General features: G+C 41.7%; 217 protein-coding genes, 1 rRNA gene and 1 riboswitch (1 of these 219 running past the window's edge). Of the genes, 115 read left to right on the top strand and 103 right to left on the bottom strand.

Annotated features, from left to right (window positions below):
* The 7 genes from B6N13_RS12030 to B6N13_RS12000 form a co-directional block, all read right to left on the bottom strand.
* Window positions 1–218 (bottom strand): 16S ribosomal RNA (locus tag B6N13_RS12030); the annotation flags it as partial.
* 336 nt (window positions 219–554) lie between these two features.
* Window positions 555–1,160, bottom strand: a complete 606-nt coding sequence (locus B6N13_RS12025) for a protein-methionine-sulfoxide reductase heme-binding subunit MsrQ (RefSeq protein ID WP_248280313.1) — start codon at window positions 1,158–1,160, stop codon at window positions 555–557.
* Window position 1,161: 1 nt separating this feature from the next.
* Complete coding sequence (gene msrP, locus B6N13_RS12020) at window positions 1,162–2,154, bottom strand: protein-methionine-sulfoxide reductase catalytic subunit MsrP (protein WP_169459470.1); 993 nt, start codon at window positions 2,152–2,154, stop codon at window positions 1,162–1,164.
* 126 nt (window positions 2,155–2,280) lie between these two features.
* Window positions 2,281–3,051, bottom strand: a complete 771-nt coding sequence (gene pssA / locus B6N13_RS12015; protein ID WP_012069043.1) for a CDP-diacylglycerol--serine O-phosphatidyltransferase — start codon at window positions 3,049–3,051, stop codon at window positions 2,281–2,283.
* Between the two features lie 29 nt (window positions 3,052–3,080).
* A complete protein-coding gene (gene hemL / locus B6N13_RS12010; RefSeq protein ID WP_169459469.1) occupies window positions 3,081–4,364 on the bottom strand; it encodes a glutamate-1-semialdehyde 2,1-aminomutase in 1,284 nt (427 codons plus the stop codon).
* Between the two features lie 122 nt (window positions 4,365–4,486).
* Window positions 4,487–6,103 (bottom strand): chloride channel protein, encoded by a 1,617-nt coding sequence (locus B6N13_RS12005; protein WP_248280312.1) that lies wholly within the window; start codon window positions 6,101–6,103, stop codon window positions 4,487–4,489.
* A gap of 172 nt (window positions 6,104–6,275) precedes the next feature.
* Window positions 6,276–6,704, bottom strand: a complete 429-nt coding sequence (locus tag B6N13_RS12000) for an Lrp/AsnC family transcriptional regulator (protein ID WP_012069040.1) — start codon at window positions 6,702–6,704, stop codon at window positions 6,276–6,278.
* Window positions 6,705–6,861: 157 nt separating this feature from the next.
* Here B6N13_RS12000 and yjeH point away from each other — a divergent pair, with 157 nt between their 5' ends.
* Window positions 6,862–8,139: an L-methionine/branched-chain amino acid transporter gene (gene yjeH, locus B6N13_RS11995; protein WP_012069039.1), complete on the top strand. Its 1,278-nt coding sequence runs from the start codon at window positions 6,862–6,864 to the stop codon at window positions 8,137–8,139.
* Between the two features lie 64 nt (window positions 8,140–8,203).
* Window positions 8,204–8,716, top strand: coding sequence for an S-ribosylhomocysteine lyase (luxS, locus tag B6N13_RS11990; RefSeq protein WP_012069038.1), 513 nt, complete (start codon window positions 8,204–8,206; stop codon window positions 8,714–8,716).
* 89 nt (window positions 8,717–8,805) lie between these two features.
* On the opposite strand, the gene B6N13_RS11985 is transcribed toward luxS, so the two are convergent.
* The gene (locus B6N13_RS11985) at window positions 8,806–9,441 is read right to left on the bottom strand and encodes a LysE family transporter (RefSeq protein ID WP_169459468.1); all 636 of its coding nucleotides are present in this window, start codon (window positions 9,439–9,441) and stop codon (window positions 8,806–8,808) included.
* A 312-nt stretch (window positions 9,442–9,753) separates the two neighbouring features.
* Here B6N13_RS11985 and B6N13_RS11980 point away from each other — a divergent pair, with 312 nt between their 5' ends.
* On the top strand, window positions 9,754–10,635 hold the full coding sequence (locus B6N13_RS11980) for a DMT family transporter (RefSeq protein ID WP_169459467.1): 882 nt from the start codon (window positions 9,754–9,756) through the stop codon (window positions 10,633–10,635).
* On the opposite strand, the gene B6N13_RS11975 is transcribed toward B6N13_RS11980, so the two are convergent.
* The 3 genes from B6N13_RS11975 to B6N13_RS11965 form a co-directional block, all read right to left on the bottom strand.
* Window positions 10,632–11,093, bottom strand: a complete 462-nt coding sequence (locus tag B6N13_RS11975; RefSeq protein ID WP_012069035.1) for an Lrp/AsnC family transcriptional regulator — start codon at window positions 11,091–11,093, stop codon at window positions 10,632–10,634. The two genes, B6N13_RS11980 and B6N13_RS11975, sit on opposite strands and share 4 nt — an antisense overlap.
* 91 nt (window positions 11,094–11,184) lie before the next feature.
* A complete protein-coding gene (gene ilvN / locus B6N13_RS11970) occupies window positions 11,185–11,676 on the bottom strand; it encodes an acetolactate synthase small subunit (RefSeq protein WP_012069034.1) in 492 nt (163 codons plus the stop codon).
* 1 nt (window position 11,677) lies between these two features.
* A complete protein-coding gene (locus B6N13_RS11965) occupies window positions 11,678–13,390 on the bottom strand; it encodes an acetolactate synthase 3 large subunit (protein ID WP_012069033.1) in 1,713 nt (570 codons plus the stop codon).
* A gap of 438 nt (window positions 13,391–13,828) precedes the next feature.
* Here B6N13_RS11965 and B6N13_RS11960 point away from each other — a divergent pair, with 438 nt between their 5' ends.
* Together B6N13_RS11960 and queG are read left to right on the top strand one after the other, a co-directional pair.
* On the top strand, window positions 13,829–14,089 hold the full coding sequence (locus B6N13_RS11960; RefSeq protein ID WP_012069032.1) for a hypothetical protein: 261 nt from the start codon (window positions 13,829–13,831) through the stop codon (window positions 14,087–14,089).
* 58 nt (window positions 14,090–14,147) lie between these two features.
* Window positions 14,148–15,221, top strand: a complete 1,074-nt coding sequence (queG, locus tag B6N13_RS11955) for a tRNA epoxyqueuosine(34) reductase QueG (protein ID WP_012069031.1) — start codon at window positions 14,148–14,150, stop codon at window positions 15,219–15,221.
* A gap of 3 nt (window positions 15,222–15,224) precedes the next feature.
* On the opposite strand, the gene B6N13_RS11950 is transcribed toward queG, so the two are convergent.
* Window positions 15,225–16,082 carry an acyl-CoA thioesterase II gene (locus B6N13_RS11950; RefSeq protein ID WP_169459466.1) on the bottom strand — a complete coding sequence of 286 codons (858 nt, stop codon included), beginning with the start codon at window positions 16,080–16,082 and terminating at the stop codon, window positions 15,225–15,227.
* A gap of 177 nt (window positions 16,083–16,259) precedes the next feature.
* On the opposite strand from B6N13_RS11950, the gene moaA reads away from it, so the two are divergent.
* The 4 genes from moaA (at window position 16,260) to B6N13_RS11930 (ending at window position 19,580) form a co-directional block, all read left to right on the top strand.
* Window positions 16,260–17,285, top strand: coding sequence for a GTP 3',8-cyclase MoaA (gene moaA / locus B6N13_RS11945; RefSeq protein ID WP_169459465.1), 1,026 nt, complete (start codon window positions 16,260–16,262; stop codon window positions 17,283–17,285).
* Window positions 17,286–17,297: 12 nt separating this feature from the next.
* Window positions 17,298–17,840: a molybdenum cofactor biosynthesis protein B gene (gene moaB / locus B6N13_RS11940; protein WP_012069028.1), complete on the top strand. Its 543-nt coding sequence runs from the start codon at window positions 17,298–17,300 to the stop codon at window positions 17,838–17,840.
* 5 nt (window positions 17,841–17,845) lie between these two features.
* Window positions 17,846–19,039, top strand: coding sequence for a molybdopterin molybdotransferase MoeA (locus tag B6N13_RS11935; protein ID WP_169459464.1), 1,194 nt, complete (start codon window positions 17,846–17,848; stop codon window positions 19,037–19,039).
* A gap of 115 nt (window positions 19,040–19,154) precedes the next feature.
* Window positions 19,155–19,580, top strand: coding sequence for a HepT-like ribonuclease domain-containing protein (locus B6N13_RS11930; RefSeq protein ID WP_012069026.1), 426 nt, complete (start codon window positions 19,155–19,157; stop codon window positions 19,578–19,580).
* An 18-nt stretch (window positions 19,581–19,598) separates the two neighbouring features.
* Here B6N13_RS11930 and B6N13_RS11925 read toward each other — a convergent pair whose 3' ends face one another.
* Together B6N13_RS11925 and serB are read right to left on the bottom strand one after the other, a co-directional pair.
* Window positions 19,599–20,519, bottom strand: a complete 921-nt coding sequence (locus B6N13_RS11925) for a LysR family transcriptional regulator (RefSeq protein ID WP_248280311.1) — start codon at window positions 20,517–20,519, stop codon at window positions 19,599–19,601.
* Window positions 20,520–20,664: 145 nt separating this feature from the next.
* A complete protein-coding gene (gene serB, locus B6N13_RS11920) occupies window positions 20,665–21,576 on the bottom strand; it encodes a phosphoserine phosphatase SerB (protein WP_012069024.1) in 912 nt (303 codons plus the stop codon).
* A gap of 146 nt (window positions 21,577–21,722) precedes the next feature.
* Between serB and B6N13_RS11915 the strand changes: the two genes are divergently transcribed.
* Window positions 21,723–23,165, top strand: a complete 1,443-nt coding sequence (locus tag B6N13_RS11915) for an AhpA/YtjB family protein (RefSeq protein ID WP_169459462.1) — start codon at window positions 21,723–21,725, stop codon at window positions 23,163–23,165.
* Between the two features lie 64 nt (window positions 23,166–23,229).
* Here the strand turns inward: B6N13_RS11915 and rpoS are convergent, their stop codons facing one another.
* The 13 genes from rpoS to B6N13_RS11850 all read right to left on the bottom strand — a co-directional run bounded on the left by rpoS (window position 23,230) and on the right by B6N13_RS11850 (window position 35,653).
* Window positions 23,230–24,246 carry an RNA polymerase sigma factor RpoS gene (rpoS, locus tag B6N13_RS11910; RefSeq protein WP_012069022.1) on the bottom strand — a complete coding sequence of 339 codons (1,017 nt, stop codon included), beginning with the start codon at window positions 24,244–24,246 and terminating at the stop codon, window positions 23,230–23,232.
* Window positions 24,247–24,273: 27 nt separating this feature from the next.
* Window positions 24,274–25,071 carry a peptidoglycan DD-metalloendopeptidase family protein gene (locus B6N13_RS11905; RefSeq protein ID WP_169459461.1) on the bottom strand — a complete coding sequence of 266 codons (798 nt, stop codon included), beginning with the start codon at window positions 25,069–25,071 and terminating at the stop codon, window positions 24,274–24,276.
* 79 nt (window positions 25,072–25,150) lie between these two features.
* Entirely contained in the window at window positions 25,151–26,080 is a 930-nt protein-coding gene (locus B6N13_RS11900) for a DUF368 domain-containing protein (protein WP_169459460.1), read from the bottom strand.
* Window positions 26,073–26,738, bottom strand: a complete 666-nt coding sequence (locus B6N13_RS11895) for a protein-L-isoaspartate(D-aspartate) O-methyltransferase (protein ID WP_048813948.1) — start codon at window positions 26,736–26,738, stop codon at window positions 26,073–26,075. The genes B6N13_RS11900 and B6N13_RS11895 overlap by 8 nt, the downstream gene beginning before the upstream one ends.
* On the bottom strand, window positions 26,735–27,481 hold the full coding sequence (surE, locus tag B6N13_RS11890; RefSeq protein ID WP_012069018.1) for a 5'/3'-nucleotidase SurE: 747 nt from the start codon (window positions 27,479–27,481) through the stop codon (window positions 26,735–26,737). Before surE ends, B6N13_RS11895 begins: the two co-directional genes overlap by 4 nt.
* Window positions 27,462–28,553: a tRNA pseudouridine(13) synthase TruD gene (locus B6N13_RS11885; RefSeq protein WP_169459459.1), complete on the bottom strand. Its 1,092-nt coding sequence runs from the start codon at window positions 28,551–28,553 to the stop codon at window positions 27,462–27,464. The genes surE and B6N13_RS11885 overlap by 20 nt, the downstream gene beginning before the upstream one ends.
* A complete protein-coding gene (ispF, locus tag B6N13_RS11880) occupies window positions 28,550–29,071 on the bottom strand; it encodes a 2-C-methyl-D-erythritol 2,4-cyclodiphosphate synthase (RefSeq protein WP_012069016.1) in 522 nt (173 codons plus the stop codon). Before ispF ends, B6N13_RS11885 begins: the two co-directional genes overlap by 4 nt.
* A gap of 52 nt (window positions 29,072–29,123) precedes the next feature.
* Entirely contained in the window at window positions 29,124–29,837 is a 714-nt protein-coding gene (ispD, locus tag B6N13_RS11875; RefSeq protein WP_169459458.1) for a 2-C-methyl-D-erythritol 4-phosphate cytidylyltransferase, read from the bottom strand.
* Window positions 29,834–30,112 (bottom strand): septum formation initiator family protein, encoded by a 279-nt coding sequence (locus B6N13_RS11870; protein WP_012069014.1) that lies wholly within the window; start codon window positions 30,110–30,112, stop codon window positions 29,834–29,836. The genes ispD and B6N13_RS11870 overlap by 4 nt, the downstream gene beginning before the upstream one ends.
* A 109-nt stretch (window positions 30,113–30,221) precedes the next feature.
* On the bottom strand, window positions 30,222–31,523 hold the full coding sequence (gene eno, locus B6N13_RS11865; RefSeq protein ID WP_012069013.1) for a phosphopyruvate hydratase: 1,302 nt from the start codon (window positions 31,521–31,523) through the stop codon (window positions 30,222–30,224).
* Between the two features lie 187 nt (window positions 31,524–31,710).
* A complete protein-coding gene (locus tag B6N13_RS11860) occupies window positions 31,711–33,345 on the bottom strand; it encodes a CTP synthase (protein WP_169459457.1) in 1,635 nt (544 codons plus the stop codon).
* A gap of 176 nt (window positions 33,346–33,521) precedes the next feature.
* On the bottom strand, window positions 33,522–34,478 hold the full coding sequence (locus B6N13_RS11855) for a PDR/VanB family oxidoreductase (RefSeq protein WP_012069011.1): 957 nt from the start codon (window positions 34,476–34,478) through the stop codon (window positions 33,522–33,524).
* 71 nt (window positions 34,479–34,549) lie between these two features.
* Entirely contained in the window at window positions 34,550–35,653 is a 1,104-nt protein-coding gene (locus tag B6N13_RS11850) for an aromatic ring-hydroxylating dioxygenase subunit alpha (protein ID WP_012069010.1), read from the bottom strand.
* A 223-nt stretch (window positions 35,654–35,876) separates the two neighbouring features.
* On the opposite strand from B6N13_RS11850, the gene B6N13_RS11845 reads away from it, so the two are divergent.
* Window positions 35,877–36,596, top strand: coding sequence for a GntR family transcriptional regulator (locus tag B6N13_RS11845; protein ID WP_169459456.1), 720 nt, complete (start codon window positions 35,877–35,879; stop codon window positions 36,594–36,596).
* A 16-nt stretch (window positions 36,597–36,612) separates the two neighbouring features.
* Here the strand turns inward: B6N13_RS11845 and B6N13_RS11840 are convergent, their stop codons facing one another.
* Window positions 36,613–36,909: a DUF6482 family protein gene (locus B6N13_RS11840; RefSeq protein ID WP_169459455.1), complete on the bottom strand. Its 297-nt coding sequence runs from the start codon at window positions 36,907–36,909 to the stop codon at window positions 36,613–36,615.
* Between the two features lie 128 nt (window positions 36,910–37,037).
* On the opposite strand from B6N13_RS11840, the gene B6N13_RS11835 reads away from it, so the two are divergent.
* The gene (locus B6N13_RS11835; protein ID WP_169459454.1) at window positions 37,038–37,718 is read left to right on the top strand and encodes a hypothetical protein; all 681 of its coding nucleotides are present in this window, start codon (window positions 37,038–37,040) and stop codon (window positions 37,716–37,718) included.
* A gap of 32 nt (window positions 37,719–37,750) precedes the next feature.
* On the opposite strand, the gene B6N13_RS11830 is transcribed toward B6N13_RS11835, so the two are convergent.
* The 21 genes from B6N13_RS11830 to rpsB form a co-directional block, all read right to left on the bottom strand.
* Window positions 37,751–39,787 (bottom strand): FUSC family protein, encoded by a 2,037-nt coding sequence (locus B6N13_RS11830; protein WP_348981543.1) that lies wholly within the window; start codon window positions 39,785–39,787, stop codon window positions 37,751–37,753.
* 23 nt (window positions 39,788–39,810) lie between these two features.
* Window positions 39,811–40,668, bottom strand: a complete 858-nt coding sequence (locus B6N13_RS11825; RefSeq protein WP_012069005.1) for an HlyD family secretion protein — start codon at window positions 40,666–40,668, stop codon at window positions 39,811–39,813.
* A 4-nt stretch (window positions 40,669–40,672) separates the two neighbouring features.
* On the bottom strand, window positions 40,673–40,876 hold the full coding sequence (locus B6N13_RS11820; protein ID WP_169459453.1) for a DUF1656 domain-containing protein: 204 nt from the start codon (window positions 40,874–40,876) through the stop codon (window positions 40,673–40,675).
* Between the two features lie 155 nt (window positions 40,877–41,031).
* Window positions 41,032–42,339: a tRNA lysidine(34) synthetase TilS gene (gene tilS, locus B6N13_RS11815; protein WP_248280309.1), complete on the bottom strand. Its 1,308-nt coding sequence runs from the start codon at window positions 42,337–42,339 to the stop codon at window positions 41,032–41,034.
* An 84-nt stretch (window positions 42,340–42,423) separates the two neighbouring features.
* Window positions 42,424–43,371, bottom strand: a complete 948-nt coding sequence (gene accA, locus B6N13_RS11810; RefSeq protein ID WP_012069002.1) for an acetyl-CoA carboxylase carboxyl transferase subunit alpha — start codon at window positions 43,369–43,371, stop codon at window positions 42,424–42,426.
* Window positions 43,372–43,497: 126 nt separating this feature from the next.
* Window positions 43,498–46,974, bottom strand: a complete 3,477-nt coding sequence (dnaE, locus tag B6N13_RS11805; RefSeq protein WP_169459451.1) for a DNA polymerase III subunit alpha — start codon at window positions 46,972–46,974, stop codon at window positions 43,498–43,500.
* A 4-nt stretch (window positions 46,975–46,978) separates the two neighbouring features.
* Window positions 46,979–47,578 carry a ribonuclease HII gene (rnhB, locus tag B6N13_RS11800; RefSeq protein ID WP_169459450.1) on the bottom strand — a complete coding sequence of 200 codons (600 nt, stop codon included), beginning with the start codon at window positions 47,576–47,578 and terminating at the stop codon, window positions 46,979–46,981.
* Window positions 47,578–48,735: a lipid-A-disaccharide synthase gene (lpxB, locus tag B6N13_RS11795; protein ID WP_169459449.1), complete on the bottom strand. Its 1,158-nt coding sequence runs from the start codon at window positions 48,733–48,735 to the stop codon at window positions 47,578–47,580. The genes rnhB and lpxB overlap by 1 nt, the downstream gene beginning before the upstream one ends.
* A gap of 64 nt (window positions 48,736–48,799) precedes the next feature.
* A complete protein-coding gene (lpxA, locus tag B6N13_RS11790; protein ID WP_012068998.1) occupies window positions 48,800–49,576 on the bottom strand; it encodes an acyl-ACP--UDP-N-acetylglucosamine O-acyltransferase in 777 nt (258 codons plus the stop codon).
* Entirely contained in the window at window positions 49,576–50,013 is a 438-nt protein-coding gene (fabZ, locus tag B6N13_RS11785; RefSeq protein WP_012068997.1) for a 3-hydroxyacyl-ACP dehydratase FabZ, read from the bottom strand. Before fabZ ends, lpxA begins: the two co-directional genes overlap by 1 nt.
* Window positions 50,014–50,019: 6 nt before the next feature.
* Window positions 50,020–51,051: a UDP-3-O-(3-hydroxymyristoyl)glucosamine N-acyltransferase gene (lpxD, locus tag B6N13_RS11780; RefSeq protein ID WP_169459448.1), complete on the bottom strand. Its 1,032-nt coding sequence runs from the start codon at window positions 51,049–51,051 to the stop codon at window positions 50,020–50,022.
* Between the two features lie 3 nt (window positions 51,052–51,054).
* Window positions 51,055–51,549 (bottom strand): OmpH family outer membrane protein, encoded by a 495-nt coding sequence (locus tag B6N13_RS11775; protein WP_012068995.1) that lies wholly within the window; start codon window positions 51,547–51,549, stop codon window positions 51,055–51,057.
* Between the two features lie 31 nt (window positions 51,550–51,580).
* Entirely contained in the window at window positions 51,581–53,896 is a 2,316-nt protein-coding gene (bamA, locus tag B6N13_RS11770) for an outer membrane protein assembly factor BamA (protein WP_157035942.1), read from the bottom strand.
* A 10-nt stretch (window positions 53,897–53,906) separates the two neighbouring features.
* Window positions 53,907–55,253: an RIP metalloprotease RseP gene (gene rseP / locus B6N13_RS11765; RefSeq protein ID WP_012068993.1), complete on the bottom strand. Its 1,347-nt coding sequence runs from the start codon at window positions 55,251–55,253 to the stop codon at window positions 53,907–53,909.
* Window positions 55,250–56,425, bottom strand: coding sequence for a 1-deoxy-D-xylulose-5-phosphate reductoisomerase (gene ispC / locus B6N13_RS11760; protein ID WP_048814243.1), 1,176 nt, complete (start codon window positions 56,423–56,425; stop codon window positions 55,250–55,252). The genes rseP and ispC overlap by 4 nt, the downstream gene beginning before the upstream one ends.
* Entirely contained in the window at window positions 56,425–57,228 is an 804-nt protein-coding gene (locus B6N13_RS11755) for a phosphatidate cytidylyltransferase (protein ID WP_012068991.1), read from the bottom strand. Before B6N13_RS11755 ends, ispC begins: the two co-directional genes overlap by 1 nt.
* Before the next feature lie 2 nt (window positions 57,229–57,230).
* Entirely contained in the window at window positions 57,231–57,962 is a 732-nt protein-coding gene (gene uppS, locus B6N13_RS11750) for a polyprenyl diphosphate synthase (protein ID WP_012068990.1), read from the bottom strand.
* Window positions 57,963–58,011: 49 nt separating this feature from the next.
* Window positions 58,012–58,569, bottom strand: coding sequence for a ribosome recycling factor (frr, locus tag B6N13_RS11745; protein WP_012068989.1), 558 nt, complete (start codon window positions 58,567–58,569; stop codon window positions 58,012–58,014).
* A 7-nt stretch (window positions 58,570–58,576) separates the two neighbouring features.
* Entirely contained in the window at window positions 58,577–59,299 is a 723-nt protein-coding gene (gene pyrH / locus B6N13_RS11740) for a UMP kinase (RefSeq protein ID WP_012068988.1), read from the bottom strand.
* Between the two features lie 129 nt (window positions 59,300–59,428).
* Complete coding sequence (tsf, locus tag B6N13_RS11735; protein WP_012068987.1) at window positions 59,429–60,289, bottom strand: translation elongation factor Ts; 861 nt, start codon at window positions 60,287–60,289, stop codon at window positions 59,429–59,431.
* An 85-nt stretch (window positions 60,290–60,374) separates the two neighbouring features.
* Window positions 60,375–61,109, bottom strand: a complete 735-nt coding sequence (rpsB, locus tag B6N13_RS11730; RefSeq protein ID WP_012068986.1) for a 30S ribosomal protein S2 — start codon at window positions 61,107–61,109, stop codon at window positions 60,375–60,377.
* Window positions 61,110–61,441: 332 nt separating this feature from the next.
* On the opposite strand from rpsB, the gene map reads away from it, so the two are divergent.
* The 5 genes from map (at window position 61,442) to B6N13_RS11705 (ending at window position 67,769) form a co-directional block, all read left to right on the top strand.
* Window positions 61,442–62,299, top strand: a complete 858-nt coding sequence (map, locus tag B6N13_RS11725) for a type I methionyl aminopeptidase (RefSeq protein WP_012068985.1) — start codon at window positions 61,442–61,444, stop codon at window positions 62,297–62,299.
* An 87-nt stretch (window positions 62,300–62,386) separates the two neighbouring features.
* Window positions 62,387–65,080: a [protein-PII] uridylyltransferase gene (glnD, locus tag B6N13_RS11720; RefSeq protein WP_169459447.1), complete on the top strand. Its 2,694-nt coding sequence runs from the start codon at window positions 62,387–62,389 to the stop codon at window positions 65,078–65,080.
* 6 nt (window positions 65,081–65,086) lie between these two features.
* Entirely contained in the window at window positions 65,087–66,274 is a 1,188-nt protein-coding gene (dapC, locus tag B6N13_RS11715) for a succinyldiaminopimelate transaminase (protein ID WP_169459446.1), read from the top strand.
* Between the two features lie 45 nt (window positions 66,275–66,319).
* Window positions 66,320–67,357, top strand: coding sequence for a 2,3,4,5-tetrahydropyridine-2,6-dicarboxylate N-succinyltransferase (gene dapD, locus B6N13_RS11710; RefSeq protein WP_012068982.1), 1,038 nt, complete (start codon window positions 66,320–66,322; stop codon window positions 67,355–67,357).
* 67 nt (window positions 67,358–67,424) lie between these two features.
* Window positions 67,425–67,769 carry an ArsC family reductase gene (locus B6N13_RS11705; protein ID WP_012068981.1) on the top strand — a complete coding sequence of 115 codons (345 nt, stop codon included), beginning with the start codon at window positions 67,425–67,427 and terminating at the stop codon, window positions 67,767–67,769.
* Here the strand turns inward: B6N13_RS11705 and B6N13_RS11700 are convergent.
* On the bottom strand, window positions 67,766–67,969 hold the full coding sequence (locus B6N13_RS11700; protein ID WP_048813947.1) for a hypothetical protein: 204 nt from the start codon (window positions 67,967–67,969) through the stop codon (window positions 67,766–67,768). The two genes, B6N13_RS11705 and B6N13_RS11700, sit on opposite strands and share 4 nt — an antisense overlap.
* A 79-nt stretch (window positions 67,970–68,048) precedes the next feature.
* Between B6N13_RS11700 and dapE the strand changes: the two genes are divergently transcribed.
* The 4 genes from dapE (at window position 68,049) to panD (ending at window position 70,317) form a co-directional block, all read left to right on the top strand.
* Complete coding sequence (gene dapE, locus B6N13_RS11695; RefSeq protein WP_169459445.1) at window positions 68,049–69,191, top strand: succinyl-diaminopimelate desuccinylase; 1,143 nt, start codon at window positions 68,049–68,051, stop codon at window positions 69,189–69,191.
* Between the two features lie 29 nt (window positions 69,192–69,220).
* A complete protein-coding gene (locus tag B6N13_RS11690; RefSeq protein ID WP_012068979.1) occupies window positions 69,221–69,487 on the top strand; it encodes a hypothetical protein in 267 nt (88 codons plus the stop codon).
* A gap of 4 nt (window positions 69,488–69,491) precedes the next feature.
* The gene (locus tag B6N13_RS11685) at window positions 69,492–69,869 is read left to right on the top strand and encodes a hypothetical protein (protein ID WP_012068978.1); all 378 of its coding nucleotides are present in this window, start codon (window positions 69,492–69,494) and stop codon (window positions 69,867–69,869) included.
* Window positions 69,870–69,936: 67 nt separating this feature from the next.
* Window positions 69,937–70,317 carry an aspartate 1-decarboxylase gene (gene panD / locus B6N13_RS11680; RefSeq protein WP_012068977.1) on the top strand — a complete coding sequence of 127 codons (381 nt, stop codon included), beginning with the start codon at window positions 69,937–69,939 and terminating at the stop codon, window positions 70,315–70,317.
* A gap of 116 nt (window positions 70,318–70,433) precedes the next feature.
* On the opposite strand, the gene tpx is transcribed toward panD, so the two are convergent.
* Together tpx and B6N13_RS23565 are read right to left on the bottom strand one after the other, a co-directional pair.
* A complete protein-coding gene (gene tpx, locus B6N13_RS11675; RefSeq protein ID WP_012068976.1) occupies window positions 70,434–70,931 on the bottom strand; it encodes a thiol peroxidase in 498 nt (165 codons plus the stop codon).
* Window positions 70,932–70,953: 22 nt separating this feature from the next.
* The gene (locus B6N13_RS23565; protein WP_012068975.1) at window positions 70,954–71,424 is read right to left on the bottom strand and encodes a cold shock domain-containing protein; all 471 of its coding nucleotides are present in this window, start codon (window positions 71,422–71,424) and stop codon (window positions 70,954–70,956) included.
* A 289-nt stretch (window positions 71,425–71,713) separates the two neighbouring features.
* Between B6N13_RS23565 and B6N13_RS11665 the strand changes: the two genes are divergently transcribed.
* Window positions 71,714–71,926, top strand: coding sequence for a SlyX family protein (locus B6N13_RS11665; RefSeq protein ID WP_012068974.1), 213 nt, complete (start codon window positions 71,714–71,716; stop codon window positions 71,924–71,926).
* 11 nt (window positions 71,927–71,937) lie between these two features.
* Here B6N13_RS11665 and B6N13_RS11660 read toward each other — a convergent pair whose 3' ends face one another.
* The 9 genes from B6N13_RS11660 to cysM form a co-directional block, all read right to left on the bottom strand.
* Window positions 71,938–72,732, bottom strand: a complete 795-nt coding sequence (locus B6N13_RS11660; RefSeq protein ID WP_169459444.1) for a class I SAM-dependent methyltransferase — start codon at window positions 72,730–72,732, stop codon at window positions 71,938–71,940.
* A gap of 197 nt (window positions 72,733–72,929) precedes the next feature.
* The gene (locus tag B6N13_RS11655; RefSeq protein WP_169459443.1) at window positions 72,930–73,730 is read right to left on the bottom strand and encodes an undecaprenyl-diphosphate phosphatase; all 801 of its coding nucleotides are present in this window, start codon (window positions 73,728–73,730) and stop codon (window positions 72,930–72,932) included.
* Between the two features lie 4 nt (window positions 73,731–73,734).
* Window positions 73,735–74,442 (bottom strand): tRNA (adenosine(37)-N6)-threonylcarbamoyltransferase complex dimerization subunit type 1 TsaB, encoded by a 708-nt coding sequence (gene tsaB / locus B6N13_RS11650; RefSeq protein ID WP_169459442.1) that lies wholly within the window; start codon window positions 74,440–74,442, stop codon window positions 73,735–73,737.
* Between the two features lie 7 nt (window positions 74,443–74,449).
* Window positions 74,450–75,106, bottom strand: coding sequence for an adenylate kinase (gene adk / locus B6N13_RS11645; protein ID WP_012068970.1), 657 nt, complete (start codon window positions 75,104–75,106; stop codon window positions 74,450–74,452).
* 226 nt (window positions 75,107–75,332) lie between these two features.
* On the bottom strand, window positions 75,333–77,963 hold the full coding sequence (gene ppc / locus B6N13_RS11640; RefSeq protein WP_169459441.1) for a phosphoenolpyruvate carboxylase: 2,631 nt from the start codon (window positions 77,961–77,963) through the stop codon (window positions 75,333–75,335).
* 67 nt (window positions 77,964–78,030) lie between these two features.
* Entirely contained in the window at window positions 78,031–78,834 is an 804-nt protein-coding gene (gene mazG / locus B6N13_RS11635) for a nucleoside triphosphate pyrophosphohydrolase (protein WP_169459440.1), read from the bottom strand.
* A complete protein-coding gene (gene relA / locus B6N13_RS11630; RefSeq protein WP_012068967.1) occupies window positions 78,831–81,080 on the bottom strand; it encodes a GTP diphosphokinase in 2,250 nt (749 codons plus the stop codon). Before relA ends, mazG begins: the two co-directional genes overlap by 4 nt.
* 16 nt (window positions 81,081–81,096) lie before the next feature.
* A complete protein-coding gene (gene rlmD, locus B6N13_RS11625) occupies window positions 81,097–82,419 on the bottom strand; it encodes a 23S rRNA (uracil(1939)-C(5))-methyltransferase RlmD (protein ID WP_169459439.1) in 1,323 nt (440 codons plus the stop codon).
* 140 nt (window positions 82,420–82,559) lie between these two features.
* Window positions 82,560–83,453 carry a cysteine synthase CysM gene (cysM, locus tag B6N13_RS11620; RefSeq protein ID WP_012068965.1) on the bottom strand — a complete coding sequence of 298 codons (894 nt, stop codon included), beginning with the start codon at window positions 83,451–83,453 and terminating at the stop codon, window positions 82,560–82,562.
* 383 nt (window positions 83,454–83,836) lie between these two features.
* On the opposite strand from cysM, the gene B6N13_RS11615 reads away from it, so the two are divergent.
* Window positions 83,837–86,647 (top strand): response regulator, encoded by a 2,811-nt coding sequence (locus tag B6N13_RS11615; protein ID WP_169459438.1) that lies wholly within the window; start codon window positions 83,837–83,839, stop codon window positions 86,645–86,647.
* Here B6N13_RS11615 and acpS read toward each other — a convergent pair.
* The 8 genes from acpS to glgC form a co-directional block, all read right to left on the bottom strand.
* Window positions 86,640–87,029 carry a holo-ACP synthase gene (acpS, locus tag B6N13_RS11610; RefSeq protein WP_348981542.1) on the bottom strand — a complete coding sequence of 130 codons (390 nt, stop codon included), beginning with the start codon at window positions 87,027–87,029 and terminating at the stop codon, window positions 86,640–86,642. The two genes, B6N13_RS11615 and acpS, sit on opposite strands and share 8 nt — an antisense overlap.
* Before the next feature lie 21 nt (window positions 87,030–87,050).
* The gene (recO, locus tag B6N13_RS11605; RefSeq protein ID WP_169459436.1) at window positions 87,051–87,788 is read right to left on the bottom strand and encodes a DNA repair protein RecO; all 738 of its coding nucleotides are present in this window, start codon (window positions 87,786–87,788) and stop codon (window positions 87,051–87,053) included.
* Window positions 87,789–87,793: 5 nt separating this feature from the next.
* Window positions 87,794–88,696, bottom strand: a complete 903-nt coding sequence (gene era, locus B6N13_RS11600) for a GTPase Era (RefSeq protein WP_169459435.1) — start codon at window positions 88,694–88,696, stop codon at window positions 87,794–87,796.
* The gene (rnc, locus tag B6N13_RS11595) at window positions 88,689–89,372 is read right to left on the bottom strand and encodes a ribonuclease III (RefSeq protein ID WP_012068960.1); all 684 of its coding nucleotides are present in this window, start codon (window positions 89,370–89,372) and stop codon (window positions 88,689–88,691) included. Before rnc ends, era begins: the two co-directional genes overlap by 8 nt.
* A 17-nt stretch (window positions 89,373–89,389) precedes the next feature.
* A complete protein-coding gene (lepB, locus tag B6N13_RS11590; protein WP_012068959.1) occupies window positions 89,390–90,214 on the bottom strand; it encodes a signal peptidase I in 825 nt (274 codons plus the stop codon).
* 50 nt (window positions 90,215–90,264) lie between these two features.
* Window positions 90,265–92,070, bottom strand: coding sequence for a translation elongation factor 4 (gene lepA / locus B6N13_RS11585; RefSeq protein ID WP_169459434.1), 1,806 nt, complete (start codon window positions 92,068–92,070; stop codon window positions 90,265–90,267).
* Window positions 92,071–92,317: 247 nt separating this feature from the next.
* The gene (locus tag B6N13_RS11580) at window positions 92,318–92,950 is read right to left on the bottom strand and encodes a riboflavin synthase subunit alpha (RefSeq protein WP_169459433.1); all 633 of its coding nucleotides are present in this window, start codon (window positions 92,948–92,950) and stop codon (window positions 92,318–92,320) included.
* Window positions 92,951–93,322: 372 nt separating this feature from the next.
* On the bottom strand, window positions 93,323–94,576 hold the full coding sequence (gene glgC, locus B6N13_RS11575; RefSeq protein ID WP_012068956.1) for a glucose-1-phosphate adenylyltransferase: 1,254 nt from the start codon (window positions 94,574–94,576) through the stop codon (window positions 93,323–93,325).
* A 93-nt stretch (window positions 94,577–94,669) separates the two neighbouring features.
* Between glgC and glgA the strand changes: the two genes are divergently transcribed.
* Window positions 94,670–96,100 carry a glycogen synthase GlgA gene (gene glgA, locus B6N13_RS11570; protein ID WP_169459432.1) on the top strand — a complete coding sequence of 477 codons (1,431 nt, stop codon included), beginning with the start codon at window positions 94,670–94,672 and terminating at the stop codon, window positions 96,098–96,100.
* Window positions 96,101–96,160: 60 nt separating this feature from the next.
* On the opposite strand, the gene B6N13_RS11565 is transcribed toward glgA, so the two are convergent.
* The gene (locus B6N13_RS11565) at window positions 96,161–96,988 is read right to left on the bottom strand and encodes a transporter substrate-binding domain-containing protein (protein ID WP_012068954.1); all 828 of its coding nucleotides are present in this window, start codon (window positions 96,986–96,988) and stop codon (window positions 96,161–96,163) included.
* 284 nt (window positions 96,989–97,272) lie between these two features.
* Window positions 97,273–99,489: a transglycosylase domain-containing protein gene (locus B6N13_RS11560; RefSeq protein ID WP_248280308.1), complete on the bottom strand. Its 2,217-nt coding sequence runs from the start codon at window positions 99,487–99,489 to the stop codon at window positions 97,273–97,275.
* A 370-nt stretch (window positions 99,490–99,859) separates the two neighbouring features.
* Here B6N13_RS11560 and B6N13_RS11555 point away from each other — a divergent pair, with 370 nt between their 5' ends.
* Window positions 99,860–100,189 carry a Rieske (2Fe-2S) protein gene (locus tag B6N13_RS11555; protein ID WP_169459431.1) on the top strand — a complete coding sequence of 110 codons (330 nt, stop codon included), beginning with the start codon at window positions 99,860–99,862 and terminating at the stop codon, window positions 100,187–100,189.
* A 25-nt stretch (window positions 100,190–100,214) separates the two neighbouring features.
* On the opposite strand, the gene B6N13_RS11550 is transcribed toward B6N13_RS11555, so the two are convergent.
* Together B6N13_RS11550 and B6N13_RS11545 are read right to left on the bottom strand one after the other, a co-directional pair.
* Entirely contained in the window at window positions 100,215–100,853 is a 639-nt protein-coding gene (locus B6N13_RS11550) for an HD domain-containing protein (protein WP_169459430.1), read from the bottom strand.
* Between the two features lie 129 nt (window positions 100,854–100,982).
* On the bottom strand, window positions 100,983–101,594 hold the full coding sequence (locus B6N13_RS11545) for an OmpW family outer membrane protein (RefSeq protein ID WP_169459429.1): 612 nt from the start codon (window positions 101,592–101,594) through the stop codon (window positions 100,983–100,985).
* A 315-nt stretch (window positions 101,595–101,909) separates the two neighbouring features.
* On the opposite strand from B6N13_RS11545, the gene B6N13_RS11540 reads away from it, so the two are divergent.
* Both B6N13_RS11540 and B6N13_RS11535 read left to right on the top strand, forming a co-directional pair.
* A complete protein-coding gene (locus B6N13_RS11540) occupies window positions 101,910–102,785 on the top strand; it encodes a carboxylate/amino acid/amine transporter (RefSeq protein ID WP_169459428.1) in 876 nt (291 codons plus the stop codon).
* Between the two features lie 109 nt (window positions 102,786–102,894).
* Window positions 102,895–104,129 (top strand): IS3 family transposase gene (locus B6N13_RS11535; RefSeq protein ID WP_085987546.1). Its coding sequence is split into 2 segments (ribosomal slippage): window positions 102,895–103,264 and window positions 103,264–104,129, totalling 1,236 coding nucleotides; the frame shifts between segments, so codons are not numbered across the junction.
* A gap of 57 nt (window positions 104,130–104,186) precedes the next feature.
* Here B6N13_RS11535 and B6N13_RS11530 read toward each other — a convergent pair.
* Window positions 104,187–104,975, bottom strand: a complete 789-nt coding sequence (locus B6N13_RS11530) for an inositol monophosphatase family protein (RefSeq protein ID WP_169459427.1) — start codon at window positions 104,973–104,975, stop codon at window positions 104,187–104,189.
* A 300-nt stretch (window positions 104,976–105,275) separates the two neighbouring features.
* On the opposite strand from B6N13_RS11530, the gene B6N13_RS11525 reads away from it, so the two are divergent.
* Window positions 105,276–105,998, top strand: coding sequence for an RNA methyltransferase (locus tag B6N13_RS11525; RefSeq protein ID WP_169459426.1), 723 nt, complete (start codon window positions 105,276–105,278; stop codon window positions 105,996–105,998).
* A gap of 143 nt (window positions 105,999–106,141) precedes the next feature.
* Here B6N13_RS11525 and gndA read toward each other — a convergent pair whose 3' ends face one another.
* Entirely contained in the window at window positions 106,142–107,665 is a 1,524-nt protein-coding gene (gene gndA, locus B6N13_RS11520; protein ID WP_169459425.1) for an NADP-dependent phosphogluconate dehydrogenase, read from the bottom strand.
* 506 nt (window positions 107,666–108,171) lie between these two features.
* On the opposite strand from gndA, the gene B6N13_RS11515 reads away from it, so the two are divergent.
* From B6N13_RS11515 to B6N13_RS11500, 4 genes are all read left to right on the top strand, one after another.
* Window positions 108,172–109,728 carry a phosphoenolpyruvate carboxykinase gene (locus B6N13_RS11515; protein ID WP_169459424.1) on the top strand — a complete coding sequence of 519 codons (1,557 nt, stop codon included), beginning with the start codon at window positions 108,172–108,174 and terminating at the stop codon, window positions 109,726–109,728.
* A 107-nt stretch (window positions 109,729–109,835) separates the two neighbouring features.
* Window positions 109,836–110,615, top strand: a complete 780-nt coding sequence (locus B6N13_RS11510) for a TatD family hydrolase (RefSeq protein ID WP_169459423.1) — start codon at window positions 109,836–109,838, stop codon at window positions 110,613–110,615.
* Window positions 110,612–111,490 (top strand): sugar nucleotide-binding protein, encoded by an 879-nt coding sequence (locus B6N13_RS11505; RefSeq protein WP_012071170.1) that lies wholly within the window; start codon window positions 110,612–110,614, stop codon window positions 111,488–111,490. Before B6N13_RS11510 ends, B6N13_RS11505 begins: the two co-directional genes overlap by 4 nt.
* Window positions 111,491–111,535: 45 nt before the next feature.
* Window positions 111,536–111,952, top strand: a complete 417-nt coding sequence (locus B6N13_RS11500) for a hypothetical protein (protein WP_012071169.1) — start codon at window positions 111,536–111,538, stop codon at window positions 111,950–111,952.
* 9 nt (window positions 111,953–111,961) lie between these two features.
* Here B6N13_RS11500 and B6N13_RS11495 read toward each other — a convergent pair whose 3' ends face one another.
* A complete protein-coding gene (locus tag B6N13_RS11495; RefSeq protein WP_169459422.1) occupies window positions 111,962–112,840 on the bottom strand; it encodes a hypothetical protein in 879 nt (292 codons plus the stop codon).
* A gap of 32 nt (window positions 112,841–112,872) precedes the next feature.
* Window positions 112,873–113,412, bottom strand: coding sequence for a YceI family protein (locus B6N13_RS11490; RefSeq protein ID WP_169459421.1), 540 nt, complete (start codon window positions 113,410–113,412; stop codon window positions 112,873–112,875).
* 139 nt (window positions 113,413–113,551) lie between these two features.
* Here B6N13_RS11490 and B6N13_RS11485 point away from each other — a divergent pair, with 139 nt between their 5' ends.
* Complete coding sequence (locus B6N13_RS11485; protein WP_012071166.1) at window positions 113,552–114,448, top strand: LysR family transcriptional regulator; 897 nt, start codon at window positions 113,552–113,554, stop codon at window positions 114,446–114,448.
* 34 nt (window positions 114,449–114,482) lie between these two features.
* Here the strand turns inward: B6N13_RS11485 and B6N13_RS11480 are convergent, their stop codons facing one another.
* The 3 genes from B6N13_RS11480 to B6N13_RS11470 form a co-directional block, all read right to left on the bottom strand.
* Entirely contained in the window at window positions 114,483–116,399 is a 1,917-nt protein-coding gene (locus B6N13_RS11480; protein ID WP_012071165.1) for a beta-ketoacyl synthase, read from the bottom strand.
* Window positions 116,400–116,549: 150 nt separating this feature from the next.
* Window positions 116,550–117,416: a glucosaminidase domain-containing protein gene (locus B6N13_RS11475; RefSeq protein WP_169459420.1), complete on the bottom strand. Its 867-nt coding sequence runs from the start codon at window positions 117,414–117,416 to the stop codon at window positions 116,550–116,552.
* Between the two features lie 181 nt (window positions 117,417–117,597).
* Window positions 117,598–118,569, bottom strand: a complete 972-nt coding sequence (locus tag B6N13_RS11470; protein WP_169459419.1) for a glutathione S-transferase family protein — start codon at window positions 118,567–118,569, stop codon at window positions 117,598–117,600.
* 110 nt (window positions 118,570–118,679) lie between these two features.
* Between B6N13_RS11470 and B6N13_RS11465 the strand changes: the two genes are divergently transcribed.
* The 3 genes from B6N13_RS11465 (at window position 118,680) to B6N13_RS11455 (ending at window position 121,581) form a co-directional block, all read left to right on the top strand.
* Window positions 118,680–119,834: a GGDEF domain-containing protein gene (locus B6N13_RS11465; protein ID WP_169459418.1), complete on the top strand. Its 1,155-nt coding sequence runs from the start codon at window positions 118,680–118,682 to the stop codon at window positions 119,832–119,834.
* Window positions 119,835–120,291: 457 nt separating this feature from the next.
* Entirely contained in the window at window positions 120,292–120,936 is a 645-nt protein-coding gene (locus tag B6N13_RS11460; RefSeq protein ID WP_248280307.1) for a TetR/AcrR family transcriptional regulator, read from the top strand.
* A gap of 24 nt (window positions 120,937–120,960) precedes the next feature.
* Window positions 120,961–121,581, top strand: a complete 621-nt coding sequence (locus tag B6N13_RS11455; RefSeq protein WP_012071160.1) for a LysE family translocator — start codon at window positions 120,961–120,963, stop codon at window positions 121,579–121,581.
* Between the two features lie 87 nt (window positions 121,582–121,668).
* On the opposite strand, the gene upp is transcribed toward B6N13_RS11455, so the two are convergent.
* On the bottom strand, window positions 121,669–122,325 hold the full coding sequence (gene upp, locus B6N13_RS11450; RefSeq protein WP_012071159.1) for a uracil phosphoribosyltransferase: 657 nt from the start codon (window positions 122,323–122,325) through the stop codon (window positions 121,669–121,671).
* A 291-nt stretch (window positions 122,326–122,616) separates the two neighbouring features.
* Here upp and lon point away from each other — a divergent pair, with 291 nt between their 5' ends.
* Both lon and B6N13_RS11440 read left to right on the top strand, forming a co-directional pair.
* Window positions 122,617–125,055: an endopeptidase La gene (gene lon / locus B6N13_RS11445; RefSeq protein ID WP_012071158.1), complete on the top strand. Its 2,439-nt coding sequence runs from the start codon at window positions 122,617–122,619 to the stop codon at window positions 125,053–125,055.
* A gap of 154 nt (window positions 125,056–125,209) precedes the next feature.
* On the top strand, window positions 125,210–126,589 hold the full coding sequence (locus B6N13_RS11440; RefSeq protein ID WP_169459416.1) for an MATE family efflux transporter: 1,380 nt from the start codon (window positions 125,210–125,212) through the stop codon (window positions 126,587–126,589).
* 26 nt (window positions 126,590–126,615) lie between these two features.
* Here B6N13_RS11440 and B6N13_RS11435 read toward each other — a convergent pair whose 3' ends face one another.
* Window positions 126,616–127,374, bottom strand: coding sequence for a TlyA family RNA methyltransferase (locus tag B6N13_RS11435; RefSeq protein WP_169459415.1), 759 nt, complete (start codon window positions 127,372–127,374; stop codon window positions 126,616–126,618).
* A 121-nt stretch (window positions 127,375–127,495) separates the two neighbouring features.
* Between B6N13_RS11435 and B6N13_RS11430 the strand changes: the two genes are divergently transcribed.
* Complete coding sequence (locus tag B6N13_RS11430; protein WP_169459414.1) at window positions 127,496–128,332, top strand: sulfurtransferase; 837 nt, start codon at window positions 127,496–127,498, stop codon at window positions 128,330–128,332.
* A gap of 75 nt (window positions 128,333–128,407) precedes the next feature.
* Here the strand turns inward: B6N13_RS11430 and B6N13_RS11425 are convergent, their stop codons facing one another.
* On the bottom strand, window positions 128,408–128,725 hold the full coding sequence (locus B6N13_RS11425; RefSeq protein WP_012071154.1) for a hypothetical protein: 318 nt from the start codon (window positions 128,723–128,725) through the stop codon (window positions 128,408–128,410).
* A 167-nt stretch (window positions 128,726–128,892) separates the two neighbouring features.
* Here B6N13_RS11425 and B6N13_RS11420 point away from each other — a divergent pair, with 167 nt between their 5' ends.
* Both B6N13_RS11420 and B6N13_RS11415 read left to right on the top strand, forming a co-directional pair.
* Window positions 128,893–130,062, top strand: a complete 1,170-nt coding sequence (locus B6N13_RS11420) for a nucleotide sugar dehydrogenase (RefSeq protein ID WP_169459413.1) — start codon at window positions 128,893–128,895, stop codon at window positions 130,060–130,062.
* 47 nt (window positions 130,063–130,109) lie between these two features.
* Window positions 130,110–131,939 carry a DUF3413 domain-containing protein gene (locus tag B6N13_RS11415; protein WP_169459412.1) on the top strand — a complete coding sequence of 610 codons (1,830 nt, stop codon included), beginning with the start codon at window positions 130,110–130,112 and terminating at the stop codon, window positions 131,937–131,939.
* Between the two features lie 33 nt (window positions 131,940–131,972).
* Here the strand turns inward: B6N13_RS11415 and B6N13_RS11410 are convergent, their stop codons facing one another.
* The 6 genes from B6N13_RS11410 to B6N13_RS11385 are packed head-to-tail and all read right to left on the bottom strand — an operon-like array spanning window position 131,973 to window position 137,894.
* Complete coding sequence (locus B6N13_RS11410; protein ID WP_169459474.1) at window positions 131,973–133,007, bottom strand: glycosyltransferase family 4 protein; 1,035 nt, start codon at window positions 133,005–133,007, stop codon at window positions 131,973–131,975.
* Window positions 133,008–133,034: 27 nt separating this feature from the next.
* Window positions 133,035–133,820, bottom strand: coding sequence for a glycosyltransferase family 2 protein (locus B6N13_RS11405; protein ID WP_012071150.1), 786 nt, complete (start codon window positions 133,818–133,820; stop codon window positions 133,035–133,037).
* Window positions 133,817–134,749, bottom strand: a complete 933-nt coding sequence (locus tag B6N13_RS11400) for a glycosyltransferase family 9 protein (protein WP_012071149.1) — start codon at window positions 134,747–134,749, stop codon at window positions 133,817–133,819. The genes B6N13_RS11405 and B6N13_RS11400 overlap by 4 nt, the downstream gene beginning before the upstream one ends.
* A complete protein-coding gene (gene waaF, locus B6N13_RS11395; protein WP_012071148.1) occupies window positions 134,746–135,750 on the bottom strand; it encodes a lipopolysaccharide heptosyltransferase II in 1,005 nt (334 codons plus the stop codon). The genes B6N13_RS11400 and waaF overlap by 4 nt, the downstream gene beginning before the upstream one ends.
* Window positions 135,743–136,690, bottom strand: coding sequence for an ADP-glyceromanno-heptose 6-epimerase (gene rfaD / locus B6N13_RS11390; RefSeq protein WP_169459411.1), 948 nt, complete (start codon window positions 136,688–136,690; stop codon window positions 135,743–135,745). Before rfaD ends, waaF begins: the two co-directional genes overlap by 8 nt.
* Window positions 136,691–136,745: 55 nt before the next feature.
* Window positions 136,746–137,894 (bottom strand): AGE family epimerase/isomerase, encoded by a 1,149-nt coding sequence (locus B6N13_RS11385; RefSeq protein ID WP_169459410.1) that lies wholly within the window; start codon window positions 137,892–137,894, stop codon window positions 136,746–136,748.
* A gap of 96 nt (window positions 137,895–137,990) precedes the next feature.
* Here B6N13_RS11385 and hldE point away from each other — a divergent pair, with 96 nt between their 5' ends.
* The 7 genes from hldE (at window position 137,991) to B6N13_RS11350 (ending at window position 146,924) form a co-directional block, all read left to right on the top strand.
* Window positions 137,991–139,418: a bifunctional D-glycero-beta-D-manno-heptose-7-phosphate kinase/D-glycero-beta-D-manno-heptose 1-phosphate adenylyltransferase HldE gene (hldE, locus tag B6N13_RS11380; protein WP_169459473.1), complete on the top strand. Its 1,428-nt coding sequence runs from the start codon at window positions 137,991–137,993 to the stop codon at window positions 139,416–139,418.
* Window positions 139,419–141,209: a lipid A export permease/ATP-binding protein MsbA gene (gene msbA, locus B6N13_RS11375; protein WP_012071144.1), complete on the top strand. Its 1,791-nt coding sequence runs from the start codon at window positions 139,419–139,421 to the stop codon at window positions 141,207–141,209.
* A 2-nt stretch (window positions 141,210–141,211) separates the two neighbouring features.
* The gene (locus B6N13_RS11370; protein WP_169459409.1) at window positions 141,212–142,438 is read left to right on the top strand and encodes a 3-deoxy-D-manno-octulosonic acid transferase; all 1,227 of its coding nucleotides are present in this window, start codon (window positions 141,212–141,214) and stop codon (window positions 142,436–142,438) included.
* 22 nt (window positions 142,439–142,460) lie between these two features.
* A riboswitch (TPP riboswitch) is annotated at window positions 142,461–142,580 on the top strand.
* A 79-nt stretch (window positions 142,581–142,659) separates the two neighbouring features.
* Entirely contained in the window at window positions 142,660–143,673 is a 1,014-nt protein-coding gene (gene thiB / locus B6N13_RS11365) for a thiamine ABC transporter substrate binding subunit (RefSeq protein WP_012071142.1), read from the top strand.
* Entirely contained in the window at window positions 143,649–145,280 is a 1,632-nt protein-coding gene (thiP, locus tag B6N13_RS11360; RefSeq protein ID WP_348981541.1) for a thiamine/thiamine pyrophosphate ABC transporter permease, read from the top strand. Before thiB ends, thiP begins: the two co-directional genes overlap by 25 nt.
* The gene (locus tag B6N13_RS11355) at window positions 145,267–146,013 is read left to right on the top strand and encodes an ATP-binding cassette domain-containing protein (RefSeq protein ID WP_012071140.1); all 747 of its coding nucleotides are present in this window, start codon (window positions 145,267–145,269) and stop codon (window positions 146,011–146,013) included. The genes thiP and B6N13_RS11355 overlap by 14 nt, the downstream gene beginning before the upstream one ends.
* A 44-nt stretch (window positions 146,014–146,057) precedes the next feature.
* Window positions 146,058–146,924 carry a DMT family transporter gene (locus B6N13_RS11350; RefSeq protein WP_169459408.1) on the top strand — a complete coding sequence of 289 codons (867 nt, stop codon included), beginning with the start codon at window positions 146,058–146,060 and terminating at the stop codon, window positions 146,922–146,924.
* 1 nt (window position 146,925) lies between these two features.
* Here B6N13_RS11350 and B6N13_RS11345 read toward each other — a convergent pair whose 3' ends face one another.
* The 3 genes from B6N13_RS11345 to B6N13_RS11335 are packed head-to-tail and all read right to left on the bottom strand — an operon-like array spanning window position 146,926 to window position 149,508.
* A complete protein-coding gene (locus tag B6N13_RS11345) occupies window positions 146,926–147,819 on the bottom strand; it encodes a DMT family transporter (RefSeq protein ID WP_012071138.1) in 894 nt (297 codons plus the stop codon).
* Window positions 147,820–147,828: 9 nt separating this feature from the next.
* Complete coding sequence (locus tag B6N13_RS11340; protein ID WP_012071137.1) at window positions 147,829–148,725, bottom strand: DMT family transporter; 897 nt, start codon at window positions 148,723–148,725, stop codon at window positions 147,829–147,831.
* 57 nt (window positions 148,726–148,782) lie between these two features.
* Entirely contained in the window at window positions 148,783–149,508 is a 726-nt protein-coding gene (locus B6N13_RS11335; protein ID WP_169459407.1) for a MipA/OmpV family protein, read from the bottom strand.
* A gap of 266 nt (window positions 149,509–149,774) precedes the next feature.
* Here B6N13_RS11335 and rpsF point away from each other — a divergent pair, with 266 nt between their 5' ends.
* The 6 genes from rpsF (at window position 149,775) to B6N13_RS11305 (ending at window position 154,955) form a co-directional block, all read left to right on the top strand.
* Window positions 149,775–150,179: a 30S ribosomal protein S6 gene (gene rpsF, locus B6N13_RS11330; protein ID WP_012071135.1), complete on the top strand. Its 405-nt coding sequence runs from the start codon at window positions 149,775–149,777 to the stop codon at window positions 150,177–150,179.
* Window positions 150,180–150,202: 23 nt separating this feature from the next.
* A complete protein-coding gene (rpsR, locus tag B6N13_RS11325; protein ID WP_012071134.1) occupies window positions 150,203–150,433 on the top strand; it encodes a 30S ribosomal protein S18 in 231 nt (76 codons plus the stop codon).
* A gap of 21 nt (window positions 150,434–150,454) precedes the next feature.
* Window positions 150,455–151,315, top strand: a complete 861-nt coding sequence (locus B6N13_RS11320; RefSeq protein ID WP_012071133.1) for a hypothetical protein — start codon at window positions 150,455–150,457, stop codon at window positions 151,313–151,315.
* Between the two features lie 22 nt (window positions 151,316–151,337).
* Window positions 151,338–151,781: a 50S ribosomal protein L9 gene (gene rplI / locus B6N13_RS11315; RefSeq protein WP_012071132.1), complete on the top strand. Its 444-nt coding sequence runs from the start codon at window positions 151,338–151,340 to the stop codon at window positions 151,779–151,781.
* A 142-nt stretch (window positions 151,782–151,923) separates the two neighbouring features.
* The gene (dnaB, locus tag B6N13_RS11310) at window positions 151,924–153,300 is read left to right on the top strand and encodes a replicative DNA helicase (protein ID WP_012071131.1); all 1,377 of its coding nucleotides are present in this window, start codon (window positions 151,924–151,926) and stop codon (window positions 153,298–153,300) included.
* A gap of 92 nt (window positions 153,301–153,392) precedes the next feature.
* Window positions 153,393–154,955 (top strand): PAS domain-containing methyl-accepting chemotaxis protein, encoded by a 1,563-nt coding sequence (locus B6N13_RS11305; protein WP_012071130.1) that lies wholly within the window; start codon window positions 153,393–153,395, stop codon window positions 154,953–154,955.
* Between the two features lie 246 nt (window positions 154,956–155,201).
* Here the strand turns inward: B6N13_RS11305 and bioA are convergent, their stop codons facing one another.
* Entirely contained in the window at window positions 155,202–156,509 is a 1,308-nt protein-coding gene (gene bioA, locus B6N13_RS11300) for an adenosylmethionine--8-amino-7-oxononanoate transaminase (protein WP_169459406.1), read from the bottom strand.
* A gap of 71 nt (window positions 156,510–156,580) precedes the next feature.
* A complete protein-coding gene (locus B6N13_RS23390; RefSeq protein WP_248280306.1) occupies window positions 156,581–156,895 on the bottom strand; it encodes a phosphoribosyltransferase family protein in 315 nt (104 codons plus the stop codon).
* Window positions 156,896–157,107: 212 nt separating this feature from the next.
* On the opposite strand from B6N13_RS23390, the gene B6N13_RS23385 reads away from it, so the two are divergent.
* The 41 genes from B6N13_RS23385 (at window position 157,108) to B6N13_RS11095 (ending at window position 197,115) form a co-directional block, all read left to right on the top strand.
* Window positions 157,108–157,350, top strand: a complete 243-nt coding sequence (locus tag B6N13_RS23385; protein WP_248280305.1) for a hypothetical protein — start codon at window positions 157,108–157,110, stop codon at window positions 157,348–157,350.
* 33 nt (window positions 157,351–157,383) lie between these two features.
* Window positions 157,384–158,466 carry a biotin synthase BioB gene (gene bioB, locus B6N13_RS11290; RefSeq protein WP_348981540.1) on the top strand — a complete coding sequence of 361 codons (1,083 nt, stop codon included), beginning with the start codon at window positions 157,384–157,386 and terminating at the stop codon, window positions 158,464–158,466.
* Window positions 158,450–159,661: an 8-amino-7-oxononanoate synthase gene (gene bioF / locus B6N13_RS11285; RefSeq protein ID WP_169459404.1), complete on the top strand. Its 1,212-nt coding sequence runs from the start codon at window positions 158,450–158,452 to the stop codon at window positions 159,659–159,661. Before bioB ends, bioF begins: the two co-directional genes overlap by 17 nt.
* A gap of 12 nt (window positions 159,662–159,673) precedes the next feature.
* Complete coding sequence (locus B6N13_RS11280) at window positions 159,674–160,477, top strand: alpha/beta fold hydrolase (protein ID WP_169459403.1); 804 nt, start codon at window positions 159,674–159,676, stop codon at window positions 160,475–160,477.
* Window positions 160,461–161,273: a malonyl-ACP O-methyltransferase BioC gene (bioC, locus tag B6N13_RS11275; RefSeq protein WP_169459402.1), complete on the top strand. Its 813-nt coding sequence runs from the start codon at window positions 160,461–160,463 to the stop codon at window positions 161,271–161,273. Before B6N13_RS11280 ends, bioC begins: the two co-directional genes overlap by 17 nt.
* Before the next feature lie 8 nt (window positions 161,274–161,281).
* Window positions 161,282–161,959 carry a dethiobiotin synthase gene (gene bioD / locus B6N13_RS11270; protein WP_169459401.1) on the top strand — a complete coding sequence of 226 codons (678 nt, stop codon included), beginning with the start codon at window positions 161,282–161,284 and terminating at the stop codon, window positions 161,957–161,959.
* Window positions 161,960–162,065: 106 nt separating this feature from the next.
* Window positions 162,066–162,536, top strand: coding sequence for a helix-turn-helix domain-containing protein (locus B6N13_RS23685; protein WP_012071122.1), 471 nt, complete (start codon window positions 162,066–162,068; stop codon window positions 162,534–162,536).
* Window positions 162,536–163,690, top strand: a complete 1,155-nt coding sequence (locus B6N13_RS11260; protein ID WP_169459400.1) for an ATP-binding protein — start codon at window positions 162,536–162,538, stop codon at window positions 163,688–163,690. Before B6N13_RS23685 ends, B6N13_RS11260 begins: the two co-directional genes overlap by 1 nt.
* A 1-nt stretch (window position 163,691) precedes the next feature.
* Complete coding sequence (locus tag B6N13_RS11255; protein WP_012071120.1) at window positions 163,692–165,038, top strand: sigma-54 dependent transcriptional regulator; 1,347 nt, start codon at window positions 163,692–163,694, stop codon at window positions 165,036–165,038.
* 88 nt (window positions 165,039–165,126) lie between these two features.
* On the top strand, window positions 165,127–165,489 hold the full coding sequence (fliE, locus tag B6N13_RS11250) for a flagellar hook-basal body complex protein FliE (RefSeq protein ID WP_169459399.1): 363 nt from the start codon (window positions 165,127–165,129) through the stop codon (window positions 165,487–165,489).
* Between the two features lie 27 nt (window positions 165,490–165,516).
* Window positions 165,517–167,193, top strand: a complete 1,677-nt coding sequence (gene fliF / locus B6N13_RS11245; RefSeq protein WP_012071118.1) for a flagellar basal-body MS-ring/collar protein FliF — start codon at window positions 165,517–165,519, stop codon at window positions 167,191–167,193.
* On the top strand, window positions 167,190–168,203 hold the full coding sequence (gene fliG / locus B6N13_RS11240; RefSeq protein WP_012071117.1) for a flagellar motor switch protein FliG: 1,014 nt from the start codon (window positions 167,190–167,192) through the stop codon (window positions 168,201–168,203). Before fliF ends, fliG begins: the two co-directional genes overlap by 4 nt.
* A gap of 7 nt (window positions 168,204–168,210) precedes the next feature.
* Entirely contained in the window at window positions 168,211–169,017 is an 807-nt protein-coding gene (locus B6N13_RS11235; protein ID WP_169459398.1) for a FliH/SctL family protein, read from the top strand.
* A gap of 5 nt (window positions 169,018–169,022) precedes the next feature.
* Window positions 169,023–170,354: a flagellar protein export ATPase FliI gene (gene fliI / locus B6N13_RS11230; protein ID WP_012071115.1), complete on the top strand. Its 1,332-nt coding sequence runs from the start codon at window positions 169,023–169,025 to the stop codon at window positions 170,352–170,354.
* A gap of 53 nt (window positions 170,355–170,407) precedes the next feature.
* The gene (fliJ, locus tag B6N13_RS11225; protein ID WP_012071114.1) at window positions 170,408–170,842 is read left to right on the top strand and encodes a flagellar export protein FliJ; all 435 of its coding nucleotides are present in this window, start codon (window positions 170,408–170,410) and stop codon (window positions 170,840–170,842) included.
* Window positions 170,843–170,893: 51 nt separating this feature from the next.
* A complete protein-coding gene (locus tag B6N13_RS11220; RefSeq protein WP_169459397.1) occupies window positions 170,894–172,771 on the top strand; it encodes a hypothetical protein in 1,878 nt (625 codons plus the stop codon).
* 20 nt (window positions 172,772–172,791) lie between these two features.
* On the top strand, window positions 172,792–174,690 hold the full coding sequence (locus B6N13_RS11215; RefSeq protein ID WP_169459396.1) for a hypothetical protein: 1,899 nt from the start codon (window positions 172,792–172,794) through the stop codon (window positions 174,688–174,690).
* Between the two features lie 30 nt (window positions 174,691–174,720).
* Window positions 174,721–175,023, top strand: coding sequence for an STAS domain-containing protein (locus tag B6N13_RS11210; protein WP_012071111.1), 303 nt, complete (start codon window positions 174,721–174,723; stop codon window positions 175,021–175,023).
* Between the two features lie 6 nt (window positions 175,024–175,029).
* Window positions 175,030–176,748, top strand: a complete 1,719-nt coding sequence (locus B6N13_RS11205; protein WP_169459395.1) for a fused response regulator/phosphatase — start codon at window positions 175,030–175,032, stop codon at window positions 176,746–176,748.
* A gap of 47 nt (window positions 176,749–176,795) precedes the next feature.
* On the top strand, window positions 176,796–178,499 hold the full coding sequence (locus B6N13_RS11200; protein ID WP_169459394.1) for a flagellar hook-length control protein FliK: 1,704 nt from the start codon (window positions 176,796–176,798) through the stop codon (window positions 178,497–178,499).
* Between the two features lie 117 nt (window positions 178,500–178,616).
* Window positions 178,617–179,129: a flagellar basal body-associated FliL family protein gene (locus tag B6N13_RS11195; protein ID WP_012071108.1), complete on the top strand. Its 513-nt coding sequence runs from the start codon at window positions 178,617–178,619 to the stop codon at window positions 179,127–179,129.
* A gap of 4 nt (window positions 179,130–179,133) precedes the next feature.
* The gene (gene fliM, locus B6N13_RS11190; protein WP_012071107.1) at window positions 179,134–180,108 is read left to right on the top strand and encodes a flagellar motor switch protein FliM; all 975 of its coding nucleotides are present in this window, start codon (window positions 179,134–179,136) and stop codon (window positions 180,106–180,108) included.
* A gap of 1 nt (window position 180,109) precedes the next feature.
* Window positions 180,110–180,571, top strand: a complete 462-nt coding sequence (fliN, locus tag B6N13_RS11185; protein WP_012071106.1) for a flagellar motor switch protein FliN — start codon at window positions 180,110–180,112, stop codon at window positions 180,569–180,571.
* A 6-nt stretch (window positions 180,572–180,577) separates the two neighbouring features.
* Window positions 180,578–181,000, top strand: coding sequence for a flagellar biosynthetic protein FliO (gene fliO, locus B6N13_RS11180; RefSeq protein WP_248280303.1), 423 nt, complete (start codon window positions 180,578–180,580; stop codon window positions 180,998–181,000).
* Window positions 180,997–181,734, top strand: a complete 738-nt coding sequence (gene fliP, locus B6N13_RS11175; RefSeq protein WP_012071104.1) for a flagellar type III secretion system pore protein FliP — start codon at window positions 180,997–180,999, stop codon at window positions 181,732–181,734. Before fliO ends, fliP begins: the two co-directional genes overlap by 4 nt.
* A gap of 2 nt (window positions 181,735–181,736) precedes the next feature.
* Entirely contained in the window at window positions 181,737–182,006 is a 270-nt protein-coding gene (gene fliQ, locus B6N13_RS11170) for a flagellar biosynthesis protein FliQ (protein ID WP_012071103.1), read from the top strand.
* Entirely contained in the window at window positions 182,006–182,788 is a 783-nt protein-coding gene (gene fliR, locus B6N13_RS11165; protein ID WP_012071102.1) for a flagellar biosynthetic protein FliR, read from the top strand. The genes fliQ and fliR overlap by 1 nt, the downstream gene beginning before the upstream one ends.
* Window positions 182,781–183,917, top strand: coding sequence for a flagellar biosynthesis protein FlhB (gene flhB, locus B6N13_RS11160; protein WP_012071101.1), 1,137 nt, complete (start codon window positions 182,781–182,783; stop codon window positions 183,915–183,917). The genes fliR and flhB overlap by 8 nt, the downstream gene beginning before the upstream one ends.
* A gap of 37 nt (window positions 183,918–183,954) precedes the next feature.
* Window positions 183,955–186,072, top strand: coding sequence for a flagellar biosynthesis protein FlhA (gene flhA / locus B6N13_RS11155; protein ID WP_012071100.1), 2,118 nt, complete (start codon window positions 183,955–183,957; stop codon window positions 186,070–186,072).
* A gap of 101 nt (window positions 186,073–186,173) precedes the next feature.
* On the top strand, window positions 186,174–187,457 hold the full coding sequence (gene flhF, locus B6N13_RS11150) for a flagellar biosynthesis protein FlhF (protein ID WP_169459393.1): 1,284 nt from the start codon (window positions 186,174–186,176) through the stop codon (window positions 187,455–187,457).
* A 96-nt stretch (window positions 187,458–187,553) separates the two neighbouring features.
* Window positions 187,554–188,291, top strand: coding sequence for an RNA polymerase sigma factor FliA (locus tag B6N13_RS11145; RefSeq protein WP_072841268.1), 738 nt, complete (start codon window positions 187,554–187,556; stop codon window positions 188,289–188,291).
* Between the two features lie 42 nt (window positions 188,292–188,333).
* Window positions 188,334–188,726 carry a chemotaxis response regulator CheY gene (cheY, locus tag B6N13_RS11140; protein WP_048814102.1) on the top strand — a complete coding sequence of 131 codons (393 nt, stop codon included), beginning with the start codon at window positions 188,334–188,336 and terminating at the stop codon, window positions 188,724–188,726.
* 9 nt (window positions 188,727–188,735) lie between these two features.
* Window positions 188,736–189,524, top strand: coding sequence for a protein phosphatase CheZ (locus tag B6N13_RS11135; protein ID WP_012071096.1), 789 nt, complete (start codon window positions 188,736–188,738; stop codon window positions 189,522–189,524).
* Window positions 189,525–189,536: 12 nt separating this feature from the next.
* Window positions 189,537–191,786 (top strand): chemotaxis protein CheA, encoded by a 2,250-nt coding sequence (locus B6N13_RS11130; RefSeq protein ID WP_169459392.1) that lies wholly within the window; start codon window positions 189,537–189,539, stop codon window positions 191,784–191,786.
* A gap of 26 nt (window positions 191,787–191,812) precedes the next feature.
* Entirely contained in the window at window positions 191,813–192,877 is a 1,065-nt protein-coding gene (locus tag B6N13_RS11125) for a chemotaxis response regulator protein-glutamate methylesterase (RefSeq protein ID WP_012071094.1), read from the top strand.
* A complete protein-coding gene (locus B6N13_RS11120) occupies window positions 192,877–193,614 on the top strand; it encodes a flagellar motor protein (RefSeq protein WP_012071093.1) in 738 nt (245 codons plus the stop codon). The genes B6N13_RS11125 and B6N13_RS11120 overlap by 1 nt, the downstream gene beginning before the upstream one ends.
* The gene (locus tag B6N13_RS11115; RefSeq protein WP_012071092.1) at window positions 193,607–194,425 is read left to right on the top strand and encodes an OmpA family protein; all 819 of its coding nucleotides are present in this window, start codon (window positions 193,607–193,609) and stop codon (window positions 194,423–194,425) included. Before B6N13_RS11120 ends, B6N13_RS11115 begins: the two co-directional genes overlap by 8 nt.
* Before the next feature lie 69 nt (window positions 194,426–194,494).
* Window positions 194,495–195,268, top strand: a complete 774-nt coding sequence (locus tag B6N13_RS11110) for a ParA family protein (protein WP_012071091.1) — start codon at window positions 194,495–194,497, stop codon at window positions 195,266–195,268.
* A gap of 9 nt (window positions 195,269–195,277) precedes the next feature.
* Complete coding sequence (locus B6N13_RS11105) at window positions 195,278–196,168, top strand: chemotaxis protein CheW (protein ID WP_169459391.1); 891 nt, start codon at window positions 195,278–195,280, stop codon at window positions 196,166–196,168.
* A 36-nt stretch (window positions 196,169–196,204) separates the two neighbouring features.
* Entirely contained in the window at window positions 196,205–196,696 is a 492-nt protein-coding gene (locus B6N13_RS11100) for a chemotaxis protein CheW (RefSeq protein ID WP_012071089.1), read from the top strand.
* Between the two features lie 14 nt (window positions 196,697–196,710).
* Window positions 196,711–197,115 (top strand): DUF2802 domain-containing protein, encoded by a 405-nt coding sequence (locus B6N13_RS11095; protein WP_012071088.1) that lies wholly within the window; start codon window positions 196,711–196,713, stop codon window positions 197,113–197,115.
* On the opposite strand, the gene B6N13_RS11090 is transcribed toward B6N13_RS11095, so the two are convergent.
* Window positions 197,106–197,354 (bottom strand): EscU/YscU/HrcU family type III secretion system export apparatus switch protein, encoded by a 249-nt coding sequence (locus B6N13_RS11090; RefSeq protein WP_012071087.1) that lies wholly within the window; start codon window positions 197,352–197,354, stop codon window positions 197,106–197,108. The two genes, B6N13_RS11095 and B6N13_RS11090, sit on opposite strands and share 10 nt — an antisense overlap.
* The gene (locus tag B6N13_RS11085) at window positions 197,354–198,985 is read right to left on the bottom strand and encodes a flagellar hook-length control protein FliK (RefSeq protein WP_169459390.1); all 1,632 of its coding nucleotides are present in this window, start codon (window positions 198,983–198,985) and stop codon (window positions 197,354–197,356) included. The genes B6N13_RS11090 and B6N13_RS11085 overlap by 1 nt, the downstream gene beginning before the upstream one ends.
* Window positions 198,986–199,145: 160 nt before the next feature.
* On the opposite strand from B6N13_RS11085, the gene ccmA reads away from it, so the two are divergent.
* The 12 genes from ccmA (at window position 199,146) to B6N13_RS11025 (ending at window position 209,309) form a co-directional block, all read left to right on the top strand.
* Entirely contained in the window at window positions 199,146–199,760 is a 615-nt protein-coding gene (gene ccmA, locus B6N13_RS11080) for a cytochrome c biogenesis heme-transporting ATPase CcmA (protein WP_169459389.1), read from the top strand.
* The gene (gene ccmB / locus B6N13_RS11075) at window positions 199,757–200,419 is read left to right on the top strand and encodes a heme exporter protein CcmB (RefSeq protein ID WP_211172839.1); all 663 of its coding nucleotides are present in this window, start codon (window positions 199,757–199,759) and stop codon (window positions 200,417–200,419) included. Before ccmA ends, ccmB begins: the two co-directional genes overlap by 4 nt.
* Entirely contained in the window at window positions 200,419–201,165 is a 747-nt protein-coding gene (locus tag B6N13_RS11070) for a heme ABC transporter permease (RefSeq protein WP_169459388.1), read from the top strand. Before ccmB ends, B6N13_RS11070 begins: the two co-directional genes overlap by 1 nt.
* Entirely contained in the window at window positions 201,155–201,331 is a 177-nt protein-coding gene (gene ccmD / locus B6N13_RS11065; RefSeq protein ID WP_012071082.1) for a heme exporter protein CcmD, read from the top strand. The genes B6N13_RS11070 and ccmD overlap by 11 nt, the downstream gene beginning before the upstream one ends.
* Window positions 201,331–201,798, top strand: a complete 468-nt coding sequence (gene ccmE / locus B6N13_RS11060; RefSeq protein WP_169459387.1) for a cytochrome c maturation protein CcmE — start codon at window positions 201,331–201,333, stop codon at window positions 201,796–201,798. Before ccmD ends, ccmE begins: the two co-directional genes overlap by 1 nt.
* Before the next feature lie 12 nt (window positions 201,799–201,810).
* Entirely contained in the window at window positions 201,811–203,748 is a 1,938-nt protein-coding gene (locus tag B6N13_RS11055) for a heme lyase CcmF/NrfE family subunit (protein ID WP_169459386.1), read from the top strand.
* Window positions 203,749–203,750: 2 nt separating this feature from the next.
* Window positions 203,751–204,260: a DsbE family thiol:disulfide interchange protein gene (locus tag B6N13_RS11050; protein WP_169459385.1), complete on the top strand. Its 510-nt coding sequence runs from the start codon at window positions 203,751–203,753 to the stop codon at window positions 204,258–204,260.
* Entirely contained in the window at window positions 204,257–204,667 is a 411-nt protein-coding gene (locus B6N13_RS11045) for a cytochrome c-type biogenesis protein (RefSeq protein WP_169459384.1), read from the top strand. Before B6N13_RS11050 ends, B6N13_RS11045 begins: the two co-directional genes overlap by 4 nt.
* Complete coding sequence (locus B6N13_RS11040) at window positions 204,664–205,857, top strand: tetratricopeptide repeat protein (protein ID WP_248280301.1); 1,194 nt, start codon at window positions 204,664–204,666, stop codon at window positions 205,855–205,857. The genes B6N13_RS11045 and B6N13_RS11040 overlap by 4 nt, the downstream gene beginning before the upstream one ends.
* A gap of 65 nt (window positions 205,858–205,922) precedes the next feature.
* Window positions 205,923–206,951 carry a cell division protein ZipA gene (gene zipA / locus B6N13_RS11035; protein WP_169459383.1) on the top strand — a complete coding sequence of 343 codons (1,029 nt, stop codon included), beginning with the start codon at window positions 205,923–205,925 and terminating at the stop codon, window positions 206,949–206,951.
* A 102-nt stretch (window positions 206,952–207,053) separates the two neighbouring features.
* Window positions 207,054–209,072, top strand: a complete 2,019-nt coding sequence (gene ligA / locus B6N13_RS11030) for an NAD-dependent DNA ligase LigA (protein ID WP_169459382.1) — start codon at window positions 207,054–207,056, stop codon at window positions 209,070–209,072.
* On the top strand, window positions 209,073–209,309 hold the full coding sequence (locus tag B6N13_RS11025; protein WP_012071074.1) for a YheU family protein: 237 nt from the start codon (window positions 209,073–209,075) through the stop codon (window positions 209,307–209,309).
* 23 nt (window positions 209,310–209,332) lie between these two features.
* Here B6N13_RS11025 and cysE read toward each other — a convergent pair whose 3' ends face one another.
* Window positions 209,333–210,151: a serine O-acetyltransferase gene (gene cysE, locus B6N13_RS11020; protein ID WP_012071073.1), complete on the bottom strand. Its 819-nt coding sequence runs from the start codon at window positions 210,149–210,151 to the stop codon at window positions 209,333–209,335.
* A gap of 117 nt (window positions 210,152–210,268) precedes the next feature.
* Here cysE and B6N13_RS11015 point away from each other — a divergent pair, with 117 nt between their 5' ends.
* Window positions 210,269–210,598: a hypothetical protein gene (locus B6N13_RS11015; protein ID WP_012071072.1), complete on the top strand. Its 330-nt coding sequence runs from the start codon at window positions 210,269–210,271 to the stop codon at window positions 210,596–210,598.
* Between the two features lie 95 nt (window positions 210,599–210,693).
* On the opposite strand, the gene mnmC is transcribed toward B6N13_RS11015, so the two are convergent.
* Both mnmC and B6N13_RS11005 read right to left on the bottom strand, forming a co-directional pair.
* Window positions 210,694–212,718 carry a bifunctional tRNA (5-methylaminomethyl-2-thiouridine)(34)-methyltransferase MnmD/FAD-dependent 5-carboxymethylaminomethyl-2-thiouridine(34) oxidoreductase MnmC gene (gene mnmC, locus B6N13_RS11010; RefSeq protein ID WP_169459381.1) on the bottom strand — a complete coding sequence of 675 codons (2,025 nt, stop codon included), beginning with the start codon at window positions 212,716–212,718 and terminating at the stop codon, window positions 210,694–210,696.
* Entirely contained in the window at window positions 212,708–213,259 is a 552-nt protein-coding gene (locus B6N13_RS11005; RefSeq protein ID WP_012071070.1) for a peptidylprolyl isomerase, read from the bottom strand. The genes mnmC and B6N13_RS11005 overlap by 11 nt, the downstream gene beginning before the upstream one ends.
* Window positions 213,260–213,350: 91 nt before the next feature.
* Between B6N13_RS11005 and B6N13_RS11000 the strand changes: the two genes are divergently transcribed.
* Window positions 213,351–213,632 (top strand): SelT/SelW/SelH family protein, encoded by a 282-nt coding sequence (locus B6N13_RS11000; protein WP_012071069.1) that lies wholly within the window; start codon window positions 213,351–213,353, stop codon window positions 213,630–213,632.
* Window positions 213,633–213,717: 85 nt separating this feature from the next.
* On the opposite strand, the gene B6N13_RS10995 is transcribed toward B6N13_RS11000, so the two are convergent.
* On the bottom strand, window positions 213,718–214,023 hold the full coding sequence (locus B6N13_RS10995; RefSeq protein WP_012071068.1) for a YciI family protein: 306 nt from the start codon (window positions 214,021–214,023) through the stop codon (window positions 213,718–213,720).
* Window positions 214,024–214,025: 2 nt separating this feature from the next.
* Entirely contained in the window at window positions 214,026–214,562 is a 537-nt protein-coding gene (locus B6N13_RS10990; RefSeq protein ID WP_169459380.1) for a septation protein A, read from the bottom strand.
* Between the two features lie 83 nt (window positions 214,563–214,645).
* Between B6N13_RS10990 and B6N13_RS10985 the strand changes: the two genes are divergently transcribed.
* From B6N13_RS10985 to B6N13_RS10960, 6 genes are all read left to right on the top strand, one after another.
* Window positions 214,646–215,497, top strand: a complete 852-nt coding sequence (locus tag B6N13_RS10985; RefSeq protein WP_169459379.1) for a PHP domain-containing protein — start codon at window positions 214,646–214,648, stop codon at window positions 215,495–215,497.
* A gap of 72 nt (window positions 215,498–215,569) precedes the next feature.
* Entirely contained in the window at window positions 215,570–216,190 is a 621-nt protein-coding gene (locus B6N13_RS10980; RefSeq protein WP_048814100.1) for an L-threonylcarbamoyladenylate synthase, read from the top strand.
* Between the two features lie 115 nt (window positions 216,191–216,305).
* On the top strand, window positions 216,306–217,208 hold the full coding sequence (rluB, locus tag B6N13_RS10975; protein ID WP_012071064.1) for a 23S rRNA pseudouridine(2605) synthase RluB: 903 nt from the start codon (window positions 216,306–216,308) through the stop codon (window positions 217,206–217,208).
* A 29-nt stretch (window positions 217,209–217,237) separates the two neighbouring features.
* Window positions 217,238–217,693: a DUF1499 domain-containing protein gene (locus B6N13_RS10970; RefSeq protein WP_012071063.1), complete on the top strand. Its 456-nt coding sequence runs from the start codon at window positions 217,238–217,240 to the stop codon at window positions 217,691–217,693.
* Between the two features lie 64 nt (window positions 217,694–217,757).
* Entirely contained in the window at window positions 217,758–218,477 is a 720-nt protein-coding gene (locus tag B6N13_RS10965) for a response regulator (protein ID WP_012071062.1), read from the top strand.
* Between the two features lie 6 nt (window positions 218,478–218,483).
* The gene (locus tag B6N13_RS10960) at window positions 218,484–219,998 is read left to right on the top strand and encodes an ATP-binding protein (RefSeq protein WP_169459378.1); all 1,515 of its coding nucleotides are present in this window, start codon (window positions 218,484–218,486) and stop codon (window positions 219,996–219,998) included.
* A gap of 231 nt (window positions 219,999–220,229) precedes the next feature.
* Here B6N13_RS10960 and B6N13_RS10955 read toward each other — a convergent pair whose 3' ends face one another.
* Window positions 220,230–221,156 carry a LysR family transcriptional regulator gene (locus B6N13_RS10955; RefSeq protein ID WP_012071060.1) on the bottom strand — a complete coding sequence of 309 codons (927 nt, stop codon included), beginning with the start codon at window positions 221,154–221,156 and terminating at the stop codon, window positions 220,230–220,232.
* Between the two features lie 88 nt (window positions 221,157–221,244).
* Window positions 221,245–221,923: the 3' portion of an ornithine carbamoyltransferase gene (gene argF / locus B6N13_RS10950; protein ID WP_169459377.1), read on the bottom strand. 227 nt of this gene lie beyond the right edge of the window; the window shows 679 of its 906 coding nt (coding positions 228–906); the start codon falls outside the window, past its right edge; it ends in the stop codon at window positions 221,245–221,247.

The following is a 221,923-nucleotide window of genomic DNA, read 5'->3' as shown; positions in this document are numbered from 1 at the left end:
CGGAAGGCTCCGAAAAGTCCCCTCCTTTCCCCCTTAGGGCGTATGCGGTATTAGCATGCGTTTCCACATGTTGTCCCCCTCTACTAGGTAGATTCCTACGCGTTACTCACCCGTCCGCCGCTCGTCAGCAGGAGCAAGCTCCCCTGTTACCGCTCGACTTGCATGTGTTAAGCCTGCCGCCAGCGTTCAATCTGAGCCATGATCAAACTCTTCAGTTAAAAAGTTTGCTTACTCAAAATCTATTACACTAACAATAACTTAATCATTCCATCGCCCCGAAGAACAACAAAACAACATAAAGCGAATTGACGTGTTAGACGTTTCGCAAGACTTCAATTTTTTTGATCATCTCGAATCAGTTAAAAACTAATCCGGACAACCTTCTGAAGCCTCCAGCGAGCGCCCACACAAATTATCTGATTATCTATTTTAAAGAGCGTCTGATGCATCGTTCAACGTCTTAGCTTAGTAAGTGGCAAACTCTTGTTTGCGTCGTTGTCCGTGTCAGTGGAGGCGTATAATACAGCCTAGAAGTTTTAGCGCAAGCTCTTTTTTCATTTTTTATTAAAAAGTTTTTTATAGGTTGGTAGCGTAGGGATTTTCACTATTAATAAGGGAACTAAAAAAACGGAAAAATAAACAGCTAATGAGATGTCATCTTTAACTTGCCACCATAGATGGGCAATAACACCAATAGCTGCAAGGTACATCAAGCGATGCAAAGGCTTCCACTTTTTCCCCAAAGCACACATCATTCTTTTTGTGCTAGTAATAGCTAAAACAGCCATAATAGACAGAGCTGCCACACCAACATAAATATATGGCTTTTCAACCAAATCTGAACTTATCCAAGTCCAGCTTAATCCGGCAAATAAAACCAAGTAGATAACAAAGTGGAGCAAGCCATAAAAAAAGGTGGTTAAACCGATAAAGCGACGATAACGATTTATCACTTTCAGTGGTTTAATTTTCCCTACTAATGTCATAGACATAACAGCAACAACAAAAACAGAAGCCCATATACCACTTAATCTCATTAATAACTTGCCTGGGTCTGGAAAATATTGCCCCATTAATAGAGAAAAAAACATCCATAAAAAAGGCAGACAAAACAGTATCAAGATATAGGGTTTTTCTTTGCGATCCCAATAAATCTTCAAGCTAATAGTTCCTTTTCAAGTCCATGCCTTTATAGAGACTTGCCACTTCTTCCTCATAGCCATTGAACATTTTAGTTTCAATAACATTAGGAAACAGCACACCACCTGGCAACCGTCTTTCTTGTTTCTGAGACCATCGCGGGTGATCTACATTTGGATTCACATTTGCATAAAACCCATATTCACTTGGCGCCAACATGCTCCAAGTGGTTTCTGGCATAGTCTCAACAAAACGAATTTTGACAATAGACTTGATGCTTTTAAAACCATACTTCCAAGGTAATACTAAGCGCACTGGGGCACCATTTTGATTTGGCAAAATACTCCCGTACATGCCAACAGCTAAAAACGCTAGCGGATTCATTGCCTCATCAATACGCAAACCTTCTCGATAGGGCCAATCTAAACCACCACCACGTTGACCCGACATTTGTTTAGGGTCATACAAAGTTTCAAAGTAAACATATTTAGCTTTAGAGTTAGGTTCAAATTTCTTTAGTACAGTTGCCAGCGAAATCCCCACCCAAGGAATCACCATAGACCATGCTTCAACACAACGAAGGCGATATATACGCTCTTCTAACATGGACTCCTTGATAATATCATCCAGATCAAAAATACCCGTTTTTCCAGCTTCACCTTCTACTGTAATAGTCCAAGGTGATGTTTTAAACTCTGAAGCTCGTTCCTTCGGATCGCTTTTACCATAGCCAAACTCATAAAAATTATTGTAAGAAGAAGCGACATCGAAGGGGGAAATTTTTTCTTCTTTACCAAAAGAGGTTTCAGCAATATTTGCAAATGAAGATTTGAGAGAGGAAGAAGGAGATAAAGGGTTACCATCTTGAAGCGCCGCCGTGACATTACCAATACTCCCTATACCAAGCGCAACCCCTCCAGTGACTTTCATAAACTGACGACGATTAAGGTATACGGACTGATCGGTCACTTCGAGCTCAGAACAATCCGACTGTTTCTTATTTTTAATTAACATAGCTTTCCCCATAGAACATGTCATTCATATAGTTGACAGCAAACCTGTTTGAACGTTCAAACAAAAAGAGCCTACTGACTTAGACAACAGTAGGCTCTTATTTATTACAAAGGATCTTAGAAAAATTTAGCGCAATTTCTCAAAAAAGATACCTAGCACACCCCATAAACCGTAAAGACAAAAAACACTCATCAACACCAATGCGGGTTCTAAGGCAACTAACACCAAAACCAATACGGCAATTAAAAGCACAACAAAAGGCACTCGCCCTTTTAAATTAAGATCTTTAAAACTGCGATATTTCACATTACTAACCATTAGTAAACCGGTAATAGGTACAAGCAAAGCCATAATCGTTGCCATACTTTCACCAGTAACCCCTTTATCATTGGCCGCCCATATAACACCAGCCACAAGAGCTGCGGCAGCAGGACTTGGCAATCCGGTAAAGTAACGTTTCTCCTCTACACCAAGCATAGTGTTAAACCTAGCCAAACGAAGGGCCGCGCCGACCGCATAGATAAAAGCGGCAATCCAGCCAATTTTGCCTAGTGGCGCCAAAGACCAAGTAAATACCACTAACGCTGGAGCAATACCAAAAGAAACCATATCCGCAAGCGAGTCATACTCTGCACCAAATGCGCTTTGAGTATGAGTTAAGCGAGCAACACGCCCATCGAGACCATCAAATATCATCGAAATGAATATCGCGACAGCAGCATGAGTAAAATTTTCATTCATTGCCGCAATAATCGAGTAAAACCCCGAAAAAAGCGCGGCTGTTGTAAACAAGTTGGGTAATAGATACACCCCCTTGTGCGGCTGCTTTTTCTCATCGCCGACATCTACGTCTTCAATTTCATCAACCGGTGATTTTTTCACATCGTCAATAGACATGTTATCAACCTTCCTATTTCACAAGTTATTTATACTAGCTTAGCAAAAGAACGCTTAGCAGCTTCTATTGTATAATCAATATCTTCTTCTGTATGAGCTTGTGAGATAAATCCCGCTTCAAACGCAGCAGGAGCAAAATACACTCCCTCTTCTAGCATGTAGTGGAAGAAAGCTTTAAATTTACTTAAATCACACTTTTGAACATCCGCAAAAGTCGCAACAACTTCTGCTTCAGTAAAGAAGAAACCAAACATTCCTCCAACACTTACTACACAAAAAGGCACCCCAGCATTATCAGCCGCTTGCTTCAATCCAGACACAAGACGATCCGCTTTAGTTCCCAAGGTCTGATGAAAGCCTTCTTCACTGATTTTATTCAAAACAGCCAAACCTGCCACCATAGCAACTGGATTACCTGATAAGGTACCAGCTTGGTAAACAGGGCCTAATGGAGAAATATGCTCCATGATTTCACGTTTTCCCCCAAAAGCACCAACAGGCATGCCAGCACCAATAACTTTACCTAACGTTGTCAAATCAGGAACAATACCAAAGTGAGCTTGAGCTCCGCCTAATGCAACACGAAACCCAGTCATAACTTCGTCAAAGATCAATACTGCACCAGATTCATCACACACTTTGCGTAAGGTTTCAAGAAACCCTTCAACCGGCAAAATGCAGTTCATGTTGCCAGCTACAGGTTCGACAATGATACAAGCAATTTGATCCCCAATTTCAGAAAAACAGCGTTTGACTTCTTCAATATCGTTGTATTGCAGAGTAATGGTATGTTGCGCTAAATCCGCTGGAACACCTGGAGAATTTGGTACACCAAGCGTTAATGCACCTGAGCCTGCTTTTACTAGCAAAGAATCAGAGTGGCCATGGTAACAACCTTCAAACTTGACGATTTTATCTCGTCCAGTATAACCACGAGCTAAACGAATCGCACTCATAGTGGCTTCAGTACCCGAGTTCACCATGCGTACCATATCCATAGAAGGAACAAGCTCACATACTTTTTCCGCCATAGTGATTTCGACTTCTGTTGGCGCACCAAAACTCAGTCCAAAATCTAATTGCTGCCTAACTGCATCCAACACATCCGGGTGAGAGTGACCTAAAATCATCGGCCCCCAAGAGCCCACATAATCTATATAACGTTTTTTATCTTCATCATAAACATAAGCTCCTTCTCCACGTTGGAAAAAAATAGGCGTACCGCCCACACCATTAAAAGCTCGCACTGGAGAATTAACGCCTCCAGGAATTCGGTGTTGGGCACGTGCGTATAGATCTTCTGAACGACTCATATTTACTCAAACTCCATAACGGATAATTTACAAAAGCAAGTAATCTTCAACACATGAAGCATTACTGGCCAAAAAACGTCAATAAAGAACTAGCCACTGCTTACACACTAAAAAAAGAGCCACTAGTCACTTTTTAATAAAAATTGATCGAGACGATGTCTAGAAACCAAGCTAAAAGAAGTATTAGAGACAGCCACCAGCACTTCGGGCAAACCGGTCTTTTGAAACCAGTCCAACATAGCCTCTAATGAGGACGGTTCGCTTATCACAGGAACAAGTGTCGAATCTAACGCCAAAGACAAGTCCATATTCAATCTATCCCCCTCTTCAACAAGCCATAACTGAGGGCCTTTATCTAAGCTTGCTAATGCATCCAATACAGCCATTCTACGAACCAAACGCCGCTCGTTTTCAATCTCGAAAACAATATAGTCTACCATACTTGACGCTAAATCTTTCACCCTCTCAATTGACACCACTCTAGGAAGAAATAAAACCATCTCAGCAACAGGCTTCACCGTATGGTGTCTCAGATAGCGCTGAAAGGGACTAATAGTCGAAGACATTCCCATAAAACTCAATCTTTCGACAAACACAGACTCCTGATGAAAAAATACACGCATTAACAAACAGGAAAAGACAATGACAAACAAAGCAGGAACAATCGCCTCAGACGAATGAGTCATCTCTATAATAGCCACCAATGCCGTCAAAGGAGCTTGAAAACTGGCAGCCATCATAGCAGCCATACCCAATAAGGCGAATAAAGCAACATCCGCTACGCTATTATCAAACACCAAAGCAACCTGAACACCCGCCAATCCACCAATAATAAAAGTCGGCCCTATCATGCCACCCGGAATCCCCAGGCCAATGGTAAAAGCAGTTAATACAGTCTTAATCAGAATCAATAAAAACAAAGAATATAAAATCAAATCACCGGATAACAAACGAGAGAGAGAAAGATAACCACTGCCTAACGCTTCTGGCAAATAAACAGCCGCCAAAGATGTGGCTACTGCTACCAAGAAAAAGCGCCACCAAACAGACACACCACTGAATCGCCAAAGATTCTTTTGCGTATGAAGAAATAAAGCTGACAGAAATACAATGAAAATAACTAGAACAAAACAAGCAACAAATAAATCTGTAGAAAGCAGCACGGAAGAAACTCTTTCAACACTAAAAATATCCAGAGGCCCGATGACATAGTGGCTTACCAAGGTAGCAATGACAGAAGATAACAAGACTGGCAATACATAACGCTGACGATATTCCAGAAAAATCACTTCAAATGCGAATAAAACACCTGCTAAAGGAGTTTGAAATACCGCAGCAATGGCCCCAGCAACACCACAAGCTAATAGAGTTTCGACACCGTATTGAGGCAATTTTGCTTTTTCTGCTAAATAGCCGCCAAGCGTCGCCCCAAGGTGCACAGCAGGACCTTCTTTACCAATCGAAAGCCCACCAGCCAAACCTATTGCTGCTGAAAAAAACTGCACAACACCATTCCATACTGGTAAATTACCATTATGGTAATTAAGGCGTTCAACAACATAAGGCACACCTACTTTATGCAGTCGGTTCGGCAGCAAGGTAAAAAGCAACGCTAAAATAATGCAAGCAGCTAAAGAAAGTCCAACACGCCACTCAACAGGCAAGGACTCAAAAGAATCAAAATCAGCACCAATAAAGTATCGAGCAGGTAAGTAAATCACGGCATAAAAAAATGCCATCAAAAGACCGCTTAGCAAGCCACACAAGGCACCAAGTAGAGCTAAAACCACCAGATCATCATAAGATTTTGCCTTACTAGACCACCTTTCCCTTAAGTTTAACCTTTTCAGAAGACTCTCCATTTTGGGATACGTTCATCCAATCAATACCGTATTTACCGATGAGTTCGACTTACCAACGATCTAGGCGCTTAGCGAGGCACATATGTGTCACCACTTTATGCAAATTAGGCCACGTCTCCATTTTCTCACGTATTTCATTCATTCTATCCATTGATGACGCTTGCACTAATAGTAGCAGATCAAGATCACCACTAATGGAATGAGCCAATTTAACTTCTGGAATACTACCAATTAAAGGTAGTACTTGCTCACAGGATAAAGGTCGAAATGTCAGAGCGATATACGCACTAACCCCCTCCTCTTTTGAAACGGAAGTATGGGCATGATAACCAGTAATCGTTCGGTTATCTTCCATGCGACGAATGCGCTCGGTCACCGCAGAACGAGATAAATTGACCTTCCGACTAATATCTGAAACAGAAAGCCGAGCATCGTCTACCAGTAAAGCTAATATTTTTTGATCATAATGATCAGCCACCCAAACCCCCTTTTATTATTAGTCGTTCAACTTGACGGTCATTCCGGCAAAATGCGCCTTAATGGGGTCAACTTGTATAGAGTATTGCTAATATAAGTATTTTATCCTTAGCGACAACAAATAGCAGCTACAGAATTTAACTAGTACAGGCAAACAAATGACCCAATACCAAAAAACTCTTGGCCCTCTACAAGGCATAGCAATGACGGTGACTACCTTTATTGGTACTGGCCTGATGATATTACCAGCCATGTCTGTTGCTCAGGCAGGATCTTTTGCTTTTTATGCTTGGTTAATTACCGCCACAATGATTATCCCAATTGCATTTATTTTTGCGTTACTTGGCTCCAAGTACCCTTCCGCCGGCGGGGCATCACATTACATTGGACGAGCGTTCGGGTCGCGTTATGAAAAAGCCGTTGGCTGGTTGTTTTTAAGTATTTTATTGGTTGGTCCTGCTGTTGCTATAAAAGTCGCAGCGGCGTATTTGACCATTATTTTTAAAACATCTGATGAATGGATTCTTGCCTTTAGTCTATTAACCCTTGCTGGCATGCTTTTCTTTGCCATCGTAGGCATGCAAACCTCAGCTAGGTTTCAAACAGGTATTGTCATCGTCATGATCGGTGTTATTTTATGGCTTTGCTTCATTGGTGATATCTTGGACAGTCGCCAAGTCATTGAAGCTCCCATAACCGCCGTTGAGTGGCAACAAACACTATACGCCACAGGCGTTATATTCTGGTGTTTCTTAGGTATTGAAGTTATGGCCCACATGGGCGCTGAGTTCAAAAATCCCACTAGGGATTTCCCAATAGCATTACTAGGTGGCATCACCATCGTTATTCTTGCTTACCTAAGTTTAGTACTGCTCATTGCTTGGCATCACACTTACGGCGACGAAGTTACCAACAGCCAATCCTTAGCACTTTTGGTTAGTAAACTAATGGGAGAAACCAGCAGCAGATTCTTTGCTGCTGGGGCTTATATCATTGCCTTTGCCAATGTGGCCATTTACATCTTAGGCTTCTCCCGTATGGTGCAATCTATGGCACAACAAGGGGCATTACCCAAGACCTTCATAGCACTTAATAAAAATGGCGCACCTGAAAAAGCAGTATTACTGGTTGGTTTAATCACTCTATTTTCGATTGTGTTTTCTGAAATCTCTGGTTGGAAAATGTCATGGTTTATCGAAATGACAAACGGCAGTTTTTTGCTTATTTACACATTAACCTGTGTTGCTGCTTTCAAACTGGTCAATCGTGCTGCCCAACTATTGGCCATCGTTGCCTTAATAAGCTGTAGCTTAATGGTGTTTTTCATTGGTCAAAGCATGCTGTTTGCTATTATCGCTTTCTGCTTAGCTCTCAGTTATGAATATTTACGATCACCAAAAAGTCCGATCAAAGGTTCAAAACTTCATGTACAATAATGGCAATCGATATCACCATTTATAAAGCAACGATGATTCCGTTGAGTTCAGTAGGAGAGTTTTTATGCCATTATTAGACAGTTTTCGTGTCGACCACACTCGTATGGATGCACCGGCAGTACGTGTAGCTAAATCCATGTCCACACCTAAAGGTGATGACATCACAGTTTTTGATCTACGCTTCTGCGTGCCAAATGAAGAGATCCTTTCTGAGAAAGGAATTCACACACTAGAACATTTGTTTGCTGGTTTCATGCGTGACCATCTAAACAGTAACAACGTCGAAATTATCGATATTTCGCCAATGGGCTGTCGTACTGGTTTTTACATGAGTTTGATCGGCACACCTTCAGAAGAAACTGTTGCTGCTTCTTGGAAAGCTGCAATGGAAGACGTATTGAAAGTAAAAGCCAAATCTGACATTCCAGAGTTGAACGAATACCAATGCGGCACTTACGAAATGCATTCCCTAGAAGAAGCGCAAGAAATCGCGAAAATGATTCTAGACCGTGATGTAAAAGTAAACAGTAACGAAGAGTTGTACCTAAGCGAAGAGTTCTTAAAAGAACACAGCTAAAAAGTTATTTAAGCTAAAACACAAAATGTAAAAAATAAAAAAAGGTGACCTAGCGTCACCTTTTTTATTTAAATTAAACTACAAACTTTTTAAGAACGTGTTGCCGTTGCTAAAAAAGCACTCGCCAAAACGAACACACTGCCCATTCCGCGGTTAAGGTTTTTCATACCTTTAGGGCTGCGAATCAAACGGCGAATCTGCTTTCCACTCATCGCGTAAATATAAGCCGCAATAAACTCCGTACAGCAAAAGGTTAATCCCATCCAGAAAAACTGCATAGGAACAGGCTGACTAAGATCCAATAACTGCGGAAAAATAGCAGTAAAAAGTAATACAGCTTTAGGATTGCCGATCGCTACTAAAAACTCTTGGCGCATTCTCGCAAGGTGTCCACGTTTCGCCTTGATTCCCACTTCGCTTTCATGCTCCTCAAGCACCATAGCAGCACTGCGCCAGGTTTTGATGCCAACATAAAACAAATAAGCGACACCGAACCATTTGATAACACTAAACCAAAAGCTAGAAGAAACAATAATAGCCCCTAAACCTAGCGCGGAAATTAACATCAAGATGCTAAAAGCTAGATTTCGACCAACCACAGCAATAACAGCTTTAGTCGCGCCAACCTGAATACCATTGTGCATAGAAGTAAAATTATTTGGGCCAGGCCCTAAAGACAGCAACATTAACAACGGCGCAGTTGCTAACCAAACACTAAATGTCATAGCAATAAATTCTCTTAAGGTTGAGCTAAAAATGATCTAAATTAACAGTGAAAGTTCACCCTGAAATTTGGCGCAACTGTACAGCCAAATAATTCGTCTGTCAGCCTATTTTTTAACCTTTTAGATGATAAAAAAGTGAATATATTAAGATGCTTGAAAATCAATTAGTTGCCCTAGGTATTGCAAAAGTAAAACCTTAAATTTACTTTTTTATCCAAAGCCAAGCACTTGAATAACTTTTTATTTCACCTGTGGAAACTGACCTTCACTCAGTAAAATAGTCACTTCGTTATTAATGACCTGAGGTTAGCTATGTCTATTGCACATATTTTTTTATGGGCCACCGCCGCCATTTGGGGCTTTGCCTTTGTTGCCCAAAGTGTTGGCATGGAAAGCCTTGGGCCACACAGCTTTAATGCTATGCGTTTTCTATTAGCAACCTTATCACTCTTACCTTTATTGTTTATTTTTAAACCAAAGCAATCTCAAAGTAATCGAAAACTTTGGTTAGGGGGACTCGCTGCAGGAAGCTGCTTGTTCTTGGGTTTTACATGCCAACAAATTGGTTTGCAATACACTACAGCTGGTAACGCAGGTTTCATCACTAGCATGTACATTGTGTTCGTACCGATACTGGGACTTATGCTCGGCCATAAAACTGAAATACACACCTGGATTGGAGTTGGTCTCGCGTTAGTTGGTCTTTACAGCCTGACTGTTGGACCAAGCCTATCCATCAACAAAGGCGATGCAATAGAATTACTAGGTACTCTTTTTTGGACAGGACATGTGTTGCTGATAGGTTACTTATCTCGATATGTATCCGCTTTGCCCCTTTCTATCGTTCAGTTCTTCATTGCAACAATATTAGCGTCTATCACCGCTTCCATATTAGAAACACCAACGCTTGAAGGCATTAAAATGGCTTGGTGGCCGTTGGTCTACGCTGGTGTCGCCTCATCAGGTATCGCTTTCACACTGCAAACTCTAGGACAAAAAAATGTTTCGCCTAGTATCAGCGCTCTTATTCTCTCATCTGAAGCGGTATTTGCCGTATTAGGTGGCTGGATATTTATGGAGGAAATCCTTTCAACTCGTGCTTTGGTTGGTTGTGGCTTTATTATGACAGGGATGATTATTAGCCAATGGCCACGCCAAGCAAAGACAACTATAAAGCTTGCCCAACAACCCTAATGGATATCAGCTTCAGCTCCTTTTTCAATATTCACCGGCATTTCTCGTGAAACTGGGGTTGAAAGCACCATCATGGTATTAGTGTCACTCAAATCAATTAAACGCTCTAACAATTCATCCAATAAAGACATAGAACGTACCGCAACCCTAAGCACAAAAGCATAAGGTCCTGTCACATTATGACAAGAGATAACTTCATCCAAGCTAAGTACTAATGCTTTAAATTCCCGCTCTTTGGTTCGGTAAACCTGACACTCAACTAAGGCTGTTATAGGTATTCCTACTTTCTCTAGGTTAATTTTTGCACCGTAGCCAGTAATCACACCAGACTCTTCTAACTTTCGAACTCGCTCTGCGACCGCAGGTGCAGTCAGATGAACCATTTTACCCAATTCTGCGTAGGTCAAACGGCCATTCTGCTCTAGCAACTTGAGTAGTTTCCAATTCGTTTTATCCATTTACCCCTCACTTAATACCCATCATTTACGCATAAAAAAAGCCGCGTGCAAGCGCGACTTTTTTGGTGACCACTACAAAAATACTAGACGATTACAAAGACAGTGTCTTTTCACCGCGAGCTATACCAGATACACCAGTTCTAACCACTTCAAGCAAATGAGCACCGCCCAACGCTTGTAGAAATCCATCTAGTTTATCTGACTCGCCAACGATTTGAATCGTATAAATAGACGGTGTCATATCAACAATGTTGCCACGGAAGATATCAACTGTACGTTTCACTTCAGCGCGCTGCGCACCGGTAGCACGAACCTTAACCAGCATCAATTCACGTTCAATGTGCTGACCTTCAGTCAAGTCCACCAGCTTCACCACATCAATCAACTTATTAAGTTGTTTGGTGATCTGCTCTACAACCTGATCTGAACCAAATGTCGTCAATGTAAGACGAGACAAGGTTGGATCATCTGTTGCCGCTACGTTCAATGATTCGATGTTAAAGTTACGCTGTGAGAACAAACCAACTACTCGCGACAAAGCACCCGGCTCGTTTTCCATCAATACAGAAATAATATGTCGCATATTAGGTACGCTCCGTCTTGCTCAAGAACATATCTCGCATAGAGCCGCGAGGCACTTGCATCGGATATACATGCTCTTCTGGATCCACGTAACAGTTAATGAAGACCAACTGATCTGTCATTGCAAACGCTTCTTCCATCTTGGCATCGAGTTCATCTTTAGTTCGGATTTCAACATACTTGTGACGATAAGCGTCCATCAGTATTTTGAAATCAGGCAATGAATCCATATAGGAGTTTGAGTAACGACCCTCATAGTTCATATCTTGCCACTGGCGAACCATGCCCAAATAACCATTGTTCAAACACAAAATCTTAACCGGCAAACCATATTGCAAGCAGGTGGAAAGCTCTTGAATATTCATCTGAATACTGCCTTCACCCGTTACACAAACTACAGTTTCTTTAGGGAAATTCATCTTCACGCCCATTGCAGCAGGAAGACCAAAACCCATCGTGCCTAAACCACCAGAGTTAACCCAACGATTTGGTTTGTCAAATTTATAATACTGAGCAGCAAACATTTGATGTTGACCTACATCAGACGCCACAAATGCATCACCTTTCGTGGCACGCCAGCACGCTTCAATCGCTGCTTGAGGTTTAATTTTTTCGCTACTAGTGTCATAACGACCGCCATGCACCAAACGCCACTCATTGATTTGCTTCCACCAACCAACAAGCGCCTCAGTGTTTGAACTTTGACCTTCAACCAAAGACAGCATCTCTTCCAAAACCTGACTAACAGGACCAACAATTGGCACATCTGAACGGATGGTTTTAGAAATAGCAGCGGGATCAATATCAATATGGATAATTTTTGCACCTGGGCAAAACTTATCAGGGTCATTCGTCACGCGGTCATCAAAACGGGCGCCAACAGCTAAAATGACATCGCTGTGATGCATAGTCATGTTCGCTTCGTATGCACCGTGCATACCCAACATACCAACGAATTGCTTATCTGTTCCTGGGTATCCACCCAAGCCCATCAAAGTATTAGTCACTGGCACGTTTAAAGACTTAGCCAGTTTCACCAGCAACTCAGAAGCACCGCCCATAATAACGCCACCACCAGCATAGATGATTGGACGCTTAGCGGCTAACAGCAGATCGACTGCTTTTTTAATCTGACCACTGTGACCTTTGGTTGGCGGAGTATAAGAACGAATAGAAACAGATTCTGGATATTTGTATTCGTACTTATCACCTGGCATGGTCATATCTTTTGGCACATCAATCACAACTGGGCCAGGACGACCCGTACTAGCAATGTGATATGCCTTTTTCATGATCATAGGAATTTCAGAAGGATGCTTAACCGTAAAGCTATGCTTCACGATTGGACGTGATACGCCAATCATATCGGTTTCTTGGAACGCATCTTCGCCGATCAGGTAGCTCATAACCTGACCACAAATAATGACCATGGGAATAGAGTCCATATAAGCCGTCGCAATACCTGTAACCGTATTGGTTGCACCTGGGCCCGACGTTACGAGAACCGTACCAGCTTTGCCCGTAGCGCGTGCATAGCCATCAGCCATATGCGTTGCAGCTTGTTCATGCCTAACCAGAATATGCTTTACATCAGATTGACGATGCAAGGCATCGTAAATATGAAGTGCGGCTCCACCTGGATAACCATAGATATATTCAACTCCCTCATCTTTGAGGAAGCGGGCGATCATTTCACCACCGGATAATAACTCCACCTTGTTACCCTCTATAGTATTTATCTGTCTTTTAATTTTAGTGCAGCTATTGTAACCGCATAAGACAAGCAGATTAAAGTTGATAGAACGAAGTTTGCTAAACTAACTGAGGTAACTTTTAAAAATAAGGAACATTTATCTAAAAGTAAGAAACACTCAAACGCAAGAAATCGCAGTTTTTACACTGCCCGCGTCTTTTCGCGAGGAGAAGTATAGGACAACAATATTGCGTCATTCTACACTTGTGCTTATCAGAACGAATCTGACTGAGATGAGCTAGTGGCCCATAAAAAGGAGTCATCGACAGGGTGTTGTCGAATTATATAGCGTTTCATTTTGTCTTTGCGCCTCAGATTTGTCAACACAAAGTGTATAAAAACTTGCTCTAACCTACGCTTCATGGTGTCATAGCGACATAAATTGATTAGGAGTTTTATCATGGCTAATGAGCTTAACCAACAACGAGTTATTGATGAATTTTTGCGCTGTTTTCGTAAGATGCTTATGGATCCAGAACTCGCTGGGGAATTAGTCCGTATCGCTAAAGAAAATATTAACCAACCAAATGCTTACCAGCGCATTGCTGAAGAAGTATCAAATCAAACAACCATTAAAATCCAAGAAGAACATACGGAAGCCGACCGTAAATTCATCAAACTATTGATGGATGTAGTTAAAGGTGACTCTCAGCTTTATTAATTTCTTGTTCTTCACGCTAGGCTGCTTTTAGCCTAGCGTCTAATGTTTTGGTACTCCCTTGCTTCCTTCGTCTTTATCCAGTCCAAAAGAATTAAACCAACTTGCTGATGACATCAAATCATGGGCCATTGAGTTAGGATTCGCCGAAGCTCGAATCGTTGAGCCTGATCTTGCGCAATACAAAGACGAATTCAATGAATGGCTGAATAACCAATACCATGCTGGTATGGACTATCTTGCCAACCATGGCGACATGCGTTTTTATCCAGAACAACTCCACCCGGGAACACGTCGCGTCATCTCACTTCGTATGCATTACCTTCCCCAATCGGTCGAAACAGTCGAAAGACTGAAAACGAAAGACAAGGCCTATATTGCACGTTATGCATTAGGACGGGACTATCACAAGTTGATTCGTAAACGTCTAACTCAATTAGCCAAGAAGATAGAGCAAAAAGTTGGCGATCATGGCTACAGAGCTTTTGTCGATAGTGCGCCAATTCTGGAAAGACAAATTGCCGAACAAGCTGGCATGGGCTGGATAGGCAAAAATACTCTTTTGCTAACACCAAAGGCCGGTAGCTGGTTTTTACTCGGTGAAATATTTACTAACTTGCCACTTCCTGTCGACAAACCAACTGAAACTAGACATTGCGGAAGCTGTACAGCCTGCCTAACTCAGTGTCCAACCGATGCTTTTGTGGAACCTTGGGTGCTTGATGCAGGAAAGTGCATTTCTTATCTAACCATTGAGCATAAAGGTCCCATTCCAGAAGAATTACGCAGCAAAATGGGCAACCGAATTTTCGGTTGTGACGATTGTCAGCTAGTTTGCCCCTGGACAAAATTTGCCAAGTACACGCAAGAAGATGACTTTCAACCAAGACACAATTTGGATTGTGCCGATCTGATTGAGCTGTTTGAATGGGACGAAGCAAGCTTTTTAAAAAATACTGAAGGCTCCCCAATTCGCCGCACGGGATTTGAAAACTGGCGCCGTAATATCGCTGTCGCACTTGGCAATGCACCAAGCAATGAAGCAACTATTCAAACACTAGAAAATGCACTCTCTCACTCTTCTGAGTTAGTGAAAGAGCACATTGTCTGGGCATTAAAGCAACACAAGCCTTAACTCCTATTTGGAGTAACGCAACAAACCTTCCTGAGCAGTAGATGCTACAAGCTCACCTTTTTGATTGAAAATTTGCCCGCGAACAAATCCTCTACCGGAACTTGCCGATGGCGAATCCGCAACATACAACAACCACTCATCCAATCTAAATGGACGATGGAACCAGATAGCATGATCCAAACTGGCAGCAGTAAGATAAGGGCTACCAATTGAAATGCCATGGGGCATCAAGGCAGTCTCAATAAAACCGTAGTCTGTTGTGTAAGCCAGCATAGATTGATGAATTAACGCATCATCAGGCAGAGCAGACACACTACGAATCCACATATGGCGCTTCGCAATTCCCGGACGGGGACGAAATGGATTTTGATTTTCTACTATTCGGTACTCAATGGGGCGATCTGCCGTGAATAAATCTCGTACTTTAGATGGAATCTCATCAGCATGTTCCCGATAGAGTGATAATTCCGACTTAAATGACTCAGGTCCTGGAACATTAGGCATAGCATCTTGATGAGCTAAACCTTCTTCCTCAATATGAAAAGATACCGTCATGGCTAAAATACTTTTACCAAATTGCGAAGCAATGACTCGTCGAACACTAAAACTTCTCCCGTCGCGAACGTTTTCTACTTCATATTCAATAGGGTGAGAAGAATCTCCTGGACGCAAAAAGTAGCAATGAAGAGAGTGTGGAAATCGCCCTTCTACCGTCTGAGTCGCTGCGCTCAAACCTTGACCTATAACCTGTCCACCAAAAAGTTTTGGAAATCCGATATCCTGACTACGACCAATGAACTGAGTAGTCGATACTCGCTCTAACTTTAACAAACCAATTAGATTATTAACGACTTGATTCACGATGCCCCTCCAACTTCAATAATTATTCGTATTATGTCGCGTTTAATACGACAGTCCGAACAAAAAAACCTTATAAAGTACAATAATACTAAAAATATGATCTAAATCTTTTTAGCGCTTTGCTAAATAGGTATTTTTTTGCTTTGATGAACACTTAATCTGTGAGGTATTTGTTTCTTGGTAACGTCCGCTTTAATTGATCCATTTGGTCGAAAAATAGACTATCTACGCATTTCCGTCACCGACCGTTGCGATTTTCGCTGTACCTATTGCATGGATGAAGATGTCACCTTCATGCCTAGAGACCACATATTGTCTTTAGAAGAGATTGTTCATGTGGCGAAAACCTTCATTTCAATGGGCACTAAACGCATCCGCATTACTGGTGGCGAGCCTTTGGTACGCAAAAATATCCTTTGGGCTATCGAGCAAATAGCCAATACAGACGGTTTAGAAGAACTAACAATAACCACCAATGGCTCTCAGCTTTATAAAATGGCACAGAGCTTACTCGACGCGGGTGTGTCACGTATTAACATTAGCCTCGACACACTGAAAGCAGAACGATTTTACGCCCTAACTCGCAGAAACAAGTTCCAACAAGTAATAGACGGCATAGAAGCCGCCAGCAAACTACCATTTAAACGTCTAAAAATTAACAGTGTCATGCTCAAAAATCATAATGACGATGAACTCTTCGATCTTGCTCAATTTGCCTTAGACCGAAAAATGGACATCAGTTTTATAGAAGAGATGCCCCTTGGTGTGATCACTGACCATAATCGAGCCTCAACTTACCTATCCAGTGATGAGGTTATAGAAACGCTTAGTAGGCACTACGAACTTACACCAAGTTCAACCACTACCAGCGGCCCAACACGTTATTATCAAGTAGCAGGACATGACCATCGAGTCGGTGTTATTTCACCTCACAGCCATAACTTTTGCGATACCTGTAATCGTGTCAGGCTAACCGCTGAAGGTCGCTTATTACTCTGTTTAGGCAACGAACATTCAAAAGATTTAAAAACAGTACTGCGCAATAGTTCCTATTGCTCGACAGCACTAAATTCAAAGCACCATAACTCAACAGAGCTAGAAAACGCGATTATTGACGCGCTGGCTCTGAAACCTCAAAAACATCATTTTAATCTCGCTGAAGCCCCTCAAATACTACGCTTTATGAGCGCTACAGGAGGCTAATAAGGAATTCACATGGCCAAAATACCAACACCTTTTCGCCCACTAAACATTAGTGTCTTAACTGTTTCCGATACTAGGTCCATTGCCGAAGATACATCTGGCGATGCTCTAATTGAATTATTAACCACGGCAGGTCACACACTCAATGAAAGAAAACTAGTTAAAGACGACGTCTATAAAATGCGTGCCGTCGTATCGAACTGGATTGCAGACGAAGAAACTCATGTAATTTTGATTACAGGCGGAACAGGCTTCTATTCACGCGACAGCACACCTGAAGCAATGACACCACTGTTTGATAAAACAATTGAAGGCTTTGGTGAACTGTTTAGACAAATTTCTTATATCGAAATTGGTACATCAACTATTCAGTCTCGCGCTATTGCTGGATTAGCCAACCAAACACTTATTTTCTGTTTACCGGGCTCCACAGGTGCTTGTAAAACAGCATGGAATGGCATTTTAGAAGAACAACTCAATGCTTCTCATAGACCCTGTAATTTTGTCAGCATGTTAATTGGCCCATACACAACAACCAACCAGCATGAGGCATAACTTACATGTCCACTTTGCTTGCCTTTGAAGACGCTCTAGAAGAAATTAGACGCAGTGCTAGTGTTCGCGTAGAACAGCAGACAACCCCCCTCATAAGCTCTATTGGCCGCATTCTGGCAACAGACGTAGTCGCTGGAATATCTGTTCCACCTCACGATAACAGCGCGATGGATGGCTACGCCTTTGCCTGTGCAGATTGGCATGCTGGCAAACATTTTAATGTGAGCCAACGAATTACCGCTGGCCAACATCCGGTGCCTTTGATGCCTGGAACCTGTGCTCGTATTTTCACTGGTGCAAACATCCCAGCTGGCGCAGATACGGTGGTTATGCAGGAAAATGCCGAGCTACTAGATGATAAAGTCATCTTTAATAAACAGCCTACGCCTGCCGACAATATTCGACCGTTAGGGCAGGATATGCAAATCGGTCAAACCGTCGTTAATGCAGGTGAGAAAATTACGCCGATACACATTGGGCTTTTATCTAGCCTTGGCATCACTGATGTTACAGTCTACAAGCAATTGAATGTTGGAATACTAACAACAGGTGATGAACTTATTCCTACGGGTCATCATCTAAAAGCGGGGCAAATTTACAATTCAAACGGCCCAATGCTGAGTGCTCTTGTTACTCAAGCAGGCCATAATGTGAGCCTTTGCATTCACGCAGCAGATACCTTAGAAGCAACAAAAGACGCGCTAAAAACCTTAATGCAATCCTGCGATGTCATTCTATCGTCAGGCGGTGTTTCAGTCGGCGAAGAGGACCATGTGAAAGATGCATTAGAAAAGTTGGGGAAAGTACATTTATGGAAGATTGCCATAAAGCCAGGTAAACCTCTTGTTCATGCAACACTTCAGGGCACCCCTTTTCTTGGCTTGCCAGGAAACCCAAGCTCAACCCTGGTAACCTATCATTGGTTCGCGCGTCTTTTGTTGTCTATTTGTTCCGGTCAAATTGCCGAGCTACCCCAATATTATCTTGTAGACGCAGGCTTTAACCGCAATAAAACAATCCAGAGAGATGAGTTCTTACGGGTTTTTATTGGAAAAGACGGCTTAGCCTATGCTCATCCACAACAAAGCTCTGGCGCATTGCTAGCCGCTTCTGAAAGCCAAGGTTACTTGCATATAAAAGCAAACACTTTAGTAGAATACGGTCACTCCTATTCTTTTTACCCTTTCTCTGGCTTCTAACTTCCCTATTTATTAATAACTCACCTAAACTAAAGTGCAGCGCTCTGAAAAATTAGCGCTGCTTTCTTGATTTATAAAATGCTAAAACAATCACCATCTGTAGAAGGCAAATAAGATGAGAGACATAGAATGGGAAACATCTCTATATGAACATCAGCACGCGATGATCAAGAGACTTGATGCTTTTAGGAAAGGTGCAAAAACCGTCGAGTATTCTAAAGATGAAACCATGGTAATTGAACACTCTTTTCAACTGCTTGTGGCCTCTATGCTAGATCTTGCTCGTTACGTCCTAAAGCATCACTATAAAACTGAAATATCCTCACGCAAAGAGGTACTCAATGCACTTATTGCCAACAAAGATGTAACCTATGAACAAGCAGAGCAAATTAGATCATTAATTACTTTAAGAGATAAAATTCTACATGATTACCTAGATGAAAATTTTGCGGATCTAGAAGAAGCAATGACACTAAGGAGATACAGTTTGGTGGAAGTATTAACAAAAGAATGGATAACTCGCTTATCCAATACATCTTGATAAGCGAGTGAAATACAACTAAGCAGAGGCTTCAAGAAAAGCCTGCCTTAGTAACCCTCGAAACCAGACATGGGCAGCATCATGTTGGAAGCGTTCATGCCAAATCATTGAATAATCAAATTCACGTGAGGCAAAAGGCAATTCGTGTACAACAATTTCAGAAACCGTAGCAGCCATATCTTCAGCAAACAGCTTTGGGACCGTCAACAATAAATCACTGTCCATAACCACCCTAGCGGCAGGCACAAAGTTAGGCAAATGTACCGAGACATGACGCTTATGTCCCATTTTTTCCAGCTCTCGATCAACAGCGAAATATTCTCGACGCCCTAACACCACTTGCACATGGCTTGCTTGCAAATAGCTTTCTAAGGTGAGCTTACCCTCAATTCTAGGATGATTTTTACGAGCCAAACATACCATGCGATCACTCTTCAAACGCATTGCCCGAATACCTGCTGGTGGCTCTTTCGACAATACAGCAACCGCCACATCAATATTCGTTTGATCTAATTCAGCCACCATATCTTCATTCCAAGATTTTACATCCAAGATAGCATCCGGCGCTTTTTGCCGAAATTTATCCAGAATTTTAGGTAAAACCGTTAATGTACCAAAATCTGTGGTTGATAAGATAAACCGACGCTTACTGCTTTGAGGGGTAAACTCACTAGGCTGGATAAGACTTTCAAGCCCTTTCAAGGTGTCAGCTAACAGTGGTGCCAAATCTTGGGTTTTCGCTGTAGCGGACAAACCATGTGAGGTTCGAATAAATAACGGGTCATTAAATACATCACGCAAACGCGATAAAGAACGACTTACAGCAGGCTGGGAAACATTAAGTCGTGTTGCCGCTTTCGTGACATTAAGCTCTTCAATCAAAACTTGAAAAACATACAGTAAATTCAAATCTATATCAGACAAACGTATTTCTGACAAAATTACACCCCAAGAAAGCTTGTTATCATTATAATTAGGAATCATAACAAGCTTTTAGAAGTGACAATAGCTGTCTCTATCACAAGCACAAAAAATTACGTTAATATTCAAACAAACAGAAGTTTCAATGCCTGATAATAAACGACTAAGCAGACAACTCACGAATTTGCGCAGATGTCATACCCAGCAAATACAAAATACCGTCTAGGCCAAGATTATTCATCGGGCATGGTGCCTGCTCTCTAACCAAAGGCTTAGCATGCAAAGCTACCCCCAAAGCCGCATGATTCAACATCAACAAATCGTTGGCGCCATCACCACAAGCAATCGTCTGTTGCCAATCCACATTCTGTGCGGCAACAATATTTGTCAAAAGTAATTTTTTACGTTCTCCATCAACAATATCACCCAAATGCTTACCTGTTAGTTCATTGTTTTGAATTTCTAAGACATTCGCATGCACTTCCGTCATACCATATTCAGCTTGAACTCGGTCAGCAAAATAGGTAAAGCCGCCAGATAAAATTGCCGTATGCCAGCCATAATGGTGCAACACCTTCATCAAGGTTGAAATACCATCCATATGCTGAATTCTGTTATAAACCCCATCCATAACCTCGCTACTCAAACCTTTTAGCAGAGCTAAGCGCTGTACAAAGCTTTCAACAAAATCGATTTCACCGCGCATGGCACTCGCAGTCACGGCGGAGATTTGCTCACCTATTCCAGCTTCGACTGCCAATTCATCCATTACTTCAGCTTTGATAAGCGTGGAATCCATGTCAAATACAGCAACTCCCGGTGTTTTAATATCTAACATTGACGACTGATAAATATGATCTATACCAGTATCATTAGATATACGTAAAAGCTCCGTTCGAATAGATACGCGATCAAGTAGGTTATCATCGACCATAACTTGCGCCACAGAAATAGCATCTTGAGCATCTGACAACAGACGAATTGGTCCTTGTAAACCACGCTCCTCTAACCAAGCGTTAAATTTATCAAGATATTCAGGGTTCAAAGAACCAATAAGAGTAATACTGGCAGACATAAACGCTCCTAATTCAATAAGACGCCTACTATAGCAAATCGTTTTCTTTTCGCTAAGCACCTGTTCTACTTTAAAGAATTCAGAAAACGGCCGTTATGATGTGTATACTTTACTCATCGATCTACGAGTTACCCTAAAGGAAGTTAATGGACACCCAACCAAAAACCAAGGCTATTGCTACTTTCATACGCAAAAAACTCAGTGCGTCAGTCATTACCGTTGCCACCTTCATCTCGCTCATGATTCTCACTGTATGCATTTTTTGGTACACAATGACCCATGCACTAGGCAACTATTTATCTCAACAAACTGAGGTATTAGGCAGTAGCTTAGCAACTCAGGCCGCGTTCAATGCCACACAGTCCATATTAAATAACGATTTATTAAGCTTAAATGTGTTACTCAATCGCCTAGTGGTTGATGACAATATTTTGAGTGCTCGAGTCTTTAACAAAAAAGACGAGCTACTGGCAGAAGCGGACAGCGGTAATTCAGGGATGAAATCTGAGCAAGATTTTCGGCCAAGTGATACCCGAAGAGTATATAGCTCAAGCATAAAATTCAGGGACGAAATCGTTGGTCATGTACTAATTACGCTAGACAAAACTCCCGCTCAGGCGACATTACAACACCTAAATAACCTGTTAATTGGCGTAGCCATATTTACTTGTACTATTGCGTTGTTACTCGTCATTTTAATCACCAGATGGCTTTTTACCCCGATCAATGAAGCCTCTTCTGCTCTCATTAATTATAGTAAAGGAAGAAAAACAACCGAATGCCCAACACCTATATATAAAGAAGCAAAAGCGCTATTCCAGGCGGTTAAAAAAATCCAATCAATCGAACACCCTAAAGAAGAAATAGAAAAACCCATCAAGGCAGAAGAAGAAAGTGCTACCCCAATACCAAAGCCTCAATTTGAAATAAACTTTGATGCTATCTTTGAAGAATCCAGACAGCGTAGCTGTGTTCTTTATTTTGACATCCTTAATTTAGATGAGTGGCACAAGAATATGACGCCGCTAAAAGTAGCTAATTTATTAACGCCAATCTATCGAGCAATATTTCAAGCAAGCGAAGTCTACTTAGGTCAAGTTCATCAATACGAAAATGATTCAGCGATCGTACTTTTCAGCGCACACAATTGTGAAGATAATTTATACATTAATGCAGTTAGTACAGCACAGCTATTTTTAGGATTGGTTGATAAATTACTAGAAAATGAACTCTATATCGACATCCCTAAACTAAACTTTCACTTAGGGTTACATCAAGGCAATACTCAGGTTACCAATATGGTAAAAGAAAATCGCTTTGAACCAGATCAAATCGAAGAACTTTTGACGAGCATTCATCAGTTAAGTGAGTCTGAAAGTATTAACAAACTGGTAATTAGTGATGATATTTTTACCTTATCACACATACAAAATCGTGTATTCACAGGTCTTCCAGAAGTGATCGATGATAATGGCAAAGAAATATTAGCTTATGAAGTAAAAGGCATGTCTGATAAATACAAACAACAAATCCAGCAGCATATTCTTGAGATCGCTAGCCCAGAAGAGCAAAAAGACAGTACTTTATAAGCTTGTCATACCTGAACATAAAAAGACCCGCTTTCATGCGGGTCTTTTTGGCTCAAATTATGAGTTAATCATCAAACCGAATCACATCGTCTAATGACAAACCCTCTTTATCCATAATTAAACGCAGTTTTCGTAATGCCTCGACTTGAATCTGACGAACACGCTCACGCGTTAAACCAATTTCAGCGCCAACATGCTCTAATGTGCTGGCTTCATGTCCTCGCAAACCAAAACGACGAGTAATGACCTCACACTGCTTTTCACTCAACTCATCAAGCCAAAGTTCGATACTGTTTAAAACATCGCCATCTTGACGATCTGCTTCTGGCCCTTGATGAAGAGTATCCGCTAAAATTTCGACCAAACTCTTATCATTATTGTCCCCTCCGAATGTTGCATCAATTGAGCTAACCTTTTCATTCAGGCCAAGCATCTTTTGTACATCTTCTACAGGACAGTCCAGCATTTCTGCAATTTCTTCAGCACTAGGCTCATGATCTAACTTTTGTGTCAGTTCGCGAGCTGCGCGCAAATATACATTAAGCTCTTTTACCACATGAATCGGCAAGCGAATGGTTCTTGTCTGATTCATGATCGCACGCTCAATGGTTTGCCGTATCCACCAAGTAGCGTAAGTCGAAAACCGAAATCCACGCTCTGGATCAAACTTCTCCACAGCCCTAATCAAACCAAGATTACCTTCCTCGATTAAGTCCAAAAGAGATAAACCTCGATTAAGGTAACGTCGAGATATCTTAACAACCAAACGCAAATTACTTTCTATCATGCGCGTACGCGCTTTTTGATCGCCTTTTAGAGAAAGGCGAGAAAAATATACTTCTTCCTCAGCAGTAAGCAATGGAGAAAAACCAATCTCACTTAAATACAACTGAGTAACATCAAGGTTACGACTAGAGTCAGCGTCGGCATAACGAGCACTTACAGCCGACTCAAACTCTTCATCAACCAGTTCCTCGTCAACAAGCACATCTCCAATAAGCTCATCGTCTAGTGTATCAAGATCAAAATCTCCAATATTCGAAACCTTAGCTGCTTCTTTATCCATATTTGCAAACTTCATGTCCCCTCCTTAAAACGCTAATTTCGCTTAATTCATTTTGGGCAAAACATCTAACGGGTCAATAGGCCGACCATCTCGACGAACCTCAAAGTGAAGTAGTGGTCTATCATCTCCCTTACCACCAATAACAGCAAGAGAATCACCTGCTCGAACATTTTGCTTTTCTTTTACCAATATTCTTTCATTGTAAGCATAAGCACTAAGATACATATCATTATGCTTCACAATAACAAGATTGCCATAACCAATAAGACCGCTACCTGCATAAACAACCGTTCCATCAGCAGCTGCTTTTACCAATGCCCCTTGCTCAGCCTTTATATCTATACCTTTACTACTAACGCCTGCATTTGAAAACCCCCTAGTGACTTCTCCATCCACAGGCCAAGACCAGCTACCCGATATTTTTTCGTCTTTCATGTCGCTTTTTGGCAACTTTTCAGGCGCTTTAATAGAAACAACCGGATCAGATTTAGGGGGTATATTTTTCGTATTTGATACTATTAAAGGAATAGAAGATGTCGAATTATTAGAGTCTGAAGGAGCCGTATTTCGAACGCCATTTAGACGGATTTTTTGCTTAGGGTAAATCGTATAAGGAGAATCAATATGATTCGATTTGGCAAGCTCGCGATAGTCTAAACCATAGCGAAAAGCAATAGAAAACAAGGTTTCACCGCTCTGAACACGGTGCACACCAGAAGAAGGAATAGAAGCTACACTGGCATTATTTGATGCATAAGTTCGATTGTTTTTTGCCGAATAATGCAACACTTCATAAGAGCATCCAGACAACAAAAAGCACAACAAAACAAGCCGACTCATTAACCAAGCTAGCGATGAAAAATTATGACTTTTAAGGACGCAACAGAAGATAATTCTTGACCCCAATATCCGATTTAAATTAATTATTACTATTTGTCGATTTTCGTAAAAATATGTAAGAAATAAGAATCACACTCAAAAAACCTATAAAAACAAACACAACTGGAAGTAAAAAATCAGTCGGCCAATAATAATTAATAAGCTCCCAAGGCAACACAAGATGCTCTTCTAACGGCAGTTTTTTATCACCTATCACACTCCAAGTATCCGTCACTTTCCAAGGCCATACTTTAACTAGAGCCCCCAGCATAACACCTGTAAGGAATGACAAAGTCATGGACCTCACATGATTGAGCAAAAAATGAAGAACTTTAGAAAAGATTAATAATCCAATCAAAGCGCCAACTGCAAAAACCAAAATAACAGCAAGATCCAGACTTTTAACGGCCGAAAGAATAAATCCATACATTCCAAGCATCAGCAGCAAAAAACTGCCTGAAATACCTGGCAAAATCATCGCGCAAATTGCAATCATGCCCGAGCAAAAAACCATGGTGTAAGACGTATTTAACTGAGTTGGAACAAGTAAGGATAAGCTAGCACCAACAGCTACACCAACCATAAGCCCACCAAAGTGCCGCCAAGAAAAGCCAGATATCTGGCCAATTAAGAAATAAGCTGACGCTAAGATCAAGCCAAAAAAGAAGCTCCACAAATAACTTGGATAAACAACCAAAAGATGTGTGATCAAACCAGCAAGCATAAAAATACTGGTGACAATACCCGCCCCCAATGACAATAAAAAAGCACCATCAAAATGCTTCCATAAACCTTTTAAATCACCTTTAAACAACATCACCAAACTGGCTTTATTCACACCACTTAAAGCATTAATAAGTCGATCATAAACACCTAAAATAAAAGCAATGGTTCCACCAGACACACCAGGGACAACATCGGCAGCGCCCATTAGCACACCACTCAAATACACTCTAAGCCATTTAGGCATGTTCCATTCCTTCTAATAAGGGCACAAAATACGCAGGTTCTGTCCCTAGACATTTCCAACGGTCACCTTCTTTACGCCAACAGCCTATCTGTGGACTAGGATGATCAATTGGCATAATTAAAATACCTTGCTGTTTCAGACAATCCGTCAAGGCTAACGGAATTTTACTTGCCATTGCGGTAATAATAACGGCATCCATCTCTACTTTATTAGGCCAGCCAGTTTGCCCATCACCAAATAAGTACTCAACATTCCTGACTCCCATCGAAGACAAACGCTTCTTCGCTTGTAAATAAAGCGGTTCTTGACGCTCGACAGTATGAACTTTATTAAAAAAATGCGACAAAATTCGCGTCTGATAGCCAGATCCGGTACCAATTTCCAATACACGACCAAGCCGAGAATGTGCTAAAAGCCACTCACTCATTCTGGCTACAGTAAGCGGCTGACTAATAGTCTGATTTCGACCAATAGGAAGTGGCGTTGCTGAATAAGCCAAATGCGAAAACGCAGGCTCCACAAACTCATGACGAGGAATAGAGCCCATTAGGGCCAGTAGTTCTTCATGCGTAACCCCATGCTTTTTAAGCTGATCAACCATCTTAGAAGCTTTGGGCTCTGTATGTGAAACTAACCAGTTAAGATCGTGCAGGCTCATAGCGTTATTGTGTCTGTCCATTTTGTAAGAGGAGATCTTGCTTCATAACAAGTCATATCCGTATGAATTGGCGTAATAGAAACATAGCCCTTGCTCACAGCGCAAAAGTCCGTTCCCTCCGACACATCATGAGGCTCAGACAAAGCACCAATCCAAAAGCTTGGAATACCCTTAGGGTGTTGAGCTGAAATAGGCGCTTGTGCCTTATGGCGATAACCAAGACGTGTCACCTGTATACCTTTGAGCTCGCTATATGGAACATCTGGAACATTGATATTCAATAAGATACCAGCAGGCAACTCAAGAGTATGAGAATCCTTCAAAAGCTGCATAATAACTTTTGCTGCAGTATCAAAATGCAGATTTCCAACTAAGGACACAGCTAACGCAGGACGCCCTAAATGACGCGCTTCCATGGCAGCAGCAACCGTACCGGAATAAATAACATCGTCACCCAAATTGGCTCCGTGATTAATTCCAGAGACAACCAAGTCCACATCGCCATCAATTACTCCTGACAGTGCCAGATTGACACAATCTGTCGGCGTACCGTCAACACGATATTGCCCCTCTACAACCTTAACCGGCTGTATAGGGCGAGACAAGGTCAAAGAGTTACTAGCGCCACTACGATTACGATCTGGCGCCACCACTAAAATGGCGTACTCTCGCTGTAAATATTTAGCTAGCGTCTGTATACCAAGCGCATCAAGACCATCATCATTAGCGATCAATATTCTCATGGTATTTCTCTGCAGACTTATCCGTATAATCTATCATTTCGCGCAACAGACTGGTCGCAAAACACCCTTTTGGTAAGGAAAATTCAACGATCAATTGCGCACTTCCTTCTTTCTCTCTTAGCAATTCCCACGCCATATTCATCGGCACAAGGCGCGCCAACCGGCTATCTCTAGAAAGATCAAAGGCAATCAAAGCATCAACCACGTCCATACTTTCCGCCAAAGAGTCTTTCATCACTCGCTCGCGCTGATGGCCGGTGCCAGCCTCCCAACCCTCACTAATCATAGGCAATACGGGGCTTATACTGCCTCGCATTACACTTAAGTGCATCAAAGCACCGACTTCTTTTACACGGAACTGCTCATCTTTATGCTGAAACTGAGCGATATCACCATCACATAAACGCATCCACATACCGTTTTCAACTTGATCGCTTAATGCCTCATTGAAACACCAAGAACGAATAGCCGATAGCCAAAAGGATTCTGTCTTTGATAATTTGCGGCGACTTTGCCGCCCTTTTAGGACAAAATCTTTGCCGTAGTGCAAATTATTACCGTTTATCCCAAAACGCTGAGGACCATAATAATTGGGCACACCGCCTTGCTTTATCAGATTCAAACGCCCTTCTAACTCGTCTAGATCTCCATTAACATCGCGAAGACGGATAACAAAGCGATTCGCTAAATGCGCGCCGGTACGAAGCTTTTTCGAGTGACGTAACTGTGCAATTACTCGAACATTCTCCGGTTCTCTAAACGCTTCCTGAATGGTCGTTAAATCTGGTTCTTGATTCAACACATGTAAACAGAACCACTGACGAGTACAAGCATGACGATCTTTCACACCACTGTAAGTCACTTTATTCGGAGCAATACCAGCAATTTGAGCCAAGCGTTTAGCAAGGAATTCAGTATTCACTCCTTCCTTCTCAATAAACACAAAGCAGAACTCACCTTTGCCATCAGGTTCAAAACCTAACTGCTCTTCGACATAAAAGTCTTGCACATGGGTTTTTAAATCCCCAGTAACAGTTGGTTTAGACCAAGCATATCGCCATTCGGTATTCATATATTACCTTGATTAGAAAGAACTTTATTTAACAAAACTTGTTTAAAAATAAGCGCTACCGCCTCGACAGCAATACCTTCTTTGCGACCAGTAAAGCCTAGCTTTTCCGTCGTCGTTGCTTTCACATTAACAGCACTTATATCCACTTCTAAGTCCTTGGCAATATTGGCACGCATTGCATCAATATAAGGACGCATTTTCGGTGCCTCAGCAATAATGGTGACATCAACATTACCCACCTTAAAACCAAGAGCTTGTACCTCTTGATAGGCTCGCTTGAGTAATATTCGGCTATCAGCATTCGCAAAAGCAGCATCAGTATCAGGAAAATGTTTTCCAATATCACCTAAAGCAGCCGCGCCCAATAAAGCATCTGTTAAAGCGTGCAATGCCACATCACCATCCGAATGAGCAATAAGACCCTGCGAATAAGGAATGGACACACCGCCGATGACAATCTTGTCACCCTCACCAAATTTATGAACATCAAAACCATGGCCAATACGAAACGGCATCATGATAGTTACTCCTGTGCTATGAATTGCACTTACTGTTTAAACTTGAATAGCTTCAATTCGAAAGATCAGAATCTGAGAGATAAGAAAATAGTGCTTCAGCGATTAATAAATCTTCCGGTAAGGTTATTTTGATATTGCTGCTTTCTCCAACAACAAGATCGGGGTGCCAACCAACAAATTCCATTGCAGAACATTCATCTGTCACTGCAACACCTTCATTTTGAGCGCACTCCAAAGCATCTAATAATGCCTGAGCAGGAAACTTTTGCGGTGTTTGCGCTAACCAGATTGCATTACGGTCAAGGGTAGCATCAACGACTGGCTGATCAGCCACCTGAAGTTTCACCGTATCTTTCGCAGGCATAGCCAAAAGCGCGCCTTGCTCAGAACTATGATTAATAATTCGGTTAAGTGCTTTTTGACTCAACAAAGGCCGAGCGGCATCATGAACTAAAACGTCTTGTTGCATGATGTCTACCGTATCCAATAAATAACGCAGGCCTTTCTGTACGGTATCACAGCGTTCTTTACCACCAACAAACCTATGAACTAAATCGTGCTGCTGCCATTTTGAATCTGGCCAATATGCATCATTTTCACCCACACCAACTAGCACACCAGCGATAAGCGGATGCGAAACAAAAATCTCGATAGTTCGGTCTAGAATAGTTTGTCCGGCAAGAGGTAAATATTGTTTTGGGTAATTCGCTTGCATACGCTGGCCAACACCAGCGGCAGGAATGATAACCCACAAAGGCTTTATCATTTTTTATTCACCATGCGATAAAACACTTCACCATCTTTTATATACTGAAGTTCGCTACGAACATGCTCCTCTACCGCCTCTTCTCCAAGGCGAAGATCATGTACTTGCGCTCTAAGGGCTTGATTACGGTGCTTCAGGCGTAAGTTAATACGCTCTTGATAGGCGATCTGCTTTGCTAGTTCTTCTTGTCGCTTAACGCCCTGCTCACCAAAATACAAATGATAAGATTGATAACCCACGGCACAGACAAAGAAGAAAATTAACAAACGTGCCATATAACACCCTCAACATCTAAAAAAACATATTCCTCATTATCAAAGGAATCAAAGCAAAAAAAATAAAAAAAGGGAGAACCAAGTCCTCCCTTTTTTAAATCAGACGATATTAAGCCTGACCTTTGATCTCAGAACGACCTTTATAAGGTGCTTTACCACCTAATTGCTCTTCTATACGTAACAATTGGTTGTACTTAGCAACACGGTCAGAGCGGCATAGTGAACCCGTTTTAATTTGACCAGCCGCAGTACCAACTGCAAGATCTGCAATAGTCGCGTCTTCTGTTTCACCAGAACGGTGAGAAATAACTGCTGTAAAACCAGCGTCTTTTGCCATTTTAATAGCAGCCAACGTCTCAGTTAAAGAACCGATTTGGTTAAACTTGATTAAGATTGAATTCGCAATACCATTATCGATACCACGCTGCAGAATCTTAGTGTTAGTAACGAACAGATCATCACCCACTAATTGGATTTTATCACCCATTAGTTTAGTTTGATGTGCGAAACCATCCCAGTCAGACTCATCAAGACCATCTTCGATAGAAACAATCGGATATTGCTTAGTAAGGTCTTGTAGGAAGAAGTTGAACTCTTCTGAGGTGAACTTTTTACCTTCACCTTTAAGGTCGTAGATATTTGCTTCTTTGTCGTAAAACTCAGAGGCAGCACAATCCATCGCCAAAGTAATGTCTTTACCTAGCTCGTAGCCTGCTGCAGCAACCGCTTCTTTGATAACAGCCAATGCTTCAGCATTAGATGACAGATCAGGTGCAAAACCACCCTCATCACCAACCGCAGTACTTAAACCACGATCGCTCAATACTTTTTTCAGTGCATGGAAAATTTCAGCACCATAGCGCAAAGCTTCACGGAAATTTGGTGCACCAACTGGTTGAATCATGAACTCTTGAATATCAACGTTGTTGTCTGCGTGCTCACCACCATTGATGATGTTCATCATAGGTACAGGCATTGAGTAAACACCTGGAGTACCATTGATGTCTGCAATGTGGGCATATAATGGTACTTTTTTAGAAATTGCCGCTGCTTTCGCCACTGCTAAAGAAACCGCCAAAATAGCGTTAGCACCAAAAGTAGATTTGTTTTCTGTACCATCAAGATCAATCATAATATGATCAATTTCAGCTTGAGCAAGGGCATCTTTGCCAATCAATGCGTCACGGATTGGGCCATTAACCGCAGCAACTGCTTTTAATACGCCTTTGCCTAGATAACGACTTTTGTCGCCATCACGCAATTCTAAAGCTTCACGAGAACCGGTAGAGGCACCAGACGGTGCACACGCTGAACCTACGGAGCCATCTGCCAAAATAACATCGGCTTCAACAGTAGGATTACCACGAGAATCTAAAACTTCTCTGGCTTTAATATCAACGATTTGACTCATAACAAACCTCTTAAAATAAATGAAAAATCACAAACTGCCTGTTTGCATGACTGAGTCCTTTGCACGATGTAACGAGCGAAGCCAAGGCTAGGCAAAAATAGACGAAAAGCACAGTTTATAAATGAGCATTTCGAGTCTATTTTTAACAAAGTATTGGCAAGCACAGTAGTCGTGCGAGGGGCTCTATTTATTTTTCTTTTCCTGCGTATTTAAGTGCCGCATGTACAAAGGCACTGAACAGGCCGTGTCCATATCTAGGTGTTGAAGTGAATTCTGGATGGAACTGACAAGCAACAAACCATGGATGATCAGCAATCTCGATCATTTCTACCAAGGAATTGTCTTCTGAACGACCTGAAATCGTCAGACCTGCTTTTTCCAACGCATCAACATAAAAGTTGTTTACTTCATAACGATGGCGATGACGCTCTTTAATGACTGCTTTACCGTAAGCGTCAAAGGCTTTTGTGCCTTCAGTAAGATTACAGTTCTGCGCGCCAAGGCGCATAGTGCCACCTAGATCGGATTCCTCTGACCGGATTTCCTTGGAACCCTCTGCATTAGTCCATTCTGTAATCAGACCAACAACTGGGTTCTCTGCTTTTAAATTAAACTCGGTGCTGTGCGCACCGGCTAAATTTGCCACATTACGAGCAAATTCGATTACCGCTACTTGCATGCCCAAACAAATACCTAAGTAAGGCACTTTGTTTTCTCGAGCATACTGAGCCGTCAATATCTTACCTTCAACACCACGCTCACCGAAACCACCAGGAACTAGAATCGCATCCATTCCTTTTAGTACTTCCGTACCTTTTTCTTCAATGCTTTCAGAATCAATGTAGTGCAATTTAACTTTTGTGCGAGCATGGATGCCAGCATGATCCATTGCTTCAATCAAAGACTTATACGCATCCAACAACTCCATGTATTTACCAACCATAGCGATATTGATTTGCTTCTCAGGATTCAATTTAGCCTGAGTCACTTTATTCCAGATATCTAAATTTGGCATATCGCAGTCTAGATTGAAATATTCAACGATCAAGCTATCTAACCCTTGGTCATTCAACATTTGTGGAATGCGGTAAATAGTGTCGGCATCAGGAAGGGAGATAACCGCACGTTCTTCAACACTAGTAAACAAAGCAATTTTCTTACGCTCTGGCGCTTCAATAGACACTTCAGAACGACAAATAAGAATATCAGGCTGAATACCAATAGAACGCAGTTCTTTTACAGAATGCTGCGTAGGCTTAGTTTTAGTTTCGCCTGCAGTGCGGATATAAGGAACCAGTGTCAAATGCATGAACAATGCGCGACGTGGCCCCAATTCCACTTTTAACTGACGAATAGCTTCTAAGAAAGGTTGTGATTCAATATCACCAACGGTACCACCAATTTCAACCAAAGCAACATCTGAGCCTTCGGCACCAGAAATAACGCGACGTTTGATTTCATCTGTAATATGAGGAATAACTTGAACGGTTCCACCAAGGTATTCACCACGACGTTCTTTTTTAAGAACATGTTGATAAACACGACCACTGGTGAAGTTATTGCGTTTGCCCATTTTAGTGGAGATAAAACGCTCGTAATGGCCAAGGTCTAGGTCAGTTTCGGCACCGTCTTCAGTAACGAAAACTTCACCGTGCTGGAAAGGACTCATGGTGCCTGGATCCACGTTGATGTATGGATCTAGCTTTAGCATGGTGACTTTTAGACCACGAGATTCAAGGATAGCGGCCAAAGATGCTGCTGCCAAACCTTTACCAAGAGATGAAACTACACCACCTGTTACGAAAATATATCGTGTCGCCATGAGTGTTTAACCCGCCTTAAAATATAAAAAAATGAGATTTGAAAGCACATAACAATATACCTTCAGGACGGGGGAAAATAATAACATCGGAAGGCATTTCACTCAATGTAAAACACAGTTGTTTTACATTGAGTGAAAGATCTATACCAAGAAAAGCGAGGCCTGTTAAACCAGAGTTATAAGTCTAACTCTAAGACAGGTGTTTTTGAGCGAGAACAGCAAGGCATAACCAACTTACCTTGAGCATGTTCTTTATCCGTTAAAAAGACATCTCGGTGATCAGGCACGCCATCTATAACGCCTGTTTGACAAGTACCACATACGCCAGATTCACAGGATACAGCAAGGAAAATACCGTTCTCATCTAAAGCCTCAAAAATGCTTTGATTGGCTCTAACATCTAAAACCTCACCTGTACTGTGTATCTTAACTTTAAAGGCAGTATTCTCACTTACATTCTCATCTACAGCAGGTGCTGCGAAGAACTCTCGGTGTAATCTGTCTTCAGGCCAACCTAGCATTTTTGCCTGCAACAACACGTAATCAATAAATGAAGCGGGACCACAAATATACAATTCAGAATCGTTCACATGACGAGACAAAACACTCACTACATCCATTTGACTAGAGCCTGCCACTTCACTGTAGTGAAAGTGCATTTTATCAGCAAAAGAAGCATTTTTTAATGCCGATGCAAAAGCGGCTGTTTCTGGAGATCGGGCACAATAATGAAATTCAAAGGATAAACCTTTTTTTTGCAATTGCTGCGCCATTGGCAATATCGGCGTTACACCAATACCACCAGCAATCAAGACACTGTGACGCGCTACATCCATCAAAGGAAAGTGGTTTTTAGGGGCACTAATTGATAATTCGTCGCCTATCTGCAAGCGGTGCACTTCCTCTGAACCACCTCTTGATTGAGGGTCTTTTAACACTGCTATTTCATAATACTGCCCTTCAGATTGCATACGACACAAAGAATATTGTCGAACCAAACCACTAGGCAAATGAACATCAATATGAGCTCCGGGTTCAAAACTTGGCAAATCAGAACCATCCACGGAACCTAAAACCAATCGAACCACACCTAGCGCTTCAGTCACCACATTTCTTACTACTACCTGAATCATCAAGTACTCCTAATTTATTATTCTTATTTGACAAGAGAGCAACTAGAGCAACTCTCTTGTCAGCGCCTTTGTTAGAAAGAAGCGGTTTGAAGCGGCGCATTTGACGACGAGGACGCTTTAGGTTGCTGTTTAGCCGCCTGCTCTTTCGCAATAATTCGGTCAATCACTCTTCTTGATTGAACACCACCTGCGTCAATATCCAGTTTTAACAAATCATAATCTGGAAAGGCCAATAGGTTTTCCTGTTGACGTTCAAGCACTTCTAAATCTTCAGCAAAAATCTTGCCCTGCCCTTCGCGTATTGTATCTGTTAGCTCTTGATCTTCCGGTTTGAAGTTGCGCGCCATCCCCCAGAAATACCAAATCGACGTTTCTGTTTCTGGGGTAATAAAATCCACCACTGTACTGCTGGCTTTTTTATCCGCAGGTGCCTCAAAGCCCCCATGTCCAGCATGAGCAACTCCCACATCAATCATCACATGAGATGGTGGACTAAAACGACAAATTTGCCAACGATCTACTGGTACATCATCTGCCAAACCATTCCCCCTAAGAGCAGATCTCCAAAATGGCGGTGCCATAATGTTTTCCATAAAGCGGCTAGTGATGACCTTATCGCCTTCAACTTTAGTAGAAACAGGAGATTCATCGATTTCTTTCTGACCAATACTACTAGCATGAACATAAGTTTCGTGAGTCAAATCCATCAAGTTATCTACCATCAAACGATAGTCACAATTGATATGATACAAACCTCCACCATAAGCCCACTCAGGATTTACCGCCCACTCCAGATGAGGAATTAAGTCTTTATCGGCTTGAGACTGATCACCAGGCCACACCCAAATAAAACCATAGCGCTCTTCAACCGCATAAGACTTCATACAAGGAAAGCCTTTCACTCGTTGCAAAGGCATTTCTTTGGTCTTGCCGTCCGCCCCCATTTTTAAACCGTGGTAACCACAGACCAAAAGGCCATCTTCTACATAACCCAATGACAAAGCGGCACCACGATGCGGACAGAAATCCAGCACCGCAGCAATTTCGTTATCGTGGGAACGGTAAAAAGCAATGCTTTCACCACAAATTTTACGACCAAGAGGTTTGCTGCCCGCCACCTCTTCAGACATCGCAGCGACATACCACATGTTTTTAGGGAAAGTTTGCTGACTCATAGAAATTCTCCTGCTTTTATTTTTATTTATTGGATCCAATATAGACAAAATAAATCATAAAACAATATAGTTATGCATTAATTGGATCCATTTGATACATAATGAATAATGGCATTCAAGCTAAACAATTGATATGTAAATGTTTCTCTATTGGATCCAATCGTTACTATTTTCCCAGAATTTACGCTATGATATTTTTTCTAAATACACAGAGGCAGGATCAATGAACAAACCCGGACAACAAGTAATCAGTCGACTACGACAAATGATTTTGTCTGGTGAGTTAGAAGCTGGGCAACGCCTTGCAGAGATCCCTACAGCAGAGCAACTTGGTGTTTCACGAACTCCAGTACGCATTGCTTTTCGAACCTTAGAACAGGAAGGCTTACTAACTAAATTATCCGGACGTGGCTACATTGTTCGTCAAGTGACGCAGGCAGAAATTAGCGGCGCTATTGAAGTACGAGGAGTACTTGAGGGGTTGGCAGCAAGACAGGCGGCGGAAAATACACTATCGAAAGCCCAGATCAATGAATTGCTACAACTATTAAAACAAGGTGATGAATTGTTTGCGAAAGGCAACATCAATGAACAAGACCTCGCCATATACCACGACATGAACCAGCGTTTTCATCAAATTATTATAGAAGCCAGTTTAAATCCAGCCATAGCAGAAGCATTAAGTCGTAATGAACATCTGCCTTTTGCATCGGTGAGTGCCCTAGCATTTGATCGTAATAATCTAGCACAGGAGTATCGCCGTTTTAATTTTGCCCATATGCAGCACCATGCGGTATTTGATGCCATCAGCCATGGGCAGGGAAGCCGAGCTGAAGCTATCATGCGTGAACATGCCAATGTCACACACAGCTATGCGAAAGTATTTTCCCAAATGGAAGAAAACGGCGAAAGAATGCACGTATTAAAAAATACAGGCAGCTGAGGCAACACCAAACCTTCTAAGACAAATCCGTATTACCAAGCGGTACTTCTAAGAAATTTCCCATACCTACTGGCTGGCCAACCATTTCGTCATAGGCACTTTGATGACACAGCACCATTGCGCCAACCGTCTTATCCTTAAATAAAGCCTGTAAATCCAGCTTGTTATGACTTGTTAAAAAACGCCCATGTTCCGTTTGGACATAATCTTCTTCATCCCCAATTACCACGGACAACTGATACAAATTTAATTCAAGAGAATGCAGCTTTACTTTATCGATATGAGAGATTTTTTTTAGTTCTTTTAATAACATGACGCAACTCCTTCTTAGGGTTTCATTAGATACGCGCCCCAGATAACTCACAGTTCACTTAAAAATGTAAATTCCTGTAATTACTTCATGCTAGAGTATGCGGATAAACAATAAGAACAGGAAACACCATGACCACCCTTGATATCAATCGTAGCTATGAGCAATCTAGAGATGTAAAAGCCGCACTAGAAAAAATCCAAGCTTGCCTGACCAAATCGAGCCGAACACTTATTGGCTTAACAGGTGGTCCTGGCTCAGGCAAGAGCACTCTTGCGGCATACTTGATTGAATATTTTTCAAAGCAAAAAAACACGCAAGTGATTTGCCTTTCAATGGATGGCTTTCATCTATCCAAAGCTCAACTTCATGCTTTACCAAACTCTGATGAAGCCTTCGCAAGACGTGGTGCCCCTTGGACATTTGATAGTGCAGGTTTTATCGAACGAGTTAAGAGAATTAAACAAAGCTATCAACTAGAAGATATTTTATGGCCAAGTTTTGACCATGCATTGGGCGACCCAATAGAAAACGACGTATCAATTAATAAAGCCACTAAAGTCGTATTGATTGAAGGTTTGTATCTGTTACATCAAAACGATGGCTGGCGAGAATCGAAAGCATTATTTGACGAACACTGGTTTTTGGATGTTCCAGTAAAAATCGCGATTGAACGATTAGCAAACCGCCATATGCAAGCATGGAACTTCAGTCATCAACAAGCCATGGAAAGAATTAATCAAAGTGATGGATTAAACGCAGATTTGGTTGCTAATTACAAAGATCACGCTAATTGGTTATTAAGAGTCTAAATCGACACCTAGACTCTTAATACAAAGATAGACTAGCGCTGGGCAGCAATGGCCTCGGCACTTCTTTCAAACGACATATTGATACGAAGAAACATCCCCTGAATGGCTTCAACCTGATTAGAATCTCCTACAAAAGTAATCAGCTCGTCATATAAAGACTTACAGGCTTTTTCAAAGCCATCATCACAGCGACCTTTACTTGCCAATAAAAAAGCATTGGCCAAAGAAGTTTGCCAACCTTCCAGTGAATTCAGCTGCTGCTTGCCTGCCAAGCTTTCACAGATCGAACGCAGCCGAATAGAAACATGGCCAAGATTTAAAGCAGTTAATGCTAAATCTGTAATTGCACGCGATTTAGAACCTTGGTCATAATTTGTCAGGCGCAACAATCTATCGGCCATACGGCGGTTATACCAAGCTGTTGGACTGGTGTGCTGATTAATCTCCAATAAGTCTTGATAGGTCGTTTTAAAAATACGATGAACTAGCAACTGAACACTTGGTCCCGTAATTAAATGAAACACCCAAAACAAAATACACACGCCTGCAAAAATTGCCATGGCAGAACTTATTGTATAATCGATAGAAAAAGCTCGGCTCATGTCCCTACTTGGGCTAACCAAAATGGAAAAAGGAATACAAAAACCCAAACCATAAGGCAGAGTTTGCCTGTCCGATAGAAGCAATAAACCAATGAAATATGGAGCGGCTAATACAAGTAATAGAAGCTCTAATTGCCCTGAGCTCTGTGATAATAAATTAAGCGCGTAAAAAACCGCCACAAGAACCGCTACAACAACACCAATCAGTAACCTTTTTAGAACAACCTTTAGAACCATCAATGGCAATCGAGCCAACATAATCGAAAAAATGACCGGCAAAATCATAATCATCAAGGCAGCAGTTGAGCCAGTTCCAACCCAGATACAGGCACCTATTAAAAACACCACACAGGTTCGCAAACCTACAATAAAGCCCGCTAACGGGTCTCGGTAAGTCAACATGCTAGGCGCGTTCAGTAAGGTACTATCACGTTCTTCCAAGGCGCGATAAGCCCGTAATAAAACCGTTAGCTCAGACGTAATCTCAGCCCCAACATTCAACATATGCAACTCAAATGGCGTCTCTGACTGATTATTCGCCCGATACTCAGCAAGATCTCGACGCAATACTTTTACCTGATCCAAGCAATACTCAAAATCGCGGGACTCTGCAATACGTCCAAATGCCTCACGGAGTTGATCCAGTAATTGTGCCAAAGCAGGCGTAATCAATTCAGCATGGCGACGCTGCAAACGGCCAAATATTTGCACCAAAGCAAGCAAAGATAACACTTTCTGAGCCAATTGATTCGCAGCTCGCGTTCGTCCCGGTCCTTTGGGACCTTCATAACTGGCAGCACTAGAATCTTCACTCACCATACCTAATGTCGCCATAATGCCATCAATTTGCTTATGGCGGTTTTCATGAGTTCCCGTCCGATCTAACTCGGTAACAAGATACTGCAACGTTTGATTAATCACCGATCTGGCCTGCATTTGCAGACTGTCTTTGACTTTAACTGGCCAGAACATATGACTAACTACACCAGCACATATGGAGCCGATGACAATCTCGCTCACACGAGCTTGAGCAATACTGAAGACTGCTTGGCTATCAGCAGTAGTTGGGCTTGCCATAACCATCAAAACAATGATTTCAGAAGTGACCGCCGCCATGGCAAATGCATAGACGAAATTTGCTTGTCGCACCAGAGCGGATAAGGCGGAATTCAAACCCAGCCATAACGCCAAGACACCCAAAGCCAGATAGGGATACGGCATCAACTGAGTTAATAATAAAATGCCAAATAAGCCGCCTATAATAGTGCCGACAATTTGGCAAATGGCTTTTTCAACGACTAAACCACTTTCAGGACGCATTTGCAAAAAGACAGCGGAAACCAACGCCCAATAAGGCCGATCGAGATTCAAAGAGAGAGCAATCGTCAGCGCCATCGCCATTGCAATAACGCCTTTGAGCGCAAAAATAACCGCCTGTTTTTCTGGCAAAAACAGATTTCTAAGCACTAATCCCAAAACGACTCTCCCTACTACTGAGTAAGATGAATAGTAGCCGTCATCCCAGCACTTAGTTGCCTTTCAGCATTTAACGAATCTAGCTTGATATCCACCGGAATTCGCTGTGATAAGCGCACCCAATTAAAGGTTTGCTGAACCTGCGGCAAAAGCTGCCCATTACTCTGAGTATTGGTATTTGCTATAGCTTTACCAATACTCACCACCTGACCAGTAAGTGGCTTGCCACCACTTAACAAGGTGATTTTAGCTTGTTGGTTTAAATGGATGAGTGGGATTTTGGTTTCTTCGAAGTAAGCTGTCACGTAAAAAGAATCCGACTGCACAATGGCAAAAACTGGCGAACCTTGCCCAACATAATTACCCTGACGTAAATTTAAATTAATAATATGACCAGACACCGGTGCATACACTTTGGTACGATCAAAATTAAGCTGTGCCGCTTCCTGTTGAGCGACCGCCAAATCATAATTTGCTTTGGCGATTTCTGTGCTGATGCGTGACGCCTCTAAATCTTCTGCACTGATGGCTTTTTGACTTAACAATGCAGTCCGGCGCTCGTATTTATGTTTTGCCAATTGCCATGAATAAAGGGCATTTTCCGTATTTGCTTTGCTCTGATTTAGCGCTGCCTGATATCGCTTTTGATCAACACTAAATAATAGATCACCCTTTTTAACCGCTTGATCATTAGTAATATTCAGCTCATTTACCCACCCAGATACATCAGGCGCTACAGTGACGATATCCGCTCGAATACGACCATCACGAGTCCAAGGAGAATGCATATAATCATTCCACACCCAGCGACCAGCAAAAATCGCAGCAATAACAACGAGCACAGTTAAAAGTATACGTAGATATTTTGCCATTGATTTATCTTCCACCTAATAAATATACGGTTAATGCTAAGTAACAAACAAACAGCGACACTTCAAACCAAGCTACACGCCAAATTCGATCATGCCAATCTAAACGATGTAGAACATAACGAGTTAGGGCAGCCAACAAAAAAGCAATCGGAAAATAAACGACCAGAGGGCTAAATTCCAAACCACCAAAAACAACCATATTAAGCATTATAAAAACCCTGTCGTTCAAATATTAGGCATGAATTTGAATGCAAAAAACGAATCATATATTAAGAATAGAATTTTATCTCAAGAACACAAACTAAATGTGTAACTAACAGCCAAATAAAAACACAATAATAACAACAAGCTACACCTGCAATATCAGCTACGTAGCAAGGGAAGCTTTGAGCTTGGTTGCCACTTAACAGTAAGAAAGGAGTAATCTGGATGCTGCCAAAGGTTACCAATTGCAACCAATGTATCACCTAAATATATATACGGAAGATGATCACGCCACCAGCTTGGTATAGCTTCATCATTAAGCCATTTTTTCAATTTACGGGTTTTACCATTCGACATAATCAAGCTTTCGCCCAGAGGACGTGCTCTCAGCTCACATGCATCACTCCCTTTGACTGTAATACAATCAAAAGAACGAAAGATTGTTACGTCATCTACCAATACAGCAAATTTAACCACGTCATCTGGAGGAAGCAGATACGCGCTATTTTGATGTCGCATAATTCGCCCATTAGCAAATTCGAATTCTGGCTGCTTATCCTCTGCACCTGAAAACATGACTTCAACACTTTCAAGCTGAGACTGGGTAAGTGAAACATTCTTAGTTTGTAAAAAATGACGCCACCAAAAAAGCCGCTCATTAAGAGGTTTATCAAGAATATTAGATAACTCCAAACCACCAAATGGGTTACACCATACGGACAACTGCTGCTGAGCAAATTGCGAAAGCATGGCGTAATCAGTAGCTATGCGGTCCGCAGAAGAAACCATATTCAGCTCCATTCGAGGAAAGCGCTCTTTCAAAGCCGGTACAATACGGCGGCGAAGAAAATTTCTAGTGAAGCGCTCGTCAAAATTCGACTCGTCATGAATCCAGTCAAGTTTATGCTGGATCGCATAACCTTCGATGTCTTGTTTTGACACGGACAATAAAGGACGAATTAGGCGAGCTTTGCCGTTAGCAAGCCACCTCTCATTTGGCATTCCAGAAAGCCCTTTACCCCCCGTTCCGCGCAACAAGCGAAATAACAGGGTTTCAGCTTGGTCGCCAGCATGATGGGCAAGCAAAATCACATCACCCTCCCCCATATTAGCTTGAAAGGCCTGATAACGTGCATTCCGAGCGGCATCTTCTATAGAAGCTTGGCTTTCTAATTGAACTTTTTCTGCCTTAAAAGTAACGCCAAGGTTATTGCAAATTGTCTCACAATGAAGAAGCCAATCATCGGCATTAGCACTTAAGCCATGATGAACATGAAGAACTAAAAGTTTTTGTTTTTGCGCCAAGGTAATTTGATTCACTAAAGCATGCAGTAAAACATGCGAGTCAACTCCACCACTAAAACCAACCCACACTTTTTCAGTGCTAGAGAAAATAGACTCTACCCAATCAGAGTTGAATCTTAACGGCACTAAAGAAGTTAATGGTTTAAATTTTAACGGTTTCATCATGCACTCTTAAAACAAAGCACCTAAGTTGCTAAAAACAAAAAAGCCCCCTAAATATAGGAGGCTTTTTAAGAAAACTAAAAATTATAGGCCGTAAGACATTAAACGGTTGTAACGACGAGCCAATAGCTCTTCTGTCGTCAAGGCTTCCATACGATCCAGTGCTGCAAGAACATTTTTCTTCAAGCTCTGAGCCATTTCTTCATGAGAAATATGTGCACCACCAAGGGGCTCTTGAATAATAGTGTCAACAAAGCCTAGCTCTTGAAGACGCTGAGCTGTAATGCCCATGGCTTTCGCTGCATCAGAAGCACGATCTGCACTCTTCCAAAGAATAGATGCACAACCTTCAGGTGAAATAACAGAATATGTGCCGTATTGCAGCATCATTAGTTCATCGCAAACACCGATAGCCAACGCACCACCAGAACCACCTTCACCAATTACGGTAGAAATAATTGGTGTTTTTAGACGAGACATAACCGCCAAGTTAAAGGCAATCGCTTCACTTTGACCGCGCTCTTCTGCACCAATACCAGGATATGCTCCAGGTGTGTCAATTAGAGTAACAATAGGCATGTTAAAACGCTCTGCCGTTTCCATAAGACGTAACGCCTTACGGTAACCTTCGGGACGAGGCATTCCAAAGTTACGAAGTACTTTTTCTTTTACTTCACGGCCTTTTTGATGACCAATAACCATGACTGGACGTCCGTCTAATCGAGCAATACCGCCTACAATGGCACGATCATCAGCATAATGACGGTCGCCATGCATTTCTTCAAAATCAGTAAAAACGTGCTTAATATAATCAAGAGTATATGGGCGCTTTGGGTGACGCGCTAATTGAGAAACTTCCCATGCCCCTAAATTACTAAATAGACTCTTGGTTAACGCTATTTTTTTATCTTCAAGACGACTGATTTCATCGCTTATGTTGAGTTCATTATCGTTACCGACTAAACGCAACTCTTCAATTTTCTGTTCGAGCTCAGCAATCGGCTGCTCAAATGGGAGATAATCTAAATTCATGGTTTAATTACACTACTGTTTGGTTGCCATCAAATACAAGGACAAAAGGCGGCTAGCCGTTTGCTCTATAGCTCTATTAAGCGTATTTCTACGCTGCACTCCATTGCAAAAACTATTTAAATGAGTCTAAGTATACACTAACTGAACATTTTGTTTACCGTATTGTTTCTGAAGTTGGTGAATTAATTCGTCATCCGGACGAACCTTCCAACCTGATCCTAAACGGATATCACCACATGCTTGCGGTGTATCAAAACCTATTACCACATCGCAGCCATCGCCGCGATAGGATTCCATATAGTTTGCCAGTGTCTGTATTTCTGTTGGTGTTACTGTCTCTGACGTCCACGTAATTCGCAACGCTTCTACATAACGAATCCGAGCTTGAGCAATATCAAGAATATTTCTTGCTATAACTTTTTGTCCGCCACGAAATTCATCAACAGTAATTTCACCCTCAACTATTACCACTTCATCTTTGACAATAACGTCTTTAAAAGTGTCATAGTTATCAGGAAATACCGTCACCTCAATTCGAGCAGAACGGTCATCTAGTGTGACAAAGGCGATGTTACCACCTTTTTTACTCTTGGTAATACGTAAGTCAACGATCAAACCCGCCATGACCTGCGTATCACCACGTTTTGGTTGTAAATCCACAATTTTTGAACGAACAAAGCGACGAATCTCTTTTTCATATTCATCTATTGGATGACCTGTCACATACAAGCCAAGCGTATCTTTTTCGCCGTCAAGGCGCTGACGCGGTGGCCATTCATGTTGAATTCCAATCTCTCGATACGCGTCCTCTGTGTTCTCTTCTACCGTGATACCAAACAAATCCATCATGCCGGCATCTTGGTTTTTCGCATCTTGAACCGCTCGTTTCAATGCCTCATCAATACAAGCAAATAACGTAGCACGATTCGGGCCTATAGTGTCAAACGCTCCGGAACGAACCAAAGCCTCCATAACACGTTTGTTAACTTTACGTCCAACTCGTTGGCAAAAATCAAAAATATGCTCGAAAGGACCTTCTTTGCGAGCTTCTACAATGGCTTCAATCGGACCTTCACCCACCCCTTTAATCGCCCCAAGCCCATAGACTATGGCGCCCTTTGGATTAACAGTAAATTTGAAAACTGACTCATTGACGTTAGGTAACTCTAACGCTAACTTCATTGAACGGCACTCTTCAATGAAGATAACGATCTTATCCGTATTCTGCATATCAGCAGACAATACAGCAGCCATGAAAGGCGCTGGGTAATGATTCTTCAACCAAGCAGTTTGATAAGAAACAAGAGCATAAGCTGCGGAGTGGGATTTGTTAAAACCGTATCCCGCAAACTTTTCCATCAAATCAAATATGTTGCCTGATAAGTCTTTATCAATATTGTTTTTAAGCGCGCCTTCCATAAAGATCAAACGCTGCTCAGCCATAACCTCAGGCTTCTTTTTACCCATGGCACGACGTAACAAGTCGGCACCACCGAGTGAAAATTTAGCCAACACCTGAGCAATCTGCATTACTTGCTCTTGATACAAGATGATGCCGTAAGTTGGTTCCAATACTGGAATCAAATCTTGATGCTGATAATCAGGGTGAGGGAAAGCCAGTTCTGCGCGACCGTGCTTACGGTTAATAAAGTCATCCACCATGCCTGAACCCAATGGCCCTGGACGATATAAAGCCACCAAGGCGATAATATCCTCAAAGCGCGAAGGCAAAAGCTTTTTAATCAACTCTTTCATACCACGTGACTCCAGCTGGAATACCGCGGTGGTTTCGGCTCGTTTCAACAAGTCATAAGTTGATCTATCTTCAAGATCAATCAAAGAAATATCGAGCGGGGGCTTACCTTCCAACTCATTTATGGCATCAATGTTTTTAACGGCCCAATCTACAACCGTCAGCGTTTTCAAGCCTAAGAAGTCGAATTTAACCAAACCAGCTTCTTCAACATCGTTTTTATCGTATTGGGTAACCAGACCAGAGCCATCTTCTTCACAATACAATGGCGCGAAGTCGATCAATTTGGTTGGCGCGATTACAACACCACCAGCGTGCTTACCAAAGTTACGTACCACGCCTTCTAAAGATATCGCCATTTCCATAACTTCGGCTGCGTCTTCATCGCCCGCTAAAAATTCCGGTAATGCTGGTTCTTCTTCCAAGGCTTTTTTAAGCGTCATACCGATTTCAAAAGGTATCAACTTAGATAGCTTATCCCCCAGACTATAAGGCTTACCTTGCACCCTAGCCACATCTCGAACCACAGCTTTTGCTGCCATTGCACCGAAAGTGATGATCTGAGATACAGCATCACGTCCATAGGTACGCGACACATAATCGATTACTCGATCACGGTTATCCATACAGAAATCAATATCAAAGTCGGGCATGGATACCCGCTCTGGATTCAAAAATCGCTCGAAAAGTAAATCGTATTCAAGAGGATCAAGATCAGTGATTTTTAGAGCATAAGCGACCAAAGAACCAGCACCGGAACCACGCCCCGGACCAACTGGAATATCGTTATCTTTTGCCCATTGAATAAAGTCCATTACGATCAAGAAATAACCAGGAAAACCCATTTGGTTAATAATAGTTAATTCAAAATCCAAACGATCCCAATATTCCTGACGGCGCTTTTCGATACGTTCGCCATATTTTTTGGTGAGAAAATTAAAACGCTCTATCAAACCATCATATGATAGCTTGCTAAAGAACTCCTCCATCGTCATGCCTTCAGGCACTGGATAGTCAGGCAAAAAGTACTCACCCAACAGAACATCAACACTACAACGCTTAGCAATCTCTACGGTATTTTCTAAAGCTTCAGGTATATCTTGAAAAAGCTCCGCCATTTCTTCAGGCGTTTTAAAGTATTGCTCTTCGGAATAACGACGCTTGCGACGCGGGTCATCTAAAGTCACACCATCATGAATACAAACTCGCGCCTCGTGGGCTTCAAAGTTCTCACGCTTTAGAAAACGTACATCATTGGTTGCCACAACAGGACAATCTAGCTCGCCAGCCAAAGGTACTACGGCATGAATATAGCTTTCTTCTCCGGGTCGGCTGGTTCGTTGCAACTCGACATAAAAGCGATTGGGAAATATTGACATCCAATGCGCTAATCGATTTTTAGCTTGCTCGTGTCGACCTTTTTGCAGTAGGTAACCGATATCACCAAAACCTGCGCCAGATAAAGCGATGACATCCTCACTATGCGTTTCTATCCACTCTCGCTGAATGATAGGACGACCTTCTACCTGACCTAGCTGGTAACCCTTCGAAATGATGGCAATTATGTTTTTATAGCCCTTATTCGACATGGCTAATAAGGTAAAGCGGTAACGAGAATCCACATCATCGTCTTCGGCAACGACAACATCCGCACCACAAATAGGCTTAATACCTTTTTCCATAGCGCCTTTGTAAAAGCGTACAAAACCACATAGGTTATTTTCGTCCGTAATAGCAACGGCTGGCATAGACATAAACTCGGTAGTGCCAAGCAAGCCTTTGATTTTTACCAAGCCATCTACCAAAGAAAACTCAGTATGGACTCGTAGATGTATAAATGATGTGGACAAAATATTATCCCTCTAAAATCTTCTTAACTGGACCAAAACTGCGTCTATGAATCGGTGTGATCCCATGCAAACGAATCGCTTCTAGATGCAGGGCAGTAGGATAACCTTTATGTTTTTCAAAACCGTATTCAGGATAAATCTGTGCGACTTGAACAATATCTCTATCACGTGTGACTTTCGCCAAAATAGAGGCAGCAGAAATAGCGGCATGTCGAGCATCGCCTTTAACCACAGCTTCTGCAGAACAAGGTAAATTAGGCGGAATACGATTACCGTCAACCAACACATGTTCAGGCTCTATAGAAAGTAAAGCAACGGCACGGGACATTGCCAACATACTGGCATGAAGAATATTTAACTCGTCAATTTCTTCTATTGTTGCTCTAGCAATACCATAAGCTAAAGCTTTTTCTTGGATTTCAACAAATAAAGCTTCGCGTTTTTTTTCACTTAATTTTTTGGAATCTGCCAATCCAGCAATGGGTTGTGCCGGATCTAAAATCACTGCTGCAGCAACAACTTCACCCGCTAGCGGCCCTCTTCCAGCCTCATCAGTCCCGGCCAGCAAATCTCCAAAATATATCCGACTAACAAATGGTTCCATTATTTACCTTTTCCTTCAAGCATACTAACAATAGCTTGGGCTGCCTGAGCACCGGCATTTTTGCGCAACATAGTATGCAAATTTAGATACTTAGCCTGAATGGTTTTGTCGGTCATAAAAGACCGCCAAGTTTGTAACAATCGTGTCGCCAAATTATCTGGTGTCGCATCATCCTGAAGAAGCTCAGGTACTAACGCTTCATTAGCCAACAAATTAGGTAAAGAAACATAAGGAACTTTAACCATTCTAGACATAATGGCGAAAGTGAGTTTATTTACCCGATAAGATACAACCATTGGTCGTTTTACTAGCATAGCTTCCAATGCGGCGGTGCCAGAGGCTAATAAAATAGCATCAGAAGCTGCCATGACAGTACGAGACTGCCCATCAATCAATATCGCTTCGGCATTGGCTTCATGCAATATTACTTCTATTTGATTCCTACGCTCTTTATTGGATGCAGGAATCAAAAAGATAGCAGATGGCTCTTTCTGCTTAATCAGCTTAATAGTTTCAATAAAAAGCGGTGCCAAACGAGACACTTCACCTTCGCGAGAGCCTGGTAAAATACCAAAAACCGGACCATTAATAGGCCCCAGATTAAGCTTTTCTCTGGCAATAGTGACATCACTTTCAAGAGGTATATCATCCGCTAACGTATGCCCAACACAAACTACCGGGATATTGTGCTCATGATAAATAGGCAATTCAAACGGAAAAAGTGCCAACATAAGGTCGATGGATTTTTTAATATTAAAAATCCGCTTTTGACGCCATGCCCAAACTGACGGACTAACATAGTGAACTGTCGGTATGCCTGCTTGTTTTAACTTTTTTGCAAGCGGCATATTAAAATCAGGTGAATCGATACCAATAAAAGCAGTAGGGGGATTATTTAAGCAAGACTGATATAGGCGCTTACGAATACCCAAAAGCTCTCTGAGCCGTCCTAAAACTTCAACCAAGCCCATAACAGACAATCGGTCCATTGGCACAACACTCTTGAAACCTTGCGCCTCCATTAATGGACCACCAATCCCTTCAAAAATCGCTTCGGGTTGTAACATCTTTAGGTGAGCAATCAAATTTGCGCCCAGAATATCACCCGAAGCTTCACCAGCTACCAACACATAGCGTGTCGCAGACGTTACTTGCATTTATACAACCTCTAATAATAAAAAACCCCGAAATAGTCCGGGGTTTTCTTTTAAAACATGGTGCCTATCGGACAATTCCACGTTTTGACTGCCGAATGGATAATACGTACTCTGTCACCTCAGGGATATGAAATAAATCCCCTTGCTCAAGTTCCTGTAAAGCCGCTTCTAATGCTAAACCTTTCAGATATACCGTTTTGTAGGCTGTACGTAGTGCTCGGATAATATCGGCTGGGACACCACGACGACGCATACCTTCAAAATTCATACCATGAGCTTTGGCAGGGCTACCGGAAACCATAACGTACCTAGGCACATCTTTAGAAACCATAGACCCCATACCACACATACTATATGAGTTAACCTGACAGAATTGATGAATCCCTGTGTAGCCACCAAGAATAACATTATTACCAACTTTCACATGGCCTGCTAAAGCTGCAAAGTTTGCCATAATATTATTATCACCAACTATACAGTCATGACCAACATGCGTACTCGCCATAAATAAATTATGGTTTCCGATAATAGTTATGCCGTTATCCTGAACCGTACCGCGATGAATCGTAGCATTTTCACGAATAACATTACTGTCACCAATCACAAGCTGCGTTGGTTCACCCTTATACTTTTTGTCTTGGTTCGCTTCTCCAACAGAAGCAAACTGATAAATTTCATTATTAGACCCAATAGTTGTATGACCATTAATCACAACATGGGATTTAATAATACTACCAGCACCAATTTTTACATTCGGTCCGATCACACAAAAAGGACCAATTTCCACACTGGAGTCAATCTCTGCTTTCGAATCGATCAAAGTAGTTGGATGTATCGCCACTATATTTTCCTGTCTGCACACATAATAGTTGCAGAGCAAGCTAACTGACCGTCAACTGTAGCTCTACATTCGAACTTCCAAATACCTCGTTTTTCAGCAATAATTTTTGCTTCCAACTGCAAACGATCACCAGGTACAACTGGTCGTTTAAAACGCGCATTATCAGCACCGACAAAATAATAGATAGAACCATCTTCAGGTTTTTTATCCATTGACTTGAAGCCCAATACACCTGCTGCCTGAGCCATAGCCTCGATAATCAAAACCCCCGGCATTACTGGATGGTTAGGAAAGTGGCCATTGAAAAAAGGCTCATTAATCGTCACATTCTTATAGGCAATAATGGAATCGTTCAGATTTATCTCAACAATACGATCTACTAGTAAAAACGGATACCTATGAGGTAAATACTGACGAATTTCATTTACGTCCATCATTAAACTTCAACCTTTGTCTGAAAGCTTTTTAATTTGTTGTCCCAGTGATGAGATCTGTTTTGCCATTTCATCAATTCTTCTAATTCGAGCTGCTGTTCTACGCCATTTACCTGTAGGCTCCATCCCCATCCCTGAAGAGTATGACCCAGCTTCATCAATGGATTTGGTAATCATAGTCATTCCTGTAATATGGGTGTGATCAACTATCGAAAGATGACCTGCAATTCCCGCCCCACCTGATATAGTACAGGAAGCACCTATTTTCACACTCCCAGCAATCCCAACGCATCCTGCGATGGCAGTATTATCGCCAATTACGACGTTATGAGCAATTTGAACTTGATTATCTATCTTAACACCGTTGCCTATTTGTGTATTTTCTATAGCGCCACGATCAATTGTTGAATTCGCCCCTATTTCAACATTATTTCCAATAATAACAGAGCCTAATTGATCTATTTTTTCCCAAAAACCGTCATTCGGTGCAAAGCCGAATCCATCAGCCCCAATCACAGTACCGCTATGGATAATGCACGCCTCACCAACCTCTACATCGTGATAAAGAGTAACATTAGAATATATGCGAGAACCTTTACTAATCTTAACACCCCGACTAAGAACACTGCCTGCACCAATAACACAGTCCTCAGCAATCAAGACATCATCATCAATAACGGCATTAGGACCCACCACGACATTTTCTGCTATCGTTGCTTTAGGTGACACTACAGCACTTTGGTGAATACCTGACCAAGAATGTGTTGTAGGTACAAAAAGATGTGATATCTGAGCAAATGCCAAATAAGGGTTTGAAACAACAATGGCATTATCTACCAATTGAGCCAATTCATCTGTCTTTACAAGGACAGCTCCTGCTGATGTTGTTCCAAGTAAACTTTGATACTTAGAATTAGCCAGAAAGCTCAATTCTTTTGAGGTCGCATTTTCAAGCGATCCTAATTTATCTATAACTAGATCAGCATCACCTTTTACCACACCCTGCACCTTGGCTGCTAATTGCCCTAGCGTATAACTCATAGATTAATTATCCTTATTAATACGTTTTACTAGCTCATCTGTAATATCTGCATCTGCGTTCGCATACAGACTTAACTGTCTATTAAGTACCAATTCCAGCTTACGCTCTTCAATCAAAGACTTCAGAGCAGCCTCCCCCTTAGGTGTCAAAGATTGTATTAGTTGTTGCTCTAACGCCTTGGCCTGCTGCTGCATATTTGCAGCCATTGCTCGCACTTGATTCTGATGCTCAGCCAATTGTTGACGGCGCTTTTTAAACTCATCTTCGGACAGCGTTAATTCATCACGTTTCAAATCTTTTGCTGATGCTTCGAGTTTTTCCTGCTCTTTTTTTAAACGGGCATCCATTTCAGCCACTTTTTGCTTTGGCTCCTTAGCAGCTTCTTGACCTATATTGCTTTGTAAAAGTGCCGATCTAAAATCAACAACAGCGACTTCAGTTGCTTGTACGCTATTAATGAAGCATAGAGTGAAAATTGCAATTATGAGTTTTTTCATTTTCAAATCCTATTAAATAATACTTTCTAAATTAAAAAGTGGTTCCCAATTGAAATTGGAAAAAGTCTGTTTTATCGCCACTTTTTGAATTTAAAGGACGTGCAAAGTTAAATGACAAAGGAGCAATTGGAGTAATCCATGTCCAACTTAAACCAACACTATAGCGCAGCTCAGCAGGGTCAATGCCTTCATTACATTCAGAATTACCTGCAAGACAAGTGTCGGTAAAAACGTTACCACCATCCAAAAATAAAGCCGTTCTAACGGACTTATGGTCTTCTACCATAGGTAATGGAAAAATAAGCTCCGCTGTACCTGTCATCAGAATATTACCACCTAATGCCGATCTACTATTGGTTGAACCAGCACCATAGGAGTTTTTAGGCCCCAAAGATGAAGAACCATATCCTCGGACTGAATAAGAACCACCCGCAAAATAGTTTTCAAAGAAAGGTAGGTTGTCTGTATCTCCATATCCCATACCATAACCTAAACGCCCCTTTAATCGAAACAGCCATAAATCAGAGCCATTCAAATTCCAGTATCGTTGAGAGTTCAAGCCAACTTTTACATATTGCTGATCGCCGACAGGTAAAGCCACTTCTAATGTTGCTTTTGTCGCATACCCATCAGTTGGCAGTACACCACCAACCAAGTCACTATCACTCCAGGTTAAACTAGCAATAACGTCATCATAGTTATCACCTTGGCTATTAACATAATCTTTTGTCTCATTAGATGGGTCATAACCTAACTTTACTGTACTTTCTTTTACTGTCACACCGAATGATAAGCGCTGAGTATCTGAAATTGGATAACCATAACTTACACCTGCACCGATTTCATCCAAATCGTAATTTTCTACATCATCTGCAGCATGGTCACTGGTTTTATAGAAAATTTGAAAACCTCGACTCACACCATCAACGGTAAAGTAAGGATTATCATAAGAAATAGAGTAATCTTGTTTTTGATTAGTACGACTAGCATTAAAAGAAAGTTTATTACCAGAGCCCATGAAATTACGCTTGGAAATTCCAAAGCCTAGTACGGTACCATCTTCTTGCGAGTAACCTATACTAGCTTGAATGCTACCAGAAGCCTGCTCTTGAACTACAACATCAAGATCTACTTGATCTGAAGTTCCCGCAACAGGTCTCGTGCGTAAATCAACACTACCAAAGAAACCAAGTCGCTCAATACGACGTTTAGATGATTGAATTTTAGAGTGAGTTGCCAAAGCCCCTTCGAATTGTGTCATTTCACGACGCAATACTTCATCTTGTGTTTCACTATTGCCACTAAAAGTAATTCGTCGAACATACACTTTAGGACCTGGTGCTATTTGATAGCTAAGATTTACAGTGTGATCATCTAGCTTCTCAGGAATCACATTTACGTTCGTGAACAAATAACCATCATCACCCAACTCAGTTGAGATACCTTCGATAATTTTTGTCACTTCACTACGAGAGAAAACATCACCTTTTTTCTGAGAAATTTGTTTCCAGACTCGATCTTCTGCAATAGGCAAACTACCACTTAAGGTAACGTTATTAATATTATAAGGCTTACCTTCTTCAACATTGATTACGATATAAACATCACGTTTATCAGCGGACAAACTGACCTGACTAGAGACAACATTAAAATCCAAATAGCCGTTATCTAAATAAAAGCTTTTGAGTGTATTGATATCGCCCTCTATTTTACCTTTGGCATACTCATCAGCAGAACTAAACGGATTCCAAGAGCCAGTCTCTTTTGATTCAAAATCCTTTGTCAACGTCTCTTCATCAAAATCTTTGTTACCAACAATATTAATATGAACGATTTTGGCAGTATCACCTTCGTCGATTTTAATAACAATCCCAGTACGATTACGAGGCATGTCCTTTACTGCAATATCCACCTTGGCACTATATCGCCCCAAAGCATAATACTGACGCTGAAGCTCTTGAACTATTTGGTTTAACGTCTCTGGCTTGTATATTTCACCAATTTCTAACCCAGATAGCTTTAAGCCTCGCTCCAAATCTTCTGTTTTAATTAGTTCATTACCTTCAATAGTTAAATTACCAATCGAAGGACGCTCGGCAACTTCAAAGACCAAAACATTATTTTCCTCATAAACATCAATGTCACTAAAGTAACCCGTGTTAAAAAGAGAATTAATCGCTTGATAGACCTTATCAGAATCATAAGACTCGTTCTTATCAAAGCCTATCACATCAAATGCCCTAGATGATGGCATTTGTACTAAACCATCAATCCGAACATCCTCTACGGTTTTTGCAAAACTTTGCACGCTTATTAAAGCCAAAAATACTGCTGAAACGACTTTCACATATACCTCTCTACAAGCGGGCAATATCATTAAAAATGGCGACAGCCATTAGAGCAAATAAAAGAGAAGCGCCAACTCGATATGCCATGCTCTGAATTTTCTCAGAAACTGGCTTCCGACGAATAGCTTCAATGCCAAAAAATAACAAATGCCCACCATCTAACATTGGAATAGGCAACAAATTAAGCACACCCAAACTAACACTGAGGTAAGCCATAAACTTCAAAAAAGATTGCAAACCTGAATCTGCAGACGCACTCGCTACTTTTGCAATCGTAATCGGCCCCGATAAATTATCGACCGATATCAATCCCTGTAACATTTTTCCGATAGAAGAAACGGTTAAAGATACCATCTTAGATGTTTGTGCAACACCATAAGAGAGCGCCTCAAGCGGACCATAGTAACGCTCCCTAATAAGACCTTCATCCCATTTGGGCGGAACTACTGCCAACCCAGCATACCCTATCTTTTTGCCATTTTGCTCAGTAGATTTAGGCAATAATAATAATTCCAAAAAATCTTGTGAGCGCTGAATCTTAACCGACAACATCTTATTAGGATTTGCTTGCACCAGCCCAACAACTTGTTGCCAGTTAGATACAGGCCGATTGTTTATCTCTAAAATCTTATCGCCTGATTGGAAACCAGCTACAGACGCAGCGCCGCCCTCAACAACCTGAGCAATAATTGGAAGCACTTCAGGCTGCCATGGAGACAAACCAAATGCTCTAATCAAATTACTTGGTTCATCACCAACTAACCATCGATTAAGCTGTACAGTATCTTCCTGTAAAGAACTTAGCCCCTCTGGTTGATAGCGAACGATAATGGTTCCTGTTTTACCAATCAAGCTTGCTAGCACTAAATTTACATCTTCCCAAGAAGCAACAGACTCACCATCAAGGGAAATAAGCTCATCTCCGGCTTGAATCTGAGTTTGAGCAATTGGGGTATTTTGATCAATTTTACCGACTTTTGGTGCAATAGTTTGCACACCTAGTAAAGCGACAACTGCGTAAATAACGATGGCTAAAATAAAATTAGCAACAGGTCCAGCGGCAACAATAGCAATTCTCTGCCAAACATTTTTTGTATTAAACGCTTGCTTTTTCAATTCCGCTGGAACATTTCCTTCTCGTTCATCCAGCATTCGCACATAACCGCCAAGCGGTATAAGCGCCAGAGTATATTCCGTTCCCGTTTTACCAACATAACGATATATCGGTTTTCCAAAACCAACAGAAAAACGCAATACTTTAACACCACAACGACGAGCGACGAAAAAATGCCCAAACTCATGAAAAGTAATTAATAAGCCTAAGGCAACAACAATAGAAAGAATATTTAACATCATGACAAGCTACCACGAGAAATCATATCGAGAGCCAAGTGACGAGAGTATCGATCGGCCTCAAAAACATCATCAAGATCATTCACAGCAACAATATCTGCAGCCATCAAGACTTTCTCATTCAGTCGAGCAATATCTAAAAAGCCAATTTCACGCTTTAAAAAAGCAGCGACTGCGATCTCATTGGTCGCATTTAATACTGCCATTGCAGTTCCTCCCATAAACCAAGCATCAGCGGCCAACCTTAGATTTGGAAAGCGATTTAAATCAGGTGCTTCAAAGTTCAAACGGGCAATATCAATCAAACTCAAAGGAGGGACATTTGTTTCGATACGATTTGGCCAACTCATTCCATAAGCTATGGGAATTTTCATATCTGGATTCCCCATTTGGGCAATCACAGAACCATCTAAATAAGAGACCATTGAGTGGATAATGCTTTCTGGGTGCACCACCACATCCACTTGATTAGGTGTAATATCAAACAACCAACAGGCTTCAATCAACTCCAAACCTTTATTCATCAAAGAAGCAGAATCAATGGATATTTTCTGCCCCATAGACCAATTAGGATGCTTACAAGCTTGCTCTGGTGTCACCGTAGCCATTTCACCCAAAGACCAACTTCTAAACGGACCACCAGAGGCCGTCAAAATCACTTTCGATACATCCTGCTTATGTGCACCACGAGCGGTTTGCGGCAAACTTTGGTAAATCGCATTATGCTCGCTATCAATTGGCAAAAGCATGACATCATGGCGAGCTACTTCGTCCATAAAAAGCTTACCAGCAGTAACCAAGGACTCTTTGTTTGCTAACAATATTTTTTTGCCAGCACGTATACCAGCCAAAGTAGGCTTAAGACCAGCAAATCCCATAATTGCAGCCATAACCTGATCAACTGCGGAGTCAGAAGCAATACTATCTAAGGCCTCTTCGCCCCATTCAAACGAAATAGCTAAATCATGACACTTCTGAGCCAATTCATCGCGCGCCCTTTGCGACCCCATCACTACACGCTGGGGCTTAAAACGACGACATATATCCGCCATTTTATCTACGCTTTCATTAGCTGATGCATTAATCAAAACAAATTTATCAGGGTGCTGAGCAATAATATCTAACGTGCTTTGACCAATAGAACCAGTCGCACCTAACAAGCAAATACCCTGCATCAAAGCCATCCAGCCAAACTTAGCAATAAAACATAAATAGGAGCAGCAGCTGTCAAACTATCAACACGATCCATAACACCACCGTGACCAGGAATAAGATGACTAGAGTCCTTCAGTTCTTCATGACGCTTAAATAAACTTTCTGTCAAATCGCCTAATACAGACACTGACGATGTCATTAACGCGATAACAGCTAACACACACCAGTTTAAAAAAGTGAAATCGCTTAAAAAAGCAAAAATAATCACTCCAACTTGAGTTAGCAGCAAACCACCGACAACACCTTCCCACGACTTACCAGGACTCACAAAACGCGCAAGTTTTCTCTTACCAAAAGCTCGACCAGCAAAATAAGCACCTGAATCAGCCCCCCAGATCAATCCCATAAGAAGCAACACCCACACAACGAAATTGTCTGACTGTTTTAATACCACTAGGGCCGACCAAGTTGTAAGCAACACAAAAACACCAAACAACAAACGACTAAAAATGTGCTGCCAAATTAGTTGTGTTGGATAACGTATCACCCAATACAAAGCTAAACCCCATAATAAAGGACTTATATAAAGTGATGTTTGCTGTAAATTACAATTCAATACAACAAAGCAAACAGCACCGATAAAAGCAGCAAATAAAATACGACCAGCTTGATTACTTACCCCAGATAAACGCGCCCACTCCCAGCCCGCTAAACAAACAACAGCGGCCATAGCAAAAACAAAGTTAGGGGCATCTAATACAAACACGGCACAAACAAACAACACAGCCATAACGATGGCACTGAGAACTCGAGGGAGTAACATGGTTATCGACCACCATAACGACGTTGACGCTTTTGATAAGTTTGAACAGCCTCATCAAAATGCTGTTGATCAAAATCCGGCCATAGCACCGGAAGAAAGACAAACTCAGAATAGGCTGTTTGCCAAAGCAAAAAGTTACTAATACGCTCTTCTCCTGAGGTTCGAATTAAAAGGTCAGGTGGAGGCAAATCGGCTAATTCCATATGCTTGCCCAACAACACCTCATCAATATCCTCAACAGAAAGCTCACCTAATGCAACGCGCTTCGCTACAGCTTTTGCCGCTTGAGCAATATCCCAACGACCGCCATAATTCGCAGCAATAACCAAGGTCATCTGTTCATTGTTTTTCGTTGCGTCTTCAACACTTTTGATTTGCTTTTGCAATCCACCACTGAAACCAGAAAGATCCCCTACCACCCTAAGCCTGATCTTATGCTCATTTAATCGTTTAAGTTCTTTTTTCAAAGACCTCATAAACAACGTCATCAAGCCATCAACTTCTAACTTCGGACGTTTCCAGTTTTCACTAGAGAAAGCAAACAGCGTCAACACCTTAACACCGGACTTAGCTGCAGCTTCAACCACACGACGCACAGCAGCTGCCCCAGCCGTATGACCAGCAATACTCGGAAGGTGTTTTTTCTTTGCCCAGCGATTATTACCATCCATTATGATAGCAATATGAGCTGGACCGACGGCTGAATCAAAATCAGCGCCATCCAATTCAGACATAGCAGTACCCTAGTCAATAAAAAAAGCGAGCCAAGGCTCGCCTTTCTCATTAAATTTCCATCAAGTCTTTTTCTTTAGCAGCAAGACGCTCTTCTATCTGGGCGACATACTTGTCCGTTACTTTTTGTACTTGATCCTGTCCACGACGATCATCGTCTTCAGAAATTTCTTTTTCTTTCACTAGGTCTTTAAGACTACCGTTTGCATCACGACGAATATTACGGATAGCAATACGGCCATTTTCAGCTTCATTTTTTGCTTGCTTAAAGTAGTTCTTACGAGTTTCCTCAGTTAAAGCAGGCATAGGAATGCGAATTAAATTACCGTTAGTAGCTGGATTCAAGCCAAGATCAGATTTCATAATGGCTTTTTCAATTTCAGGAACCAAGTTATTTTCCCAAGGAGAAACACCCAAGGTACGCGCATCCTCGACAGTGATGTTAGCCACTTGACTTAACGGCGTTTCAGAACCGTAATAATTCACTTTTACTGAATCTAAAATACTAGGGTGCGCACGACCTGTACGGATTTTTTTAAACGCAGATTCAACAGAAGCAACCGCTTTACTCATACGGTCTTCTGCGTCTTTAAGAATTTCGTTAATCATAACTTCCTCACTTAATCAGTGTACCTTCACTGCCACCAACCATGATATTTACCAAGGCTCCCGGCTTATTCATATTAAATACACGTATTGGCATACTGTGATCACGGGTCAAACATATTGCAGTTAAGTCCATGACACCTAATTGTTTTTCAAGAACTTCATCGTAGCCCAATGTATCATATTTCACTGCCGTAGGATCTTTCATTGGATCTGCAGAGTAAACACCGTCTACTTTAGTCGCTTTCAATACTACATCTGCATCAATCTCAATACCGCGCAAACATGCAGCAGAGTCTGTCGTAAAGAAAGGATTACCCGTACCAGCAGAGAAAATGAGCACATCGCCTTCTTTCATTAGGCGCATGGCACGACGTCTATCATAAGGCTCAACAATACCTGTCATAGTAATAGCTGACATCACACGAGTAGCAATATTTGCACGCTCTAACGCATCACGCATTGCCAATGCGTTCATTACTGTTGCTAGCATCCCCATATGGTCACCAGTAACACGATCCATACCAGCCTGACTTAACGCCTGACCGCGAAATAAGTTACCACCACCAATAACAATACCAACTTCAACACCAATACCGCGTAACTGCCCGATCTCTAGGGCGATACGATTCAACACCTTAGGATCGATACCAAAGGACTCATCACCCATCAAGGCTTCGCCGCTCAGCTTAAGCAAAATTCTTTTGTATTTTGGACTCTTTTCTTTTGGCATATCAACCTCCGGCAATGATTTCATTTCTTGAATAAATGAGGTCAATATACCCGACACTCATCGCACTCATCTCTCATAAAAAGGGGCAGTCAAGCTGCCCCTTTTTTTACAAGACATTACAACTAAGAATTAACCTCTAAGTTGTGCTGCTACTTCTGCTGCAAAATCCACTTCAGCAACTTCAATACCCTCACCTACTTCAAGGCGAATGAAAGAAGTCACAGTTGCGCCAGCGTCTTTAACTAGCTGACCAACTTTAATTTCTGGGTTTTTAACAAAAGGCTGTTCAGTCAAGCTGTTTTCAGCCAAGAACTTCTTCATACGACCAACAATCATTTTATCAACGATTTCTGCTGGTTTACCAGCCATGTCTGGCTGCGCACGAACAATTTCTTCTTCTTTTGCTAGAACTTCAGCAGGCATATCTTCACCACGAACAACGCGTGGAGCAACAGCGGCAACGTGCATAGAAACATCTTTAGCCAATTCTTCAGAACCGCCTTCCAATTGAGTCAATACAGCAATTTGGCCATTACCGTGTAAGTAACCACCTACCAAGCCACCTTCAATGACAACAGCACGACGAGGCGTAATGTTTTCACCGATTTTTTGAACCAAAGCTTCACGAGCTTCAAGCATTTCGCCTGAAACAACTTTTGCCATATCTGTTTCTTTCGTTGCAAAAACAACGTCAGCTACTTTATTAGCGAAAGCTAGGAAACCTTCGTCACGAGAAGCGAAGTCAGTTTCAGAGTTAACTTCAACCAAGACGCCGTAAGATGCATCATCAGCTACACGCATAATGATGGTACCTTCAGCTGCAGTACGGCCAGCTTTTTTAGCTGCCTTCATGCCACTTGATTTACGTAGTTCTTCGATAGCCACTTCGATATCAGCGTTAGCAGCGACAAGTGCTTTCTTACACTCCATCATGCCTAGGCCAGTACGTTCACGTAGCTCTTTTACCAATGCTGCAGATACTGCGGCCATGTTAAATCCTCTTAATACCAATTCAAATTTAAAAAAGGAGGTAAGAAACCTCCCTTTAGAAACTAGAACAAACTAGAAAGTTTGCTTACGCTTCAGTCGCTTCGCTTACTTCAACGAATTCATCAGCAGTACCAGCAGTCGCATTACGACCTTCAAGAACTGCATCTGCAAATGCACCAACATACAATTGAACCGCGCGGATCGCATCGTCGTTAGCTGGAATGATGTAATCAACACCATCTGGATTACTGTTAGTATCAACGATACCAATAACAGGAATACCTAATTTGTTTGCTTCTTTAATTGCAATACGCTCATGATCAACGTCAACTACGAACAATACATCAGGAAGGCCGCCCATATCCTTGATACCACCCATAGAAAGCTCAAGTTTTTCAAGCTCACGAGTACGCATCAAAGCTTCTTTTTTAGTCAGCTTATCGAAAGTACCATCGGACATTTGAGTTTCAAGCTCACGAAGACGCTTGATAGATGCACGAATTGTTTTGTAGTTAGTCAACATACCACCTAACCAACGGTGGTTAACGTATGGCATACCAGAGCGAGCAGCTTGCTCTTTAATCGTTTTAGATGCAGCACGCTTAGTACCAACAAACAAAACCTTGTTTTTGTTCTCAGCCATTTTTTTAACAAGCTCTAAAGCGTTGTTAAGAGCTGGAACAGTGTGCTCAAGGTTAATGATATGAATCTTGTTACGAGCACCGAAAATGAAAGGCTTCATTTTTGGGTTCCAGTAACGAGTTTGGTGACCGAAGTGTGAACCAACCAATAATAGGTCGCGCATAGAAACTGTAGGCATTTTACTATCCTTTATATTTGGGTTATTTATGCTTACCAGCTAAAAACGTCAGTCAAACAAGGTTTAAGGCAACCTAAGACACCCAAGACATTTTCTTCAATAGCGGCAAGATCGTTGATTTAAGTAAATTCGCTTATTTTAGGCGCAAGCCTAACAAGCCGGCGTTTTATACCACATTAGAGCAAAAACCAAAAGACTTGAACGTATTTTTTACACGCCAACCGAGGCACGTTTTTTTCAATTAGAGAGGCGATTCTGCTGCTCAAGTCATGTAGAATGTCCCGCAACGATATTATCGACATAGACATAAACCTATTTAAGACACGTAAATTATGAGCAACGAAATCCTACAAAAAGTTGAAGAGCTAACCAAAAACGGTCGAATTGATGCACCTAGCTGGACACCACGCCCAGCATCAACACGCTTCACTGATATTAGCGACATAGAAGGCATGCGCACTGCCGGCAAATTAGCTGCAGACGTGTTAGTAATGCTAGAAGAGTTTGTCGTTCCTGGCGTCACCACAGACCAACTGGACATCATCGCACACAACTATATTGTCGAAGTCCAAGGCGCTATTCCAGCCCCACTAAATTATCACGGCTTCCCGAAATCCTGCTGCACTTCAGTAAATGACGTTATTTGCCACGGCATTCCAAATGACAAAGCCCTTAAAAAGGGCGATGCAGTGAACATAGATATTACTATCATCAAGGATGGCTACTACGGCGATACGAGTAAAATGTTTTTTGCTGGCCCTGCCTTACCACATGCTGAACGCTTAGCAAAAGTCACCCAAGAGTGTCTCTACCTTGCAATTGATATGGTAAAACCTGGCACACGCCTTGGAGATATCGGTGCTGCCATTTCAGCACATGCACATAAACACCACTACACAGTCGTAGAAGAATACTGCGGCCATGGAGTGGGAACGACCTTCCATGGCGAACCACAAGTAGCTCACTACGGAAAAGCTGGTACTGGCGTTATGCTAGAAGAAGGCATGACACTGACTATCGAACCGATGATCAATGCAGGTAAAAAACAAGTTAAACACACAGGCCCAGATAACTGGATCGCCAAGACAAAAGATGGCCGCTTGTCTGCTCAGTATGAACATACTCTTCTTGTTACGGCCGATGGCGTTGAAGTACTTACCCGTCGCCCAGAAGAAACTCGCTTCTCATAAGAGAAGCGAGTTTCTTAAAAAGAAATTTAGTAACCATTAACCTATTACCACTCAAAATAACACTTATTCATTCTTCGAGGCTATTGTATGGACTTCCCTGCTTTTCCAGACGCTCCGCCACTACTGACACAGGAAGAAAAACACGAGTTAGCACAACCGCGCTGCTCTGTTTCACGTTACAAAGCCATCATAGAAGAAAAGACAAACATCTATAACGATCTTTTTCATTCACTATACCCAATAGAGAAACTCGTAAAAGGCCTCTCTTCTTTTTATGACGAAGTAATGCAAGCAGCTTGGACATCCAAAGCATTAGACGGCGAATCACACGTTAGCCTTGTTGCCGTTGGAGGATATGGGCGCGGAGAATTACACCCCAAATCCGATATTGACCTACTAATTTTAATGGAGAATGAAACCTCCGCACCAAAAGACAAACTCGAAGCCTTTATTACATTTCTCTGGGACATTAATTTGGATGTCGGTCACAGCGTGCGAACCATTGACGAATGTACAGAGATGGCGGCCAAAGACATCACCATTATCACCAACTTAATTGAGTCACGCACACTCATTGGCGCGGCCGATTTACTAGCCACGCTCAAACTACACGTTGATATATCCCAAATGTGGGATGGACACTCTTTCTACCAAGCCAAACTAGCAGAACAAAAGCAGCGTCACGCAAAATACCAAAACACTGCTTACAACTTGGAGCCAAACCTAAAAGAGTGCCCCGGTGGCCTCAGAGACATGCAAGTGATTGACTGGGTTGCTAAGCGCCATCTACATACACATCGACTTAGTGCATTAATAGATAAACACTTCTTATCTGAAGACGAATACATTCAACTTAAAGGCGCGGTTAGTCATCTATGGCGAATTCGTTGGGCCTTACACATGGTCGCTGGTCGCAAAGAAGATCGACTTCTCTTCGATCATCAGCGCACCCTAACTAAGCTATTCGGCTTTGACGATGACGATTTAAAACGCAACGTTGAACGTTTTATGCAAGGCTATTACCAAAGTGTCGCTGCCATCCAACAGCTCAACGATTTACTCCTTCAACACTTCGAAGAGTCCTTTTTAGCCAAAGACGCTACCAACACAGTTGAAGTCATCAACGACCACTTTCAAATTGCCAATGGCCAACTTGAAGCCCGTTCTAAGACACTATTCCAAGACAACCCTTCCAGCATGTTGGAAATATACGTCTTGCTAGGCGCCCATGAAAACATCAAAGGCATTCGCGCCAACACCATGCGCCAACTACGCGACAGCTTAGACCTAATTGATGATGAGTTTAGAAATAATAGAGTAAACACCGACCTGTTTCTCGACATAATAGCCAGCCGCTACAGACTAACTAGCATATTAAGATCAATGAAACATCTTGGGTTACTTGGTCGCTATCTTCCCGAATTCGGAGCGATCATTGGGCAAATGCAGCACGATTTATTTCATATTTACACAGTTGACGCTCACACACTGCAATTGGTAGAGAACTTACGTCGCCTCTGGCTGCCTGAGTTTAAACAAAAATTCCCCATTTCAGCACAAGCAATTCGACACGTAGCAAAAGTTGAGCTGCTATACGTTGCCGGCCTATACCACGACATAGCCAAAGGCCGAGGTGGCGACCACTCTGAATTAGGCTGTGTAGATGCACAAGCTTTTTGCGAACGCCACGGACTATCAAAACAAGACACAGACCTTGTCGTCTGGTTAGTTCGAAATCATCTATTCATGTCAGTTACCGCTCAACGTAAAGACATCTCTGATCCTGAAGTCATTTGGGAATTTGCCAGCTACGTAAAGGATCAAGAACACCTAGACTATTTGTTCATCCTTACTGTTGCCGACATCAATGCCACCAACCCGACCATGTGGAACAGTTGGCGAGCATCCCTAATGCGTCAGCTTTATTTAGAAACCAAACGCGCACTTCGCCGTGGGTTAGATTTCCCCATCGATGCAGACATGATAAGTGACGAACACAAACAACGCGCCTTAGAAATTATCATTGAGCGCAACGTAGATATAATGGAAGCGGAAGCAATTTGGGAAACCATTGAAGAAGAGTATTTTATTCGCTCAAACGGTGACGAAATAGCCTGGAACACAGAAGCTATTTTACGCCACCGCCCTAGTGACAAGCCATTAATTGCCATAACACCATTGGGTGGTCGAAACTTCTCCGGCGCCAGTAAAATATTCATCTACACCTTAATAAGCAAGCACCTGTTCGCTGTAACCGCTGCGACATTTGAACAACTTGGCCTTACGATTCTAGACGCAAAAATAAGTCATACCACAGACAACTACAGCTTAGATAGTTTTGTTGTCATGGACAGCAACGACAGTGATACGAATCTACATCTAGACAAAGAGCGCATCACCCTTATTCGCAAAACATTGATGGAGCAACTAGAAACCCCATCACTCTACGAAAGCGTTGTTCAGCGCCATACACCGAGGATTCTGAAAATATTCAATTCCCCATCGACCGCTCATTTTGTCAGTCAACCAGAAGAAGTATGGTCGACACTTGAAATAACAGCTCCTGATAGGCCAGGCTTACTGGCCTTGATAGGACAGTTTTTTATGAACAATAACATCATGCTGCATAAGGCAAAAATTGCTACTCTCGGCGAACGCGTAGAAGATACCTTCTATATCACAGAAGAAAATGGCGACCTTATTACTGACCCAGAAAGCATGAATAATATTTGCACCCTTTTAAAAGAGAAAATAGACCGTTTTTCTCAAACGATGGACTAAAGACCAATGAACCCCCTTATACACTCTTTGCACCCATATCCTTTCCAAAAGCTTGCAGAGCTTATAGAAGGGTTGACACCAAACCCAGAAAAGCCACTGATCAAATTAACGATTGGAGAACCACAGCACGATGCACCAGCCATCGTGCTTGAGACACTCGCTAAAAGCCTAGGTGGCGTTAGCAAGTACCCAAGCACCAAAGGCGAATTACCGCTCCGAGAGGCCATTAGCAAATGGGCGAAACGTCGCTTCCACTTGGAAAGACTCGATCCAGACACAGAAATTTTACCTGTGACAGGAACCCGAGAGGCACTGTTTGCCATTACCCAAACACTGGTTGGCGAAAAGCAAAACTCTCTAGTTGTCAGCCCAAATCCTTTTTACCAAATTTATGAAGGCGCAGGCATTCTTGCTGGAGCAGAGCTACATTTCCTACCTTGCGGAGCAGAAACAAACTACAAAGTAGATTATCAACTAGTCGACGATGCCACGTGGCAACGTTGCGAAGTATTGTTTGTTTGCTCCCCTAACAACCCTAGCGGCAGCATTACCACATTAGAGGAATACGCCTACCTGATAGAGAAAGCCAAAACCTTCAATTTCACCATAGTGGCAGACGAATGCTATTCCGAAATTTACTTCGGCGCTCAAGCACCACTAGGCTTATTAGAAGCCTGTGAAATTTTGGGACACAAGGATTATAAACATTGCCTTATTTTCCAATCCCTATCAAAACGCTCTAATTTACCAGGCCTTCGATCTGGCTTCGTTGCTGGTGACGCGTCTATTCTTAAACCATTTTTGCTATATCGTACCTATCAGGGTTGCGCGATGCCAATTCATCATCAAGATGCCTCAGTTGCAGCTTGGAATGATGAAGAACACGTTATAAAGAATCGCGAGATTTATACCCGTAAATTCGATTCGGTTTTAGAGATTTTGTCGCCAATTATGCCAATATCCAAGCCAGAAGCCGGTTTTTATCTTTGGCCTAAGCTCAGCATGACAGATGAAGAGTTTTGCACCTCGCTGTATCAAGAAGAATCGGTTTTAGTCTTACCAGGTAGCTATTTAGGACGTGAAGTAGAAGGTACAAATCCCGGCAGCCATCATGTCCGTATGGCCCTAGTTGCAGAAGAATCAGAATGCGTTGAGGCAGCCAAAAGAATTAGAGACTTCCTCAGCCGAAGATAACCCATTAGTAACCCCTTTAGACAGATAACTCAGTTGGAGAAACACATGAGCAATACAATTTTCGCGTTCGGTCTTGGTATCGGCTCACAAAATAAAGAAGGCAATTGGTTAGAAGTATTCTACTCAGCACCAAGTCTAAACGTAGAAAAAAATACGCTAGATGCACTTCTAGAAAGCACCAATTACGAAGGTGGCAACAATACACTGGTATTAGATGAAAGCGATTTAAATCGCTTACACATGAACCTTTTAAAAGCTGGTAACATTGAGCAGGCAGAATTGGCTTCTCGCCTAAAAGCCTCAACAAAGCCCGTAATTCTATGTGTATTAGCCACCGATGAAGCACCAACCAACCCAGCTGAAGTTTACTTAAAGCTTCAACTAATTTCTCATCGCCTAGTTAAACCTCACAATACAGTATTGGATGGCATGTTTGGTCTATTGATCAATACTGCATGGACAAGCGAAGGCCCTATCGATGTCCGCGAACTAGCTGAGCGCCAATTAAGCGCTCGCATGGAAGGACGTACTATCGAAGTATTCAGCGTCGATAAATTCCCTAAAATGCTAAACTTCATCGTCCCTACAGGCATCCGCGTTGGCGATGCTGCGCGCGTTCGTTTAGGTGCGCACCTTGCTGAAGGCACTACGGTTATGCATGAAGGCTTTGTAAACTTCAATGCTGGAACCCTAGGCAACAGCATGGTTGAAGGTCGTATTTCAGCAGGTGTTGTTGTAGGTAACGGTTCTGATCTTGGCGGAGGCTGCTCCACTATGGGCACCTTGTCTGGCGGCGGCAATATTGTTATCGCTGTTGGCGAGAAATGCTTGATAGGCGCGAATGCCGGTATTGGTATTGGCCTTGGCGATCGCTGTATCGTTGAGTCTGGTCTTTATATTACAGCCGGCTCTAAAGTTGCTGTTCTTGATGAAAACAACCAAGTTGTTTCTACTGTAAAAGCTCGCGAACTTTCTGGCCAATCAGATCTATTGTTCCGCCGTAATTCAGCAACTGGCGCAATCGAATGCAAAACAAACAAAACAGCTATTGAATTAAACGAAGCACTTCACAGCCATAATTAATAGCGATAAAAAAAACCAAAAAGCGCCATTTTGATTACCTTCAAAATGGCGCAATGCGGGGGCAAACATGATTAAAATATTTGGTATCAAAAACTGTGACACCATGAAAAAAGCTTTTCGCTGGCTAGATGCCAACAATCTAGAATACAGTTTTCATGATTATAAAAAAGAAGGCTTAGATGAAGCCACAGCAAAAGCTTGGGTAGATGAACTAGGATGGGACAACATCATCAATAAGCGTGGCACAACTTGGCGCAAACTGGATGAAGAAACAAAAGCCACCATGGACAATAATAACGCCGTCCATATTATGATAGCTCAGCCTTCTATTATTAAGCGTCCTTTACTAACGGTTAAAGAATCTGTTTATTTAGGCTTCGATGCAGAAAGTTATGCGCAAAAACTACTTTAGCGCAAAACAGGCGTGTAAATACGCGGCCTTTCTCTATTAGACTTAGGTGCCGACATAGGTGTCACTGTTGGCGTATAGCCCGAAGAGGAAACATCCGAACGGATCACTGGGACAAAATACGACTCCTGAATAACTGGCTGCTGAAAAAGACTACAGCCAGAGGAAATCAAACCCAAAAAAACAACGACACCTAATTTCATAACTCCACCTTTATTTGAATCTCCTGTTATAGTAACAGAATCTTCCATAAGGTAGCGAAAACCAATACAAAGGTAAAGAATGTCTGACTTGTCCCCCACACTAAAACTTGCCCTAGATCTTATTTCTCGTCCGTCTGTCACTCCTGAAGACGCAGGCTGTCAGGATCTAATGATAGAGCGATTGAAAAACATTGGTTTTGAAATCGAATACATGCCCTTCGGAGAAGTAAAAAACTTTTACGCCAAACGCGGTAACTCAGGTCCTAATTTATGTTTTGCGGGGCACACTGATGTTGTACCGACTGGCCCTGAAGCTGAATGGAAAATCCCACCCTTTGCGCCAGAAATAGTCGATGGCGTACTTTACGGTCGCGGCGCAGCTGATATGAAAGGTAGCCTTGCCGCTATGGTGACTGCTGCTGAAGATTTTGTGGCCAAGCATCCTAATCACTCTGGGCAAATTTCTTTTTTAATTACCAGTGATGAGGAAGGCCCTTTTGTAGACGGTACAACTCGCGTAGTCGATGCGCTCATGGAAAGAAATGAGCAAGTAGACTGGTGTATCGTTGGCGAACCTTCTAGCACCAAAACACTTGGCGATATAATCAAAAATGGTCGTCGCGGGTCCTTCAGCGGTGACCTAACGGTTTATGGTAAACAAGGGCATGTCGCTTACCCACATTTGGCGGAAAACCCAATCCATCTAGCAGCTCCAGCACTTGCCGAAATGGCCAGCTCACACTGGGATGATGGGAACGACTTCTTTCCACCCACCAGCTTTCAGGTCTCTAACATCCACTCAGGAACAGGCGCAACCAATGTTGTTCCAGGTAAATTAAACGCTCAATTTAATTTTCGCTTTTCCTCCGAATTGGACTTTGATGCCCTTAAAGTGCGTGTAATTGAAATATTAGATAAACACAACTTACGCTACGATATTGAGTGGACATATAATGGCTTGCCCTTTTTAACTCGCCCAGGCGAATTAGTTGACGCAATTGTTGAAGCTGTACAAGCAACAGTTAACATTACTCCTGAATTATCTACCTCAGGCGGAACTTCAGACGGCCGATTCATTGCCAAAATGGGCACTCAAGTTGTGGAACTTGGCCCTATTAATGCCACCATCCATCAAATCAATGAGTGCGTTGACGCCGAGAGCTTAAACCAGCTTTCGGAGATTTATGCTCGAATACTTGAGAATCTCTTTGCTAAAAAATAGCCTGAAAGAGAGCATAGGCCAGCATCCAAATGAGAAACGCAATACATAAATTAGCAATGAAACTAGGCAATAACCCTAGAGTTGCACTTATCAAGATGATCCAAGGCGGATTAATTTTCGTCTTTGGCGTTCTGATGCTTATGGTAGCTGATCGTGTTGTCGTTGAGTCTCTTGCTCAAGAGATTATTGCGATATTTGGACTGATACTTGCGGGTTGCGGCGTACTATGGACACTCATTGGCTATTTATCAATGAGTGTTCTCAGAATTTACCACATGATTAAAAAGAAGGATTAGAACGATGCAGCAAGCCGACATTGAAATATATGTATTGTCCTGCCCGACAGAAAAGATCATTTCCTGGCTAGAAAATACATTCACTCTAGTCAAAAAAAGTAGCCCATCACCACTCTGCTCAAAAGTCATCATTACATCTAATGATAACGAGATTGAGGTAACTATTTTAGAGCAAGCAGCAGGCAAGCGCTTTACCTCTATATGGTTCGATTCAGACAAAACCCCTTGGGAAGACGATATAGCTTGTGCTAGACAAGCATTCAAATCCCTAAACTGTGAAGTACGTTGCAACTTTCAAGGATGGGAAGAGGAAAGCAACCAAGATCCAGACCAATGGTGGCGTATAAATAGCCACGAAGAAGGCCCATTTATTTGGAATTAACTCAACAAATAAAAGTAGCCCCAAAAAGCAAAAATGCGACATAGCAACAATTATAGAGACCTAACACATGCAAATTACACTTCTTAAAGGCAAACTCCATATGGCTAGCGTTACCCAAGCAGAGCTTTGGTATGACGGCTCTTGCGCCATAGACAAAGACCTTGTAGAACTCGCTGGTTTTAGAGAATTTGAACAAATCGATATCTACAACGTTGATAACGGCGAGCGCTTTCACACTTACGTAATACTAGCCGAATCTGGCTCTGGCACCATTTCAATGAATGGAGCCGCAGCTAGAAAAGTACAGGTTGGTGATCGTGTCATCATTGCCGCTTATGGACAAATGAACGAAGCTGAAGCCGATGAGTTCAAACCCAAATTAGTCTATTTAAACAAAGATAATAGTGTTGAACGTACTACTAACACAATTCCGGTACAAAAAGATTAACCCAAGCATTTTCATTAAAGAGCAAGATTACTTTATTGAGTTCAAAAGCTCTTTAATTTAAAGACAAAAAAGGCCGCTTCCAATTCACTTGGAAGCGGCCTTTTTACATTGCTAGATTAAGCCAATACAGCCAATGCTGCTTCATAGTTTGGCTCATCGGCAGTTTCAGCAACTTGTTCAGTGTAAATCACTGTGCCCTGCTCATCCAATACCACAACAGCACGAGACAGCAAACCTGTTAGGGGACCAGTTGCAAAAGCAAGACCGTAATCATCACCAAATGTAGAGCGGAAAGTTGATCCCGTATCTACATTATCAATACCTTCAGCGCCACAAAAACGTGCTGCTGCAAAAGGCAAATCCGCAGATACGCAAAGCACATTTACACCTTTCAAAGAAGCCGCAGATTCGTTGAATTTACGAACAGATGTTGCACACGTTGGCGTATCAACAGAAGGAAAAATATTTAGCACTAATTTAGTGCCTTGATAATCCGCCAATGTAGCGACAGACAAATCTGTTTTAACAAGTTCAAACGCAGGAGCGATAGAACCCACAGCAGGGAGAGTACCCACTGTTTCAAAAGGGTTACCTTTTAATGTTACCGTTGCCATAAAAACCTCTTAATTTGAAAAATTAACCGCGAATAATAGATACATTTTCAGCTTGCTTGCCTTTCTCACCTTCAGTGACATAAAAGCGAACTAACTGACCTTCAACCAAGAAGCGGCGACCACGACCACGGATAGCACGGTAATGAACAAACACATCATCACCATTTTCCATAGTTAAAAAACCAAAACCTTTTGAAGAATTGAACCACTTAACAGTTCCTTGCTCACGATCATCATCTTCGTCTTCTTCAGACTCAGAATCATAACCGGCAGAACTAGCCTGGCTTACCATAGCACCGACATAAACAGATACTAGAACAAAGCCAAAATATACTAGGAAATTTGTGCCCATCTCCTCTTTCAACACCCCAGCTAAAAGCAGAGGTACGATCAAAGCAATAACGAGGCTAACTATAAATGTGCGCAACGAAAACAAACCGGAACCAACAGAAGACCCTTTATTACGCGAAACATTATCCTGATGATCATTCATAAAAGTATATCTCTTATCAAATTAAATATTATTGTGAAGCAAAGCTATTTCTAAAAAAATAAGCTCTGTGTTAGTACAAACGTGAATAAATGAATATTTTTACTAAACTCTTGCTGAAATCACCATGTGAAGCTAAAGAAGATCGTAGTAAAATACCCAACTTCTTTATGAGAGCAATTTTCACGCCACTCTTACATTCTAAATGACCAATACTTGCGTCATGTTTTTGTATAGAATCGCTCATTAAATACGAATTTAGCCTAGTAAGGTTAACACACAGAAGGTATCTATGAACACCTCACAAATCAATCAACGTATCGACGAATTAGAATTCAAACTACAATTTCAAGAAGACACGATTGATAGTTTAAATCAGGCGCTTATCAGTCAGCAAAAAGACATGCTATTGATGAAAGAAAAATTGGTTCTATTAGGAAATCAGCTAGAGTCTTATCGCCAACAACAGCCTATTCATGATGGCGACCGACCACCTCACTATTAATAAATAATATACTAAGCAGAAAGCGAGTCGAGTGATTTTAAAACATAGATATCAAATCGACCTGACTTTCCTTCTAATTGATAAGTTGGCTCAGAGTTATCTAAAAATGGAGCGCCTTTAGGGCGTTTCACTACAACCCTATATTCCGCCAGACGTAATGCGTAAGCCAATAAGCTATCAGCATCTAAATCCTTTCCCACCAAATCCCTAAAAAAAGCCATTTCTTTTTTGGCTGCAGCTGACGATTTATCAGTATGTGGATACATAGGATCCAAATACACCACATCAAACCTATCTTGTTCGTCGATATCAATGATATCGATAGCAAGCAAAGACATATTAGCAACGATCTCAGCCACTTCATGATGAAAAGAGGCTCTGTACAAACCGTCTTCCAACATAGCTCTCACAAAACCCACACGCTCACACAGAGAAACCGAGCAACCAAGGCAAGCCAATACAAAAGCATCACGCCCCAAGCCAGCTGTCGCATCCAGCACAGATAAGTTTGCGCGCTTATTAAGTCCAACCGCTTTAGCAATATCTTGCCCTTTCCCTCCTCCAAACCGTCTTCTATGATCGACAGCACCAGAGGTAAAATCTACATATACTGGCTTCGGAGCCCCTTTGCCTGTTTTAGCAACCCCAATGCCATCGGATGTTTTTAATAATACGTAGTCGTATTTAGATACAAATTTTAACGGCTCATTTAAAAACAAAAAATCAAGGTTTAAGGACTTAGCCAATAATCTAGACTCAGACTCCAAAAACTTATCTGTTGTTGCCACGGCAATGGAATTAAGCAAGGGTCTCTCCAAAAATCATTAAACAAGAGTCAATTCGCGAATCTGCACTCAATCATGTATGCGAAATAATGGGGCATTTATAGAAGTAAAAATAGAAAAAGCATCTAAAGTATAGAAGCTTTTTTGCATATCAATAAACCAGCTTTCCAGCAACAACCAAAGTACCTGTAGTAAATAAAGAACTTTGAAGATCTCTTTTATATATAAACAATTAGCAAAAGAATGGCACCCAAAACTAATCGATAAATGAAGAATGGGAAAAAGCCAATTTTATTAAGCCATTTTAAGAACAGGTAAATACAAAGATAGGCACTGATTGCAGATAGGATAACTCCCATTAGAATACTGCCCCAATCAACAGCAATATCAGATGACACCAACTCAATCGATTTCAGACCACCTGCCGCTAGAATAAGCGGAATCGACAATAAAAATGAAAAACGAGCCGCGCATTCTCGACTAAAACCGAGGAAACGGGCTGCCGTCATTGTAATACCTGAACGAGAGGTTCCTGGAATTAAAGCAAGCGCTTGAGCAAAGCCAATATAAAGCACACTTTTCAAACCAAAATCTTGTTCAGTCTTCTGAGAAGTACCATATAGATCTGACAACCAAAGCAAAACACCAAAGCCAATCGTGGTATAGGCAATCACTTCTAAAGAACGCAAGTTCGTACTAATAAAGTCATCAAATACTAGGCCAGCAACACAAGCTGGCAAAGTGGCAATGCAGATCCACCAGGCCAAACGACTATCCGATGTTGAACGTCTGTCCCTAAGAGAAACAAACCAAGCTACAACGATCTGCACTATGTCTTTTCTGAAATAACCAACAATGGCGATTAACGTTCCTACATGCACAGCAACATCAAACGCCAACCCTTGATCAGACCAATTTAGCAATTGCGCAGGAAGAATTAAATGAGCAGAACTGGAGATAGGCAGAAACTCTGTTAATCCTTGAATAACTGCCAAAAAAACGATGTGGTACCACAACATATAACTAACGCTTCCCTATACGCGGAGCCTGTTTTTCCCAGCTAATTTCATCCCTTAAATAAGTTGGAATAGCATCATAAGCAGACACCATTTCACCTTTTTTAAATAACAAGAGAGCCAATTCAGCAATGCAAGCTGCACGAGGTGCTAGGTCAGTTAAAATATGAGTAGGATGACTAGGAAGTAGTGGTTTTAAAGCATCTTCATAGCACCAGCCAGAGCCGACACCATCAAAGCTAGCTGAAAACGCAGACAAAACTGTAGGCTTAACAACACACTCATCAATTAATGACTCTATTTCGTAAACCCCTTCAATCTTATTGACACGATACCCCCCCATGTAAATTTCACCCATACGAGCATCAAGAGCGGCCAGCCAATTATGTTTACCCGTCTTTTGAAAACCGTCCAATGACAAGGCAGCAAGCGTAGAAACTGGGATAACAGGCAAATCTGCACCAAAAGCAAGGCCTTGCACAACCCCAGCACTGATTCTTAGCCCCGTAAAAGACCCAGGCCCTCGGCCGAAGGCGATTGCATCTAGATCAGACAAAGCCAAACCAGCCTGCCTGAGAATCTGATCTACCATGGGCAAAATCAGATCATTATGAAGGCGTGGAGCCATGCGGAAGTCTTCCAACACAACCCCATCAATATTCAACGCCACTGAACAAGCTGGCGTTGATGTATCTAATGCTAAAATAACCGTCATTGAATAATTAAGCCTTTAACGATGCTAGTAGGCTTTGTTTTATTTCATTCAAATCACCGATACCATTAACTTTCACAAACTTAGGCGCTGTTGCGCTGTCTGCTTTTAGCCAATCTTGGTAATAACCAATTAATGGTGCGGTTTGATCATGATAAACACCTAAGCGTAGACGAACAGTTTCTTCAGTATCGTCAGCACGTTGCACAAGGTCTTCCCCTGTTACATCGTCTTTACCTTCTACTTTAGGTGGATTATACACCAGATGATAAGTACGACCTGACGCCTCATGAACACGACGTCCACTCATGCGTTTTACAATTTCTTCATCAGCTACATCAATTTCTACAACGTAGTCAATTTCAACGCCAGCATCTTTCAAAGCATCAGCCTGCGGAATAGTACGCGGAAAACCGTCAAATAAAGCACCGTTGGCACAATCATCTTGAGTCAAACGTTCTTTTACCAAACCGATGATAATATCATCAGAAACAAGCTGACCAGCATCCATGACAGCCTTGGCTTTTAAACCCATTTCGCTTCCGGCTTTTACGGCTGCACGCAACATATCTCCTGTAGAGATCTGCGGAATACCAAACTCCTCCGTAATAAACTGAGCTTGAGTACCTTTACCAGCGCCTGGCGCACCTAATAATATTACTCGCATAAAAAGTCTCCAAAAGACAGCGTTAACTGAATAGCAAGGATGACTGGCACAATGCATCGGCAACGTGCAATTAAGCACGGCAGCAAGGCGAACAGACAAACCAATTGCATACTAAAAAATTGAATGGTCGCCAAGCATACCCAAGCAGCCATCCATTATGCAAATTTACCTGCCTTTTTTTATCATTTTCTTACTCATATTGAGCATTCTTTAACCACATTTGCAATTAGCCCGTATTTTGCATACCACTCGCAATACCAGCCATGGTAATCATTAAGGCTTTATTCACTTCAGCATTTTCTTCATCTTTTCGACTGCGATACAAAAGTTCTGCCTGCAAATAGTGCAATGGATCAATATATGGATTACGCACATCGATAGATTGACGAATGGTTTTATTATCTTCAATAAGTCGCTCTTGCTTCTTAAGCATTTTCACCAACTCACTCACTTGCTTAAGCTTGCCTCGCAACAAACGCCCTAAGCCTTGCAACTCTTCCCCTACTAGTCGCTTTTCATAGTATTCAGCAATCTCTGGCTCCGCTTTTGCCAATACCATGTCGAGCATATCCAAATAAGCGCCAAAGAACGGCCATTTCTTGTGCATCTCACGTAATTTTTCCAAATTACCAGATTCGACACCTTGCTGAAGAGCGCTCTCAGCACCCAACCAAGCGGGCAACATAAGGCGAATTTGCATCCAAGCAAAGATCCAAGGGATGGCACGCAAACTCTCTACACCGCCATCCGAGCGACGACGTGCAGGACGAGAGCCTAAAGGCAACTTAGCCAACTCTTGTTCTGGCGTAGTTGCTCTAAAATAAGGAACAAAGTCTTCATGACCACGAATAATAGAACGATATTGATTCATCCCCACTTCAGCCATTTCATCCATAATCGCACGCCATTCCTCTTTTGGTGGCTCAGCAGGAATCAAAGACGCCTCCATCACAGCAGAACAGTAAAGTTCTAAAGAACGCACTGCGATGTCAGGAATACCGAATTTAAAGCGAATCATTTCACCTTGCTCAGTCACTCGAATAGCGCCATTAACAGAACCTGGCGGCTGCGACAAAATCGCTACATGAGCTGGACCACCGCCACGCCCTACGGTCCCGCCGCGACCATGAAACAAAGTCAGATGAATACCATGCTTTTTACAAAGGCGAGTCAGCGCCTCTTGCGCTCGATACTGCCCCCACGTTGCGGCAATTTGTCCAGCATCTTTGGCAGAATCCGAATAACCTATCATCACTTCTTGGCGGCCGTTGATATAAGACTTGTACCAAGGGATTGAAAATAGCTGTTCGATAATAGGCTCAGCGTTATCCAAATCCGCAAGGGTTTCGAATAAGGGAACAATACGCATAGGAAAACCAACACCGGACTCTTTTAGCATTAAGGCAACAGCCAAAACATCCGATGGCGCACTGGCCATTGAAATAACATAAGAGCCGAACGAGTTCTGTTGGCCTTGGGAAATCATCGCAAAAGTATCGAGCACTTCTTTCACTTCAGCTGTTGGCGTCCACTCCATAGGCAAAAGAGGACGCTTTGAGTTCAACTCGGTCAACAAGAAAGCTTGTCGAGACGCTTCATCCCATTCTGCGTAATCACCAAGCCCATAGAAACGGGTAATTGCAGATAAGGCATCAATATGGCGAGATGCGTCTTGGCGAACATCTAAACGAACTAAGGTCGCACCAAACGTAGCGGCACAACGAATAAGATCAAGTAGTGACCCATTAGCAATCACCTTCATACCGCAATCTAACAAAGACTGGTAGCACAAAATAAGGTCATCGGTGAGCTCTTGAATATCAAGAAAAATATCCTCACCGGAAGTTGGTTTACCATCTAGGCAGGCCTTCGCCCAGTTTTTGGTCGCTAACATCTTATTTTCTAGATGTCGCAAAACTTCGCGATAAGGCTGCGCGCTATCGCCTACACGTGCGCGTAGGGCCTCATTACACTGCGTCATAGAAAACTCTGAACGCAGCACATTTAAGTCTTTTATGTAAAGATCAGCCGCCATCCAGCGAGCTAATAAAGTCACTTCTTTAGTGACTTTATGAGTCACATTCGGATTACCGTCCCGATCCCCTCCCATCCAAGTAGCGAAGCGAATAGGTGCTAAATCGAGTGGCAAACGGTCTTCTTTTGAAAATTCACTAAATTGCTCATCTAATTGACGAAAAAAGCGAGGTACAGCTTGCCATAAGGATTGCTCAATAACTGCAAAACCCCATTTTGCCTCATCTACTGGCGTGGGACGATCTTCACGAATTTCGTCTGTATGCCAGGCTTGAGTAATGATCTCTTTCAGGCGACGAATATGTTTAGTTTCTTCTAATGGCAATATGTTGTCTTTGTCAAGGGCTTCTAACTCACTGGAAATATTATCGTATTTCCGAATTAGTGAACGACGAACCACTTCTGTGGGATGAGCAGTCAGAACAAGCTCAATCGATTGAGATTGCAATGATGAAATCATTTGCTCTGCAGTAAAGTTCTGCTTAGAAAGGCGGGTTAACAAATCACCAACAGGATTATGGTACACACCTAAACTTTCATTAGTACGACGGCGGTGTACTCGATGGTATTGTTCAGCAATATTAGACAAGTTCAAAAATTGGTTAAACGCCCTAGCAACCGGCACGATTTCTTTGTCATCCAATGCTTCTAAGGCTTGAATAAGAGCCGCTGAGTCACCTGATTGACGTCCATTTTTCGATAGCAACCGGATGTTTTCCACTTTTTCTAGAAAACCCTCTCCCAAATGATTGCTCATGCTTTCGCCAAGACAGTCCCCTAGCAACCTAACATTTTCGCGTAATGACGCCTGACTATCACTCACTTCACCCTCCTAATGTTGCCAATAACGCCCTTTCAAGCGATCTATTATCCGTTTGCAAAATCACCACTTACAAACCTTCGCGTTTAGCCTGTTCCCAATAACGATCCAGCTCTTCTAAGGAGCAATCTGCTAAATTTTTATTTTGTACCGCCACAAGGCTCTCTATTCTACCAAAGCGTCGACGAAACTTTGTATTTGTTTTATTTAATGCCACGTCAGGAGATACTGCTAGATGACGAGATAAATTACTCACCGCAAAAAGCACATCCCCCATCTCCTCTTCAACATCAAGACGAGACTTCTGTTTCATTGCTTCTTCAAGTTCATCAAGTTCTTCTCTGATCTTGTCAAAGACTGGGGCCACTTCAGGCCAGTCAAAACCAACTTTTGCAGCTTTTTGCTGTAGTTTAACGGCCTGCATGAGTGCCGGCATTGAGACAGGGACATCGGCCAATAAGCCCTTATCGACAGAGCCTTTTTCTTGCGCTTTAATCTGCTGCCACTGTTGTGCTATTTGCTCTTCGCTCAACATTGCTGGTTCGCCAAAACGCGTAATGTCACCATCAGGAAAAACATGTGGATGACGTCGCAGCATTTTTTCAACAATGCCAGTCGCAATATCATCAAACGTAAAACGTTGTTGCTCTTCCGCCATTTGCGCATAAAAAACCACTTGAAAGAGCAAGTCTCCAAGCTCTTCTTTCAAGTGTTCAAAATCTTCACGCTCAATGGCATCTAACACTTCATAAGCTTCTTCTAGCGTATAAGGCGCAATACTTTTGTAAGTCTGCTTTTTATCCCAAGCACAACCAAACTCTTCATCCCTAAGACAACTCATCAAATACAGTAGCTGTTTAATCGCGTTACTCAAAAGTCTCTCTCTCTGAATACATTCAGCACGTTCGGCAGCTGATTAATGCGATGTAGCAACTTACTCAGCACACTCAACTCTCCCACTTCAATAGTAAAGCGAATGCTTGCCGTGTGGTTTTCTTTGGCAGACAAGGTATTCATCGACAATAAATTTACTTTTTCATTTGCCAACAAACTAGTGATGTCATTGAGCAAGCCAGTACGATCATAAGCCTCCACCTGTATATTTACAGGGTACTGATTATCAAGCTCTTCCCCCCAACTAACATCAATAATACGCTCTGGTTCCTCTAAGCCCAACTGAACGATATTAATGCAATCTTGCCTATGTACAGACACACCACGACCTTGGGTAATAAAACCTACGATGTCATCCCCAGGAATAGGCGTACAACATTTGGCCATCTGTGTTAATAATTTGCCTACACCCAAGATATGAATGTCGTTATCTGAAGACTTATGACGGCTCTTTTTCAAGCGAATTGGACGCGGGGTCGCAGTCTCACCATTCAAATTGTAAAAGTCATCAATAACACGCAACACTTTAGATAACTGAATGTCTCCCGCACCAAGTGCTACATATACTTCTTCAGCATAAGAGAAGTTAAAACGAGAAGAAATGGCTTGTAAATCAATACGACTATCCTCAAGGCCCAGACGTTTCAATTGTTTATCAAGTAAATGCTTGCCGGCATCCAGATTTTTTTCTCGATCTTCTTTTCTAAACCAATTTTGAATCTTGGCTCTAGCGCGGTTAGTTTGCACATAGCCTAATGTCGGATGCAGCCAATCACGGCTAGGGCCACCCTCTTTGGTAGTAAGAATTTCAACTTTGTCGCCAGTTTTTAAGTGAGTGACTAAGGAAATAATTTTACCATTTACCTTGGCACCACGGCAGCGATGGCCAATTTCAGTGTGAACTCGATACGCAAAATCAACAGCGGTCGCATTAATAGGCAAATCGACCACATGACCGTCAGGGGTAAAAACATAAATACGGTCTTGCTCGATGTCACTGCGAACTTGCTCAGACAAAGATTCCAAATCACCTTGCACTTCATGGAAGTCTAAAATGGTTCTTAGCCACTGGAGCTTTTCTTCATAGCTACTGCTATTGGAACTTAAATCTGTGCCTTTGTATTTCCAGTGAGCGCAAACTCCAAGCTCTGCGTCTTCATGCATTTTGTGGGTACGAATTTGGATTTCAAGCGCACGGCCTTGAGGGCCAATAACGGCGGTATGCAATGACTGATAACCATTAGATTTTGGGTTACTAATGTAGTCATCAAACTCTTGAGGAATTGGACGCCATAAATTATGTACCACACCAAGAACGCCATAACATTCCATCGGCTCATCAACTAAAATGCGCACAGCACGAACGTCATATACCTCATCAAAGCCAATGTTTTTGCGCTTCATCTTACGCCAAATACTATAGATGTGCTTTGCACGCCCCATTAGATCAGCGTGAATATTAATGGCTTTTAAACGATCATCTAACAGCTTAATAACATCATCAATGTATTGCTGGCGATCAAGACGCTTCTCATCTAACCAAGTAGCGATGCGTTTGTAATCGTTAGGATAGAGATAACGGAAAGAGAGGTCTTCTAACTCCCATTTGATATGACCAATACCCAAACGATGGGCCAAAGGTGCATAAACACTCTGCACTTCTAGAGCAACAGCAACACGACGCTCTTCGTTTTGATACTTGGCTTCTTTAATCGCGCAGGCACGCTCAGCAAGTTTAATCAGCACTACTCGCACATCATCAATGATGGAAACCAGCATTTTTCGTAGTGATTCTAGTTGGTTTTCACTACTGCCCAATACTTCAGCCGCGGAGTCCGCAGTCAAATTTTTCGAAACTTCCCCCATTTTCATCACCCCTTCGACAATCGAAGAGACTTTACGACCAAACATTTCGGTAACACGGGAAATGGGCAATTGATCTTCTCGTACAACACGATATAAAGCGGCGGCTACCAATGAATCTTGGTCTGCTCGAAAACCAGAAAGGATTTCAACCATTTCTAGCCCAGCACGAAAAGTGCTCGCTTGTGCGCCCCAATAAGAAGGTCGAGCACATTGTAATTCGGCTTGACGAGCCAGCTCGCAGGCCATACGCAAAGGCACTCGAGTACTGTCATCAATAAGGTGCGCAAAGTGCCCCATCCAAGCATCAATATCGACACTACCATCCTCTAACACAGGGTGATCTTTTCTTACCGTTACCATTTATCCGCCCTTAAATTTACTTCTTTTTTTGCAATAACATCATCGTTTCTACATGAGAGGTTTGCGGAAACATATCCATCAAACCAACACGTAAAACACGATATCCCTTTGCAACTAAATACTCGGCATCCCTAGCTAAAGTAGAAGCATTGCAAGAAACATACAATATTTGCGTCGGTCCAATTTTTATTATGCTATCTAAAAATTCAAACGCTCCAGCACGAGGAGGATCCAACAATACTTTGGTAATGGTCTGCTTAAAAAGTTCATTATTCACAGGCTTAGTCAAATCTGCTGCCACAAACGACAGGTTATCAAAACCATTCTCTCGCGCATTTTCTCGCGCGGCTTCGACCATTGTCTCTTGCACCTCAACACCAATAACTGCTTGAGCATGCACTGCTAACGGTAAAGAAAAATTCCCTACGCCGCAAAACAAATCCAATATTACATCTTGCTTACTTGGATTTAACCAGTCCATTGCTTGCACTACCATCTTTTGATTCATAGCAGCATTTACTTGAATAAAGTCTTGAGGGTGATATTTCAACCTTAAGTCACCAAGATCATAATAGCGCATTTTTTCAAGCGCCACTTCCGCCTTGCCCACTTTTGGTGCTTGCCAATATAAAGCGACCCGCCCTTTTTCAGCCCAATCTTCCCATGCATTTTTAAGTTCATCAGATATTGGAGACGTTAAGCGAAACAACGCCGAAACACCTTTAGTGTCTTCAAGTAATTCCACATGTCCAAGCACACCCGCCAAATCATTTTCTAATAACTTGAGTTTGAGTAAAAGGAAGGTACTTTGCAAATTAGGAGTAAGCACAACACATTGATCAATTGAGATAATTTCTTTAGATGCTTTACCACGAAAACCCAATACCATACGGCCTTTTTTGATATCAATCGCGAGACGAGCACGTCGACGATAACCTGTAGGTGTATCTGATAAGGTCTCTAATTCTTGGGTTGTAATCAGATTACGCAGTTGTCCTTGCAACCAATCAGCTTTTGCACTTAGCTGTTGCTCATTAGCTAAATGCTGAAAACTACAACCACCGCAGAGATTAAAATGCTGACAAGAGGGCTCAACTCGATAAACGCTCGGCTCAATAATATTCACCAAAACAGCTTCATCAAAGCGACGCCCTGCTTTATTAACTTGCGCCTCGACTGTTTCACCAGGCAAAGCACCTTCAATAAAAGTTACTTTACCTTGTAAACGAGCGACGCCTTTTGCTTCATGCGTCAAACCGTCCACTTCGAAGGTCTGTATTGGACCAATAGGCTGCGGCTTAGAGGTAGTTGTTCGGCGTGGGGATGTTCTTCTTCTCAAAGGTGGCTCTCTTATTCCTGAGTCTAGGACAAATGCACGACCATTCTACCGCATCTACCTGCAGAACAGTACGTGAAAGCAAGCCTTAAATAGCTGAAAAAACCTGTGGCATTTACATAAAATACCGAACGAAGGTCTACCTAACTATCAAAAACACCTGTCGACAAATACCTATCGCCACGATCACAAATAATTGCCACGATCACAGCATCATTCAACTGCTTAGATAATTCCAATGCAATGGCAACAGATCCACCAGAAGAAACACCACAGAAAATACCTTCTTCTTTTGCTAGGCGACGCATCGTTACTTCCGCAGCCTGTTGAGATACATCCATTACAGTATCCACTCGAGTTTCGTCAAAAATGGACGGTAAATACTCTTTTGGCCAACGACGAATCCCTGGAATACTTGAGCCATCTTGAGGTTGAAGGCCAACGACTTGAATGTCTCCATTCTGCTCTTTTAAGTAATGAGAAACCCCCATGATAGTTCCTGTAGTTCCCATGGAGCTTACAAAATGCGTTACTGCACCTTGAGTTTGCTGCCATATCTCTGGCCCAGTCGTTAAATAATGTGCATTTGGGTTATCTTGGTTGGCAAACTGATTCAAGACAACCCCAACACCTTGATCTTGCATTTCTTGAGCAAGGTCTCGCGCTCTTTCCATACCCTCTTCTTTTGTCACCAAATGCAATATGGCCCCATAAGCTGTCATCGCAGACTTGCGTTCTTGGCTCATATTGTCAGGCATGATCAAGTGCATTTTATAGCCTTTAATAGCCGCCACCATTGCTAGTGCGATGCCGGTATTACCACTGGTCGCTTCAATCAAACTATCACCCGGCTTTATATCACCGCGAAGCTCTGCCTGAAGTATCATATTCAAAGCAGGACGATCTTTTACTGAACCAGCAGGATTTTGTCCTTCAAGCTTTAATAAAATAGTATTACTTGGATTAGGATTGATACGCTGAAGGCGAACCAAGGGGGTTTGCCCAATTAAGGACTCGATACTAGGGTATTGGATCATAAAAAAACTTCATTGACATTGATGACTTAGGGAATGAAACTTAACACTTTAAGCCTATTTAAGAACACTTACGCTAAACAGTACAATAAGAAAGCGTTATAAACTTAGTTTCAATTTCGCATTCTAGAGTAAAAGATATGCTCATAACACGCATTTTCACCCTACTGTTGTTATTACTGATGATCAGTAGCTGTGATAAGTCCACAGAAAACCTCTCTGGACTTAACAATCTAGAACTCAGAAAAAAGTGGCGCGAGTGTGCTTACATTCGCTCTCCATCTAGCAGTGAACAACACGCATGCAGCAACTATGAAAGAGAATGCAATGACCGTAAAAACCAAGGCAATTTGTCCTGCTATTAACCAATCATCTAGATTCTTAGTATGAAGAAATTACCTTTCTCAAACCTACCAACACTTAGACTAAGCAGCAAAATTTTTTGGGCATTATTTGCACCTGTTTTCATAGTCTCGTTGCTAACAGGTACTCTTCTCTTATCAACTCGCTTTAACGATCTAAATCGAAATTTATACGAACGCACATCGCATATCACTGAACAAGTCGCTACGACCAGCGAATATGCTATTGTTTTTTCCGATCAAAACATGATGTATCGGATATTACAAAATGCGCTAAACAATCAAGATATCAGTAGTGTTCAACTTTTTAACAGCGAGCAAAAACTCATAGCGGAACTTGGTAAAGCGCCAGAAGCAAGCAGCACCAACTTTCCGGAAAATACCTTTATAAAGCAATATGATAATTATATAGAATCGATTAGCGCCATCCATTACACCAACAACACTCTTGATGGTGCTTTTAACACTCAATCAGACTTATTCAACACAGTAGATCAGCGTAGTTTAATTGGCTGGGTAAAAATTGAAGCCAATAAATCCGCAATTCAAATAGAAAAATACCAATATGCCTGCCTAGTTATTTTTATTCTGCTGTTTTTTAATATTCTGGTTATTTTGGGAGCATTTCATTTATCAAAAACATTAACTCTGCCAATAAATAGACTCTCTTCTGCACTAAATAAATTGGTTAAAGGTCAATTTTCTGGCGCTAAGTTAATGAAGCTTCCGCCAGAATACGCAGCACTCCAAAAAGACCTGCTTGATCTATCGGAAAGATTAGAGCATCACAATGAAGAACTAATTGCAGGTATTGAGCAATCAACTGAAGATATTCGCCGCAGCATGGATAGCATGGAAGAAAAAAGTGCGCAACTACACATAGCAAACCGCGAAGCTATGGAATCAAACCGATTAAAATCACAATTTCTTGCTAATATTAGCCATGAAGTCCGTACTCCATTAAACGCAATTCTCGGTTATACAAAAACACTACAGAAAGACATTACAGACACTCAACAGCGACTTTATGTAGACACCATTGAACAATCGACCAATAGCCTACTTACTATTATTGGCGATATATTGGATTTTTCAAAGATTGAAGCTGGTAAACTCAATCTAGAAAGCAACCACTTTAATCTGAAAACACTGTTAGATGACGTATATCAAATCCTCAGCATCAACTTATTAACGAAAGAAAAACAGATCGATTTAGTACCAGAATTCAGCCAAGATGTGCCTGAATGGTTTGTAGGAGACAGCACACGAGTACGCCAAATTTTAACGAATCTGATTGGCAATGCGATTAAGTTCACACACCAAGGCTCAGTTCGTACAAAGGTATCCATCGCCTCACAAACCCCACAAGAAATTACTTTATCTTTTCAGATTATAGATACTGGCATAGGCATAGCCGAACATAAAATCAACCGCTTATTTAAGCCTTTCTCACAAGTAGACACCAGCACCACTAGACAATTTGGAGGGACTGGACTTGGGCTAGTAATTACCAAAAAACTAGTTGAGCAAATGAATGGAAAAATTGAAGTCAGCAGTGATCCAAGCATCGGTTCAACCTTTCGTTTCACTATTAACCTAAAAACGTCACCCAAATTGGGCAATGATAAAAGCGCTCTAAACCGCCATACTGTACTACTAGAACCTAGCGCGACTTACAAAAGCTATCTAACCAGCTACTTACAAAGCATTGGTGTTAGCTGTACAGCCTGTTCCGACTTAGAGCAAATGGTCTCTCTGCTAAATAAACAGCATGAAACCATTGATGCCATTCTACTGAGTGTTATGCCTGATGAACAAAGCGTTGCAGAAGCACGGGAACTTATTACCTATTCAGCGAAACAGTTCTCTATACCATGTATTTTAATGATTCAGCCGCCCGGCCAAATAGCTCATTACCCAGACCTAAAAGAAATATGCAGCGATATTCTACTTAAACCCATTAGTCATGATCGTCTCTACAGTGCATTGCAACACCTTAGCAACAATAATACCCCAACCACTACATCAATCTCCCCCCAACAACCTCAAATAAATGTATTACAGGAAAGAATTCGCGGCCTTAAAATTCTGGCTGTAGATGATTCACCAATAAACTTACAACTACTAAAACACTGGCTAGTTCCTATCGGCATTGATGTTTCTTTGGCCTATAGCGGCCGACAAGCCATCGATATGGCGATAAGCGAAAGCTTTGATCAGATTTTTATGGATATACAAATGCCTGAAATGGACGGCATGGAAACCACACGACAACTTAGACAAATAGAAAGTTATAAAAACACACCTATTATTGCGCTAACCGCTCACGCCTTAGGATCTGAACAACAACAGATACTCGCAAGTGGTATGAATGCCTATCTAACTAAACCCATAAATGAAGAGCTTCTTCTGAGCACAATCGAAACTTGGCACTCAAACACCAAAAGCTTTCAAGATCAAGTAGATGATAAACTAGTCGGTATTTTCGATTTAGAAAAAGCACTCGAAATTGTTGATGGCAAAACTATCATTGCGAAAGAGATGTTTGACATGCTGGCAGACTCACTGGATGCTGAGAAAAAACTAATCCAACATCACTTAGAGAACCAAGACACAGAAAAACTCATTGAAGTAGTACACAGAATACATGGAGCCTCTAAATATACCGGTACCATAAATATTGCCCGCCACGCAGGCTTTCTAGAAACACACCTAAAAGAATTGGGACTAGAAGACGTAAGTGGTGTAGCAGAAGACTTCGTTGAAGCAATAGAGGAACTGCTAAACCATCGACAGCTTATTCCTTGGCCTCAGCCCTTAGACTCAACTATTTAGATTCAAGTATTACAAAAGCCTGAGCATAGGCTTTTTCATCAGTTAAACTTATATGCCACGACACAGGAAAGTCATAACGAGCAATGATACTTTCATCAACGGTGAGTACTGGCTGACCAGAAGGCAGGTTACTGACGTTAAAATGCTGAAAACTAACCCCTAAACCAATACCTGTTCCCAATGCTTTAACGGCTGCCTCTTTTGCAGCAAAACGCTTTGCAACAAAGGAGTTTGCTTTTTCTAGATTACTGATTTCAGACCAACGCTCTTTCTCAGCAGCGGTCAATATCCTATCAATAAATCGCTCCCCCAAACGCTCAATTGACTGAGCAATTCGAGCAATTTCTACTAAGTCAGTTCCAACTCCGATAATCAAACACACACCTCTTTATAGAACAAGTCCTCACAAGGCACGAAAAATAGGCACACCTAAATGTCGTTCCCCCTGAAAAGGCTGTTTTGGCAGCAAACGTCTAGAAACAATCGGCTTGCCATTCAACAAACTATCCAACCAGTTACGATGTAATTCTTTTGCAAGACTTAATACCTGTTTATCCATCCACTTACCAGCATGGTAATCAAGCGCCACTTGCCCTTCGACATACAGCATAGGCATTTGCTTAGGTATCTCACCATAATAGGGGCGTAAGCCAAACTTATAATGAAATTGATACAGCTGACGCGCCTCAAGCACCTCACCTCGACCGGTTGATACCATATTAATACCAACACCTAATTCTGAGAACAAACCAACCTCAAAGCGTCTTAACAAAGGCGCTATTGGAGCACCTGCATGCAAATTTTCAATCAGCCATTTATACAGTTCAAAAACATCAGGGAGTGGTAGGTTAATTGGTAACAGTTTCTCAAGCAACTCATGCACATAGAGCGCAGCATATAAAGGCAACCCATCTAAAGAAGACGCTGACTTTATTGACTCTAAACTTTTCACTGTTTTTAGATCGCTACGACCAATAAACTCCATTTCATAACACAAAAAAGGCCCAGGTATGACCCGAGCCTCTTTTTTTGGTAATCGCCATACTCCCCTAATCAAACCCTGCTCGAGTGTTAACATATCAAGCAGAATTTTACTGTCCTGAAAAGGACGAGTATGGATCACATACGCAGAAACGCGCATCGAAATTATTCTTCCTGATAACCTAAGCTGGCTAACGCACGTTCATCATCAGACCAGCCAGAACGTATTTTGATCCAGAGATTCAACATCACTTTATGCTGAAATAAATTCTCCATATCAATACGAGCTTCTTTACCAATAAGCTTAATTTTATCGCCACGTTCACCGATGATTATGCGTTTTTGGCCATTTCGCTCAACCAAAATTAACGCACTAATATGAATAGCAGACTCTTCGTAAACAAACTCTTCGATCTGCACAGCCACTTCATAAGGCACTTCTTGGCCAAGCTGGCGAGTAATCTTTTCACGCACTATTTCCGCGGCCAAAAAGCGCGAGCTACGGTTAGTAATCTGATCTTCAGGATAAAATTGCGTACCTTCTGGAATATAGCTTTCTACCAAACGTTCCAAACGATCTAAGTTGTTATTACGCAACGCTGAAATAGGCACTATCTGCGCAAAATTCATACGATCAGATAAGTTAGCCAAGCGTGGTAATAGATCTTCTTTCTGATCCAATTGATCCACTTTATTCACTACCAAGATAACAGGGCAGCGCGCATGTTTAACCTTTTGAAGAACTGATTCATCTTCCTCAGTCCAACGATCCGCATCAATAACGAACAGCACAACATCGACATCTTTCAATGCCGCTGCGGCGGTTTTATTCATAATACGGTTAATGGCTTTGGTTTCACCTAAATGCAAACCTGGTGTATCAACATAAATAGCCTGAACGTGCCCCTCAGTTTTCACACCAAGAATCTGATCTCGTGTTGTCTGTGGCTTACGTGAAGTAATAGATAATTTTTGGCCCAAGATGTGATTAAGCAAAGTTGACTTACCCACATTTGGGCGCCCAACAATGGCAATATAACCACAGTGCGTAACTTCAACTTCAGACATCTTTCTTTTCCAATTTTTTCAATGCTTTCGCAGCGGCATTTTGCTCTGCGATTCGGCGGCTATTACCTTTACCTTCAATAAACTCTTCACAAAGCTCAATATGACAATGCACATAAAAGGTCTGATCATGAGGCTCACCTACAATATTAACTACATCATATTGAGGCAACGCATGCTTACGAGCTTGCAAAAATTCCTGTAGACGAGTTTTAGCATCTTTAGTGACAATCTTTAGCGATGTCGCATCCAAACGCTCTTTGTACCACGCCAATATATGCTGACGACAAACATCCATGCCAGCATCTAAATACATAGCACCTATAATACCTTCTACGGTATCAGCCAAAATAGAGTCGCGGCGAAAACCACCACTTTTCAATTCCCCTGCACCTAACTTAAGGTAGTCACCCAACTCAAACTCTCTGGCCAATTCGGCCAAAGTATCGCCTTTTACTAACGATGCCCTCAAACGGCTTAATTCGCCTTCTTTGGCTTTTGGAAAACGGTGAAAAAGATCTTCCGCTATAACGTAGTTAAGAATCGAGTCACCCAAAAACTCAAGGCGCTCATTATTTTTTCCACCAAAACTACGGTGCGTTAGCGCCAGTTCAAGCAGTCCAAGGTCGGCAAAAAAGTAACCAATTCGCCGACTCAGCTTCTGATACAATGAACTCAAAATGTCTCCAAAAATACTTATTCAATCAAACCGTTATTTTTAAAGCTTGGGATACTAAAAAATTTATCCCAATGCAGCCAAACATAAAAGGCACGACCTTTCATGTTTTCATCTGGAACAAAACCCCAAAATCGGCTGTCAGCGCTATTATCTCTATTATCTCCCATCACAAAATAATGTCCTGCTGGTACAGTCCATTCACCTTCATGGGGAGTAAATCGGTAACTATTATAAATATCGTGCTGCACACCACCTAAATTTTCACTAAACAGATCAACAGGCTCTTGGTCTGGGTTCAATGATACAGGCAACTTAGCCAAAAACTCTTTACTAACTTGCTGACCATTTATCGTCAAAACCTTATTGTGATAGCTCACTTTATCACCAGGCAGACCGACTAGGCGCTTAATGTAGTTTAGACTAGGATCACGAGGATATTTAAAAACAACCACATCGCCACGTTTCGGCTCTGTAGTAGGAATAATAGTCGTATTTAGAACCGGCAAACGTAGACCATAATCAAACTTGTTTACCAGAATAAAGTCGCCTATTTTTAACGTTGGCAGCATGGAACCGGATGGAATCTGAAAAGGTTCAACAACAAAAGAACGTAGACCAAAAATAACCGCAATAATAATGAAGTATGACTTCACTTCCACAACAAACTTAGGTGTTTCAGCCAATCGCTGCTGAGCATCTTTACTCAAAGCGGTTCGCGCTTCTGTCGCCATATTTGCTAAAACAACTTTACGCTTTGGTAAATACACAATGCGGTCGTAAACCCAGAAGACACCCGTCACCAAAAACGCAATGGCCAGTATCAATTCGAAATCAAAACCCATAGTTCATTTCTCCACCAAGGTGTGCACTGGCACACCTGTTGATTATCCGGCTAGCTATCCAGTTGCAAAACCGCAAGGAAAGCTGATTGTGGTACTTCAACGTTACCAACCTGTTTCATGCGTTTTTTACCGTCTTTCTGTTTCTGTAACAACTTTTTCTTACGACTCACATCACCACCATAACACTTGGCAATAACGTTTTTGCGTAATGCTTTCACTGTGGTACGAGATATTATCTTCGCACCAACAGCCCCTTGAATCGCAACATCAAACATTTGACGAGGAATCAAGTCTTTCATCTTTTCACACAATGCACGACCTTTATACTGCACATTATCTTTGTGCATAATAAGCGCCAATGCATCTACACGTTCACCGTTGATCAAAATATCCAAACGACATAAAGGAGCAGCACTAAAATGCGAAAAGCTGTAATCCAAAGATGCAAAACCACGGCTACAAGACTTCAATTTATCGAAGAAATCCATTACCACTTCGTTCATTGGCAACTCATAGCGTAGTTGTACTTGTCGCCCCACATATAGCATGTCCTTTTGAATGCCGCGTTTCTCAATACACAAAGTGATAACGTTGCCTAAATATTCCTGTGGCACCAATATATTGGCCTCCACAATAGGCTCACGCATTTCTTTAATTGTACCTGGATCGGGCATTTTTGATGGACTGTCTACATTGATCACATCGCCATTATTCAGTTCAATTTCATACACTACAGTTGGAGCTGTAGATATCAAATCAAGATCATATTCACGCTCTAAACGTTCTTGGATAATCTCCATATGCAGCATACCCAAGAAGCCACAACGGAAACCAAAGCCCAAAGCATCAGAGCTTTCTGGTTCAAAAAACAATGACGCATCATTCAATGTCAGCTTATTCAAAGCGACACGGAAATCTTCATAATCATCAGAGCTAACAGGAAACAACCCCGCATAAACCTGTGGTTTAACCTTTTTGAATCCTGCTAACTGAGCAACATCAGGTGTCGAAGCATGAGTAATGGTGTCACCCACAGGTGCACCATGAATGTCTTTAATACCCGCAACAACGAAGCCCACTTCTCCCGCTTTCAACACGCCTGTTTCTTTACGTTTTGGGGTAAAAATACCAGCCATATCAACAGGGTGCGTTTGCTTAGTCGACTTGATATAAATTTTGTCTTTTTTGCGCAAAGTACCTTGTTTAATACGAACAAGAGAGACAACACCTAGATAATTATCAAACCATGAGTCGATAATCAAAGCCTGAAGTGGCGCATCTACGTCACCTTCTGGCGGTGGAATAGTCGCGACTAAACGCTCTAGAACGTCATCAACACCCATGCCTGTTTTTGCAGAACAAGTCACGGCATTCATCGCATCGATACCAATAATCTCTTCAATCTCAGCGCTAACACGTTCTGGTTCAGCCTGAGGTAAGTCGATTTTGTTCAATACAGGCATAACTTCGAGGCCTTGCTCGATTGCGGTATAACAGTTAGCTACAGATTGAGCTTCAACACCTTGCGCGGCATCAACCACTAGCAATGCACCTTCACAGGCGGCAAGAGAACGCGAAACTTCGTAAGAAAAATCCACGTGCCCAGGCGTATCGATAAAATTCAATTGATAAACTTGGCCATCTTTCGCATGGTAATCAAGTGTTACACTTTGCGCCTTGATGGTAATGCCTCGTTCACGCTCGATGTCCATAGAGTCAAGAACCTGAGCTGACATTTCACGTTCGCTCAGACCTTCACAAGTCTGAATGAAGCGATCAGCTAACGTCGATTTTCCGTGGTCGATGTGGGCGATAATACTAAAATTGCGTATGTGCTTAAGATTATTGGAAGACACTATTTACTCACACTTTAAAAGCGATGTTTGAATGATTACTTGTTGATAAACAAGTCACATATGCACACTTTTTAACCTAAAAAGTACATTAGTTAGCTAACATCATCATGCCAGCCCAATGAAAAAACTTATCAACAAGTATTCAGGATAGAAATTGGCGAGCATTCTACCGAAATTCGAGCGCGGACTCCATTTATTTCAGAGATCAAACAAGATACAGCCGCAGTAATTTACGCGGAACTTACCTTTAAGGTAAGACAATCCCTCGCTCTTTTAAGATACGCTCAACGGTATCAACTGTTGCCTGTGTATGTGCATCTATTTCAAGATTCACTTTATCTCCAACCGTCAAACTACTAAAGGTCGTTAAACGCAGTGTTTCTGGAATCAGAGAAACCTCTAGCCAATCATTGCCAATATCGCTGATCGTTAAACTTGCACCATTCAAACCGACGTAGCCTTTATTGAATAAGTAACGTCTAGCGTCTACTTCATTTTGGCGATCTGTCGTAAAACGAATATGAACACTTTCTTCAATTTTTTCTATACGTGATACGGTGACAGACGTCATGATGTGACCAGACATAACATGACCGCCAATCTCATCACCCATTTTTGCAGCGCGCTCAAAATTAACGACACCTCCAGTCTGCAACAAGCCAATATTGGTGAGTGCCAAAGTGGTATCAATAACATCAAACGTTAGTACGTCATGACCAATTTCCGCTACCGTAAGACAAACACCATTTATCGCCACACTGGCACCAAGTTGTTGGCTCAGCATAACACCCGCAGGAAACACTATTTCAAGACGCTTATTTCGCCCTACTTGACTTGCAGACTGAACAGTCGCTTTGCCCTGAACAATACCCGTAAACATAAAACGCCCTCATTTTCAGGTGAAAATATAAACACATTTGCCAAATAACGTACGTTAAATCAAAGACTGCAGAAGAAATGAACACCCATGACCAAAGCAGCATAGTGACTGGTTTTGCGTAAGTTATCAAAGATTCACCAATAGGGTTATCCACAGGTTACGGGGATAACCGACTCTCAATCCAATAACTAAAAATCTAAACCCTTCTAATGCGCCCAATTTATCGTTTTTCAAGGACTAGCAAAACAATAGTTAAATAAAAACCAACCATCCACGAAATAAAATACGCTTTATCCACTTAATTTAAGCCAAAAAAAACCGCTTAAAGCCGCGGTTTTTTAGTCGTATCAAATAGAACTAAACCATAAAAAACTAGTCGGATAATGCCTCGATCATGCCTTGTGTCACCAAAGTAATACCATCTGAATTTCGATAAAAACGCGCTGCATCAGCAGCCGGATCTTCACCAATAACAGTACCTTCAGGAATACAACAATCGGAGTCCACGACCACTTTATGCAAGCGGCAATGACGCCCGATATCACAACGAGGCAATATGACCGATTTGTTCACATGAGAATATGAGTTAACTCGAACATTATTAAATAGGATGGACTGCTCAACAGTTGAACCAGACACAATACAACCCGCGGACACCACAGAATTTAGCGCTGTACCAATACGTTCTTCGTAGTTGTAATTAAATTTAGCGGCAGGACGCTGATACTGCATAGTACGAATCGGCCACTCTTCATCATATAAGTCTAGCTCTGGAACCAAGCGGGTCAGATCCATATTGGCTTCCCAATAGGCAGTCAAAGTACCAACATCTCGCCAATAAGGCTCATCTGGGTAACTTTTATTATCGATGACACTTTTAGCAAAATGGTGAGCTTTAATTTTACTGCGACCAACAAACAAAGGAATCAAATCTTTACCAAAGTCATGGCTCGATGCATCGTCACTCGCATCAGAACGCAAATTATCAGACAAAAATTTAGTGTTAAAAATATAAATTCCCATGCTCGCAAGAGATACATCAGGCTTACCTGGCATAGTTGGAGGATTCGAAGGCTTTTCCTCGAACGCAATAATATTGTCGTTTTCATCCACATGCATAATGCCAAACTGATCAGCTTCTTTCAGCGGCACTTCTATACAAGCCACCGTAACATCTGCTCCGCTTTCGATGTGGTCTTGCAACATGAGACTATAATCTTGCTTATAAACATGGTCACCAGCAAGAATCAAAATATACTCGCTTTCTAGGCCATCAATCATAGTTAGGTTTTGATAAACCGCATCTGCCGTACCACGATACCAATCACTGCCAGTTTGCTGCTGAGCAGGCCATAGCTCAATAAATTCATTAAAGTCTGAACGTAGGAAATTCCAGCCCCTTTGAACATGTTGATTTAGAGTATGGGAACGATATTGAGTCAGGACTGCAATACGACGCATTCCTGAGTTGATGCAGTTAGAAAGCGGAAAATCTATAATTTTGTATTTACCGGCAATAGGTACTGCAGGTTTGGAACGATTATCTGTTAAATGTTTTAATCTTGAACCACGTCCACCGGCTAGAATAATGGACAGAGTTTTCATGCGCGCCGTATTTAAATCCATGTGATGCCCTTAATTTTTTTATCAACACACTCTATTCGAAGTTTCATTTAGGTATACTCTTATCATTATTCCAAATCAATAAGATGCCTAATAATGAAAATACTATTTGCTGCCTCCGAAATTTACCCCCTAATTAAAACTGGTGGCTTAGCCGATGTAGCTGGCGCCCTACCCGTTGCTTTAAGAAAAAAAGGCCACGATGTCAAACTGATAATGCCTGCTTACCAAGGCATACTCGAAAAGGTAGCGCCAATTCAAAAGAGTATCAACCTAGGAAATCCATTTGGCGTTGGAGATTTGTTACTTCTTGAAACTCATATCCCCGAAAACGACACACCAATCTGGTTACTACAATGCCAAGCACTGTATGAACGTGAAGACGGGCCTTATGTAGATAAAAATGGTATAGACTTCGAAGACAACCATATACGATTTGCCGCGCTATCATGGGCTACTGCTACATTAGCGCTTCATGGACACCTTATGAATTGGCAAGCTGACATATTACATTTAAATGATTGGCAAACAGGTTTTGCCGCCGCTTATCTTGAAAGTTGGAAAGTAGAGCACATCCCAGTTGTGACGACCGTACATAATTTGCGTTATAACGGCAGTTTTGACATGAATCAATTTTCTGCAATGCACTTATCACCAGAATTACTCAATATGCACGGCATGGAGTTTTATGGCCGCTTCTCTGGCCTTAAAGCTGGACTAGTCTATGCAAACGCCGTGACCACAGTTAGTCCCACTTATGCCAAAGAGATTCTTACCCCAGAGTATGGCGACGGCCTAGACGGTGCGCTCAGAGCGATGCAAGACAGGTTAGTCGGCATTTTAAATGGTGTCGACTACAATCAATGGTCACCAGAAAAAGACACTCTAATCCCCCATAATTATGACATAGACACACTCAGTCAAAAACAGGCTAACAAGCTCGCTTTATTACAAGAAAATGGTCTATCAGAAGACCTCAATCAACCAGTATTTGGTGTTGTGAGCCGACTAACAGAGCAAAAGGGGTTAGATCTTGTTTTACAAGTTATGCCTGCTCTATTAGAAAAAGGTGCTCGACTTGTAGTATTAGGTTCAGGCGATAAATATTTGGAATCTCAATATCTAGAACTGCAAAATAATTACCCAAACCAAGTCTCTGTTCGTATAGGTTACTTTGAAGATTATTCTCATCGCCTCCAAGCAGGTATCGATGCCCTGCTCATTCCGTCACGTTTTGAGCCTTGCGGCTTAACGCAACTCTATGCACTTAAATACGGAACCTTACCCATAGTAAGGCAAACTGGCGGCTTAGCAGATACGGTATTCGAAGATGGAGAACGAGCGAATGGCTTTGTCTTCAAGGAAGCCTCAGCAAAGGCTTTGCAAGCAGCGATGGAGCGCAGTATAGAGTGCTTCCATGACACCAATCGCTGGCAAGAAAAACAGAAAAATGCGATGAGTTATGACTACAGCTGGGATGCTGTTACAGATCAATGGATCAGCCTATATGAATCTTTGATTAATTAAAAATAATATAAAAAGGGATACCTAATCATGTATCCCTTTGCAATTCATTTGAATTCATATTTATTTTAGCGTTATACCTGCTCGACTACGGGCTTCCCATTCCTGTACACCATCAAGTACTGCCTGTTCAGTGAAGCCCTCTTGTTTCATTTCTTGCAAAGCAATAGCGATCTTTCGCTTTACACTATTAACGTTGCAAGCTGACTTCTTAGACATCGTCAGATACAAACCCTCACTGCTGATATAAGGCAATACAGGAACGATGGCATCAGACAATCCCAACATGGTTGCATAAGCATACGCAGGGTTTTTTTCATACAAGACATAATCCACTCGATCCGCAGCCAACATCCGCAACGCTTGCGACAAGCTTGCTACCGCCAATATATTAAGGTTATGTTGAGCATATTGGTCAAACTCTTGACCAAAACTGTTATTGATAACAGTCACCCCCCACTTCCCGACTAGATCTTCTTTTCGACTAAATGAAAAAGGTTTGTCCTTACGTTGCCAAACTACACTTGCAGTATGCAACATCACTGGCGTGAAATAATCCATGTAATCTGCTCGCTCATTTGTATAAAAAGCACCAGCCATAAGATCAACACGACCATTCTTCACTTCACCTTGAGCTCGAGACCAAGGCCCTACATGAATAAGTCTAATTGGGATATCAATACGACGACTTAACTCATCAATAATAAGACGATTAACGCCATGTAACTCTGTTGAAGTAGATGTTTCTCGCCACAAAAAAGGAGGATATTCCGAGTTACCAGATGCTGTAAGAGAGACACAAGAAGACGAATCGTCTTGCGCAAAAGCGATACCCGCATTAAAAAAAGTTACCGCCAATAAACAGCAAACTATGTGTGTGTGCAGCCGCATACAGCGCCACTCCCTTACAAATAAAATTCAAACAATAAGCGAAGCTTTTTTCTTTTGCATACATAAGGTGGTGTTATTTCTAAGAAGCATTTGAATTCACTTCTCATCTCAGCAACTTCTCCCAAATTGCCTTAATATCCTAAGTCCATAGAGGCACCAATAAGCTTCAATAACAATCACTTAACTTTAAAGATGAAAGTGACTTGCTTATTTTCAACAGTCTAGAAGGCTATATAAGAACTAAAGAATTATCAATCTTCTTTTCTGATTTCATATATATGAATTTAGAAAGGCCAAAAACATGAAGTACTATCTTTTGGCTCAGTACCTAAAATAAACGCTAACGGCGTCTTGTCTTTACAGCGGTCAGCTGCAATTTCAAACTTACTGTCTAGGACATTGTAGCGAGCGGCACCGTTGGGCAGAGTATCAGGTAAAGATCTAGGGTTTACATTTTTTGTAAAATCCACCCAAACCTTTAATGCTCCGCTACTACCGGTAATACTTAACGGTACGTTATTATCATCACCAAGCCATACCGTAGAGGAATAATCACCAGTGATGCCAACAAACCAACTGTCTTTTTGCTGGTTTGTTGTTCCCGTTTTAGCTGCAAAATTTAAATTTGGAAAAGCAGCTTGAGCCGCCTTAGCTGTACCGATTTTTGGTGTTTTTGTCATACCATCTAAAGTCACCGCAAGCAGAGCATCGGTAAAAGGCACGTCATTATGCTGATCAAATCGCTTCATCAACTGATCTTTCTGATCCATAACTGCCAGCACCACCCCCAACTCACTACTCTTTCCTTGAGAGGCAATAGGTTGATATAAACGAGATACTTCAAAGGGAGATAACTCTAGTGCTCCTAGCGCCATCGCAGGATGCATAGTAAAAGGTCGTTTTACGCCCAACTGTCGCAAGGTATCTCCGACTCGATCAAAGCCAATTTGGTTAGCTAAAGATACTGTCGCTAGGTTATAGGATTTAGCCATAGCTTCGTAAAGATGTACGACACCATGAGTTCTTCTATCGTAGTTTTCAGGCTCCCATACCTGACCACCTACGTTAAAACGTAATTTTTTATCTTCTATTTCACTCCACCAAGTGTAACGACCTGTTGCCAAGGCAGATAAGTAAAGCGGAGGTTTCACCAATGAACCGATCGGCCTAACCGCCCCTAACGCTCGGTTAAAACCTGTATAATGCTGCCCACTAGAACCAACCACTGCGCGTACTTGGCCGTTTAGCCTATCAGTAACAACCATGGCACCCTGTAGTCCTTTTAATTTAGGATCACGTTTTTCTAATGCCGCCACTTGACGCTGCATGGCTAAACTTGCCGCTCGCTGCGCTCGTATATCAACCCCAGTATATATACGTAAGTTTTTCGTCGCTAACGTGGTTTCATCAAAATCTCGCGACAATTGCATAGCAACCAAATCTAAATAATCGCCAAACACAGAGCGCTCTTTTTGCTTATCAGCAAGTCGTATCGGTTGCTTTATAAGGCTCCTGTAATCAACATCAGATAAACGGCCTTGGCTTTTCAATATAGCCAGTACGGTATTTCGACGATCTTTTGCTCGATTTGGGGATCGTTCTGGATTATAAAGAGATGGACCTTTAACCATACCAACTAACAAAGCAAATTCATCGATATTCAGTTCATTCAACGGGCGACCAAAAAAATGCTGGCTAGCCGCAGCAAAACCATGCAAGGCACTACTGCCCAACTGGGCTAAATACACTTCGTTCATATAAGCCGTAATAATGGCTTCTTTCGAATAATGGTACTCAAGTAGTAAGCTCATCACCACTTCAGTCAGCTTTCGCGTATAAGTCCGCTCAGAACTCAAATACATATTCTTCACAAGCTGCTGAGTTAACGTAGAGCCACCTTGGCGTCTTGAGCCATGAGTTAAATTAACTAGCGCCGCTCGTGCAATACCAGTCGGAGAAATCCCCCAATGCTGATAAAAATCCTGATCTTCTACCGCAATCAAAATATCAATCAGGGGCTTAGGAATATCATCATATGTTAAAATTTGACGGCTTTCTGTATTACCGCCATATAAGAAGCCAATGCGCTGAGGCTCTATTCTTGCTTCGTCAATTTCATCGCCATTCAAAGCTTGAATAACTAAGCGACCATCTTGGAACGAAAAAATACGCCTCTCACTCTCATGAAATCCCAGATGATCAACATAGGAACGCAAATGCGCACTGACTTTCGTTTGGCTACGAGCAGCCCAGCCAACGTTTTGACTATTTCGACCAAATCGGTAACCAGTTTCTTCCAATAGATTTTCGAGGTCTTGTTTTTTCCAAGGCGCCCCACTTGATAATATAACTGGCGCACTGTAGACCTCTGAAGGCACCTGCCATTTCTGCCCTTCAAAACGACTAACAACTTGCCCATTTAGCCACCACACCCAACCAGCAAAAGGAATACTTCCTACCAAAGCAATAATTACCCCCCATTTTAAAAGGGCACGAAACATCCTCTTCAAAAAGGAAGATTGTGGCGTTTTTTTCTTTTGAGTCGGGGACTTACGTGAAGATTTTGCCGGAGTTTTTTTAGTCATAGAGGCTAAGTATAGGGAGCTTGCTGAAAGCAAGCAACGATCTAAAATCAACTAACTCAATTCTTGCATATTGACTCATCGCTCATAGCGCTTTAGAGTCATTACTCACGGAAAGTTTATTTAACTGACATTTTGCTGAACTTTATTCACATAGTCAGCGGTAGAATTGAAAGAAAACACCACTAGAATGAGAGGATTTTTATTCTCACTCTAGTTCGCATGATTATGGAAAGCGTCAATTCTACTGAAATAAACAACATTCATTATAAAAAAGTGCGGTAATCACGTGTTTAATAAATACCTTATCCCTAATGCGCAAAACCTTCCTGAAGGCAAAGCATTAAATATAACTGTAGAAAAATATAGCTTTCTAGTCACTAAGCAACAAGGTCAAATTCTTGCTTATGAGAACTTATGCCCTCATCAAAAAAAGCAACTTAATTGGTCTTCTGATCTTGAGCTAGATGAGGAAAGTGATTATTTAAAATGCCATCATCATGGCGCTCTTTTCTCTCCACTAGACGGCACATGTATTACCGGCCCATGCCAGGGAAGCCACCTCAAAAAAGCAACAGTCGGTATAGAACAGGGCAACTGTTATTTATTATTCGCATAGCCGTATTTAACCTTAGCTTTATAAATTAAATATCTAATGCTAAGTCTCTTAAAAAAATTTGCATAACCTCTTTACGCCTTCTAGCTTCCAACTGTGCTGAAGGCGTATTCAAGCTATCTGCAATCTGAAACAACTTGCTATAAAAATGGTCTATTGAATAAAGCGTATCATCAGGCTCTCGCATTTCACAAAACGGGTCGTCCAAAGAGTATAACGGACGATTTAAGGCCCCACTCACTTGCATACAGCGCGCAATTCCTACCGCTCCCAATGCGTCCAATCGATCCGCATCCTGAACAATTTTTGCTTCAAGTGTATTTGGTAAAACATTAGCACTAAAGCTATGAGCGCGAATAGCGTGATGTATCGCATCATAATATTCGCTTGGATAATGAATTGAGACCAAGAAACTAATAGCTCTATCACCAGCCAATGTTGAGGCTAAATGCCGCTCTGGATGATTTTTAGGCAAAGAAACGCAATCATGAAGCCATGCAGCAGGAACCACAACAGCCAAGTCAGCGTCCTCTTCAAGAGCCAGTTTTTTTGCTACATTTACCACTCGATAAATATGGTTCAAATCATGGGCAGAATCCGCATGCCCTTGAGCTTGCAAAAACACATGGCAATGACGTTCAAGTTCGGGTGAAAATTCTAATGGCATTGCTTTTCCATGAAAAATGAGGCATCTACTTTAAAATGAAAAGCCTACCTCAGTCCTATGAAATAGCACAATAAAAAAAGCTTTGATTCGAAAACCAAAGCTTTTCTTGTAACGCTTGGAAAAACATCTTTAGAAAGTATAACCAACACTTGCCATAAAGGTAATAGGATCAATATCTGCGTCAAAAGTCCCTACCGTAGTATGTACGTCAGTATTAATATCCATATACCAAAGAGAGGCGTTAGCAAACCAATTTTCTGCAAAATTGACATCTACACCAATTTGAGCCGCTAGACCAAAAGAATTATCAAGATTTACGTCTGTATCCGCCAATACACCTTTTCCTTTTTCGTCGAAGAAAATAGTATAATTCAAGCCGGCGCCAATATAAGGACGGATTTTGCTATTTGCCTGACCAAAATAATACTGCGCCATTAAAGAAGGCGGTAAATGCGATACCTCAGCCACCTCACCTAAACCTTTAGTCGACACTTTATGAGTGAAAGGCGTAGCTGCCAGCAACTCAACACCAAATTGATCTGTTAGCATGTAAGTAAAAGTAACGCCGACCTGAGTATCGTTATCAAGTTCCAATTCGCCTTTATTCAATACATTATCACTGCTCTCATTCGGCATCACTTTTGCGAATCCACCACGAACAAAAATATCACCAGCCTCATGCGCTAACGCAACAGATGAGCAAAGTGCAGAAACAAGGGCAACAGGAAGTAAAGCTTTCATAATAAGATTCCTTTTTTGATCAATAAAATGTCTGTGACAAAAAAGGTAACAGGATAAAAAATAAAATTATTAATCTAGATCAAGGTTTTGCAGTAACTAAAAAGACAACATCGACAACACCCTAGGTAGATCAACAAAAGATCAACTACCTAAATCAAATCACTTTTCACTCAATCTTGCAGATAAAAAGATCCCCCAGAATATGATTCAAAACTCAACCATTTGTAAACCATAAAAAATAACAAAGTAAACTGTTTTACCATTCACTTATAAATCGGTAAACTTTGCAAAAATTTTCATCTGGAACAAACCAATATGCCAATACTAATTGCAGTCACCTTACTTTGGGCTTTTTCGTTTAGCTTGATTGGGGTATACCTTGCTGGTCAGGTCGACGCCTGGTTCTCTGTTTTAATGCGTGTAACACTTGCAACAGTGGTTTTCTTACCTTTCTTAAAACTACGTCAGATCGAAGCAAAAATTGCTTTTAAATTAATGGTATGCGGAGCTCTACAGCTTGGCATTATGTATGGATTTTATTATCAATCCTTCCTATATTTATCCGTTCCCGAGGTTTTACTATTTACGGTTATGACGCCTCTATATGTCACTCTAATTAATGACATGCTAGATCGCCGCCTTAATATAGGCTTTGCTATTAGTGCAATTTTGGCCATTCTTGGAGCCGTTGCCATTCGCTACCAAGGAGTGGATGAAGGGTTTATTAAAGGATTGTTGATCGTTCAAGGAGCCAACATTTGCTTTGCTTCAGGTCAAGTTGGTTATAAACGTATTATTGCAAAGGAACGCCCAGATCTGCCACAACGCACGGTTTTTGGCTGGTTTTTCCTTGGAGCCTTAGCCGTTGTTATACCGTGCTTCTTAGCGTTAGGGAATCCAGATAAACTACCAACGACAACGCTTCAATGGTCAATTTTAACTTACCTTGGCATAGTTGCTTCTGGCTTAGGTTATTTTGCTTGGAATAAGGGTGCGACAATGGTGGATATTGGCACTCTCGCTGTTGCTAACAACCTTTTAATTCCTGCTGGCATTGTCGTCAATGTGATTTTCTGGAACAGAGATGCCGATATTTTACGCCTAGCCATTGGCGGCGGAATTATATTATTGGCACTTTGGGTAAACGATAAATTCAACCAAAAGCACGCCACAGCACAAACCGACGCTTAACTAAAATACGATAGATTAAAAAACGCCCAAATTTTCATTGGGCGTTTTTTTAATTTATTAAAGTATATGTGTCCCGTCCTGAAATAGGTTTACACCTAGGAGACCTATTATGGGGACACCAAGTAATACCAAACGCAAGCGTACTCAACGCGACTACACAATGGGCTTTAAATTACAGATAGTGATGGCCGTTGAAAAAGGCGACATGACTTATAAGCAAGCTCAAAAGATCTATGGAATCCAAGGCCGATCAACGGTGCTGACTTGGCTTCGAAAACACGGCAAAATGGATTGGTCTACCAAAGTGAGGCTACCCATGTCTAAATCCCCGAAAGTAAAAGAGACACCGGCTCAAACAATCAAAAGACTTGAACGGGAGTTGGAAGATGAACGATTAAGGAATCGCTTACTCAATACGGTGGTTGATATTCTAGATACTGAACATGGGATGAATCTTAGAAAAAAGTATATAGCCAAGGAGCGAGACGCCTTCAAACTGAAGAAAAAATCAGTTTAAGCCGTTCTTGTCAGCTTCTTGGCATTAGCAGGCAAGCTGTCTATCAACAAGAGCAGAGGCAGCTAATACAACAAGACCGTCTATCCATTGTTAAAGACTTGGTGATGGATATACGTCGTTTCATGCCTAGACTTGGTACAAGAAAGTTATATTTTCTGCTGAAAGATAAACTGAAAGAGCGGGATATAAAGCTCGGTCGAGATGGCTTGTTTCGTTATTTAAGAGAAGAAGGTCTCTTGGTTAAGCCAAAACGTAGCTATACCAAGACAACGGACAGTAAACACTGGATGAAGAAGTACCCGAATCTCTTAGCAGGTCATCAACCGACAAGGTCAGAAGAAGTGTTTGTGAGCGATATTACCTATGTAGAAAGTGATGAAGGTGTGCATTATCTCTCGCTTGTGACAGACGCTTTTAATCGAAAAATCATGGGGTATAAACTCAGTCATGATATGAAAGCAGACAATGTCGTTAAAGCCTTAAAGAAAGCGGTTCAGTCTCGTAAAACGACAAAGCCACTAACGCATCATTCAGATAGAGGGTCGCAGTATTGTTCGGCTCTTTATCAAAAAGAATTACAACGTAATAAAATACGACCGTCGATGACAGATGGCTATGACTGCTACCAAAATGCGTTAGCAGAAAGGGTGAATGGCATATTGAAGCAAGAATTTTTGATTGGAAGATGCAGAACTTTTAAAGAGTTAGAAAGGCATATTAGTGAGTCTATTGATATTTATAATAGGTATCGACCTCACTTAAGTCTAAATATGAAAACACCAGAAGAAGTGCATGAAAAAGCCAGTATGGAATCCATACTGGCTTAACAAAAATCGTCAACGTATTTTAGGACGAGACATATTTTCTTAAATCAAGTTTAATTCTTAGTTTAGGTGTTTGTTCAGCGTTGGTAACAATACTTTAAACAAACGTGGTGCTGCGCAAAGTACATCGCCTTTTTCTAAGCTTGGTGAGCCATCAAAACCCGCGAACAAACAACCAGCTTCTTTTGCAATAAATAGCGGTGCTTGCATTTCCCACTCTTGAAGTTTAATGCCCCAAGCGGCATCTAGACGGCCAGCAGCAACGTTAGCAAGCATTAATGCTGGGCAATCTTGCATAACGGCACGAGCGCCTTGCTCTGCAATTTCAGTTAGCACAGCGAATTGACCTGAAAGAGAAGGCATAAGACGATCTGTTGCTGGGAATTGTGCTGCTACAGTAACGTTTTCTAATGTGCGTGCAGCACTGCTACGGATTCGAGAGTTATTCAGGTAAGCACCACGACCTTTACTAGCGTAAAACTCGTCTTTGGTATGAGGGTTTAGCACAAGAGCGTGCTCCACTTTACCGGCAACTAGGTAGCTCATTGTAATAATGTTGCCTGTTAGGCCGCGTGAAAATAAGTGTTGTCCTTGAATAGCATCAATGATCCATTCGCCTTCTTCGCCATTTTGAACTGTACCTTGTAGGCGAGTTGTAATGGTGTCGGCTGGGTAAGCTTTTTCAAGGTGGTAAACAATGCTGCGTTCAGCGCCAGAGCAAACGGCTTGATAAACTTGTTCAGCGGACTGACCTTGTTCTTTATCAAAAAGCAATTTCTCTTGTGAGTGAACAATATATTCTGCAGCGGCACGAGCTGCTTTAAGTGCGACATTGATTCTAGGTTGCATAATTTACCGTCAATTATTCCGTCATTAAAATGCATATATCGCCTATAAGACGATAAGTTGCCAAATAAAGTGTTAAAGAGCGAGCGGTCTCCGTTTTATCAATTGCTTCACAAAGGTGAGTCTCTTTTAAAGAAAGAGCGTGATAAAACCGAGCGCCAAAATAAGAGCGCGAATTCTAGCGTAACAGCACACTTTTTACTAGTAAAATATTGGTTAAAAACTGATCGCTTTGCGGCTTTCTGGTAAATATCTGTTAAGATACGCGGCATTGTCCGACTGCTACTATTGGTACCACATAAAATGCAAAATAAAGTAAGAATTGTCCTTGTTAATACATCGCACCCTGGCAACATTGGTGGCGCTGCTCGTGCAATGAAAAACATGGGGTTAGCAGATCTGTATCTTGTTGCACCTAAGGAATATCCTAGTGATGAAGCAGTAAGCCGTGCCTCTGGCGCGACTGATATTTTAGATAATGCTGTTATTGTGGATACTTTAGAAGAAGCCTTGGCTGATTGTCAGCTAGTCATCGGCACCAGTGCTCGCGAACGTAATATTCCTTGGCCTTTGGTAGATCCAAGACAAGCTGCAGACTTAGTGTTTGATGAAGGCTTGGTTACGGCATTTGTGTTTGGTCGAGAAGACCGAGGGTTAACCAACGAGGAATTACAACGCTGCAATTACCACGTGCATATTCCTTCAGTTGAGACCTTTAGTTCATTGAACTTGGGTGCAGCGGTACAAGTTATCGCCTATGAACTACGTATGAAGACGTTATTGATGAAAGATGCTCCTGTTGTCGCTAGTAAATGGGATGTGCCAGCGGCAAATATTGAGCAGATTGATTATTTGCTTGAGCATTTAGAGAAAGTTTTAGTTCAGACAGAGTTTCTTGATCCAGAAATGCCAATGCAAGTGATGACGCGTTTTCGCCGTATGTTTCAGCGTTCGCGATTGGATCAGCAAGAAGTTGGAATGTTAAGAGGTATGCTTACCTCAATGGAAAAGAAAATGAAGTCTTGACGATTGCGCTTGCCAATACTTTGTTAACAATAGACTAAAAATGCTCATTTATAATCTAAAACAACAGCCCGCATCTCAAGCTGAAACGAAAAAACGCTGACTTATTGCTAAGTCAGCGTTTTTTTTAGCTAGAAGTTGTGATCTTAAGCTTTACGCTCAGGACGACCTTTTTCTTGCCAATAAGTATGGAATTTCTGACCAGGCTCTGCATCTACGCGTTCATAAGTGTGAGCGCCGAAGTAATCTCGTTGCGCTTGTAGCAAGTTAGCTGGCAAAACTTCAGAGCGGTATCCATCGAAGTAAGCCAATGCTGAGAAGAAAGACGGCGTCGGAATGCCTGATTGTGCAGCAAGGACAACGGCTTTACGAAGTCCTGCTTGCTTACTCGCCATTGCATCAGCGAAGTAATCGCTTAGCAGTAGATTTTCAAGTGCTGGGTTTTCGACAAAAGCATCGGCTATTTTCTGTAGGAAAGAAGCTCGAATGATGCAGCCTCCACGCCAGATTTTAGCGATATCACTGAAGTTAAATTTCCAGTCATATTCTTTTTCAGCTGCACGCATTAGTTGGAAGCCTTGAGCGTAAGCACAGATTTTTGCACAGTAAAGCGCTTCTTCGATCGCTTTTTCTACTTCTTCAGCTTCAATCTCGCCACTTTCTACATCAGCTACAAGCTTGCTTGCAGCAAGCTCTCGCTCGCCTGTCAGTGTGCTTAATGCGCGAGCGTAAACGGATTCGCTGATAATGCCAGCAGGAACACCCATTTGTGTCGCGCTGATAGATGTCCAGCGGCCAGTGCCTTTTTGGCCTGCGCTGTCTAGTATCATATCAACCAGCGGAGCGCCGGTTTTGTGGTCGTATTGCTGAAGAATGTCGGCTGATATTTCAACAAGGTAGCTGTTTAAAACGCCCTGGTTCCATTTTTCAAATAACTTACCAATTTCTTCAGGTTCGTAACCAAGCAAGGAGCGTAGTAGGTGGTAAGCTTCACAAATAAGCTGCATGTCGGCATATTCAATGCCGTTATGAACCATTTTTACGTAATGGCCTGCGCCATTTGGCCCAAGATAAGCGGTACAAGGTTCGCCTTCAGTAACAGGCTTGCCAGGCGTATTGCTCTCAATAGGTTTGCCATTCTCGTCTACTTTAGCGGCAACGGCTTCCCACATTGGTTGTAGATACTTCCAAGAGTCTGCGTCGCCACCAGGCATAAGAGATGGACCAAAACGCGCACCTACTTCGCCACCAGATACCGCAGTACCAAAGAATTTGAATTTTTCTTTGTATTCGGCTTCACGACGAATGGTATCTGTCCACTGACTGTTTCCGCAGTCTACTACGATATCGTCTGCTTCTAATCCTGCATCTATTAAGCTATTGCATACTGCATCTACAGGGCTTCCAGCAGGAACCAAAACAACGATCACACGAGGTTTTACTAAGTTTGCTAGCATGTCTTCCATATTGGAGCAGCCAATGATACGAGCTTCTGCAGATGGATCTGGGCGTTCTGTCTTTTCGGTGTCTAAAACGTCTTGTATTTTATGTGCGTCAAGATCAAAACCTGCAACTCGGTAGCCATGGTCAGCTAAATTTAAGGCCAAGTTTTTACCCATGACACCCAGGCCGACAAATCCAATATTGCAGTTCTGATTCGTTTTTAACATAAATATCGATCAACCTTTTGAACAATTGGGGGAAATTGAAGAAAGAATCTTACCATGAAGCACTATGATTCAGGGCATACTAGAGGTAAGAAAAATTCAAATAATTGTGTTTTTTTGATGTTTTTTAATAGAAACCTTACATTCTTGATGGCCTTTTAGTAGGAAATTGTAGTGGTTTGATAAGTCTTTTTTGCTGTTTTCTTAATTGGTAATAAGTTTTCCATTTGGTAGAAAGCCTACAGAAAAGAAAGAAAATTACAGAAAAAATAGTATTTGGCGGTATAGCCTAATGTTGAAATTAGGTTTCATAAGCTTTATTTTTATAAAAAACTATATTTATCAATTATTTATGACTTATTAGAAAGTTTCAAAATGGTAATAAAATAACATATTGTTATAACAATATTTTTTTTTAGATTGTTTTGTTACTATCTTTTTCACAGAAAAAACTTCGCATAATAACAAGAATGACCAGACAATCTTTTTAGTTCAGAGGATTTAGTAACATGAACTCCGCATCAGACGTATCTAACATACATAAAAATTTAACTACGCCGCAGTTGGTTGAGAAAGCTCTGCAAAATGGCGAAGGTGTTCTTGCCGATAACGGTGCGCTTGTTGTTGAAACAGGTGCTCGTACTGGTCGTTCTCCTATGGATCGTTTCATCGTAGAGGAAGCATCCAGCAAAGATAGCATTCATTGGGGACCAGTTAATCGCCCGTTTCCTGAAGCGAAGTTTGCTCCGCTTTGGGATCGAGTTGCCGCGTATCTTGATGGTCAAGAGTCGTTTGTATCTAACATTCATGTCGGTGCGGGAGATGAGTATTATTTGCCTGTGATTATGCGAACTGAAACAGCTTGGCATCAGTTGTTTGGTCGCAACCTGTTTATTCGTCCTGATGTCTATAACCCATCAGGCAAAGGTGAGTGGCAGATTCTTAATGCGCCAAATTTTGTTTGCGAGCCTGAGCGCGATGGTACTAACTCTGATGGTTGTGTGATTTTAAACTTTGCTGAGCGTAAAGTGCTTATTGCTGGTATGCGTTATGCTGGCGAAATGAAAAAAGCGATGTTCTCTGTACAGAACTACTTATTGCCAGCTCATGATGTATTACCAATGCATTGTGCTGCTAACGTTGGTACAGAAGACGATGTGACTTTATTCTTTGGCTTGTCTGGTACTGGTAAAACCACTCTGTCTGCTGATCCTGAGCGCTTTTTGATTGGAGACGATGAACACGGCTGGGGTAAAGATACCGTTTTCAATATTGAAGGCGGTTGCTACGCAAAAACTATCGATCTTTCTCAAAAGAATGAACCGATCATTTGGGATGCGATTAAATTTGGTACAATCGTTGAAAACGTTGTGTTGGATCCTGAAACGCGTGTTGCTGATTACGCAGATACGTCTTTGACTCAGAATGGCCGTGCTGGTTACCCTCGTGAGCATATTGAAAAACGTGCAGCGGGTAATCGTGCTGGAGAGCCAAATGCGATCATCTTTTTGACTTGTGATTTGACTGGTGTTCTTCCTCCTGTTTCTATTTTGACAAAAGAAGCTGCGGCATATCACTTTTTAAGCGGCTACACTGCGTTGGTTGGTTCAACGGAAATGGGTGCGGGTACTGGTATTAAGTCAACTTTCTCTACCTGTTTCGGTGCGCCTTTCTTCCCACGCTCCGCCGATGTATATGCGGATCTTTTGATCAAGCGTATTGAAGAGTTTGGTAGCAAAGTGTACCTAGTAAATACTGGTTGGACTGGTGGCGCTCATGGTCAAGGCGGTAAACGCTTTAGTATCCCAACGACTCGTGCGGTAATTTCAGCGATTCAATCTGGCGTGTTGGCTGATGTAGAAACCGAGCATTTAGCTGATGTTAACCTAGATGTTCCTACCCAGGTCCCTGGCGTTGATAAGGTTTTATTGAACCCTCGTAAAACTTGGGCTGATCAGGCTGCTTATGAAGCACAAGCGAAAAATCTGATCAATCAATTTGTTGAGAACTTTAAGAAATTCGATACTGTATCTGATGCTATTGTTAAGGCTGGTCCATCGCTTTAAGTTTATTTTATAGTACCTCTCAAAAAGCCGTGCATTTCGCGCGGCTTTTTTGTTTTTAGTGATTTATACGCTAACACTTAGTGTCTAAATAATGTAATCTTTTGTGTATGTTTATTGATAGCCATTGTCATTTAGATTTTGATGTGTTTGACGAGCAACGTGATTCGTTAATGCTGTCCTGTCTGGAAAATAAGGTGGCTGGTTTTTTAGTGCCTGCGACGACCTTTGTTAGTTGGTCAAAGCTAGCAACATTAATTAAACGTTATCCTGAGTGGCGTGCTGCTTATGGCTTACATCCTTATTTTTTGACAGAAGCTTCTTTGGATCAAATCGATTTTCTTGCTGAGCAATGTGATACACCTCGTGTGGTTGCTGTGGGTGAAATAGGGTTAGATTGTTGGCCAAATGCTGTCGATATGAGGGTTCAGTTGGATTTTTTCTCTCGCCAGCTAAAGGTTGCTAAATCATTGAAATTACCTGTTATTTTGCATGCTAGGAAAAGTTATGATTTGGTTTTTAAGTGCTTGCGGGAAACTGGTTTTAAGGAGGGCGGTGTTGTTCATGCCTTTAATGGCAGTATTGAGCAAGCCGAACGATTTATAGATTTGGGTTTTGTGTTGGGAATTGGTGGCACGGTAACATATTCGAGAGCACAAAAAGCTCACCGGGTATTGGCTTCGCTTAGTGATAACGCGTTTATTCTTGAAACAGACTCACCTGATATGCCGCTTCAGGGTTTGCAAGGTAAAAATAATACTCCGCTGTCTATTCCGCTCATTGCGCAATGTGTCGCGATGATAAGAGAAGAGAGTGTAGAGCATATAGCGGTGCAGACATATGATAATCTACTGAGGGTTTTTCCTAGGTGGAATGAGGATTTGCTTTGAATAATACACAAAATATTAATGCCCCGATTCGTATTCTTCTTTTAGGAAGTGGTACAGAAGTAGGTTCGTCTTTATTGCTTCTTTCTGAAGGAAAAAATGAGTTTGAATGGCTGTGCCCAGAAGAGTCGTTATTGCTAGATGTTGGACGAAGAGCTGAATTAGATGCGATGCAGTTTGATGTGATTATTGATGCGTTAAGCTTACGTTATGCACTGCAAAATGATTATGGAAAATTTCAGTCCACTTTGCGGTATTTGAGTGAACAGGCGAACACGACATTAATCATGATAAGTAGTGCTAGGGTATTTTCTGGCAATAAAGATGTGCCATATGCTGAAACGGATGTGCCAGATAGTTCAGAGCCTTATGCAAAGGCTTTGATTGAAGCAGAGTCTATTGTGCTTAGTAATCCTGAAAATATTGTATTGCGAACTGGTTGGTTATTTAGTGGTAAAGGGGATGACTTTGTTTGTAGGACGCTTGGTCTTATTCAGGATGGGGTTAATCTTGCTTATAAGGATGATTTGATCGGAAGTCCGACACCTGTATCAGATTTAGTTCGAGTTGTTTTGTCTATTGTGAGTCAGGGTTATTACGGTGCTCAAAATAAGGGTATTTACCATTATTGTTGTGCAGAGGAGATTAGTTGGATTCGTTTGGTTGAGGCTATTTTGGCAACATCTAGTCAGTTCGATCCGAAGGCGCAGGTAGAAGTTGAGGCTATTGGCGATTCATTTCCAGAGGTGCAAGAAACTTCTGCTATGCAGCGGCAATCATTATCATGCAGAAAGATATTCAATCACTTTGGCATTAAACAGCGTCCATGGCGATCAAAATTACGAAGTTTAGTTAAAGAGTTATATCAAGCTAGTTAGTTGGCGGTTTTTAGTTGGACTAAATAGACAAAATAGGGGGGTGGTGTGTACAAAATAAATCATAAAGCGGTCGTATTGATTTTTATCTTTCAAATGGTTGTTGGGGGGATCTGGTATTCTTCTACACCCCTGTCATTTTTGGGGCGCACAGCCTTGGAGGGGGTGGCTAAACAACCTACCGTTGGAATGGTTTTATTGTTCGCGTTTTCTGCTTTTGTGTATTTGTATTTTACTGCTTGGCTTTTGGTTAAAGTTAAAGGGTTATCTGGATTTGGGCGCTTTTTTCTAGTTATGGGAATATGGCTATTTATTGTGGTGCCTAATTATATTTTTGTATTTATTAATCTTCATCTTAGCGAATCTGACGTCTTGTATTTGTTGTTATATGGTGCGGCCAGCAGCGCCATAGCGGCGATTATATTACCGTTATGGCGATCTTCTAGATCAATCTTTAAAGATTAGATTTTTTAATCAATAAAGACTGCTTTCAGGCCAAACCAGCCATAAGCATAGCCCGCTGATTAGGATGCTGGCGACCGCTTGACCAATAATAATAAACGTACTTTGTTTATTGCTTAATGTGTTTCCTAGCGCAGTGGCTATAGGTGTTACAAAGCAGCTTGCAACAAGCATGAGCATAACGTTTAACGGAATGTCTGCGAGAACGTGACTTTGTGTAATTAGTCCGCCTAATATTAAAAATGCAGGAATGGTTATGTGACTGTGAGTTGCTTTTATAAAGTAACTCACAGTCACATAACCAAATAATGCTGCCCCTAAGGCTCCCAATAACTGTCCTATTAATAGGCTTCCTCCAATTGATATAACAGGTGCCGCCGTGCCTGCAGTAATCATCAATCCTATTGGTAAAAGTAGTGGGGAGATATTACGCGCATTGCTTGTTTTAAACTTAACTGTTTCTTGGGCTTTCTCTTGGGTGAGAAGGTGGTATATCAGTGTGACAAGTGCGCAACTAACAGCCCAGCTAAGGCTAATGACAAATCCTGAATGCTTTAATACAGGGTTAAGTAAGAAATAAAATGACAGCCCAAATAGCACAAAGCTAGCACTGAAACGAAGTGTTAGTGATTTAATTAAAGTTGGGCAAAGTACTGAGGCTATGCCAATTAGTGTTGTTACGCTGTAGTAATCTATCGCTTGGTTTGGAGGGAAACTCAAGCCTGAATGTATCAGGCCGAGTCCAACAATAAAACCACTAAGGTAACCAAGATAAGACGATGCACGTAACAATTTGCCAGCAACAATGCTGACTATTAGTGCGGCGAGAAAAGGGTAAACTGCCGTATGTAATAGCATTAAAATAGTAGAGTTGCTGGCTTCTTCGTACATGATCGCTTTCCTTGGTGCTTTTTTTAAATTGATTACTGGCGAATGCCTTCTACGTAAACTTCAATTTCAGTTGTATCTGTTACGCCAGGAATAAAGTAAGTCACACCAAAGTCACTGCGTTGAATAACGGTTTTTGCTTCAAAACCTGCACGGTAGCCGCCCCAAGGATCTTTACCTTCACCGATTTTCTTAACCTCAAAACTAACCGGTTTTGTTACGCCATGTATTGTTAGGTCGCCAGTTAAAGTGTCACCTTCAAATTTAGTGCTTTTAAATGTCAATGTTGGAAATTGCTTAACATCTAAAAAATCAGGACTACGAAGATGTTTGTCACGAGCGTCGTGGTTGGTATCGATACTGTCTGCTTTGATTGTTAGAGATGCACTACCTGATTTACCGTCTTCTGCATATACGAAGCCACCTTCGAATTCATTAAAGCGGCCAACGGTTGTGCTAACACCCAAGTGTCCGACTTTAAACACTACCCCTGAATGGGCTAGGTCAATTTTGTAATCCGCTGCCATTGTTAGGCTTGATGCGAGCATTAATGCACTGATAGTAATTACTTTCATTCTTGCGTTCCTATATGAGATTCAAAGATGTGAGCAGTTTAAATTGTTTTTTTTAATAAATAATCAGTCTAAAAAGCAATTCAATATTTACTAAAAAGAAATGATAATAAGGGAACTTTTTATTTTTTTAGGTGAGAGCATGGATAAACTACAAGCGATGAAGGTGTTTTGCCGTGTTTATGAGGCGGAGAGCTTCAAGTTGGCAAGTGACTCTTTGGGGATTTCTCGCCCTATGGTGACACGTTATATAAATTCCATTGAAGAGGAGTTAGGGACGAAGCTTTTGCAGCGCAATACTCGCAATATCAGTATTACTCATGCTGGTCGTAAGTATTATCAACATTGTATCGCAATACTCGATGCGATTGAGGAGGCAGAAAATGAAATAGGTGATCTTACGCAAAAGCCAAAAGGGCTATTGAAAATAAGTGTGCCAATGGATTTTGGCTTATCGCATATTGTTCCTTTGTTGGATAACTTTAGTCGTTTATATCCTCAAATTGAATTGGATGTTGATTTCAGTGATAAGCGTGTTGATATGACCGAGTCTGGTGTAGATATAGCGATTCGAGGAGGGGATTTAGGCGGGGATCAATTTGTGGCGCGGCCTTTATGTTATTCCAAGGGATTTGTATGTGCGTCACCAGATTATATTTTAAAGTATGGAGAACTTGATCATATAGAAGACTTAAAAAATCATTCCTGTCTTTTGTATAGCAATGCACTGGTGCCAAAGCGTTGGTCATTGACGGATGAGAATGGGGTGTCTCAAACTGTCTCTGTTTCTGGTGCCTTTACTGCGAACAATGGTGGGGCTTTAACGCGTTTTGCTTTGGCTGGATTGGGGATAATTTATCAACCTGATTTTTTGATAGCAAAATATATTGAGTCAGGTGAATTAGTCAATTTATTGCCAAACTACAAAGGCTATGAAATCAGTTTTTATGCTATCTACCCACAGCGAAAGCTGATGTCTAGAAAGACTCGATTGTTGCTGGATTTTTTACAAGAAGAGCTAGCCAATACGAAATTTTAACAGTATTGGCTAGCCTTTTAGGTTTTGGTTTACTTTATTTTAAATCACTAAACTCATTTTCTATATTTAGATTTACTGGCATATCGTATCCCGGTAAGTGAATTTCCTGATCCGTTATATTAAGTTCTTCGCCACCTAATACATTGAAGCCAAACTTATAGATAGGTAGAGTTTCACCACGAATTGCGGATTGGTTGTATTCTTCCGCTGCTGCTGCAACCTCAATGTTTTTAGCTTGGTAAGCGCTAATTTGCTCAGTACTATAGCGCTTACTTAGCATTTTCATGGTTTGAATCGGAGATAGCAAAACTGCGGTTGCGTTGTTTCCGCCAAAACCTTTTGAGTTTAGCAAAGCGGCATCAAAATAGTCTTTTCCATAGGCTTCGTGTTTTAGTTGGAATTTTAGGCCATCTTGATAAACGTCATCGGCAACAGCGTATGATGTTGTGATACCAGGTAAAATACCATCCTTCCAAACGCCTAGAGATAAGTGAAGCTGATCACCACCTGCTGTACCTTGAGAGTGACCAAGGAAAGCTTTCATCGCCACAACAGGTATTTCCGTTGCGCCAAAACTTGTGGCTGCTTTGCTTAGTACATGGGACTCAGTGATACGGTTTTGTGGTGTACTTGTGCCATGCGCTTGGATGAAGGTGCGTTGAGTTAAGCCGTCATTACCTATGATGTTTTGTAGGTAAGCCATGGCTTTGCTCATGGTCAAATAATTACCAATGCCTGGCGCTGAAATGGATTTTTTATGCCCATCCGCATGGGAGAATACTGCTGGAATAGAACCAAAAATTTCTGCGCCCAACTCAATGGCAAGTTCATCATCCATTAATAGCGTCCATTGACTAGATTCGCCAATGGTAAAGCCGCAGTTTTGAGCGAATGGTCGACAGCTGCGAGTGTGATCTGGTTCTTCCTGGTTTGTAATTTCGTCTAGAGCAAGCAAAGCTGTATCTTCTGCTAAGGCCCCCATGGTCCTGAAGCCTTCAATAATTTCAGGGGTGATTGGAGCATCACTGCCGCCAACCATTGCCACGCGAAATTTTCCAGTTTTGATGCCTTCTATGGCTTTTTCTAAGTTAAAAAAGTATGTTGCACAGGCGCCGATTGATGTTCCTACGTTACCAACGCTACCTAGAATATAAGCGTTTACAAAGTCTGCTGGCATTTGAGCATAGCCAAGAGGCAAGTGCTTTGATGTTGTGCGCTTACCCATAAGGGCTGATTTCAGCATGCCGCCAAATCCTAAGTCGTCCATTTGACCTATTGAATTGGCTGCATAAACGGCCATTTGGTCTGGAGCGACTTTACTGCGAATAGTTTCCCAATCAATACCACTACTCTTAACTGCATCTGATGCGCCATAGACCGTCATCTGTAAGCCCCGAGGATGATTTCGGCTCTGATATAGCTTAGATGGATCAAAGCCAGTAGGTAGTTGTCCGGCTGCTTTTACAGAAAGGGGGCGCGTGTCTTTTATGAAGGTTTCTAGATTACCGTCAACAACAACTTCACTTAAGATGTCTGAAAGCTCAGTTACTTGCCAGTTTGTAGGGCGATCATTTGGAAGAGAACGTGTCTTTATAGTAAAACTGAGTTTTTCTTCGCTTTGGCTCGACTGCAATGTTGTTGATTTGTGCAAAACCACATGGTCAACATCAAATAAACTAGGGTGAATACGACGAATCAAAGTACGAGCAAGGAGTGATTCCCCGATGCTGTCAACAAGTGCAGCAGCATCTAATGCTTCCCCACCATTTGTATACCAAAGGCCATTTTTGTGTTCGGCCATGTTAGTAAGAGTGGCAAGATCAAGTAAAACATCCTGCTGGATTGAACTTGGAAGAAGATCAAAGACAATTCGGCGATATGCTTGATGTGAAGAGGTACGACCAGCCGAATTGATTCCGCCAAAGCCAACAATAACAGGTAAACGGGCCAATTGAATTTCCTCGTTTGATGAGTGGGTGAAATATTACGGTATTGTAATGAAGGGGGTAACGCTTAGCCACCCCACATAAAGTAATTTCGTAACAATAAATTGCATTTTATTACATTTTTTCTTGTTTGAGCTTTGAATATTGTTATTGGATTATGGTTGCTCTGGTTTTGGCTGAGAGCGATTGAAGCGCCAAAGTTTGTTGTAATTAATTAAACCTTCTATTTCTTCTACGTAGGCTTGGCCTCGTTCTGAATAGTGTTCTAAACCATGAACTAGGGCAAGGCCTGTGACAACTTCTTTATCTTGTCTTAACTGCGCGCGCGAGGCTCTGAGTTTTTTGTAAGCAGCGTTAGTGTTTAGGTTATCAATATAGGCAAATACAGACTCGCGGGCATCATTGAATTTTCGCACTTCATGATTTGCATCTTCGTTTCTAGATTCTGGTACAAGCCCACAGCCTTTTCTAAAACACCATTGACCAAAGTAGTTGTTACCCTTTGTGGCAAAGCGAGATGTTCCCCATGCAGACTCATTGGCTGCTTGCGCCAAAACCAGAGAGGCAGGAATAATGTCGAGTCTATTAAGTAATGCCTGTATATCGTCTTTTGAATAGTTCTCAAGTTTTTTGAGTTTGTGGTTTTGGCGAAGTGTAGAAATCCATTTTTTGTTTTTTGTTGATAATTTTTTATTACTTTTAAGCAGGGCAGTTAGACGCTCGCGATCTTTTAAAATAAGGCTGTTTTTTTCATTTATAAAAGGTGTTAAGTAGTCAAAAAAGGCTTTTTTGCGTTCTTTTATATCCGTTATAGCTGCAAAGTCAGGGCTGCTTTTCTGGATAGGATGTGATTTAAAGTAGTTCTTTTCATCAGGCGTTGCTTCCCCTGACTCTTCATACAGAGAGCTTGTATCAGATGCTCCATCTTGTGCATCGTCCATGTCATATTTAAATGGGCCAGCTTTTATCCACAAAATAAATATTATTGCAAAAGAGATAATCCAGAGTATTTTCTTTTCCATAAATAGCCACAAGTCTCAAATATTTATATTTTTCAGCTGGTATTACAAGGCTAGTAATGACTAACTGAAGGGGTGCGCAGATAAAAAAGTGAGTCTATTATCCTTAAAAATAGCTCACTTTAATAGACTTTAACTCAGGCTTCTTGAATTTGCCTTAATTCCTTGTTTTATGAACTGATGCTTAAGGAAATAATTTAGCAGGTCCTAGAGGAACCACTTGAGTTGGGTTGATTGTTTTGTGGCTGTAGTAATAATGTCGTTTGATGTGCTGTAAGTTTACTGTATTAGCAATATTGGGTTCGTTGTAAAGTCGTTTTAAAAAAGCATTAATGTTTGGGTAGTCTAAGATGCGTTTTAGGTTACATTTAAAGTGTCCAAAATAGACGGCATCGAAGCGGATTAGTGTTGTAAAAAGGCGCCAGTCTGCTTCTGTCTGCTCTTCTCCCAATAAATAAGTACTAGTTGATAGCTTTTCTTCTAAAAATTCCAATGTGTCGAAAAGTGGTGTCAGAGCTTCCTCATAAGCTTCTTGAGTAGTCGCAAAGCCGCATTTATAGACACCGTTGTTTACCGTGTTATAGATTCGCTCATTTAACTCGTCAATCTCATTGGCTATGCTACTTGGGTAGAAGTCCAAATGATTTCCTGTCATTTCATTAAATGCGCGATTAAAAATACGGATAATTTCCGCAGATTCGTTGGATACTATGGTGTTGAGTTCTTTATCCCATAATATTGGTACTGTGACTCTTCCACTGTAATTTGGGTCGGCTCTTGTGTATAGCTGGTGGGCGAAATCAAAATGGTGTAATGGATCGCCTATGTCAATGTTAGGGTCTTTAAAGTTATCATCTTGCTTAAACTCCCAACCATTTTCAAGCATGTCTGGGTGAACACAACTGATACTAATAATATCTTCTAGTTGCTTTAGTTTGATGAATATCAAGGTGCGGTGAGCCCAAGGGCAGGCAAGCGAAACATATAAATGATAACGCCCTGCTTGAGCGGGAAAATGGCTTGGATTATTTGATTGGTATTCGCTTTCTGGGTAAATCCAGTTTCTGAATGCGGACTCGCTGCGTACGAATTTACCTTTGCTTGCTTCTGTGTCGTACCATTGGTCAACCCATTGACCATCTACAAGTAATCCCATCGTATTTTCCTCTAGTTTTGAATTCACACTATTATTAATGAAATCGAATCGTTTTCGGGGCAATATATCAGTCGTATTTAATCGAATGATTCGATGGGTTTGATTTTTTTATGTCCGAACGTTTAAGTTCATTGTTAGTTCCGTGCTTCATTTTACTAGTGAGTGTTTATGCTAGTTTGTATGTTGGTCTATTACCACCTTTGTGGTTTGGTCTGTTGCCATTACTTCCTCTTATTTTTGCTGGCGTCGCTATTTTACTGGCTTGGCACTTTAATAAAGGTCGAGTATTGATTCTCGTTTTGCTGTTACTGATTCCGAAGCTCTATGGTGACTCGGATCAGGCTGCATCATTGACCGCATATTTGGTCGTTTCTTGTTTCTGTATCGCTTTGTTGGGGGTTGTGCCTGAGCGAGGTTTTTTTAATCGCTTTGTCGTAAATCGTATTTTATTTGTTTTAATGCTGGTTAGCTGGTGTTACGCCATTGAACGAAACTGGGTGTCATTTGCGTTTTTAGATCATGCATTTTTAGCCACCGATGTTAGTTGGTCTAACGTTTTACTATGGTGTGTATTGTTTATCAGTGCTCTGGCAATTGGTCTAGCTTGGTGGCTAAGTGGTGATACTTTTCGGGCAAGTGGCTTAATTAGTATTGTGAGCTTGTTGATCGCCAGTCACTTTGTTTCCTCCGATATACAATTTGATGCATTGTTATCTGCCCAGTTTTTATTATGGATTTGGTTCTTACTGATGGAAAGTCATCGAATGGCTTATTTAGATGATATGACCAAATTGCCAGGTAGGCGAGCCTTGAATGAACAGCTTGTTGGGTTGTCAAAATATTATGCGATTGCCATGGTTGATGTCGATCATTTCAAAAAATTCAATGATACTTATGGGCATGACATGGGGGATAAAGTGCTTAAAAGTGTTGCTGCCCAGCTGAAACAGTTTTCTAGTCCGGGGCGAGCGTTCCGTTTCGGTGGCGAAGAATTTACCATAGTATTCCGAGGCAAGCGCCTTTCCGAGGTTGATGGCATTTTGGAATTGATTCGAGAAAATATTGAATCTGCTTTGGTTGAGGTGTTTGACCCTAAAAAGAAACAAGAAACAGAGGTGAATGTAACGGCTAGTATTGGTGTGGCTTTTGCGGTTGTTGGTGAGTCTTCAGATTCAGTGCTGAAGAGGGCTGATGAAGCCTTGTATCAGTCTAAAAAGAAAGGGAGGAACCGTGTTAGTAAATCCCCACCCCCTAAAAATGCTTGAATTTAAATAAAATTGATCGATCGGTCAGTTTTTTCGTTCTCATCTATTGCACTGTTATTTCACCTGTCTATAATCTACCACTAGATTACATCAAAGATCGTATACGCTAGACAAAAGCGGTAGGGTCTTTCAGTCTACTACTAACAGTAGACATGATGGTCATAACCAAGTTATGGCTGTCTTGCCGGAACATTGAGATACGTAATTTTTTAGATTACGACTTGATCACAGTGCCAACGTGGTGTAGCAGTTAGCCTAATGACGAATGCCTATAGTCATTAACGTCTCTGCTACGAGGGGAAATGGGGAGCTTCGGCTCCCTTTTTTTATGCGATTTTTTCTTAAGGCTTCGTGCCTATTGTAAAGAATGTTATTCTTCCGATGTATCGCTCAGGATGGTAAGTCGATATAAAAAACATCCCCCTTTAGTGACATGTTGATCAGCGAGGCTTCACCCTTGACCGAAGTAAAACGACCAAAAGATCAGTTGAAAGCGCACATTCGTGCTCAAAATCAAACCCTTATTTTAGAAACATCTGAACGTGTTTTTGCGCGACAAGGTTTAGCGAAAACCACTACTCAGATGATTGCCGATGAAGCCGGGTTACCTAAGGCAAATGTTCATTATTATTATCGCTCTAAAAAAGACCTCCTAGAGGCTGTGTTAGAGCGTATTCTTCGTCTTTGGTTAGATTCCGTCAGCGAATTTAATGTTGAAGAGGGACCTAAGCAAAACCTGACGCGCTATATTAGTGAAAAAATAGATCAATCGCGTAGCAATAAAAATGCTTCTAAGATCTTTGCGATGGCGTTAATAGGTGAAGAAACCTTTGTTTTAGATTATCTTAGAAATTTGTTTGTTACTGAATTAAGTCGCGAAAAGGCGACAATTCAGGTTTGGGTAGATAAAGGCCTGATGAATCCTGTTTCAACCGAGCATCTTTTTATTAGTATTTGGGCGATGACTCAGACTTATGCTGATTTTGATGCGCAAGTGAAAATTCTATTGCAGAAAAATGAGTTAGAAAAAAGTGATTATGAAGAAGCTAGGCAATTTATTACTCGCATGGTTTTAGCTGGTTGTGGTGTTGCTGAGCATTAGCCGTAAGTTGGTGGAGGGTTTGATATGACTCTAGAAAGCGGAATTACATTTTTTATTGCTATTTTTATTTTCAGCATTACTCCGGGACCTGGAATTTTTGCTATTTTGGCAAGAAGTATTTCTAGAGGTGCTAGAGCAAGCTTTTCTCTTAGCCTTGGTATGGTGATGAGCGATATCGTTTATTTAGTGATGGCGTGTTACGGCTTGGCAGCCATTGCATCAGCTTGGGAGGAGGTGTTTCTTATTATACGTTATGCTGGTGCTGCTTATCTTATTTATCTGGGTTGGAAAATGTGGATATCGCCAGTTTCTACTATGTCTTCGGGTGATAATCTGCAAGACGTGAATAACGAGATAGCGAGCTTTATTCAAGGCTTTATGATTTCTGCTTCTAACCCTAAAGTAATACTTTTTTATGTGGCTTTTTTGCCGACATTTATGGATTTAACCGTCTTAAGTGCTGCGGATATTGTGTTGGCCTCGTTTCTTACTTTTGTTGCCTTGTTACTTGGTTTGACGATAATTTCTATTGGAGCTTCTCAGGCGAGACGTTTTATGAAGTCTGAACGTTCTATGAAGACTTTGAATAGGACCGCAGGTGGCATCATGGCAAGTGCTGGTGCTTTTTTGGCTCTTAAGAGTTAGCTTAATTATTAATTTGCTGCTTTTGAATGATAAAAAAGCCGCCTCTTTATCGAACTAAGAGGCGGCTTTTATTTGTTTATTCAGTAATTAGCGCGTGCCGTAAATGCGATCGCCAGCGTCACCAACACCTGGACGAATGTAGGCGTGCTCATCTAGGCCACGATCAATTGAGCCAATGTACATGGCAACATCTGGATGTGCTTCTTTAAATGCTTGAATGCCTTCAGGTGCAGCAAATAGACAGATAAAGCGAATATCTGTTGCGCCCATTTCTTTCATCTTATCGATGGCCATAATGGCTGAGTTACCCGTTGCTAACATTGGGTCAACTACAATAATGGTACGTTCATTCACTGAGTGTGGCATTTTTAGGTAGTATTCAACAGGCTGCTTTGTGTCTGGGTCGCGATACAGGCCAACATGCCCAACTCGTGCACTAGGCGACAGTTTCAGCACGCCCTCAGCCAGTCCATTACCCGCTCGCATTATGGTAACGATACAAAGCTTCTTACCTTTTAGAACTGGGCACATAGCTTTTTCTAAAGGTGTTTCAATTTCAACATCGGTTGTTTCTAAATCGCGCGTTGCTTCGTAGCCAATTAACGTTCCTAGCTCCTCAACTAACATACGAAATTCACGGGTACTGGTGTTCTTATCGCGAAGACTGGTTAATTTGTGTTTCACAAAAGGGTGTTTGATCACAAATATATCATTGTAAGCCTTAAGGAGTTCATCGCGGGTCATTAGCCTTTCCTTTTTTGTAACTCTGGGTTGAGAGTGTGAAATTGAGCGGATTCAATCTTTATCATGGTTCTTATAATAACACTAAGTCGGAATTGGCCAAATAACTAATCCTGTCCTATGGGTTAGTTTGTTTCTTGAAGTGAGTAAGCATTTGGGAAAATGACCCATGGTATTGTTTTCGGCAATATCGCCATTACATAAGATCTATACATAGCAAAAGCTTATAAAAAATAGCCATAGGTATTTCTGGCGCCATTTTTACAAAAATACAGATTTATTGAGAAGTTTATTATGAATGATGACGAACAATACTTAGATGCACAAGAAGACCAAGTTGAAGTAACGGAAGACGAAGGCGTTGTTATTAGTGATCCTAGAGGTCTTGCTCTTCCAGACGATGTTTTGCCTGAGACATTGTTTATTTTGCCTATTTCAAGCCGCCCATTTTTTCCTGCACAGGTTCAGCCGGTTATGGTCGATGCTGAGCAGTGGGAAGATACTTTAGAGCGAATCGCAGAACATCCTCAAGCGGTCGTAGGTTTGGTTTATGCTGATAAGAAAACGAAAAAAGCGCCTTCAGTAGACGAATTTCGCTCTATTGGTTGTGTTGCAAGAGTACATAAAGCTGAGAAGCAAAATGATAAATTGACCTTTCTAGCTCAAGGTGTAAAGCGTTTTGAAGTTATCGAATGGTTAAGCGAAGAAGCTCCTTACCTTGCTCGTGTTCGTTACCTGAATGATGTGAAATCCAATGATGATGAATCGAAAGCCTATTCCATTGCGATTCTAGATGCGATTAAGCAACTAATTCGCTTAAACCCTTTATTTAGCGAGGATCTGAGGCAATATTTAGGGCGATTCTCATTTAATGAGTCGGGCTTGCTGGCGGATTTTGCTGCGTCCATTACTTCTGCGGATGCGGAAGATCTATATGATGTTTTGGCAACCATTCCAATAAATGCTCGTATGCATTTAGCGCTTACCTTGCTAAGAAAAGAGCTTGAAATTGCGCGCTTGCAGAATGAAATTAGCGCTGAAGTAAATGATAAAATCAGCAAGCATCAGCGAGACTTTTTCTTAAAAGAGCAATTGAAAATTATCCAGAAAGAGCTGGGTATTTCAAAAGACGATCGTACTTCTGATGTAGAAACATTCGAAGCTCGTTTAGAAGGTAAAACTTTACCCAAAGCAGTGAACGATAAAATCCAAGAAGAGTTGCATAAACTGAGCATTCTTGAGACAGGTTCTCCAGAGTATGGTGTGACGCGTAACTATCTGGATTGGGCGACGTCTTTGCCATGGGGCGTTCATTCGAAAGATAACTTAGATATTAAATTAGCCCGAGAGGTTCTTGAATCTCATCATGCTGGTCTTGGTGATATAAAGGACCGTATTGTTGAATTTTTGGCTCTTGGTGCGCATCGCGGCGAAATGGGCGGTAGTATTTTACTACTTGTTGGCCCGCCAGGTGTTGGTAAAACATCCATTGGTAAATCGATTGCAGAGTCTTTGAATCGTAAGTTCTATCGCTTTAGCCTTGGTGGTATGCGTGACGAAGCTGAGATCAAAGGTCATCGTCGTACCTATATTGGTGCTTTGCCGGGTAAATTCGTTCAAGCACTAAAAGATGTCGAGGTAGAGAACCCCGTTATCATGTTGGATGAGATCGACAAAATAGGATCTTCTTTCCAAGGAGATCCAGCGTCATCTTTATTGGAAGCACTTGATCCTGAGCAAAATGTTGAGTTCCTCGATCACTATTTAGATATGCGTATCGATTTATCGAAAGCTTTGTTCATTTGTACAGCTAACCAGCTGGATACTATTCCTGCGCCGCTGTTAGACAGGATGGATGTTATTCGATTGTCTGGTTACATCGGTGATGAAAAACTAGCGATTGCTAAGCAGCATTTATGGCCGAAATTGCTGAAGAAAAATAAGCTGTTGAAGAAGCAGCTGAATATTACTGATGCTGCACTTCGACATATTATTGAGCATTATGCTCGTGAAGCGGGTGTTCGAGGCTTAGATAAATTGCTGCAAAAAATCTTACGCAAGAGTGTTGTTGAGTTAATGACGGGTGAAAAAGAGCATATCAATGTTGGTGTGAAAGACGTTGAGACCTTGTTGGGTATGCCTTATTTCCGACCAGAAAAAACATTACAAGGTGTTGGTGTTGTTACTGGTTTGGCTTGGACTTCTATGGGCGGGGCGACTTTGCCAATTGAAGCCAATAAAGTGCATGAGCTAACACGAGGCTTGAAACTCACGGGTAAGCTGGGTGATGTGATGAAGGAATCAGCTGAAATTGCGTATTCCTATGTCTTCTCTCATGCAAAAAGCTATCAAAAACACCCAGAATTTTTTGATAAAAGCTTAGTGCATTTGCATGTACCAGAAGGCGCGACACCTAAGGATGGCCCAAGCGCTGGTATTTCTATGGCTACAGCATTGCTGTCATTGGCTAAAGGTGAACCGGTTCGACGTGGATTAGCAATGACAGGTGAGTTGACGCTTACTGGCCAGGTTCTAGCTGTTGGTGGTATTCGTGAGAAAATCATTGCCGCTAAGCGTAGTAAAATTAGTGAAGTGATTTTACCTGAACCAAACCGTCGTGATTTTGAAGAATTGCCGGAATCGGTTAAAGAGGGCATGACTGTGCATTTTGCTGAACGCTTTGCAGATGTTGAAAAAATTGTTTTTAATCGATCAAATAACGATCTTCATTAGGTTATCCACAATGTAAGCATTTTCTCAAATCGTCATACATGAGAAAATACTGGACCGGACAAGTGCTGCTTGTCCGGTTTTTTATTTATTGGCGAATTTTTTTGTCGCGTTTTTTGTCGCATATAAGTTGGATGCGTCATTTTAGGGGAAATAAATGCCTAGTCCGGCAAAGCTTACAGAAGGTTCAACCTTTAAACATGTTGTTAGCATGTCTGCTACTGGTGCGTTTGGTTTGATGTGCATGTTTTTGGTTGATCTAGTCGACATGCTTTTCCTCTCTATGTTGGGTGAGAAAGAAGCTGTGGCGGCGGTAGGATTTGCCAGCACCATTATGTTTTTTACCATTTCATTAAGCATTGCCGTGTCTATTGCCGCAACTGCTTTGGTATCCAGAGCGGTTGGCGAAGGGCAGATCGAGTTGGCTAAACGTCGTGCTGTCAATGTTCTGGCATTTGGTATTTTCTTTTCGACCGGTGTGGTTTGGCTTATATGGCCCAATATTCCCCATATCCTTTTGTATGTTGGTGCCACAGGACGAACGCTTGACTTGGCAACAGACTATTTGCAGATTTTAGTCATAGGTATGCCAGCGGTAATGATTGGCATGATTGGCTCTGGAATTATGCGAGCTTTGGGTGATGCCCGCCGTGCTATGTACGCCACCATGGTTGGTGGCTTGGTTAATGCGCTATTAGATCCTATCTTCATTTTTGCTTTTGGGTTGGGTGTGCAAGGTGCGGCTATTGCTTCTTTGCTTGCGCGTTTTTCTATGGTCGCTGTGTCGTATTATGGTGTGGTCCATATTCATAAGATGTTGGGCGAGTTTGACTTAATAGATTTCTTTAAAGATGCTAAATCGATTTCTGTTATTGCCATTCCTGCTATGTTAACTAATATGTCCTCGCCGTTAGCGAATGCCATTGTCATGGAGCATACTTCGTCGTTTGGTGATGATGCAGTTGCTGCTGTGGCGGTTATTGGGCGTATTATTCCTGTGGTGTTTGGCGGGATATTTGCTTTATCAGGTGCTGTTGGTCCTATATTGGGTCAGAACTATGGGGCCGGGCGTTTTGATAGGATGCACAGTGCGATTAGTAGCGCTGTCGTTTATGCTTTCGGGTATTGCTTAGTATTGTGTTTTTGTCTTTATCACATGCAAGATTGGCTTGTGTCAGTGTTTCATGCAACACAAAGTAGTGCGGACCTAATTCGGTTCTTTGCTACCTTTGTATCTTTTAGTTTTTTCTTCCAGAGTTTGTTGTTTATTGCGATTGCAGTTTTTAATAACCTTGGTAAACCGTTAAATAGTACCTTGCTAAATTTTGGTCGTGCGACGTTAGGTACATGGCCATTAATTACTATCTTCTCTCTCTTTATGGGGGCAGAGGGGATACTTTTTGGACAGGCTGTAGGATCGGTTATCTTTGGCTGTTTGGGGTTTTATATGGCAAGAAACTACATTACCGAGCTGGAAGAAAAAGAAGCTCGCGAAATTTTACCTGATAGTCATCATTGTTATGATGAGGTAATTTAACTGCCTTAACACCGAGATTTTAAGATCTATGATCTGGTTGCCCAAAGTAGAAATTCTTGATTACCGTCACCGCCTTTGATTGGGCTTTCTATATAGCATTTGACTTCAAAGCCTAGTCTTTTGACGAAGTCTTGCATGTCCTGTTCGAGTAACTTTACACGCTGTTTGTCTTTTACTATTCCGCCTTTACCGATGAATTCTTTGCCTACTTCAAATTGAGGTTTTACTAATGTAATCAGGTGACCTGTTTTACTTAGTAAATTTGGTAGCTGTGGCAAAATTTTAGTCTGCGATATAAAAGAAACATCCATGACAATAAGATCAAAGCCGTGTTCTGGAAAGTGTTCGTTTAGGTCTTCAATACTCAAGTTTCGAGCATTAATTCCTTCTAGGCAGATAATATTTTGATGATTACGTAGGCGGGGGTCCAGTTGATCATGTCCGACCTCAACACCAACAACATGTGCTGCACCGTGCTGAATCGCGCAATCACTAAAGCCACCGGTAGATTGGCCGATATCTAATACAAGGAAGCCTTCGATATTGAGTTTTGTGTGTAGTAGAGCACCTTCAAGTTTCAAGGCGCCACGGGAAACGTATTTATCGGCCTCGTCTGAGATGACGTTCAGCTCGATATCGGATGGCAATTTCAAGCTAGGTTTGGTGACTTTTATCCACTTCTCGTTTTGTTTGTATGAGATTCGTCCTTCACTGATAAAAGTTTGTGCTTGCGAGCGAGATTTAGCAAGGCCTTGCTCGGTAAGGATTAGGTCGATACGTAACATAGAAAACTCAGTAGTAAGATAATTGCTGCGAATATTAGCAAAAAATGAATAATCAAAGTAGATTTAAAAGAAACAGAAGCGGTCTGTTTTATGACCACGTATGATTGTCTGAGGAAAGCCTGTGCTATTAAAAACATTAATTAATACAAATGAACTGGCCCTATTACTTGGGCAGCTTAACGTTGTTGTTTTAGACTGTAGATTTTACTTAACGGACCACGCTAAAGGTCTGTCTGAATATAATAAAGGACATATTCCAGGTGCTATTTTTGTGGATGTCCATCATCAATTGGCAGCACCAGAGACAGAATTGACTGGTCGACACCCTTTGCCGGATGAAATTGTCTTTTCCGAGCAATTGCGGGCTTGGGGAATAGATTCTAGTACTCAAGTTGTCGTGTACGACGATATGGGGGGAGCGATTGCCGCACGAGCTTGGTGGATGCTTAGCCAGCAAAATATTGATGTACGTGTTTTAAATGGTGGTTTTCCTGCATGGCTGAGAGAAGGGAGGGATGTATCACTGGCTCCTGTCAAAGCAAAATCGACATCCAATCAAATTGAGGTTTCTTTTCCTTGGGCGGTCAGTGAGCAAGCGATAGTTGAAAACTTTGAAACGAATCAGTTTCAATTAGTGGATGCTAGAGCATCAGATCGCTTTAATGGTGAGAATGAAACCATTGATGCTGTTGCTGGGCATATTCCAGGTGCTATCAATCGTCCATTTTCAGATAACTTAGATGCAAATGCTTGTTTCAAACCCGCTGAGCAGCTTCATGTGGAATGGCAAGATTGGCTATCCAATAATAGTGATGCATACGTGTATTATTGTGGTTCTGGTGTAACTGCTTGCCATAATGTCTTGGCTTTAAACTATGCAGGGATTGAGGCAAAGCAAGTTTATGTTGGGTCGTGGAGTCAATGGTCGAAAAGAATGCTGCGAGCTGTTGCTTTGTGATGACATAGACTTTACATAGCGAATATGACGGAGCTGAGCCTTTGGGTCGAGGTTGAGCTCCGTCGTGAAACCTAGTTATTTTGGTGTTGCCCCTGCCATAAATATTTGCACTTGTTGATGTGTTTCCCCCCATATGTGTGATTTAACTGCAAGCAAGAAATGTTCGGCTTCTTTTAACGTTACTATACCGTCCATTAATTTGATGCCAATTCCTTCTTGAGTAAAGAAAAAGTGCCATGTGTGTTTGTCTATAATGACTTCACCTTCGCCATTGTTGTAGCTAACTTGTTGGAATGGATAGTCGCTGGGAATAAAGCAGGAAAGCTCTTGTCCTGAGGCGCCATAAATAAGATCAGGGATATAGCCTTGACGATCTACCAGTTCAAACTTCATATAGAACTCCTTGTTTTTTATTAAGATTAGCTGTGGTGTTCTCGATTTGCTGCATTTCTTGATGTAAATAACAAAAAAACACGATTTGGCATTTTTAATTATGGTGCAAACTGTAAAATAGCCTCTTTTGAATACAAATTCTATCTTTAAAGTAAAAGGTAAGCTGAATGAAAATAGCGGTGGCTGGAACTGGGTATGTTGGCATTTCTAATGCTCTGTTATTAGCAAAGTACAATCATGTCGTCGCCTTGGACATTGTTGCCGCTAAGGTAGATATGCTTAATAAAAAACAATCACCTATAGAAGATCGTGATATAGAGCGTTATTTAGCTGAAGAAAGCCTTGATTTTGTTGCGACACTAGATAAAGAAGAGGCCTATCTTGGTGCCGACTATGTGATTATTGCAACTCCAACTGATTATGACCCAGAAACAAATTATTTTAATACTAGTCATGTTGAGTCCGTAATTCAGGATGTTATGCGTATCAATCCTAATGCGGTCATGGTGGTGAAATCTACTGTCCCTGTTGGTTTTACAAAGTCCGCGAGCGAGCGTTTTTCTACTAATAATCTCTTATTTTCACCTGAATTTTTGCGTGAAGGCAAGGCGCTATATGACAACTTATATCCTTCGCGAATTGTTGTAGGGGAGGTTTCAGATAGAGCGCAGGTTTTTGCCGATCTGCTTGTTCAGGGCGCGGAAAAAACAGGCATAGATGTGCTGCTTACCGGTTCAACAGAAGCTGAGGCAATTAAGCTATTTGCCAATACCTATTTGGCTATGCGCGTTGCATTTTTTAATGAATTAGACAGCTATGCAGAATCTCACCATTTAGACAGTCGTCAAATTATTCAAGGCGTTGGACTTGATCCACGTATTGGTAATCACTATAACAACCCCTCATTTGGTTATGGTGGATACTGTTTACCAAAAGATACTAAGCAGTTACTTGCTAACTATGACAAGGTTCCAAATAATTTAGTGCGAGCGATTGTGGACGCAAATTCTACACGTAAAGATTTTGTTGCTGAATCCATCTTGAAAAATAACCCAAAAGTCGTTGGAATTTATCGTTTAGTAATGAAAGTAGGTTCTGATAATTTTAGAGCGTCTGCTATTCAAGGGGTTATGAAGCGTATAAAAGCCAAAGGCGTAGAAGTTGTGGTGTATGAACCCGCGTTTCATGAAGATAACTTCTTTAACTCGAAAGTAATTAAGGGATTAGAAGAGTTTAAAGCAACATCTGATGTGATTGTGGCAAATAGAATGACAGATGATCTATTTGATGTGAAAAATAAAGTATATACGCGGGATTTATTTGGCGTTGATTCGTGATTTGATTTTTGGCTTTTTTTATTTAATTAATCTTCTAGGTTTTTATCATGACTCTTGGTAGTAAACGTTCGGTTTTTGGTTGGTTTCTAATAATAAACATATTTTTTTCTATACTATTAGCAATAAGGTATTTTTATTTTTTACCTGAATTTCCGACAGATATTTTAGGAGCCTCTTTTATTGTTACGAGTTTAGTTGGGCAGATGGCATTATTAGGTGGAATATTAGGCCTTTTTGCTTTTTTATTTATTTTTCTTCCTAGAAAATTCTTTTATCTAATTATTAGTGTTTTTGCGACAGTCGCGTTATTTGTGCAACTAATTGATAGTTTTGTTTTTGCTCAATATCGTTTTCATATTAACGAAGTTGTTCTTAAGCTTGTGTTATCCGGAGATGTCGTTGATTTTTCTATCGTTACCTGGCTTATCGCCGCTTTTAGCTTTCTTGCCATATTTTTAATTGAATATGCGTTACTGCATTTTTTAAGTGCCTATTCAGCAAGAAAACTTAAAAAAAGGTATTTTGTATGTTTTTTTGTTTTATGTTTTTTTGTGAGTAATTTTATTCACATATGGGCTGCTGCAAACGCATACCAGCCTGTTACTATCAGTAAAAGCTATTTGCCTTTATTTCAACCTGCTACCGCAAATAATTGGATGCGAAAGCATGGTTGGATTGATGAGAAGGCATTAGAGCAGCAAAAAGAGTTGTCTTTAAAAGTAAGCAGTAACCTTAACTATCCAATTGGAGAGCTGAATACAGTTACTGTCGATAAGCCTGTGAATATTATGTTTTTGGTCGTGGACTCATGGCGTTTTGATACCTTTAATGCTGATAACTCACCTAACATGTGGGCTTATGCTCAAAACGGCGTTTCTTTCGCTAATCACATATCAACAGGGAATGCGACTCGAACAGGTATTTTTGGCCTTTTCTATGGTCTACCTGGGACGTATTGGCAAAGCATGCTATCGAATCAAAGATCTCCCGTTTTTATGGATCGCCTTCAAGCGTTGGATTATCAGCTAGGTATTTTTACTTCTGCTTCTTTGACTGATCCTGAGTTTAATCAAACTGTTTTCGCCAAAGTGAATGGCTTGCGTCTAAGGTCTGAAGGAAGCTCTCCTGCTGAAAGAGATAAAAACCTGACAGAAGATTGGTTGCAGTGGTATCAACATAGAGATAAATCTAAACCAACCTTTTCGTTTCTTTTTTACGATGCTCCGCATGGCTACGATTTTCCGAAAGATTACGACAAAAAATATGAACCTATGTTGGCGGACGTAAATTACTTAGCTCTTAATAAAGATTCTGATCCTAAACCATTTATGAATCGTTATAAAACGAGTGTCCGCTATGTTGATGATTTGGCTAAACAGGTGCTGGATGAGTTGAAGTTAACAGGCGATGCTGAGAATACTCTTGTTATTATTACTGGTGATCATGCCCAAGAATTGAATGACAATAAACTTAATTACTGGGGACATAATAGTAATTTTACGGCAGCACAAACTCATGTGCCATTTATTATGGTTGGGCCTAATATTGGGGGGAAATTAGAAAAAGAAAAACTAGATTCTATGACAAGCCATGAAGATGTTGTACCTACATTAATGAAAAATTATCTTGGCGTTACTAGTCCTCTAAATACTTATTCAGAAGGTATTGATCTTTTAGGTAGTGGTAAAAAGCGAGATTGGGTGCTTTCGTCAAGTTATGCTGCTTATGCCTTGATTACTAATGATAGTATTTTGGAAGTAGGTGCTGGTGGTCAATATAAAATCTATGATTTAACAAATAGAGTAAAAAAAGGTGCAGAGCCTAACTATATCTATTTAAAAGATGCACTAGAAAGTGTTAGTCGATTTAGAAAATAGTTAGGCCGTTAAATAACGGTCTGTTTTGGTATGTCAGGCCGTTATTTTTTTATAGATGGAAAAATATCTTTCAGCCATTTTTTGTGGCGTATAATTTTCAATTTGTTTTTTGGCTCCCTCGATCAATCTCGTTTGAAGTGCCTTATCACTGGAAAGCTTTATTATGGCGTCTTTGAGTGCAGAACTATCGTTCGCTTCGACTAATATTCCAGTCTCATTATCAATAACAATGTCTGGAATGCCACCAACATTAGAAGCAATGATAGGAACACCTGCATCCATAACGTCTAACAATGTAGATCCTAAACCCTCATTTCTAGAAGGGAAGGCAAAGAGATCGAAGTAAGGTAAATAGTCACCAATTTTTGGTTTGAATCCCATCCATGTAATATTTTTAATGTCTTTGGATAAAGACTCAAGTTCTTCTTTATCTGCACCATCTCCAAAAAAAACAATATGCAAGTCGGGATGGCTTTTTTCTAATAGGCTAGCAGCTTCAATAAGAACTTTTTGTCCCTTATGTTTATCAACTAATGCACCTACATGGCCAATAATTATCTTTCCAGGAAAAGCATTTCGGAAGGCTTTGCCTTCTTTGTGATCGGTTTCTAAATGGGCTAAGGTACTAGGGATCTGATTGACTTCTCCCCATTTTTTATCACGAATTTGGTTCGCAATAAGTGTGGATATGCCCACTAATGCAGACGCATTACTGTATGTCTTTTTATTTAACCACTTATCTTTTACGACAGTATCGACTCGTCGAGTAAGTATGTAAGGGGTGTTTCTTAATAGCTTGTGAATATAAGCCCAATGGACAGCTTTGGCTTCATGTGCATGAACGATATCAGCATGAGGAGCGGAATAGTGGCCTGATAACTGATTATTTGCCGCAACAAAAGATAGGTCCTCGACGTCAGCAAGCCTAGTGCGAAGCGGGGAATCTTCTCGACAAGCAAGCAATTGCTTTATTTTAAAGTGCTTTGCTAGGGCTCTTATAAGAAGCTCTGTTTGTCTTTCGCCGCCACGGAAGCCTTTAGCGAGATTGACATGAAGTACTGTTAGCATTTTGCTCAAGGTGTGTCGCCTGTTTTGTTACCAGATGTTTTTAAAGTCGTCTTGTTTTGTAACGCTAGGGTCGCGTTGATATTCCAGCAGTTTCGCGTATTTTAAATAGCTATTGACGGCCGCACTCAATGCTACTGTCATTCCATCTACGCCACCCATGAATCCCCTTTGAAAAATATACTTACGGATAAAAGCATTTAGGCCATGAGTAAAAGGGGAGAAGCAATTTGCGCGCTTGCCTTTTGCATACATGATTTTAGCTGCTCTTCCACTGAAATTACGGCCAGGTTTGGCAAATAATTCGCCAATATTTTTAAAGGAATAGTGGATGATATCGGCATCGATATTTTTAACGTTTTTAGTTTGCACGCTGGCGTGTTGTTTGACATCGGCAAAGCGAGTTTTGTCTGTATTGTATAATCGAATGCAGCGGTCAGGGTACCAGCCGCAATGCTTGATCCAGCGGTTGCCAATCATATTTTGTCTGCGAAATGAGTAGCCTTCAATGCTGGTAGATTCTAGATCTAACTGCTGAATGGCTTGTGTCATTTCTGGTGTTAAGCGTTCATCAGCATCTAAGCTTAGTACCCAAGTATTTTGAGTGTGGTTTAGTGCGACATTTTTTTGGATGCCGTCACCTAGATAGGGCTGCTTTACTACGGTTGCGCCTAAGCTTTTAGCGATTTCAATCGTATTATCGGTGCTTCCTGAGTCAACTACGATAATTTCATCGCAGACAGTTTGCATAGACTCTATACAAGCGGCGATGTTTTTCTCTTCGTTGAGGGTGATGATATTGCCTGAAATTTTCATGCTTGGCTCTTCAATAAATTAACAGCGTATTCGGTGACGCTTTTGATGGTAATGGTTTTGATGTCATTTCCTTTCTGTGGGAGCACTTTAACTGACTTTGCATGGCTTAGAAACCACTCAGTATTAGGCTCTCTAAATAGACCTATATAAGGTTTTTGCATGCATTGCGCTATGTGAGATGGCCCACAGTCATTTGCTATGGTTAAGTCACAGTGATCGACTAGCTTTGCTATGTCGTTAAGAGGGATGTTTACGTGAAGAGATGAGTTTTTGATATTCAGCTCCTGCATGTATTGAATTTCTCTTTTCTCATCTGGCCCTAATAGAATATGGAGATGACAATTTTTTTCTAGTGTATTGGCAATGGATTGTACAGCGCTAATAAAGTTCTCAATTCCCCATTTTTTTCCTTCACCAGCACCGCCACCAGGCATTATAAGTATGTTTAGCTCTGCTCTATCTAGATTCAAATTGGAGTCTTGTATTAACGCTAAAAAGGGTGCTGCTAGAGCATTCAGTAGGGCTCGCTCATCTCTGATGAAGATTTTTAGATAAGCTAGCGCTCTGTATTCTGTATCACATAAAACGTTATGTTTTTCAGAAGTTAAGCTGATAAGAAAATCATTTTTTACAAAGTCGAAGACTCTCCCACCTTTAATAAATTTATATAAAATGACAGGAAGGCGATTACTCGGTCTCAAATTAAGCAGGTTGTCACAATGCTTAAGTTTTTTAAGGTCTTCGAGTCTACTTTTTGACTGAATGCATTCTTTTACCCAAGGAAGCTGGTTGTAAATCCATCCAACATTGCTTTTTGATAAAAGAGTCAGGTCTTGGTTGCCATAGTTTTGGAAAAAGAAAAACAGCACCGGAATACTTGTTATTTGAGCTCCAAAATGCGGTCTATTTCTAAGTAATACAAGATTCATTGGGTAAGGACTGTCCTTATAATCATGTCAGGAGTCAGTTGATTCTGACAGTTAGTATGCTCGAGTGGACAGGTTCTTTTAAAGCAAGGAGAGCATTCAAGGTGAAGATTATGAATGGTCTTGTTGCTTGTGAGAGGTGGTGTAAATAATTCGCTTGTAGATCCATAGATTCCATGTACTTCAGTGCCAACGGCTGCTGCAATATGCATTAATCCAGAATCATTACTAACGGCTTTTTCTGCTATCGCAAGTAAATCTATAGCATCTACCAATTGGGTTTTTCCACAAAGATTAACGGCAAACTCACCTAGGTGGCTAATGATTACCTCGCCGTCGTTTTGGTCTTTTGGTCCACCTAATACCCAGACTTGATAACCTGCTTCAATGGCGCTTTTGGCTAATTCATGGAAATAAGCGATAGGCCACTGTTTAGAAGGACCAAATTCAGCACCTGCCATGAGAGCGATAGCCGGCCTATTTGATAAGTTGTGTTGCTGAAAGAGCTTTTTCTGATTATCTGAGTCAACTCGTAATGCAGGTAGCGGGATATCCATAGGAGGATAGGCTAACTCATTAGGCAACCCTAAAGACGTAAAGCGTTTTACGGTTTGATTTAAAATGCTTTTATCTAGCTTGCGACGTTCATTTAGCAGGATGTAACGCTGCTCACCAGTAAAGCCGATGCGATGCGTAACCTTGGCAAAAAAGGGTACCAAGGCAGATTTCCAAGAACGAGGTATCACGATGGCGTGATCATAGTGTTCAGAACGGAGTGAATGCCCTAGTTTGCGGCGTGTACTGATTCCCCATTCACCATGACCTGTGGGCAAGGTGATTGAGTTACGAACCTCTGGCATTCGAGCTAATATAGGTGATGACCAGTTAGGACCAATAACATCTATGATAGCCTCTTCATCACGCTGCTTTAGAGTAATAAAGAGGCTTTGCGCCATGACCATATCACCAACCCAAGATGGGCCAACAATTAAATATTTAGCCATTTGTATCGAGCCAACCTAAATAATCTTGAACGCCTTGTGCTAGTCCGCGGAAACTTCCTTCATATCCAGCTTCACGAAGCTTGCTTATGTCTGCCTCAGTGAAACTTTGATAAGCTCCTTTTAAATGTTCTGGGAAAGGGATGTATTCAATTTCACCTTGCTCATAATGGGCAATCACAGTTTCAGCGATTGTGCGAAAAGGCTCCGCTTTACCTGTGCCTAGGTTGAATATTCCTGATTTTTCTGGATTTTCTAGGAACCAAAGTTTGGTATTAACTAGATCTTCAACGTAAATGAAGTCTCGGCTTTGACCTCCTGCTTCGTAACCATCATAGGCACCAAAGAGTTTTGGGTTCTCGCCCCCAAGTACTTGGTTACGAAGGTGAAAAGCCACGCTGGCCATGCTGCCTTTATGTTGCTCGCGAGGCCCATATACGTTGAAATAGCGGAAGCCAACAATTTGGCTTTTTGCTTTTGGCAAAATAGCGCGAATGTATTGATCAAATTGGAATTTGGAGTAGGCGTACATGTTAAGAGGCTTTTCGTTTTCACGGGATTCTTGGAAAATGGGGCCAGAGCCATAAACAGAAGCAGAAGATGCGTAGGAAAACGGTGCGTCATATTTTAAACAAAAATCTAGTACCGCTTTTGAATATTGATAATTTACATCCATAACATATTTTCCGTTCCATTCAGTGGTTGCAGAGCAAGCACCTTCATGGAAAACGGCAATAGGGTTAATTCCTAATGTATCGTTTTTTATGGCGTCCAAGAAGTCATACATATCCATGTAATCAGCAATATCGAGATCTGACAGGTTTAGACATTTTTTACCGTCCGTCAAATCATCTACCAAAAGGATATTCTTGATGCCTTTGTTGTTTAAGGCTTTGATGATATTGCTGCCAATGAATCCGGCACCACCAGTTACTATATACATAATTTATGTCCTATTTTGTCTTTGTTAAGTTTACTTTTAAGCTAACAAGCCAAACTTAGAAAGAACCCTGAAAATCATTGTTTACTTTTGCCCATGCTATCACTTCTGTTAGGCCGAGAAAAATATGGTAGCTACTGGTGCCAGGTAGCGGAAATGTTTTTGGGGAGTTGTCTTTGTTAAGATACTCATTCCAACGGCCATCTGATAGAAAGTAATGCTGTTGGGCAAAATTGATTGCTTTCTCTAAACGGTCTATTTTTTCTTCTTTGCCAATCGGCATGACTGTGACTGCTTTTAAATATTCGGTAATCGGCCAGATACGTTTTTCTTTATCAATAGCTTGCTTGGTATCTCCGTCTATTTGATTGTAAATGCCGCCGTTGTCGGCAAGTCCATGTCGGGTTGCTGTTAGCCAGAGCTGCTGTGCTAAGTCAGTATAGTCGGAATTAGGGATTATTTTATTTGCTTGGTAAAGCAACCATACCCATTCGAAGTGGTGTCCTGGCTCTACTTGATTGCCTGTTTGAGGGTCAAGACTCCAATCAGAGCAAAAAAACTCACGTAGCGTCTTTGTTTCATTGTGATAAAAGCGCTCAAATGCCAATGACAGTAGAGATTGGATAGCCTCTTTATAATCGTCATCATGGGTTGTATCAAAAGCAGCAACATAGCCTTCTAGTAAGTGCATGTGTGGGTTTTGGCGACGAATTTGTTTGCTATCAACCGGATAGGATTCATAAAAACCGCCTGATTGTGCCTGCATCTTCTCCAATAAAAAATGATGTGTTTTTTTCATATAAGCAAGAGCGCGATCATCTTTTGTCGTTTTGTAGTAATGACTAAAGGACAGTAGTACAAAGGCAAGAGCGTAAGCATCGGATTGCTTGTCTTTTATTGAAAGGTCGTCGTTTAGCGAAAAGATCCAGCGCTCATCAATAAAGTAGTGAGTGGTGATAAAGTCGAAAAGAGGTGTTAGTTTTACTTGCCACTCAGGCACGCTTTTGATTTGGCAGGCATGGCTAAAAGTATACAACTGACGACATTGAGTTAATAAGCGAATACGGCCAACACTGTTGTTGGTCCAGTCATGATTCATGCTTTCATAACTATAACCATCTTCCTTGTTGATACCATAACAAGACCAATTGTTTAAAAGTTCATCAAATAAGAACGATTGGCTAGATAATAGAGCGGAATTCAGCATTGTGTAAAAGCCTTATTTCGTATGTTTTAGGTATGTCCAACTTGGTGTGGGAGTATGATAAGATGAGTGTCTCTAAAAATCGATTATTATGTGCCTATGAACTCTTCGTATTTGAATTTTAAAGATAAACACATCCTTGTTGTTGGGGATGTTATGTTGGATCGCTATTGGCATGGCGGCACCTCGCGCATTTCACCTGAGGCTCCGGTTCAAGTTGTTAAGGTTTCCAGTATTGAAGATCGCCCAGGTGGTGCCGCAAACGTAGCATTGGGTTTGGCTAAATTAGGTGTATCTGTAACGTTAGTAGGTGTAGTCGGCAACGATGAAAATGCTGATGTTCTGGCTCGTTGCCTAGAAGATGCGGGGGTAATTTGTCGTTTTGTTCGCTCAGAAACCTTACCAACCATCACAAAATTGCGAGTGATGAGTCGCCATCAACAACTAATCCGTTTGGACTTTGAAGAACGCGAAGACAGTCTTTCCCAGAATGAAGCATTGGCAAAAGTCGTCGAAGAGTGTTTGCCTAAGTCTGATGCTGTTATTTTTTCTGACTATGCAAAGGGTTGCCTTGCTGATGTTCAGTCTTTGATTAAATTATCAAATGCAGCGAAAGTTCCTAGTTTTGTTGACCCTAAAGGTAATGACTTCTCAATCTACCAAGGAGCAACCTTAGTTAAGCCGAACCTTCTTGAATTCGAAACGATAGTGGGTAAGTGCCGCTCAACGAAAGAGTTGGAAGAAAAGGCTAAAGCTCTGCGTGAGCAATTTGGCTGGAAAGCATTATTGGTCACTCGTGGCGAAGATGGCTTGATTTTATTGAGTGATGATAAACCTCCTTTTTCATTGGCAACGGCTGCTAAAGAAGTATTTGATGTTACGGGCGCTGGCGATACGGTTGTTGCAGTTTTAACTGCGGTTTATGTTACGAGTAAGCGCTTTATTGATGCTGTTGAATACGCTAACCAAGCGGCGGGTTATGTTGTTGGAAAATTGGGTACTGCATCAATCAGTGCTGAACGACTAGATGCCATCATGTTTCAGCGTTCTCATAACACCAATTTTGGCGTGCTCTCGCCAAAAGACCTGCTTGAGCAAATTAAACTGGCGCAGATGAATGGTGAAAAGATTGTTTTTACGAATGGCTGTTTTGATATTCTTCACCCTGGACATATTGCTTATATGAAGCAGGCTAAAGCCCTTGGAGATCGTTTAATTGTTGCCGTCAATACCGATGCATCAGTTAAGCGACTTAAAGGCGAAAAACGTCCAATTAATAACTTGATTCACCGCATGTCTGTGCTTGAAGGTGTGGGCTCTATTGACTGGGTAACTTGGTTCGACGAAGACACGCCAAAAGAAATTATTGAATTCTTAACGCCTGATGTTTTGGTTAAAGGTGGGGATTACACCATAGAAACAATTGTTGGTGCAGATCATGTCTTAGCTCATGGAGGAGAAGTAAAAGTTTTGACTTTTGTTGATGGTTACTCAACTACCTCTATCATCGAAAAAGCGAATTTATAAATGCAAGATAAAGAAAATATAGAAATCGAAACTCCGGCGCAAAAAGCTCCTGTTTCTGGTATGCAAAATTATTTTCGCCTTTTAGGTTATGTGCGCTCATCTTGGCTGTATTTGGTTCTTAGTATAATAGGTTATGTCATCTATGCATCGATGGAGCCAGCTTTAGCTGCTTTACTAAAGCACATTGTAGACATTGTTTCTGAAGGTAAAATATCAGATAGTCGGCTATTAATACCTTTAGCTATCTTAGGGGTTTTTATTGCTCGAGGTGTAGGGACCTTCTTAGGTAACTATTTTATGGCGAAAGTTGCCAATAATGTGGTGTTTGATTTACGTACCAGCATGTTTAATAAGCTCGTACTCTTGCCCTCTAATTATTACCATTCTATTCCTACAGGACGACTTCTTGCTAAGCTGACATACGATACTGAGCAAGTCATTGGCTCTATCACTCAGGCAATACGGGTTCTTTTGCGCGAAGGTTTAACAGTTGTTGGTCTGTTAGGCTATATGATTTATATGAACTGGCGACTTTCCCTATTGTTTTTATTGGTTGTGCCTTTAATTGGTTTAATTGTTTCTTATGCCTCTAAGCGTTTTCGCAAATTGAGCACTCGAATCCAAAATGCTATGGGGGGAGTTACTGATGTTGCATCAGAGGCGATCAAAGGGCATGAAGTAGTTAAAATATTTGGCGGTAGCCAGTATGAAATAGCACGTTTCGATAAGGCTGCGAATGAAAACCGTCGTTCCCAGTTAAAAATGGAGATGACTAAATCTCTTAATATTCCTATTGTGCAGTTTATTCTTGCGCTGATGATGGCGATTCTAATTTGGTTTGCTTTAAGCCCTTCTATTAGTTCACATATGTCTCCAGGTGATTTTATCGCCTTCCTGACTGCTGCTGGTATGTTAGGTAAGCCTATTCGTCAGCTGACAGATGTAAACAGTATATTGCAAAAAGGTATTGCCGCTTCTTACAGTATTTTTGATTTCTTGGATTTGCCAGAAGAAGTTGATAAAGGGACTACTCCAGTTACTCGCTTTAAAGGCGATATCGAGTGGAATAATATGTCCTTTAAATACACTGGAGCTGAGAAACAGACATTAAAAAATATTAATTTGTCTTTGCCCGCTGGAAAAACTTTAGCGTTAGTAGGGCGCTCTGGTAGTGGTAAATCCACGATAGCGAACTTAATTCCACGCTTTTACGACATTGATGATGGTTCCTTGAGTATTGATGGTGTTCGTATCAATGATTATAAGCTGACTGAGCTTCGCTCTAATATCGCTTTAGTAAATCAACAAGTTGTACTTTTTAATGGCACGATTCGGGATAATATCGCCTATGGTTTTTTGCGCGATACCAGTGTGGAAGATGTCATTGAAGCAGCTAAAGCAGCCAATGCTTGGGACTTTATTCAAGAGCTGGAGCATGGTCTAGATACCATGGTTGGAGAGAACGGTGTTCTCTTGTCTGGTGGGCAGCGGCAGCGAATTGCGATAGCTAGAGCTATCCTGAAAAATGCGCCTATTTTGATTTTGGATGAAGCAACATCAGCATTGGATACAGAGTCAGAGCGAGCAATTCAGATGGCCTTGGATGGTCTAATGGCGAATCGTACCACTATCGCTATTGCCCATCGTTTATCGACCATTGAAAATGCCGATATTATTGCGGTTGTGGATCATGGTGAGATCATTGAACAAGGTTCGCACAGTGAATTGATAGCGATGAATGGTGCTTATGCGCAGCTTCATAATCAGCAATTCAGTGAGACACCAGTTTAATTATGTGGCTGTACCGTTCTTTATTAGTCTTATTAACTCCAGTTATTTTATCGAAAATACGGCGTTTTAAGAAAACCTATCAGCATTATCGTGCTAAAGAAGCGTTTGGCTTCTGGCCTTCTGTTGAAGCAGACTTATGGATTCACTGTGCGTCTGTGGGCGAGGTGCTTGCCGTTCGCCCCTTGGTACTTCAGTGGCGTGAAAAATACCCGGCACAGCGCCTGTTAATTACCACCATGACTCCAACTGGTGCAGAGCAAGTGGTAAAAACCTTTCCTTTTGCTGAGCATCGATATTTGCCAATGGACTGGCGCTCAAGTGTTAAAAGGGCACTTAAAAAACTAACCTGTAAGCATTTATTAATTGTAGAAACCGAACTTTGGCCTAACTTGTTACAACTGGCTAAGAAGCGAGGTCTACGTGTTGAGGTAGTGAATGCTCGTTTGAGTGAGCGTTCTTTCCAGCGCTATCAGAAGTTTTCAGCTATCTCGCGTCCTTTATTTGCTTTACCGGATTGTTTTTTGGCGCATGCACAAGCTGATGCAGTGCGCTTTGAAGCGTTGGGAGCAAAAAAAGTATTAGTGACAGGAAGTATTAAATTCGATCTTGCTGTGCCGCCTGAAGTATTTCAAGCTAACTGGCGTCGACAGTTAGGTTCAAGGTTTGTCTGGGTGGGAGGAAGTACTCACCAAGGTGAAGATGAAATGCTATTGCGCGTTCATAAGGCGCTGCTACAAAAATATCCAGATGCGTTATTGGTACTGGTTCCTCGTCATCCTGAACGCTTCGAAGCGGTACAGGCTTTGGCTGTGCAGTCTTTTGAGCGAGTTGCTCTTCGTACTCAAACGGCACTCGATCAATGGGCTAATTTTGATGTGGTGATTGGCGACTCCATGGGAGAGTTGATGTATTACTATCAAGCATCTGATATGGCTTTTGTTGGTGGCAGTTTGATTAAACGCGGTGGCCACAATCCGATTGAGCCCGCCTTGCTTGGAAAGGCAATTTTAGTTGGACCCTATACCTTTAATTTTATGGATATTACTGAACAGCTTTTGCAGGTGAATGGCGCTATTCGTTGTCAAGACGAAGCGCAATTGACAAAAGTAGTTGTGGATCTTGCGGGGCAATCGTCTCAGCGTTTCCGTCTCGGTCAAACTGCATTGCGTTTTGCAGAAAAAAATCAAGGTGCAGTCACCAGAGTGCTTGCTGAAATAGACTTCCGTTGATCGACTCTTTACAATAAACGCTCATTATCTCATGGGGTGCTTTAGCATTTAGTAAATGTTAGAGCTGAGAAGCAGATTGTCTGCTAACCCACCGAACCTGATCCAGATCATGCTGGCGTAGGAATCGAGATAGCAAGTTGAACTGCCGACATTTATAGTAGCTCAAATATCATTCTTGCCATTTCCCCTGTACGCCGCTCACTTATTTTAGGAGCGACACTTTGAAATCATTTTCGTTAACTTCTCTTTTTTCTGCGGCTGTTGTGAGTCTTGGCGTAGTTCTTTCGCCTGTAGCATTGGCGACAGAGACTCTGAATGTATATACCTATGATGCGTTTGCATCCGACTGGGGCCCAGGCCCGAAGATAAAAGCTAATTTCGAAAAAGAATGTGCCTGTGAAGTGAATTTTGTCGCGTTGGACTCTTCGGTTGGTATTTTGTCTCGTGCTCAGCTAGAAGGTAAATCGTCACAAGCTGATGTACTTTTGGGGCTAGACCTAAATCTAATGGAAGCCGCAAAACAGACAGGTTTGTTGGCGGATCATTCTGTTGATACATCAGCTGTTACTATTGCTGGTGGCTGGTCGGATAAAATCTTCGTGCCCTTTGATCAAGGCCACTTCGCTTTTATTTATAACTCTGAAACGCTTCAAAATCCACCAGCTAGTTTGAAAGAGGTGGTAGATAATCAAGATCTACGAGTGATTTATCAGGATCCAAGAACAAGTACGCCAGGACTTGGTTTGTTGTTGTGGATGAAATCCGTTTATGGCGAAAATGCGACTGATGCTTGGGAGCGTCTTGCTTCGCATACTGTAACCGTTACCAAAGGTTGGTCTGATTCCTATAGTTTGTTCTTAAAAGGCGAGGCTGATGTGGTTTTGAGTTACACCACATCACCGGCTTATCATATTGTTGCGGAAGGGGATGATAAGTACAAAGCTGCTACAGCCACTGAAGGTCTTTACCCACAAATCGAAGTGGCAGCGATGATGAAAGATGCGCCAAACCCGGCTTTGGCGAAGCGCTTTATGCAGTTTATTTTGCAGCCAGGTTTCCAATCAACAGTTGCAACAGGGAATTGGATGTTACCCGTGGTTAAGCTAGATGAAAAATTACCAGCGGCTTTTGACAGTGCTTTAAAACCGGTTAAGAGTTTAGTCTTGCCAGCAAAAGACGTGGCGCAACATCGCAAAGCTTGGATTGATGAGTGGTTAAATGCCACGACTCGATAATAGACGTTAAGTTGTTTTTCTTTCGAGCTGTCAAAGGGTTATTGCCAGCACTATTAGGTGTTGGCTTTTTCCTGTTAATGGGAGCTGCCAGTTTGGCGGCTCTTTTGCGTTATAGTGAATTGCACTCTTGGCTTGGCTATATGCAGCAGCCTTATCTTTGGCGGGTTGTACGTTTTTCCTTATGGCAAGCGCTATTAAGCAGTAGTATTAGCTTACTTATTGCTATTCCTATTGCTTCCTGTCTTATTCATCGCCAGTTCTATGGTCGATCTGCTTTACTACAATTGTTTTCAGTTTCTATGGTGGTGCCAACCATTGTGGCGATTTTAGGCTTGGTGGTTGTCTATGGCCGTACAGGGTGGCTGAATCAGTTGTTTGGGGTGCAAGTTCCTTTGTATGGTTTAACGGGTATCTTGCTAGCTCATGTGTTTTTTAATATGCCACTGGCAGTGCGTCTTTTACTACAAGGCTATGATTTGATTCCTTCTGGGCAATGGCGCCAGGCTTCGCAGTTAGGTTTCTCTCGTTGGGCAGCCTTTCGTTGGATTGAATGGCACTACATGAAAAAGGTTCTGCCTGGAGCTTTTGTGCTAATTTTCATGTTGTGCTTCTCGAGCTTTGCTGTGGTGTTAAGCTTAGGTGGCGGGCCAAAGTTTAGTACCTTGGAAGTGGCAATTTATCAGGCGCTGCGATTTGATTTTGATCTCAATAAAGCCAGTTTTTTAGCTTTGCTTCAGGTATTCATATGTACTTTATTCGCAGTTATTGTTTATCGAATCGCACCAGTTAATCGTCAAGATGTGAGCTTGTTAGCGGTAAAGAGTTATTCACTTAAGGATTCTTTTTGGGCTAAGTTAGCGGATTGCTTGGCTTTACTCTGTGCGTTTGTATTAGTCATTCCGCCTTTTGTGGCGATTTTTGATCCGATTTTTTCACCGGCTTTCTTAAAGACATTACAGACTGTTGCTTTGTGGAATGCCGTGTTAGTTTCGTTGCAAATTGCGGTTCCAGCTGCGTTGACGAGCTTGTTGCTTGGTGTCTGTTTTGGTGTGCTGGCGAGGTTTTGTATGGCGCGTCAGTATTTTTCTTTTTTGCCAAACAAAATCGAGCACTTGGGGAATATGATTTTAATGGTGCCGGGGTTGGTAATTGCCACTGGCTTGTTTTTGACTTTGCGTGATTTTGGTTGGGGGCTGCAGTCGAGTTATTGGATTGTGGTATGGGTTAATGCGGTTATGGCGCTACCTTTTGTGCTGCGAGCTTTAATGCCAGTAATGTATCAGCAAGAGCGGCGGTTTCGAAATGTATATTTAAGCTTGGGGATTCAGTCTTGGTCGCGATGGTGTCTTGAGTGGCCGTTGATTCGATCAAGTGTTGCGCAAGCATTAGGTTATGCCCTTCTGCTTTCTTTGGGTGACATGGGGGTGATTGCACTATTTGGTAGTCAGGGCTTGGTGTCTTTACCATTATATTTATTTCAATTGATTGGCTCTTACCGATTGGAAGAAGGTGCTTGTGTTGCTGTGGTATTAATCTCTCTGTGCTTGATCTTGTTTTATTGTTCGTCTCGCTTTATTGGTGGAGTAACAGCACGTGTTAAACATTAACCTTCAATATGATTGGGAGAATTTCCATGCCAGTTATAGTGTGGAGATTTTTCCTGGTGTCACCACTTTGCTTGGTGGTAGTGGTGAGGGAAAAAGTACTCTATTGCATTTGTTGGGTGGTTTTCTAGACGGTCGTGGAGAGCTTTTCTTCAACAACGAATCACTGCTTTCTTTACCTGCTTATGAAAGGCCAATATCGACTTTGTTTCAAAGTGATAATTTATTTCCGCAATTAACAGTATGGCAAAATGTCGCTATTGGTTTGTCTCCATCTTTATCTTTGAGTAGCGAGCAAAAAACAAAAATTCAATGGGCGCTTGAAAAAACACAACTTGTTGATAAAGGGGGCCGCTACCCACAGGCTTTGTCTGGAGGGCAAGCCCAAAGGGTCGCTATTGCACGAGCATTGGTACGAAAAAAACCGATCCTGTTACTCGATGAACCTTTTAGTGCTTTGGATCCTGCCTTGCGTGAAGAAATGCTCTACTTGGTAAATGATGTAACGCTAGAATTGGGATTAACCACCTTATTGGTATCGCATTTGCCGCAAGAAGCGAGTTTGGTTGGCGGACGAGTTATCTTGATTGAACAAGGTCGTATTACAGCTCATGAACCTGTATCTGTTTTAACTCAAATCGAGCCTCATCCGCTTTTTTCTCGTTACCTTGGGATGTCTAGTTCTGGATTGTCCAATATTGAAGGGTCTAATTGCTCGACAATGCCGCTTGATTGAGTTAAATATTCTTTCTGTTTTTATTTATATCAAAGAGCGGCCTAGTGTTGGATGATCATGAGTTATTGAAGAAAGGCATTGTGATGACAATCGCTTATGCGTTTGTTATGTCGCTCACTGCGTTGGCAGCCAAACAGGCTCAAACCATGATTGCGGTATCAACCTTGGTTTTCTGGCAGAGTTTATTTTGTGCCTTAATACTTCTACCTCAAATGCGCGGTCGTTGGCAAAAACGATCGTTCTCCGTGTGGAAAATTCATTTTTTGCGCAGTTTTGGTGGGTTCATTGGTTTTCTTTTTTATTATTGGTCGTTGAATCATATTCCTTTGGTGGAAGCCTCTTTACTTCGAACCTGCGCGCCGTTGTGTGTTCCTTTTGTGGTGCTCATAATGCATAAAATCAGAATACCAAAGGCACGTTGGTTACCGCTTATAATCGGTTTTATTGGAGTGGCATTTGTTATTCAGCCTACACCGGACCACTTAAATCCTTGGCATATTGTTGGGTTTATTTCCGCGATAGGCTTGGCCCTGTCGATGGTGACGACTCGAATGCTATCCCAGCAAGTATCTGGGCAAGAAACCTTATTTGTGTATTTTTTCGTGTCGACAATATTGTCTCTGCCATTGATGTTAGTGCAGGGGGATTCTTTGGTTTTACCTATTGCTGTATGGCCTCTGGTGGCTGCGGTTACCATCACTTTGTATGTTGGTATGTACCTTTATAATTTGGCTTATACCTATGCGCCAGCAAGTGTTGTTTCTCCCGTTAGTTATGTTGGTGTGGTGTTTAGTGGGTTTTGGGGATGGGTTGTCTGGGGGCATGTCCCTGACATTTACGCCATTCTTGGTATGCTGTTTATTTTTTCAAGCATTTTGATTAGTACCCGAATGGCGCGAAATAGAGGCTAGGTTAGGTCGTTTGTGGCTTTTTTTTGTTGAGTATTGTCGCTACGAATATTCCTGAAAAAATCAATGTTATACCGACGTAATGGAAGTTAAGCAGTTTTTCGCCTAGGAATATCACTGATAGGCCGATACTGAACACAGGGAGGAGGTGGATAAAGTGTCCAGCGGTTGCCGCACCAAGTTTTTGTACGCCAGTGTTCCAGCATAAAAAAGCCCCAATTGACGCAAATACCCCCATATAAATGATGGCGCCCCAGTTACTTGCTGTGAAGTCAGTGAGTTGACTATGTCCAAATAGGAAGAATAGCGGGGCCTGAAACAAGGTTCCTATGATTGCTGTGCAGGCAAAGAAACCAATCAAAGACATTTCTTTCGGGCGTTTTGCAATGAGTACCGAATAAATAGCCCAGCTAATAGCCGCGGTAATAATCCATAAGTCGCCTTGTGAGAAACTTAAGTGTAAAAAGGTTTCTAAACTGCCGCGGCTAACGATGGTAATTGCACCAAGGGTGGAAATAAGTATGCCAGTATTCTGTAACCAAGATGTTTTATTTCCCAGCAGTAGACGAGCTGTAATTAGTATCATCACCGGCATGATGGAGTTGAGTAGCACTGCATTGGTGACGCTTGTGGTACCGAGCCCTATATAAAGGAAAAGATTGTAATTGCAAATGCCAAGCCAGCCGAAAAGAACAAGTAAAGGCCAGTTTTTGGCGATAATGTTTCTTTCTCGCCAAAGCTTCTTATAAGCAAAAGGCAAAATGATTAGGCAGGCAAGGCTCCAGCGTAAGAAAGAGATTGAAAAAGGGTCAATTCCATTGGAAACGGTTAATCGTCCTAAAATGTAGTTGCCTGACCAGAAAAAAATAGGCAGTAATAGGTAGATGAATGCTGGCATGTTTTATCCTTATTGTTTTTTTCTTTTTGCCCAGTTTTGAATAAATAGGCCAATTAGAATGCAAGCTAAACCAATGAGTGTGGAACGTAAGATAGGTTCGCCTGCGAATTGTGAAAGCCAGATAATTGATAGTAATGGCGATAGAAATATTAAATTCGCTACTTGGCTGGCATTAGTTGTTAGTTTTAATGCTCTATTCCACAATACAAAACTTAGCCCCATTTCAAATAAGCCTATATAAATTGCGCCCCATAACCCGTCATTATTCCAGTGGTTTAGTTCACCTGTTACGCCTGCAAATATAGTTATTAAGGGGAGTGCAAAGGCAAAATTAAGCGTTAGGCCGATTAAACTGGGGCGTTTGTCTTTCGTGTTCAATAACCAATAAAGAGCCCAGATAATAGTACTTAGAAGGGCGAAGGCAACACCTGTAAGGTTTGAAAACTCTAGCGATGTTATCTGGCCGCGAGTGGATATATAAAGGACGCCAAAATAGCAGGCTGAAGCGGCGATATAGTCTGCGGCTTTTAGACGTTGTTTGAGTATGGGGACAGCCATAAAGCTAAGCATAATAGCCCAAGTGTAATTTATCGCTTGGGCCTCTTGTGCGGGAAGCGTGTTGTAAGCTTGAAGTAATATTAGGTAATAAATAAAGGGGTTGATTGCGCCAAAAAATAAAGATGATTTCCATGATTGTTTGGCGAAGCTGATTAATTGCTTTGTTTCACCCTTTAATGCAATTAGGGTTGTTAAAAAAATCAATGAGACGATATTCGCAACGAGCAATAACTGTGTTGGCGAGAAGTACTTGAGCGATATAGAAAACGCAGTGGCAACGGTCGACCAAAGTAACACGGCCCCAAGGCCAAACAGCATGGCTTGGGTGTTGTTGGAAAATTTACTCATGACTTATTATTCCGAAAGCTCAGATTTACCTGTGAAGTGATATCTATGTCGTCTCTATTAGAAAGAAAAGTTAACACCAGCTAGAACTGATGTGATCGAGTTGTCTTCTACTATGGGGCTGTTTAGAATTTCATTATCGAATTTAGTGTGATTGATGCCTAACATCAGATTTAAATTTGTTGAAAGTGGATAAACGCCTCTTACCCCATATCTTATTTGTGAAATGGCGCCTGAATCGTAGGCAGCAATAGCGCCACCAGTGCTTACGGATTCGCTTTGAGAAACACCAAATAAGTGGTTGCTCATTTTACTGTCCATGTAGCGATAAGATATGGAGGGTATGACTTTCCAAGCTCCAATAGGAAGTGGATACCCTAAAGCGATTTGTGCATAGTAGCCATCATGTTCACCGCTGATATCTTGAGCAACTTTTGCTGAAATCGGCCCCGCTCGATAACTAGCAAAAGCCATGATGCTGTCATCTCTATCATCTAATTGCTGGATGTTTATATCATCTGAGTCATCAGGGTCAAAGTTCGAACTTTCGTAGGATAAGCCGATAGCAAAGTTTTGTGGTGCTTGTTTGGGTAAAAAGCGATAGCCAATTTCAGGTAATTGAAGGAAAAAGTGTTCACCTTCATAACCTACGTTTGGCAGGAATTTAGCTTGATTATCTGTTTCTTTGTACACGGATTCTGATATAGCTCCAATGACGCCTAAGTTAGCATCAGCTTGAGCAACAACAGGCGTGGATAGTAATAGCGCAGAAAATATTTTTTTCATGATGTCCATATCCGTGAGGTAGAGTTAATTATGAAGGATCTAATTCTATTGCCTTTAATCGAAGCTGTAAAATACCCAACCTAAAATAGGATTTATTTTGAGTATTTTAGTCAAAGAAGGAGATGGAAGTATTACTTTAGTTGATTCCGTTTACTTATTGTTCACTAGTGCTATATAATGCGCGTCCCTGTAAATCAATACTCCTTGTCTCACAGCTTTTTTAACAGGGGGAGCGTGGAGACTAAGAACCCATAAGGAGAGCTTAAATGCGTCATTATGAAATCGTCTTTCTGGTTCACCCAGATCAAAGCGAGCAAGTACCAGCAATGGTCGAGCGTTACACTAACCTAATCACTGAAGATGGTGGTCAAGTTCACCGTCTTGAAGATTGGGGCCGTCGTCAACTAGCTTACCCAATTAACAAAATTCACAAAGCACACTATGTTCTTATGAACATTGAGTGTTCTGACAGTGTTTTGTCTGAACTAAACGACACTTTCCGCTACAACGATGCAATCATCCGTAACTTGGTGATCCGTCGTAAAGAAGCGGTAACTGACGTATCTCCTATTAAAGCTTCTGAAGGTCGTGAAGATCGTCGTTCTGCTCCTCAACGTGAAGAGCGTAACCACGACAATTCTGACGAAGTATCTGAAGAATCTGAAGATTAATCTATTTTTATTAGGAGACACTCATGGCTCGTTTTTTCCGTCGTCGTAAGTTCTGCCGTTTTACTGCAGAAGGCGTTAAAGAGATCGATTACAAAGATCTAGACACACTGAAAGGTTATATCACTGAAACTGGTAAAATCGTACCTAGCCGTATTACTGGCACTAAGGCTCGTTACCAGCGTCAGCTAGCGACTGCAATCAAACGCGCTCGCTACATTGCTATTCTTCCTTACACTGACAGCCACTTTAATTAATAGGCTGAAAGAAGCGCTATTATGGGTGGTTTAGCTAAATGGATTATGAAAAAACGCTTGAATGCCATTATTGGTGTGATGGTGTTTGGTCTAATTCCTATGATGTTTTGGCTGGCGGCTGCAATCTTAGGATTGGTGGTGCTTCGTAAAGGTGTAAAAGAAGGAATACCTGTATTAGCTTGGGGTTGTCTACCAGCACTTGTGTTGTGGATGTTCCAAGGAGATGCTACGGCGCTCATGGTGTTAGTTGATGTGATGTTGTTGAGCTATTTGCTTAGATCAACAGTGTCATGGAGTTGGGTGTTACTAGTCGGCAGCTTTTTGGCGATTATTAGTACACTGCTTCAGCCTCTTTTGATGGGAGATATTCTGAATTTGGCGGTAACGTTGGTTCAGAGTGTTTTGACAAAAGAAGGTGTTGAGGTTCCTGATAGAAATTTAATTTTCAACCAGGCGGTGATGGCTATATCCATCTTCCAAGTGGTTATTGCTATTATTTCTTTGTTTTTGGCAAGAAAATGGCAGGCAGGGCTCTATAATCCGGGCGGGTTACGTACTGAATTTCATCAGTTAAGACTGCCAGTAGCGTTTAGTTTGGTATTGGGGGGGATGATTCTAATAGGTGAAAGCTTAGGTGGATCCTTTATTATTCTCTCTCAAGCTGCTGTACCTGCTTTGGTGTTGCCGGGGCTCGCTCTAGTACATGGTGTTTTAGCGAAAAAAGAAATTGGGATTGTTGGACTGATCGCATTTTATCTTGTAGGTTTTTTTGTCCTGAATATATACTTTGCAAATATTCTTGTCGCACTTTGTGTGATTGATAGCTTTGTAGATATTCGTTCTAGAATACAAGCTAAGGCGTCCAACTCAAGTGATAGCTAATGATTAATTAGAGGTGATCGAGATGGAAGTTATTCTACTCGACAAAGTAAACAAGCTAGGCGGTATTGGTGACGTTGCTGTTGTTAAACCAGGCTATGCTCGTAACTTTTTGATTCCGAACAAAAAAGCTGTAATGGCTACTAAAGCTAACTTGGCTAGCTTTGAAGAGCGTCGTGTTGAACTTGAAGCGCAAGCTGCGGAGCGTAAAGCTGCTGCTGAAGCTCGTGCTCTAACACTAGAAGGCAAAACTTTCACTATCGCTGCAAATGCTGGTGATGAAGGTAAGCTTTTCGGTTCTATCGGTACTCGTGACATCGCTGATGCTATTTCTACGCAAGTAGCAGTAGAGAAAGCTGAAATCCGTCTTCCAGAAGGCGCGATTCGTCACACAGGTTCTTTCGAAGTAGACGTTCAACTTCACTCTGAAGTTATTGTAACGGTTACTTTAGAAGTAATCGCTGAGTAATTTACCTCGGTAAATTACCTAAGAAAGATGCGAGTCTTTCTTAAATAAGAGAAGGGTATCTTGCTTTGCAAGATGCCCTTTTTTTGTTGGCGTGATAAGCTAATCTTTCTATATTTTTTCTGTCTTTGTATGGGTATTTTGCGTGCAACTAAATGATTCTGAAGTCGCTTCTATTAAATTACCACCGTATTCCATTGAGGCTGAGCGTTCAGTTGTTGGCGGGTTGATGCTGGATCCCCAGGCTTGGGAGAAAGTATCAGAGCTTGTTATTGCTGATGATTTTTATCGTCCAGAGCATAAGGCTATTTTTACTGTTATTGCTCGTTTAGCTGATGAGTCAGAACCTATTGATGTGGTTACCATTGGTGAGCGATTAGATAAGCGTGGTGATCTAGAATCTATTGGTGGTATGGCGTATTTAATTGAGGTGGCTGAGGCAACTCCAAGTGCGTCTAACATCGCGTCCTATGCGGATATTGTTCGAGAACGTTCTATCTTGCGCCGTCTTATTTCTACAACAAATGATATTTCTGCACGAGCTTTTCATCCAGAAGGCATGACAGCTGCTGAAGTATTGGATGAAGCTGAGCGAAAAATATTTCAAATCGCTGAAGGTGGAGAGAAGAAAGGCGGGCCACGAATTGCGGCAGATATTCTTAGTGCTACAGTGGATAAAATCGATGAACTGTATCATCAAGATGGTGCGATTACTGGATTAAGTACCGGTTTTACAGATTTAGATGCAATGACCGCAGGCTTGCAGCCTTCAGATTTGATTATCGTAGCGGGTCGTCCTTCTATGGGTAAAACAACCTTTGCGATGAACTTGGTGGAAAATGCCGCCATGATTAGTGATAAGCCCGTTATTGTATTCAGTTTGGAGATGCCTGCAGAATCACTCATGATGCGTATGCTGTCCTCTCTTGGCCGAATAGATCAGACGCGGATGCGATCTGGGCAGCTGGTTCAAGAAGACTGGGATAAGTTAATGTCAGCGGTAAAAATGCTGAAAGATCGTAAGCTCTTTATTGATGACACGGGTGGTATTAGCCCTACAGAAATGCGTTCACGTGTGCGACGCATTGCTCGTGAACACGGTGGCGTTGCAATGATCATGGTCGATTACCTTCAGTTGATGCAAATTCCAGGTTTCACGGAAGGTCGTACCAATGAAATTTCTGAAATTTCCCGATCTCTAAAGGCGATAGCCAAAGAAATGGAGTGCCCAATGGTCGCTCTTTCTCAGCTTAACCGTAGTTTAGAGAATCGACCTAATAAACGCCCAGTTAACTCTGATTTACGTGAATCTGGGGCAATTGAGCAGGATGCTGACGTTATTTCCTTTGTATATCGAGATGAAGTTTATCATGAGGATACACCGCATAAAGGTATTGCAGAAATCATTATTGGTAAGCAGCGTAATGGTCCAATTGGTACTTGTCGACTTGCATTTGTGGGTAAATATACTCGCTTTGAAGATTTAGCACCGGATGCTTACCGAGATTTTGATGATGAATAAGTCAATGTGATATATTTTTAGGGTATATTTACAAACGGTAACAATCCAGCATGCGTGATAAAAATAATTAATATAAAAATTGAGAGTTATTTATGCGAAAAATGCCAGTAACAAATAAAGAAAATGATTTTCCTGATAGCTATGTTTTAGTTTCCAGTACAGATGTGAAGGGACGCATTACGTTTGTAAATGATGTTTTCTGTGAGATAGCAGGTTATAAGCGTGAAGCTCTGATTGGCTCGCCACATAATATTATCCGTCACCCTGATGTGCCACCAGCTGTTTTTGCTGACATGTGGGCCAATCTCAAACAGGGTAAAAGTTGGATGGGGTTGGTAAAAAATCGCAGTGAAAATGGAGATCATTACTGGGTAAGTGCTCATGTAAGTCCCCTATTAGATGGCAGTAAAGTGATTGGTTATGAATCTGTGCGTCGCAAAGCAACGCGAGATGAAATTCAACATGCTCAGTCTATTTATGATCGTATTAATGCGGGAAAAGGTTTGTTACCAATAACGACCAAGATATTTGCGCATTTAAGTAATGCTGCTTGGCCTTTAATGTTCAGCTTTATTTTGTTAGGCATTATTAGTTTATTGTCTAGTGTATTGGCCTTGCAAGCCGCTGGGTCTATTTTGGCTTTGTTTGGGATGTGGTTGACCTATTTTCAGGCTCAGTCTTTGCGGTCTGTTGTCACTGGTTTATCGACTGAGTCGCATAACCCAATAGGTCAGTATTTATACTGTAAAACGGTTGGAACCAAAGCCGCGATCAAGTTTGCAAAAATTCATCAAGAAGCGGCTGGTAATACTTTTCGTTATCGCCTTAAAGAGGGAGCTCAACAGCTTCGCCAAAGGGCATCGGATGCGAAAGCCAGTGTGACAACGAATTTGGTTACTTTCAATAAACAACGAAATACCTTCCAGGAAGTCGTTGCTGCTAGTTCTCAACTTTTGTCTAGCGTAACTCATGTGGCAGAACATGTTCATGTGGCGGTTGAGGCAACAGAGTCTGTTGGTGGATTATCTCGTGAGAGTCGTTTGTTGGCTCAGCAAACGGGTGAAACTATGCGTCAAGTTTATCAAGATATTTCGGATGCTAAAAAAGTTGTCGCTATATTAGCTGAACGCAGTGATAGCATTAACGAAGTGGTTAATTCTATTAGTGGTATTGCTGAGCAAACAAATCTGTTGGCGTTGAATGCGGCCATTGAGTCTGCTCGTGCGGGTGAAGCTGGGCGTGGGTTTGCGGTGGTTGCGGATGAAGTTCGAGCATTAGCAATTCGTACTCAGAATGCCACGCAGAGTATTCATAATATGACCGAAGAGCTGAAGAAAAACACTCTAGATGTGACAAATACTATCGATAAGGGCACAGCGGTCGCGCAGGAAGGTGTTGATAGTGTTAATAAAGTAGCTCAGAAAATGGGTGATATAGAAGCGGCTATAAAACGTGTTGTAGAGATGACGGCACAGATCAATGTATCTTCTGAAGAGCAGGCTAGTGTAGCTAGAGATCTAAATGAGAAGATGCAAGATGTCGACTCATTAAGTATTAATAGTATTGAGCGCGCAGAAAATATAGTCGTTAATATTAGTCATATTGAAGAAGAAGCTTATGAGCAAGGCAATCTTGCGGAGCGTATGAAGCAGTAATGCATTAATAAAATGATTTTTTAGGTCGCGCTTTAGTGTGTCAGGTTTGTTGTAGGTCGTGATTTAGCGCGTCAAGGGTTTTGGTTTAACTAGGCTTTTGACGGCCTAAAGGTCGACCTACATGTGGTTGGTTGTGGGTTGGTGTGATCGGGCTTTTGACGGCCTAAAGGCCGACCTACATGTGGTTGGTTGTGGGTTGGTGTGATCGGGCTTTTGACGGTCTAAAGACCGACCTACAATTCATGATTAACCTTCTGATCTGGTGGGGTAACAAGGCTCTTCACTTACGACTTGGTAGATGGCTTTAGCCAATGCTTGCACCTGTTGTTGGCTAATAACATAAGGGGGCATCAAGTAAATAAGCTTGCCGAAAGGTCTCACCCAAACGCCTAATTCAACGAACTTAGGTTGAATTTCATGTAAGTTGACCGCATTTTTTAATTCTACAACACCAATGCCGCCAAGGCAGCGGACTTCTTGTACTTGTTCGAGTTGTTCACATGGCTCCAGCGCTTTCTTCATCCATGTTTCTAGCTGAGATATTTTTTCTGGAATATTGTATTCGCTTAGAATGGATAAGCTGGCGTTGGCAGCGGAGCAGGCGAGAGGGTTACCCATGAAGGTTGGCCCATGCATGAATACACCACCATTGTCACTGATACCAAGCGCCACCTTATCGTTTGTTAAAGTAGCAGCCAGCGTCATATAGCCACCTGTTAACGCTTTGCCAACGCACATTATATCTGGACAGATATTGGTATGATCTGTCGCGAAAAGCTTGCCTGTGCGGCCAAACCCTGTAGCAATTTCATCGAAAATTAACAAGATCTCGAATTCGTCACACAGTGCTCGGATGTGATTTAAGTAATCTGGATTATAAAAGCGCATGCCGCCAGCATTTTGTACAACTGGCTCGATAATAAAACCTGCTATGCGTTGGTGATTCTCTTCAAATGTCTTACGAATTTCGTCTAGGTATTCGGCTTTTATTGGTTCGCTGAGGCCAGTTGGTGGTGGCGAGATAAAGAATTGTTGTGTCAACGCCCCAGTAAATAAATTGTGCATACCATTTTCAGGATCGCACACTGACATAGCAGCGAATGTATCACCATGGTAGCCGCTTTTAGGGGTGGCAAAAAACTGCTTACTAGGTTTGCCTTGAGTGTTCCAATATTGAATGGCCATTTTTAATGCTACTTCAACAGAAACTGAGCCAGAATCTGAGAAGAAGACGCGCTGTAAGTTCTTAGGTGTAATGGCGATAAGTTTTTCTGCGAGTTCGATAGCAGGTTTATGGGTTAGGCCACCAAACATGACGTGAGAAAACTGTGATAATTGCGTCTGGATTGCGTTATTCATGGTTGGGTGATTGTAGCCGTGAATAACACTCCACCAAGAAGACATGCCATCGATCAGTGTGCGTCCGTCGTTTAAGGTTATTTCGCAGCCCGAAGCTTTTTCGACCAGAAAATGCGGGCTGGGTTTGCTCATCGAGGTGTATGGGTGCCACAGAAGTTGCTTGTCTAAGTCTAGATATTCTTGATCTGTTTTCATGATGTTCACCATTGCTTTGTTGGGGGCATAGTAAACAAAGCTGTCTTCTGTGGCTAGGCTGATATCTTTGCTTATGATTGGTGTTCTTTATCCGGTGTTCGGGCAATGACCCAGATATCAACTCGTTCTGCGCCTGCTTTTAATAGCAATTTAGTGCAATTTTCTATTGTACTTCCTGTGGTCATTACATCGTCAAATAAGGCGACATGCTTGGCTATAGGTCCATCAAGCTGATAGCTACTTCGAGGGCTTTTTAGTCGCTCTTTTCGGCTTAATGAGTGCTGAGCTTGGGTGTTTTTGATTTTTTTGAGTGGGTTATGTTTAGGAAGGGCAGGGCATTTTTCATCCAGAATTTCTTTGAGGTTTTTCCTTAGTTGAATGGTCATGGCCCTTGTTTGACAAAATCCTCGCTCCTTGATTCGGCTTGGATGACTTGGTACATAAACTATTTGTTCTGGCCAGTTCTCCGGTGAATATGATTCGATGAGGTGTTTGCTTAATCGATACATGAGTGGCCGTATGTAGTGGGTTCCTTGATTGAATTTGATGCTGTGTATCAAGGTTTTTATGATTCCTTCGAATCGATAAGGAGCAATACATGTTCGATAAGGTGGAGGGTTGGTTTGGCATTGGCCGCATGAAACATGGTTTCTATTGGTTGGGCGTTTGCAGTGCTGGCAGTGCTTTAGGTTGGCTGGAAATCCTTTATGGCATGGGTGGCAAAGTGAGCTCTGGCATTTTATATTGCAGATATAGCACTGATTTAAAAACAACCTCTTGTAAACCTTTGATATTTTTCTTGTTGACAGTTTTTTCCAGTCCATTAGTATTGCTCCATTAATTTTTCTGGATCGAGGATACTATGTCTTTAAGTATGTCTACAAATACGTCTGCAGCGAATATGTCCATAAACAATATAAGCGCACCGCGTTTTGACTGGACTCATGCTGAAATAAAAGCATTGTTTGATTTACCCTTTATGGATTTGATGTTTCGAGCTCAGACAGTTCATAGAGAAAACTTTGCACCGAATGAAGTGCAAGTTAGTACGCTTTTATCGATTAAAACTGGCGCTTGTCCAGAAGATTGTAAGTACTGTCCGCAAAGTGGTCATTACAATACCGAACTCGAAAAAGAAAAGTTGATGGAAGTGCAAAAGGTGCTTGAAGAAGCGGCTTTGGCAAAAGAAAAAGGTGCGAGCCGTTTTTGTATGGGGGCGGCATGGAAGCATCCTTCCGAGAAAGATTTTCCTTATGTGCTTGAAATGATTAAGGGTGTTAAGTCTTTAGGCTTAGAATCTTGTGTGACGCTAGGATCTTTAAATGACGATCAGGCGAAGCGCTTATCAGAAGTAGGTTTGGATTATTACAACCACAACCTAGATACCTCTGCTGAATTCTACGACAGCATTATTACCACTCGTACTTATCAAGATCGCTTGGATACGCTGTCTCGTGTTCGTGATTCAGGTATCAAACTTTGCTGTGGCGGCATTATGGGCATGGGAGAAGAACAAAAAGACCGCGTAGGTCTGTTGCGTCAACTTTCTCAAATGACACCGCATCCGGAAAGTGTGCCAATCAATATGTTGGTTAAAGTTGAAGGGACACCGCTAGAAAACGTCGATGATCTAGATACGTTTGAATTTATTCGTACGATTGCAGTAGCGCGTATTCTGATGCCTAAATCGCATGTTCGATTGTCTGCTGGTCGCCAAGGCATGAATGAGCAAACTCAAGCTTTGTGTTTTATGGCGGGTGCAAACTCTATTTTCTACGGTGAAAAGCTGCTTACTACTGGCAACCCAGAAGCCGATAAAGACATGGCGTTGTTTGCTAATCTGGGGATCAACCCAGAGAAGCGTGAAGAGCATTCAGATGCGGCAGTAGCTGAAGCTATTGCTGCCCAAGTCGTCAAGCAAGAAGAGTCTAAGTTGTTTTATGAAGCTAGCGTCTAATACGCCGGATTGGGTATTGGCCGCGCTTGAAGAGCGTCGCCAGCAGGACTTAATGCGTCGTACCATTACGCTAGATAGCCCTCAAATACCGCATACTCAAATACATTCTCAAGATTATACGGCGTTTTGTTCAAATGATTATCTAGGTTTGGCGAATCATCCGAAGCTAATTAAAGCGCTGAATGATACGGCTCAAGCTTATGGTGTTGGTGGTGGTTCGTCTCACTTGGTATGTGGTCATTTGGCTCCCCATCAAGCGTTGGAAGAAGCTTTGGCTGATTGGCTCGGTTATGAGCGAGTTATGCTATTTAGTACTGGGTATATGGCAAACCTTGGTGTGATTTCGGCGCTCGCGGATAAAAATCGCCCCATAGTACAAGACAAACTTAATCATGCGTCTTTAATAGATGGCGCTTTGTTGGCACAAGCACCATTACGCCGTTATTTGCATGGTGACGTGGCAAGTGCGCAAAAGTTGATTGCTAGGTCCGCATCGGGTGGTTTGTTGATCACCGATGGGGTTTTTAGTATGGATGGTGATATTGCGCCTTTGACGGAATTGTCTCAGTTGGCTAATCAACATGATTGGATGTTCATGGTGGATGATGCTCATGGATTGGGGTGTCTTGGTGAAAACGGTAGAGGTTGTTTGGCGCTAGAGGGACTGGACGCAACAAGTTTGCCTATCTTGGTTGGTACATTAGGTAAGGCGTTTGGAACCGCTGGAGCATTTGTGGCGACATCTAATGATTATGCGGATTATCTCACTCAATTTGCTCGGCCTTATGTGTATACCACGGCTATGTCTCCAGCGATTGCAGGAGCTACTTTGGCTTCGTTGCAGCTCATTCAGTCTGCAGAAGGTCAGGAAAGGCGAGATAGACTGGCTCGGCATATTACGTATTTTCGTCAAAGAGTTCAGATGCTTCCGGTTGCATTGATGCCTTCAAATACCGCTATTCAGCCGATTGTCATTGGTGATAGTAAAGCGGCGATTGAAATTAGTGAGCAATTAAAAACGCTTGGAATCTGGTGTACAGCAATTCGTCCTCCTACCGTGCCAGCAGGCAGTGCTCGTTTAAGAATTACCTTAAGTGCCGCCCACTCTGATGAAGATTTAGTGTTATTATGCGATTCACTCGAAAAAGTTTTAACAGCGAAACTTTTAAACGCAAAACGTTTAAATCTAAAGTAATAGAGGGACAGCATGCGAGCACGTATTGAAACAGAAGCTTTTGGAAACTCGTCTAATCAAGCTATTTTTATGGTTTCTGGTTGGGCAATGCCAAAAGAGGTGATGCGTTCTTTTGCTTTGCGTCTGAGTCAGCGTTTTTATGTTGTGGTGGCGAACTTGCCAGGTATTTCGCTTGATGAACAATGGATTTCTCGCTCCCGCATTGGCCCTAATTACGATATCGCAGCCTTGTCTGAACAACTAATTGAAGTTGCGCCAAAAGAAGCGTGGTGGATTGGTTGGTCACTAGGTGGGATGGTGTCTGCTTATGTTGCCGCGCGTCGTTCTAGTCGAGTGCTTGGTTTGATTACCCTGTCGTCTTCTCCGAGCTTTATTAAACGAGAGGGTTGGGAAGATGCGATGGCCGTCGCGGATTTTGATGCCTTTGTAGCTTTAGTTGAACAGTCGCCAGAAGAAGGGCTTAAGCGTTTTGTGATGTTACAAGCTAAAGGTGCGGATAATGAGCGAGCTTTGATTAAGCAATTACAGGCTTTTTTGCCAGTTAAAACCTTGAGTCGTCCAGCTCTGATTGGCGGGCTTAGGTTGTTAAAGTCGTTGGATGTGCGTCGCGAATGGTCGCTTTTGGATCTTCCTAATTTACACTTATTGGGTGGCAAGGATGCGTTAGTTTCTAGTAAATCATTAGAGCAACAAGCTGATGTAAATCCTTTGCAGCAATGTGTTGTACTGTCAAATTGTGCACATCAGTCTTTTCTTGAAGATGAAGAGACTTGTGCGCGTCATATAGAAAATTTTATCGATGCTAATAACACCTGATATATCTGCGCTTAGCTACAAACGACAGCTAGCTAAGCGTTTTGATCGCGCTTCTCAATCCTATGATTCTTATGCTGATTTCCAAAAAGTTGTACTAGAGCGTCTTTTAGTGATGCTGCCTTTAAATCAGGCTGATGTTGTACTTGACCTTGGCACAGGAACCGGCCAAGCGCTCGGGATCTTGTCTGAACGATTAAATCCTAAGTGTAATATTGCGCTTGATTTGTCGCTACAGATGTTAGCTGTGGCAAGTGAGCGTTTTTCTTCTTTGCATAACACTCATTATGTTTGTGCGGATGCTGAACGATTGCCTCTTCAGGATAGGTCGTGCGATTTGGTGTTTTCGAGTCTGGCTATTCAGTGGTGTCTGAGTCCTTTAGATTTATTTAAAGAGCTTTATCGTGTCATAAAGCCTGGTGGCTATGTGGTTTTTTCAACACTTTCACAAGGCTCCATGCCTGAAATTAGTAAGGCTTGGTTTGGTTTGGATAATAAAGAACATGTTCATCAATATATGGCATCGGATGCACTTTTAGATAGTATTCGAGCCTCTGAGTTGAACCTTTTGTCCTCCCAGTTATCAAACATTTCTATGTGGTTTGATTCACCTGAAAGTGCTATTTATTCATTGAAAAAAGTGGGCGCTAGCCTGATTGCTTCTGATGGAGATCCGTCTGTATCGCCAAGTAAGTGGAAGGCATTTTTGCTTGAATATGAAAAACAGCGGAACGAACTTGGAATTCCCTTGAGTTATCAGGTTTCGTTTGTAGTGGCTCAACGGCCCAACAGTATTTAGGAGTTATGGTGAAAAAACGTTTTTTTGTAACTGGTATTGATACTGATGCTGGTAAAACTTATGTCACCGTCGGCTTGTTAAAGGCTGCTAAGCGAGCGGGGCTGAAAACGATCGGACTTAAGCCGATTGCGGCAGGCGCCGGTCGAGTTGATGGTAATTTGCGTAATGATGACGCCTTACTTATTCAGCAGGCGAGCAGTGTCAAATTAGCCTATGAACAAGTGAATCCGGTGGTCTTAGAGGAAGCTATTGCACCTCATATTGCGGCAATGAAAGAGGGGCGTTTGGTAACGGCTTCTCGGTTAGAAGGCTTTATAAAAGGCACATTGCTTACGCCCCATGACTTTGCTTTAGTTGAAGGTGCAGGTGGTTGGCGAGTGCCATTGAATGATAGGGAGCTTTTATCTGGCTTAGCTAAATCTTTGGGTTTTCCAGTCATCATGGTTGTCAATATGAAGTTGGGTTGTTTGAATCATGCGATTTTAACAGCTGAAGCCATTGCCCGTGATAGTTTGGTTCTTGCTGGCTGGGTTGCCAATACAGGTGCCGAAAAAATGTCTTGTTACGAAGAGAATCTAGCGAGTCTTACTAATATGATATCTGCGCCATTATTAGGTACTTTGCCTTGGTGTGAAAACGAACTTGATTCGGAGCAGGTGTTTGATGAGTTATTGCTTAAGTTGTAGTTTTTACATAATGAAATACAGTGTAAATGCTTGAAAGTAAGCGGTAACAACGCATTATAATAGAGTGATAATGAAAGTTGCTTATTTTTAAGGTTGAGGTGGTAATGTGAAAGCTTGGTTATGCGGTCTCGATGACGAAGAAATTTCGAGTGTTTCCAGTATCTTGACCTTTATTGGAATTGAGCATGGCACCTCATTGACAGCGTTTCATTTGCCTGACTTTGTTGTGTTAGGTAAGTCTGTGCGGTCTTTTGAGTTAGATGAAATGATTCCTGTTATTTCACTTTGTGAATCAATGGATGTTGTCGGGGATTATAATGTTTGGTTTTGTCCGTTACCTTGGCGTTCACAAACTCTTTCTTCGGTGCTTAAAGAAATAAAACAATTACATACTTTTCCTCAGGCGTCTGGCGTGAATTTGAATTTACATGTTCGCCATCTAGAAGCGCTTCTTATTCGTCAAGCTTTGGTGTCTACTCAAGGTGTAGTTTCTAAAGCCGCGCAAAATCTACAAATTCAACGTACAACGCTTATCGAAAAAATGCGTCGCTATAATATTGATAAATCGGAGTTTTAGTGACAAAAGATGAAGAAATAGCGGAACTAAAAACCGCATTTAAAGCGTTTTCCGAATCTTCTGATGTATTGGCAAAATCCTATCTAGACCTTCAGCAAGAAGTGGTTCGATTATACGAGCAGCTGGAAAAGTCTGAGCAAGATAAGCGTCAGGAGCAAGATAAAAACCGTATCTTAGTGTTGCAGTTTCAGCAACTTTTTGAATCTATGCCAGTTGGTGTTTTGTTGCTGAATGAAGAAGGGGTGGTTGTTATGGCCAATCCGGTAGCAGATCGTTTATTTAATTTGCCATTAGTTGGCCAGTCGTGGGGATCTATTGTACCGCTTAGCTTTCGACCCCAGGAAGACGATGGCCATGATGTGAGTATGGCAAGTGGGCGTCGTGTTCGAGTAGAAACTGCTTCGCTCGGTAATGTGCCTGGACAGTTGGTGATTCTCGTAGACTTAACAGAAGCCTATTTGCTACAGAAAAAACTGAGTCATCACGAGCGATTATCTAATATGGGTAAAATGGTCGCGGCGTTGGCGCATCAAATTAGAACGCCTTTATCTTCGGCGACACTTTATGCTGGGCATTTACAGAAGCCAGACTTGGCACCAGTTATGCGTCAGACATTTGCTAATAAGTTAGTGGATAGATTGGCAAATATTGAAAAACAAATTCGGGATATGTTGATTTTTTCCCGTAGTGAAATAAAGCTGGATGAGACCGTTGGTGTTTCAGCTTTTATTAAAGAGTTAACCAATCACTGCCAAGAGATTTGTGATCCAAAAAACATGCAGCTTGAAGTATCTGGAGCCTCTTTTTTGGCAACAGATTGTATTCAGTGTAATAAAGAAACATTATTAGGTGCTTTGTTGAACCTTTTGAATAATGCAATAGATGCTCAGTCAGAAGGTGGCGTAGTTCAACTGAATTGGTGCAATAATGACGGCTATGTGACACTGACGTTCAAAGATCGTGGAGTGGGGATGTCGAAAGCGCATTTAGAGCATGTTCAAGAAGGCTTTGTGACAACAAAACAACATGGAACTGGGTTGGGCTTGATGGTTGTTAAGGCCATTGCAAGAGCACATCATGGACAATTTGAAATAGACAGTATAGAGGGCGCTGGTACAACCGCCAGTTTAACGCTTCCTCTTGTAAGGGTATGACATGTCTGAAGTTAAGTTATTAATTGTAGAAGACGATAAAGGTCTTGCTGAGGCGTTGGAGGATACGCTGATGTTGGCGAGTTATCAGTGCAAAATAGTGTACAGTTCTGAAGAGGCTGTGGTTGCATTGAAACATAGCTTATTTGATATGGTGATATCAGATGTGAACTTGCCTGGCATGGATGGTTATGGTTTGTTGCATCATGTTATTGATACATACCCAGAATTACCTATGATGTTAATGACGGCTTATGGTGATATTGCTCATGCCGTTGAAGCGATGCGAGATGGCGCTGTTGATTATTTATTAAAGCCTTTTCAAGAAGAAGAGCTATTGAATGCTATAGCAAAATACACTGTAAAAGAAGCGCCATCTGCTAACCCTCAGCCTATCGCAAAAGATCCAGCTAGTATTGCTTTATTAGAATTGGCAAAACGTGTTGCTGTGACCGATTCTACAGTATTGATTTGTGGCGAAAGTGGCACAGGGAAAGAAGTGCTTGCTCACTATATTCATCAGAATTCTAGTCGACCTCACGCACCTTTTGTTGCGATTAACTGTGCGGCGATTCCTGAAAATATGCTAGAGGCGATTCTTTTTGGTTATGAAAAAGGAGCTTACACTGGTGCCGTATCTTCGCAAGCAGGTAAGTTTGAGCAAGCTAATGGTGGTACTTTGCTACTGGATGAAATTACTGAGATGGATGTTGGCTTGCAAGCTAAACTGCTGCGCGTTTTGCAAGAGCAGGAGGTGGAGCGTCTTGGAGGTAAAAAATCCATTCCTTTAGATGTTCGAATTATAGCGACGACTAACAGAGATCTTGCTGATTATGTCCGTGATGGTGGTTTCAGAGAGGACTTGTATTATCGGTTAAATGTCTTTCCACTGCGTTGGCTACCTATTCGTGAGCGTAAAGGTGATATTTTGCCAGTCGCTCAGCATTTGCTGGCAAAGCATTCCGCTAAGATGCGCATTACTGGAGCAATATTAAAGCCGTCGGCGCAGAGTAAGCTAGAGGCTCATCCTTGGCCAGGTAACGTTCGTGAGCTTGATAATGTTATTCAACGTGCTTTGATTTTAAGCCCAAATGCACAAATTAATGAAGACCATATTGCATTTGATATGATGAGTTTAGCTCCTGTCGCTGCTGTATCTGAAGAGGTAGAAGATAGTGCGGCTTCCATTCTAGGTAAAGGTGTTCAGCAACACGAATTCCGTATCATTGCGCAAGCATTGGTTGATGCAAATGGTAAGCGTAAAGTTGTTGCAGATAAATTGGGGATTAGTCCTAGAACTTTACGTTATAAAATCGCTAAAATGCGTGAAAGTGGCATAGACGTTGATTGATTTTTGTATCTTGTTTTAATTAGCTTTATGCTAAGCTGTGTATTAGCGATATGTTAAGTCGTATAAATGTGATTTTTAGGTGAATAACATGATTTCTGGTCGACCAGACATTAATCAGGTGTTGTCCCAGATGAGGGATATGCGGTCGCAGGTTCAGGCGCCGAGCACTCCTGTGTCTAATGTTGCCAAGGTGGGCGGTGAAAGCGAGGGAGGCCAGACTGTAGAGCGTGCAGATTTCGCAGAAATGCTGAAGAATGCAGTAGACAATGTGAATGCTTTGCAAAAGGAATCTACACAATTGGCCCAATCTTATGAGCGCGGTGACGAGGGGATTGACTTACCTCAAGTTATGATTGGTCTGCAAAAATCGAGTGTGTCATTTGAAGCAATGACTCAGGTGCGTAATAAACTTGTAGACGCGTATGAAAAAATCATGAATATGCCGATTTAGGCATAATAAACCGCTTGGCGCTTTTTAATGGATAATGTCCCTGCAGAACAATCGGAGCAAAAGCTCTATTTAGAGTTAGTTACAGGCTTTAATAAGCTGACGGTGATTCGTCAGCTTGCATTAATGGTCGGTTTGGCCGCATCTATAGCAATTGGTTTAGCTGCAGTATTATGGAGCAATGGTCCGGATTATAAGCCAGTATTAAGTAGTATTACCGATTACAATGCCGACCAAATCGTAGAAATCCTCAGTGTAAATAATATTCCTTTTAAGTTGGATCAAAATACAGGCGCTTTGCTTGTTGAATCTGATTTTTATCATCAAGCTCGCCTTAAATTAGCTGGCTCCGGCATTGTTTCCGACAATATTGTTGGTATGGAAATAATGGATCAGGAGCAAGGTCTTGGTACGTCACAATTTGTAGAAACAACGCGTTATAGGCGAGGCCTAGAAGGTGAGTTAAGTCGAACCATTGCCAGTCTGCAAAGTATTAAAAGTGCTAGAGTGCATCTGGCAATACCAAAGGAGTCGGTTTTTGTTCGTGATACTCGAAAGCCTTCTGCTTCTGTGTTTTTAGAGCTTTATCCAGGAAGGCGTTTGGATAAGAGTCAGGTAGAAGCTATTGTGAATTTGGTGGCTTCTAGTATTTCTCAGTTAAGCGATAAGGATGTCACTGTTGTTGATCAGCGCGGTACATTGTTGACAGAAAAAGACTCGGATTCTGAATTATCTGTTGCTGGTAAACAGTTTGATTACGCTCGTAAAGTTGAAGAAGTGTTACTGCAGCGAGTGAATAATATTCTCGGACCTGTTATCGGCCAGGGGCGTTTTAAAGCTGAAGTTTCAGCAGATGTCGACTTCACAGCTGTTGAAAAAACTAATGAGCAATATAACCCTGATTTATTGGCTTTGCGCAGTGAGCAGACCTTAAGAGAAAATAGAAGTGCAGGCACGAGTGCGAGCGGCATTCCTGGTGCGCTGACCAATCAGCCTCCTGGTGCAGTGACTATCCCAGAGGCTGTAGATGAAAACGGTGCGCCAATAGGTGGGAATACATCAGCTAAAAATGGTCAATCTCGCGAAGAAACAACACGTAACTTTGAGTTAGACCGAAGCATTAGTTATACCAAACGCCAACAAGGCATGGTGAGGCGCTTGTCTGTTGCGGTTGTTGTTGATGATTTAATGAGTTTGAATCCAGATACCTCAGCCATTGTTAGAACGCCTTGGAATGATGATGAGCTGGGGCGCTTAACCTTATTGGTCCGCGATGCGGTAGGGTATGATCCATCGCGTGGTGATAGTGTAAGCGTGATTAATTCGCCTTTTGCTTTACCTGATCCTGAAGAGCCTGCTATTGAGTTGCCATTTTACCAACAAGCATGGTTCCTTGGGTTAATACAACCGACATTGGTTGGTATATTTGTTCTGATCTTATTGCTGGTGGTTGTTCGTCCAATTTTGAAAACCCTCAGTGAACAGAATAAAATTGCAGTTACTGAAGACACTGAGGCTGCTATATTCTCTGATGAAACGGATGAGATTTCAGACGATCAAGTATCTCTTGTTAGTGCAGAAGATATATTGGTGCCTGGCTCTCCTGAAAAAATTGATCGCCAATTAAATGCAATTCGCGGTTTGATAGCAGAAGAACCGGAGCGTGTTGCTCAAGTCGTTAAACAATGGGTAATGGAAAGCAAATGAGTGATACAGGCCAAGGTGCAGAATTAAGTTCGGTTCAAAAAGCAGCAGTGCTTTTGATGTCACTTGGTGAATCTGATGCTGCGCAAATACTTAAGCATATGGGGCCGAAAGAGGTTCAGCGAATCGGTCAGACTATGGCTCAACTTTCTAATATTCAGCGCCATCAAGTTGAAAAAGTACTGGATGATTTCTTAGTATTAGTTGGTGATCAAACCGGTTTAGGACTTGGTGCCGATGGCTATATTCGTAACATGCTCAGAGAGGCGCTTGGTGAAGAAAAAGCTGGCAGTTTGATTGATCGAATTCTGCTTGGCGGAAATACAACGGGCCTTGATACGCTTAAATGGATGGAATCACGTGCCGTTGCTGACGTTATTCGTTATGAACACCCGCAAATTCAAGCCATTGTTATTTCGTACTTAGACCCTGATCAAGCGGCTGACATCTTGGCAAACTTTGATGAGCGAGTGCGTTTGGATATCGTGTTACGTGTGGCGGCATTAGAAACGGTTCAGCCTGCGGCCTTACAGGAATTGAATAACATTCTTGAGCGTCAGTTCTCTGGCAATAACTCAACGCAGTCAACGACCATAGGTGGTATCCGTACCGCTGCTAACATCATGAACTTTATTGATAGTTCAGTAGAATCTGAGTTGATGGAGTCTATTCGAGATGTTGATGAGGACTTGGCAAATACTATTCAAGATTTGATGTTTGTTTTTGACAACTTATTAGATGTTGATGACCGTGGTATTCAGATCATTCTTCGTGAAGTGGAATCTGAGACCTTAATCCTTGCATTGAAAGGTGCGGATCCAGATATGCAAGATAAAGTCTTCAAGAATATGTCGTCTCGTGCCGCGGATATGCTGAGAGATGATCTAGAAGCAAAAGGTCCTGTGCGGGTAAGTGAAGTTGAAGTTGCTCAAAAAGAAATATTGGCTGTTGCCAGACGCCTTGCTGATAACGGAGAAATTGTTCTTGGTGGCGGCGGTGAGCAGATGGTTTAGTTAGAATATGTCTGATCAAAAACAGGATAAAGGTGAGCGTAAGCTGACTGCTTATGAGCGCTGGGAACTTCCTCATCTTGAGAATAATAAGTCGAATACTAATTCTGGTCCTGCGCTTCTTATTCAGAAAAATACATCTTTTACTACTGAAGAAGTGGATGAAGACTCTTTAATTTACGAGCCTTTGACAGCTTCTCAGTTAGAGGAAATTCGTTCTGCCGCCTACGATGAAGGTTTTATTCAGGGCGAAGAAGAAGGACATAAAAAGGGTCATTCTGATGGCTTCGCCAAAGGTGAAGTGGATGGCTTCGAAAAAGGCCATGAAGAGGGGCGGTCAATAGGTATTGATGAAGGATTGGCTCAGGCAAGAGCGGAGGCTCAGATCAAGTTGGAGGCGCTTGAAGCACTCTTGGCGAATGTTGTGAAAGAATTAACATTGCCTCTAGAAGAAAGTCGTGCCGCTGCCGAAAATATCTTGTATCAATCGATGGCAAGAATTATTGAGAACGTCTGTCTTTCTAAAATGACTGAAGACGGTCACCAAGTTTTAAGAGAGCAACTTACTAGAGTGTTTGATGAAATAGGTGAATACGAAGGGCGAGTCCGATTACGCCTTCATCCTGCAGACGTCACTATTTTGGATGAGCTTGGAATCAAAGATCGTTTAACCATTCAGCTAGAAACCGATGACTCACTTATTAATGGCGGTTTCGTTATTGATTCTAAATCCTTCCATATCGATGGGCGAGTTGAGCAGCGATTAGAAGCTGTATGTGATGAGCTTCGTCATCTTTCCCTAACAGAGCAGGACTAACACTCGTGTCCACCCTCGAAGAACGTTTAAATAAGCTCAATCATGTCTCTTCTGTTTCCTTACCACCTCAAATTGAGGGTAAGGTTACTCGTATGGTTGGTTTGACTATGGAGGCAGTGGGTTGTGTTGTCGCTCTTGGTGACCGTTGCTCGGTGCAAGTTCGTAAGGATCGCTGGGTTGAATCTGAAGTGGTGGGGTTTACCGGCGATTTAACTTATCTCATGCCAACGGAGGCCATTGAGGGGATTTCTCCTGGAGCGAGAGTACGTCCGTTACTTGGTGATAGTAAAATGCCGGTTGGTGATGAGTTGCTTGGTCGAGTAGTAAATGGGTTAGGTAAACCCTTAGATGGTAAGGGGCCGATCAAGACTAAAGACTCGGTAACTCTACATGGTAATGTGATTAATCCATTACAGCGAAAGCCTATCAGCGAGCCTTTGGATGTTGGTATAAAAGCCATTAATAGTTTGCTAACGGTTGGTAAAGGTCAGCGTTTGGGGCTTTTTGCCGGTAGTGGTGTTGGTAAGAGTATGTTGCTTGGCATGATGACGAAGTTTACCGAAGCGGACATTACAGTTGTTGGTTTGATCGGTGAGCGTGGACGAGAAGTAAAAGAGTTTATTGATCAAATATTGGGTGAGGAAGGGCTTTCTCGTTCGGTTGTTGTCGCGTCTCCTGCCGATGATTCTGCATTAATGCGATTGCGTGCTGCTATGCTGGCAACTCGAATTGCTGAGTATTATCGGGATCAGGGTAAAAACGTATTGTTGCTAATGGATTCTTTGACGCGATATGCGCAAGCGCAGCGAGAAATAGCTCTTTCTGTTGGTGAGCCGCCTGCAACAAAAGGCTATCCACCTTCAGTGTTTTCTAAGCTTCCTCAATTGGTAGAACGTGCTGGTAATGGTTGCGAAGGTAGCGGTTCTGTTACGGCTTTTTATACCGTGTTGACGGAAGGGGATGATCAGCAAGATCCTATTGCAGATGCGTCTCGAGCGATTCTTGATGGGCATATTGTATTGTCCCGTCGTTTGGCGGAAGAAGGTCATTATCCTGCTATTGATATTGAAGCTTCAATCTCTCGAGCTATGCCGCACATTGTCAGTGAAGATCACTTATATGGTGCGATGCGAGTGAAGCAGTTGTATTCTAAATTTCAGCAGAATCAAGATCTTATTTCGGTTGGCGCTTATGCAAGAGGCAGTGATCCTGACTTGGATCAGGCGATCATTCAAATGCCTGAAATTCGAAATTTTCTACAGCAGTCTCTTACTGAAAGTTTTACGATTGACCAGAGTTTACAGGCCCTTGTTACAGCAATGACTAAGGGGCAGTAGACGATTGTAGGTAAAAAAGTCTACTATTTAGCGAGTTTCTGAATGGGTCATGCATGAAAAAAACACATCGAATGCAGATATTAGTTGATCTTGCTAAACGCAAAGAAGATTCGGCTGCGCAGCAGTTGGCTCGTGATAAAGCGAAAGTACAGTATGATAAGCAAAAGTTGGATGAGCTGCGTGAGTATGCTGATCAATATGAGTCAGAGCGTAATTTACTTGGGCTAAGTGCTTATCTGACAACGAATTATCAGCACTTTGTGAACCGTGTTCAGCAAGCGATTGTGCAGCAAGAAGCGGCGGTAGGTCGATCCGAACAGCAAGCGGATATGAGTATGCGTCGATGGTTGCAAGCTCGTTCTAAAACCAAAAGTATGGATTGGCTAAAAGAAAAAAATCACAAAGCGGAATTGGTTGTTGAAGCAAAGCAGGAGCAGCGTCAAAGCGATGAGTTTGCCATGCGCCGTTTTTTGGACAATATGCGATAGCGCTTTAAGTGCTATTTTGTACAGCAGCTTAGCTTATTGTTAGGATTAAATATGGCGCAATTGGATAATGGACTAATTGATTTGTCTATGCCTATTTCTAACATAGAAATAGCTTTGCATGATTATGTCTATCACCCTCGGCGCGGTTTAGAAAAACTTCAGTCTGCTCTACTGTCTTTACAAGAAATCTCTCAATCAAGCATAGTTCATGCTCTCTATAATCAGCGTCTTAGTTCTTTCTTAGCTGCGGTTGATGAGCTGTTAATATCTGGCTCGCCTTATTTTAGTCACTACCACTCCGCGTTTTTATCTGCTACCGATGCGCTTTTGCAGGTGGCTATGGCTGGTCAGTTTTCAGCTGATCGCTCACAACAGTTAGATGGTCTTTTGTCTACTGATCGTTCTTGCTGGGCTTTGGTAATGTCTATCGCGGATGAAAAAGATGTTTCGTTAATATATCGGAATTACGAGGCACGATTAGATCCTACTCAATTTAATGTGATGAGTGTAGATGCTTATTTAGAGGCGTTTTCAAGTGCTGGACGAGTGTCGTTTCAGCTTGATTCAGTGAAAGGTTCCCGCTTAAGCGGTCGTTTTTTATTGATAAGTGTGCAGCCATTAGCTTGGCTTAAAAGGAGATTTCCTTCACTTCAATGGCAAGTACTGTCTATTAATGAAAAAGAACCATTACGAGACTTATGCGAATTGAGTTTTTTGCCACTGTTTCAAAATATCACCATGCCTCGTGATACCCGTTACCGTCTTTTGGCGTTATTTGAAGATAGGTTCAAAGCGCTATTTTATCAGGTGTTTAGCTCTCTTTTTTCATTGAGCCTTAATCATGTGGATCAAGCTGGGCGTCTAGTTCCTAGTGTAAATAATGTAACGACTTTCGAACAGAACGAACATTTCGCGTATTTCCCAATGCGTCATGGTGGATGTGTTTATATTGCTAGTCGAATTTTAGAGCAAGTTGATCTTCAGTACTCCTATGTGAAATCTTTAGGGCATGATTATTTATCTTACTTTTTGTATGAGATAGATACTTCCTTCGGACGATTTGCTTTTGATCAGCAAGAATGTTTTGGTCGTTATGATGTAAATGAAGGTGATTTCTTTTTAGACGGAGAGTCTTTTTGGTTCAGGTCGGAAGAGGGCGTTAGGGCTGAAGTGCTTTTAAATATGCCTTTGATGTTTTCTTCTTGTACGGCTTTTTGTCAGTTGCCAGATGCTATCACTCAGGTGTTAATTGTTAAGCAAGGTGAATTTTATTTTGCATTACCTTACTCCTTTCTTCGAGAGGTAGAGGCTGTTTGTTCTAAGATGTCAGCACCTCGTTCTTGGGTGAAAAATATTTGGTTAAGTCAGACAGGTACTCCGTTATTAGAGCCATGGTTATTGAGTAAAAAAGTGTTGCCTCTGTCTTATGCCTGGTCAGAGAAAAATAAATCAACATATATTCCTAAGAATGGTTATTATTTTGGAAAGGCCTATGGCAGGATGTTTTGGGTTGAGGCGGATTTGATATTGGCGTTATTGCCTTATAAAGCACCTTCTTCAGTGGCTTATTTTGAGAATGATGAACTTTGTTTGGCATCATTTTTTATTCATGACGGACGAAGCTTTGATAAGGTAATGTCATGTATGGCGTTTTCTGAAGTGGCTGGCTTTTCGGTCGAAAAGATGGCCTTTTCAGTCATTCTTGAGTGGATGTCTGAGTCAGTTGTCTTACCTTTCTCTTCTTTTGAATGGTCCGCCACATTAACGGATAGTAACTGTATTCGTGAATTTTCTTTGTCTTCTAATGGCATTGTTGATGGTTGCGAAGATAAAGTAAGTCGTTTTGTTTCTTTGCAAGATGGTTGTTTTGTTATTAATAAGAAAAATTATTTATCCTTTGTCGCTGGCTTTTGCCATCTTCATCATTAGCTTGAAAGTGATTATTGACTATGAATACACTGCATTCACCGTTTGGTGCTCCAAGAAAAGAGCTGATAAGTGGCCTACAAAAAGGTGTTGTTGCCTTGCTATTTGTATTGCTACTAGCGTTCGCTGGTATGTATATGTTGATGAGCATTAATTTGGAAAAACAAAATGCTCAACAAGAAAAGTTAAGCGAGCTTTTGGGGTTAGTTCATAGTGCAGAAGAGCACTGGTTACAATGGTTGTTGGTTGGCGATCGTTTGATTTATAGCAATGATAATACTGCAAAAGCACCTTCTTCTAGTCATCTGCACCAGATGTTAGTGAATGAATATCGTTTGCTGAATAGTCAGCTTAGTGATTTTGAATTAACTGCTGGGTCCGATGTTTCCGATTCTTTGACCTTACTAGACTCACTTTCATTAAAAGAGTTGGATACCACGCCCTTAACAGATTCGGAAAGGTATGCTGCTTATTCATCTTTTGAGCGTCTAGAGAGGCTGGATGGTGAGCTTTTGCAGATTAGCGTTAGTTTGGACTATGAGCGTCAAATCTTTGTCGATAGGTTGATTTGGGGGCCAGTCGCAATTTTTTTAATTTTAGCTTCTATTGTGATTCTGTTGGCTACTCAATTCGGTCGTCAATTACGCTCTGGTTTTTTGAGTTTGCACCATGTTTTAGATCATCGTAAGCACGGTCATGCACCTCAGCTGCCTCCCCGTAAGGTGATTGATGAGTTCACCGACTTAAGTCATTTGATTGATAATGAACTAGCATCACGAGATTTTGATATTGATCAACAACGCGAAAACCTTAGCTTGATTGAGAAGGCATTATCACAAGTAGATGACTCCTTTTTTGTTACAAATCATCAAGGCGACATTGCGTGGCTTAGTGCCGGAGCTGAGCGGCTTTGGTTTAGGAATATGCCATTGTTTGAATCTTTATTTGGTATAGATTCGGGGTTAGATGACCCAATTGGTGAACGTATTGCTGACTCTATTCTGTTTTCTGATCAAGATCTAAAACTGAATTTGTCTGATGGGGTTTACTGGTTGAGTGTTCAGCATTTTATCTCGGAGTCAGATGAGGATTTAAGTGGTTTGCAGCGGTTTATTTCTATACGCACTAAAATGGATATGGTCGAATTTGATATTTTGCATCACAGTTTGGTGTTGTTGGAGCAAGATGTCTGGAATACCCCTATTAGACTATCAAGACAGGATTCTCCTTACGCAGGCTTTGCTAAATCATTGGAAGTGATGCGAAGAAAAGTTGTTATGCTTTTTGATGCATTAAGCTCGTCCTCTATGCAAACACATTCCCTTGAAAAGATTACGAAACTACAACAAATAGCATCCCTAATTGACGAAAAAACGGATCACAATGAGCAATCAGTAAGTGATCTAGTTGTTGTCAATGAAGCCCCGTTTGAAGGATTTCAAGTGGAATTAAATGACATGGCTTTGCTCTCTGAGCAGGTTCGAGATTCGTTTATATTGGGCTATGAATTGGTTTTGCAGCGCTTAGCTTTGGTTGAGAAAGATTTATCATCTGATGTATTTTTGTTGGGAGATGTTGATCGTTATCTCAACGAAGTTAGGGCTGGAGTGTTGGCAAGTCTTGCGGCAACCGAAGGTGAAAGTGAGAAGGTTCGTCGTCGTTTTGCCATCGATATCGAGCACGATATTAGTAAGGTTCAGGATCAGATTGAAGGTATGAAGTCTATGGCGGCTTCTACTCTTTCATTACTTGAGTCAGATCGAAGTGTTGGTGTGGCGCGTTTGGATAGAGCAAGAGAATCTGTTAATGAAATGATAGAGCGGATTCATGGTTTGATGTCTAAAACGTCAGTAAATATTTCGGAAAATAAAAGTGATGATGTATTTATAAAAAAATCTAGTAATGAGTGGGACGAGACTTAAAGCCTACCGCTCATATTTGAGGAGTAGGCTGTGGTTGAGAGCTTTTTTGATAAAAAAACAGAATGTCTAACGATCCATGTGAAAGGGCGTTTTGATTACAGTTGTCATAAGGCATTTAAAGAAGCTTTTACTGCGGTTAGCAAGGTAAAGTCTTATGAAGTCAATTTAGCGGATGTGTCTTATCTTGATAGTTCAGCTCTTGGCATGTTGTTGTTGCTTAGAGATCATGCAGGTGAAGAAAAAGCGCAGATTCGTTTGGTTCATGTGAATGATGCCGTTATTGATATTCTTAAGATTGCTAATTTTCATCGGCTTTTTGATATTACTGAGTAGTTTTGTATGGAACAAGTTTTAACCATATTGATTGCGGATGACAACCCTTCGGATCGTATTTTATTGAAAGCGATTTTAAGTCAATTTGGCCACAACGTTATTTCAGCTGTTGATGGGCAAGATGCTATTGATAAGTTTGATCCCCATACAATTCAGCTGGTGTGTTTAGATATTAAAATGCCTCACAAAGATGGCTGGGAAGCTGCGCTCGAAATTCAGCGTATTGCGGGTGATGTTTTTGTTCCCATTATTTTTCTTTCTGGTGTAACTGATCCTATTGCTTTGTCAAACTGCTTGCGGATTGGAGGCATTGACTTTATTTCAAAACCATACAGCCCTGCACTTATTACTGCGAAGCTAAATGCTATAGTCAGGCTTTTGGTAATGCAAAAAACGCTTGAAGAGCAGCGTGATGCGATGAGTTTGTATAATGAGCAATTGCTCAACGAGCAAGAAGTTGCGAAAGTTGTTTATGAAAATATAACCAACTCAAATTGTTTGAAAGATCCTGCGCTTTCTACCATTCATTATGGAACTCATGTTTTTAATGGTGATGTGATTTTAGCCGCTTACAAGCCGAACGGCGGTATGCATATATTGTTAGGTGATTTCACAGGTCATGGCCTTTCAGCTGCAATTGGTGCGTTACCGCTTGCTGATATTTTCTTTGATTGGACGAGAAAAGGCTTTTTGATGCGTCAAATTATTCCTGAGATTAATGCGCGTCTAAAAGGAATATTGCCATCGAATATGTTTTGTAGTGCAGCGTTCATTGATATAAAAGTGAATAATAAAAGCATTGAAGTTTGGAATGGCGGATTGCCTGATTTATTATTTTTACCTCAAAATGCTAACAAACCAGTCAAGCTTACGTCTAAAAATTTACCTTTGGGAGTTCTTTCTCCTGATGCGTTTGAATGTCAAATTGATCCTATGTCTTTTGTTCCTGGTGATAGGTTGATGGCGTTTTCTGATGGTGTTTATGAAGCGTTGGATTTATCCGGACAGATGTTTTGTCATTCTGTGCTGAACCCGCTCTATCAAGGAAAAATTGATGCCGATCATTCAGTTGATTGGCTTGTTCAACAATTAGAGCGAGAAGGGGTCTTGGAGAATCCGCATGATGATATTTCATGTCTAAGTGTTCGTCTGGATACCAATATAGGAATTGATTCAGCAGAGCATAAAGTATCAATAGGGCATGATGAGGCGCCTGCTGATTTTTCGTTTGAGTATGTATTAAATGCTGATTCGCTACGTAATACAGATCCTTTGCCTTATGTTTTGCAAATATTGACGACTGTTCCGGGGCTAAGTAGCTTCTCTAGTCAAATATTTATGATTCTTTCTGAACTTTATTCAAATGCTCTTGAGCATGGTGTCTTGAAATTAAGTTCTGATAAAAAAAGTTCCAGTGAAGGCTTCTCTCTTTACTATGAAGAGCGCGAGCGTAACCTTGCTAATTTGCAAGAAGGTTATGTCAAAATTTCAGTTAAAGTAACGTCTGATAACAACAACCGAGCGCTCATTCTGTATGTGGAGGACAGTGGCTCAGGGTTTGATTTTCAGGGTGTCAATTATGATATATCCAATACTGAGTTACTCTACAACCGAGGCTTGGCTCTGTTGGATCAGCTTTGTTCAAAGCTAGAATTTTCTAAAGGTGGAAGTGCTGTAACGGCACATTATCACTGGAAGGTTGGGCAGGATGATAGGGCTACATAGTTGTTGGCCTTGCTATTGCATAGACTTCTCTATCGTTGGAGGAAATTATGCGCACAGATTCAAATACGGTATTGTCTTTACCTTCAGGTGTTCCACCTAAAAAGTCTGCCTTGACTAAGGCTTCTACTAATAACGGAACAACTTTTGCGAATGATTTTAATAGAGCAAAAGAAACCCTCGCTCCTAAAAAAGCACCTGCTACCGATAAAGTAGCCGCTCCTAGCTCTTCGGTCTCCTCATCTGCTAATTCTTCGTCCGCAACGACTAAAGTGCTTGATAAAAACGCGGCGTCTACTAATAGTAAGGATAAAGTTTCTACATCTTCGGCTGACTCTTCTGCTGTGGTAGCTGTTACCGCACAGGCTGTATCTCAAGATAGCGGCAAGGCCTTGCAGCAAGATGGCGAAGTTTCTCCTGCTGATGGCTTACTTGTAGCAGTTTCCACAGAAGATTTAGAACTTCCTGTAACGGCGGCTCCGTCTGGTTTGCAATCTGCGGAAATTAATTCTCCATTAATATCTGATTTTGATGGGGGGCCACAAGAAAGGATAGAGCAAAATCCACTAGTTGATAATGCGGTTGTTGGTGGTGTGGGGCTAGTTTCAGTAGCTCCGACTGTGACTGAAGAGGCGTCTAAAGATGTAATTGTTACAGGCCAAGTTTCAGCAGCTCCGATTGTGGCAGAAGAAGCGTCTAAAGATGCAATTGCTTCAGGCCTTAGCTCTGGGGTTGGTGTTGTCGGTTTAGATGCTATAAGACGAACCGTAGCTACTGAGGCGCAAAATACCAATCCGACGTTAAGTAAAACGACGGTTTCTGAAGATACTGTAGAGCCGGCTATTATTGATGATAAGGGGGAGTTATCTTGGGTCTTATCTCAGATGGGGGGCGGTGAGAAAAAGGCCTCAGTTACTCCAATTGGTGATGCTGGGCTTGATACGACTAAAGCGGCGGCATCTGTCGTCGCTGGTGCTATTGCTTCGAGTGTGATGAATAAAGAAAATCGTACAGGATCATCACCTAGCCCTCTAGTTAGTGAGGGTGGTATTGCGGCAGCATCAGATGAGACTAGTTTGGACTCTTCGGATTCTCTTTTAGATATGGATGGTTTGTTGGTCAATGAGCCCGTTGAGTTACGCAAAAAAGAACAGGAAACTATGCTTGGTCGAATGTCTGCGCAGATAGATGGTAAGCAGAATGATGATGCTTCACCAGGAGGCTTAAATAGTTCGCTTCATAATAATTCGAGCCGTGCTGGAGTTGGCGCTGTAGCTCTTAATGCTTCTATGTCTAATCCACAAGCCAATAACTTGGCGATGAGTTTGCCACCAAGTCATCCTGGTTGGGCAAATGAGATGAGTCAGAAGGTTGCCTGGATTGCACGTGATGGTGGTCACACCGCACACATTCGCTTAGACCCACCAGAGTTAGGTAGTTTGACGGTTAAAGTGTCAGTCGACAGTGATTCTAATACGCAAATAAGTTTTGTTGCTGCGACACCACATGCACGGGACTTATTGGAAGGGCAGATGGGGCGCTTGAGGGAAATGTTGGCTCAGCAAGGAATGGACTTGAGTCGAGCAGATGTTGATGTTTCACAACAAGATACATCTGGCGCGCAAGATAGGGCTAATAACCGAAATAATGGCTCATCTCAAAGTGGTGTTGCTAGCAGTGATGAAGTCGATGAAGAACTGATTGCGAAAAACTTATCATATGTTTCTGCGTCCGGTGTTGACTACTATGCTTAAACTTATGAGAAATTGATGGTGCTATGTTTGATTCTTTGTAGAATAGAGGATTGTTAGTGCACAAGAGCGTGGTAAGCGTTCTTTATAAAGAAATTGATACACCTAAGGTTTGTGAATATGGCTGAAGAAGATGGTTTGGATATTGGTGCAGAAGAGGGAAAGTCTGGTGGTAAGAAAAAGCTTATTATCATTATTCTTCTAGTTTTGGTTCTGGTTGGAGGTGGTGCAGCGGCTTACTTCTTGTTTTTTAGTGGCTCTTCTGATGGTAGTGGTGATTCAGCGGAATCTGCCGAGGCTGCCTTGGCTAATGAACCTTCTACGTATTTGGCATTAGATCCAGCTTTTACTGTCGATTTTATGGTGGATGGTAAACAGCGCTATGTGCAGCTTAATATGTCAGTGAAGTCAAAAAAAATAGAGCAAATTAATGCGGTTACGCTTCATATGCCTTTAATTCGTAATAGCTTGGTTTTGCTGTTTTCCAGCCAATCGTTTGTTGATTTACAGACAGCAGATGGTAAAGAGGCGTTAAAAAAAGCGTCGCTTGACGCAATCAATGGCATTCTTGAGCAGGAAACTGGTCAAGGAGGTATTGATGCTGTGTTATTCACTAACTTTGTGATGCAATAGAATTATGTCAGCTCAAGATCTGTTATCTCAGGATGAAATTGATGCCCTCTTACATGGTGCAGATGAAAAGCCTGTAGAAGAGGATAACCGGGATGCTAATGGCGTTGCATCCTATGACATTACGAGTCAAGAACGTATTGTGCGTGGGCGTATGCCTACGCTGGAAATGATAAACGAACGTTTTGCGCGTTACACACGTATTAGTTTGTTTAACATGTTACGTCGTACAGCAGATGTTTCATCTGGTGGTCTACAGGTAATGAAGTTTGGTGAATATGTTCATACACTTTATGTGCCTACCAGTTTGAACTTGGTGAAATTCCGCCCGCTAAGAAGCACTGCGTTGTTTATACTTGATGCCAAATTGGTGTTTAAACTAGTAGATAACTTTTTTGGCGGCGATGGGCGACATGCTAAGATTGAGGGGCGAGAATTTACCCCAACTGAAATTCGTATTGTGCAATTGATGCTTGAACAAGTTTTCAAGGACTTAACAGAAGCTTGGGCGCCGGTATTAAAATTAGAGCTGGAATATATTAGTTCTGAAGTTAACCCTGCAATGGCAAATATTGTGAGTCCTAGCGAAGTTGTTGTTGTTTCTACTTTTCATATCGAGCTGGATGGCGGTGGAGGTGAGCTGCATATTACTCTGCCTTACTCCATGATTGAGCCTGTACGTGAATTGCTTGATGCTGGCGTTCAAAGTGATGTGGATGAAAAAGATGATCGCTGGGGGAAATCCCTAGAACAAGATGTGAAAGATATTGACGTTAGGTTATCTGTCAGCGTTGCGAATCGTAAAATCTCACTAGGTGAGGTATTAAAGTTCAAAGCTGGGGATATTATTCCGATAGAGATGCCAGAGTTTGTAACAGTTCGGGCTAATGGTGTGCCAACCTTTAAAGGCAAATTGGGCGTCAGTAATGAACGCTATTCAGTGCAAATGCAAGAAAGTTTCAAAGCGAAGGTGACGAAATAATATGGCAGAAGAACAAAATCCAGATGCAGCAGGTATGGACGAAGATTTGGCTGACGAATGGGCGGCTGCAATGTCTGAAGCGGGCGGGACAGAAGATAGTGAAGGGATTGAAGATGAATGGGCTGCTGCAATGTCTGAGCAGAAAGTGGAGCCTGTTAAGCTAGAAACTCTGACCAATCCTTCTGTGCCTAGTGGTGGCGTGGGTTCTGATCTCGATTTGATAATGGATATTCCGGTAGTTCTTTCTATGGAATTGGGGAACACGGAAATTGCAATCCGAAACTTAATGCAGTTAACGCAAGGGTCTGTAGTTGAACTTGACCGTTTTGCTGGAGAGCCTTTAGACGTGCTTGTGAACGGCACATTGATCGCTCATGGTGAAGTGGTTGTAGTTAATGATAAGTATGGCATTCGTTTAACGGATGTTGTGAGTCCTAGTGAGCGTATTAGACGACTGAAGTAGTTTAAATTGATTTTTTCTTTATTTAATCGTTATGTCTTCACGGCCATGCTTTGCATGGCCGTTCCCTATTTGCATGCTGTAGGTGTGCAAGAAATGTCTGCTACTTCCTCTATTTGGAAGGTGGTTATTTCTTTAATCTTTGTTATTGCTTTTATACCTGCTTGTCTTTGGTTAATGAAGCGCTTTCAGTTTGCTCAAATGAAGTTGGGGCAGTCAGATATTAAAATTGTGAATGTCCAGTCTCTAGGGGCAAAAGAGAAGCTGATGCTTGTTGAAGTGGAAGGGGAGCGTTTACTAATCGGTGTCACTGCGCATTCTATTAGTCACCTGCGAAGTTTTCCGTCTAAAGCTTCGTCGTTTGCTTCTATGATGAAGGACGTTGATAGGGAAAACGCTACTGATAATAAGAGCAATGGGGATACCTTGTGATTCGTTTTGTTTCGCTTTTGTTGTTAGTGTTTCCTGCTTTCTCATGGGCTGAAGTAGGGTTGCCTGCGGTAAAAGTCGTAACGAATGCCGATGGCAGTCAAGACTATACGGTTTCATTGCAAATTCTTTTCATCATGACTGCTCTGACGCTATTGCCAGCAGCCTTGATGATGATGACGGCTTTTACTCGGATTATTGTGGTATTGGCTATTTTGCGCCAAGCCATCGGTTTACAGCAAACGCCTTCTAACCAAATTATGATTGGAATGGCGTTGTTTTTAACCTTGTTCATCATGACACCGACGCTGGATAGAGTGAATGAAGTGGCTTTGCAGCCATATTTAAAAGAGGAGATGACATCTATTCAGGCTGTCGAGGCTGCATCTGTTCCTGTAAGGGACTTTATGTTGGCTCAGACTCGAGAAGATGATATCGCTCTTTTTGTTAAATTGGCCGGTAAGGAAGGCACTATTCAATCAATGGAGACTCTACCATTTACTATTTTAATGCCGGCGTTTGTCACCAGTGAGCTTAAAACTGCCTTTCAGATCGGTTTTATGATTTTCATTCCATTTTTGATTGTCGATATGGTGGTGGCCAGTGTTTTGATGGCAATGGGTATGATGATGTTGTCACCAATCATTATCTCGTTACCTTTTAAAATCATGCTTTTTGTCATGGTTGATGGTTGGTCTATGATTATGGGTACTTTGGCGGCGAGTTTCGGGATTTAACTATGAATCCTCAAGTAGTGTTAGATTTATACGGACAAGGCTTTTATTTAATTGTTTTGATCGTTGGCGTTGTGATGGTGCCCAGTCTGATCGTTGGTTTGATTGTGAGTGTGTTTCAAGCCGCCACACAAATTAACGAGCAAACCTTGTCTTTCTTGCCAAGGTTGATTGTTACTATTTTGGTTATCATGCAATTGGGGCCGTGGATCTTGATGAAGTTAATGGATTTCACGACTAATTTATTCATTAATATTCCTATGATAATAGGCTGATGTTAGAGCTTCATCCAGATCAGCTGCTGAGCTTGACGATCAGTTTTCTTTTGCCTTTTTTTCGCATCGGTGCTTTTTTTATGGCGCTGCCTTTATTTGGTAGTCGTCTAGTTAGTCCGCGAGTACGTATTGCGTTTTCCTTTCTTGTTGCCATTATTATTACGCCTGTTATTGATGTCCCTAATTATGATCCTATTTCTCCTGCTTATATTGTGTTGATTGCAGAGCAATTGGTGATTGGTTTTGTGCTGGGTTTTGTTGTCACTATCTTGTTTCAGCTATTTTCATTGGCGGGGCAGTTAGCGGCGATGAAGGCTGGTTTGGGTTTTGCTATGTCTAATGACCCAGCTAATGGTATTTCGGTTGCGACGCTTGGTCAGTATTACTTATCGATGGTGGCGTTGGCCTTCCTTGGAACGAATGGTCATTTGGTTATGATAGAGTATTTAGCCGAAAGTTTTAATTATTGGCCGATTGGTAGTGGTTTTGATAGTCAGCGTTATTGGCAGCTAGTGTTACTTGGTGGGTGGATGTTTGAAAAGGCATTGCTCATTGTATTGCCTTTAGCAGTTGCTGTATTGGTAATTAACTTGTCTTTTGGTGTGGTTGCTAAGGCATCGCCACAATTGAACGTTTTTGCGCTGGGTTTTCCAATCATAATGCTATTTTCTTTGTTCTTTTTCTGGATTATGTTGGATGATTTCTTAAACATCTATTTATTGTTTTTCGGAGAAATGATTGATTGGATGAAGAATACGTGGGGGATTCGTTTAAATGGCTGAGAATGAAGATGGTAGCGAAAAGACGGAGAGTGCCAGTAGTAAGAAGCTTCAGGATGCTCGAAATAAAGGTAATCTCCCTCGTTCTAAAGATTTAAGTTCTGCTCTTTTGTTGATAGTGGCTGCGGCAACTATTTATGGAACGGGCACTCTATTAGTCCGAGATCTCGCTGTGTTATTCGATTTTAATTTCTTGGTTGAGCGAGCGGATGTTTTTGATTTAAGTCGTATGGTGTTTCATCTATACGAGTCTGTTGTGGCTATGATGGACTCTATGGTTTTATTGATGGCGGTTTTGGCTGTTGCCGGTATCGTCGGTAGTATTGCTTTGGGAGGGCTGAACTTTTCATGGGAGCCTCTGACGCCAAAGCTTAGCAAAATGAGCCCAATAGCAGGTTTGAAGCGAATGTTCTCGGTGCAGTCTTTGGTGGAGCTTTTTAAGTCTATTGCCAAAGTGACATTGGTTGGAATTGTTTCTGTGCTGGTGGTGAATTACTTTTTACCTGAAACGCTTGGGTTAACCTTTCAGTCGATAGAGCTGGCTATTGCTCACGGTATTGATATTGTTATTTGGTCCTTCGTCTTTGTTACGCTTGCTTTAGCGCTTATTGCTGCGATTGATGTACCTTTTCAGGTTTGGTCTCATAAAGAAAAACTCAAAATGACTAAGCAAGAAGTGAAAGATGAATACAAACAGCAAGAGGGTGATCCTTTAGTGCGAGGTAGAATTCGTCAGATGCAGCGTCAAGCGGCAATGAATCGAATGATGTCTGATGTGCCTAGCGCCGATGTTATTATTACTAACCCTACGCATTTCTCTGTGGCGTTGAAATATGATCAAGCTGGTGGTGCTGCACCAGTGCTGCTTGCTAAAGGCGGTGATTTTATTGCGTTGAAAATTCGTGAAGTCGGCAATCACTATGATATCCCTGTGATACAATCGCCCGCATTAGCAAGGGCGATTTATCATCATACTGAGATTGGTGATGAGATACCTCAAGGTTTATTTAAAGTGGTTGCTCAATTATTGGCTTATGTATATCAGCTGCGTAATGCTCGTATGGGAGCACCGCGACCAGAAACGATGCCAAACTTAGATGTGCCTGATGAATTTCAGTGGGACGGTAGTTAATCATGTTTTGTAGTTTTTCTTCCAATAAGGATGTCGTGTGAATTTTGACCGCGGGCGGCTTACTGGACAGGTTCAGAGTATTTTTAGTGGGAATCTAGGCATTCCTATCTTGTTATTGTCGCTATTGGCGATGATGATCTTGCCCATCCCCGCTTTTTTATTAGACGTTCTTTTTACCTTTAATATAGCCTTAGCCATTGTTGTTTTATTGGTTGCTATTTATTCAATGCGGCCTTTAGATTTTGCTGTGTTTCCCACCGTTTTGTTGGTGTCAACATTAATGAGGCTGGCGCTGAACGTGGCGTCTACTCGTGTGGTTTTATTGAATGGTCACGAAGGTGGTGATGCGGCAGGTAAGGTGATTCAGGCTTTCGGCGAAGTGGTTATCGGTGGTAACTACGTTGTTGGTTTTGTTGTGTTTGCTATTTTGATGATCATAAACTTTGCCGTAGTGACAAAGGGTGCTGGTCGTATCTCGGAAGTAAGTGCGCGTTTTACCTTGGATGCGATGCCGGGTAAGCAGATGGCTATTGATGCTGATTTAAATGCGGGCATGATCGATGCTGATCAGGCTAAGCAGCGTCGTACAGAAATTGCATCCGAAGCTGAGTTCTATGGTTCTATGGATGGTGCCTCAAAATTCGTAAAAGGGGATGCCGTCGCAGGTTTGCTTATTCTTGGTATCAATATAATTGGTGGTTTATCCATTGGTATGGCGCAGCATGATCTTTCGTTCTCGGAAGCAATTGAGCGTTATTCATTACTGACTATTGGTGACGGTTTGGTTGCTCAGCTCCCTTCTTTGATGCTGTCTACTGCTGCGGCAATCATGGTTACCCGTGTTAATGAGTCGGGTGACATGGGTGGGCAGATAGTTCGTCAGATGTTTGGCTCATCAAAGGCTTTATATGTTGCTGCTGGTGTGATGACTATTATGGGGATTGTCCCAGGCATGCCGCATTTTTCTTTCTTATCCTTGGCAGCTTGTTTGGGGGGTCTTGCTTATTTCCTTGAATACCGTAAGAAGCAAAAGCCTAAACAAGGTCCTAAAAACGCAGGTAAAGCATCTGCAGATAGCCCTGCGCCAGCAGAGGTAAAAGATCTGAGTTGGGATGACGTTGCTCCAGTTGATATGCTTGGCTTAGAAGTAGGTTATCGTTTGATACCTTTGGTCGATAAGACACAGGGTGGCGAGTTGTTAGCAAGAATCAAAGGCGTGCGCCGAAAGCTATCGCAGGATTTGGGCTTTTTGGTGCCAAGTGTGCACATTCGAGATAACTTGGATTTAATGCCTAATGCCTATCGAGTAACCCTTATGGGAGTGAGTTTGGCTGAGGCGGAAGTTCATCCAGATAAAGATTTAGCAATTGACCCTGGTCAGGTGTTTGGCTCGATTGATGGTATTGCGGGTAAAGACCCATCGTTTGGTTTGGATGCTGTCTGGATTGATCCTAAGAAAAGGGATCAAGCGCAAACTTATGGTTATACTGTTGTCGATGTAAGTACGGTGGTTGCAACTCATATTAACCAGATTATGCATAAACATGCCTATGAATTAATTGGTCACGATGAGGTTCAGCAGTTGCTGAGTTTGTTGAAGCAATATAATCCTAAATTGGCTGAAGAGTTGGTGCCAAATACGATACCGTTGAGTGTTCTTCTAAAAGTATTACAAAACTTATTAATAGAAGGTGTTCCGTTAAGAGATATGCGAACTATTGCTGAGTCTATTATGGGGGTGCAACCGAAAACTCAAGATCCTATGATATTAACGGCGGCGGTGCGGACGTCTTTATCTCGTTTGATTATTCAGACATTGGCGGATGGAGTGGAAGAGATTCCTGTTTTAACGCTAGAGCCTCAGTTGGAAAAAATGCTTATGCAGACGGTTCAGCAAAGTCAGCAGTCAGGTATTAAAAATGAAGAGGCACTGATTTTAGAGCCTCAAATGGCCGAACAATTACAGGCTTCGTTGCGGCAGTCGGCGGAGCAGCAAGAAGCAATGGGAAATACTCCTATCTTAATTGTGTCTGCGCCTATACGCCCTATGTTGGCGCGTTTTATGCGTTATGGTATGGTGAATATGTCAGTGCTTTCATATCAAGAAGTGCCAGATCATAAGCGTATTACTGTGGTGGGTGTTATAGGTCAATAAAATCTACCTATTGACGTGATGGATTGTGTCTATATTTATTGTAATCTTTCGGGTAAGCTATGGATTTGTAAGAAAAATAAACTGGAAGGATTAAGTTATTCATGCAAATTAGGCGGTTTCGAGCACCTGACATGCGGCAAGCGATACGGAAGGTTCGTGATGCTGTAGGCCCTGACGCGGTCATTTTGTCAAATCAGCGTCTGCCTACTGGTGAGATAGAAATAGTTGCTGCTCTAGATTATGATGGATCCTTGCCTTCTAGTATGACTTCTAAACGGTCATCTGCGCCTCGTAATGAACAATATACTGACCCAAGTGCTGACTATTTAGAGCGCATAGAAAGAGCGAAGCAGCAGACGCCACCTCAAACTTCCTCACCTTCATATTCTGAAAAGCGTCCTACAGAACAGTTTGAAATGCCACCTTTGTCAAACGATAAAGAAGATCCTGCCGTTGAGGAAGCTTTGTCTATTCGCAATAGTGAGAGCGCTAAGCAATTACGAGACATGGAGCTTGAGTTGAAAAATGTTCGAGCCATGCTCGAACAGCGCCAACAAAATGAAAACCGATCTGAAGCAAAAGAAAATGCAGTTGAGTTACGTGCCCGCGAAAAGTTAAAAGGTCTAGGGTTATCTGAATTTGTTGTTTCTAGATTGATTGACGATATTGATCTAAAAGGCCGCGAAGATGACTGGAATCGGTTGTTGGCCCATTTGGCAGATTATATTCCTATTCGCTCTAGCTCTTCAGAACTTAGAGGTTGTATTGCTTTTATGGGACCTACCGGAGTAGGCAAAACAACAACGATTGGTAAAATTGCTGCTCAGCATGTTTTAAAGCATGGCTCTGAGGGTGTTGTTTTGATTACGACTGATACCTATCGTATTGCAGCGCATGAGCAGTTACGAACTTTTGGTCGTATTCTAAATGTGCCAGTTGAAGTGGTTAATGAATATTCAGATCTAAATGAAGTATTAGCAAAATATGCTAATTATTCTTTAGTGCTTGTTGATACTGCAGGTATGAATCCAAGAGATTCAAATCTTGAGCGACAGCTTTTAATGATGAAGCGTGCGCGAGCAAGCCTTAAAAAATTATTAGTATTACCTTGTACAAGCCAAAGGCAAGTATTAAAAACAGTTGTTGATGTTTATTCTCAGGTTCAATTAGATGGCTGCGTTTTAAGTAAACTTGATGAATCTGCTTCACTTGGTGAGGCTATTAGTGTAGTTATTGAGGAAGGCCTTCCTGTTGTATATATAGCAGATGGACAAAGAATTCCAGATGATATCGAGCCAGCTAGGGCGCATAACTTGATTAGTAGGGCTGTATATACTGCAGAGCATTACAGTCAGCTTTATGGGTCACTAAAGTATGGTAGTTAGTAAAAATTTGTTATTACTGAAAGCGTTGCGCCAAACTATGTAGTACAGTTAGTTAGCGCAACTAACTTAAATGGTAAAGGTTGCTTAGACTATTTTATGCAGACCAAAAATGGATATAACACATACTCTAAAAAAGCGACGCTTTCAATTGATGCGATTGTTGAGCAATATGGGTATTTGGTAAAGAAAATTGCTTATCATCTATTAGCGCGTTTGCCTGATAGCGTGGATGTCGATGATTTAATTCAAGCTGGCATGATGGGGTTGATTGAGGCGTATAAACGTTTTGAGTCGACTAAAGGTGCTAGCTTTGAAACCTATGCAGGCATCCGAATTCGCGGCTCTATTATGGATGAAGTGCGAAAAACAGATTGGGCACCTCGCTCTGTTCGGCGTAATGGTAGAGCGGTTGCTAATGCGATTAAAGAATTAGAGGCTAAGTTAGGTCGAGAGGTGTCTGATATGGAAGTGGCATCTCATATGAATATAAGTATGGATGAATATCATGAAATGATTCATTCATCTATGTCGACCCAGTTGTTTAGCTATGAAGAAATGCTAGACTCTGATACAAATAATTTAGACAGTATTGAATCTGAGGTAGAAAATGCTCCTTATTCGTTAGTAGAAGAGGGTGGATTTCAAAATCAATTAGCAAAAGAAATTGATGATTTACCGGAAAGAGAAAAGTTGGTTTTGTCTCTTTATTATAATGAAGAACTCAACTTGAAAGAAATTGGCGCTGTATTAGGTGTCAGTGAATCAAGAGTCAGTCAAATACATAGCCAAGCGGCTATGCGATTACGAGCTCGATTAAGCGATTGGCGAGATTAATTATGAGTTGTGGAATATTACCTTTGGGGTGTGGAGGTTGCATTGGATAAAAACATGAAGATCCTGATTGTTGATGATTTCTCGACAATGAGACGAATCATTAAAAACTTATTACGGGATTTAGGGTTTACCAATACAGTTGAGGCAGATGATGGAACAACTGCGTTGCCTATACTTCAAGCTGGAACAATTGATTTTCTTGTTACTGATTGGAATATGCCTGGCATGACTGGTATTGAGTTGCTCCGTGCAGTTCGTGCTGATGAGAAATTGAAAAGCATTCCAGTTCTTATGGTAACGGCAGAAGCAAAGCGTGACCAAATTATTGCTGCAGCTCAGGCTGGAGTTAATGGTTACGTAGTAAAGCCTTTTACTGCGGTAGCTCTCAAAGAGAAAATTGAGAAAATATTCGAACGAATAGACGCTGCTAAATAGGGAACTTAGATGTCGAATGTATTGGGATCTGGACTAGTGGAATTTGAAAACCTAGTTAAAGATGGTGCTGTGGAGCTTTTGAATCACATTGAAGTCGGTGATTTCAGTGGTGCTATTAAAATCATCCAAGAGTTAAGCGAAGCTCGTCATAAAAGCTTTTATAACGAAGTGGGGTTTTTAACTCGAAGTCTGCATGATGCTATTCGTGATTTTCAAATTGATTCTATTGACTTAGTTGTTGGCGAAGGTGGGAAAGATTCTGCTACAAAAATCACTGATGCCTCTGATCGATTGAACTATGTTATTGAAACGACTAGTGCGGCTGCCAATAAAACGATGGACATGGTGGACAGTAGTGTTCCTGTGGCTAGTGAATTACAGAGTCAAGCAAGGGAATTGCGAAAAGACTGGAGTCGTTTAATTCAGCGAGACTTAACACCTCAAGAATTTAGAGACTTGTATAAGCGTATTGATATCTTCTTATCTTACGCTGATGACAGTGCCACTACCTTGCATTCAAACCTCAACACAATTCTTCTAGAGCAAGGTTATCAAGACCTAACTGGTCAGGTGATCGCTAGAGTGAATGATTTAATTCGAGACGTAGAAGAAAAACTTGTACATCTCGTTGCTGTTGCTGGACGCGTTGATAGTATCTCGGGGATTGAACACCAAGAGAAAGAGTCTGAACACGATGACACTCGTGGACATGGCCCAGCTATTAATAAACAAAACAACCCTGAAGTACTGAATAGTCAAGACGAAGTAGACGACTTGCTATCAAGTCTTGGTTTCTAGAAGGAGCTGAGGATGAGTTTCGAGGTCGATGAAGAAATTCTACAAGATTTTTTGGTAGAAGCTGGTGAGATCCTAGAGCAGCTTTCCGAACAACTAGTAGATTTAGAGCAAAATCCAGATGATAAACAGCTGTTGAATGCCATTTTTCGTGGTTTTCACACTGTAAAAGGTGGTGCTGGATTTTTACAATTAACTGCTTTAGTTGATTGTTGTCATTATGCTGAGAACGTTTTTGATATTTTAAGGAACGGTCAGCGTAAAATAGATTCTGATTTAATGGATATTGTTTTACAGGCTCTTGATGCTGTAAATGAAATGTTCGATACAGTACGTGCTGGCGGTGAGCCTGAACGTGCTTCGCCAGAGCTGATCGCAGCACTCGCTGCATATGCAAAGCCGCCAACTGCGGAAGAACTTGCTGGCGCGGATGATGAAGAGTTAGATGAAGTTGAAGATGTGGCTGAAGAGCAAGATGATACTGATGTCGAAGAAACTGAAGAAGTCGTTTCTACAGCAGATGAATCAGTCGATATTTCTGACGATGAATTTGAATCTTTACTAGATGCCTTGGGTGATACTTCATCTGACGATGATATCGAGAAAAGTAGTGTATCAGCTGCTCCAAGAACGGACGACGAAATTACAGAAGATGAATTTGATGCTTTGTTGAATCAACTTCATGGAAGTGGTGCGCCTGGTATCTCCGATGACGCTTCAGCTGCTGATAGCTCGAGTGCCAAAGACACTCCTTCTGATGAAATTACAGAAGATGAGTTTGAAGAATTGCTTGATAAGCTTCATGGCGAAAGACCATCTGCAAGTAACAAAGAAGACAAGGTAGAGTCTAATAAGTCTGAAGCAACTGGCGGTGCTGAGTCTGACTTGATCACGGAAGATGAGTTTGAGTCACTTTTGGATAGCCTACAGGGTAAGGGGAACGCAGAAAAAGCAGAGGCTGCTACTGCAAAGCCTGAACCTAAACCGGCATCGGCTAAGCCAAAACCAGCATCTAAACCTGTTCCGAAGCCAGCACCTAAGACTGCGGAGCCTGAAGCTGATAGTGTTAAAGAGAAAACGGCTAACGCACCTGTTACTCAAGAGGCAACGGTTCGTGTCGATACAAAACGTCTTGATGACATAATGAATATGGTGGGTGAGCTAGTATTAGTTCGAAACCGCCTGGTTCGATTGGGTCTTCAGAGTGAAGATGAGTCCATGGGGAAAGCAGTTGCTAACTTAGATGTGGTAACTGGGGATCTGCAAAATGCGGTAATGAAAACGCGTATGCAGCCAATCAAAAAAGTATTTGGGCGTTTTCCTCGAGTTGTTCGAGATCTTGCTCGTAATATGAAGAAAGAGGTTAACCTTGTTCTTCGTGGCGAAGAGACCGATCTAGATAAAAACTTAGTTGAAGCATTGGCTGATCCTTTAGTTCACTTGGTGCGTAATTCTGTAGATCATGGTGTAGAAGCGCCTGATGTTCGGGAAGCAAGCGGTAAGCCTCGAGTGGGGACGGTAATTCTATCTGCTGAACAGGAAGGTGATCATATTTTGCTATCCATCGAAGACGATGGAGCTGGTATGGATCCTAATTTGCTTAGAAGGAAAGCTGTTGAAAAAGGGGTAATGGATGCCGATGCAGCAGATCGATTATCTGATGAGGAAGCGTTTAATTTAATATTTGCTCCAGGTTTTTCTACTAAAGTAGAAATTACAGATGTATCCGGTCGTGGTGTAGGGATGGACGTTGTTAAAACGAAAATCTCGCAGCTAAATGGGACATTGCAGATTAAGTCAGTTCTTGGGCAGGGATCTCGCTTTATTATAAAAGTGCCATTGACGTTGGCAATTATGCCAACTCTAATGGTGACTTTATCTGATCAAGCATTTGCTTTCCCGTTGGTAAGTGTGAATGAGATTTTTCATCTGAACTTGAAAAAAACCAACGTAGTAGATGGTCAGCAAGTTGTTGTTATTAGAGGGAAAACTCTTCCGATTTTCCATCTTAAGAGCTGGTTGATTAAAGGTAATAGCAAAGATAATTTGCCAACTGAGGCTCATGTTGTTGTTGTTCAAGTGGGCATGAGTGAAGTCGGTTTTGTTGTTGATCAATTGGTTGGTCAAGAAGAAGTGGTTATAAAACCATTAGGTAAAATGTTGCAAGGTACCGCTGGAATGGCAGGCGCAACAATTACAGGCGATGGTCGTATTGCATTGATTCTGGATGTTCCTAGTATGCTTAAGTGTTACGCATCTAGGTAATACGTTTTTCATTTAGGGGATGTGATATGCCTGTTAAGGTGCTGGTTGTTGATGATTCTGGTTTCTTTAGACGTCGTCTTGTTGAAATTTTTGAAGCTGATCCTAGATTAACCGTAGTTGGTACTGCAAATAATGGAAGAGAGGCAATAGATAAGGTTCAATCCTTATCTCCTGATGTTGTTACTATGGATTATGAGATGCCTGTATTGGATGGTATCGCAGCTGTAGTCAATATTATGAAGCTTAAGCCAACACCAGTGCTTATGTTTTCCTCATTAACTCATGAGGGAGCAAAGGTTACTCTAGATGCTTTAGAGGCTGGTGCGGTTGATTTCATGCCGAAGAACTTTGAGGACATCTCTCGTGATTCGGCTGTAGTGAAGCGCGCATTGGTTGATCGGGTACTGGCTGTTGCAAGAACTCGATTTGCAGGCGATAGAAGACCTGTTGCTGCGCTTGCTCCTCGTGAGGCACCTAAGCCTATCGTAACTGATCGTGGTGTTATTATTCCACGTGTTAGAAAGCGTGTAAGCCTTGTTGCTATAGGTACGTCTACGGGTGGACCTATGGCTTTGCAAGCGGTATTAAGCAAATTGCCTAAAGGCTTTGCGGCGCCTCTTGTGTTGGTTCAGCATATGCCTGCTGCATTTACTGGTGCTTTTGCTGAGCGGTTAAACAATATCTGCCAAATTACAGTTAAAGAAGCCAAAGATGGTGATCGTTTAGAAGCCGGTGTTGCGCTATTGGCACCAGGTGGAAAGCAAATGATGATTGACCCTCGAAATGGCGGCTGTGTTCGTATTCTTGATGGGGATGAACGTCTAAACTACAAACCTTCTGTAGATGTTACTTTTGGCTCCGCGTCAAAATGTTATCCGGGAAAAGTATTATCTGTTGTCATGACTGGTATGGGGGTTGATGGTCGCGAAGGTGCTCGTATGCTAAAGAACTCAGGTTCGAGAGTCTGGATTCAAAGTGAAGAGTCTTGTGTGATCTATGGTATGCCAATGGCAGTAGAAAAAGCTAATTTAGCGGATGATATTATTGACTTAGAGCATATTGGTGAGCGTATTGCACGTGAGGTCGGCTAGTGGATTTTGTTACCTTAGCAGGACTATTAATTGCTTTTAGTTCAGTATTTTTAGCTAACTGGTTAGGAGGAGGAGAGATAATCCTTCTTCTTAACCTGCCCTCCGCTATTATTGTTATTGTTGGTAGCATTGGTGCTACGCTTATTCAAAGTAGTATTCAAGAAGCAGCACGTGCTCTTGTTTTGATTAAGTGGAGTCTTTTTCCTCCTGTTTATGATTTCAACTCTGCTCGAGCCTTGATAAATAATCTTGCACATAAAGCTAGAAGGCTTTCGTTGCTTGCATTAGAGTCCGACGTTGAAGCATTGAATAACCGTTTTTCGAACCGAGCCTTGCAAATGGCTATTGATGGTACGGATCCAGATTTGTTAGCTGATCGACTTCATGATGATGCCGTTCGTATTTATGATAAACGAATGAAGAGCGTGTCATTTATTGAGTCAATAGGAGGGTATGCGCCTACTTTAGGGATCATGGGTTCAGTGCTTGGGTTGATTCAAGCCATGGCAAATTTAGACAGTCCAGAAGCATTAGGGCATGGTATCGCTGTTGCGTTTGTTTCTACTCTATACGGTCAGGGTTTTGCTAACTTGGTTATATTTCCTATTGCTAAAAAACTCACAGGTTATGTTGATAAAGAGCTCCTCTATCATCAAATGCTTATTGATGGTATTTGTGGTATCGCGACAGGAAAGCATCCATATCGATTAGAGTTAGAGCTGAATACTTATGAGTGATACTCCTCCTCGGGCATCGAAGCGTCGTCGAGTGGTGACTAAGTCGTCACCATCTGGTGCACAAGGCCGAGATCGTTGGATTCTTTCTTATGCAGATTTCATCACTCTATTATTTGCTTTTTTTGTGGCCCTATATTCCCTTTCATTAAAGAATTCAGGTGATGAACAACGCCTGAAAGAAACACTTCATGGGGTTTTTGATGCTGTTCAAAAATCGATTAAGCCTATTAATATTGGCGAACCGATTGTTGGGGAGCCAAAAGATATTGAAGTGGTCGAGACAAAACCTATTCCTGCAGCCCCTCCAACTATAGAGGAGAGTAATTCTTCTGCTGTTTACGCATTATTAAGCCAAGTCGTAGAAAACCAATTTTCAGGACTGCATGCATCAGGCCAAATATCTGTAACTGAATCTGCGGATTGGGTGAGTTTGGAGCTAAAGTCTGGCTTATTGTTTGGTCAAGGAGAATACGACTTAACCAATGAAGCTGTCGCCTTATTAATTCTAGTTGCTAATGTTCTAAAGGCACATCCTTCAGTGATATTGGTTGAGGGTAATACGGATGACTTGCCAGTTAATTCAAGACGTTTAATTTCGAATTGGCACTTATCTAGTTTGCGCTCTTCCTCTGTTGTGGATGAGTTGGTTTATAGAGGGGTAGACCCAAAAATGATCGCACCAATTGGTTTTTCCAGCGAACATCCTAAAGTAAGAAACACCAATGATTATGCTCGTCAGCAAAATCGCCGTGTAATCTTGCGAATTAGTAAGCGCGAGGCTGATAATCTCTATGATTACTTGTTTCAATAGCGTGTTACTGTATATGATTGCAAGGAATTCGTAAGCAAAATAACAGCATAGGGTATCAGGGGAGTCAGAGTGCACATTTGGGCAGTGGCGAATCAGAAAGGCGGCGTTGGTAAAACGACCACAGTAGTTTCTTTGGCAGGGTTGTTGGCTGACGCTGGTCATCGGGTATTAATGATTGATCTTGACCCACATGGTTCACTGACCAGTTATTTTCGCTTTGATCCTGATTCTATAGAAAAGAGTGCTTACAACCTTTTTCAAGTGACTGGAAAAATTCCTGACGATTTGCCTGCGTCGTTGATATTAGAAACAGGTCACCCTAATTTATCTTTAATGCCTGCGTCTACAGCGTTGGCAACATTAGAGCGTCATGCCCAAGCTCAAGGTGGTATGGGGTTGGTTATTTCTAAAACACTGGCAATTTTATGGGATGACTACGATTATGTGTTGATCGATAGCCCTCCAGTACTTGGTGTGTTGATGATTAATGCATTGGCGGCTTGTCAGCAACTAGTGATACCTGTACAAACTGAGTTCTTAGCTATAAAAGGTTTGGAAAGAATGGTCCGAACATTGACCATGATAAACAGGGCAAGAAAACGCCCAGTGCCATTTTTGATAGTGCCAACTCTTTTTGATCGCCGTACTCAGGCTTCCAATAAAAGCTTACGTAGCTTAAAAGATACTTATGAAGAGTTGGTATGGCATTCGGTGATTCCAGTGGACACGAAGTTAAGAGACGCCAGTACTGCGGGTATTGCTCCTTCGGCATTGGACCCTAATGCTCGAGGAATTAAAGCTTACGCAAGTCTGATGGATTCTTTGCTGAACCCAGCGGGATAGTAACAGTTTATGAAAGATACAAAGAGTAAAGAGCCGGTTTTAGTAGGACCTCAATTAGCTGTTCAGCGCTATCTTGATGACTTATTACAAGAGGGGACATCTGAGCCGTCTGTAGACGATTTAGATGCACTTGAGGTTACAGTAGGTGAGACTACGTCTGTTGAGCCTGAACCTGTTGATTCTAATTTAGTTGACTCTGAACTGGTTGATTCAGAGACTGGGCTAAGTGAAGAAGAGCTTTCGTCATTAGATGCTTCATTTAAAGATTTTGAGGAAGCGATATCTGCTCAAGTTGATGGCTTGTCATTAGATTCTGAAGGCGTCAGTATTATTCAGCCAGAGCCAGAGCCAGAGCCAGAGCCAGAGCCAGAGCCAGAGCCAGAGCCAGAGCCAGAGCCAGAGCCAGTTAAGAAAATTTCGAGAACGGATCCTTTGCCATGGGCGACAGGTAGATTTGAATGTTTGCTTTTTTATGTCGGTGGTTTGAAACTTGCGGTACCTTTGGTTGAGTTGGGGGGGATTTTTCAAAGTGGAAAGGATAAGCTAACGTCTATATTTGGGCAGCCAGATTGGTTCATGGGCGTTGCGAATGTTGGAGAGTTTAACCTTCGTACTGTTGATACTGCGCGTTGGATAATGCCTAATCATTATGAAGGCGAAATGAAAGACAATTTTAAATTTGTAATACAGCTTGACCGTACTGATTGGGGAGTTGCTTGTGAACGCGTTGCAGAGGCTATTACTTTAGAGCCTTCACAAGTGAAGTGGCGTAGTGATCGAAGTAAGCGACCTTGGTTAGCTGGTACGGTAATTGATCATATGTGTGCCATACTTGATGTGCAGGGGTTTATAGAATTGCTGGATGACCCCCAAAATGGATTTAAAAACACGCAAAAATAATTGTAATGATCATTTTTTGATCTTTGGAGATGAATAATGGCAACGACTAGCATAGCGTTAAAAAATGCAAACCAATCAGAAGATCCGATGTTGCAATGGGTGACGTTTCGCTTAGAGAATGAAATCTACGGTGTAAATGTCATGCAGGTAAAAGAAGTTCTGCGCTATTCTGAGATAGCCCCAGTTCCTGGAGCTCCTAGTTATGTTTTGGGTATTATTCACTTGCGAGGAACGGTTGTAACCGTTATTGATACTTGTCAGCGATTTGGTTTGCCATCAGGCGAACTTACTGACTCTACGCGTATTATGATTCTTGAAGTAGAAGGTCATGTTATTGGTATTCTGGTAGATGCAGTATCCGAAGTTGTCTACCTCCGTCAGTCTGAGATTGAGCCATCGCCAAATGTCGGTAATGATGAGTCATCTAAGTTCATTCAAGGTGTTTGTCACAAAAATGATATTTTATTGATTCTTGTAGATCTTGATAAACTATTATCAGAAGATGAATGGTCTGAAGTAAGTAATTAAGGTAGTTGTATTAAATGGAATCTCAATGGTTATTTAACCTTCTCTTAATACTTCAATTTGTGATTCTGATTGTGGTTGTCGTTTGGGCTTTTCGATTATCTAAACGGCTAGAGCGCATGAAACAGTATCACGCAGAAGTAGAATTGAATCAAAAGAAGCAAGTGCAAGTCCTTGCTTCAGGCTCAATAGGGATGGGGCGACGCTTGGTAGCTATTGAGAAAAAATTGAATCTCGCTGTAGAAAAGCAATCTGAAATTTTATCGAAAGAAGGTGGAGTCTCATACAATCGCGCTATGGAGCTGTTGGAAATGGGCGCAACTATTGATGATTTGGTTTCTAAATGCGGTCTCATACGAGCTGAGGCAGAGCTGATCAGTTTATTAAAGCAAGAGTCACGTAGAAACTCTGATTACCACTGATGATCTTTGATTCTATGCGCAAAAGCGATTACCTCGGCTACTGCTAGATACAATGATTCCGGTATCTCTTCTCCTAACTCCAAAGTGCTGAGCATTTCGACTAGCTCAGGGCTTTGGTGAAGTAGAACGTCGTTTTCCTTGGCTACAGCCAAAATCTTTTCAGCAAGTAAACCACTTCCTTTTGCGACGACTGTTGGCGCTGCGCTAAAGTCATATTTTAAAGCGACTGCTTTTTGCATTAGGTCCTCACATCTATTAAGGATTGGGTTTTAACTATATTGACTTTTTCTTTATCTAGTTTAGCTTGAAAAGCGTCTAATCTTTCTACTTCAATGTCTTTGTCTTTTAACTGTTGTTTCAATGTAGACAGGTTTTTCTGTAATTTTTGCACTGTTTCAGGATCTTCCGCGGCAAAGAGTATTCCAACTTTGTTTGCTTGAATACTGGCTCTCGCATCGAACCTTCCTGTTTCTTCAAAATCAAATTTTAGCTTCACCAACCAGCGCCTATCCTGTTTCTCTTGCTCTGCTGTACTTGCGTCTTTGTTGATCTCTATTTGTACAAAACTTGGTGATTGGCCATGTTTAATTGGCAATTCTATATGTAAAGGGTAGGTTGGAGTGTTGATCTGATTCGGTTCAGAGAAATGTCGTAATTGACTGGTGGTAATGCGTTCGATCGCATTGGCAATTTGTTCTGTTGGAATACCTGCAGGACGTAAAGCCCCTGTGTTTTCTTGAACCTCTCTTAATCGAGTAAGATTTAGTTTTAAATCTGCTGGTATTTGAGTCTTGCTGTCATTAGCCAGTAGGGATTCAGAAAATAGTCCGCTGGTTTGAATAGCCTGTTTCATGGCTTCCGGTGAAGTTGTTAATGCTCCCAAAGCTGGCATATTTTGTATCAGCTGTTTAAGCGCTTGCTGCGTTTGTGGTGGCAAGTTCGCATTCGATGCCTCGTTTAGGTTGTGTAACTGTTTGACGAGTTGAGACATATCCCCAAGGGACAACTGCTTCGGTAGGCTTTGTTTAAGGGCTTCTGTTTGCACAGTAGGTACTGTTGCACTAGTTTTGGCTGGCAACACCTGCATATTGTTATTGGCGTCGACCATGATTCGAACGATATCGCCTTTCTTCAATGGCGTTTGGCTAAGAATAGGAAACTCTGCTTTACCATCAGAAACCGTTGCTAGTTGTGGCGTATTTACTGTCAAGGGTTGATTGGTTGTCTTAGCCTGAATGCTTGCCGCCGCGAGTTGAGGAGATACTGTTTGAGGATTCGTTGTTTGAGCATTAGAGGTTTGAGTGCTGGAAGTTTGAGTGCTGGAAGTTTGAGTGCTGGAACTTTGAACGCTAGAGGTCTGGGGAGCAAGGCTTGTTGGTTGAGTATTTGTTGTAGAAAGTGGAACGTTACCAATATTGTTTGTCGCAGGTGTTACTGAGGTAACCGTCAAGTTTACGACACGAGATGCCATCATAAGATTATCAGCTTGCCTAACTTGAGGTGAATTTTGATTGACGCCCGTTTTGCTGGATTGATTCTCTACAGGAAGAATTAGGGAGGCTTGCTGAGAATTGGTTTTATTTAATTTAGCATTTTGGATATCACTAATGTTGATGGGCGTGCCAGTATTAACAAGAGTAAAGGGCTGTTGTGCACTGGTTGCATGCAACAGTTGGGCTGGTTTGCCTTGAAAATTAAGAGACTCACTGCCCTGAAATTTAATCAGGCTGAGATTTTCGATTAGTTTTATTTCACTGCTTAATTTCGCAATTGTTCCTGTGTTGCCTAATATATTATTGCTACTGCTGTTGGTCGCATTGCTCTGCTTGCCTGATGATGCATTAAGCATAGATTGGATGTCAGAGATCATGTAGTCTGCCTGTTGATTAGATAGCCGATTGATTTGTGCTTTTGGGAACGCTTCTCATATAATGTTTGGCCTGTTCAGTATGGTTAAGCCGTACAGTTAAAATAGTGTAGCCAAACAATGTTAATCTTGACCTTTATATCGGCCGAATTGGATAAACCTTTTGCAATCATCTGCTTCTTTAACAATATCAGACCTTTGGATTGAACGTGGAGAGAGGGACCTATGTAAAGGGTTGTCTTTTAGTGTTCAGCCCGGTGAAGTCGTGCGTATCCTTGGAGAAAATGGGGCTGGTAAGAGTTCTTTGTTGAAAATTATCGCTGGTGTGCTTTCTCCTCTAGAAGGAAAAATATTGTATTCGGGTGAGGATGTCACCTTAGACAGAACTTCTTTACAGCAAGATGCAATTTATCTTGGTCATTCTGTTGGTGTTAAAGGCCTGCTCACTGTTGCTGAAAATCTTCGTTGGTATTGTCCTGATATTTCTATAAGTATTTTGTATTCAGTGTTAACTCAGTTAGACCTTATAGATCTGGTCGATGTGTTGGTGAAAAAATTATCCGCAGGCCAAGCTCGACGAGTCGCTCTGGCGCGGTTATGGCTAACTAAAAAAACACTATGGCTGTTGGATGAACCCTTTGCTTCTTTAGATGTCGGAGGAGTTGCCCTGCTAGAGGAGCGTATTCAACAGCATGTGTTGTTAGGTGGCTTGGTGATATTAACTACCCATCAAGACTTGATGTCTATTACTCCTCATGACGTAGTGTTGTTGTCATGACGTATTCTTCTTTTTTCGTGTCCGAGTTTTTGGTGTTGTGGCGTCGTAAACAAGACGTTTTTAACGCATTGCTGTTTTTCATTATTGTGGTTGCCTTATTTCCGATAGGAATTAATTCTTCACCTGATTTTCTGGCGCCAGCGGCGGCAGGTATTGTCTGGTGTGCTGCTGTATTAGCTATCTTGATGGCTGTAGAAAGTATATTCAAAGAAGATTATCTAGATGGATCCTTGGAGCAGCTGGTTGTTAGTGGATTATCACTGCCTTTATTAATTTTGTTAAAAGTCGCCGCGCAATGGCTGGTCGTTGTATTACCTTTGCTTGTGATAATCCCTTTATTAAGTGAGATGCTATATCTGCCAAGTTCAGGTTTTTGGGTGTTGATCATGACCTTAATTGTAGGTACACCTAGTTTGTTTTTTATTGGTGTAATTGGTGCAGCTTTAACTGTATCGATAAAACAAGGCGCCATGTTGGTGATGTTGCTGATATTGCCGTTTTATTTGCCAGTGATTATTTTTTCAACGTTAGCCGTTAAAGCTACACAATCAGGTTTGCCTTATTCTGGATTATTGGCGATGTTATTGGCGATGTCTTTGTTATCTTTAGTGATATCGCCTTTTATGACGGCGATTGTAGTCAAAGCGAGTGTAAACTGATGAGTTGGGCATGGTTTCATAAGTTAGGTTCACCTAAGTGGTTTTTTTCTTGGTCTAAACCTTGGGCATTGCCTTTGTTTTGTTTCGGCTGTTTGAGCCTTCTTATCGGTCTAGTGTGGGGGCTTGTATTTGCCCCTGCTGATTACCAGCAGGGTAACAGTTTTCGCATTATTTATATTCATGTGCCCGTGGCAATGTTAGCACAATCTTGTTACTTAGCATTGGGCGCGGCAGGTTTTGTGTTTCTTGTCTGGCAGATGAAAATGGCGCCTGTTTTTATTAAGGCGATGGCACCAATTGGTGCGGTTATGTCATTGGTCGCTTTGGTTTCTGGGGCTATTTGGGGCAAACCCACTTGGGGGACTTGGTGGGTTTGGGACGCAAGGCTAACTTCTGTATTAGTGCTATTTTTTCTCTATATGGGCATTATCGCGCTGCAAAATTCTTTAGAAGATCAGGTTCTTGCAAATAAAGCTGCCGCTGTGATTAGTGTTGTGGGGTTGATTAACTTGCCCGTTATTAAGTATTCGGTGGTGTTGCTGGAAACCTTACATCAAGGGCCGACGTTTACGCTCACTAAAAAGCCTGAAATGCCTGCAGAAATGTGGTTGCCCTTGCTCTTTGCGGTGATTGGTTTGTACTGTTTCGTGGCTGGTGTGGTTCTTTGGCGCATGCAGTCGGAGATATTAATGAGCGAACATAGATCAAGCTGGGTGAAGCAAGAGGTAACGAAACATGGCTTTTAATAGTTTGACAGAGTTTTTGATGATGGGAACACACGGCGTTTATGTTTGGTCAGCTTATGGTTTTAGTACTTTGACTTTAGTTTGGTTGGTTTGGAATACGCTAGCAACACGCCGCAAAACACGAGACACGTTACGTAAACGCTTTTTGAGGAATCAAGCCCGCTAATGCATCCAGTAAGAAAAAAACGCCTGTTAGTCATAACCGCCATTGTGTTGATATTAAGCGCAGCGGTTGGCTTGGTAATGTATGCCTTGCAACAGAATATTAATTTATTTTTCTCTCCATCTCAGATAGCCATGGGTGAAGCGCCACGAAATGCGATCATTCGCGCGGGTGGCATGGTGGTAAAAGGCAGCGTTAAACGCAATTCAGATACCCTGGCAGTTGCGTTTGATGTGACTGATTTTCAGCACAAGGTCACTATTGAATATCGCGGAATTTTGCCTGACTTGTTTAGAGAGGGTCAAGGCATTGTGGCTCAGGGTAAGCTAAATAATGACGGCGTGTTTGAAGCGACTGAAGTCTTAGCTAAACATGATGAAAAATACATGCCGCCAGAAATCACGGAAGCATTGAAAAATGCCCAACGTTCGACGGGCGAGAGCGCAGAGTCCGTGCAATCTACTTATTAATTTAGGCTGTTTATGTTTCCTGAAATTGGTCAATTCTCGCTAATATTGTCGTTGTTTTTTGCCTTGTCACTGGCTTTGGTACCTTTGATCGGTTATTGGAAAGGCAATCGGTTGTTGTTGGAAACTGCTCGACCACTGACTTTTATTATGTCGGCCTTGGTATTGGTAAGCTTTGTCATCTTGAGCTTATCGTTTCTAACTGATGACTTTTCTGTGTTGTATGTGGCTCAGAACTCGAACAGCCAGTTGCCTGTTTGGTATAAATTTAGTGCCTTATGGGGCGGGCATGAAGGCTCATTATTATTGTGGGTACTGATCCTGTCTGGCTGGTGTTCCGCCGTTGCATTAAAGATAAGAACTTTACCGGAAGACATCGGGCCCGTTGTTTTAGCTGTGTTAGGCGTGGTCTGTGTTGGTTTTCTATCCTTCTTACTTTTTACCTCTTCGCCTTTTGCTCGTTTATTACCGGATGTGCCTGCCGATGGCGGTGACCTGAATCCACTCTTGCAGGATTTTGGTCTGATTGTTCATCCTCCCGTTTTGTATATGGGTTATGTTGGCTTCTCTGTAGCGTTTGCCTTCGCTGTTGCTGCGTTGATTACAGGTAACTTAAATGCTTCTTGGGCGCGTTGGGCAAGACCTTGGACAGCGGTGTCGTGGGCCTTTTTGACTTTAGGTATCACTCTGGGGAGTTGGTGGGCGTATTACGAACTAGGTTGGGGCGGCTGGTGGTTTTGGGACCCAGTAGAAAATGCGTCTTTTATGCCTTGGTTAGCGGGAACGGCTTTGTTGCATTCTCTTGCTGTCACCGAAAAGCGTGGTGTGTTTAAAAGCTGGACTGTCTTGCTGGCTATTTTTACCTTTAGTCTTTCTTTGCTTGGGGCGTTTTTGGTTCGTTCTGGTGTGTTAACGTCGGTGCATTCTTTTGCTGCTGACCCTACTCGCGGTATTTTTATTCTTGCTTTGCTCTTGGTGCTCGTTGGCGGCAGTTTGCTGTTGTATGCCATTCGAGCGGCCGAGGTGCGTTCTACCGTGTCTTTTGGTGTAACAGGGCGAGAAGCTTGGTTACTGCTTAATAACATCTTATTAACGGTCCTGACGTTAACGGTATTATTAGGTACCTTGTACCCTTTAATATTTGATGCGTTAGGGCTGGGCAAAATCTCTGTTGGCGCACCGTATTTTAATAGCGTCTTCGCACCAATCGCTCTTTTGCTGATGGTGTTTATGGCGGTTGGTCCTTTGTCCAAATGGCACCATACGAAATTTAGAGTGTTTTTTAAGGTTTGCTCTATTTCAGCGTTTATCGCTACCTTATCGGCGGGCTTGGTTGTTTATTGTTATGAGTTCGATTTTATCGCTTGGCTGAGTTTGGCGGTGGCATTTTGGGTGGTGTTCTTATCCTTCTCAGATTGGTTTGGTAAAGTCTCTGCTGGCACAAAGGGCATTATTCCTCGGGCTCGACAATTGCCAAGAAATTACTACGGGATGTTATTGGCGCACCTTGGTCTGGTCGTTACCTTGGTGGGGATTGTATTGGTTAGCGTCAATAGTCATGAATCTATGTTGCGATTATCCCCCGGCGATCGAGCAACTGTAGCTGGCTATGAATTTCAATTTGATCAAATGGAGCAAGTGAAAGGGCCAAATTACGTAGCAAGCAAAGGGCAGTTTACGGCTTATAAAGCGGGTAAAGCTGTTGCTGTTCTACATCCAGAAAAGCGTTTCTTTTCAACTCGTCAGCAAGTCATGACGGAGGCAGCATTAGATGCTGGTTTTACTCGTGATTTGTATGTTTCCTTGGGGGAAAGACTGGAGGGCTCTGCTTGGGGGGTTCGAATTTATGTAAAATCTTTTGTGCGCTGGATCTGGCTTGGTGGTTTGATGATGATGGCTGGTGGTTTGTTGGCCGCATTAGATAAACGCTATCGAAAACGGGCTGGAGTGTAACCATGCGGAAGTTGCTGTTTTTCATGCCGTTGGCAGTTTTTTTGATACTTGGCGTAGTGTTTTATTTGCAGCTCGGCAAAGATGCTCAGTATATGCCTTCAGCCTTAGTAGGAAAAAAAGTACCTGAGTTCACCTTGGTGTCATTGCAAGACGATCAGGTTTATACGCATAAAGATTTACCAGATACGCCTTATTTGATTAATTTTTGGGGGACTTGGTGTCCTGCATGTCATGTTGAACACCCTTTTTTAATGGAACTGGCAAATTCTGGTGTGCCTATTGTTGGTATTGATTATAAAGATCAAAAAGATCTTGCGGTGCAATGGCTAGAGCAAAAGGGGAATCCTTATCAAGTCATATTGATGGATGAGATCGGCAATTTTGGTGTGGATATGGGGGTCACAGGCGCACCTGAAACCTTTGTTGTTGATCGTTCAGGTGTGGTGGTTTATCGGCATCAAGGTGTGATTAATGCTGAAAATTGGCCTGAAATAAAAGGCTATATGAAATGATGCTTATTAGAAATGTTTTCTTATCTATTGCTATGCTTCTTTCTTTATCGGTTATTGCACAGGAGCAAATGACCTTTAGCTCAGAATTGAACAAAACACGTTATCAAAGTTTGGTTGAAGAATTGCGTTGTCCAAAATGTCAGAATCAAAACTTGGCAGACTCTGGCTCTGGCATTGCGGTTGACCTTCGTGAGCTTGTCCATCAGATGATAGAACAAGGTAAAACGGATCAGGAAATTGTTGATTACATGGTGGCGCGATATGGCTCTTTTGTTTTGTATCGTCCACAGCATTCAACTGCAACATTTTTACTTTGGTACGGGCCATTTATCTTACTTGGAATAGGTTTGTTGGCTTTTATTAGCGTGGTAAGGATGAACCGTAAACGACGAGGACGAGATTTATGATGATCGCATATTTGGTGATGGCCACCATGATAGTGATGAGTATTGTCTATCTTTTCTGTTCTATTACTCGTCGCTTGGGTAAGTATTCGAATAATAAAGACGATCAAAATATGCAGGCGTTTTCTATAGTGCGCCGAAAAGAAATCGCGGAAGAAGAGGAGGCTGGTCGACTGACTCCTAGCGAATCTTCGCAGCTATTAATTGATGTAGATTATGAAGCAAATTCTATTGATAGCCGACAAAAACGCTTTTTTCATAATGATATTCTCTTTGCTCGTTGGGTCATGCTTTGTGTAGTCGTTGTTGCCGTTTTGGGTAGTGTGAGTCTGTATCAACAGATTGGTTATTCGAAAGAGGTGGCTTTTACACAAGATTTGCAAACGCAACAACTCACTCCACAGAAAGTGAACGACTTTTTAAAATATCGCAGTGTGCGTTATGACAGAGTTGAGGATTGGTATTATTTGGCAACAGATTATGTCGGTGCTGAAAAGTATCAAGAAGCGGTTGCCGCTTTTGAGAAAGCATTAGAAAAACTACCGCGCAATGCCGAAAACCGTATGAACTTATTGGTTGAATACGCTCAAGCTATTTTTTATGCGAATGGCGGCCAAAGTTCCGATAAAATGCTAAAAATTGTTGATGCTATTCTACAAGTGGCACCAACCCAAGCCACTGCTCTGGATTTGAAGGGTGTGGCTAATTTTGCACAACAAAACTATTTAGGCGCCGTATTAGCTTGGCAAGAGGCGATTCGTTATAGCGTACATTCAACGGAACGCTTGGCGTTATTGTCGGCGATTAGTAAAGCACGAGAATTAGGCCGAATTGATTATCAGCAAGTTGCGCCCATTATTACCGATCAGTTAGCGGTGAAAATTGAATGGGATGCCAGTAAGCTGACATGGCAAAGGGACGATATTTTGCTAGTTTATGCTGTGGTTAAGGGGCAAAAAATGCCAATTGCCATACAAAGAGTATTTCCTGAGGATTTGGGGCAGCCTATTTTGTTAACAAATCTTGACTCCTTAATGCCAACTGTAACCTTGGCGGAAGTTAATAGAGTCGATTTAGTGGTTAAATTGGCGAATATTAATGACAATGATCTTACAAAAGGTCGAATTATCGGTACAAAGCATGGTTTACTTACAAATCGTAAAGAGATTTTCGTAATCAACGTAGCCTTGTAATTGAATCCTAAGCCGCTTCGTTTGATAATACGATCAACATTAATTGATGCAATTCGGAATGAGTAATGGAATTTAGCTTGCGTGAGTGGCTAATCTTGATTGGGGTCGTCATTATTGTCGTTATCCTCATAGATGGATTTCGTCGGTATAAAAAAGGGCAGGAATATGCCCAAGCAGATAATGACTTCTCTGATCTAGATGAATCAGATGATGCACTAGTGCGTCAAAGCTCTGCCGTTGGGTATAGCAAAGTCTCTTCAAGTGAACGAGTAAAATCGTCACAAGATCCTATTGTTAATGCTTTTGAGAATGCTAGGAAAACGGCAAAATCGCCGCTAGCCGATGTCCCTCATAAAGTTGACTCTGGTCCAGAGCTGGATCGAGGTGAAGAAATGCACCTTGATGAGTTGGCTTCTTTGGTACCTGAGCGAGATTTTGGCGATTCTGCAGTATCTGAGCAAAACTATTCTGATGATGGTTTTTATGAGCAAGATGATCTTGATCTGGATTTTGCTATAGAGACTAATAACAGCTATGACGGTCATGTTGATGAGGACTATGAACGCAGTTATTCAGAAATTGATATCGATCAAGTGACATCGAATAGTGTGATTGATGATATTAACGAAGGTGATCAAGAAGACAACAGTATCGCTGAAATAGAAGAAGTCATCGTGATTAATATTTTTGCCCCTGAAGAGCAAAACTTCTCTGGTATGGAGCTGCTTCAGCTTATTTTGAATTGCGGTATGCGCTACGGTGAAATGGATATTTTCCATCGTCATGAAGATGGTTTCGATCGCGGTAGAGTGCAGTTTAGTATGGCGAATGCTATTGAGCCGGGCACATTCGATTTAGAAACGATGGGAGAAAGTGATTGCCCAGGTGTTAGCTTCTTCATGGGCTTGCCAGGTCCAAAAAATAGCATGAAAGCGTTCGACTTCATGCTTGAAACAGCTCAGACCTTAGTACGTAACTTAGGTGGGGAGTTGCGTGATGAGCGCCGAACTCCAATGAGCGATCAAACGATTGCTCATTGTCGTCAGCGAATTCGCGACTTTGAGCGCCGCCGATTAATGCGCAACAAACAGTGATAATATCAAGGCCCTAAGGGGCCTTGATTGTTTTGATGTTTATTTTTAATACAAGCCTGCAGAAAATTTCGAGTTTATTAATATATGATCCAAGAGACAGACATGACGCATCAGCAGATGCTGGACTTGATTCAGCAACTTAATGATTACAGCTATGCTTATCATGTAAAAGACGAACCAATTGTTCCAGATGCAGTATACGACCGTGATTATCGTCAGCTTCAATCTATAGAAGCCGAGCATCCAGAATGGATTCAAGCGGATTCTCCAACCCAGCGAGTTGGTGAAAAGCCAGACAGCGGTTTTACTAACGTTGCTCACACTGTGCCTATGTTGTCTTTAGACAATGCCTTTGATAACGAGTCTTTGGCTGATTTTGACCAACGAATTCGTAAATTACTTAATGCCGAGCAGGTGACCTATTGTTGCGAACCCAAACTGGATGGTTTAGCCATTAGTCTGCGTTATGAAGAGGGGCGCTTAGTAAGAGGGGTAACGCGCGGTGATGGTTTGTCTGGTGAAGATATTACTTCGAATATCAAAACGATTTATTCCGTCCCTTTAAAGTTGCGTACTAAAACACCACCAGCAGTATTAGAAGTTCGCGGCGAAATCTATATGCCAAAAGAAGGCTTTGAAAAACTGAATGCCTTGGCGGTTGAACAAGGTGAAAAGACCTTTGTTAACCCTCGCAATGCGGCTGCTGGGAGTTTGCGTCAGCTTGATCCTAAAGTAACGGCTAAGCGTCCTCTTGTTATGTGTGCTTACTCCATTGGTTATGTAGAAGGTTGGGAGCAGCCAGAAAGCCATTACGCAGGTTTGTTGCAGTTAAGCGAGTGGGGCTTTCGCACCAATGATTTGATGACAACAGCGGAAGGGGCGCAAGGTTGTATCGATTACTACGAGAAGCTTAATGAAAAACGTGCCAGTTTGTCTTATGACATTGATGGTATTGTTTATAAAGTTGATCAAATTGCGCTGCAAAACCAATTGGGTTTTATTGCGCGTGCTCCGCGTTGGGCCATCGCTAGAAAATTTCCTGCTCAGGAAGAGATGACTCGTATTTTAGGGGTGGATTTTCAGGTCGGTCGTACCGGTGCAATTACCCCAGTAGCGCGATTGGAGCCTGTGTTTGTTGGTGGAGTGACGGTTTCTAATGCTACTTTGCACAACAAAGACGAGATTGCTCGATTGGGTGTGAAGGTGAATGATTTTGTTATTGTTCACCGCGCGGGAGACGTGATTCCTAAGGTGGTTCAAGTTGTCATTGATAAGCGTCCGGAAAACGCGACAGAGGTTATCTTTCCTGAAGCTTGTCCGGTTTGTGGTTCTGATTTAGAGCAGGTTGAAGGTGAAGCTGTTATTCGCTGTACTGGTGGCTTGGTTTGCGGCGCGCAGTTAAAAGAATCCCTAAAGCATTTTGTTTCGCGTAAAGCGATGGATATTGATGGCCTTGGCGATAAGCTGATTGAGCAGCTGGTGGATCAGCAGTTGGTTAAAACGCCCGTTGATATTTTTACTTTGAGCGAGAAAAAAGACACCTTATTGTCTATGGAACGAATGGGGCAAAAGTCAGTTGAGAAGCTTCTTGCTTCTATTGAAATCGCAAAGAGTACTCAATTTAATCGTTTTATCTATTCCTTAGGTATTCGTGAAGTGGGTGAAGCAACGGCTCGTGCTTTGACCAGCTACTTTACTGAATTGGATGACTTGATGGCGGCAGATCAAGAAACCTTGGTAGAGGTTGAAGATGTCGGCCCCATTGTAGCTCAACACGTGCGTTTGTTTTTTGATCAGGAATTAAATCGAGATACCATTAAAGGCTTGTTAGCTGCTGGGGTTGTTTGGGAGAAGAAGCAGCAAGTTTCAGCTGATGAGTTACCCTTGTCTGGTAAAACCTATGTGGTAACGGGTTCATTAAGCCAATTTAGTCGCGATCAAGTAAAAGACAAATTACAAGCACTAGGTGCCAAGGTTAGTGGTTCAGTCTCTGCGAAAACAGATTGTTTAGTTGCCGGCGAAAAAGCAGGGTCGAAGCTTACCAAAGCACAGTCTTTAAACGTGCCTATTATTGATGAAGCGGGTGTGATCGCTTTGCTCACTGAACATGGAGCGATCTAATTGGATACTTTAATACCTTATGATTCATTAACACCAGACACGTTAGAAACCATTTTGGATGATATAGTATCCCGTGATGGTACGGATTATGGCGATTACGATTTGTCTGCAGCGCAAAAGCGTGAGCAAGCATTAAGAGCGCTGCAACGTGGGGAAGCGGTGCTTTTGTTCGATACAGAAAGCGAAACCATTAAAATGATTCCGAAAAGTGATTTAAGTAACTACGATCTTTATTAAGATCGTAGTTACTATTGATTTAATTACGCCTCGTCACAATCCTGAACACAATGATTGATATTATGATCCATTGCTCTGGATGGCTCTTCACCCAGATTACGACCTACCACTTTGGCAGGAACGCCTGCGACAGTGGTGTGGTGTTCAACGGGTTCTAATACTACGCTACCCGCACCAATTTTCGCACCCTCGCCGATTTCAATATTGCCAAGAATTTTAGCACCGGCGCCAATCAAGACACCTGAACGTATTTTAGGATGACGATCGCCGTGCTCTTTACCTGTGCCGCCTAGAGTGACTGATTGCAAAATAGATACGTTGTCTTCAATAACACAGGTTTCACCAACCACAAGGCCTGTGGCGTGGTCTAGCATGACTCCACAGCCTATTGTTGCTGCTGGATGGATGTCGACACTAAATACCATCGACATTTGTCCTTGTAAATATAGGGCTAAGCTCTTGCGATTATTTTTCCAGAGCCAATTTGCCACGCGATACGTTTGTAAGGCATGGAAGCCTTTAAAAAACAGCAGTGGCGTAGTAAATGTATCGCAAGCAGCATCCCTTTCTTTTATTGCTAAAATATCTTGCTCGATGCATCTGACAATGCCAGAGTGAGTATCTGCCATGGCTTCTTCGAATACTTCTCGTAATACCATAGCGGGAATTGATATGCTGTCTAGCTTACTGGCGAGTAAAAAACTTAAAGCAGAACACAATGATTCATGGCGTAAGATAGTGGTATTGAAATAGCTGGCTAAAATGGGCTCATCTTGTGCAAGCTTTTTTGCTTCCGCTTGTAAAGATGGCCATAGATTGTCAGAAGTCACGGCATGATGCATTGTTGTACTCAAGGGGTATTCACCTATATCGATTCACGTTTAGAATGTAGGTTATAAGGTTAGGGTTAAACAATACAAGTGGCAATATGAAGATTGCTCAATAAAGATGGAGATAACATGTCTAAAAAAAATGTTGCTGATGCATTGCATATCTTTTATGAATTAAATTCTGCGTTTTCCGATGCTTATTGGGAAACCAACGATATTAATCAGAAAGATCGCTTTTTTGCGATGAAAGGCATATTGCAAGATGAACTTGATGAATTGCATAAATTGAGCCTACAGGATCACGTTTATCCTTATGAGCCAATTAATCCAAGCTTGTTGCAATTGAGCGATAAGCTAAGGGCTTTGTTGCCAGAACTTAATCATTATGTATTCCGTCCTCAAACCTCTAGCCGATTTGTTGATCTTATTCCAAGTGCTTGTGAGTTGTTTGAATCATAAGAGTATGATGGCGTGAATATCACTGCATTGGGTTTTTTCATAATTTACTCAATGCAGTGAGTTAAAGAACAAAGGTTTTAAGTTCTTGTGATGCCTTAAAGGATTTGGCTGCGTTTTAGGTCGCGAATGATAAAGCGGCTTGGGTGCAGTTTATGGCTTACTTGTTGCTCTAAAGGAGAAGGAGTGCCAGTGATCAAGCTGGCAATATAACTTCCACTTAATGGCGTAGAAATAAGCCCTCTCGAACCGTGCCCGATATTGATGTAGAGCTGTTTTATAGGCTCTGCAATTTCATTACTTTGCCACTTCGCATTCTTAGTTAAAGTTAAGTAGGCTTGCTGATAAACGTCTTCTGATTGAACTGGTCCAACAATTGGCGTGTAATCTGGCACAGCGCATCTGAACGACACCCGTCCACCGCAATCCTCACTGTTAAATGTCTCTTTTGGCAATAAAAGCAGGCTTTCTAAAATGGCCAAATTACGTTTATGTCCCTCTTCTCTTACTCGATCATCTAGGTCTTTTAGATCGTAGGTAGAGCCAAAATGCAACAATCCATTAATGGAGGGCGAGACATAACCAAACTCACATAGAATTTTATCGAAGTCTATTTTATCGGCAGACTCACCGATAGTTTGGCAAGCGGCTTTGGCTTTTTCAATATCCATGAACGAAACTTGTCCACGAATCGGGTAGTCTGGTGTTTTAGGTGTTACTCCTAAAGCTTTTGTATCATTTGCTGTGCATAACACAACATGCGAAAAGCATGCTTGTTGGTCGTTAAGTGGAGCTTGCTGATACTTGGAGCGTGCTTGCCAGCCAAAGGTTTTATCATCTAATTCGATAGGAGACAGGCTTTCAAGCTTGGTGTTTAAACATACGTGAATGTTTTCGTGAGATAAAAGTGTTTCGCAAAGCTGTGTCAATACAACCCACCCAGAAAGCGGCAAGAACAAACAGCCTTCTCTGTCTTTAGATGCTTGCAGGATAGCTTCTGGATAGAGCTTTTCATCCAGTAGTTTTTGAAAGCGTACGGCTTCTTTATCGTTTTTCGGAATTTGTATTAATCCGCAGGCATCCCAGAATTGTTTGTGTCTATCTAAGCTGGAATATAAGCGAGTTGCGTGTAAATAAGCAGATAAATAAAAACGATTCACTGGAGTATCTTGAGAGGCTAGCTTAGGGTAAAGCATGCCTTGCGGATTACCTGACGCACCGCCAGCAATACAATTACCTTGTTCCCATACTTCTACTTTTATGCCTTGTTTAGCGAGGGCGTAAGCTGTATTGGCACCCGCTAATCCTGCACCGACGACCAATACTTTGGTAATTTCCGATGTCTTATCTTGACGAAGGTTAAACCAAGCTTGACCTTGGGACATTCGTGCAGATAGCGGTGCAGTTGAACTATTTAGTTCACCAACCGTCATTTCTCTTTTTTGACCAAAACCTTTTACTTTACGAACATCAAAGCCAACGTTTTTTAAGCCTCTACGCACAATGCCAGCAGCTGTGAAGGTAGAGAAGGTTGTGCCTTGATGGCTAAGGCGGTGGATATGCTTAAACAGATTATCTGACCACATTTCTGGGTTTTTGCTGGGAGCAAAGCCATCTAAAAACCAAGCATCAACGTCGGCATCTAACGCAGCGAAGCCATCTTCTGCTTCACCAAACCAAAGTGTTAATTGGATTCGACCTTGCTCTAACTCAATGCGGTGCAACCCGTGGCAAACTTCAGGGTAAGCATCAATTAGTTGCTGACTGAAATGGCTTATAGATGGCCACATTTTTAAGGCATCGGTCAACATGCTCTTGGTCATAGGGTATTTTTCGACCGAGATGAAGTGCAATTGTTTATCGCTGGCGGCTTCGGTTAAAAAAGCCTGCCAAGCACATAAAAAATTGAGTCCGGTGCCAAAGCCAGTTTCAGCAATCACAAAGGCGTTTTTTTGTAGTGATGCCCAACGTCCACTTAGTTGGTTATTTTTTAAAAAAACGTGACGTGTTTCTTCAAGCCCTGACTCTTTGTCAAAATAGACGTCGTCAAACTGGTTGGAGTGAGGTGCGCCATCTTCACCCCAACTTAATGCAGGAGATTCTAATTGGTAACTAGTTAACACGCGTGATGCTCTCGATAATAACAGGTTCGGTTGGAACGTTTTGGTAAGGACCAACTGTTGACGTTGGTACGGCAGAAATAGCGTCTACGATATCCATGCCAGAGACAACCTCACCAAAAACGGTATAACCTGCTGCACCGCGAGCGCCATGATTCAAAAAGGCGTTATCGACTTGGTTGATAAAGAATTGTGATGTAGCACTGTTTGGGTCTTGAGTCCGCGCCATAGCAAGAGTGCCACGGTTATTAGCTAGTCCATTATCCCCTTCATAGGCAACGGCTTTATGGGTTGTCTTGCGCTCTAAGTCTTTGGTAAAACCACCGCCTTGTACCATGAAACCACGTATTACTCGGTGGAAAATAGTGCCATTATAGAAGCCTTCGTCTGCGTAACGAAGAAAGTTAGCGACAGATTTCGGTGCAGCTTCATCATTTAGATCGACTCGGATTGTACCTTGGTTGGTTAAAATATCGACTTCTGTCGCATGTGTTTGTGAACAAAGAGCGAGCAGAGCCAAACTGGCGATAAGAGATTTACGCATAGTGCTACTTCCTTATTGAATGTATGGACAATAGTATTAGTTGTGTAGTGGCGTTCCAAGACGTCTTGTTAATTTACCGGAGAGAAAGCAAATGCGAACTGCTGCCGTAGAAATTGAATATTGTACCTTATGTCGTTGGATGTTGCGTGCGGCTTGGTTGTCTCAAGAGCTATTAACGACATTTGATGATGATATAAAAAGTGTTACTTTGATACCAACACAAGGCGGAATTTTTAAAGTTCGTGTGAATGGTCAGGAGATTTGGTGTCGGAAAAAAGAAGACGGTTTTCCTGAGGCAAAAGTGCTAAAACAGCGCATGAGAGATGTGATAGATCCGGAGCGAGATCTTGGGCATTCGGATATTAAAAAATAACCCGCTCCCAGCCTCTCCCTTAGCAGGGGGAGGGCTAAGAGCTGTTTTGTCCTTTCCCTTTATCTTTTATGTTTAGGGGGGGCTCCTAGGCGTTCGGAAAAACTTGCTTAAAAGGTTTAACCGTTACGTTTTCATAAACGCCCGCGTCCACATAAGGATCTGCATCAGCCCACGCTTTTGCGGCCTCAAGGCTAGCAAATTCAGCAATAACAACACTGCCGCTAAACCCCGCGTCGCCTGGATTATCTGAATCAATGGCTGGGTTTGGGCCTGCTAATACTAAACGTCCCTCATTTTGTAGTGCTTCTAAGCGAGCCAAGTGAGCAGGACGAGCTTGCTGACGAGCACCCAGACTGTTTGCTACATCTTCACCAATAATAGAGTAAAGCATTGTTATTCCTTATTTTGTAAGTGTGATGATAAGTAAATGCCTTGTAATATGATAAATACAATAGTCATTCCTAATAAACCGAACAGTTTAAAATCTACCCATATTTCTTCACTATACGAAAACGCAACGTATAAATTAGTGACACCAGAGACAATAAAAAAACCAACCCAAGCAAGATTTAACGTACGCCATACTTTGAACGGTAGATCTAATTTATCGCCCATCATTCGTTGAATGATATTTTTATCGCCGATGAATTGGCTGCCTAAAAATGCAATGGCAAACAAACCATTTACGATCGTTGGTTTCCATTTGATAAAATCACCGTCACCTAATAGAACGGTAGCACCACCTAGTAACACAACTAGTGCTAGAGAAACTAAGTGCATTTTTTCTATGGTTCTATTTTTGAACCAAGTAAAACCGACCTGAATAATAGTCGCGGGGATCAAAGTGGCGGTAGCAATAATAATATTTCCTGTCATTTTATAAACGACAAAAAAGATAACAATAGGAAGAAAGTCGAACAGTATTTTCATATAAAAACCCAGTGAATGTATACTAAAATGCATGTATGCTGGTCTTATGATAACCACCATTCCTATTAAAGAACAGCCAATCTATGCCTGAAGCAGCAAGTTATCGAAAAGTCGATTTACATACTCACTCTACACGTTCGGATGGTCGTTTTTCGCCAACCGAGCTTGTGGATCTTGCAGTAGAGCAGGGGGTTTCTCTGTTTGCGCTCACTGACCATGATACGCTTGATGGTATTGTTGAAGCCAGTCAGCGAGCTGTAGAGCATGGACTTAGCTTTATTCATGGTGTTGAACTGTCGACGCAATGGGAAGGGGTGCCTTTACATATGGTGGCGCTGAACTTCTCATTAGATAATGCTGCTTTGCAGTCTATTGTGAATGAAAATCAGGCTATACGTCTGGATCGAGCGCGACGTATAGCCGATCTATTGGTGAAGCAAGGTTTACCTGACTTGTTTGATGAAGCTGTTGCCCTAGCTGGCGAGAGTCAACTTGGTCGACCACATTTTGCGACTTTACTGGTAGAGAAAGGCTTTGTAAAAGATGCTAATAAGGCGTTTGATCGCTATCTAGGTAATAAAAAACTAGGTCAGCTACGTGATGTTTGGCCAGAACTTGAGGATGTTTTAACAGCTCTTGCTGGCCAAAATATTGAATTAATTCTAGCTCATCCTAAGCGTTACCCTTTAACTGTGACTAAATTAAAGCGCCTATTAGGCGATTTCAAAAAATGGGGGGGGACAGGAATAGAAGTAGTTTCAGGTAATGAACGCCCTGATAGTGTTCGTTTGCTTGAGCGTTTATCTAGAGAGTTTGATTTAAAAGCTTCTGTAGGAAGTGATTATCATGGGCCGTTTGGTCCATGGATGCAGGTTGGTAAATTTACACAAATTCATGAAAGTGAAGTGGATTTAGTGTGGAAAACATGGAAATAACTGAGTTTATTGTTAATATTTCCTGAAATAAGTCGTTAATCATAATTGTGATATTTTTTAGTGGAGAATAGGTTGAGTCAATTTTTTCAGATACACCCAGAAAATCCTCAGGCGCGTTTGGTAAAGCAAGCGGCAGAAGTGATTCGTAATGGTGGGGTTATTGCTTATCCAACCGACTGCGGGTATTCCCTTGGTTGTCATTTGGGTGATAAAGATGCGCTTGATCGAATTCGAGCCATTCGCCGTTTGGATGATAAGCACAACTTCACTTTGGTGTGTCGAGATTTGTCTGAAATATCTACTTATGCAAGATTTGATAATCGACTTTATCGTTTATTGAAAAACAATACGCCTGGCCCTTACACCTTTATTTTCAGTGCTACATCAGAAGTGCCTAGACGATTATTGCACCCGAAGAGAAAGACTATCGGCATTCGTGTTCCGAATAACAACATAGTGTCTGCTTTGTTAGAAGAGTTGGGTGAGCCTATTATGAGTTCTTCTCTTATTTTACCTGGAGAAACGGACCCAATGACAGATCCATATGATATTCGCGATACATTAGAACATGCGCTAGATTTAGTTATTGATGGAGGCTTTTGTGGGTTACAGCCGACAACTGTAGTTAAAATGGATGCAGATAGTATTGAGGTGGTTCGTGTCGGTGCAGGTGATCCTGCGCCCTTTATGTGAAATCTTTAATATTCAGCTGTCAAGGCCCACGGTGTGTGGCTTATAATGCGAAAAATGGTTAATTAATATTACTAAAACTGGGTTGCTGAGAAGCATTCCCTATATGAGGTTCGTAATGGACGAGAAGTTACAAAAAGTATTAGCAAGAGCGGGTCAGGGTTCACGTCGTGAAATGGAAACTCGTATCCGTGAAGGTCGTGTATTAGTTAATGGCGAAGTTGCCACATTGGGTGACCGCGTTAGCGTTAAAGATACGATTACAATAGACGGTTACTCTATTATTGCTACTGAAGCCGGTGAAAACCGCCGTGTTATTATTTATAACAAACCAGAAGGCGAAGTGTGTACTCGTAAAGACCCTGAGGGTCGACCTACAGTGTTTGATAAACTGCCAAAACTGCGCGGAGAGCGTTGGATTGCCGTTGGTCGTTTGGATATCAATACGTCAGGTTTGTTACTTTTCACTACTGATGGTGAATTGGCCAATCGGTTGATGCACCCATCTACTGAGATAGATCGTGAATACCTTGTCCGCGTGATGGGGGAAGTTACTGATGAAAATTTAGCCGCGTTGAAAAAAGGCGTCATTTTAGATGATGGCATTGCCAAATTTACAGATATCGTTGATGGTGGTGGTGAAGGTATTAACCGCTGGTTCTATGTTTGTTTGATGGAAGGTCGTAATCGTGAAGTTCGTCGCCTATGGGAATCTCAAGGTGTAAAAGTTAACCGTTTGAAACGAGTTCGCTTTGGCCCTGTCTTCTTACCTTCGAAAGCAAAAGTTGGCCGTTGGGTGGAAATGGAAGAAACCGATGTTAACTCATTATGCGCCATGGTTGATCTTAAATTATCGGAATTGACACCAAAAACCCAGCAAGAAAAATTAGAATTAAAACGCCACAAAAACAAAGCAACTGCAGGCGGAGCTCGCCGTGCACCACCTAAGGGTTTTGATTGGCAGAGCAATGACAAACCTGAGTTTAAACCTAAAAAACCAGGTAAAAGATCGTTTCGTTAAGATGAAAATTGCCTAGGAGTTGTAGAAGCATGGTTCGCTGGATAATTACATTGATTGTTGCCTTGTTCGTAGGCTTTTTTATATACGTCAATATAAGTAATAAATTGCCTGAAGGACTTGGAATAACGGATGGCGAATTGCTGTCTTGTCCTTCTTCTCCGAACTGTGTATCAACTCAAGCATCTCCGGAAGATGTGGAGCATTACGCAGAACCTATAATTTACACAGGTAACCGTATGAAGACTCAGTTGTCTATTGAGTCATTCATCTTAAGCAAAGGGAATGCTCATCTAGTTAGTAGTACACTAGGTTATGTTCACTTTGAAGTGAAAAGTGCTTTGATTGGCTATATTGACGATGTTGAGTTTTATCTACCGGAGGGTGATAGTGTTGTTCATATGCGTTCAGCTTCCCGTGTAGGTTACTCTGATTTTGGTAATAACCGCGAGAGAGTTAGACAAATTCGAAGTCTTCTAGTAGATTGATTTTAAACGAATTGATTTTAAGTCACTAAAACTAAAAATGATAACAACTGGACGAGGATTGCCCATGAGCATAGATGACAACAGAACCATTTTGATTGTTGAAGACGATGAGCGTTTGGCGTTACTCACTCAAGAGTATTTGCAAAAAAATGGCTTTACTGTTGGGATCGAGCCTGATGGACGCAAAGCTATTTCCCGTATTGTTGAGGAACAGCCATCTTTGGTTATTCTAGATCTTATGTTGCCGGGCGCAGATGGTTTTACGGTGTGCAGAAGTGTACGCAATGACTACAAAGGACCTATTCTGATGTTAACTGCTCGTAGTGACGATGTTGATCAGATATTAGGTTTAGAAATAGGTGCGGATGATTATGTATCTAAACCTGCTAAGCCAAGAGTGTTGTTGGCTCGAGTTCAATCTTTGCTACGTCGCAGTACGCAGGATGTAGATTTGACGCTTGATCTTTCCAAGGAAGAGCAAAACTTAACTTTTGGGCCGCTAACAATTGATAACTCTCGCCGTGAAGCTTGGTTACTTGAAGAAGAAATCGAACTAACGAGTGCCGAGTTTGATTTGTTATGGTTGCTGTCTAGTAATGCAGGTCGTATTTTAAGCCGAGAAGAAATTTTTGGTGAATTGCGTGGCATTGAATACGATGGTCAGGATCGCTCGGTTGACGTTAGAATCTCTCGTATACGTTCAAAAATAGGCGATGATCCAATTCATCCTCGCCGTATAAAGACTATTCGCAGTAAAGGCTACCTGTTCGTAAAAGAAGTATAGAATAGAATGCGAGCTGAAATGTGGCGGTTATATCGACACCTTATTTTTGGAGGTGTCGTTATTGTGGCGTGTTGTTACATCGTCATGGAATTCACCCAAATTCGTTTTGGCGCATCAAGAGTTGAGCAATCGCTTTGTGTTGATGCTGAAATCAGCTCTGTCTTACTTCTTTCAGGTATTCAAAAAGATCTTCCCGATTCCCAATTTAGTTGGACCTCCCAATCCTCTAAACCGTTTTCAATCGCGGCTCTCTCTTCTCTTGTTACGGAAAAAAAATGGCTTAAATTACCTGATAATAGCTATCAGATTGCATTTGGAGAAACTAATGAGCCAGTTCTTATAGGACATGCTAATCAAGCTCGTCCACTTTTTAAAATAGAGTCTCTGCTAGCACAGTTTTTGCTAGCAAATGATATTTCCTATTCTGACAAAGTTACCTTATTGAAAAGTATGTCTTGTCTTTCTATGGAGGAGATTTCTACCAAGGTTGCTGGTCCATTAACTGCCGTAGCTCTAGTGAGTGGTTCCTATAGTGAATATGGCTTTGTCTGGAAAGATAAGGATACAAATACCCCCGTTTATTTGTCTGTTGTTCATGATGATAATGTGTCTTTGACTTTAATTGTAGTCATTGTTGTTGGTGTTGGTATTGCAATTATGCTGATGCTAATTTGGCGTGAGCTTATCTCCTTAGACTTTAAGCGCAAAACTTTCGAAAGTATTACTCGTCAAATTGCTCGTGGCCGAAGTGGATTACCGAAAGGCATTCCTGACAGTAGTGGAACGCTAAAAGAGTTAGCATATTCTTTTGACTCGATGTCTTCTCATATTCAACGATTACTAAAAGTTCAACGTGAAATGATAAATGCCATTTCTCATGAGTTGCGAACGCCTATTGCCCGTTTACGATTTGGGTTGGAGGTGATGAAGGACGAGGTCGATGATAGTGTCGCTAAAACTATTGAAGCCCTTGAGGGTGATGTTGAAGAACTAAATACACTGGTTGATGAAGTGTTAACTTACGGGAAGTTGGAAGCTGGTTCATTGGCGCTGAATTTCAAAGAAATTTCTATTTCTCAACTGGTTGGTGATATTTTACAGCATAATCATTTATTGCTTCAGCATCTCTGTGTCGAGGTAAATATAGATGAAACAGATTTGGTTGTAGCAGATGAGCATCATTTGAGTCGAGCGTTACAGAACCTTATTTTAAATGCCTCAAAATACGCAGCAGGTAAGATAGTAATTACTTTCTCTCATGATGAAGAGCGTTGGCAGTTAGATATTGAAGATGATGGGCCAGGTATAGCATTTGAAGATAGAGACAAGGTCTTTATTCCTTTTCAGCGATTAGATAACAGTCGTACACGAGCTTCAGGTGGCTATGGATTAGGTTTGGCGATTGTTCAGCGTATTGCTTTTTGGCATGGTGGTGCAGTATTGATTGATGCCAGTGAATCAGGTGGTGCTAAATTTAGTTTGATTTGGTCGCGTAATCAGCATCAGAACTCTTTGTCCTGATGCTGTACTTGTAACGATTACTACGCTTGCCAATACTTTGTTAAAGTAGACTCGCTTATTTATGGATTTAGCAACATTGGCTCATTTATAGCCCATAACTCATAACCCCGGCTTTGACTTCCTGTATCGCCCGAATAACTACATCCATGTAGTTATTCATTTATTCTTCTATTTTTCCTAGTCTAGGCTTCGCTCGTGAAATCATTTGAAAGTTGGTTTTGAGTGATGTTTTTAAAGTTCTGGAGCTAGAATGCCTTTTAGATTCTTAAAGCAAGTTTTTGATGCGGTAGAAATCAAATCATCCATATAGGCGTTTTCACGCTGATCTTTTCTTATTGCCAAATAGAGTTTACACCAAACGCCTTCTTCACCTAACGACTTGGTAATGACATATTGTCGGTTGGTGTATTCTGTTAATGCCCAGTTTGGTAAGCAACAGACACCGCGGCCGCTTGCCACTAACTGCATCATCATCAGCGTCAACTCACTATGACGAATTTTAGCCGGTGACACGTCCGCTGGGTTGAGGAAGTGTTTAAAAATATCCAAGCGTTCCGTTTCGACTGGATAGGTAATAAGTGTTTCTTTCGCAAAATCTTCAGGTGTTAGAAATTCTTTTTTTGCCAGAGCGTGATGTCTGGATAAGGCGACCTGAGACTCATATTGAAACAATGGGATGTATTCAATATTTGGAATGTCTTGTGGATCGGATGTCACTACTAAATCTAAATCACCGCGGGCAAGAGCTGGTAATGGCATGAAACCAAAGGCTGTAGAAAGGTCGAGCTCGACATCCGGCCAATGTTCGCGGAAGTGATCAATAGTCGGCATAAGCCACTCATAGCAACTGTGGCATTCGATGGCTATATGCAAACGGCCACTTTCCCCTTCAGCGAAGCGTTGTATATCGCGCTGGGCGGAACGGAATGAAAGTAGCACATCATCAGCTAATTGTAATAGACGCAATCCAGCGCTAGTAAAACGTACTGGCTTCGTTTTTCGAATGAAAAGCGGACATCCTAGCTTTTCTTCAAGATCTTTAAGTTGGTGAGATAAAGCTGATTGCGTCAAGTGAACTCGTTCGGCCGCTTCGACTAAGCTGCCGGTTTCTCTAAGTGCGGTCAGTGTTTTTAAATGCCTAACTTCAATAATGCTCATAGTAATTCACGGTTGATGCGTCTTTTTAATGTTTGGGGGCAAAAAAAAGCTCGTAGGGAAGGGGATCCTTACGAGCCTTGATATTGTGTTAGTGGCAGAGCAAAAATTCAAGCAGTGCTTTTTGTGCGTGCAAACGGTTTTCTGCCTCATCCCAAACAACACAGTCTGGATGATCTATTACATCGGCAGATACTTCTTCGCCTCGGTGAGCTGGCAGGCAGTGCATGAATAATGCATCGTGATTAGCCTTAGCCATTAGCTCGGCATTCACTTGGAAGCCATCAAAGTCTTTTAAGCGCTGTTCTTGCTCGTCTTCTTGGCCCATAGAGGCAAATACATCAGTGACAATTAGATCCGCGCCTGTGGCTGCTTCATGCGCATTGTGAAGCACAGTTACTCGATCGGCGTGTTCTGCAACCAAATCAGCATTGGGTTCATAGCCTACAGGGCAAGCAACGACTAATTGGAAGTCGAGCATAGCTGCTGCATTAATGTATGAATTACACATGTTATTGCCATCACCAACCCAGACGACTTTTTTACCCTCGATAGAGCCGCGGTGTTCCTGATACGTTTGCATATCAGCAAGCAGTTGGCATGGATGATAGTCATCAGTCAAAGCATTAATAACAGGAACCGACGAGTATTTAGCAAAGGTTTCAACGGTTTTATGATCGAAGGTTCGGATCATTACGGCATCAACCATGCTTGAAATAACGCGCGCGCTATCTTCAACTGGTTCGCCACGTCCCAATTGTGTATCTCGA

The organism is Marinomonas sp. UCMA 3892, assembly GCF_012726345.1.
Taxonomy (GTDB): Bacteria; Pseudomonadota; Gammaproteobacteria; order Pseudomonadales; family Marinomonadaceae; genus Marinomonas.
This window is presented reverse-complemented; position numbering and strand designations above follow the sequence as displayed.

Bases quoted from the DNA above. Each gene is read 5' to 3' on its own strand.
- B6N13_RS11860 (WP_169459457.1), bottom strand. From the start codon at position 33,345: ATGGCGACACGATATATTTTCGTAACAGGTGGTGTAGTTTCATCTCTT.
- B6N13_RS11435 (WP_169459415.1), bottom strand. From the start codon at position 127,374: ATGTTACGTATCGACCTAATCCTTACCGAGCAAGGCCTTGCTAAATCT.
- fliQ (WP_012071103.1), top strand. From the start codon at position 181,737: ATGAATCCTCAAGTAGTGTTAGATTTATACGGACAAGGCTTTTATTTA.
- B6N13_RS12005 (WP_248280312.1), bottom strand. From the start codon at position 6,103: ATGGCATTTTTTTATGCCGTGATTTACTTACCTGCTCGATACTTTATT.
- ilvN (WP_012069034.1), bottom strand. From the start codon at position 11,676: ATGCGACATATTATTTCTGTATTGATGGAAAACGAGCCGGGTGCTTTG.
- fabZ (WP_012068997.1), bottom strand. From the start codon at position 50,013: ATGATGGACGTAAATGAAATTCGTCAGTATTTACCTCATAGGTATCCG.
- B6N13_RS11000 (WP_012071069.1), top strand. From the start codon at position 213,351: ATGCGAACTGCTGCCGTAGAAATTGAATATTGTACCTTATGTCGTTGG.
- hemL (WP_169459469.1), bottom strand. From the start codon at position 4,364: ATGAGTCGTTCAGAAGATCTATACGCACGTGCCCAACACCGAATTCCT.
- glgC (WP_012068956.1), bottom strand. From the start codon at position 94,576: ATGGATTTAAATACGGCGCGCATGAAAACTCTGTCCATTATTCTAGCC.
- B6N13_RS11685 (WP_012068978.1), top strand. From the start codon at position 69,492: ATGCAGCAAGCCGACATTGAAATATATGTATTGTCCTGCCCGACAGAA.
- fliF (WP_012071118.1), top strand. From the start codon at position 165,517: ATGGATAATGTCCCTGCAGAACAATCGGAGCAAAAGCTCTATTTAGAG.
- rseP (WP_012068993.1), bottom strand. From the start codon at position 55,253: ATGATGTTAAATATTCTTTCTATTGTTGTTGCCTTAGGCTTATTAATT.
- B6N13_RS11280 (WP_169459403.1), top strand. From the start codon at position 159,674: ATGCGAGCACGTATTGAAACAGAAGCTTTTGGAAACTCGTCTAATCAA.
- B6N13_RS11305 (WP_012071130.1), top strand. From the start codon at position 153,393: ATGCGAAAAATGCCAGTAACAAATAAAGAAAATGATTTTCCTGATAGC.
- ccmD (WP_012071082.1), top strand. From the start codon at position 201,155: ATGGCTTTTAATAGTTTGACAGAGTTTTTGATGATGGGAACACACGGC.
- B6N13_RS11115 (WP_012071092.1), top strand. From the start codon at position 193,607: ATGAGTGATACTCCTCCTCGGGCATCGAAGCGTCGTCGAGTGGTGACT.
- B6N13_RS11005 (WP_012071070.1), bottom strand. From the start codon at position 213,259: ATGCGTAAATCTCTTATCGCCAGTTTGGCTCTGCTCGCTCTTTGTTCA.
- bioA (WP_169459406.1), bottom strand. From the start codon at position 156,509: ATGAAAACAGATCAAGAATATCTAGACTTAGACAAGCAACTTCTGTGG.
- tpx (WP_012068976.1), bottom strand. From the start codon at position 70,931: ATGGCAACGGTAACATTAAAAGGTAACCCTTTTGAAACAGTGGGTACT.
- B6N13_RS11100 (WP_012071089.1), top strand. From the start codon at position 196,205: ATGGCAACGACTAGCATAGCGTTAAAAAATGCAAACCAATCAGAAGAT.
- B6N13_RS11420 (WP_169459413.1), top strand. From the start codon at position 128,893: ATGAAAATAGCGGTGGCTGGAACTGGGTATGTTGGCATTTCTAATGCT.
- B6N13_RS11985 (WP_169459468.1), bottom strand. From the start codon at position 9,441: ATGACATTTAGTGTTTGGTTAGCAACTGCGCCGTTGTTAATGTTGCTG.
- B6N13_RS11410 (WP_169459474.1), bottom strand. From the start codon at position 133,007: ATGCTAACAGTACTTCATGTCAATCTCGCTAAAGGCTTCCGTGGCGGC.
- B6N13_RS11855 (WP_012069011.1), bottom strand. From the start codon at position 34,478: ATGATTCAGGTAGTAGTAAGAAATGTGGTGACTGAAGCGCTAGGTGTG.
- lpxB (WP_169459449.1), bottom strand. From the start codon at position 48,735: ATGCAAGTAACGTCTGCGACACGCTATGTGTTGGTAGCTGGTGAAGCT.
- msrP (WP_169459470.1), bottom strand. From the start codon at position 2,154: ATGTTAATTAAAAATAAGAAACAGTCGGATTGTTCTGAGCTCGAAGTG.
- fliM (WP_012071107.1), top strand. From the start codon at position 179,134: ATGTCAGCTCAAGATCTGTTATCTCAGGATGAAATTGATGCCCTCTTA.
- panD (WP_012068977.1), top strand. From the start codon at position 69,937: ATGCAAATTACACTTCTTAAAGGCAAACTCCATATGGCTAGCGTTACC.
- B6N13_RS11335 (WP_169459407.1), bottom strand. From the start codon at position 149,508: ATGAAAAAAATATTTTCTGCGCTATTACTATCCACGCCTGTTGTTGCT.
- B6N13_RS11405 (WP_012071150.1), bottom strand. From the start codon at position 133,820: ATGAAAATTTCAGGCAATATCATCACCCTCAACGAAGAGAAAAACATC.
- lon (WP_012071158.1), top strand. From the start codon at position 122,617: ATGAATGATGACGAACAATACTTAGATGCACAAGAAGACCAAGTTGAA.
- B6N13_RS11820 (WP_169459453.1), bottom strand. From the start codon at position 40,876: ATGCTTAATATGGTTGTTTTTGGTGGTTTGGAATTTAGCCCTCTGGTC.
- bioB (WP_348981540.1), top strand. From the start codon at position 157,384: ATGTCTACAAATACGTCTGCAGCGAATATGTCCATAAACAATATAAGC.
- B6N13_RS11440 (WP_169459416.1), top strand. From the start codon at position 125,210: ATGCCTAGTCCGGCAAAGCTTACAGAAGGTTCAACCTTTAAACATGTT.
- B6N13_RS11850 (WP_012069010.1), bottom strand. From the start codon at position 35,653: ATGAGTCAGCAAACTTTCCCTAAAAACATGTGGTATGTCGCTGCGATG.
- B6N13_RS10960 (WP_169459378.1), top strand. From the start codon at position 218,484: ATGCGAGCTGAAATGTGGCGGTTATATCGACACCTTATTTTTGGAGGT.
- accA (WP_012069002.1), bottom strand. From the start codon at position 43,371: ATGAATTTAGATTATCTCCCATTTGAGCAGCCGATTGCTGAGCTCGAA.
- B6N13_RS23565 (WP_012068975.1), bottom strand. From the start codon at position 71,424: ATGAATGATCATCAGGATAATGTTTCGCGTAATAAAGGGTCTTCTGTT.
- rpsR (WP_012071134.1), top strand. From the start codon at position 150,203: ATGGCTCGTTTTTTCCGTCGTCGTAAGTTCTGCCGTTTTACTGCAGAA.
- yjeH (WP_012069039.1), top strand. From the start codon at position 6,862: ATGACCCAATACCAAAAAACTCTTGGCCCTCTACAAGGCATAGCAATG.
- B6N13_RS11130 (WP_169459392.1), top strand. From the start codon at position 189,537: ATGAGTTTCGAGGTCGATGAAGAAATTCTACAAGATTTTTTGGTAGAA.
- B6N13_RS11050 (WP_169459385.1), top strand. From the start codon at position 203,751: ATGCGGAAGTTGCTGTTTTTCATGCCGTTGGCAGTTTTTTTGATACTT.
- ispD (WP_169459458.1), bottom strand. From the start codon at position 29,837: ATGATAAAGCCTTTGTGGGTTATCATTCCTGCCGCTGGTGTTGGCCAG.
- rpsF (WP_012071135.1), top strand. From the start codon at position 149,775: ATGCGTCATTATGAAATCGTCTTTCTGGTTCACCCAGATCAAAGCGAG.
- B6N13_RS11465 (WP_169459418.1), top strand. From the start codon at position 118,680: ATGTCCGAACGTTTAAGTTCATTGTTAGTTCCGTGCTTCATTTTACTA.
- B6N13_RS11775 (WP_012068995.1), bottom strand. From the start codon at position 51,549: ATGAAAAAACTCATAATTGCAATTTTCACTCTATGCTTCATTAATAGC.
- pyrH (WP_012068988.1), bottom strand. From the start codon at position 59,299: ATGCCAAAAGAAAAGAGTCCAAAATACAAAAGAATTTTGCTTAAGCTG.
- uppS (WP_012068990.1), bottom strand. From the start codon at position 57,962: ATGTCTGAATTGGATGGCGCTGATTTTGATTCAGCCGTCGGTCCAGCT.
- glnD (WP_169459447.1), top strand. From the start codon at position 62,387: ATGGACTTCCCTGCTTTTCCAGACGCTCCGCCACTACTGACACAGGAA.
- B6N13_RS11915 (WP_169459462.1), top strand. From the start codon at position 21,723: ATGGACACCCAACCAAAAACCAAGGCTATTGCTACTTTCATACGCAAA.
- B6N13_RS11690 (WP_012068979.1), top strand. From the start codon at position 69,221: ATGAGAAACGCAATACATAAATTAGCAATGAAACTAGGCAATAACCCT.
- B6N13_RS11700 (WP_048813947.1), bottom strand. From the start codon at position 67,969: ATGAAATTAGGTGTCGTTGTTTTTTTGGGTTTGATTTCCTCTGGCTGT.
- B6N13_RS11485 (WP_012071166.1), top strand. From the start codon at position 113,552: ATGGATAAACTACAAGCGATGAAGGTGTTTTGCCGTGTTTATGAGGCG.
- B6N13_RS11825 (WP_012069005.1), bottom strand. From the start codon at position 40,668: ATGGCAAAATATCTACGTATACTTTTAACTGTGCTCGTTGTTATTGCT.
- bioC (WP_169459402.1), top strand. From the start codon at position 160,461: ATGCTAATAACACCTGATATATCTGCGCTTAGCTACAAACGACAGCTA.
- B6N13_RS11560 (WP_248280308.1), bottom strand. From the start codon at position 99,489: ATGTTTCGTGCCCTTTTAAAATGGGGGGTAATTATTGCTTTGGTAGGA.
- dapE (WP_169459445.1), top strand. From the start codon at position 68,049: ATGTCTGACTTGTCCCCCACACTAAAACTTGCCCTAGATCTTATTTCT.
- tsaB (WP_169459442.1), bottom strand. From the start codon at position 74,442: ATGACGGTTATTTTAGCATTAGATACATCAACGCCAGCTTGTTCAGTG.
- B6N13_RS11070 (WP_169459388.1), top strand. From the start codon at position 200,419: ATGAGTTGGGCATGGTTTCATAAGTTAGGTTCACCTAAGTGGTTTTTT.
- B6N13_RS11345 (WP_012071138.1), bottom strand. From the start codon at position 147,819: ATGCCAGCATTCATCTACCTATTACTGCCTATTTTTTTCTGGTCAGGC.
- B6N13_RS11495 (WP_169459422.1), bottom strand. From the start codon at position 112,840: ATGTACGAAGAAGCCAGCAACTCTACTATTTTAATGCTATTACATACG.
- B6N13_RS11145 (WP_072841268.1), top strand. From the start codon at position 187,554: ATGCAGACCAAAAATGGATATAACACATACTCTAAAAAAGCGACGCTT.
- B6N13_RS11705 (WP_012068981.1), top strand. From the start codon at position 67,425: ATGATTAAAATATTTGGTATCAAAAACTGTGACACCATGAAAAAAGCT.
- upp (WP_012071159.1), bottom strand. From the start codon at position 122,325: ATGACCCGCGATGAACTCCTTAAGGCTTACAATGATATATTTGTGATC.
- tsf (WP_012068987.1), bottom strand. From the start codon at position 60,289: ATGGCCGCAGTATCTGCAGCATTGGTAAAAGAGCTACGTGAACGTACT.
- B6N13_RS11525 (WP_169459426.1), top strand. From the start codon at position 105,276: ATGCAAAATAAAGTAAGAATTGTCCTTGTTAATACATCGCACCCTGGC.
- B6N13_RS23390 (WP_248280306.1), bottom strand. From the start codon at position 156,895: ATGACCATTCAACTAAGGAAAAACCTCAAAGAAATTCTGGATGAAAAA.
- flhF (WP_169459393.1), top strand. From the start codon at position 186,174: ATGCAAATTAGGCGGTTTCGAGCACCTGACATGCGGCAAGCGATACGG.
- lpxD (WP_169459448.1), bottom strand. From the start codon at position 51,051: ATGAGTTATACGCTAGGGCAATTAGCAGCCAAGGTGCAGGGTGTGGTA.
- B6N13_RS11200 (WP_169459394.1), top strand. From the start codon at position 176,796: ATGCGCACAGATTCAAATACGGTATTGTCTTTACCTTCAGGTGTTCCA.
- cysE (WP_012071073.1), bottom strand. From the start codon at position 210,151: ATGCATCATGCCGTGACTTCTGACAATCTATGGCCATCTTTACAAGCG.
- B6N13_RS10990 (WP_169459380.1), bottom strand. From the start codon at position 214,562: ATGAAAATACTGTTCGACTTTCTTCCTATTGTTATCTTTTTTGTCGTT.
- gndA (WP_169459425.1), bottom strand. From the start codon at position 107,665: ATGTTAAAAACGAATCAGAACTGCAATATTGGATTTGTCGGCCTGGGT.
- B6N13_RS10965 (WP_012071062.1), top strand. From the start codon at position 217,758: ATGAGCATAGATGACAACAGAACCATTTTGATTGTTGAAGACGATGAG.
- B6N13_RS11400 (WP_012071149.1), bottom strand. From the start codon at position 134,749: ATGAATCTTGTATTACTTAGAAATAGACCGCATTTTGGAGCTCAAATA.
- B6N13_RS11195 (WP_012071108.1), top strand. From the start codon at position 178,617: ATGGCTGAAGAAGATGGTTTGGATATTGGTGCAGAAGAGGGAAAGTCT.
- rplI (WP_012071132.1), top strand. From the start codon at position 151,338: ATGGAAGTTATTCTACTCGACAAAGTAAACAAGCTAGGCGGTATTGGT.
- B6N13_RS11580 (WP_169459433.1), bottom strand. From the start codon at position 92,950: ATGTTTACGGGTATTGTTCAGGGCAAAGCGACTGTTCAGTCTGCAAGT.
- B6N13_RS11095 (WP_012071088.1), top strand. From the start codon at position 196,711: ATGGAATCTCAATGGTTATTTAACCTTCTCTTAATACTTCAATTTGTG.
- B6N13_RS11015 (WP_012071072.1), top strand. From the start codon at position 210,269: ATGTCTAAAAAAAATGTTGCTGATGCATTGCATATCTTTTATGAATTA.
- lepB (WP_012068959.1), bottom strand. From the start codon at position 90,214: ATGGGTTTTGATTTCGAATTGATACTGGCCATTGCGTTTTTGGTGACG.
- glgA (WP_169459432.1), top strand. From the start codon at position 94,670: ATGAAAATACTATTTGCTGCCTCCGAAATTTACCCCCTAATTAAAACT.
- B6N13_RS11845 (WP_169459456.1), top strand. From the start codon at position 35,877: ATGAACAAACCCGGACAACAAGTAATCAGTCGACTACGACAAATGATT.
- dapC (WP_169459446.1), top strand. From the start codon at position 65,087: ATGAACCCCCTTATACACTCTTTGCACCCATATCCTTTCCAAAAGCTT.
- B6N13_RS11220 (WP_169459397.1), top strand. From the start codon at position 170,894: ATGGCGCAATTGGATAATGGACTAATTGATTTGTCTATGCCTATTTCT.
- eno (WP_012069013.1), bottom strand. From the start codon at position 31,523: ATGAGTCAAATCGTTGATATTAAAGCCAGAGAAGTTTTAGATTCTCGT.
- B6N13_RS11870 (WP_012069014.1), bottom strand. From the start codon at position 30,112: ATGGCACGTTTGTTAATTTTCTTCTTTGTCTGTGCCGTGGGTTATCAA.
- dapD (WP_012068982.1), top strand. From the start codon at position 66,320: ATGAGCAATACAATTTTCGCGTTCGGTCTTGGTATCGGCTCACAAAAT.
- B6N13_RS11930 (WP_012069026.1), top strand. From the start codon at position 19,155: ATGAGAGACATAGAATGGGAAACATCTCTATATGAACATCAGCACGCG.
- B6N13_RS11045 (WP_169459384.1), top strand. From the start codon at position 204,257: ATGATGCTTATTAGAAATGTTTTCTTATCTATTGCTATGCTTCTTTCT.
- B6N13_RS11885 (WP_169459459.1), bottom strand. From the start codon at position 28,553: ATGAATACCGAATGGCGATATGCTTGGTCTAAACCAACTGTTACTGGG.
- B6N13_RS11255 (WP_012071120.1), top strand. From the start codon at position 163,692: ATGTCTGAAGTTAAGTTATTAATTGTAGAAGACGATAAAGGTCTTGCT.
- luxS (WP_012069038.1), top strand. From the start codon at position 8,204: ATGCCATTATTAGACAGTTTTCGTGTCGACCACACTCGTATGGATGCA.
- flhB (WP_012071101.1), top strand. From the start codon at position 182,781: ATGGCTGAGAATGAAGATGGTAGCGAAAAGACGGAGAGTGCCAGTAGT.
- B6N13_RS11215 (WP_169459396.1), top strand. From the start codon at position 172,792: ATGAATACACTGCATTCACCGTTTGGTGCTCCAAGAAAAGAGCTGATA.
- B6N13_RS11090 (WP_012071087.1), bottom strand. From the start codon at position 197,354: ATGCAAAAAGCAGTCGCTTTAAAATATGACTTTAGCGCAGCGCCAACA.
- ispC (WP_048814243.1), bottom strand. From the start codon at position 56,425: ATGCAGGGTATTTGCTTGTTAGGTGCGACTGGTTCTATTGGTCAAAGC.
- B6N13_RS11455 (WP_012071160.1), top strand. From the start codon at position 120,961: ATGACTCTAGAAAGCGGAATTACATTTTTTATTGCTATTTTTATTTTC.
- B6N13_RS11550 (WP_169459430.1), bottom strand. From the start codon at position 100,853: ATGCCATTAGAATTTTCACCCGAACTTGAACGTCATTGCCATGTGTTT.
- B6N13_RS11085 (WP_169459390.1), bottom strand. From the start codon at position 198,985: ATGATCTCTGACATCCAATCTATGCTTAATGCATCATCAGGCAAGCAG.
- surE (WP_012069018.1), bottom strand. From the start codon at position 27,481: ATGAGAATATTGATCGCTAATGATGATGGTCTTGATGCGCTTGGTATA.
- B6N13_RS11895 (WP_048813948.1), bottom strand. From the start codon at position 26,738: ATGAGCCTGCACGATCTTAACTGGTTAGTTTCACATACAGAGCCCAAA.
- ligA (WP_169459382.1), top strand. From the start codon at position 207,054: ATGACGCATCAGCAGATGCTGGACTTGATTCAGCAACTTAATGATTAC.
- B6N13_RS11370 (WP_169459409.1), top strand. From the start codon at position 141,212: ATGTGGCTGTACCGTTCTTTATTAGTCTTATTAACTCCAGTTATTTTA.
- recO (WP_169459436.1), bottom strand. From the start codon at position 87,788: ATGCGCGTTTCTGCGTATGTGATCCATACTCGTCCTTTTCAGGACAGT.
- rpsB (WP_012068986.1), bottom strand. From the start codon at position 61,109: ATGCCTACAGTTTCTATGCGCGACCTATTATTGGTTGGTTCACACTTC.
- fliN (WP_012071106.1), top strand. From the start codon at position 180,110: ATGGCAGAAGAACAAAATCCAGATGCAGCAGGTATGGACGAAGATTTG.
- B6N13_RS11530 (WP_169459427.1), bottom strand. From the start codon at position 104,975: ATGCAACCTAGAATCAATGTCGCACTTAAAGCAGCTCGTGCCGCTGCA.
- B6N13_RS11415 (WP_169459412.1), top strand. From the start codon at position 130,110: ATGACTCTTGGTAGTAAACGTTCGGTTTTTGGTTGGTTTCTAATAATA.
- B6N13_RS11960 (WP_012069032.1), top strand. From the start codon at position 13,829: ATGGCTAATGAGCTTAACCAACAACGAGTTATTGATGAATTTTTGCGC.
- B6N13_RS11515 (WP_169459424.1), top strand. From the start codon at position 108,172: ATGAACTCCGCATCAGACGTATCTAACATACATAAAAATTTAACTACG.
- B6N13_RS11755 (WP_012068991.1), bottom strand. From the start codon at position 57,228: ATGTTACTCCCTCGAGTTCTCAGTGCCATCGTTATGGCTGTGTTGTTT.
- msbA (WP_012071144.1), top strand. From the start codon at position 139,419: ATGCAAGATAAAGAAAATATAGAAATCGAAACTCCGGCGCAAAAAGCT.
- adk (WP_012068970.1), bottom strand. From the start codon at position 75,106: ATGCGAGTAATATTATTAGGTGCGCCAGGCGCTGGTAAAGGTACTCAA.
- B6N13_RS11470 (WP_169459419.1), bottom strand. From the start codon at position 118,569: ATGGGATTACTTGTAGATGGTCAATGGGTTGACCAATGGTACGACACA.
- B6N13_RS11545 (WP_169459429.1), bottom strand. From the start codon at position 101,594: ATGAAAGCTTTACTTCCTGTTGCCCTTGTTTCTGCACTTTGCTCATCT.
- B6N13_RS11900 (WP_169459460.1), bottom strand. From the start codon at position 26,080: ATGCCTAAATGGCTTAGAGTGTATTTGAGTGGTGTGCTAATGGGCGCT.
- B6N13_RS11105 (WP_169459391.1), top strand. From the start codon at position 195,278: ATGAAAGATACAAAGAGTAAAGAGCCGGTTTTAGTAGGACCTCAATTA.
- cysM (WP_012068965.1), bottom strand. From the start codon at position 83,453: ATGATCCAATACCCTAGTATCGAGTCCTTAATTGGGCAAACCCCCTTG.
- B6N13_RS11540 (WP_169459428.1), top strand. From the start codon at position 101,910: ATGCCAATACTAATTGCAGTCACCTTACTTTGGGCTTTTTCGTTTAGC.
- B6N13_RS10985 (WP_169459379.1), top strand. From the start codon at position 214,646: ATGCCTGAAGCAGCAAGTTATCGAAAAGTCGATTTACATACTCACTCT.
- B6N13_RS11490 (WP_169459421.1), bottom strand. From the start codon at position 113,412: ATGAAAGTAATTACTATCAGTGCATTAATGCTCGCATCAAGCCTAACA.
- B6N13_RS11135 (WP_012071096.1), top strand. From the start codon at position 188,736: ATGTCGAATGTATTGGGATCTGGACTAGTGGAATTTGAAAACCTAGTT.
- B6N13_RS11835 (WP_169459454.1), top strand. From the start codon at position 37,038: ATGACCACCCTTGATATCAATCGTAGCTATGAGCAATCTAGAGATGTA.
- B6N13_RS11665 (WP_012068974.1), top strand. From the start codon at position 71,714: ATGAACACCTCACAAATCAATCAACGTATCGACGAATTAGAATTCAAA.
- fliR (WP_012071102.1), top strand. From the start codon at position 182,006: ATGTTAGAGCTTCATCCAGATCAGCTGCTGAGCTTGACGATCAGTTTT.
- rpoS (WP_012069022.1), bottom strand. From the start codon at position 24,246: ATGAAGTTTGCAAATATGGATAAAGAAGCAGCTAAGGTTTCGAATATT.
- rfaD (WP_169459411.1), bottom strand. From the start codon at position 136,690: ATGTATATAGTAACTGGTGGTGCCGGATTCATTGGCAGCAATATCATC.
- B6N13_RS11655 (WP_169459443.1), bottom strand. From the start codon at position 73,730: ATGTTGTGGTACCACATCGTTTTTTTGGCAGTTATTCAAGGATTAACA.
- B6N13_RS11040 (WP_248280301.1), top strand. From the start codon at position 204,664: ATGATGATCGCATATTTGGTGATGGCCACCATGATAGTGATGAGTATT.
- rnhB (WP_169459450.1), bottom strand. From the start codon at position 47,578: ATGGAACCATTTGTTAGTCGGATATATTTTGGAGATTTGCTGGCCGGG.
- fliG (WP_012071117.1), top strand. From the start codon at position 167,190: ATGAGTGATACAGGCCAAGGTGCAGAATTAAGTTCGGTTCAAAAAGCA.
- B6N13_RS11425 (WP_012071154.1), bottom strand. From the start codon at position 128,725: ATGAAGTTTGAACTGGTAGATCGTCAAGGCTATATCCCTGATCTTATT.
- serB (WP_012069024.1), bottom strand. From the start codon at position 21,576: ATGTCTGCCAGTATTACTCTTATTGGTTCTTTGAACCCTGAATATCTT.
- B6N13_RS11340 (WP_012071137.1), bottom strand. From the start codon at position 148,725: ATGAGTAAATTTTCCAACAACACCCAAGCCATGCTGTTTGGCCTTGGG.
- B6N13_RS11205 (WP_169459395.1), top strand. From the start codon at position 175,030: ATGGAACAAGTTTTAACCATATTGATTGCGGATGACAACCCTTCGGAT.
- waaF (WP_012071148.1), bottom strand. From the start codon at position 135,750: ATGGCTAAATATTTAATTGTTGGCCCATCTTGGGTTGGTGATATGGTC.
- bioF (WP_169459404.1), top strand. From the start codon at position 158,450: ATGAAGCTAGCGTCTAATACGCCGGATTGGGTATTGGCCGCGCTTGAA.
- B6N13_RS11565 (WP_012068954.1), bottom strand. From the start codon at position 96,988: ATGCGGCTGCACACACACATAGTTTGCTGTTTATTGGCGGTAACTTTT.
- tilS (WP_248280309.1), bottom strand. From the start codon at position 42,339: ATGAAACCGTTAAAATTTAAACCATTAACTTCTTTAGTGCCGTTAAGA.
- relA (WP_012068967.1), bottom strand. From the start codon at position 81,080: ATGGTAACGGTAAGAAAAGATCACCCTGTGTTAGAGGATGGTAGTGTC.
- B6N13_RS23385 (WP_248280305.1), top strand. From the start codon at position 157,108: ATGTTCGATAAGGTGGAGGGTTGGTTTGGCATTGGCCGCATGAAACAT.
- B6N13_RS11975 (WP_012069035.1), bottom strand. From the start codon at position 11,093: ATGGATAAAACGAATTGGAAACTACTCAAGTTGCTAGAGCAGAATGGC.
- ccmB (WP_211172839.1), top strand. From the start codon at position 199,757: ATGACGTATTCTTCTTTTTTCGTGTCCGAGTTTTTGGTGTTGTGGCGT.
- B6N13_RS11385 (WP_169459410.1), bottom strand. From the start codon at position 137,894: ATGCTGAATTCCGCTCTATTATCTAGCCAATCGTTCTTATTTGATGAA.
- B6N13_RS11980 (WP_169459467.1), top strand. From the start codon at position 9,754: ATGTCTATTGCACATATTTTTTTATGGGCCACCGCCGCCATTTGGGGC.
- B6N13_RS11615 (WP_169459438.1), top strand. From the start codon at position 83,837: ATGAAGAAATTACCTTTCTCAAACCTACCAACACTTAGACTAAGCAGC.
- B6N13_RS11510 (WP_169459423.1), top strand. From the start codon at position 109,836: ATGTTTATTGATAGCCATTGTCATTTAGATTTTGATGTGTTTGACGAG.
- B6N13_RS11320 (WP_012071133.1), top strand. From the start codon at position 150,455: ATGGGTGGTTTAGCTAAATGGATTATGAAAAAACGCTTGAATGCCATT.
- B6N13_RS11125 (WP_012071094.1), top strand. From the start codon at position 191,813: ATGCCTGTTAAGGTGCTGGTTGTTGATGATTCTGGTTTCTTTAGACGT.
- B6N13_RS11475 (WP_169459420.1), bottom strand. From the start codon at position 117,416: ATGGAAAAGAAAATACTCTGGATTATCTCTTTTGCAATAATATTTATT.
- era (WP_169459435.1), bottom strand. From the start codon at position 88,696: ATGTCTGAAGTTGAAGTTACGCACTGTGGTTATATTGCCATTGTTGGG.
- rluB (WP_012071064.1), top strand. From the start codon at position 216,306: ATGGACGAGAAGTTACAAAAAGTATTAGCAAGAGCGGGTCAGGGTTCA.
- B6N13_RS10995 (WP_012071068.1), bottom strand. From the start codon at position 214,023: ATGCTTTACTCTATTATTGGTGAAGATGTAGCAAACAGTCTGGGTGCT.
- B6N13_RS11905 (WP_169459461.1), bottom strand. From the start codon at position 25,071: ATGAGTCGGCTTGTTTTGTTGTGCTTTTTGTTGTCTGGATGCTCTTAT.
- ispF (WP_012069016.1), bottom strand. From the start codon at position 29,071: ATGATGCCGTTTCGTATTGGCCATGGTTTTGATGTTCATAAATTTGGT.
- B6N13_RS11055 (WP_169459386.1), top strand. From the start codon at position 201,811: ATGTTTCCTGAAATTGGTCAATTCTCGCTAATATTGTCGTTGTTTTTT.
- map (WP_012068985.1), top strand. From the start codon at position 61,442: ATGAGCAACGAAATCCTACAAAAAGTTGAAGAGCTAACCAAAAACGGT.
- ccmE (WP_169459387.1), top strand. From the start codon at position 201,331: ATGCATCCAGTAAGAAAAAAACGCCTGTTAGTCATAACCGCCATTGTG.
- B6N13_RS11235 (WP_169459398.1), top strand. From the start codon at position 168,211: ATGTCTGATCAAAAACAGGATAAAGGTGAGCGTAAGCTGACTGCTTAT.
- pssA (WP_012069043.1), bottom strand. From the start codon at position 3,051: ATGTCTATTGACGATGTGAAAAAATCACCGGTTGATGAAATTGAAGAC.
- B6N13_RS10955 (WP_012071060.1), bottom strand. From the start codon at position 221,156: ATGAGCATTATTGAAGTTAGGCATTTAAAAACACTGACCGCACTTAGA.
- moaB (WP_012069028.1), top strand. From the start codon at position 17,298: ATGGCCAAAATACCAACACCTTTTCGCCCACTAAACATTAGTGTCTTA.
- B6N13_RS11840 (WP_169459455.1), bottom strand. From the start codon at position 36,909: ATGTTATTAAAAGAACTAAAAAAAATCTCTCATATCGATAAAGTAAAG.
- zipA (WP_169459383.1), top strand. From the start codon at position 205,923: ATGGAATTTAGCTTGCGTGAGTGGCTAATCTTGATTGGGGTCGTCATT.
- fliJ (WP_012071114.1), top strand. From the start codon at position 170,408: ATGAAAAAAACACATCGAATGCAGATATTAGTTGATCTTGCTAAACGC.
- fliE (WP_169459399.1), top strand. From the start codon at position 165,127: ATGATTTCTGGTCGACCAGACATTAATCAGGTGTTGTCCCAGATGAGG.
- B6N13_RS11935 (WP_169459464.1), top strand. From the start codon at position 17,846: ATGTCCACTTTGCTTGCCTTTGAAGACGCTCTAGAAGAAATTAGACGC.
- frr (WP_012068989.1), bottom strand. From the start codon at position 58,569: ATGATTAACGAAATTCTTAAAGACGCAGAAGACCGTATGAGTAAAGCG.
- hldE (WP_169459473.1), top strand. From the start codon at position 137,991: ATGAACTCTTCGTATTTGAATTTTAAAGATAAACACATCCTTGTTGTT.
- B6N13_RS10970 (WP_012071063.1), top strand. From the start codon at position 217,238: ATGGTTCGCTGGATAATTACATTGATTGTTGCCTTGTTCGTAGGCTTT.